Here is a 230,686-nt window from a genome sequence, read left to right as displayed (position 1 = left end):
GCATGAAGAAAGAATTTGAATATATTTTAATGTTCAATACCGACTTGAGTATTAAGAAATCTAAGGTATTGATCTATCGGGAAAACTATGGCAGACAAATAGGAAGTCAACGGTGGTTAAAACAGTTTATTGGTCTTACTCCGAACGATGAATTGACTTATGGTAAAAATATAGATGCCATAGCCGGAGCCACCATATCGGCAAGCAGCATGACTAGGGCTACTGATGAAATTCTACAGTCTATAAAAACACTGAAAGAGCAGAATATTATTCCCTTGAAGTAAATCACAACTTTTAAAAACCAACTAATCGGTCGGTCCTTCGTATTCTGAAGTGCGAGAAGTCAATTATTTCTTCACTTCATTTTTAAGAAAGCACCGTTCATCGATGAAACTCCTAAAAAGTAGCTATTCAAAATGCATCAAAACCGACCTAATAGTCGGTTTTCGCAATTTTAGCTTTCATTCAATTTTTAGGTAAACTTTAATGGTCGCTTGATTCCTTAGTAATATCTTTGCTGCTTATTTCTTTCGCCATTTGCGCTTATGGATCCATACGCCGCTTTACGCTTTCGAGAATTCAACATTTTTTTATTGGTTCGTTTTGCCATGGTATTTGCATGGTCGATGCAGTTTATAGTTATCGAGTGGCAGGTCTATTCGATGACTAAAGACCCTCTTTCTTTGGGCATCATCGGCCTTATGGAAGTAATTCCGGCCGTCTCAACCGCCCTTTTCGCCGGTCACGTGGTCGACCAGAAAGAAAAACGCAACCTTCTAATCAAATGTATTTTTGGGTTCTCTATTATCAGTTTAGGATTGTTCATATTGAGTTGGCCTTCTATTGAGTTGCATCTCTCGCAACAAGTCATTCTCTATGGCATTTACGCCTTGGTATTTTTTGGTGGTATCGTTAGGGCGTTTATAGGCCCTACCATCTTCTCGCTAATCGCATTGATAGTACCGAAAAAGATTTACCCCAATGCGGCGACATGGAGCAGTACTACTTGGCAATTGGCAGCCGTATTGGGCCCAGCTTTGGCAGGTTTTTCCATAAGCTGGATAGGGGTTCATTGGTCAATGTGCCTTATTTTCGGTTTTTCGGTGCTGGCTTTGATCAGCCTTTCGCAAATCAAAAGAAAGCCCATACTCAACCCTAAAATTGGAGAGCCCGTTTTTCAAAGCTTAAAAGAAGGTCTACGGTTCGTATTTAGTACGAAGGCTATACTCGGTGCCTTGACTTTAGATATGATTGCCGTGTTGTTTGGTGGGGCCGTTGCCCTTTTGCCCGTTTATGCACAAGATATTCTGCATGTAGGTTCAGAAGGGTTTGGAGTGTTAAGAGCGGCGCCCGCGATTGGGGCAGCTATTACAATGCTGGGGTCTACCCGTTTTCCATTGCATAAAAATGCAGGAAAGAAACTATTACTCGCTGTATTCGGTTTCGGAATCTGTATGATCGTCTTTGGTCTTTCCACCTATTTTTGGCTCTCTGTGGCCGCATTGTTCGTTAGTGGTGCCGTCGATGGGGTGTCAATGATTATTCGTCAGACTATTCTTCAGTTAAAAACTCCGGACAACATGAGAGGTCGCGTAGCTTCGGTCAATTCAATGTTCGTAGGTTCATCTAACGAGCTAGGGGCTTTTGAAAGCGGACTTACCGCAAAGCTGATGGGTACAGTTACCGCAGTTGTATTCGGTGGATGTATGACCTTGATAACGGTAGGTGCCACGGCATTCATTTCACCTACTTTTAGAAGACTCGACCTTCAAAAAGACATTGAAGACCACGAAAAAGAGGCGTAGTTACGCCTCAAATTTTTCTAAAGACAAGATGTGGCCATCAAAAACTGCGTAGGTGTAGTAATTCACCCAATCACCCAAATTGGTGTACTTCGATTTTCCGTTCAAATCAATTTCTAACGGAAGATGCCTATGCCCAAAAATAAAATGGTCGTAGTGTTGGGTTTCAAGTTTTCTTTTGGCGTATAATACCAACCACTCTTTCTCTTCACCCAAAAATTTGGCATCGTCATCACCAGAAATCAATTTATTACTTACCGATAAATGTTTGGCCAACCGCACACCAATATCGGGGTGCAGCCATCTGAAAAACCATTGGGCAACAGGGTTGGTAAATACCTTTTTCATTCTTTTAAAACCCTTGTCGTCAGGGCCAAGACCATCGCCATGACCGATAAAAAAGGTAGTTCCGTTAATATTGAATTGCTGAGGCTTATGAAAAACGGGAATGCCAAGTTCTTCCTCAAAATAACCGTTCATCCATAAATCATGGTTGCCCACAAAAAAATAAATGGGAATACCGGTATCCGACAATTCAGCCAGCTTTCCTAAAGTACGGGTAAAACCTTTGGGCACCACAGTTTTGTATTCCATCCAAAAATCAAAGAGATCACCTATCAAAAAGATGGCTCCTGCATCGTCTTTGATTTCATCTAACCAGGCAACAAACTTTCTTTCTCGGGGAAGACTGTGCTCCATTGTAGGTGCCCCCAAGTGGTTATCACTTGAAAAGTAAACTTTTTTGCCCGGCAGAAGTTCAATGGTTTTCATTCTTGGGCAAATATAGATATTCGTAGAACAAGGTCAGGGCTTAAGAATTATCGCTTGCGTACCACTCTGCATACGAAGTATCAGTTTCTTGTAACTTTAAGGAGTGTAACTTGATGTTTTCAGGCAGCCTGTCACCTATTTTTTTGGCAAAATCAATCACCATGTTCTCACTAGTTGGTTGGTAATCGGCCAAAATTACATTATGCCCTCTATCGGTAAGTTCTTGTGCCAGTTCTACATGCGGGGTGTTCTTATTGAAAACCGTGGCGTGATCAAATTTATCTACTATTTCTTCCTTCACTATCTTCTTCAAATCGCCAAAATCGATGACCATACCCAATTTAACATGTGACGTATCGGTTATAGGCCTTCCGATAACGGTTACTGAAAGTTTATAGCTATGGCCGTGCACATTTCTGCACTTGCCATCATACCCGAAAAGGGCATGTCCGGTCTCAAAATTGAACTGCTTGGTAATCCTAATATTGGCCATAACAATTATTTGTTTGGCAAAGGTAGATATTTTCAAAAACCAATTGTTTTTTAGATTACATTTGCCCGATTTTTTTAAAAAAAGCGAGTGAAAGAACTTCTCGGTCAAACAGTTACGATGGTCGACCACACCTACGAAACCATCATTGAAGATGTGCTTGATAAAGGTTATAGCATCATCGATAACTTTTTATCGCCATCAACCGTTGAGCTACTGCGTAACGATTTGCTTTGGCAGTACGACGATGACCAATTTAAAAAAGCCGCCATCGGTAACCATACCAACGAGGTCATAAAAACTGGAATTAGGGGCGATTTTATTTTGTGGATGGATGAAACCACCGCGAACGGACCACAGCAGCTATTTTTCGAGAGGATCAATGATATGGTTCAATACCTCAACCGTACGTGCTATTTAGGTATTTTTAGAAAAGAATTTCATTACGCCCTCTACCCAGAGGGAAAGTTCTACAAAAGGCATTTAGATGCTTTCCAGAACGATGACCGAAGAAAACTATCAATCGTTTGTTATTTGAACGAAGATGACTGGCAACCGGAACATGGGGGCGAGCTGGTAATCTATTTAAAAGATAAGGATGCACGGGAAAAGCCTTTGAACATTTACCCCTTTCCAGGAAGGGCGGTCATTTTTGAAAGTCGTGTGCTGGAGCATGAAGTAAAACCTGCCAACCGCGAACGATTAAGTATTACTGGCTGGTTAAAGACGCAGTAACACTACATTGCGGGCCGAACAGGTTGCGTCCAAGCTGTTTCATAAAAAAGCTCTTCGATAGGATTCTCCTGTTTTTTGGCGGATACCACCTTTGAACGTACGAACAACAGATCTTGATTCAGTTCAAAGGAAGCTGTCGTACCGTTTACGGTTTGCAAAACCTCGGTTTCGGAAGCACCCTTTTCACAACCGATAAAGGTAATTTCGTAATCAACATTAGGTTCGGCCTGAACTTCTATCGTCAACACATTAGAATTCACCGAAGCGGTTTTCAGTTCTACTCCGGTGCTCGCATAAAACTTTCCTGATTCCATTGCTTCTATGAGGTGAGAGGCCGATAACGAATCGGATTGTACCATGACCCAACCTCGACCGGCATTGCTCCATTGGTTACCGATCTGATGATAACTATGAGAATCATCGGTGGCCAAACCGAACATTAAAGGTTTGCCGTTTTCTAAATAATCGATATTGATTAAATCCCACATTTGCTCAGTCGAAATATGAACGGAGTCACCCATGTTATGAACCATTGGGTGCCCATTATAAACCTCAAAGAATCGTTCTCCATTCAACGACTGCATATCTTCCAAATCAATACTGTAAAAGAAATTGGGGTGATTAATGTGCGGTATCATAGGCACTCCTGTTCGTTTACGCTGATCCAATACTTGGTCAAGATTATTTTGCATAACCTCTGCCACACTCTCGCCTCCCAAAGGGTCTATTTTGTCTTGAATATTGGTGGCATTCATATGGATATGTTTGTCTTCGTACCTATCGGTAATCTCTTCGGAAGGAATGACCAAGAACTCACCATCAACTTGAGCAAACTCGCTATACTGCCCATACGTTTTTAGTTTTACTTTGGTAACCCCTGAATCGACTTTATATTCTACCCATTCTTCACCATATTCTTCCAAATAACTTAGAAATGCGCTTTGGTAGATTGAATCTTTTCGAATGGTAATCCATTTTTCTTCTTGGGCAATCGTGTTATGGTCCGATAGGGCCAAAAACTGATAATCATGGTCTTTATACCAATCTAATATTACTTCTGGAAACTCATCTCCATCGCTCCAATATGAATGCGTGTGCAAGTTGCCTTTATACCACTTTTGAGGTTGAGAGATAGGCGCCTTTTTCTGCGAACACCCAAAAATCAAAATGAAAGAAATTACGAGTAAAGAAATGGCTCTCATCTTATTATGGTTTGGTTGTAACCAAAAGTAGCGATAATAAAGAGCCGTTGGTTTAAATAATCATTAAACCTAATTAAGAAAAAGACCGTTTAGGCTACCTTTTGAACTTTCGGCGAGTTCTAACGCGGTTAAAAAAATAAATGACCACAACAAAAAGGGCCAGTAAGGGAAAAATAAGGTCTCCGTTCAAGAAATTAAGAATGTTCATCTCATCTATTTTTAAGGAAGAACGATAGTATGAGCAACTTATTACCTTTTGAACTTTCTATTTCCTCGAATGCGAGTGATAATGTAAACGACAATGACCACTACGGCCAAAATCAAGAAAATCATATTGCCACTTAAATATTCTGTCATCTCTTTATTTTTTAAACTTGCTTAAGGCCTCTTTTGTAAATTCTGAAAGTACCAATTTACCGGTAATTGCCGCTCTTTCTACCAGCAATTGATCCCAGTGGTCGGTTTGGTTCCATAATACCTTTTTCCACTCGTAAAGAGCTTCCGGATTGTATGCGGATAATTTTTGCACAAAGAAATCCAACTCCTTGTCCATTTCTTTTATATCATCGAACACTTTTGAGAAAAGCCCCTTTTCTTGGGCCCAGTATGCATTTTTCCATTCGGTTGGCGCCAATGATAATTCGGAAAGGGCCGCTACCCCTATTTTTCTTTCTACCGCAGGTGCAATCACCAAAGGTGCTATGCCTATCGATAATTCTGACAAGCGTATAGCGGCAGCTTCGCTAGCGTAAACATAGTCGCAGGCCGCGGCTAGGCCTAATCCGCCTCCAACGGTTTTACCCTGTACCCTGCCAACAATAACCTTTTTACACTTTCGCATGGCATTGATGACGTGGGCGAAACCACTAAAAAATACTTTGCCTTCCTCTAAATTTGAAACCGCCAACAACTCATCAAAAGATGCGCCCCCACAGAATGCTCGGTCACCTTCAGATTTTAAAACGATCACTGAAACGGCATCCTTTTTCGACAGTTGGTTGATTTCATTGACCAATCTGTCGAGAAGTTCGGCCACAAATGAATTACCGGCCGGATGGCCAAATTCTATCGTTGCTACTTTGCCTTCTATGCTTGTATAAAGACTTCCGTTTTCTCTTTGGGTTACCATATTATTTCTAATTCAGGCATATCATACCATGTAGGTTATTTCACAATAAAGAATACTTTCAATATGAAAGATAATTTAATTAACCACACCAGTAAAATAGTTTTATATGCTTATAGTTTCCTTTATCTGTTTCTCTACATATGTTCAAACCTCTATCGAACATCCTTTTTATATTTTCAAAATTGGCCAAACCAATTTTCGCTCTTCTTTCATTAATGCTAAAGAATTTAGTTGAATCGCCAGTCTGATGCCATTGATTATAATAGCCTACCCTGCAGAACTTACTTTCTCCAAACTTAGCTTGAAAATCGATAATCGAAGCATAGTGTTCGGGTTTCAAATTACCTTTTTGCATCTCACTATAAAGTAGTTCGTTGTATTGGCAACTCTTAGCATAGCCATAATAATGCAATAAAATGAATAAAGTACTATTGTTAATAAATGTGTAATCTAATGGCTCACTTCTGGAAATCAGTTTTTGAACGCCAATTTTTCTTTCACCTGGATAACCATATTCTGATATTAAGGGCATTAGCTTATTCTCAACCAGATTTGAAATTATTGAATCATATTTCTGATGATAAATCTCCTTATTCTCATTGTCAACATATGACAGTGAATCAATGTAATGAACCTTCCATCTATTATCATAATTAGACATTTTTTCAATAGTGTCCATTAGAAAACGGTTAAGGTTCTGAGAATAGACTTTTCTAAATTTTTTGAACTTAAAAGATACTATTTTGTCTAGCTTATTATCACTAATAAAAGAACTTAGCAAAGAGTCTTTTTTAAGGTCCTTTGGCTCTAATCCTGAACTAAAAGCACTTCCTAAATAGGTTGTAAATTCTTCGTTCTTTTTTAATAAGGCCGCGAGTTGAAGAGCAGTAAAGCAATCTGCCGCCAAGGGTTTATCTATGTGCGACAAAGCCCTTTCATATTTTTCAAAGGCTTCCTTGAATTTGTCATCAAGAATATCACTTTCACCTTTTTGAATCAAAGAGGTGTATTCAATAAATTTACTGCTCTTTTTTTTCGAATGATTTTTGAATACAGAATAGCTTAAAAGAATTCCAACCAATAACGGAACAAATGCTTTCAGCATAATAAAATAGATTAGTAACCAATAATCCTCTTCCCATCAAAGCTAACCATTTTGTAATTGGGGCAGAAACTTTCTTCTGAACTCATATACCAAAGCGCCGCCTCTAATGACCATCCAAACTGTAAAGGCTATCCATATTCCATAGAGACTCCAACCCAAATATTTGCCAAGAAATAAAACCGGCACGAAACCCAGAAAGGTCGCGACCAATAAGGTATTTCTTAAATACTTCATTTCACCAAGTCCCTTGAACATACCATCAAAAACAAATGCAACAGTATTCATCGGCAAGCCGAGTATAACAATAAAGAATACAGTATAAAAAGTTTCAAGAACCAAGGTTTCCTTCGAAAACAACAATCCTATAGGTCGGTAAAAAATGAAGCCCAGCAATACCAAAACCAGACTGACCAAAAGGCCGTATTTGATAATTTTTTTTGCCAATGTAAACAAGCCGGAAAAATCTTTTGCCCCCAAGAGGCGGCCACCCATGATATTGCCCGCGGCGGCATACCCATCTATAAAAAAGGCAGAGAAAAGCCATATGTTTATAGCAATTGTATGCGCCCCGATATACTTGGGGCCTAAGTCTGTTGCCTCTCTTACCGCAAGTATCAAAGCGGTATTCAATGCTAGAGCCCTGACAAACAGGTTAAGGCTCATTATCACCAATCGACCCAATTCGTGATTTATAGGAAAACGCAACTTTAAACTGATATCTGTTTTTACCAGCAAAAGCACAAAGGCCATTATTGCCATGATTGCCTGGGCCATGAGACTTGCCCATGCAGCACCCTCTAAATACATTGGTTCGAAAACACCTTCAATGCCGTATACCAATAGAAAATCAAGGCCAATATTCAGAACTGCGCCTACAATGGCAATTAACATGGGGTAATAGGTATTCTGTAAACCTCTAAAAATACCCATAACGGCAAAGACGAATAGAGTTAACGGAAAGCCCCAAACGCGTATGGAATAATAACTTATGCAGTATTCTAAAATCTTTCCTGAAGCATTCAGGAGTTCAAAAATTTCGCGGACTATGAAAATAGTCGAAAGAAGAATGATAATGCTGAGAGCAATGTTCAGAAAAATGGCCTGTGCAGGAAGCGTTTTTACCTCATCAAGTCTCCCCGCTCCTAAATATTGAGAAATAATAGCTGAAATAGCACTTCGGGTCTGACCCAGAATCCAGATCAGCATCGATAGAAAAGACCCAACAATACCCGCTGCGGCCAACGATTCTAAACCATCTACCGGAATGTTACCCACTATGGCCGTATCAGTAATCGATAAAAGGGGCTCTGCAATACCCGCCACTGTTGCCGGTATGGCCAGTTGATTGATAGTTTTATAGTTGATTGCCGCTTTCAAGTGGCGCAAGTTACAGCACTAATTCATAACAATGAAAGGGGTGTTCACTTTGTTTCGGGAAAAAAATATCGCCTAATTTTTGAAACCCTCGCTTTTCATAAAACCTCTGGTTTCGGGTATTCTGACTAAAGGTATCGAGCCTTACGGAAATAAAGCCATTATCGCGCGCATGGTTTTCGGCAAATTGCATCATTTGTTGTGCGTAACCTTTGCCCTGTCGGTTCGGGTGCACCCCTAATCGATGAATATAAATATTTCTACCATTCTCGGTGAGCCATTCAATAGGCAGATACTCCTCATCCATAAGAGTTGAGACTACTATGGTACCGATAATTTCTTCTTCAATCACTAACACATAGAGCTCACCCCTATCTATGTCCGCTTCAAAAACTGCTCGTGACGGATAGTGCTCGTTCCATTGAAAGATACCATTCTTGATCATGTGTTGGGCACATGCATTGGCAAGCGCCAATATTTGCGGAATTTCAGATAGTTTTGCCTTTCGTATCATTAGGTTAAATCCAATTAAATTGTAAATTTAAGGTTAAAACAATTAAAACATGAAACACATTCTTGTACCTATCGGTACTTCACCAGACGCACACCAAACACTTCAATACGCCATTGATTTTGCTACCGAATTCTCTTCAAAGATTTTTTTGATGGAAGTGTTCAGTGTTTCGATCGGGGCCGGAAAAGCCTTGACCAACGTAACCGAAAAAGTGGCTGAAAGTGGTAAGGAGCGTCTAAAGGAGGTTATCGAAAAGGTTGATAACAAGAGTGTGGAAATTCAAATCGCTTCTTATAATGGCGATATTGTTGATGGCCTGAAAGAAATTGATAAAGAACTAGGTATAGACCTTATCATCGTCGCCCCAAGAAGTAACGATGTCAGCGAAGAAGTTTATCTCGGTAACACTTCCGGTCGTATTATTAAAAGAACGAACATACCCACGCTTATTGTACCAAAAGGTAGCCCCTTAAGACCTTTGGGAACTATTTTAACTGCCTTCAAGTCGGGTGTTCTGAAAAGAAAACGTATTCTCAACCCGTTGATAGAAATCAAAAACAAGTTCGATGCCAAGGTTAATTTACTATTGGTAAAAACACCTGGTTACACCGATGAAGACCTACAGGTCAACACGGCATTGATGGATATCAGTTCTCAAATGACCCTAGCTGAAGCGCCGACCACTTACTTGGGCGTATTGGAACATTTACAATCGCAGCACCCCGATATGTTATGTGTTTTTAGGCGAAAAAGAGGTTTTTTCAAGAAACTTTGGGAAAAAGATACCATACTTAAATCTGAGTTTTCAGCGCGTATACCGGTGCTGGTACTCAGTGTAAAAAAGGATTAGAACAGGTAAAATTACATCATAAAGTATTTTGATACTTTATGAAAATGTATTTCCTTTGCGCATCCAAAAACGGGGGATTAGCTCAGCTGGCTAGAGCGCTTGCATGGCATGCAAGAGGTCACCGGTTCGACTCCGGTATTCTCCACCAAAACCATCACTTTTCAGTGGTGGTTTTTTTATTTCTCCACTTTTACCGATTAAAATAACAGACCTGCTTCCCAGTAAATAAGGGCATAAACGGTTATTTGCAGCGATTTTATCATCAAATATTTTTATATTAGTAGTTTGAACATCAAAAATACAGTTGGTTGTTTTTCCGGTGTATCATGCCTCCCCCAAACCAAATTGAATTTATTTCAAGTACAAACCCTATACCTTAAACCTAGAACCCATGGGTAAGAACGAAAAGGTGGTGCCATTGAACAATACGCAAGATGAGGCATCATCAAAAATAGAAATCATCAAAAACCTGATTTTTGGTGAAAACATAAAAACCTACGATTCTGAATTTGAGTCATTAAAAAAAGATATTCTTGATAAGAAAAGAGTACTTGAAGAACTCATTGAAGAAGTACGCCAAGACCTAAAAACAGCCATTGATAACGTTGCCACAGACGTCAACATTAGAATTACCGAACTAGAAGACAAAATCGAGGATAAGATAGAATCACTAGAAACCGAAAAGGTAAACAAAAAGATGTTGGGCAAGTTGTTGATCGACCTTGGCGAAAAAGTAAGCGAAAAATAGTTGTTTGAACAAGTTCTTTTTAAAAGCAAGTATAACTCAATACTGCTACCGTGAATTTAGGCGAAAAACAAAAGCCCAGTTTTACCGTAAAGAAAGTCCCAATGACGGAAAACGATAAAATTCAAATTCTAAAAGATATTCTCTTTGCTGAAGACAGCGATTATATAGAGAAGATTGCCCATAGGCTAGAGAATTTAGAAAGTACCCTGAACGACCGGCAGAAATTTTCAACAAAGGTAGACCCTATCATTCTACACCAACTTGAAGAATTCAAGACAAGTATTCCCTCGACCTTAGGCCCTACCATTACCGCTGCCCTTAAAACTGAAATCAAAAAGAACAAAGACGAAGTGGTCGAGGCCATGTTTCCTATTTTAGGAAAAATGATCAAAAAATATATCGCCCACGAAATCAAATTGCTTTCTGAAAAAATAAACAAGCAACTCAGTTTTAAAGACCGAATGAAGTCTTGGTTCGGCAATTCAACCAAAAAGCAAGAAATCATTGATGAATTAGCGGCTTCTCATATTGAGCAGGTATTACTTATAGAGAAAGACTCCGGTCTGTTGAAAGCTAGTTACTCGGTTACCCAAACAATCGATGAAGAAATGATTTCGGGCATGTTGACCGCTATCAAGAGTTTCGTTGAAGATGCTTTCGGACAAAAAAACCAGAATTTAGAATTAATAGATTACGAACTATACCATATACACCTACAAAGTTTTAATCGCTTTTATATAGCGGTTATACTTTCAGGAAATTACACCACCAAAGCAAAGGATAAGCTTCAAGACCTCATTTTCGACTTTTTTGAAAAGTTCACCAAAAAAGATGATTATCACGTGCTAGATTCAGATAGTATCAACAAACAATTAGCCCAAAATTTCGGACATGCACATCTCTAAAAAAATTGTGGTTTTGGGTCATTTTGGGGTAGGTAAGACCTCGCTCATCAGGCGTTTTGTAGAAAATAGTTTTTCTGACAATTACAAAGTTTCAATAGGTGTACACATCGTAAAAAAAGAAGTAGAATTATCTGAAGAAGATACTGTATCGCTCATTTTATGGGATTTGGAAGGAACTGATGATATCTCCCGCATCAGAGACTCCTACCTATTAGGCACCCATGGTCTTATTTATGTTTTTGACGTTTCAAGGCCATCGACTTTTCAGACTATAAACGATGATTTGAAAAAACTCGAAAAAAGAGTCAAAGGGGTACCGGTAAAAGTAGTCGGTAATAAAACAGATTTGATTCTTTTAGATGAACTAAAGACGGTGCTTGACGGTAAAGAAATCTCTTATGATTATCTAACCAGTGCCAAAACAGGTGAAAAAGTCAATGACCTATTCGAACAATTGGCAAAAATGCTTGCGCTAGATGCTGAAAAGATATAAGGAGGAGTTTCACGGGAGGAAGTTTCAATTTATTTTAACTGATTTGAAGGGAGTCGTTCTTGAAAGCGACCAACATCTTCTTGCCGTTAAAGAAAAAGAACTAATTGGTGATGTGCACCCCTTCTTCTTTAGCTTGCCTGAAATCATGCAAGGCGACGAGCGCACAACCTCATTTCATTGTGTTCAACTAGGTGATAGAACAGGTGAACTGACCACCGACATTACCGTCGAAAAAGTTGATAAAAGGTTGTTGGTCATAATTGAAAACCTCACCGATCATTACCTTTCCTATCAATCAATTGCTCAGTCGAGAAATGAATCAATAATCGATTCTGAGCTTATTCTTTTAAAAAACCATGAGCTGCAAGAAAGAGAAAGGTTTAAAAATGAGTTCATTCAAAACTTCAGCCATGAACTGCGAAACCCATTGACCAACATAATTGCATTGACCAATATTCTTCAACGCAGCAATTTAAATGAAGAGCAGACCGGCATTTTAGAGGTTCTGAAAGGTTCTACTTCGAACCTGAAGTTAATGCTTGAAGACATTCTTAGCCTAGCCATGATTTCGAAGGGTAAGTTGGCCCTCAACCCTACCGTATTTAACTTTCGACAGTTCATCGAATTCATTCGATTGACCTATACCACAAGGGCTCAAGAAAAGGGGTTGGCCTTTGCGCTGACCGCCGATGAAAAAATTCCGGAATATATTGAAGGCGACCGATTGCGCATGCTACAGATAGTAACCAACCTTTGTGATAATGCCATTAAATATACCGAGAAGGGAAAGGTAGCCCTGTATATTGCCTTGAACCAAAAAAGGGCCAATACCATAAATTTACGTTTTGGCGTAAAAGACACTGGGCAAGGCATCCCTGAAGAAAAGCTTGAAACGGTTTTAGAAAGTTTTGAGCAACTGGGTAAATCGGAAGGTGCCGGTTTGGGCCTAGCCATTGTAAAAGGCCTATTGGCCCTGATGAATGCACAAATTAAAATACAATCAATCGAGAACGAAGGATCTCATTTTTATTTTGATGTTACGCTTAAGTACCCCCTTCATCACCAATCGACCTTACTGACCTCAAAGCATGCTGTCACCCATACCTCCCCCAAAATATCGAAAACACCCAAAAAGTTTAAGGTCTTACTGGTAGAAGACAATGAGCACGTTCAAACAAGCCTTTTAAAAACCCTCATAGATACTGGAGATTTCTTTATCGACCTAGTAGGTGATGGGGCATTGGTAATGCAAGAGATTGTGAACAAGCATTATGATATCGTTCTAATGGACGTTAACTTACCTAACATTACTGGCGACCAATTGGCGAAAGTAATTCGCGGCCTTCCCTTTAAGAACATCAAAAAAATTCCGATAATCGGTATTACGGCCAACTCGTATAAAGAACAAATCAAGGCTTACAAAAAAGCAGGAATGAACATAGTTCTTTCAAAACCATTTGATGATGTTGAGCTTATAAAGACAATGTATAAACTACTACGATAATAAATCATATTTGTAGTATTTTTCTTAATAACTATGCATTTCATCGATTAATCAACCCTTTTTGTCGATAAATTCAAATCATAGTTCGTATATTCTTTCTTCAATTGGCTACCGCCTACTTTTACTGTGCTTTTAAGAAAAATAGCACTAAGCTATACTAACACTAACCATGTTTTAAAAGCAATAAAGTCTGAAGTTACGGTAGTTGGGTTTCAGCAAGGCAGTAAATAAAGTTCCCCTTTTTTTACAAACAGGCTAAAAAGATTTTTTGATAGTGGTTGGTTGACTTTAGATTAAAGGATGCCCGAACAATTATAGACTATGGTATAGGGTTAGGAAAGTAGTCTATAGTAATGTTCCCCTAGGGACATTCAAGAGATATCTTGAAATGTCCCTTATTTTTTGTCCTAATTCCCGAAATTCTTATTTGCTCTTCTCATTCCCTACAAAAAGCTTTAGCTTAATTTATTAAATTCACTGTAATTTAATTTCCCCGTAAATATTTCTTAACGCTTTTGAACATTACAAATAGTAAATTTTTATCGATTATTGTATATTTAATTTTACTATTTGTAAATAATCAATGAAGGTAACACAGAAAGACATTAAGTTTATCGCATACGGTGCCTTGGCTTCTTTCGGCACCTATTTCTGTATGTATGCCTTTAGAAAACCTTTTACCGTTGCTACCTACGAAAACTTGGCCTTTGCAGGAATTGATTTTAAGATCATTCTGATCATTGCCCAGGTAATCGGTTATATGTTATCAAAGTTTATTGGTATTAAACTTATATCAGAACTCAAACCTAAACAGCGGCTGCCCTATCTAATGGTTATGATTCTTTTGGCCGAACTAAGCCTGCTTTTGTTTGCTTTCGTAAGCTCCCCCATTAATATTCTATTCATGTTTATGAACGGGTTATCACTTGGCATGGTGTGGGGTGTTGTTTTCTCGTATTTAGAGGGCCGAAAGTTTACTGAAATCTTAGGGGTTATTTTATGTTCCAGTTTTATTCTATCAAGTGGCGTAGTGAAGTCTGCCGGTCTGCTGGTCATGCAACATCTAGGTGTTTCAGAATTCTGGATGCCTGCCATTACCGGTGCGTTTTTCTTGGTTCCTTTTGCCGTCTGCGCCTATTTGCTAGACAAAATGCCACCACCCACGGAAGAGGATAAAATTCTCAGGGAAGAAAGGTTGCCCATGACAGCACAAGACCGAAGAAAGGTTCTGGCACAGTTTTTCTTTCCCTTGGCTATTTTAGTGTTCTTCTATGTTTGCCTAACCGCTATGCGCGATTTTCGGGACAATTTTTCCCGAGAAATATGGGATGCCGTTGGCTATGAGGGCAATGCTTCGGTGTACACCCTTTCCGAGCTACCCGTGGCTTTCATTGTGCTACTTTCTATTGGGCTTTTCGCCTTTTTTAAGGATAATTTGAAGGCCTTTGTTTCCTATCATTATCTCTTGATTTTTGGTTCTGCGCTAGTGGGCGCAAGCACGTTTCTGTTTCAAACCCATACTATCGACCCTGTCTTTTGGATGGTTCTCACCGGCCTCGGGCTTTATATTTGCTACGTGCCTTTTAACTGCATTTTTTTCGATAGAATGATTGCTGCATTTCACATAAAGGGCAATGCGGGCTACCTGATCTATATCGCCGATGCCTTTGGGTATTTAGGAAGCATGGCGGTATTACTTTATAAAAATTTTGGTCAAGGGTCGCTTTCTTCTCTGCAGTTCTTCGTTCATGGCACCTACTTCATAGCGGTCATCGGTATTGCAGTTTCTATTCTCTCGCTGTTCTATTTTAAAAACAAGAATAAAAACCAAAACTCTGCTTCGAGCGACAAAAACATTTCCTATGAACCAATCGTATGACTTAATCGTTGTGGGTGGCGGCGTACTCGGTACGTTTCATGCCTATCATGCTGTCAATGCCGGCTTAAAGGTTGCACTTATCGAAAAAGACATGAGACCGCAAGGGGCGACGGTTCGTAATTTCGGACAAGTCGTGCCCTCGGGTATGAACACCAAATGGCAGAATTTCGGCAGGGAAAGTTTGGCCATTTATAAAGAGATACAAGAAGATTTCGATATCACCGTACGCCAAGAGGGCAGCATTTATTTGGCCTCCAATGAAGAAGAAGTTCAACTTTTAGAAGAACTCAAAAGTATTAACGAAACTAATGGGTACACTTCTAAAATGCTGACCAAAAATCAATGTTTGGCAAAGTATGCATCCCTTCGTGAAGATTATGTAAAAGCGGGCTTATTTTTTCCTGAAGAAGTTAAGGTTGAACCCCGCACTATGATCAATAAGCTGCAGCAATACTTGCAAGAAAAAGGCCTGGATCTTTATATGGGCGAGACCGTTATGGGTTGTGACGCCTTACGAAGCGGTGTTCAATTGTCGACCTCTAAAAATCGCATCTTTTCTACCGTAAAAGCCATTATCTGTAACGGTAGTGAATTTAAATACCTGTATCCGAATCTTTTTGAAGAAAGCGATCTAGAAGTTTCTAAGTTACAAATGATGCAGACAAAGGTACAGCCGAACTATAAGCTGCCCAGCTCTATACTTACGGGTCTGTCTATTAGACGGTACGAAGCTTTTTCAGAATGCCCATCCTACAGATCTATTAAAACAAAGGAAGACCCTCAATCATTCGAAAAGAAATGGGGCATACATATTCTTTTCAAACAAGCGCTCGACGGCAGTATTATTATCGGTGATTCCCACGAGTACGCGCCTGCCGGCAACATAGAAAAACTTGGCTTTGATTTAAATATGGATGTTGACAGTTTTATTCTCAAGGAGGCCAAGAAGATATTAAACCTGCCAACATACGAAATACAAAACCGATGGTTTGGCATGTACTCGCAATGCAAGGCTTCCGATATTTATCAGAGAACCATCGATGAAGACATTCACATAATTACGGGAATCGGCGGTAAGGGCATGACCGGAAGTGCCGGTTTTGCCAAACATAACATTAAAACAATCTTTAATCTAGAACATGCATAAGATACAATTGGTCGTTTTCGATATGGCCGGAACCGTGGTCAATGAAAACAATGTAGTCTATAAAACACTTCAAAAAGCCATTAATCAAAAAGGTTACGAACTCAATCTTGACTTTGTTCTTGAGCATGGCGCGGGAAAAGAGAAGCACCAAGCCATCAAAGATATTCTCAAAGCAATCGGTAAAGGCGAAAGCGAGCCTTCGCATCCAATTTTTGAAAATTTCAAACTAATGTTGGATGAAGCTTATGCCAACCTTGAGGTCTCCTCTTTTGAAGGCGTCGAAAAAACGCTTTCCCGCTTAAAAAAACAACACATTAAAATAGCTTTGAACACAGGGTACAATAAGAAAATTGCCAGTTTACTTCTAAAAAAAATGAATTGGGAAGAAGGGAAGCAATATGATGCCCTGATTACCGCAGATGATGTAGTAGAGGGAAGACCTCATCCTGCCATGATATTTGAAGCTATGAAACGATTGAATGTTAAAGATGCCTCGCAAGTATTAAAAGCCGGTGATTCGATTATAGATATTGAAGAAGGCAAGAATGCACATTGCGGGGTTACTATTGGGGTTACTACCGGGGCACATACCGGACAACAACTTGAATCGGCCAACCCTACCTATGTAGTGAGGTCATTGACCGAACTGGAACAGTTGGTGAGTGCCTAAAAAGATTTAGAGCCGATTCGATTCTTGAATTTCCTTGGCCTGTTTTAAATGAAAAAATACATGACCAACATTTTTGATGTTACCCCACCCCTGTTGACAGGCACATGTGGTATGCGACCATCAAAGAAAATACTGTCACCTTCTTTTAGCAGAACCTTATCATCACCGATTTCGTAATAACATTCACCCGAGAGCATATATTTAAACTCATAGGCATCGGTGGTGACTTTATCACGTTTTGAGCCGGGTGCCACTTCTAACAGGACACTTTCAAAGCCTAGTGAAGACAATTGCTTTCCAAAAATGTAGGTGTAAGAAAAACCGACTGCCTCATCTTCTTTTTCAATGATGCTGTTTTCCTCTTTTCTAGACACAATGTAATTTGCGCCATTCACTTGAGGCATGCCATTAAAGAAATCGGTAACCTCTGTTTCTAATGAAGAGATTATTTTGAGCAGCACGGGCAACGAGGGTATTGTTCGTCCGTTTTCGATTCTTGAAATGAGTCCGCCAGTAACGCCTGCCTTGCCCGCTATATCGTTAATGGTCTTTCCTCCTCCCTTTCGTATCTCTTTAATACGCTTTCCTATTCCTATTAAATAATCTTCCATGGTAGTGCTTTACTACAAACTTAGCACATTATTACATGAATGAATTTTATGCGATTTCACTTCAATAAATACCATTAGCCTTCTGTTTGTCAAACAATTATATAGCTATCACTTCAATTTGAATATTTGTAAATAATATTTTCATAACTTTTAGCTAACAATCACTTATTAAATGTTGCAATTATTTAATACTAATAGACTTTTTAGCTAACCTACGCCTTTGATATTTGCGCCCTGAAAAATAACCAAGAGTTTACAAATACGAAAATGAAAAAAACCTTACTTATTACAATTTTCACCTTGATGGTGGGCATTGTGAGCTTTGCCCAAACCAACTTTAAGGGTAAAGTTTATGATGAAAACAACGAACCGCTACCCGGAGCTTCAATTGTCATCAAAGGCAGCTCGAACGGGGTTGCTACCGATTTTGACGGTAATTTCTCTATTGATTTACCCAATGGAAACGAAATCTTGGTCATTTCGTACATTGGGTATGTTTCTTCGGAATTTAATACTGCAGGCAAATCTACTGCCGAAATAGTCTTACAGCCCGATTCACAACAGCTAGATGAAGTTGTTGTTACCGCCTTGGGTATCACAAGGGCTGAAAAGAAATTGGGTTACGCGACCCAAGAGATGGATGTTGAAACCATCGAAGAAATAAAAGCCCCCAACGTAGGAAGCCTTTTTACCGGGCAAGTAGCAGGTCTATCGGTCACCAACCCGACCGGCCTATTTCAATCGCCCTCTTTTTCCCTAAGAGGTAAAAGTCCTCTTATAGTTATTGATGGTATTCCGGTAGATACCGATTTCTTTGATCTTTCATCAAATGACATAGGTAACGTGAACGTATTGAAAGGTACTACCGCCTCTGCACTCTATGGTTCAAGAGGTAGAAACGGAGCCATATTGATCACTACCAAAAACGCTAAAAACGAAGGACTTGAAGTTTCGGTATCTCACAACATGATGGCTACGGCCGGCTTTACGGTATTTCCTGAAACACAGACCGAATACGGCAACGGGTCAAACGGTAAATATGAGTTTTGGGACGGTAAAGATGGTGGTATTTCAGACGGTGATATGATTTGGGGGCCTAAGTTCGGCACTGGTCAATTGATTCCGCAATGGAACAGCCCTATTCTGGATAATGAAACGGGCGAAACCATATCATGGTATGGCGATGTAGCTGGGACCATTTATGACGATAAAGCGAGGTACTCACGAGTTCCTATCCCTTGGGAATATCATAACAACCTAAAGGACTTCTTACAAACGGGATATATTTCCAACACCAACTTTGCCATTACTCAAAGAGGTGAAAAAGGCTCTTTCAGGCTTTCGGGCACCTACGGGTATCAAAAAGACCGTGTACCAAATGCCAGCCTTAACACCGGGGCCCTTAATTTCAAAGCAACCACATTGCTTTCCGACAAGCTTACCCTAGATAGTAAATTAGCTTACAACAAGGTCTATTCACCCAACTACCCACGTCATGGTTACGGTCCGAAAAACCATATGTATACTATTTTAATATGGATGGGTGACGACGTGAACGGAACCGACCTTCGCCAAAACCTATACGTACCCGGTCAAGAAGGTTATAGACAAGCCAACTGGAACTATGCATGGTACAACAACCCATATTTTGCCGCTTACGAGCTGAACCAAGAATATGATGCCAATGTAATCAACAGTCAATTAAAGTTGAACTACAAGGTGACCGATGAATTCAACCTACAGGCAAGGGGATCTGCGGTAATAAAAGATGTGTTCGAAGATCGTGAGAGTCCGAAGACTTACTTGAACTACGGTGATCCAAGGGAAGGAGATTATAAAACCTGGAATTCTGAGCGTCTTACTGTTGATTATGATATTTTAGCTACCTACCAAAAAGAGCTGAGCGAAAACTTTGCTTTCGATATCAACGCAGGTGCCGCTTCGCACTATCAAAAATACCAACAAGAATACAATGCCACCGATGGGTTGGTTGCTCCGTTCGTTTACAGCTTGAACAATACAAGCGGTAACATAAAGGGCTCTACCTACTATTGGCAAAAAACCATTAACAGTATCTATGCCACTATGGGCATTGATATCTACAATGCGTTGTTCTTGAACTTTTCTGCCAGAAACGACTGGTCATCAACATTACCGGAAGAGAATCGCTCTTATTTCTACCCTTCGGTTTCAGCGAGTTTGGTGCTGTCAAATATCTTGACCATGCCAGAAGGTGTTGATTATTTAAAGGTCTTTGGTTCTTGGGCCGAGGTCTCTAGCGATTTAGACCCGTTTCAATTAAACTCCTTTTATAACAACAATGGTTTCTTTGGTTCTAACCCAAGACTCACGTACCCTAGTGGTCTGGTGAACTCAATGATCGAGCCACAAAAATCGACCTCTTTTGAAATTGGTACGAGTGCATCATTCTTCAAGAACAGGTTGAAATTAGATTTCACCTACTACAATACAATTGATACCAATCAAATAATTGACCTGCCGGTTTCCGAAGCTTCAGGATTCTCCCAGAGAAAAGTGAACGGTAACGAATACACCACCAACGGTTTTGAAGTTGCCTTGAACCTAAGCCCTGTACGTACCGACAATTTTAGCTGGAATTCCAATATCAACTGGACCAAATGGGTGAAGAAAATTACTGACATCTATGGCGACCAAGACAGGTACGGTAATTTACGCCTTGACGACCGCGCCGATAGTTATTACGGTACGGTATGGCAAAAGTCTCCTGACGGGCAGTTAATACTTAACGATAGCGGCCTGCCTATTTTTGACAATTATGACCAGTACTTGGGCCATTTCGAACCAGATTGGCAACTAGGCTTCCTCAACAGCTTTAAGTATAAAGATTGGACATTAGATGTGGGCATCGACGGTGTCTGGGGAGGTATCTTCAATTCTACTACCATCGAAAAGATGTGGTGGGGCGGTAAGCACCCGAACTCTACCGAGTTTAGAGATGCTGAATATGCTGCCGGTGAGCCAGTATACGTGCCAGAAGGTGTAAATGTCGTAAGCGGTGAACTTACACAAGATGCCAATGGTAATGTTCTTTCGGATACCCGCGTTTTCGAGGCTAATACAACCGCCGTGAACTGGCAGACTTGGAGCCAAAACTACCCTTATAGAGCTCGAGTTACAGAAGATGAAAATGAAAAGTTCGCCAACGTCTTTGAAAGAACCTTCTTTAAGCTAAGAAGTGTTTCCCTTAGGTATGACCTAACCGATTTGGTCAATATCAAAAGCATAAAGCATATCGACATGTCTTTAAACGGTTACAACCTTTTCATTTGGAAAAAGGCCCCTATTGTCGATCCTGATTTTGGTACAGGAAGATCGGAGAGCGACCCGAACCCAGGCACACATTTCGGAAACGAAAACAATTTACAAGATCCATCATCCAGGTTTTTAGGCTTGGGCATTAACATGAAATTTTAATCCCGAAGAAGAAAATGAAACTATTTAAGATAACATTCGTTTTGGTATCGCTCATTACGCTGTCTTTAGCTTCGTGCAGTAAAGATTTGAGCGAAATAAATGAAAACCCCAATAACGTAAATGAAACGCATCCGCAGTTATTATTGACCGAGATTTGCTATGGCGCTTTTACCGTTGACGGAACATCGAATATGTACGCCAGTAGAATGCTGGTTCAGACCGATGGTGAGAACAGCAGTCAATATTACAATTGGAACCGTGGTAGCTTTGGCGAATACGGTAACCTTCGAAATATCACCAAAATGTATGAAGAGGCTGAGCGTATCGAAAGTGATGCTTACATTGCCTTGGCCAAATTTTTTAGGGCCTATTACTTCTATAGACTGACACTTACTTTTGGAGACATTCCTTACAGCGAGGCCTTAGGAGGAGAAATGAATAGTATCTACACCCCTAAATACGACTCTCAAAAACAGGTCTTTCAAGGAATTTTAAGTGAATTGAACGAGGCCAATGCCCTTCTGGCCAATAGCACCGAACTAATAGCCGGAGACATTATTTTTAACGGTGATGCCGCTAAATGGCAAAAACTTGTCAATTCATTTCGCCTTAAAGTTTTGATTACCTTGTCAAAAAAAGAAAGCGATAGCGATTTCAATATCGCTTCAAGCTTTGCCTCTATTTATAATAATGAACCGATTATGACTTCTTTAGAGGATAACGCACAAATTGTTTTTATTGATCAAGATGGTAGCCGATATAGCCAATTCAATAGCAGCGGTTATGGATCGGGTATGTATATGGATTCTACTTTTATCAAAAGGCTTCAAGACCATAGAGACCCACGGTTATTTCTCTACTCAGGCACGACGAAAAATGCAAAAGAGGCGGGTCTGGCCGACGATAATTTTGATGCCTATGAAGGTGGTAACCCTATAGCGCCTTACGGTGAGGTCAATGACAAGGCTGCAGCAGGCGACGTTTCGAAAGTGAACGACAGATACACGGTCGATCCCGTTGCAGAACCGCACAACCTCTTAGGCTTTTGGGAACTTGAATTTATAGTAGCCGAAGCAGCGCTTAACGGTTGGGTGGCGCAAGACCCAAAAGAACACTATGAAAATGGAATCAAAGCTTCTTTTGCGTTTTACCAATCATATGCAAACGACGCTACAGGTGCGAATGACTATTCATCTTTCGTAAATGAAGAAAAGGCCGAAGCCTACCTTCTTGAAGATTTGGTAAGCTGGGACAACGCCACTTCTCAAGATGAGCAGTTACAATTGATCATGATGCAGAAGTATTTTACTTCTTTTCACCAAACCGGCTGGAGAATGTACTACGATCATTTACGAACTGGTTATCCTGAATTCTTGATTCCTTCTACAGGAACGCCTCCTACCAGATGGATCTACCCTCAAAGTGAGTACAATCAGAACACCGAAAATGTTTCCATGGCAATTGAAAGTCAGTTTGGAGCTGGAAATGACGGAATTCGCCAAGTGCCTTGGTGGTTGGAATAGAAAAAATGAGTAGATGACCTCAAAACAAGACTTTGGTGACATGTCGATTAATATGAAAACCAACCTCTTTATAAAAATGACCATAGCACTACTATTTGTGCTATGGTCTAATTTCGTTTTTGCCCAAACACAACCTGTAAAAGGTATAGAGCATGTGGTCGTAATCGGTTTTGATGGATTAAGCCCCGATGGGATTGAGAACGCAAACACCCCCGCTTTTGACCGAATAATTGCTGAAGGGGCTTCTACCATGCACGCCAGGGCGGTATTGCCCACTAGCTCAAGCAGCAATTGGGCATCTATGATTATGGGCGCTGGGCCCGAGCAACACGGAATCACTTCAAACGCTTGGGAAAAAGATAATTTCACCTTACCTGCGATTGCCCAAAGTGAAGATTTTTTATTTCCGACTATTTTCAGGTTGATTTCTGATAACCAACCGAAGAGTGAGGTCGGGGCCATTTATCATTGGGGAGGTTTCGGTCGCCTTTTTGAAAAAACTGCGGTTAATTTTGACCGCAACCCTGACAGTGAAGATGAGACGGCCAAGATTGCTTACGATTACATCAAATCAAAAAAGCCGCTGTTTACCTTTATTCATTTTGACCATATAGACCATGCCGGTCATGAATATGGCCACGGAACATCTCATTACTACGAGTCGGTCGAGAAGGCAGATGCGCTTCTTGAAAATGTAATGAGGGCCATCGAAAATTCTGAATTAGCCAAAAACACCTTGGTAATCGTTAGTTCTGACCACGGAGGTTTAGGTACGGGTCATGGTGGAGAGTCGCTTCAAGAAGTCGAAATTCCTTTTATCATGTGGGGCCCTTCGGTCAAGCGCAACCATATTATTAAATATCCTGTCTACCAATACGACAATGCCGCTACCGTAGCATTCGCACTCGGTCTAAAGCGCCCACATGCTTGGATAGGAAAACCAGTGAAATCAGCATTTCAAGGGTATGAAATCGATGACAAATACCCAGTTCTAGTTCAACTTAAAGAGCCTATTATTCTTCCAAAACCGGAAGGATATAAAAAAGCCGGAGGACTTTTTAATGAGAAAGCCGAGGTAATCATTGAAAACCCGAATAAAGAGGGCGTGATTAGATATACAACCGATGGCAGTTTTCCTTCGGCCGCTTCGCCCATTTACGATGGACCATTCGAAATCGAAGAAAGTGCTGTCATCAAAAGTGCCGTTTTCGAAAATACAAGCATCAAAAGTTTGGTGGCAGAAGCCTATTTTCGGATTAAAAAATCGAACTTTAAAAAACCTTTAAAATACGAAGTGTTCTACCTCAAAGATTTGGCCTTTATTCCCGAATTAAAAAATAAAAAACCGGATGTTATTGGAAATTCTTTTGAAATGACCACTGATGAAATAAAAACTTTGCTCAAGGCAAATACGGCCGTTCGCTTTACTTCTGAATTAGAAGTGGTGCAAAACGACCTCTACAAGTTCTCTCTGCGATCCGACGATGGTAGCCAACTTTATATAAATCATGAATTGGTTGTTGACAACGACGGCGATCATGGTGTTGAGGAAAAAACAGGGCAGATTCAATTGAAAAAAGGCGGTCAAAAAGTAGAAGTGCTTTATTTCAATGGTGGGGGCGATGGTTGGCTAGATGTTTTTTTCGAAACAGGTACAAAACCTAAACAGATACTTTCTGTCAATAACCTTAAAAATTCCGATTTATGAAATTGAATCGCACCTTCACACGGGTAACGGCATTTCATAGTTCAGATTTCAACTATCATGAAGAATTTATGCTAGCATCGACCCTATGAATCAAAACGAGGAAAATCATATTGATATCAACAAACGCACCGAGGGGGACATTAATTTCAGTGCGGAAAGGGCCAAATGGTTAAAAAATGACATTAGTGAAAAGGCTAAAACCCTTTTAGAAAAAGATGCTCGATATTTTCTCCATCAGTCACTCTCCACTCCTTGTTTAGATGTTCTCCAAGATTCTAAAGGGCCTTTTATTCAAAGCGTATCGGGTAAAAACTATCTTGACTTTCACGGCAACAATGTACATCAATTGGGTTTTTCACACCCAAAATTAGTTGCCCGATTAACTGAGCAACTTCAATTGCTCACATTTTCAACCCGGCGGTATACCAATGAAATTGCCATCAATTTCGCCGAGAAACTTGCTTCTTTACTGCCTTCTGACCTGAACAGAACCCTTTTGACGCCAAATGGCAGTAGTGCCATCGGTATTGCACTAAAACTGGCGAGAGCCGTAACCGGAAAATTTAAGGTTGTATCCTTTTGGGATTCTTTTCATGGGGCCTCACTCGATGCCATAGGTGTGGGCGGCGAAGCAGTATTTAGGGAATATATGGGGCCATTGATGCCCGGGGTAGAACGTATTCCGCCTCCTGTTACCTACCGAGGTATTTATGAGGACAACGAGCAAAAATGTCTGGAATATTTAGAGTATGTTTTTAAGAAGGAAGGTGATATTGGCGCATTTTTGGCAGAAACCGTTCGAAATACCGATGTTCAAATTCCGTCAAAATCATTCTGGAAAGATGCGCGGGCGCTTTGCGACCGATATGGAGTATTGTTGATATTAGATGAAATTCCTATTGCTTTAGGAAGAACAGGCAAAATGTTCGCCTTCGAGCATTTCGATGTCGAGCCTGATATTCTTTGTCTCGGCAAAGGGTTGGGCGGCGGTATTTTTCCTCAAGCAGCAATGGTTACCAGAGATTCATTTAATCGTTTTGGCGACATATCGTTAGGCCATTACACCCACGAGAAAAGTCCGCTAGGCTCTTTGGCAGGCCGTACTACCATAGAAATCATCGAAGAAGAAGGGTTATTGAGCAAAGCCCAAAATGACGAGGCCTTCATGCGCGAAGAATTACATCGTTTAGAACAAAAGCATCAACTGATAGGTGACATTAGGGGCAAAGGCCTACTTTGGGGCATTGAACTGGTGAAAGACCGAAATACCAAAGAGAAAGCTGTCAACGAAGCTGAAAAAATTATGTACAACTGTCTCAAAAACGGACTAAGCTTCAAAGTATCTGCAGGCAACGTGCTTCAATTGGCTCCGGCATTGACTATATCTAGAAATGAACTGTCAAGGGCAATTGGCATAATCGATAATGCAATACAAGAACTATAAACCAAACTATACCAAAATGAAAAACAAAGGCCTGAGCCTCTTATTATTTTTTATGGCTACCCTGGTCCTCACGGCCCAGAACAAAAACACCGAATTTGTGGTGCATCCGTTTTTACAAGACGCCACACCTAATTCCATCATCATTAAATGGGAAACTTCTAATGGCGAAGAAAGTACCGTAGAATGGGGTACAAGCCCGAAACTGGGTAAAAAATCGAAAGGCACCGCCTATGACATCAACTTCGGCGATTCACGAATTCACGAGGTAAAGGTGGAAGGTTTAAAGCGTTTCACAACCTATTATTATCGAGTTAGAACCGGCAAACTGGTCTCGGACACTTTTCAGTTCAAGACACCTCCTTTTGCGAGTGATAACGAGTCGTTCAATATGCTTGCCATGAGCGATATGCAAATAGACGGTGAACACCCCGATAAATTTTCAGAAATAGTAAATGAAGGCATAATCCCTTTTCTAAAACAAGAATACGGTGAGTCAGTGCCCGAAAACCTGGCTTTAGTAATGATTCCAGGAGACTTAGTCTCAGATGGCACCAATTACACCCATTGGAACGACCATTTCTTTAGACCGTCAAAAAACCTATTTGCCGAAGTGCCCGTTTACCCCGTCTTGGGCAATCATGAAAAGAACACGGCTTTCTATTTCAAATACTTTAGTCTTCCGGAAAACGGAACTCCCGCCTATGCCGAGCATTGGTGGTACAAAGATCATGGCAATGTAAGGATCATAGGTCTCAATTCTAACGATGGCTACAGAGATGTGAAAGAACAGTATGTCTGGCTGAAAGAGGTTTTAGAGGATGCCGAAAAAAATGTGGATATCGATTTTGTGTTCGCCCAATTGCACCATCCTCATAAATCAGAACTATGGATTCCCGGAGAAGAGGAGTCTACAGGTAAAGTAGTTAAGATGTTAGAAGCATTTACCGATAAGACAGGTAAACCCAGTCTACACTTTTTCGGTCATACCCATGGTTACTCAAGAGGGCAATCGAAAGACCACAAACACCTTTGGGTAAACGTTGCCAGTGCGGGTGGAGCCATTGATAACTGGGGCGAATTCGAAGGCCGTGACTATGACGAATTTACCGTGACACAAGATGAATATGGTTTTGTTATGGTAGAAGTAGATGCCAACCCCGACCAACCCAAATTCACCCTGAAAAGAATAAGCAGAGGTAATGAAAATGTGTTCAGAAATAATGAAAAGACCGATGAGATTACGATTTACGCCAAACCACGTAAGCCTAATACCCCACAACCTATTTCTTTAAAGGAAGAAACCCCCATTACCGGTACCGTTTTGAAGGCTGGACCTTTTAGCTCCAATTTTGAGGGTGCCTATCATGACGCTTCTCACTGGCAGATTGCTACCGATAAAGAATTTACGAAACTGGTTCTCGATAGCTGGAAACAGTCGGAAAATTGGTACTACCTTGAAAATCGCCAAGAAGGCGATGACCTGACTGACGAGCCTACCAAAAGACTTTCTGGCAACACTACCTATTTCTGGCGGGTGCGTTACCGTGACCAAAACCTGAACTGGAGTGATTGGTCAGCTGTTGAAACATTTAAAACTGTAACCAAATGAGACGATTTACTTTTATAAGAGCCTGCTTTGTATTGACCTTTTTCAATGTTAATGCGCAAGAAGACACAAAAGTGGTATTAATAAGTCTTGACGGCCTTCGTTGGCAAGAGTTGTTTACCGGCGCCGATTCCAAATTGGTAGCCCATAAAGATTTTGTGCACGATACAACAGACCTTAAATCGGATTTTTGGCGTGAAACCCCAGAAGAAAGACGTAAGGTTTTGATGCCCTTCTTTTGGTCAGAATTAGTTCAGATAGGCCAACTACATGGCAACCGAAACAAGGGTAGCAAAGTCAATCTCACGAACAGCATGTGGTTTTCCTATCCTGGTTACAACGAAATCTTGACCGGAAAGGCCGATGATAAGCGAATTACCAGTAATGATAAGATGAACAACCCAAACAAGACGGTTCTTGAAATTGCGAACAATACTGATAATTATAAAGGCAAGGTAGCCGCCTTCGGGAGTTGGGATGTGTTTCCTTTCATCATCAACGAAGACCGATCAGGTGTTCCTGTCAACGCAGGTTTTGAATTGGCAAAAGGTGAAGATTTGAGTGAAAAGGAAGTTCTTTTAAACGACATGCAGCCCAAAACACCCAGCCCTTGGGGTTCTGTAAGGCTAGACGCCTTCACTCATTATTACGCGTTGGAGCATATGAAGAAAGAGCATCCCAATTTAGTATATGTAGCTTATGGCGAAACGGATGATTTTGCTCATGATGGGGAATACGATGCCTACTTGAAGTCAGCCAATGCGACCGACGCGATGATACAAGAGTTATGGCATTATACCCAGAGTGATTCCTTTTATAAAGATAAAACCCTCTTTATCATCACCACTGACCATGGGCGTGGTACAGACCCTATCGCCAGTTGGAAAGACCATGGAAATAAGGTAAAAAACGCGGGCGATGTTTGGATGGTTTGTTTTGGTAAGGGTGTAAAACCTCTGGGTGAAATTACTACCAGTGAACAAGTCTACACTAATCAAATAGCGCCCACTGTGCTAAAAGCGCTATCACTGCCCGTTGATAAGCAGATGATGCCCGCTGAAGCCTTACCGCTAAGCAAATAACTATTCAAATTTTTGATAATAATACCTTGATATTTAGTTAACTCGTCAGCATTTACAATATTCGAATTTTGCAATGTAATTATTTGAGTTAGTCTAGTTTGAGTTAGTTTGAAACCCGATATGAACCTATCGGGTTTCATTTTTCTATTCCTCGTTAAGCCAACAGCTATAATACTTCACCACAAATATGATATTTAGCTAACAATTAATTAATCAGTCATTTACAACTGGGTTAAGTTAATTTTGCAAAATTTGGTATACCCTATGTTCTGCTTATGAAGCTCATAATAGTTTATATCTCGACCCTGTTGGTCAATTTCTTCATCTCTCGGTTAAGAAGCTATTTCTCGCCTCTTAAGTTCAAGAAAATAAAGAACCCCCGATTTGAATCCGTTACATGAAAAAAAGACCTGTTGACATCGTGGTCATCTCAGATGTACATTTAGGTACGTATGGGTGTCACGCCAAAGAACTGATCAAATATTTAAAGTCGATTAAGCCCAAACAGGTAGTTCTCAATGGTGATATCATAGACATTTGGCAGTTCAGTAAGCGCTATTGGCCAAAGACCCACATGAAGGTCATCAAAATTATTATGGAATGGATTGCCAAAGGAGTGAAGGTTCACTATGTAACCGGTAACCATGACGAAATGTTACGAAAATTTGTAGGCTTTCAACTCGGTTCTTTCAGTATAGTCAACAAACTGGTTCTTAATGTTCATGGTAAAAAAGCATGGATTTTTCATGGCGACGTATTCGATGTTACCATGCAACATTCAAAATGGTTGGCCAAGTTGGGCGCCATCGGTTATGACACTTTAATTCTTCTCAACCGAGCGGTCAATTTCTGTTATAAGAAATTGGGTCGAGGCCCGGTATCAATGTCCAAAAGAATTAAAAATGGAGTGAAATCAGCGGTAAAGTTCATTAACAATTTTGAGCATACCGCAGCCGATATAGCCATTGAAAATGAGTTTGATTATGTTATCTGCGGACATATTCATCAACCCGAAATAAAAACAATCAAAACCGATAACGGTTCGGTCAAATATCTCAATTCTGGCGATTGGGTAGAAAATCTTACCTCTTTAGAGTATGCCAAGGGCAAGTGGAAGCTATATCATTTTGAGCAAGACTCCCAGTTGATAGATTATGATTCCGACAGCAACGACCCTAACGAAATGCTTGAGAAAAAGGCCCTTTTTGAAAGTTTATTGGCCGAATTCAACAGTATGTCAACGCCGAAAACCGCCAAATAACAAAGGCTTAAAATTGCTTAGTAATGAAAGTGCTTTATGCGATACAAGGAACGGGCAATGGTCATCTCAGCAGAGCAAGAGATGTAATACCGGTACTACAGAATAAAAAAATCGATCTTGATATTTTGGTAAGTGGAACCCAAGCCGATATTCAGATACCCTTTCCGGTCAAATATCAGCTTAGCGGATGGAGTTTCATTTTCGGAAAAAAGGGAGGGGTCGATATGTGGCGAACCTATATGCGAACCAATTCAAATCGCCTACAAAAAGAAATTAGAAGCATACCCGTACAAGAGTACGATTTGGTCATTAACGACTTTGAACCCGTGACGGCTTGGGCCTGTAAAATACGTAACAAAGCCTGTATCTCACTTAGCCATCAGGCAGCGGTTATATCACCGAATGCTCCGAAGCCTAAAAAATCGGACCCTCTCGGCAAGTTAATATTGACCAAATACGCCCCGACCACCAATCAATACGGGTTTCATTTTAAAAAATACGACGATAAAATATATACCCCCATAATTCGTCAAGAAATTAGAAACACAACAAGAACGAACGGTAATCATTACACGGTTTACCTTCCATCTTACAGCGATGAAAAAATACTTCACGTCTTATCGAACATCAAAAATTGCTATTGGGAAGTCTTTTCAAAACACAACGACACCAAGTTCTTTTGGAAGAATATGACCATAATGCCAATCGACAATGAGGCATTCATCAAGAGCATGGCAAGCAGCAAAGGTGTTTTATGTGGTGCGGGTTTCGAAACCCCTGCCGAAGCCCTTCATATGCAAAAAAAATTGATGGTGGTACCGATGAAGGGGCAATATGAACAGCAATGCAATGCCGCCGCCCTTAAAGAAATGGGGGTTCCCGTAATAAAAACCCTAAGAATGAAACATGTTGACAAAATCAAGGAATGGGTCGATACCGATCATCGACTTGATATTCATTATCCAGATATTACCGAACAGATTATTGACCGGGTACTTCAAGAAAATACGGTTGGGTACGCCAGCGCGCTTAGATAATGTCTTTAAATTTCGACCCTGATTTTTCCGGACTAAATTCTGATAAGTTTCCCCAAGATTTCGTTTGGGGTGTTTCTACGGCAGCCTACCAAATTGAAGGAGGCTATTGTGAAGAAGGCAAAAAAGCCTCGATTTGGGACACCTTTGTTTCTAAAAAGGGGAACATATTTCAAGACCAAAATGCTAATATAACCTGCGATTTCTTTAGTCGATACGAAGACGACATTCGCTTAATGAAGTCGATGAACATCAACCATTTTAGGTTTTCTATCTCGTGGTCAAGAGTACTGCCTGACGGTATCGGAGAAATCAACGAAGCAGGTGTTCAATATTACAATCGCATCATCGACTTTTGTTTAGAATTGGGTATTACCCCTTGGGTAACACTCTATCATTGGGATCTGCCGCAGGCCCTTGAAGATAAAGGCGGTTGGTGCAACCGAGAAATATTAACTTGGTTTGAAAACTATGTAACAGTTTGTGCCAAACATTTTGGCAATCGGATAAAAAATTGGATGGTTCTTAACGAACCAATGGTCTTTACAGGCGCGGGATACTTTTTGGGGGTGCACGCACCCGGCAGAAAAGGGTTGCAAAATTTTCTTCCGGCAGTACATCACGCCACTATGTGCCAAGCAATTGGTGGGCGAATATTAAGAAGGTTGGTCAAAAACGCACATATAGGTACGACATTCTCTTGTTCGCAAATAACACCCCATTCACATAAAAAAAGAGATGTCAAGGCTGCCGCAAAGGCAGATGCCCTATTGAACAGGTTGTTCATAGAACCTAGTTTGGGTATGGGTTACCCCATAAATGATGTAAGCGTATTAAGGCGAATTGAAAAATACATTCAACCGGGCGATCTTAAAAAATGTGCTTTTGATTTCGACTTTATAGGCATTCAGAACTATACCCGTGAAGTTGTTAGACATAGTTTCACCGTACCCTATTTAAGGGCCAAAATTGTAAAGGCCACTAAAAGAAACGTTCAAACGACTTTGATGGATTGGGAAGTTTACCCCCCGAGCATTTATGAAATGATTGCCAAATTCGATGCTTATGCTGGGGTGAAAAAAGTAATCGTAACCGAAAATGGCGCTGCTTTTCACGACCAAATACAAGATGGCCAAATAAATGATCAAGAACGTACCCGTTACCTTCAAAATTATATTTCGCAGGTGAACCGTGCACATCAGAAAGGCTACAATATTGCCGGTTATTTCGTTTGGACCTTCACTGACAACTTCGAATGGGCCGAGGGCTATTACCCTAGATTTGGTTTGGTGCATGTCGATTTTGATACTCAAAAAAGAACCATAAAAGCTTCGGGCAAGTGGTATTCTTCCTTTTTAAAGTCCTTCAGCAAATTTGAACATCGCGTAAAAAGTGGGTCTTGAAATTAAAGTATTCTAAAATTTAGTCCCATTTCAAGTTGCCCCATTGTTAGTTCAATAAAATAAGGTAAAAGCTTATCATTCACTTTTGATAATATTTCAATCACATTTACTTAATGTTTGAAGAGATATTTGTGCCGATTTTTGCGGCATCATAATTTGAGTTAGCAAAGTTTGAGTTAGTTTATGAAACCGGTGTCGCTCTCGTCGCCGGTTTTTTGCTATTTGCTTTTACCTATTTTTGAAAACATTACCGAACTAAACTTTATTAAAGAACCGAAAATGAAAAAAATTACGATAGTTCTAGGCTTTCTACTATCCTTCAACTTCTTGTTTTCTCAAAATGAAAACGTTTACAAAGTACACTCCCATAACGACTATTTACAGAATGTACCATTCTGGAAGGCCTACGCTGCCGGGGCCTCTTCTATCGAGGCCGATTTGTTTTTAGTAAATAAAGGGCTTTACGTTGCCCATACCAAAGAAGAAATTAAAGAATCATTTGAATTTGAACGCCTTTACCTTAAGCCCATTGAGCAAGTCATTGATTTCGAAGGCGGACTTCAAAAACCGTTGCAGTTGTTGGTCGACCTAAAATCGGAGGCCGAGCCCACACTTGCCACACTGATTAAAGTTTTGGAGAAGCATCCGAAAATAATTTCTGAAGCCAATCTAAAAATTGTTATATCCGGCAACAGACCAGAACCAGCAAACTATATTGACTATCCCTCTTACATCTATTTTGACTATCAAAGTTTAGACCCTGTCCAAAATGCCGACATATTAAAAAAAATAGCTTTGGTAAGTCTTAGTTTTAAAGGATTTTCACCTTGGAACGGAAAAGGACGGTTAACAGCCGAAGACCTGAAAATCGTAAAATCAACTATCGAAAAGGCAAAAGCCCTTAAAAAACCGTTTCGCTTTTGGGCCACTCCCGATTCAAAAACAGCTTGGAAAGCTTTGGCGCATTTAGGGGTAGATTATATCAATACCGACATGCCTTTTGAGTGTAAAAATTATCTACAGACATTACCGAGTAGGGAATATAGAAATACAATATTCTCTGAAGTTTATCGGCCCACCTTCGAAGTCGACCAAACACAGAATAAAGTAGAGAATGTCATTTTAATGATTGGAGATGGAAATGGCCTAACTCAAATATCTGCCGCTGTTTTAGCCAATAAGGGGGAAACAACCCTAACCCAACTAAAAAGTATCGGTTTTCTAAAAACCCAATCGGCCGATGATTTTACCACAGATTCCGCTGGGGCCGGCACTGCATTGGCTACCGGAAAAAAAGCCCCAAACCGTGCCATAGGCATGACTACAGATGGTAAGAGTGCCCAGAACATTACGGAACTGCTAGACACCAAAGGTTATGTTTCAGGCCTCGTAACCACCGACGAAATATCTGGAGCTACTCCTTCCTCCTTTTATGCCCATCAAAAAGACCGCTCACAGACCGATGAAATACGCTCTGATTTAGAGAAAGGCAAACTAGCCATGTTCATCAGCAACGATACCCAAAAAAGTTTTGATAGCAAGAATTCTGCTTTTAGTCTCTTGGAAGAGGTAAGTGATATAGGCAATAGCAAAAGTGACAAGGTGGCCTTTTTAATGGGGGATGAGAGTTCTAACGATAATCAAAAAGAAGCGTTGGCCAGGGCTACAAAAAATGCAATCGCTTACTTTGAAAAAAAGAGCAAACCCTTCTTTTTAATGGTCGAGGGAGCAAAAATTGATTCTTACGGGCATGCCAATAAAATTGATGGTGTGGTGAAAGAAGGTATTGGTTTTGACAAGGCCATTACTGAAGCCATCAAGTTTGCAGACACTTCAAAGAATACTTTGGTGATTATCACCGCAGACCACGAAACAGGTGGCCTGACCATTCCTCAAGGAAATATGGAATTGAATGAAATTGAGGGCGACTTTACTACCGACGACCACACAGCTACCATGGTTCCTATTTTTGCATATGGTCCTCAATCACAATTGTTTCAAGGTGTTTATGAAAACAACGAAGTTTTTCATAAAATTATAGAGGTTCTACAACCCTAAAGATTACCTCTAAAAGCAGCTAGTTCTTTAACCAAATTCTTCCATGTGAAATTTGGTTAAAGAACTTTTTACCGTCAAAATGTGATTCGCCTGACTAACAGTATTTTGACTTTTACCTCCTAACATCTGCCTTACATTGGGGCAAAATAGTATACCTTTTCTTAAAACAAGCATGATTTTTCGCTAACGCTTGCTCTTCACCTGCAGATTACTTTTGACCCCTTCAAACACTCAAAAAAGTAATTGTAATCAATCTCATTTAATTCCCCCTGAAAATTTTTAATCCAACCTATATGAAAAATTTGAAAATTCCCTTATTTCTAATCACTATGCTCTTGACTTCAGTGTCTTGGGCTCAAACAATCGTTACGGGAACTGTCACCGACGAACAAGACGTACCTCTACCGGGTTCATCGGTAGTAGAAAAAGGAACATCTAACGGTGTAACTACAGACTTTGATGGAAATTTCTCCATTGAGGTAGAGAACAATGCAACTTTGATAATCTCTTATCTAGGCTATGCAACTCAAGAGGTAGCAATAGACGGAAGAACTGCCGTTACAGTTCAATTGCTACCCGACGCGACCCAATTAGAAGATGTGGTAGTCGTAGGATATGGCACCCAGAAAAGATCGGACATTACTGGGGCCATTTCCTCTGTAAAAAGTGAAGATTTCAATCAAGGTGTAGTAACCAACCCTGGAGAGTTATTACAAGGTAAAATGGCAGGTGTCAACATTACTTCTAATAGCGGTGAGCCTGGCGCATCTCAGAATGTAATAATTAGGGGTATTGGTAGTTTACGCTCGGGAACCCAACCTCTTTATGTCGTAGATGGCTTTTTGCTCGATAATTCATCAACAGGTGTAGCCACAAATCCATTAAACTTTCTGAATCCTAACGATATTGCAAGCATAGATGTTCTTAAAGATGCCAGCGCCACCGCTGTATATGGTTCAAGAGCTTCGAATGGTGTTGTTGTAATTACAACAAAAAGAGGGCGGTCGGGAAAAACGGAAATGAATCTCTCTTTATCTACTGCGGCCTCATCAATGTCAAACACAATAGATGTGTTTAATGCGGATGAATTTCGCACGCAAGTTGCTGCCACTGGCGGCTCGTTAGAAGATTATGGCGGAAACACCGATTGGCAAGATGAGCTTTCCCAAACAGGTATCTCTAAAAATCTTAACTTTTCAATGAGCGGTGCCAATAGTGAAAAATTCTCTTATTTCGCTTCAGTAGGTTACCAAGACCAAGAGGGTATTCTCAAGAATAGCAATTTGGAACGTTATTCAGGTAAGTTGAACATGACTCAAAAGGCCTTCAACGGTCGTGTAAATATTGACTATAACCTTACAGCGACCCATTCAGAAAACTTGCGTCCGAATATTAATTCTACGATAAGTGACATGCTAGGTTTGAACCCAACTGTACCGACCTACACAAACGGTGAACCTACACTTCTGAATACAAATGCTCTTAACCCTATCACCAGATACAATATCTATAGTGACAATGCTGAGAACAACCGAATTTTAGCAAGTATTTCACCTTCTGTCGAAATCGTAAAGGGGCTTACCTACAAGCTTAATTTTGGTATTGACTATTCTGCTACCAATAGAGACCAACAGTACAAGCCTTACACCTCTGTCGTAAACGAATCTGATATTTCTGATGGGGATGTCGTTACGACCATTAGTTCAAATTCAAACCAGCTTACAGAAAATACACTCACTTATAACTGGAGTCAAGATGTACACAGTTTAGTGGTTCTGGCTGGCCATTCTTACCAAAAGTTTATGGATGAAACCCGACAGTTTTCTTATCGAGGTTTCGCCGATAACAATATTGAGCCTATATATCAAGACCAATCAAGCTCAGACCAATATCCAACATCGGTTAGTTCTTCTGCGGTTAAGAATGAGCTTCAATCATATTTCGGCAGGGTAAACTATTCTTTTGACGATAAATACCTACTAACTGCTACATTTCGTGCCGACGGTTCCTCAAAATTCGGTGATAATAGAAAATATGGATACTTCCCTTCTTTTGCCCTTGGGTGGAATGCCAGCAATGAAGGTTTTATGGAGAATTCATTCTTTGATAACCTGAAATTGCGCGCAAGCTGGGGGCAAACAGGCAACCAAGAAATTCCTTCTAAAATAACCCAAGCCAGCTATTCTGAGGATAGATTGATTACGGGAGGTGAAAGTTTGAATACATACCCTATCGGCACAAATGCCACATCTATAGACGGGTACCCTTACGGTATTGTCTACACGAGACTGGCCAACCCCGATTTACAATGGGAGGTTTCTACCCAGATAGGGTTAGGTATCGATTTCGCATTACTTGATTACAGATTATCAGGTACGCTTGACTACTTCAATAAACAATCTTCTAACATATTGTTAGAGGTAGTGCCTGCTGATCCGGTTGAGCCGACGGCTACCTATTGGGATAATATCGACGATATGAAAATTCAAAACAATGGTCTTGAGCTTGCATTGGATTACAGAAGTGATGCTTCTAGAGATTTTTCATACAACATTGGCGGTAATGTAACTTACATTCAAAACAAAGTAAAGGATTCTCCTTATTCAGTCTTAACAACTGGCGCGGCCCAAGGTTCTGGTCAAAGTGGCGCTACGATCAATGGATATATAAATAATGAATCTATTGGGTCGTTTTATATGCTTCAATTCGAAGGTATTGGTGATGACGGGCTTAACCTCTTTAAGGATGTTAATGGTGATGGCTCTATTTTGGATAATGACAGAACAGTTGTTGGAAGTGCTATACCTAAATTTATATATGCTTATTATTTAAACTTTAAATATAAAGCATTTGACTTAGGCCTAAACTTTAATGGTGTATCTGGTAATAAAGTTTACAACCATACTAAAATGTCTCTTTTTACCAAAGCCCAATTATCTAGATCGGTCAATACAACTGATTTTGCAATCCAGTACCCTAACGAGTCTACCAGTAATTCGAATACCGTTTCGACACGCTATTTAGAAGACGGTTCATTTTTAAGACTTAACAATGCTACTCTGGCCTATAATTTAAGTTCAGATAAATTAGGTCTTGATGATGTAATTCAAAACATTCGTTTTTCAATTACTGGTCAGAATCTTTTTACGATTACCGATTACTCTGGGTTTGACCCCGAGGTAAATACAGGTTCTACCGCTGGAGGAATCCAAACTTTTGGAGTGGATTATTATACCTATCCAAAAGCTAGAACATTTTTGGTCGGTCTCAACCTAACTTTTTAAAAACTAGATAATCTCAGCTTATAGATAAGCATCAAAATATTATAAAATGAAAAATATATTATTCAGCAAAAAGCTTTCACTAGCAGTCTTCTTACTGGCATTTTTTGGGTGTACGGATTTAGAAGAAGAAGTTCTTGACGAGTCTCTCACCGGTACTGGTGAGGCAGAAGTAGTTAGTGGCTCGCTAGCACCCGTATATGGTAACTTGCGCTATGTATGGCAGCATACCAAAAACTTTGGTTTGCAAGAGGTAGCCTCAGATGAAGGTATACTACCTTATCGAGGAGGCACAGATTGGTATGACGGAGGTAAATTCATTGCCGTACACCAACATCTAATGACAGCGAGCAATGGCCTTGTTAAAGATACTTGGGATTATATAACATTAAGCTTATCTCGTGCTGTTATAGCAATTGAAAGATTGACTCCTGAAGCCGAAGCGGGCACCGCAAATGCTCAAAGCGCCATCAACGAAATGATAGCAATGAAAGCATATTTAAATATGCTTGCGCTTGACAATTGGGGCTTGGCTTTTAGAAAAAATAGTTCTGAAGAAATTTCTGAAATACTTAGAGGTGCCGAGGCTGTAGACTATATAGAAAGTGAGCTGCTTTCAGTCTTAGATGCTGTTTCGACCGACACCGATCCCGGAAGACTGAACAATAACTCCGTAAAAGCTTTATTGGCTCGCTTATATCTTAATGCAGCTGTTTATCGCGATCCTTACGGAACTCCAGACTTTCAACAGGAAGATATGGATAAGGTCATTCAATATACAGATGACCTAATCTCTGGCCCTTATGCTCTTTCAGAAGAATATTTTGAGCTTTTTAATGATGACAACCATGACAACCCTGAGCTTATTTTTGCTCTGGATCAAAGAGGCGTTCTTCAAACAGAACATAGTAGATGGGCATATTGGTCTATGTCAGGAGATCAAGTTCCAAGACCTGAAGTGCCAAGTTCTAGAGGTACCGATGCCGTTGCAGCAACACCGGATTTTTATCAAACTTGGGTTGATGCGTATGGCGAGGTTGATCCTGCTGACGCCGATGCGAGATTTTTTCAAGAAAATACTCTTATACCCGAAGAATTAAAAGACCTAACAGGTGTTAACCCTTCAAATGATGAAGATCATTATTATTGCATTCAGGCCGAAGATTTTCAAGTTGACCGAGGAATTCTACGTGGTATTATTTGGGGGCCTCGAAAAGACGAGAGTGGTAATATAATGACTTGCGATGACGGTACCGTGAGAATATACCCTGTCATCAATAGACGAACAAGTGGTTCCGATATAAGATACGTTGACCACAATCTACAAGTAGACTTTACTGCCGAAGGAAGTCTACACAACACCGGACATCGCTTTTCAAAATATCAGTTTAGCAGTACTGGAACCAATTGCTGTAATTATAGCAGTGTAGACTTAGTTTTGATACGTTTAGGTGAGATTTATTTAATGCGTGCCGAGGCCAAATTGAGAAATGGAGATATTGCAGGTGCATTAGCAGACATCAATACATTAAGAACTTCAAGAAGTGCAAGGCCTGATCAAACACCAGAAGCTTTAAGTGAGATAGATTTGGATATATTGTTCAGAGAGGCCGGTTTCGAGCTTTACTGGGAAGGTTTCAGACGCAACTATCAGATTCGCTTTGGCAAATATGAAGATAGCTGGACTGAAAAAACCGATAGCGATGTAAACAAAAGATTGTTTCCAATACCACAGCAAGCAATTGATGGGGCCTCTAGTGAAGATGGCTTCTTAGTTCAGAATCCTGGGTATTAAATCATCCTGAATCAAAACAGACAAATAAGGCAAGAAATAAACTTTCTTGCCTTATTTTTTACTTCAAAGTAACTATTATATTAAAAATTCGCATTCTATGAAATTCATTCCCATCATTTGCAGCGTATTCCTACTAGGTATAATATTCATAAGCAAACCACCATTAAAAATCCAAAATGATACTATTAAACTGAATGATATTCAAATAATAGGCAGTCATAACAGTTATAAAATAGCCATAGAAGAACCCCTTTTCAATTTGCTTTTACAGAAAGACTCTTCATTGAAAAGCTTAGAATATGAGCATATTCCATTGAACGATCAACTTAATTTGGGTTTGAGAAGTTTAGAACTTGATGTTTTTGATGATCCGGATGGCAGCTACTACTCTAATCCAAAAGGCCTAGACTTTATAAAAGAAAAAGGTCTTGCCCCACTACCCTTCGACGAAGAAAAAAAGCTTCAAGAGCCAGGCTTGAAAGTATTTCACGTTCAAGAATTTGACTTTCGCAGCCATCATCTTCTTTTTAAGGAAGCATTAGAAGAATTGAAAATTTGGTCTTCGTCAAACATAGGTCATACCCCTATAATTATTACGCTTAACGCTAAAGATGGTCAAATTCCACAAACTAGAAAGCCATTTCCATTTACAGCAAAAGCCCTTAAAAACATAGATAAGGAAATTCGTGAGGTCTTCAGTGAAGAGCAATTGATAGTACCTGATTTGGTCAGAGGGAATTTTAACACTTTACAAGAGGCCATATTAGCAAATGGTTGGCCTAACTTAAATGATGTTAAAAACAGGTTTATGTTTGTTTTAGATGAAGGAGATACCAAGGCGGATGCCTATATCTCAAATTTTCCAAATTTAGAAGGTGCGGCATTATTTGTAAACAAGGAAGAGGGTAACCCAACATCTGCATTTAGAATTATAAATGACCCAATTAAAAATTTTGATAAAATAAAAAATTTGGTTTCTAAAGGCTATTTAGTTCGTACTCGTGCAGACGCTAATACCAAAGAGGCCAGAACCAACGATTATAAGAGATTTGAAAAGGCTAAAAATTCCGGTGCACAAATTATCACTACTGACTACTATATGCCAAGTAAACTTTTTAAATCAGACTTTAAAGTCAGTTTTGAAGATGGTACTTTTGAAAAAATTCAGAAGTAAATATGCTTAAAAAGTACTTATATACCCTTTTTATCTTAATCAGCTTCTCCTGTAAACAAAAAACTTCCATTCAAGAAAAACCTGTACAAATAGCTTTCCTTTCCGATGTGCATCTGCTTGACGTGAAAGGAACCTTGGAGGATGTTGGTTACAATGGCATAGAAAACCCAAAAACAGGCTCTAAGGCGTTTATTCGAACTATGGAGGCCCAATTGCATTCTACCCGATTGTTCAATGAAAATTACTTTGCTTTCTTAGCCGCTCTTGACGATGTTGTAAAAAAGGGCATCAAGATTGTTGCCCTACCCGGAGATTTTAGTGATGATGGCCAACCTATAAATGTTCGTGGTCTCAACCGCATACTGAACGAGTATTCTGAAAAGCATGGAATCTCTTTCTTCATTACCACGGGAAACCATGATCCCACGAGCCCGTTCGGAGAAGCAAGCGGGAAAAGTGATTTTATGGGCGAACAGGGTCGTTCTCAATCAATCATCAGTAGTGAAGACTTAGTTAAATCGAAAGGCAAAAATGATCTACCAGCTATAGTGAGCGATGACATTAGGGCTATGGGTTACTCTGAAATTGTGGGCGAGCTATCAAACCACGGCTTTTTTCCGCAAAAAGATTATCATTACTGGACAACTCCTTTTACTGGATACAACAACGATAACTACACCTTTGAGAAAGCCCAAAACAGCGCTTCATTGTCCCGCCGTGAATATAGGCAAAACCCTGAAGCCAAGGCGCAACCCGATGTTAGTTATTTGGTCGAGCCAGTAGAAGGCGTTTGGCTGGTCGCAATCGATGCGAATGTATACCTTCCAAAAGAAGAAGGAGAGGGTTTTCAAGGTGCCAGTATTGGATACAATCTGGTTTTAAAGCATAAAAAATACCTTATAGATTGGATGTCACATATCTGCTCGGAGGCCAAAAGATTGGACAAGAAAGTAATTGCCTTTAGCCATTTTCCGATGATTGATTTCAATGATGGTGCCTCGTTGCAAATGAAAGAGCTGTTTGATGAAAAAGCATTTCAAGCCCATAGAATACCCGATGACCTTGTTGGCCAAATGTTCGCCGATGCCGGCCTAAAAATTCATTTCGGTGGCCATATGCATTTGAATGACACGGGAATCATAAAAGGTAAAAACGGAAATACGTTGGTGAACATTCAAGTACCTTCTTTAGCCGCTTATACGCCTGCCTACAAAATACTTGAAATAGCGAACGACAGTATTCTAAATATTGATACGGTTGTCTTGGATTCGGTTTCTGATTTCAAAGAATTTTTTCCTTTGTACGAAATGGAACACTCTTATTTAAACGAGAATGCTCCTTCACGATTATGGAACTTTGATGTTCTAGCATCCGAGAATTACGTTGAATACACGAATGCGCATTTAGAAGAACTGGTACGCCTTCGCTTTCTTCCATCGGAATGGCCCGAAAACCTTCTATCCATTTTAGAAAATAGAAGTGGTAAGGAGCTTTTCATTCTTGCAAACTCCGAGATAGACCCGAAAGAGATAGATGCCACACTAATTAAAGACTCCTTATGGAAGCAGGCCATGGAAGCCTCCCAAAAAACGGCAAATGAACACGGACTTCAACTTGAAGACTTTGCTTCATGGCAAGGAAATACCCTTATCGAAGATTTTTACAGGCTTAGAAGTGGTGATGAACTTGCACTAGAGCAAATTCCCGCCAAAAGAATCGAACAATACAAGTTATTCTCCAAAACACTAAATCTGGAAGCCAACGACTATTTGAATAACCTACAGCTCTTTATGACCATCGTAGAGAAACAGATGAATGGTGAACCCGCCAATCATTTTTCCATCAACCTTAATAAAGGGGTTCTGATCAAGAGATAACATTCTCCTATAAGTCAAAAAGGCTTGGCAACCATAAACTCAACTGCGGAAAATAGGTGACCAAAAAAAGCGCCAACAGCATGGCCAAAAAGAGCGGAAGCAAGGGTTTGACGACCTTTTCAATGCTGGTTTTGGCTATACCTACCCCAACAAAGAGAACCGAGCCCACCGGAGGGGTACACAGGCCTATACAAAGATTGAGTACCATAATGATTCCGAAATGAACCGGGTCTAACCCCAATTTTGTTACTACCGGTAGAAATATTGGCGTAAAGATGAGCACGGCAGGCGTCATATCCATAAAAATACCTACGAATAACAGCAGAAGGTTAATAATCAATAGAATTACAATCTCATTTTCACTGATACCTAGAAGGCCTGCGCTGATTTCTTGGGGAATGTTCTCGTACGACAAGGCCCATGACATACTCATTGAAGCCCCGATCAGCAACATTACGATAGCGGTAGTAGCCGAAGAGTCAAGAAGTATTTGCGGTAATTTCGGAAATGATATCTCTTTATAGAAAAAGCCCAATAGCAAGCTGTACAATACCGCAATCGCCGAAGCCTCGGTGGCGGTAAAAACACCAGTAACGATTCCGCCGATTACTACCACTAACATGAACAGACTTGGCAGGGCATCAACAAAAGTTCTAAGAACCTCTTTCAAGCTACTTCGCTTGCCGACCTTGAAACCCTTTTTCTTGGCCCAAACAAAGGCAACAATCATCAAGAAAAGACCGGTCAGTAATCCTGGAATATATCCTGCCAAAAAGAGTGCCGCAATCGAAGCACCCCCACTTGCCAGTGAATAAACAATCAAAACATTACTTGGCGGAATGACCAGTCCTGTAGTTGCGGCGGTGATATTCACGGCGGCACCAAATTCCTTCGAATAACCCTCCTTTTCCATTTCAGGGCCTAAAATGCTTCCCATCGCAGAGGCTGCGGCCATAGCAGACCCGGCAATTGCACCCATCAACATTGCAGATATAATATTGATCAATGCCAAACCTCCGGGCAGGGCCCCGACAAGGGTTTTCGCGAAGGCGATGAGCCTGTTAGCTATCCCACCTTTGTTCATGAGCTCCCCCGACAGAATGAACAGCGGTATCGCGAGTAACGCAAAGCTGTCCAAGCCCGTACCAATTCTCTGGGCAACCGTAGTAAAAGCGGGCATTACAGGTATGCTGACCAACATGGTCAACACAGAAGAGATGGCAATACTCCACGCTACGGGCGTACCAATTGCCAAAAGCATTATAAAACTTATTACAAGAACCAAAATTGGTGCATACTCCATAGTACTAGCTTTTCAGGATATCGGAAATTTTATAATAGACGATCAAAATACCGCTCAGAGGGAGAACGAGATAAACCACGGAAAGTGGAACTTGCAATGCCGGTGAGTTCTGGTCAAGAACATGCACGATGTAAACCAAACGGGAACCTCCTATCACCAAGCCCCCTAAAGCAAACAGTATAATTAAAACCTTAACTAAGAGGTGCAGCTTTTTTTGGGTCTCTTGACTAAACTTTCGAGGCAAAACATCAATTGCAACATGTAAATTTTGACCTGCCACATAGGCCGCACCCAAAATACCGATCCAAATCATGAGATAACGTGCCAATTCATCGGTAAAAGAACTGGGGGATCCCAAAAGAAACCTACTAAATACTTGCCATAATACATTCAATACCATAACGGCCATGAGAACGATGAGCACGTATGATAAAACTTGGTCTATTTTTTTACGCATTCTAATCTATTATTTGGTGGCTTGAATATCTTGAATTAGTTGATAAAGCTCTTTATCGTCTTTATACTTATCAAAAGAGTCTTTAATTTCTTCAGCAAAAAGTTCTTTATTGGGTCGAATAACCTCTACACCTGCTTTCTGTACTTCTGCAAGTGCCTCTGCTTCCGATTCGGCCCATAACTTTCTTTGGTAGACTACCGAATTGTCAACCGCTTTTTTCAACCAACTTTTTTCATCCTCTGAAAGTCGCTCCCAAAGATTGGTGCCCACAAGAACCACATCGGGCAGTACCGTGTGCTCGTCTAGACTATAGTATTTACAAACCTCATAGTGACGTGATAAGTAAAAACTAGGCGGATTGTTCTCTGCCCCATCAACCACACCCTGTTGTAGAGCCGTATAAAGTTCGCCCCAGGAGATAGGAGTTGGCGATCCACCAAGGCCTTTGACCATATCCATAGCTGTTACACTTTCCATGACCCTAATTTTTAGTCCGACCAAATCTTCAGGTGTACGAACCGGCCTATCTTTGGTGTAAAAGCTTCGGCTTCCGGCATCATAATAACCAAGACCCTTTAACCAATATTTCTCACCTTCGTTCAATAGATTCTGGCCTATGGGGCCATCAAGTACATTAAAGGAGTGCTCTCTATCACGAAATAAAAAGGGTAGACCCAAAACCTTCATTTTCGGAGCAAAATTCTCTAAAGTTCCTACGGATACTTTGGTCATGTCAAGACTTCCTATCTGTAATAGCTCTAGACACTGTCTCTCGGTACCAAGTTGCTGACTTGGGTAAATTTCCAATTTCATCTTTCCGCCAGAGATCTTTTCGAGATCCTCTCCCATTTTAACCATAGCCTTATGAACCGAGTGACTTACATCAAGGCCATGGCCCAGGCGCACTACTCTAGTTTCGCTTAGTTCACCACAGGAATTTAAGGTCATCAAGACCAAAAAGCACATGGCAAATCTTATATATAATTTCATAAGGGTCGGTTTACAGGTCAAAGTATTCTTTGGCATTATTATAGCAGATATCTTGAACAATCTTTCCAATCCAATCCATATCATTAGGAAGCTCGCCACGCTTAATATCCTCACCAAAAAGATTACATAAAATTCTTCTAAAATATTCGTGTCGTGGAAAAGAGAGAAAACTTCTAGAGTCGGTCAACATCCCAATAAAACAACTGATAAGGCCCATGTTGGATAACGTATTCATCTGCTCGATCATACCATCTTTCTGATCCAGAAACCACCAGCCGGAGCCCCATTGAACCTTTCCTTTTACGCTACCGTCATTAAAATTGCCGATCATGGTTGCCATCATCGCATTGTCGCTAGGGTTTAAGTTATAAAGTATGGTCTTGGTCAGTTTATCTTTACTGTCCAACGTGTTCAAAAATTTAGACAGGGCCTGCGCCTGAGGGTAATCACCCATGGAATCCCAACCTGTATCGGGGCCCAGAATACTGAGCATTCTTTTGTTGTTATTACGAAGTGCCCCTAAATGAAACTGCTGAACCCAGCCAAATTCATGGTAACTTTCCGATAGAAATAGCAGAAGGGCGCTTTGAAATTTGGCATTCTCTTCTTTGGTTACTGTCGCACCTTCACGCCTTTTCTTGAATATGGCGTTAATTTCTGAAGCGGTAAATTCTTCGGCAAACAAATGGTTCAAACCATGGTCGCAAAGGCGACATCCGTTATCGTGAAAATAACTTATTCTCTGTTTTAGGGCTGTACAAAGGTCTTCGTAAGTTGAAATCGTAAGATTGGTGGCCTTCTCAAGATTATCTAGGTAATCGTTATAGGTTTCACTGTCTATCAAAATAGCCTTATCAGGCCTGAACGCCGTACTCACTTTAGTGCCAAAAGAACTTTTGGCCAACTGCTGGTGATATTCCAAGGTGTCCGTAGGGTCTTCCGTCGTACACAATACCTCGACATTCATTTTTGAAATCAATTCTCTACAACTATAATTTGAACCGTTCAGCTTTTCAGAAGCGTTATCGAAAATGGTATCGGCATTCTTTTCGTTCAACAAGTCGTTTATCCCAAAGTAGCGGGAAAGCTCCATATGGGTCCAGTGATAAAGAGGATTCCTCATAGTATAAGGTACCGTGTAGGCCCATTTGGCAAATTTTTCTTTGGCCGATGCACCACCCGTTATAAATTTTTCTTCGATCCCCAATGTTCTCATGGCTCGCCATTTGTAATGATCACCATCGATCCAAGCTGCAGTTATGGAGTCGAAAATGGTGTTTTCCGCCAAAGCTTTTGGCGATAAATGGTTATGGTAATCGATTACAGGCATGTCTACAGCGAAATCATGATAGAGCTGTTGAGCATACTTGCTTTCCAATAAAAAATTATCATTTATAAGGGAATGTCCTGTTGCCATATTTGAACTAATCTAGTGTTCTGATTTAGGATAACTTTATTTTTTTTCGATTCTATTCTCAAATCTGCAAGGTTTTAAAAATAGGCTTCTATTACCTTTTAAACAAGAAAAAAGATAAAGAATACAAAGAGCCCTCAAATAGTTTTAATGTTTAAAATTTGATGCGCATTTGTTTTAAGAAAACTATAACGTCATCATTTTTTCTGTTTGTGAAGTGCTGATTACATTCCATAAAAATTTCAAACATGAAAGATCTGAAAAATAAAGTTGCATATATAACCGGTGGCTCTAAGGGAATTGGCTTTGGAGTGGCCAAAAAACTGGTGGAATCCGGTATGAAGGTGGCTATCAGCGGAAGAACGCTACAAACCGTACAAAAAGCCGCTGCCGAGTTAGGAGATGAAAATCAAGTAATCGGTGTTGCAACTGATGTATCAAAATTACGTGACGAAGAAGAGGCCGTTAAAAAAATTCTCAATAAATGGGGCCAAATAGATTTGGTTCTTGCCAATGCCGGAGTTGGAAACTTCGCACCCATCGATGAAATGTCAGAGACAGAATGGCATCAAATGATCAACATCAACTTAAACGGTGTTTTTCATACGTTAAAAGCGTCAGTGGCGGCCCTAAAAGAATCAAAAGGGTATTATATGACCTTGGCCAGTTTGGCCGGCACTAATTTCTTTGCCAATGGAGCGGGATACAATGCCACTAAGTTTGGTGTGGTAGGCTTTACGCAGGCGGCCATGTTAGACTTGAGAAAATATGATATAAAAGTAACCACTATCATGCCTGGTTCGGTAGCTACCCATTTTGCGGGAAACACACCGGACGACAAAGATGCTTGGAAGATTCAACCGGAAGACATTGGCCAATTAGTGGTCGATTTATTGAACATACACCCAAGAACGCTGCCTAGCAAAGTAGAGGTGAGACCAAGTAGGCCGGACAAAAAATAAGTTTTCTACTTTTAAAAAATCCCATTGGTATTTACCAATGGGATTTTTTATTCAATTTCTTTTTCAACAAAGGGTTGTTGCGGACTACAAATCTCAATAATTAGCTTTCTTAAGTAAAAAGTAAATGTGTCAAGAACCTCGTTATTGATTATATAATCTTTTGTTCTGCTTCTACTCGCTTCTTTAGTAGCAAAAGATAGAATACCTGAATTCAAATTTTTAAAGGAAAAAATACCCGCCTGTAACTGGTTGATAGGTTGTAACCCAGTATACATTATCGCGTAACATAGTAATTGAAAAGCTTTGCTATACTTATAGTCGGTAATAAGTTCTTCCCAATTGACTATCTCAACCTGAGGCTGCGTGACTTTGCCCGTTTTGTAGTCAATGATTCTCAAAACCCCATCATGTTCATCAATTCGGTCCAGTTTTCCCTTTAACCTCACCGGAAAATCCAGTTCTGGAATGGGTAAATCGACTTTGAGATTTTCTTCGAGTGCTAAAATTTTGATTCTATGCGATTCTATTTCCTTGATTTCCATATCAATGAAATTCTCGATATACCTTACAATTACATTGTACGCAATAAAGTTCTTCCCTCTTGAAATATCTCCGCCAAAGAACGTCTTTGAAAATTCTCTATTGACCAATGTTGTAACCTTCTTTTTGGCCTCATGCATTTTATCTTTCTCTAAAAAATGCCCGATAAATGGGGTATATAGTTCTTCAAGTACATCGTGCACAATGGTGCCAAAGGTGTTTGCGGCGATATTTTCTTCTACCTCTAGTACATCGTCTATGCCCAGCAAATTCCTCTTATAGAAATCTATTGGGTTACGCACATAGTTACTCAAAGAGGTTGGTGAAAAGCCCCGATTCGAGTGTTCTTTTATGAGGGAAATCAAATGCGAATCTTTTTCGATCATCTCAGGTGTTTTCATCTGAGGAACGATAATGGGCGCCGCTATTTTTTCAACTATTGAACCTTTAAAATGGTCATCTGCAAGAAGCTGACGAATAAGACGACTTGGCTCACCCCCTTCCAGAACATCAGGCTCGGTATTGTAGAGAATGTATATATTCTTAGCCCTTTGTAGCAACCTATAAAAGTGATAGGTATAAACCGCATCTTTTTCTTTGTAGGTAGGAAGCCCTAAGCGTACTTTTAAATCGAACGGTATGAAAGAGTTATTTGACTTACCAGAAGGTAATATGCCTTCGTTTACAGAAGTCAAGATAACAGTTTCAAAATCAAGATTTCTACTCTCTAGCATACCCATAATCTGAAGACCTTCTAAGGGTTCGCCTTGAAAATCTAAGGACTCGGTATTAACCAATTCACGATATAGGGCCTGCAATGACCTTAAATCTTTTACAAAAGTATTTTCCTCGACTAGGCCCGAAAGTTGGTTAAAAAGAGTAAAAAAACGGTATAAATACTCCAATCCGAGATGGTCATGTCGTTTTATCAGAACTTCTTTGAGGGCCAAAACTACCCTCTTGCACAATTCTATGAATGTGGTTGGTTCGTAAAGCTTATGAGAAAAAAGCAACGGAGCCATTTCAGACTCAAGTAGGGCCAAAAGTCTTTCAGAATTAAGATAAGCCCAATTGTTCTTTTTGATGGATTCCAGAGCGGTTGCTACCTTATCGGATTCTTCATCATCAAACAGAATTCGTACGTACGGGTGCGCTAGAAATGATTCTATGGCCAAATGAAACCAACCTTGTTCAGTTCGGGTAATATATAAATCAAGTAAATCATCAAAAACAGAAGCCATGGGCGTTTTTGATAATGGATAACCCATGGTAATGTTTATTCCCTCAACCTCATCAGGAATAGAGTTGATAATGGGGTTCATCAAGGTTTCATCACCTAAAACTACGGCCATGTTTTGTAGATTCTGTAATTGAGATTTGCTCAAATCTCGTAGAAGTTGGCCCAAATATTTGGCTTGTGAAATATTCTTCGGTATTCCGATAACTTCAATATGCTTCTTAGAGAGGAAATTCGAACTAATTCCTTTTGGGGAATTCTGCTCGAAAAAAGACCAAGAATTAAAATGCTGACGAATGAAAAGACCTGCGTCATGAATATCATCGTCCAGAAAATACTCATCAACATCCCAATAAATATCAGCTTTGGTAGAATTGAGAATATACTGAATTATGCGACTTTCCGAAGTGTTCAGGGCGTTGAAACCAACAAATACGAAATGCTTGTTCGCATGTGTGCTAACAAAACCTTCTATGGCCTCGCAAGCTTTTCTATAGACAAGGCCTTGATGACCCATGCCTTTATGTAAAAGCTTTGTGCAAAAATCAGAATAGAGATTATCCAAACTATACCAAAATTTCAGATAATCGACCATTAAGTCGGTCTTTTCTTCTTGTAAAGACCAGTGGTTAATTTCCTGTATGGCCGCCAGATTTGAAAATAGTTCATTGGCATCTACCAAATAGCGATCAATCTCATTAAAGTCTTGCAAAAGGGTCTGTGCCCATTTACTAAATGCAAAGAAATCATCCTTACGCTCATAAGGTTGCTCTAAATAACATTCGTAGAGGGTAAACAATTGTTGGGTATTGTTAGCGAATAGCAATCCAGAGATTTTCTCAACAAAAGATTCAATACTGAAAATCTCAGGTGAAAAAAATGTCTTTCCTGTATTTTTCGCCAGAGCAGTGCGAAGAAAAGTACCGGCCCTTTTACTGGGTAAAACAACTATTAAACTCTCAAACCCATAGTGCTTCTGGGCTATGTCATGAACTACCTCGTCTATAAAGCTACGCATACCCAAAAATAAAAAAGCCCCGACAATAGTCGAGGCTTTTCCAATTATTTAGTAAGGTCTAAGAAATTACTTTACCAAGTTAATTTCAACCCTTCTGTTTTCTTTTCTACCACTTCTTGTGTTGTTAGAAGCGATTGGCTTGTCTTCACCGTAACCTACAGCTGACAATCTGAATTCTTCGATACCTTTATCTACCAAGAACTCTTTTACAGAAAGTGCTCTTGACTCAGAAAGGCTCTGGTTCAATTTCTGGCTACCAACGCTGTCAGTGTGACCCTCTACAGTAAACTTAGCAGTTGGGTACTCTTTCAAGATAGTGATGATGTCAACCATTACTGATGTAGACTCAGCTTTGATAGTAGACTTACCAGTATCGAACAAGATTGTTCTAGCGTATTCGTTCAATTGCTTCTGAACTTCTTCAGTTACTTCTGGGCAACCTTGGTTAGCTACAGTACCGGCAACATCTGGACATTTATCATCTTTATCCAATACACCGTCACCATCGCTATCTGGCCATGGGCAACCTTTGTTCTCAGCAGGACCAGCTTCGTTTGGACACTCATCATCACCGTCAGCAACACCGTCACCATCAGCATCAGGACAACCAGCCAAGTTAGCTAAACCTGCAACATCTGGACATTTGTCATCTTTATCGGCAACACCGTCACCGTCAGAATCAGGGCAACCGTTCATTTCAGCAGAACCAGCTTCGTTAGGACAAGCATCTTTGCTGTCTTCGATACCATCACCATCAGCATCAGGACAACCGTTGAAAGCCTCAAGACCAGCAACTTCAGGACAAGCATCATCTTTATCATAGATACCATCACCATCAGTATCGGTACCGCCGAATTTAACAGCAATACCTGCTAGGTGTTGCCAATGCTTAGCCAAGTAATCTTCGAAAGCATGCTTATAAGTAGTTTGAACTGTAAGACCGATGTTATCAGTAAACCAGAAGTTGATACCTACACCACCATTGGCAGTACCAGCCCCGATTTCATCAATCCAAGTGTAACCACCACCGATTTCAATAAAAGGATCGATTACAGTTCCTTCGATAAAGTTGTATTTAATTGTACCATCTATAGCGTAGTGAGAAAGGTCATCGACACTCATATCTCCCAATTTTCCAATTTTGTTCAAAGAACCTCTAGCACCTACGGAGAAACCGCTACCAACGTACTTTGATACACCAACGTAAGAGATGGAAGGAAGAATATTCCAATGGTCGGTTGCATTGAAAAGCTGACTACCGAAACCGCCGTCGTCACCAGTTGGATAAGTGTCTATGGCATTCACCCCAAAGCTAACCTGCCAAGGGTTATTCTCGTCTTGCGCTTGTATGTTGTTAACCCCAACAACCAGTAGGATAACAACCAAAAATTTGCTAAGATGTTTCATGTTCAAATTTTTAAGTTTAAGTGTTTATTAGCTGCAAATGTAAGTTGTTAAATATTATTAACAAAATCAATTATCTATTTTTTTTAACGCGTTTCGTGGATTAAATAATGCATTTAAACGATGTCTAGATCGTGTCCGACGTCAATAAATGCGGAGATTGCGCGGTCAAGATGCTCAGTTTCATGAGCTGCCGATAATTGTACGCGTATTCTCGCTTTGCCTTTAGGAACTACCGGATAAAAGAACCCAATAACATAAATACCTTTCTCCAATAAGAGCTTCGACATCTCTTGCGCCAGTTTCGCATCATATAGCATTATAGGTACAATGGCAGATTCACCATCTATAATATCAAAGCCGGCTTTTTTGATACCTTCTTTAAAATAAGATGTATTTCGTTGAAGCTTATCTCTAAGGGAGGTATCATTTTGTAATAGCTCAAATACCTTTATGGAAGCCCCAACAATTGCCGGTGCCAATGAATTCGAGAAGAGGTAAGGTCTCGAGCGTTGCCTCAAAATTTCAATAATTTCCTTTTTACCCGTGGTATAACCTCCCATGGCACCTCCTAAAGCTTTGCCCAAAGTACCGGTAATAATATCGATCCTGCCCATTACTCCTTTCTCTTCAAGAGTACCTCGACCAGTTTCACCTATAAAACCAGTAGCATGACATTCATCGATCATGACTAAGGCATCATATTTATCGGCCAAGTCACAAATCTTATCCAATGGTGCCACTAGACCATCCATTGAGAAAACCCCATCGGTTACGATAATTTTAAATCGAGCACCATCTTCTACCGATTGTTGAAGCTGTTTTTCTAAGTCTGACATATCGCTATTTGCATAGCGGTATCGTTTGGCCTTACACAGACGAACACCATCTATAATAGAGGCATGGTTCAACGAATCGGAAATAATAGCATCTTCAGCTGTCAAAAGCGGTTCAAAAACTCCCCCATTGGCATCGAATGCAGCAGCATATAAAATAGTATCCTCGGTACCATAAAACTCGGCAATCTTGCTTTCAAGTTCTTTATGTATGTCTTGGGTACCGCAAATGAACCTCACGGAAGACATTCCGAAGCCGTGTGTATCTAGCGTATCTTTGGCGGCCTGTATTACTTTGGGGTGTGATGATAACCCCAAGTAATTGTTCGCACAGAAGTTGATTACTTCAGAACCATCTGAGATTTTTATAACGGCGCCTTGCGGAGAGGTAATAATTCTTTCTGTTTTGAATAGACCATCATCTTTGATCTGGCTTATTTCATTTTCTAAATGCTCTTTTATCTTTCCGTACATATATAAGGTATATCTAAATTTTTAGTTTAAAAGTTTTTAAGCCACAATTCAACTCAATCAGGCCCGCCCCAAAAGTATAAAATAAGTATCATGCAGCTAAAACTAGAAATTATGACATCAAAAGTATTAGGTCTCGCTTCGGCCTTGACCAGAAATAGAAAGTACACGTTGGCGCTTGTTGGGGCACAGTTCGCCTATCTAAGCTATAAATACATTAAGAATAGAAAGAAAAGTAAAAAACGTTCTTAAGATTTAAACCGACTCTAACGTGATACTATCATTAATATAGATCAATAGTCTTTTGGAGATTTCGTAACCCATTGACTCTATGGCATCGGAATACTTATACAATTGTTCAACATACCTAGGGTTACGTTTGCCCGTTTTATAATCTATTATTGTTGCGGTGTTGTTCTTGATTACAATTCTATCGGGGCGCAGAATAGCACCGGACGGCGTGACAACGTCTTGTTCGTTTTTAATTACGCAGTCGTGGGTAAAATAGGGTGCGATTTCTGAATGGTTTAATATTCTGTTCAAATCGTCTATGAAGAGGTTCTTTTCGTCAATAGCAATAATACCGCGAACTACCGATTGTTCTATTGCTGAATGAATATCTTCTTTTGTATCTATAAACCCAAGAATATGGTGAAGGCGGTTTCCTCTTTCGATAGCTTCTTCCCTTTCCGTGTCCCAGAGTGCACCTGATTGGGTTAATATCTTAAATGCTTCCCTTTCTTTTGAAGTGTAAGTAAAAAGCACCTCATCTTGTTTTGATAATTGTGGAACCTCCTTCGGATCAACACGTTCCAATTGCCCAAATGTATATTCATTCAATTCATTGGCCCAAATTTCTCTTTCCTTCAGAAAATGAATAAAAAGTCCTGAATAGAATTCGGCTTTGTGATCACCAGAACTGGTGAGGTCTTTTTCCGTAATAACAAATAAGCCTTTAATTGCCCTGGTCAAAGCGACGTAAAGAACGTTGAATGAATCTAACTCCATCATATGCTCTTCTTCCAAAAAGAGTTTTTCGGCTTCAGAACTATAATTGATGAGCTCTTTTTTCTCGTTGACCAAAACCTCTTTAAAACCGTTAAAGGATTCAGAGGGCAAGGGCAGCCACATCTTTTTACCTCCTACACGCTTATAAATATTCTCGTTCGCAAAAGGAAATATGACAAAAGGAAACTCTAATCCTTTCGATTTATGCACCGTCATTATCTGAACCGCATTTATGTTTTGAGACATCGTTACACTCAACCGGTCTTTTCGCTTCTCCCAATTTTCAAGAAAAGTATAAACGCCTGGTCCATCGCTGTTTTCTATATCGAATATTTCTTCTAGAAAGAAACTGAGGTATGCATCGGAGCCTTCTATCAAAGAAAATTGTCTAACAGCCCACTCTATGCCATCATAGACCGAGATTCGGGTCAATTTATCCAAATCAAAATCATATCTTTCTTTCAACAAATCATTGACACTCTCTAGGTTCTCATATATAAAGCGATGTTTGTTCTTGTCGGATGGAGCTAAAAAATCTAATATTTCAAAAGCAGTTCCTTTATTTTCGGAATGTATCGCAAACTGCAACAAATTCACCAAAAACCTTACCTTATCGCTACTTGATAACAATAGGCTTTCTGAAGATATGGTCGGAATTTGTTTCTCGGTAAGAAACTCTGCCAACAAAACGCCATCTTTATTGCTGCGAACCAAGATGCAGATATCGTGATAGGCATGGCCACTTGAGACAATCGCAATAATCTTGTTTAAAGTTTCATCGCAATAAAGAGAAGATATGTCGTTCTCATCATCCTTCTCCAAAAAAGTGAGCTGAACAACTCCGCCAGTTTTAGTATTGGTCAATTGTTTGTTTCCTTCTACAAAAAGGGTCTTAAAAACAGTGTTGTTCAGTAACGGACTTGTTGATGTGAAAAATGAATTATTAAAGTTGATGACCTCTTCGTGACTTCTATAATTTACTGGAAGGTTAAAGGTTTCTGGAGGCACGACAAAGGGATTTTGCCTTAGACCGACCAAGTTTAAAAATTGCTCTGCCCTACCGCCCCTCCATCTATAAATTGCTTGTTTGGCATCGCCCACTAAAAACAAAGACCCCGTTTGACCTTTGTAATCTTGACTTTCAAGGGCGTTGCCTATCAGAGGAATTAGATTGTTCCACTGAGCCTGAGAGGTATCTTGAAATTCGTCTATAAAATAATGGCGGTATTTTTCGCCTAGCCTTTCGTAAATGAAAGGAGCCGGTTGATTTTTTATTTCTTTCGATATGAGCATATTAAACTCCGATATCAAGAGCAAGTCCCTTTCCTTTTGTATTTGCTTGACTTCATTTCGAAGAGCATTCAATACCGTTAACGGCACCAAATTACCATAGGCGTTCTTTAAAAATTGCTGTCTGTAGAAATTCTGCTTGATAGCAGAAAAAAGAACAGTCAAATGAGGGTGCAAGGCATCTAAGGTCTGCTTTACATTATCAGAAGCTGACTTGTTGTATAAAACGGTGGTCTCGAAATTCTGTTTCCAACCAGCATCAAAATTGATATTCAGATTACCTTGGGCTATATCTGATATGAATTTTGGGAAATACCCACGAGTAAAATCTGAAAACTCCAGTTGATTCTCTTCGATGCGAGTTAGTATTTCATTGGCAATGGACACTAGCAAATCCCCAATTCTTTGCTGCTCTGCCCATAAAATAGACTTCAGTTTTAGAAAATCATCTATATTCTTGTTTCTCAGCCCTTCAAGATGACTTGCATGGTTTTCATTGAACATGAGCATACCCATCTTGTACAGGTCTTGCCCAATGTCCCAACTTTTATCATCATCGATTTTCTCTAAGGCGAAGTCTAATAGAACCTGTGTAAGTTTTTTATCGACACCGGCCTTTTGCAACAATCTGCTGACCGCCTCATCTAAAAGCAAATCGATTTCTAAGACGACTTCAAAGTTTTGTGGTATACCCAAGTCTTTCGCAAAAGTTCGTATAATTCTATGGGTAAACTTGTCTATGGTAGAGATGTCAAAAAAAGCATAATTGTGCAGAATAGATTTTAGCGTTGTTTTGGCTCTTTCCCTTAATTCTTGCTCATTAATGTTCAGTGATGCCCTGACTTCTTTAAATAGGGCCGAAGAATCATCTGAAGTGCTATTCTCACTGAAACTCTGAAGACTGTCAAGAATTCTCGTCTTCATCTCATTTACTGCTTTGTTGGTAAATGTGATAGCCAAGATTCGCCTAAAACCTCCCTTGGCTCCAAGAACAATTTTCAAGTACTCTTTGGCAAGGGTGAAAGTCTTGCCTGATCCGGCAGAAGCATTGTAGATTTTATAGGAATTATCGTGCAAGTGCTTTTTTACGCAAATTACGGATTCTAAAAGAGTTCTTAACAAATAATTAAGGTAATTTATACCTTAAAAAACGTACTTTTCAACTTGCTAATTATTAATCTAAAAACATATAAAAATGGCTTTTGAATTACCAAAATTACCCTATGCATATGACGCGCTAGAACCTTCTATCGACGCTCGTACCATGGAAATTCACCATACAAAGCACCATAACGGCTATACCACTAAATTAAACGCTGCCATTGAAGGCACCGATTTAGCCGGAAAATCTATAGAAGCTATTCTAGAAAATCTAGATATGTCACACAGCGCCGTTAGAAACAACGGTGGTGGCTTCTTCAATCACTCTCTTTTCTGGGAAGTAATGTCACCCGACGGCGGAGGTAAACCTTCAGGAGAACTTGCCTCAGCTATTGATAACGCCTTTGGTTCTTTCGAATCTTTTAAAGATAAGTTTAGCAGTGCCGCTGGAGGACAGTTTGGTTCTGGTTGGGCTTGGCTTTGTGTTCACAAAGGTGGAAAGGTTGAAGTTTGTAGCACACCTAACCAAGACAACCCTCTAATGCCAAGTACTGGTTGTGGAGGCACTCCTATTTTAGGGTTGGATGTATGGGAACATGCTTATTATCTTAACTATCAAAACAAGCGCCCAGAGTACGTTGAGGCTTTCTTCAATGTTATCAATTGGGACAAAGTTGCTGAACTTTACGCCGAAGGCAAATAATAAAGTTTTTCAATCAAATAAAAGGCCCCAACCGGTATCCGGTTGGGGCCTTTTATTTTTTAACAAGTCGCAAAAAAGGGGAATAAAACCCTGAGCTTTAGTAAATAGAAAAGGGCGGAGAAGTCTCCACCCTTTTCGTCCCAAATCTTACCATAAACTTAACCTACTTATGCTATGGCAGGACTAAAATACTGGTATTGTGGGAAATAAAAAAAGAATTTTTAGAAATTTTAAGGCTTTTTTTTAACATAAAAAGCTTGAAAAAGTGTTAACGCAGTGAATTACTGGCATTTCTATAAAATAAAAAGGCGGAGCAATGCTCCGCCTTTTCCCCAAATCTTACCATGAACTTAACCTACTTATGCTATGGTTCTCCAAATGTATTGCGAATTAAGCCATCGGAAAAAGTAATTAGACTAACGTACGTTTACCTAGTTGAACTACCTTTTAGTAATCTATCGAAGCTCCGATGATAGAATTGGATCGTAATGTAACAGTATCTGACTGAATTGAATGGGGAAGAAGTAAAAATAAAAGGCGGAGCATTGCTCCGCCTTTTCCCCAAATCTTACCATGAACTTAACCTACTTATGCTATGGTCCTCCAAATATAGAGCAGCTTATTTCGGGGTTAAAAGTTCTTTGTCAAACGGTCGAAAAAAAAGATAAAAGGTGAAAAGGAAGCTCTGTAGAGGCTTTACGGGTAACACGGATTTATAATGGAATTGATAAAATAAAAAAGGTGGAGAATCTCCACCTTTTTTGCCCCAAATCTTACCATGAACTTAACCTACTTATGCTATGGCAATACTAAAAGTATATACCGCTCAAGCGGGTCAATACAAAAAGCCGTTGAAATACTCAGATTATCGATAAAATACTCTAAATGAGGGATTTCATCGATGAAAGTAATCAATACGCCCTTTGGTTCTTTCCTTCATAAAAATTGATGAACGCTCTGTTCACCACTCGGTTACCGCCTGGGGTGGGGTAATCGCCCGTAAAATACCAGTCGCCCAAATTCTTGGGGCAGGCCATATGAAGGTTGTCTATGTTTTGATATATAATTTGAACCTCTGCATTGATTCCTTCAGGGCTCAAAAGCTCTCCTATTTTTTGTGATATTTCCTCATCGGTAAAGGGAGCATAGAACTCCTTTACGTAGTTGATTACTTCTGCATCACGTGTAGCGGTCTGTTGTAAACATTTGTCATAAATATCATCGACAATGTTCATAGTCAAGCGCTCTTGGTGCAAAGCCAACGCCGCTTTAAAAGCAACAAAATCCTCTAGTTTTGCCATATCGATTCCGTAACAATCCGGATATCTGATTTGAGGCGCAGAAGAGACTACCACAATTTTTTTAGGGGAAAGTCGGTCTAAAATTCTTAGTATACTTCTTTTAAGGGTTGTTCCGCGAACGATACTATCATCAATAATAACAAGATTGTCACCTTTCTTTACAGATCCGTACGAGATATCGTAAACATGCGTAACCAAATCATCACGGCTACTATCTTGGGTTATAAAGGTTCTCAATTTTGCATCTTTAATGGCCACTTTCTCGATGCGTGGCCTAATCGCTAAAATGGAATGAAGTTCTTCACTGTTGATATTAGAGCCTAACGCAAGAATCTGTTCCTCCTTCTTTTTGTTCAGATAGTTTTGAGCCTCTTTGACCATGCCAAAAAATGAAGTTTCAGCGGTATTTGGTATATAAGAGAATACGGTATTTTTCATATCGTACTCAATAGACTCCAATATTTGAGGGAACAACAATCGACCTAATTCTTTCCGCTCTTGATAAATTTCTTTATCACTGCCCCTAGAAAAATAAATTCTCTCAAAAGAACAAGCCTTGCGCTCTACCGGCGGTAATATTTCTTTCAGGGATACACTACCATTCTTCTTGATGATAATAGCATGACCAGGGTCTAGCTCTTTAATCTCATCATATTTCACATTGAAAACCGTTTGAATGGCAGGCCTTTCCGATGCGACGACGACGACTTCATCATCTTGATAATAATAGGTGGGGCGTATTCCGGCAGGGTCTCTAAGAACAAATGCATCACCATGCCCTAAAAGACCGGCCATGGCATAACCACCATCCCAGTTCTTGGCAGCCCTCTTTAAAATTTTATTCAGCTTAAGACGCTCAGCTATCAACGGGGAAGCCTCTTGCTTGCTATAGCCCTCTTTCTTTATCTGCTTATACAATTTGGCGACCGCATCGTCTAAAAAATGACCTATTTTTTCCATTACCGTTACGGTATCGGCCATCTCTTTTGGGTGCTGCCCTAATTGTACCAAATTTTTGAAGAGCTCATTAACGTTTGTCATATTGAAGTTACCCGCAACAATTAAGTTACGGTGCATCCAATTGTTCTGACGTAAAAACGGGTGAACGCTCTCTATGCTATTCTTACCAAAAGTACCATAGCGTACATGCCCTAAAAGCACCTCACCTATATAGGGTATATGCTTCTTTTGAAGCGCCACATCATTTTGGTATTCTGGGTTCTCGGCCAATGTAGTATTGATCCGATCATTAATTTGCGCAAAAATATCTTGAATGGGCTGTTGGGCAATCGAACGCACCCGGCTCATATACCTTTCACCAGGGTTCACATCTAACTTGATACTTGCGAAACCGGCACCATCTTGACCTCTGTTGTGCTGCTTCTCCATCATGAGGTACATTTTATTGACCCCATAGAAAGCAGTACCGTACTTCTTCTTGTAGTACTCTAACGGTTTCAAAAGACGTATAACCGAAATACCACACTCGTGTTTAATAGCATCACTCATTGTATATCCTTTCTCTATTAAAAAAGCCCCTTTTATGTAGGGGCGTGTTTTATCTTAACTCTATATCGAACTGGGTGAGGGCCTTGAACTCAAACAACCTTTTGTTCACCTCTTCTCTTTTCAGCGTTTTCATGCGCTCGGTTCCAAACCGTTCAACGCAGAAAGAAGCCAAATTAGACCCATGAATAACCGCATTCTTAAGATTCTTGAACGACATGTTATCGGTAGCCGCCAAATAACCAGAAAAACCGCCGGCAAACGTATCGCCTGCGCCGGTTGGGTCAAAAACCTCTTCTAAAGGCAACGCAGGGGCAAAGAATACCTTTTCATCGTGAAACAATAACGCACCGTGCTCACCTTTCTTAATGACCACATATTTCGGCCCCATTTCTTGAATCGCCGCGGCAGCCTTCACCAATGAATATTCTTCTGTCAGCTGTCGTGCCTCTTCATCGTTAATGGTAATAACATCTATGTGTTTGATGACCTCTTTTAATTCATCAAGGGTATTATCCATCCAGAAATTCATAGTATCCAAAACGATTAGTTTTGGTCGTACTTCCATCTGATTAATTACACTTAATTGTATGGAAGGGTGCAGATTACCCAGCATCACCACATCGGCATCCTTAAAATGATCCGGCACTTTGGGGTCGAAATCTGCCAAAGTGTTCAAATCGGTTATTAGGGTATCTCTTGAATTAAGGTCGTTATGATATTTACCTTTCCAATAGAAGGTCTTTCCTCCCTTTACGATTTCGGTTCCGGTCAGATCAATGTCTTTACCTCTAAGAATTTCAAGATAGGACTCCGGAAGGTCGTCTCCCACAATGGAGACAATGGCCGTTTCAACATCAAATTGGGAGGCCGCCAGCCCAATAAAGGTCGCAGCACCACCTAAAATCTTTCCTGTCTTACCAAAAGGAGTCTCGATTTCATCAATAGCAATGGTGCCTACGATTAGAAGTTTACCCATAAGGTCTTGCAATTTTGCTGCAAATATACGCTTTTGGGTGGCGAATTGAGCGGGTGTTCGATATCAAATTTTAATATTCGGTAAACGGCCTATTTCCTACCAAAATCTGCAGGAATTTCACCCCAGGCCTTGGTTTCCCATTTAACCACCGGAGTGGTATATGAATTGGTCTTAAGCCATTCAACGGCCCTACGGATCAGCTCAAAAAGTTCTTTGTTTTTGGCGTTTTCCTCTAATTTGGTATTGCAGTTTTTTTTGCGCACCCAGCTCATAGCTGTACGGCTATCGGTGTAAATAACACGGTCACTCTTATTTTTCTTCAGAAAGGCCAAGCCATGCACAATGGCCAAAAATTCACCGATGTTATTTGTGCCTTGCTGAAACGGACCTTGCTTAAAGAGTTTTTTGCCCGTTTTGGTGTCTACCCCTTGGTATTCCATAACGCCAGGGTTTCCGCTAGAGGCGGCATCTACAGAAATAGAATTGTAATTAGGGGTACCATATTTAAGAGCCTCTGCAGCGGATAGTTGGGCGGCCTGCTTTTTCTTCCCCTTATAATCGGCGTAATCGCCATTATATGCTTTTTTTGCTTCGGTAAAACTGGAAAATGATTTGTACTGGGCTCCCTTAAAACCGTCAATAGCAGCCTTACAGTCTTTCCAGGTATCATAAATACCGGGGCGTTTTCCTTTCCAAACCGTATAGAATTTTTCCTTTTTTGCCATTAGCTATCGGTCAAAAGTTTATCGATCACCTTCGGAAAATGCTCATATTCCAACTCATGAACCTTGGCCGCAATAGTATCCGGTGTATCGTCTGAAACGACTATAGTTCTAGCTTGGTGAATAATAGCTCCCTCATCATAATTTTCGTTCACGTAATGAATGGTAATGCCTGTTTCAGTTTCTCTGTTCTCTTTAACGGCTTTGTGAACATGGTTTCCGTACATACCCTTTCCTCCATATTTAGGCAATAGGGCAGGGTGAATATTGATTATTTTATTAGGAAAAGTTTCGATAAGGTTTTGTGGAATCTTCCATAAAAAACCGGCCAAAACGATTAAATCGGGATTCAAAACGCCAACTGTTTTACATACTAGATCTGAATTATAGAACGACCGCCTATTAAAGTAAAGGGCGTCGATAGATAATCTATCGCATCGGTCAAGTACTGCGGCATTTTTCTTATTCGTTAAAACACAGGCTATCTCAATATCAGAACGAGAAGAAAAATAGTTCACGATATTTTCTACGTTCGAGCCAGAGCCTGACGCAAAAAGAACGATTCGTTTGGTTTTCAAAAGATTAGCGATTTAAGTTTACAAGTTCTTTAAAGGTCGCAAGGTAAAGGATTTTTCTATGGAAATTCAACTACGAAAGCCCTACATATAGTGCTATAGAATATCTCGTTAGAGCTAAAAAAATTTTAATTCGAAAGAGTTCTCTTGTTCTTAAATTTAGTAAATTACCATACATTTTATCGGCAAATAGTGTTATTCAACCAAAGTTTTTTATTTTTGCCAACAATTTAAATTTTAAAACCAATTTTATTATGTCAGACATTGCATCAAGAGTAAAGGCTATCATCGTTGATAAATTAGGTGTAGATGAAAACGAAGTTGTAACGGAAGCTAGCTTTACAAACGACCTAGGGGCAGATTCTTTGGATACAGTGGAATTGATTATGGAGTTCGAAAAAGAATTTGATATCCAAATCCCAGACGATCAAGCTGAGAATATCGCAACAGTTGGCCAAGCCATTAGTTATATAGAAGAAGCGAAGTAATCTTTAATGATTCTTTAAAATAAAGATTTATAAATTATCCATGTGGTAACCCTATCGCATGGATAATTTTTTTTAATTTACGGTTGGCTTAAAACAAAACGAAAAATTAAGTTCAATGCAATTAAAGCGAGTAGTAGTTACCGGATTGGGTGCTTTAACACCTATTGGTAACAATATCGAGGAATATTGGGAAGGCCTGAAAAATGGAAAAAGTGGTTCGGCCCCCGTTACCTATTATGACACCGAAAAATTCAAGGTCAAATTTGCTTGTGAACTTAAAAACTTCAACGCCGAAGATTATTTTGACCGAAAAGAGGCTCGAAAACTTGACCGTTTTGCGCAATACGCCCTTATTTCTTCCGACGAAGCCATTACAGATTCAGGTTTAGACCTCGAAAAGCTTGACAAATTTCGTGTTGGCGTTATTTGGGGAGCAGGTATCGGAGGTTTAGAGACCTTTCAAAATGAAGTGATCAACTTTGCCGAAGGCAACGGAACACCACGTTTCAATCCGTTCTTCATTCCTAAAATGATTGCCGACATTGCTCCGGGGCATATCTCTATCAAGCACGGTTTTATGGGGCCAAACTATACTACGGTATCAGCTTGTGCTTCATCGGCCAATGCCATTATCGATGCTTTAAACTATATAAGGCTTGGGCATTGTGATGTAGTGGTTACCGGTGGTAGTGAGGCAGCAGTTACTATTGCAGGTATGGGTGGTTTTGGTGCTATGCATGCTCTTTCTACCCGTAATGAAAGTCCGGAAACCGCATCAAGACCTTTTGATGCCACTAGAGATGGTTTCGTTCTAGGTGAAGGTGCCGGTGCTTTGATTCTTGAAGAATATGAGCACGCCAAGGCAAGAGGTGCCAAAATATATGCTGAGGTTGCCGGTGGCGGTCTATCGAGCGACGCTTACCACATGACAGCTCCACACCCCGATGGTATCGGGGTGGTCAGGGTAATGGAAAATTGTTTGCGCGATGCCGGACTAAAACCGGAGGAAGTAGATGCCATAAATACCCACGGTACCTCAACACCTTTAGGTGATGTTGCCGAGCTAAAGGCAATCAGTGAGGTTTTTGGTGACCATGCACCTAATATAAATATTAATTCGACCAAATCGATGACCGGCCATTTGCTTGGCGCGGCAGGTGCCATTGAGGCAATTGCATCGATTTTGGCCATGAAACATAGTTTGGTGCCGCCCACCATCAATCACTCGGTTGTTGATGAGAACATAGACCCTAAATTGAATCTCACCTTGAACGAAGCTCAAGAACGAGAAGTAAATGTTGCACTGAGCAATACATTTGGGTTCGGAGGGCACAACGCCTGTGTTATATTTAAGAAAATCAGCGAGTAATACCCATGGGTTTTCCTTCAAATATATTCAATTCCCATTCCAAAAAGGATGGGGATTTTTTTTTGGGGATGACCAAAATACTGGGCTTTAAGCCAAAAAAGCTTGATTATTACAAACGTGCTTTTTTACATAGGTCGGCCAATATAAAAGATAAAGATGGCACGCCTATGAACTACGAGCGTCTCGAATTTTTGGGCGATTCTATGTTAGGTACTATTATATCAAAACATCTGTACGATCAAGTACCGGAAGGTGATGAGGGATATTTGACCAAAATGCGTTCAAAAATCGTTAGTAGAAAACATCTGAACGAACTTGGCAAAGATTTAGAGCTGATAAAATTTGTTCAAAGTCGAATTCCGAAAACACACTTTGGAGAAAATATACACGGCAATGTATTTGAGGCCTTGGTAGGTGCTATCTATCTCGACAGAGGTTATAAGTACTGCGAAAAGTTCATCAGTCAACAGGTGATAGACCCCTATGTAGACATTGAACAGTTAGAAGGCAAGGTCATCAGCTACAAAAGCCTGATCATCGAATGGTGCCAAAAGCAAAAAAAGACTTTCGATTACAATGTTTACGAAGATACCGGTAACGATACGTTAAAACATTTTGCCGTAAAATTGACTATTGGGGGCAAAGTAATGGCCAAGGCCAGGGCAACATCGAAGAAAAAGGCAGAGGAAAGAGCTTCAAAAAGAGCCTATTACGCACTTCAGGATAGGATGGAAAAGTCGTAAAATATTTCTATTGTAACTAAAACGTTATAGATTGCCGAATTTAAGCTTTACCCCTTGCTAACCTAGGCGTTGTACCGTATTAATATTATATTTGCTGCTTTCTGTGCCTATGGTAGCGATACATAAGATTTCGACGGATTTTTACGAAGATTCATTCGATTTGATTGCATTGCACAGCAGTCTTGAAGATTATGCCATCGCCTATGCCTTGAACCAGTGCTTAAAATCAAGTTTTAAGCGTAGACGTGCAGATTTAGATATTTCTGTACATACCACGGTTCCCATATTTGAATGGAAAGATGATTTGAACGACAGGTATTGGACATTTTTCCCTAACCATAGTTTAGAGGAAGATAAAACATCAAGGTCCGATCTTTTTATGAACGAGCCGGCGTTTGCAAAGTTCACCATGGTACCGGAATATAAAGATGTAGATTATTTTATCAAGATTGAGCAAGAAGATAATGCCGATACGGAGAAGCTCATCAAATCGTTATTGGCCGTGCCGAAAATTATTACGGCCTATAGCATAGAAACAGACAAACTAAAATCAAAGAACAACTTAATTTATTGAATCAATGCCTAGCAAAAAAAAGACAAAAATAGTAGCCACCCTCGGTCCGGCGACTAGCAAGAAAGAGGTTCTCAGAGATATGATCGAGGCCGGTGTAGATGTCTTCCGCATAAATTTCTCCCATGCAAATTATGATGACGTTACCGAACGCATCAATATGATTCGAGAACTTAACGAAGAAATGGAAACCTATACTTCCATTCTTGCCGATTTACAGGGCCCCAAATTACGGGTAGGGGTCATGGCCGGTGAAGTTGTGGTGGCACCAGGTGACGAAATTACATTTGTGACCGGTGAACCTTTTGAAGGTACAAGTGAGAGGGTTTATATGAACTATGCCACTTTTCCTAAAGATGTCAATCCTGGAGAACGTATTTTACTAGATGATGGCAAACTAATTTTTGAAGTGGTCTCTACCAATGGTGAAGACGAGGCAAAAGCTAAGGTGATTCAAGGTGGTCCGCTTAAATCTAAGAAAGGGGTTAATCTTCCTAATACCAATATATCGTTGCCGGCGTTGACCGAAAAGGATATTAACGATGCCATTTTCGCCATATCTCAAGATGTAGATTGGATCGCTCTTTCTTTTGTTCGCTTTAGTCAAGATCTTATTGATCTTCAGAACTTGATCAAAGAACACTCTGAACATAAAATTCCGATTATAGCCAAAATCGAAAAGCCTGAGGCAGTAGAAAATATAGACAAAATCGTTGCCTATTGCGACGGTCTTATGGTTGCTCGTGGTGATTTGGGTGTTGAAGTGCCTGCGCAAGAAGTACCATTGATTCAAAAGCAATTGGTTCTAAGAGCCAAAAAGGCAAGAATACCCGTTATCATTGCGACCCAAATGATGGAAACTATGATTACGAGCCTTACCCCAACAAGGGCAGAGGTTAATGACGTAGCTAACTCAGTAATGGATGGTGCCGATGCCGTTATGCTTTCAGGCGAGACTTCGGTAGGTAACTATCCTGTTCAAGTTATCAGTAAAATGGCAAGTATATTGGAAAGTGTCGAAGGTTCTGAATTGATCCAGGTTCCTCATGATCCACCTCACATCAAGACCAAGCGCTACATTACCAAATCGATTTGTTACCATGCGGCTACTATGGCGAACGAAATAAAGGCGAAAGCGATTTCTACCCTTACCAATAGTGGTTATACCGCCTTTCAAATCTCTGCATGGAGACCAAGTGCCCATATCTTAGTCTTTACCGACAACAAGCGTATTTTAACACAATTGAACCTTCTTTGGGGAGTTAGGGCCTTTTATTACGATAGGTATGTTACCACCGATGAAACCATCGAAGATGTAAATAGCATCGCCTGCAAAAAAGGTTTTCTCGAAGTGGGCGATATGCTGATTAGCCTTGCCGCTATGCCTATTAGGGAAAAGGGCATGGTCAATACCCTAAGAGTTACGGAAATCGAAAACTGTAGTTTCTAAAAAATAGATTTAGGCAACTGCTTTTTCAAAAGCGATAAAGTTGACCAAATCTCCTTTCATATTAAAAATCGGCTTGCCTTTTATCTGACAAGAATAAGGCGAGCCATTTTTTTTATAATTGATAATAGTTTCCTCGAAAGGTTGCTGGTTTTCAATTGCTTCGGCTATTCTTTCTCTGGTAAGTTTACAGGTGTCTTTTCCTTGAAATAGTTTGGGTGATTTCCCAACAACTTCAATGGGGTCATAGCCTGTCATTTGCTTAATATTATTGCTGGCAAATTCAATTTTCAAATGGGGATCGGTTATAACGACAACCAATTCCTTAATCAAGGGCCAATCATCGCCCGTTAAGACCGACTGCCAACGATTTTTGTTACCTATCTGACCAATGGAAGCCAAATCTTTTAAATGTTCTTTGTAGGTCTGAAAATACATCCCTGAGATATCCCATGATGAAAGTGGGGCAGATATAGCATTTATATGCGAATTATATCGTTGTACAGCACTATCATAAAACCGAAGATCCTTCATACAACAAGAGATTTAATGCCTTACAAAATTATTGGTTCTTCTTTAATTGACCATTGTTAGGCAAAAAAATAGTCAACCAAAAAAAAGACGCCTTCAAGACGTCCTTTTTTCTGCATTTAATGAATGATTTTCAAATTTTATTTTGACCGTGGGCAGCTCTGATTCCAACGAATTATTCTGCCTCTCTATTTCATCGGCTATATCTTGAAGCTCTGAATCTACACTACAAGAAAAAATGGTCATGGTAACAAAAGCTAACAACAGCAGCTTTATAACAAATGGTTTCATATTCAATTGATTTGGGGGTATAAAACATGTAATAACAACTAGCTGAACCGCTTTTTATTGTGCATTTATGTAGAAGAACGTTAAAAAGCATATCGCTTCATCGATATTTAGCAAACTTTAAACATTTTTTATGAATTGAAATTGGCTCAAGACCCTGATAGTACTAGCTTTGCGCTTTTAAAATTTAATCATTATCATAGACTTTATCATCGCTATTCTATGGAGTTTATCCCCCTTTGGAGAGGCAAAGGCAGGAATACCCTATGGAATGCTTAACGGCCTAAACATCTATCTGGTCTTTATATTTTGCTTTTTGGCCAATGTGTTGGTTTTTCCCATTATGATTTTTTTCTTGGATAAAATCAACAAATACTTTCTGCGATGGTTTTTCTATAAAAAATCGGCCATATATGTTGCCAGAAGGGCCAAGACCGGATCAGGTGAAAAAATTCAGAAATTCGGTTTTTGGGGTTTGATTCTGTTTGTAATGATTCCGCTTCCCGGTACGGGAGTCTATGCAGGAAGCATCGCTACCTATCTTTTTAAGATTGAAAGACAAAAGGCCTTTTGGGCAAATACCATTGGTATTTTTCTTTCTTCGGTCATTGTATGGTCGGCAACATTGTTATCAATGAAAGGAATGGGCCAAGCTTAATTCTAAGAACCGTTTCTTTATTGAATTTCTAGAATTTTCTGTGTGGCACCATTGAAAACAAAGGTTTCGCCAGTGTGCTTTCCCATTAATAGCCTACCGATAGGCGTCATAGCCGAAATGCAAAAAACGGGTGATTCCGACAACTCACATTTTCCGGCCGAAATTGCCACATAATATGAATTGAGGTCAGTACGCACCAAGCTTCCCAGACCCACCACTTTAGAATTTATGCTAGGGTTAGCTCTCTTTAATACGGCCTTCATCTGTTCGGCTTCCGCTAATTGTTGTCCTAACTTTTCACGTTCAATTTGTAACATGGCACGACCGGTTTCATGCTTGTCACCGGCCGTACTTTTTGTTTCGCTTTGTAATGAGTCTTGAATTTCACCGATATTCGTTTGTATGCGAGAAATTCGGCCATCGACGAAGTCTAGACAAAAATTATATAACTCTTGTTTTTGGTTCAACCTGTAAAATTAATGTGAATCTCTTTCCACTTTAGAACCTGAGCCTCCCACCAAAAAATCAAAATCAGCCCCCTTATGGGCTTGTTCCACATGGTCAACATACAGCTTTACGTAACCTCTTTTAGCTAAAGATTCCGGTACTTTCCACTCACTTCTTCTCTTGGCCAGCTCCTGTTCAGAAATCATTAGGTTTAGACTGCGTGCCTCGACATCTAGCTCAATTAAATCTCCGTTCTCAACGAAGGCCAAATTACCACCTATGGTAGACTCAGGCGAGACGTGAAGTATAACGGTACCACCTGCCGTACCGCTCATTCGACCGTCAGATATGCGTACCATGTCTTTAACGCCCTGCATTATCAATTTTTCAGGAAGATCAACGTTGCCCACTTCAGGCATGCCAGGATAGCCCTTTGGGCCGACCCCTTTAAGAACGATTACACTATCTTTATCAATATCTAAGTCTGGGTCATCAATACGGTCATGGTAATCTTCCATGGTTTCAAAGACAACTGCTTTTCCGGTATGCTTCATTAAATGCTCTGACGCGGCAGACGGCTTTATAACTGAACCGTCCATACACAAATTACCCTTTAATACGGCGATTCCTGCCTCCTTTTTAAGAGGATTTTCCAGACTACTGATAACATCATCATCATAGCAGGCTACGTCTTTATAATTTTCACCTAAACTTTTTCCGTTTGCCGTGATGACTTCGTTATGTAACAACGGTTTTAAACGGTTGAGAACTACTGGCAGGCCACCTGCATAATAGAAATCTTCCATCAAATGTTTCCCAGACGGCTTGAGATTTACCAATAAGGGCACTTTGCTGCCATGGGTATCGAAATCTTCCAGCTTCAAATCGACACCAATACGCCCCGCTATTGCAGTAAGGTGTACTATTAAGTTGGTAGAGCCCCCAACAGCTGAATTGGTAACGATAGCATTTTCAAATGCCTCTCTGGTCAATATTTTTGACAGTTTTAAATCTTCCTTTACCATTTCAACGATACGCCTACCCGAGAGTTGTGCGAACATTTTCTTTCTTGAATCTGCTGCCGGAATGGAGGAAAACCCCGGAAGGGTCAAGCCCAAAGCTTCTACCATCGTGGCCATGGTTGAAGCCGTGCCCATGGTATTACAATGACCTATACTTCTCGCCAGGCACACTTCTGCCTCTCTAAAATCGGCATCGGTGAAAGCCTCATTCTTCTGTTTTTCCTTCACCATCCAGTTCATGGATCCCGAACCAATCTTCTCGCCTCTAAAGCGCCCACTAAGCATTGGCCCTCCTGGTACTACTATGGTCGGCAAATCGACACTACAGGCGCCCATTAAGGTCGACGGAGTGGTTTTATCGCATCCTGTTAAGAGGACAATGCCATCAAGTGGATTGGCACGTATAGATTCCTCAGTATCCATACTGGCCAAATTGCGAAAAAGCATAGTGGTGGGGCGCATGATGGTCTCCCCCAAACTCATCACCGGAAACTCCATAGGAAAACCTCCAGCTTCCAGAATACCTCGTTTGACTATTTCTGCAAATTGACGCAAGTGACCGTTACAAGGTGTCAGCTCTGACCAGGTATTACATATGCCTATTACTGGTTTTCCTTCAAAATAATCATCGGGATAGCCCTGATTTCGTAACCATGAACGGTGTACGAAGTTCATTTTTTTATTGTCACTATTGAACCATTCTGAGCTTCTTAGCTTTTTACTTTTTGACATGAAATCTAGGTTGAGGTTTTGATCGGTTTAAAGTAGGGATTATAGCCCAAAGAAACAATGAAAGCCAAAAGTTGACTATGGCAAGGTGTAAGTAATGTTGGTAAACGGTGTTAAGCCAGTTCGGCCAGCTCTTTACCGACCAAACTTCCTATAGCGATGCCCATTCCGCCCAATCGAACACCGCAAAAAACATCGGAAGAAAGCGGTCTTACAATTGGCGACTTTCTATTTCCTACGCCCATAATTCCACTCCAGCGCCGATCGATTTCCAACTTTTCATTGGGAAGTATGATTTCTTTTAAGAGTTTTTCCAGTTGCTTCTGAATCAACTCTGTCTCTCCGAACTCAGTTGTTTGCTCAGCTAGAAAGTCTAAATTTCTCCCTCCCCCAAAAAGAATTCTATTGTCGATATTCCTAAAGTAATAATAACCTTGGTCGAAATGAAAGGTTCCTTTAATGTCAAGATATTTTAATGGCTTTGTCAAAATTACCTGCGCCCTTGCGGGTTGTACTTCATCGGGTAAAAATTGTCCTGTAAAACCATTCGTCGCTATGAACAATTTTCCGGTAGAAAACTCAAAGTGTTCGGTCTTAAGCAACACCAAACTTGATTTTTGTGTAAAATCATTCAAAGCGACCCCTTGCAGAATGGTAATTTCTTGGTCCACGGCCTTCTTGGCTAAGGCCATCATCATTTTTCCAGGATCTAGCTGACCCTCAAAGCGATGTGCAATATACTTTTCATGAATTTTCTCAAAACCATATTTATTAGACTGCACGAAAAAGGGAATCTCACCAAAAATAGGTTTCAACAGCGAATTTACATGCCCCATCATTTCTATGCTTGATTCGTAAAGTTCAGGCGCGTTCTTCAAAAAGAGTTCATAACCTCCCAAGGGTTGAAAATCAATGGCGCTATCACCCAAAGTTGATCTGAGCAACTGAATACCGTCCCACCTTTTCTTGACAAGGTTAAAAACTTCTTCTTCAGAATGAGTGCGGAGGTCAGAAACAATTTCGGAAATACTACCAAAACAGGCAAAACCGGCATTCTTGGTACTGGCGCCTTGTGGCAACACACCCTTCTCAAGCACTACTATCTTGGCATTGGGAAACCTCTGCCTTAATTGTAAAGCACAGTTCAGGCCCGTGATTCCAGCGCCAACAATCGTGAAATCAACCTGCGATAGCCAAGTCTTATATTCCCAATAACTTAGTTTCATAAAAATGGAAGGTAAGTGAAATTAGGGAATAAAAAACCCCGGACTGGCCGGGGCAATTATTAATCTTCTTTTTCAGGATTCATTTTAAACGATTCCATGAATTTTGTGGTATAGTTTCCAGCCAAATAATCTGGATGATCCATCAACTGCCTGTGAAAGGGAATCGTGGTTTTGATACCCTCTATGACAAACTCATCAAGAGCCCGTTTCATCTTGTTGATTGCCTCTTCACGTGTCTGTGCAGTGGTAATCAATTTGGCAATCATCGAATCATAGTTCGGTGGAATTTGATATCCGCTATAAACGTGGGTATCCATTCGCACTCCATGTCCGCCCGGTGTATGCAAAGTGGTAATTCTACCAGGTGACGGCCTAAAATTATTATAGGGATCTTCAGCGTTGATACGGCATTCGATAGAATGTAGTTTTGGCGTATAGTTCTTCCCTGAAATCGGAACGCCCCCAGCAACCAAAATTTGCTCTCTGATCAAATCGTAATCAATGACCTGTTCGGTTATGGGGTGTTCTACCTGAATTCTCGTATTCATTTCCATGAAATAGAAATTACGATGTTTATCTACCAAGAATTCAATGGTTCCCGCACCCTCGTAATTGATAAACTCTGCAGCCTTTACAGCTGCTTTACCCATTTCATCCCTTAGTTTATCGGTCATGAAAGGTGATGGAGTCTCTTCGGTAAGCTTCTGGTGCCTTCTTTGAATAGAGCAATCTCTTTCTGAAAGATGGCACGCCTTACCGTATTGGTCTCCGACTACCTGTATCTCAATATGTCTAGGTTCTTCGATCAATTTTTCCATGTACATTCCTCCGTTTCCGAAGGCTGCTTTCGCCTCTTGTACCGCACTTTCAAAATTGCTCTGCATTTCGTCTTCTGACCATATGGCACGCATACCTTTACCACCACCACCGGCGGTAGCTTTGATCATAACAGGATAACCCATTTTCTTGGCCTCCTTTTTGGCGTGGGCCACATCTTTCAACAAACCTTCAGAACCTGGAACTACAGGAACACCAGCCTGTTTCATGGTTTCTTTGGCCGTTGCCTTGTCTCCCATTTTATCGATCTGATCGCCAGACGCACCGATAAATTTTATGTCGTGCTCGGCACATATCTTCGAGAATTTAGAATTCTCAGAAAGAAAACCGTAACCAGGGTGAATAGCATCGGCATTGGTAATCTCTGCCGCTGCAATGATATTAGGTATTTTCAAGTACGATTCACTGCTGGGGGCCGGACCAATACATACGGCCTCATCTGCAAAGCGAACGTGAAGACTTTCTTCATCTGCCTTTGAATAAACAGCTACCGTCTTAATGCCCATTTCTTTACAGGTACGAATGACGCGTAACGCAATTTCACCCCTATTGGCAATAAGTATTTTTTTGAACATAACTTTTAAAATTAAAAGCCAAACTGCAAACACCGGACCCCACATCTAACTTACAGGGTTCGGAATCGTTATTTGGAATTTCTAAACTAGGAAGGGTCGACCAAAAATAATGGCTGATCAAATTCAACTGGTGATGAATCGTCAACCAAAATCTTCACAATCTTTCCAGATACTTCAGATTCTATATCATTGAAGAGTTTCATGGCTTCGATGACGCAAAGAACGTCTCCTTTGCCAATACTACTACCTACTTCAACAAAAGGATCTTTATCAGGAGAAGGCTTTCTGTAAAAAGTACCTATAATCGGCGACTTGATGGTAATGTACTTTGAGTCTTCATCTTTTTTGCTCTCTTGCCCTGATCCCGAAGCTGCTTCTGCAGGGGCTGCAGGTGTTTGAACCGGCGCTTGGGCCATAGGAGCCTGTGCCATCGGAATTTGTTGAACAAAAGTAGTCTCGGGTCCCGATTCAGAAGAACCTGTTTTGATGGTAATCTTGATATCTTCCATCTCCAATTTAACCTCACTAGCACCAGATTTAGCAACAAATCTAATAAGGCTTTGAATCTCTTTTATATCCATGAATTTAAGTTTGTTTAGTAATTTGAATTAGTTATAGGCCCATTTCAAATAAATAGAACCCCAAGTGAATCCTCCACCAAAAGCGGCAAAAACTAAGTTGTCACCCTTTTTCAATTGACCTTCGAAATCTGCCAACAAAAGCGGTAAGGTCGCCGATGTGGTATTGCCATACCTATGAATGTTCATTAAAACCTTGGAATGGTCCAATCCCATTCTATTCGCCGTGGCATCAATAATTCTTTTATTGGCCTGATGCGGTACTAACCACGAAACATCGGTATGCTCTAGGTTGTTTCGCTGCATTATTTTCTCTGCCACTTCGGCCATATTTGAAACAGCGAACTTAAAAACTGTTCTTCCGTCTTGATAAATGTAATGTTTTCTGTTCTTAACCGTTTCTTCGGTTGCGGGCATCAGAGATCCACCAGCATCCATACCAAGAAACTGCCTTCCGTTGCCATCAGACCTTAAATATTCATCTTGAAGACCAAGGCCTTCTTCGTTCGGCTCGAAAAGAGCCGCTCCGGCCCCATCCCCGAAAATAATACATGTTGTACGATCCGTATAGTCAATGATAGATGACATTTTATCGGCCCCTATCAACAATACTTTCTTGTAACGGCCCGATTGAATATAACTGGCCGCGGTAGACATACCGAAAAGAAAACTTGAACAGGCCGCCAAAAGATCATAAGCAAACGCATTGGTAGCACCTATTTTTGCAGCAACAAAGGCAGCTGTTGAGGCCACCATATTGTCGGGTGTCGCCGTGGCAACAATCACCAAATCTATCTCGCTAGGGTCTAAATTTCTTTTTTCTATCAGGTTGTTAGCAGCCTGTATGGCCAAATAGGAAGTGCCCTCACCTTCTTCAGGTTTTAAGATCCGTCTTTCTTTGATACCGGTTCTAGTAACAATCCACTCATCATTGGTATCGACCATACCTTCCAGCATTTTGTTGGTCAGTACAAATTTGGGAACGTAAGCCCCTACAGCTGTAATTGCTGCCGTTGTTTTACTCATTCTAAACTTGATTTGATCTCAAAAACCATCAAAAATGCTTGAAAATTGGTGAAAATTAAACATTTTTCAGCAATTTCTCTGTGAAATGCAACCGTTTTTGAAATTTTAGTTTTTATGTACATCCGTTGAATTACCCCTTACCGTAAAATTTGAAATACGATATTCGGATGACGTTTTCTCTCAAAAGTTCGGGGGAACAAAATTACCTAAAACATCGGTATACCCCATAAAAAAACTCCCGTTGATATTCATACGGGAGTTGGGTACTTTTAACAGAATAACACGTTTATGCTTCTGCTTCTTCAGTTTTGTCTATAAGAACTTGGCCTTTGTAGTACAATTTACCTTCGTGCCAGTGAGCTCTGTGAAACAAGTGCATTTCACCAGTTGTTGGATCAGTAGCCAATGTTGGTGCAACAGCTTTATAATGGGTACGTCTTTTATCCCTTCTGGTTTTCGAAATTTTTCTCTTAGGATGTGCCATTTCAACTTATTTATCCGTTAACAGTTTCTTTAATTCGTCCCAACGGGGATCGTTTTCTTTAATATTTTCTTCTTTTTCCTTAGGCTTTAGTTCCTCAAGTTTTTTCAAGGCTTCCGATTGCAATGAACCATCAAGCACTCCAGGATGCACTCTCTTTTGTGGCACCGCCAATACTAGCATTTCATACACGTATTGAGCAATGTTCACTTGGTGCTCGCCATGGGGTATGACCAAGATATCATCATCTTCATCATTATACTCTTCCCCAAACTTGACCACCAACTTAAGCTCTGCCTCTATCGGCTGATCATAAGGTTCATTGGTCAAATCACAATTGACATTTACGGTTCCATCCGCATTCATCAAAAACTCGAGCATATTGCTCAGTTTCTTTAGCTCAACGTTCAATTGAATTTCTGCTCCATTGAACTCATCATAACCAAAAGACTCAAAGAACTCATTACCGATGGTATACTCAAAATCGTGTTTTCCTTGTTTTAAACCAGAGAAAGGAATACTAAACTCCTTTTGCTTCTTCATGACAACACTATTTTAAAGACACCGCCCATTCAAAGGCGGGTGCAAAGATACTACTATTTGTCAAAATAACAACCCTTTTTGCTTGTATTTCAACACACTGATGAATTTTGTACTGAAAATTATCCGGCTACCTTCTCACCTTTTGTTTTTGTAACGGATTTTCGGTCAACTCTTCGTACTCGGTGCGGTTCTTAAAAATCTGCAAAGCGGCAAAAACAGCTTCTTTAAAAGAACTATGGTCGGCCTTGCCTTGGCCTGCAATTTCAAAAGCAGTGCCGTGGTCGGGAGAAGTACGCACCTTCGAAAGGCCTGCCGTATAATTTACCCCCCTACCGAAAGACAAGGTCTTAAAAGGAATTAAACCCTGATCGTGATAAGCGGCCAAAACGGCATCAAAATTCTTGTAGGCATCAGATCCGAAAAAGCTATCTGCCGAATACGGGCCGAATACAAGATGTCCGGCGTTCGACATTTCTTTAATCACTGGCTTGAGAACTTCATCGTCTTCTTTACCTATTACCCCGTTATCGCCGCTGTGCGGGTTAATGCCCAATAGGGCTATTTTTGGCGCCCTAACACGAAAATCCATCCGTAGCGATTTCTCTATAGTCCTCACTTTATTTCGAATAAGAATTGCGTTAATGGCCGATGGGGCGTCCTTTACCGCAACATGGTCGGTCAAAAGGCCTATTTTTAGGTCTTCCGTTACCATAAACATTAGACTCTCACCCTGTAATTCTTGAGCCAAAAAATCGGTGTGCCCCGGAAATTTAAAATCGTCAGCCTGAATATTGGTTTTATTGATAGGAGCCGTCACCAACGCGTCAATTTCATTATTCTTTAATGATTCAACAGCTGCCCTAAGCGATTTAATGGCATATTTTCCTCCCTCTTCATTCGACTCGCCAAACTTGACCATAGGCACTTCTTTCCAAACGTTGACCACATTGATCTTACCGTCAAGAGCCTTTGAAGCGTTCTGAATACCGTGATAAGTAACATCAATACCCAATTCTTTTTTTTGAAAAGCTATGGTCTTGTTCGATGCATAAATAATGGGGGTGCAAAACTCTAACATGCGCGGATCCTCGAAAGTCTTTAGTATTACTTCACAGCCAATACCGTTAATATCCCCAATCGAAATGCCCAGCTTGATTTTGTCCTCGTCCTGCATGATAATCGTTACCTTTGTGTCAAATTTGTAATCAACAAAACTACTTAATTTCTACGGAACATGTTTACCGGTATCATTGAAACTTTAGGTATTGTAAAGGACCTACAAAAAGACGGTGGAAACCTTCATATTACAGTGGGTTCGCAACTTTCTTCAGAGCTGAAAATCGACCAGAGCGTATCGCACAACGGAGTGTGTTTGACAGTGGTCTCATTAGATGAAAATTCGTATACCGTTACGGCTATTGAGGAAACCTTGAACAAAACCAACCTTGATGACCTAACGATAGGTGACAGTGTTAATCTGGAAAGGGCCATGATAATGGGTTCTAGACTTGACGGGCACATAGTTCAAGGCCATGTAGACCAAACAGCCACCTGCATCAATATTGAAGAAAAAGATGGAAGTTGGTTCTTTACTTTCGAATATGATGCCAACGTTGGCAATACCACTATCGAAAAAGGGTCGATTACCATTGACGGAACCAGTCTTACTGTGGTAGATTCAGGTGCCGATACTTTCAGCGTAGCCATTATACCCTATACTTTCGAACACACCAGGTTTAAAGATTACGAGGTCGGTACAGTAGTGAACCTAGAATTTGATGTGATAGGCAAATACGTGGCCAAGCTTCTTTCTATAAGACAGTAAGGTGTATTTCTGCTAAACTTTGATAAAAATCTTTCTTTGATAAAGTACGTAAGCCAAAAGGCAGTAGAAAGCTACGACCGTGAGGCCATATAGCAAAGAGGACATTTGAAGCGACATGAAATCATGAACGTATATTGTATCAAATAACCAGCCATGCAATGAGGTGGTCTCGTTCACTTTGATCATACCCAGCACTTTACTAATAAAACTTGAAAGAAAATACAAAACGATAGCATTGGCCCCAGCATATCTAAAAATGCTTCCGAAGCTTATTTTTTTAACATCGGTCAAGTAATAAATTAGAGCAAGAATCAAATTGGCCCAGCCAGCGGTAACAAGAACAAAACTGCTTGTCCACAGTGCTTTGTTGATAGGGAAAAACAAATCCCACACATAGCCCAAAATCAAAAAAGAACCGCCAAGCCCCATTAAGATGGTTGCCTTTTTTTCCTGTTTAGAAGTCAGGATTAGCCCTGTAAAAATACCCAGAAGGGAACTTACTATAGATGGGAGTGTACTTAACAAGCCTTCAGGATCATAATCGGCCTTATAATTGTGCGAACCGAACACCTGAACATCTATATAGTTGGCCAAATTGTTGGGTGCCCTTTCAAAAGTAGACTCCATTCCGTTTACGGGAATAAAGTCCATTAAAATCCAATATCCGACCAGCAAAAGAACAGCCGTAGCTATTAAGGCTTTCCAATTAAGGTTCAAGAACAAAATTGAGGCAAAAAAGAAAACGACCCCTATTCGTTGCAGAACGCCAGGAAAGCGTATGTTCTCAAAATCTTTAATAAAGGGGAATGTCAACGTGAAAGCACCCAAGAACAAGCCTAAGCCAATAAGTTTTAAGGTTCTAATCGAAATCTTTTTGTAGGTAGCCCCTGTTACCTCTTTGTTTTTATAACTGAAGACAATGGAGGTTCCTACAATAAAAAGAAAGAACGGAAAAACAAGGTCTGTCGGGGTGTAACCATGCCATTCGGCATGTCTTAGAGGTGCATATACGGCTTGCCATGTTCCAGGAGTGTTGACCAATATCATTAATACGATGGTCATTCCCCTAAAAATATCAACGGAGAGTATTCGGTCTTTCATAATAAACTTATCGGTTGGTTTGGTAGAAATTTGTTCTAAAGATAAGTCATTACGCGCTATGAACAACCATATTAACCCTTGCCAGGCAAACTAACTTTCGATGTTGACGCGGCCTTTTTAAACCCTATCAATTGCTTTTTGGCGTCCAGTACCGATTTCACATACATCTTAAAATCTTTATAGTCTTGTGGGTCAATACGTTTCTTTGAAGTTTGAACAGAAATTTGAACGAATAGCTCGTTTGGCTCCTTTAACTCAAAGTTCATATTAAAATGATGCGCTTTAAAACTATATTCTGAATTTTCGGGTACTTCAACAAATTCTTCATCTTCAGATAAGACGATCAGGTAAGAAGAAATATACTCGTCTGCATTTTCGTAAAGCAGATAGTCGATAGGATAATTTCTAACATTGTCTTCAATAATACTCGAATTATAGGCATTATTGATTGCTGGAAGACTAAGAACTTTCATGCTACCAATCTGATTCAATTTTTCATTGACCGATAATTTGGAAACGTATTTCAAAGTTTCAGCTCTTCGCTTATAATTCACATTATAAACGCTATCAAGACTAAAGTCTTCACTCATTCTACCTTGAAAATCTTCTTTTATACTGTTTTTCAGCATTTCTGCATTGTTTTCTTTAAAAATGCCGGCGTAGTGCGAAACAATGCTTCCTTTTAAGATAGATTCTACTTGAAGTTCATGGTCATCTTTACCGATTTTATACAGCATATGACTCTCAATTACCGTCGGAGTATGGGCAATATTATCAAGACGGTAAATGCCCGACGATACTTTCTTGAAATTCTTGTTGGGAATATCTAATGCCGTGGCATGCTCTAAGCTGGTTGGTATAGACCTGAAAGGCAAGTTGTTGTCGGTCAATTCAAGATATTGGGCCTTACCATCAATAAATACCTTGGCAATACAGTGATTGAAATCTTGGTTAGGTAATACCATCGAGTTTTCACCATAATCAGATGTCAAAACCAATACCAAATGTGCACGTAAACCGGCCATTTGCGCAAGAGTCACATATAGAGTAGAAAAATCTTTACAGTCTCCTAATCTAGACTTGATGGTTTTTGACGGCTTTTGGGGCACATAACCGCTTTGCCTGAACCCGACGTAGCTATAACTGAAATTTTCCATGATATAATGGTAAATTCTAGAAGCACGCATGTCATCCGATAAGGCACTATACCCTTTCGGGAAAATGGATTCAAATGCCCTTTTTACATCTGAATTGATAAGCATCTGCGGGCGAACCAAGTCGGCATACCACTGGGCCACATCATCCCAAGAGCCGATAGTGCTCATGTGAATATACTTCGCAAGGTCGCTCAAGCTGGGCATGTAGTTTTCCGGTTGGGGCATCGGCTTTTGATTGGCGGCACTCCATTCGTGAAGAACGTAATCATCTAATTCCCTCTTAGAATAATCGATTTCACCGTTCACTATTTCAGTGTCAAATTCATGGTTCTTCGGCACCAAAATTTTAAGGCTGTTTTTGATGATAGGATGATACGATCCGAATTGGAAATAATCTACATGGTCTTTATAAAACCTACCCGTTTTGCTATAGCTACTTTCGTATTCGATATATATGACATCGTCAATTTCGAGATTGCTGAACACTAAGTCAGAGCCATTGACCGATGCGGGAACTATTTTTCCGGTCGGCTTAACAATTTCAGATTTGGTTATATGGTAGCTTCCGCTTAAGCCGAGGCCAACTTCTTTCAGTGACTCTATTCCCGCGTCAGATGTAATTTTAACTGCATATCTCACCTGAGACTTACCCCCTCCTTCCGGAAATAGCTGCAAAAGTGTCTCATCCAACAAATAATGGTACCCATAGCTACCCATCAAAGGCTGCTCTCTGTTACTTGTAATAAAACCGTACATATCTTTAGTGCCCAACTCCTTAAAATAATCAGGAGTTTTAGATAAATCGTCAATCTTCTTTCTTACAGTTGTGTTTGCGCCATTATGTTTTATGGCCTTTTGATACCAATGTAGCGCTTCCTCTTTCTTTCCGATTTGCTCTAAGGCAAAAGCCTTTTTTTCCATGGCCACAAAAGAATACGGATAATTGGCAAGCATTTGCTCAATATACGGGAGCGATTCTTTAAAACGCTTGTATTTATGAAGGTAATCAATGAGTTCAGAAATAAAAAGATTGTCATTTTTGACCAGGTCGTAACGTGTTTCGAAAAGTCCTAGCGCATCGCTGATACGGTTCTGCTTTTCATAGTGTTCTGCCAATGATTTTATGGCCGAATAATCAAAGTAATCTTTGTTGATCTCTTCCAATATGTTGACTGCGCTTTCATCATCGTTCAAGTAACCTGAATATAGATTTAAATAGACTTTAATCAGGTTTAGCTGCTCTTTGTTTTCTTTGGTAATCGCGTTGAGCGTTGATCTAACCATTTCCTGGTCTTCTCGCCTAAGTGCTTTCATTAACTCAGCCGATTTTTTTAAGACTTGCAAATCCGTTGCATCTGAAAAATGGTTCATAAAACGCTCGAATTCGTCAATGGGAAGTTTAAAAAGCTCACCAGCATCTTGAAACTTGTAAACATAGCTCAAGTAATAAGTTTCGTCATCGTTGATGATATTCTCTTTTACCTCGTTAACGGCCGAAAAATCATTCTCTTTGGTATAGCATTCAATCAAATATTTTCGAAGGAAAGAACTGCGGTCATATTTTTCTAAATATGGCTGCAGCACGGCTTTTGCCTCTTGATATTTAGAGTTTCTTAAATAAGTATTCAACAAACATAGCCTATACAAGAAGTTTTTAGGGTCGCTCTCGATTTTCTCCAAAAAGTATTTTTCAACAGGATGTTCCAATAATACCGGTGTTAGACCTTCCTTTTTGCTTTTTATATAGGGCTTAGGTTGCGAACTGTATTTTACACCTAAAATTTCAGAACCTTGAAGATTGGTAATGCGAGCAATGAAATAGGGTATGCCACTTATATCGGCAGTTTTAACTAGTAAACGACTTGTACCCTTAGGTAGTGTCACCTCAACATTATAAGCGTCTAAATCGGTAATGCCATCGTTATTGTTTTCAATTAGTAAGACATCATTTAGCCATATCTTGGCCAATGACGAGCTACCAAACCTTATAACAACCTTTTGCTCTTCAGGATTATCAATAAATGTTTGGGCGTAGTTGACCGAACTACCATATTCGGTATGATTCGAATAATATTGGTAAGCCTCTTTGTCACGTTCAATCGGTGTGTACCAATTGATGAAACCATTACTATTGGCATTAAAATCATTATCTGACACCATTTGCCACTCGGGTTCAAAAGGAGTGTCAAGACCGCTGCCATTTAAATTTTCAAAGCCTCCACAAAATTGCCATGCCTTAATGGATGGTAACTCTTGGTTCAGTTCGTAATAGGTTTTCCAATCATTGCGGTGCTGCGCTACAGCAGATTTTAAGTATCGCAATGATTCTTTAACCGTTGGGTTTTCAACAGCCTTCAAATCAATGGCGTCTACATTAGAGGTATTTTTCTTATTAAAGCCCGTATTCGTATAGTTCTCAAAAAAGAAACTATGGTTCCATAAGGCATAGAGGTAGTATTCAAAATCTTTGTGCCCAACGAGTTTTTCTAAGAAATTTTTAGGGTCTTCAAATAGGCCCAACTCATTTTTGATTAACCGGTCAGATAAAAGGGCTTGCAGGTCACCACTATTCAACTTTTCGAAGCTGTCAAGTGCTTTCTCCCTTTTGTTATCGAAGAGTAACTGCCAGTGTTCTTGAACCTCTTCTATTTGTTGAGATTGTAATGACTTTATAGGAAGTAAAAAGGCTAGAAGCAGAAAGTAGATGAATCTCATACAGCTCGGCAGGTTGGTTCATTTGGGTCTAGAGATAACGTTCTTTTACCACAAATGGTATACAAATCGTTGAAATGCCATCTTCGATAACAGATAGTGCATTTAATCGAATAAGGAGGCTGCTACCGAGCATATAGCACAATACCAAAAACCAATGGTCGTTCTTGGTAAAGGTCATTTAAAAGGCCTGTACCCAAATCTGGAGTTTGAAAAGCTCCGTAAAATAACCAAAATGAAAAAAAACCTACGTTACCTACTATTTGCAGTAGGCCTAACCCTTATGGTCGGCTGCGCCAAAGATGAAGACACCCTTACCGTGGTAAGCAGTGAAGCACAAATATCTTATGAAACTGGACTTTCTTTCGTAAGCTCATCTGGTTTTACCGCCGATTATGTAACCTATAAACTTAGACTTGGTACTGGGGTCGAAAAAGAGTACGGACAAAGTCTGGTAGGGTATAATTATACAGAAATGCAAGAGGGTAGTAAGACTATCTATCAAATTGAAGTCTATAAAGATGGAGAGCCCCTATCATTTAAGGCATACGTAAATAACGAAGAAGGTGGACAAACCGAAGTTAAATCCACCTCCATCATTGATATTAACAATGAAGAAATTCTTAAGATACTATTAGATTACCAATAGTTCTAAAGGATATTATCTTTCATTCGGCCCCACGCCTTAATAAGCAAGAAAGCCGATATAATAGCGATTACCGTTAAAATAATAGCCGGTGTAGTTCTGCCGTAAATCCAATAGCCGGTTGAGAACATTATGGTGTAAATAAGAATACACCCTAAAATCATAGCGGTAATCCCTTGCGGTACGCTCCATTTTTCATTGTCTTTGGCTATTTTTTCTCCATCGGCTTTAGCTTCATTAACGACCTTGTTCCACCCAGGCCCGCCTGGTTGTATTCGCTTGTAAAATGCTCTTAGCGTTTCCTTCGATTCAGGTTGCGTCAAGAATGTTGCGGCCAACCATATTGCAGAAGTTACAATGACCACAAAAGGATATTCGAACCAACTAGGAAACACCCCATCTTCCGAATTGAACAAAAGAGGACCTAACGCTGTAGTTTTGAGTAAAATGGAAATTATTCCCGAAGCGAACATAGCAGCAATTTCACTCCAGGCATTAATTCGCCACCAAAACCACCGTAGTATAAAAATCAGTCCGGTACCTGCACCGAAAGTCAATAGAATATCAAATATCTGAAGTGCATTTTCTAGCAGCAATGCCAAACCGGCACTTAATACCATAAGAATTACGGTCGAAATTCTTCCGATGGATACCATTTGCTTTTCAGTAGCATTAGGATTGATCTGTTGCTTGTAAAAATCAAAAACGATATAAGAAGATCCCCAGTTCAATTGGGTCGAAATGGTACTCATGTACGCTGCAATCAATGATGCCAACACAACTCCCAATAAACCACTTGGTAATTTGGTCAGCATGGCAGAATAAGCCAAATCATGGCCCAATTTACTTTCCGCGATATTCGGAAAAGCAGCTTGAATACTTGCAATATCAGGATAAACTACGATAGATGCCAACGCAACCAAAATCCATGGCCACGGTCTAAGAGCATAGTGCATTATATTGAAGAAAAAGGTAGCCCCGATTGCATGGTTTTCGTCTTTGGCCGCTAACATACGTTGGGCAATATAGCCTCCACCGCCGGGTTCCGCCCCTGGATACCATGAACTCCACCATTGAACCGCAAGCGGAATAATAAACAACATAATCAATGCGTTCTGGTCGCTGAAATCGGGAAGAATGTCAAGCTTCGTCTTAACAGCATCATTTGCCATCAAAGCCTCTATGCCCCCTACTTCAGGTATATTGACCAAATAGTATGCTGCACCAATTGCTCCTGACATTGCCACAAAAAATAAAAGAAAATCAGTGTAGACCACCCCTTTAAAACCTCCCAAAGCCGAAAAAGTAACCGTAATCAAACCAGCACCAACAACGGTTTCCCAAGGCTCTAGACCCAACATGATGCCTCCTATTTTAATGGCGGCCAACGTAACTGAGGCCATTGTAATAATATTGAATAAGGCCCCTAAGTAAACAGCCCTGAACTTTCTTAGAAAACTAGCCGCTTTACCTCCATAGCGCATTTCATAAAATTCTAAGTCAGTGTTTACATTTGACCTACGCCACAATTTGGCATATACAAAAACAGTTAATAAACCCGTAATTAAAAATGCCCACCAAACCCAGTTTCCAGAAACACCGTTAGTTCTCACGATATCGGTTACCAAATTAGGTGTATCGGTAGAGAAGGTCGTGGCCACCATAGATAGGCCCAAAAGCCACCATGGCATGGTTCTTCCTGAAAGAAAAAATTCAGATGAATCCTTACCGGATTTCTTTGAAACATAAATTCCGATACCTAAAACGATGGAGAAGAAAACGACAATAAAACTGTAATCGAGGGTAGATAACTGCATAGGGTGGAGGTTGGTTTTTTGGTTAGCCGATAAAGATATTATTTTTTTAAGATACTTTTGCCATTTGCCATCGAAAGACCAACCATGTTTTTAGCCGCTAATTTTGACATTTCAATAACTTCTTGGGCCCTTGCATTTGCTGCTGCCGTGGTCATCGGACTCTCTAAAGCGGGTATTAAAGGAATAGCGATTGTAAACGTAACTCTAATGGCCCTGGCTTTTGATGCCAAAGCATCTACCGGAATTGTCGTTCCGCTTCTTGTAGTCGGCGATATTTTTGCGGTCATTTATTACAATAGACACGCCAATTGGTGGTATATAGTACGTTTTTTACCTTGGATACTGGTCGGTATAATTATAGGTGCCTTCATTGGAAATGACCTCAACGAGACCCTTTTTAAAATAGCAATGGCCATTATTATTCTGGTAAGCGTTGTTATGATGTACTGGTGGGATCGAAGAAAATCAAAAAGAGTGCCCATCCATTGGGCTTTTGCAGGCTTTGTGGGCACGGTAGCGGGCATTACTACCATGATTGGTAACCTTGGTGGCGCCTTTAGCAATATTTACTTTTTGGCTATGCGTGTACACAAAAATGAATTTATTGGTACAGCGGCATGGCTGTTCTTAATCATTAACGTTCTTAAATTGCCACTTCACATTTTTGTTTGGGAAACCGTTACCCTTGACACTTTACTATTTGACCTCAAATTGGTGCCGGGTATTTTTATTGGTGTTTTTCTGGGGGTTCGTCTGGTAAAAATGATCAAAGAAGATTTTTATCGAAAAATGATATTGGTTTTGACTGCGCTAGGTGCGCTTATGATATTGATCAAATAGCCCACTTTTTATAAGTTTTTATGAGTAGCTTTAGTGCAATCACCTGAACTACTAAACCATGAAGGCCCTTTTCTACTTATTCCTGTTAACTTTTTCTCTGTCGTTATTCACTTCTTGTTCAAGCTCAAAAAAAGAAGAAACGAATGAAGAAAAGCTGACTGTCGAAATCGAAAATTCACTTAATGCATTGGTCAAGGTATGGTACCCTAGAAGCGTTGACACGATAAATGGTGGCTTTTGGTCTGATTTCGATTATGAGTGGGAAAAGAAGGGCAAGCAGAACAAAATGTTGGTTAGTCAGGCCCGTCATGTATGGACTACCGCAATTTTAGCCGATTACTACCAAGATGAAACTTATCAAACTATTGCCGAACACGGTTTTCGGTTTTTAAAAAATCATATGTGGGATGAAAGACACGGTGGTTTCTTTACCCTTCTCGGTCTTGAAAACGACAGTCTTAAAGTACTTTCAAAAGGAAAAAGTGCCTACGGCAATTCTTTTGCCATTTACGGCTTGGCCGCTTACTACAAGGTATCAAAAAACAACGAGGCCCTAGATTTGGCTAAGAAAACTTTCTACTGGTTAGAAGAGCATGCCCATGATTCTGTTTATGGTGGATATTTTGATGTTATGGATGACAAAGGCTCATGGCTTCTTGAACAGGAGAAAAATACAGGTGAGTTTGATAATTTCATTCGCAAAAACTGGAAGGATCAAAACTCTTCCATTCATCTATTAGAAAGTTTTACGGCTCTCTATGAGGTTTGGCCTGACCCGCTTTTGCGAAGACGTCTCGAGGAGCTGTTGGTTTTGATAAGAGATACCATTACCACTGATAAAGGATATTTATCCCTTCATTTAGAGAGAGATTGGAAACCTGTCAGTTTTAGAGATTCCAGCGAAATATACCGAAAAGAACATTTTTATCTGGACCATGTCTCATTTGGTCATGACGTAGAGACGGCCTTTCTTCTTTTAGAAGCTTCCCATCGTCTAGGAATTAAAAACGACACCTTAACCGAACGCAAGGCAAAGTTAATGGTTGACCATGCTCTTGAATGGGGTTGGGATGAAGAAAAAGGCGGTTTTTTTGACGGTGGATACTATTGGAAAGATGGTTCCCGAACCATCATCAACAAAGCAAAGATATGGTGGGCCGAGGCAGAAGCGCTTAATTCACTCATATTGATGGCCAAATTTCACCCAAATGAAGAGCGGTATTTGCATCTTTTTAAAAAACAATGGAAATATATTGATACTTATTTAATCGACCATACCAATGGTGGCTGGTATGGCGAGGGCCTCGACACTGACCCCGAAGCATCAAAAAAAGCAAAAGCGCAAATCTGGAAGGTCAACTATCATAATATCAGATCATTGATCAATGTAATTCAAATGTTGAAAAGTGAATTCGTTTTGACCCAAGAGCACCACTAACTGCTCTCAGCTTGTTTTGTTAAGATGAAATTATCAATTGATAATTGACATCCTCCTTGCTGTGTTGTATATTGGATGCCAATCTTTCTTGCCGTATATTTCGTATATATTCAAGATTGAAGTCTTGAACACAGAGTTCATATCACATATTCTGTTAAAAGAAACCCCGACCCAACCAATACCATACTAAAGTTTTGTTTGAAACGTTGGCTACTTAGAGAAGACCTCTAACTAAAGGTTTTTTCGAGTACCTCGCGCCAAACCAACAGATAATAAAACCGATACGGTAAAATTGATAACAATGAAAAATTGCTTTGCATATATTCTTGTATTTCTTTTGGTTACCTCTTGCGGTAGTGTTGGGTTTGTAGGTAAGTCCAATAGAAAAGGGAAATCGGAAAGCCTGGCGGCCAATAGCGCCAAGGCCTATGATCGAATTATAACTGAAGAAGCCGTTACGAAAAGCGGTTTATTTGATGTACATAAGGTCGGCGACAAATACTATTTTGAGATTGTGGATAGTTTGTTGAACCGTGAAATTTTGGTGGTTACCCGCTTTATCAAGACTCCATCTGGGGCAAGTAACTATGGAGGAGAGAAAATATCGGAAAACACCATTGTTTTTGAGAAAGGCCCTACCAACAATCTTTTCCTTCGTATTTCAACCCTTGTGAGTGCGGCCCATGAAGACGACGCTATATCAAAGGCTGTCAACAATTCGAATATCACCCCTATTTTAGAAGCGTTTGAAATCAAGGCCCAGAATGATGACAATCAATCGTATGTCATTGAGGTCACTAATTTTATAAATAGCGAGAATCCGCTATTGGCTCTCAGTTCTGATGCCAAAGACGATTACAAGTTACTTTCGCTAGAAAAAGACAAATCATATATTCAAGAGATCAACTCTTTTCCCGTCAATACCGAAATCAAGACGGTTAAGACATATAGGGCCAAATCAGGATCCGACAAACGAAAAGAGCTTCCTGCGGCGATTCTTGCAGGTGTTGTAACTCTTGAGATCAATAACTCATTCATTTTGTTGCCAAAGATTCCAATGCGAAAAAGGCTATACGACGAAAGAGTGGGCTATTTTGCAAGTTCTTATCTCGAGTATGGTGATGACCAACAAAAGGTAGACCGCAATACTTACATTCACAGATGGCGGTTGGAGCCTAAACCGGAAGATTCTCTAAAGTGGAAGCGAGGAGAACTTGTAGAGCCCAAAAAACCTATTGTATATTATATCGATCCGGCAACCCCTAAAAAATGGCGCCCTTATTTGATACAGGGTATCAACGATTGGCAAGTTGCTTTTGAACAGGCTGGTTTTAAAAATGCCATCATCGGCAAGCCCTGGCCAGAAAATGACGAGAGTATGAGCCTTGAAGACTCACGTTTTTCTGTACTACGCTATTTTGCCTCCCCTTTTAAGAATGCCTACGGACCTAATGTGGTAGATCCTAGAAGTGGCGAAATCTTGGAAAGCCATATTGGCTGGTACCATAACCTTATGAGTCTTTTACATAGTTGGTATATGGTTCAAGCGGGGGCCGTGGATGAGCGTGCCCGAAAAATGGAGTATGACTCGAAATTGATGGGTGAGCTTATTCGGTTTGTAGCTTCTCACGAAGTAGGGCATACCCTAGGTTTAAGGCATAATATGGGCGCAAGCCATGCTACTCCGGTAGAAAACTTGCGTGATGCCGAATGGTTAGAGAAAAACGGACATACCAGTTCGATTATGGATTACGCCCGTTTCAACTACGTAGCCCAGCCTGAAGATAGTATCCCGAACAAAGATTTGATGCCACGAGTTGGCGATTATGATAAATGGGCCATTCAGTGGGGGTATTCCAGATATGCCGATGACCTATCGATCAGTGACGAAAGAGAAATGTTGAGCCAAATGGTAACCGATAGTGTTACCGGTAACCCTAGATTGTGGTTCGGTGGTGAAGGTCGTGACTTTGACCCTCGGTCGCAAACAGAAGATTTGGGAGACGATGCCATGCAGGCTAGCACATACGGCATATTAAACTTGCAACGAATCGCGCCCTTCTTAAAAAAATGGACACAGGAAAGAAATAGTGATGATTATGCCAACTTAGATCAGGTATATAAAGATTTAGTTGGGCAATACAGCGATTACATTTTTCATGTGGCCAAAAACATTGGTGGTATCTATGTAACCCCTAAAACGATGGGCGAAGAAGGTGAAGTGTATCGCCCTGTTGATAAACAGACACAAAAGCAGGCCCTCCTCTTCTTGAACAATTACATTTTTAAAGAGCCTAAGTGGCTTTTACGAAATGACATTTTAAACGCCATTCAATCACCACAATCGAAAGAGTCGGTTACCAAAACGATGGAAGGTGTGATGATGAATCTATTGGGTGGGAGTCGATTAAGCCGAATGACATTCATTTCTGAGCGTTATGAGAACGAAGACCCTTATTTGCCTCAAGAATATATGGATGACCTCAGCCAACTGGTTTGGGGAGATATGAACGTTTTCTATCAAACGAATGCCTATAAAAGAAAGCTTCAAAAAGCTTATGTTTCGAACCTCATAGCACTTTATAAACCAGATGAGGCCGAAGGCTTGGTAGAAGGAATTTTGGCAAAACTTTCGGAAGGATATACCGTTAATACAGATGTTCGTTCATTGGCACTTGACAACCTTCTGACTTTACAAGGAAATATTAAAAGAACCATACCTGTAATGACGGATAGGTTGACCATCGCTCACTTGAATTACTTAAAAAGGGAAATTGAATCAGTGGTTGGTCAAACTAGAGACGTTGATCCACTTTTTATTCCATTTAGAAGGGACGTTTCTATCCAGGAACAAAGTGGCGATGAATAATAGCTCTTCGCCAATTGAACCTAAACGTTTTCCACTTTTTGTTGCAGAAGAACTATTTCTAGATTTCGGTTCTGTACTGGTAATTCAGGCGAATCAGAGGTTTTAGTGGTTCGTACCTGCCCAAATCCGAAAGATTTATAATATGATATGAGCTGATGATTGTCGGCCCAAGTATCCATTCTTATATAATTCAGCTGATTTTTTAGGGCAAATTCTCTAGCCCATGACAATACTTTAGAAAAGAGTCGCCGACCTTTAAATTTTGGGTGTACAACAATTCGGTGGAGATAAATAGCGCTTTCCGCTTCGTCTTCACCCCAAATAAAAGGGTCGCTCAATTGAATACTGAACAGGCATAAAATCTGGTCTCCTTCACAAATCTTGTATTGCTTTGAATCAGCTATCTCTTTCTCAATGGCCCCTTCATCGATTTCCTGCCAAACCTTATATCCGTTTTGCCCTTGAAAAGACATAACCTCTTTAAAAAGATTTATAACAATGGGAAGTTCGTCTCTCTTGGTCGCGCCTATGAAAAAGTCTTGTGATTCGCTCACCTTTAAAATCTATTTCAAATAAGTTCTTAGGATTAAAAAACTTCGAATTCCCCCAGCCCTGGAGCCTCCGTGGGGTATAAAACACCATTACGTAGATGAAAGAGCCCCTGAAAAGGATCGTCAAGAAGGTCGAGGTGACCATCGAGATCGGCATATCTTATATTGGGCCTTGATAGGGCAAAATGAAGCCCCGCAGCAATACCCAAAGAAGACTCGTCGTTACAACCGATCATGCTTTCAATGCCCGCTGCCTTAGCTACAGAATTGATATGCATGCCTTCGAGAATTCCGCCCACTTTCATCAATTTGATATTGACCATATCGACCCTTTCGTTCTGGGCAAGCCTAAATGCATCGGTCAACGTCTTTAGACTTTCGTCGGCCATTACGGGAATATCAACCTGGTTCATGACTTCACTTAACCTTTCCTCTTTTTCGTGCATGGTGGGCTGTTCAAAAATCTCTATTCCTATTTGACTGGTGGCCTTTACAAAAGCCACCGAGTCTAGCACTGAATACCCTTGGTTGCCATCAAATCGAAAAGTAATCTGAGGAAACTCTTCATGAAGAATTTTCATTTTGGCAACATCCTCTTCCAAACTATGTCCGCCTTTTATTTTGAGGATGGTAAAACCCATTTTAACGAATTCGCGGGCTCGAAGTAATGTTTCTTCAAGCGGTAAAATGCCTATCGTAACACTCGTGGCTATACAGGTTTGAAAACCGCCTAAATATTGATATAGTGGCACTCCTGCCTTTTTAGACACCACATCGTGCAAGGCCATGTCGACCATGTTCAGCGAAGATGATTTTTTACCCAGCAAAGTTCTGAGTTCTAGCAGCAGCAAAGCATAGGTAAAAGGGTTCTTGCCCTTTAAAAAAGGAATGATGATTTCATTGATGGCGTCAAAAACGTCTAACGGACTCTCGTTCGTGACTATCAAGTCTGGAGCCGAACAGCCATATCCTGTTATATGGCAATCAGTTTCAATCTTAAGAATAAAATTTACCGTACTGTCTATGGTTTCATAGGCAATCGTATATGGCTCGGAAAGTTTTAAATCGAGCCGTTCAAAGCTGACCTCGGTTATTTTCATTCAATTTTTTCTTTCAATAAATCGATTAAGCCTTCCGCCCCATATTTGAGCACATCAAATGCAGGCAATTTGGTTTCAAGGGTGATTTGCTTGCAGGTTTCAAGGATCTCATCCTCTTCCATATTTTCATGGTTTACGGTTATCGCAATGACCTTTTTTCCTGAAATGGTCTCGATGGCATTGATCTGCTCAGCCAACGAATGCAAACGATAACCAGGAAAGCCATCATATTCCAAGCGCTTGGGCGCATGCTGTAATACTACGTAGTCGGGCCTTCCCGCAGCCAAAATTTCGAAACCACCTGGGTAGGCCGGGTTCATTAAACTGCCCTGCCCTTCAATGACAATTACATCAGGGTTCTCGTTTCTATAGGCGCTGACCACGGCATGCTCTATTTCTCCGGAAACGAAATCATTGATACAACTATCCATCACCATGCTGTATTTCGCCCCTTGCATCCAAGCAGTTTGCCCAGTGCCTATCATTTCAGCCTTGAGCCCCGCATTTCTAAACCCATGGACCAACAACCAGGCTGTTGTACGTTTACCCAAGGCCGAATCAGTACCCAGAACCGCTAATTTTAGGCAATCGACCTTTTCGATATCTCCTGTAAAAAAGTGTAACTGGTCTCTATCAGGAGTTTTTCTAACATCTCTAATGCGACAATTATTTTCCGCCGCCAACTGGGTCAAAACGGGGTCATTGGTCAAAAAGTCGTGTAGGCCGCTATCAACGTTCCAACCCATTTTTAAAGCTTTCTTAATCGTGTCTTTGGCAACCATCGGTAGTCTTCCGCCATCAGGGGCCAAACCGATTACCAAATATTTGGGCAACTCTTTTTTCTGGGAAAGCGCTTCTACTGCAGTGTCGAAATCCTTAAAAATTGGAATACCGTTCGGTTTACCATCCAATACCTCGCCTGCATCCTTACCTTCGTATTTCGCATCAAGAACACCGACTACTTCGTACCTCTCGGTAAATCTTGTTAGTCCGTGAGCAGTTTTTCCATTAGGGGTATTGAATGCTCCTTCGCAGTATACAAGTGCTTTTCCGTCTATTGATTCTTTCATTCTTTTTCTTTTAGTTTTTTGCGGTCAGTACCGCTACGAACCTGTCCGGTTCAAAATTTAATTTCTCATCAAGTTCAAGCAGGGCAATCAATCCGGCAGTTGATGCCGGAAGAATGCGAAAACCCTCCTTTTTCGCTAGCAATGCGGTCATGTCCCTAAGCTTTCGGTCACTGATATTAAAGGCTTCACCATCCGATTCCCGTAAGGCATACAATGCCTCCTCTCCATCGAAACTATGCCAATTGATCAGGGGTTCGTTATACTTGGTTTCCTTAATACTATTGGGGTCTAAATCTTGGCAATGATCAAGGCCTTGTAAAAAGGATTGTATAATCGGATTCTTTTTAGTGGATGAGGCTGCCACCATCTTTGGTATGCGCGAAGTCTTTCCTCTTTTATAAAGATTCACAAACCCCCTGTATATGCCTGCAAAGAGAGTTCCGTTTGAAACCGGCACTGCGCAATACTTGGGAGCATCACCCAAATCTTCAAAAATTTCAGTAGCAATCTGTGAATAGGCGCTGATTTGAAGAGGGGTATTCGACCCCCCGGGGTTGGCATCATACCAGCCCTTATCAACCGCCATATCACTACTCGCCTTTACCACATCTTCGTAATTACCTGGCATACGCACAATGGTTGCTCCCAAATTTTTCATCTCTTCTACCCGCTCGGTATGGTATGATTCAGGTATAAAAATTTGGCATTGCATACCCGCCAAATTAGCTGCCAGGGCCACAGCAACGCCATAATTACCACAGGTGGCGAGTGAAACCGTATCAAAATCACGCCGTAGGGCATCATAAACCTGCGCAAAGGCGATACGGTCTTTTTGCGTGCCTGTCGGGTTATCGCCTTCATATTTGATATAGAGCTGCCGTATATCGAATTCACGTTCTAGCCCTTTGGCCCTGTTCAGACCCGTGTCGCCCACTTCTAGGTTGATCATATCTTCGTACGACTCCAGTCTGTCGACCAATGATTTGGTCTTATCTTTCACGAAAGAACTCAACTTTTTCGTCTCTGAAGAAACTTTGTTCTGTGCGGTCTTTACCCCGTCTCTTAGGTCCATTTCATAGCATTTGGTAATTACAAAAACCCTATCAAATGTAATCTGTTTTTAGATATACAATTACATTAAATCAGGAAAATAGAAAGGTAAAATTTGGGATTATGGAGTATATTTTTCCATAGTAGCCAATTCGGGCGAACCTCCTCTGTTGCCGCATCCTGAAGCGACATATACCGAGCCTTCGTTCAAAATTAGGCCTGTGCCATGACGGCCCTCTAAAAGACTTGGAAGGGCTTCCCATTCGTTAGAGACCAAGTTTAGGGCCTCTACATGTTCATGAGCCTTTTCTTGGCTGGCCGATTCACCGCCAGCAACCCATATTTCATTTTCAACTAAAAGAGCGGCATTACCGGCCCTCTCTGTCGGTATAGGGTTTGGAAGTGTTTCCCAAGAATCGGTCTCAATATCGTATACATCGACCTCTCCAATGGTACCACCAAAAGGATTCTCTGGCTCGATACCGGTATTACGCCCCGCTAGTGCGTAAATTTTACCATCTGACACTACGGCTTGAAAATGGTCTCTGGCACGTGGTGCATCTGACAAGGTTTCCCATTTGCCGGTTTTAGGGTCGTATCGATCCATCCACTTTTTATGGTCTCCTATATGCCCATTTTTAATTCCGCAGGTCACATATATTTGGTCTTCAAACAACACATTGCCAGTAGAGCCCCTTCTCCTGTCCTCAGGTATTTCGTCTCCTTGGGTCCATTCATCTTTTGATGGGTCATAGATATATACGTGTTCTGTAGGTGTCTCCGCTGGCCACTTTCCGGTCAAAGCCGATATGATATATATTTTATCCTCAAAAACAACCGGCTGAAAATGGTGCAATTCAATAGGTGGTTTTAAGCCTTGTGACCAACTTTTTGTTTGCGTATGGTAAATACTTACCGGTCTAATGTCTCTTCCTCCTAATAGATAGAACTTATCGCCTACTTGTACAAAGGCCGCTTCATGCCTTGCAATAGGCTCGGTGCCATCTTCAGATGTTACCGACTGCCAACCTTTGTTTTCTTGGGGCTTTTCTGCTTCGACCTTATCGGTCTCTTTGCTTTTTTGAGGGGCATCTTTACAGCTTGCAAGTAGAAAGAACAGGGCAATTATGGGTAGAAAATTTTTCATAGTTGTTTTATAGTTTATGCATCTAAATGTACTATATAATTGCTACGCGACCATACCATATAGGTGAATACCCTATTGATTAGGCCCGCAATTTTGACTCGTCGCCAGTTTATTCTAATTGTTATCTTTAACCTGTTAAGCAGCATTTATGAAACTTCCTTCGCATTTTATCAGTTGTGATTGGGGAACAAGCAACTTTAGGCTACTTTTGGTCGACACCAAATCTCTAGAGGTTCTTTCTCAATACACCAGCGAACAGGGTATTAAAAAACATTATAAAGACTTCAAGTCACAACTGGAAAAATCTAGGCAAGAGTTTTTTCAGTCTTACCTCTTAGAAAAGATAGATACAATTTCGGTTCCGTATTCTTCCCGAACACCGATAATCGCTTCGGGAATGTTGTCATCTTCAATCGGAATGAAAGAATTACCGTATTCTAAATTTCCTGTTGATTTTGATGGGGATGGTTTGATCAGTGTTCGTATGGAAGAAAACGGAAAGCCAGACCTTATATTGGTTTCCGGAGCAAGAACTGAAAACGATGTTATGCGCGGCGAGGAAATTCAGGCTATCGGTCTTTCAGAGCTGCTTTCAAGAAATGAAAAAGGAATTTTAATCTTACCGGGAACCCATTCCAAGCACATCGCCTTTAACAACGGCCGATTCGAAAACTTCAAAACCTATATGACCGGCGAGCTTTTCGAGGTTATAAGTAGGCACAGCATTCTATCAGCTTCTTTGGAGCAAAGCCCTTGGGATTCTTCATTTGAGACCTATTTTCTCGAAGGGGTCAAAAAGGCGCTTAGTAACGATGCCATGTCGGCTCTCTTTTCGGTCAGGGCCAACAGCCTTTTGAACGATTCTACGGGTGTAGAGAATTTTTATTTCTTATCGGGCCTACTTATAGGCAGCGAACTTTCACATATTGCCGATATGTACGAAAAAGTATATTTAGGGGCTACCGGAATCAATGCCAAATTGTACAAGTTGGCGTTGACATACATTCTTCCTGCCGATTACCTCACTTGCTTTAGCTCAAGCGATATGGAAAAATCGCTATTGGCAGGACAACTCAAAATCTTAAAAAGTTATGTTTGACCAACCTTTTTCTTGGGTAAAGTTCTATAAAAATCCTCTGGTAGGCATTCTAAGGGGTTACTCACTCGAAACGATAGATAAGATTGCAGGGGCCTACTTAAAAAGTGGTTTTTACACTTTAGAAATTACAATGAACACCGACGGAGTTGGTGAAATTATTAAAACCCTTCGAGCGGATTATCCTGACCTAAATATTGGGGCGGGTACCGTTTGTAACTTAGCCGATCTTGAAAAAGCTTTGGAGGCCGGTGCGCAATTTATTGTTACCCCTATTCTCGACCCAGAAGTTATCAAAGAATGTGTGAATAGAAACATTCCTATATTTCCGGGAGCCTTTACACCTACCGAGATTTACAAAGCTTGGTCACTGGGGGCCTCGGCAGTAAAGGTTTTTCCAGCCACGCAGTTAGGCCCAAAGTATATTAAAGACGTACTGGCCCCTCTTAATAAAATCAAACTTTTACCTACGGGAGGCGTTAGTAAGGATAATGTTCAAGAATTTTTCAAAGCTGGGGCCGTAGGTGCCGGTGTCGGTAGCACGTTATTTCATAAAGAATATATTCAGGCCGGCAATTACGATGCCCTAAGTGAACACTTTTTAGAGTTTAAAGATAAGATTGAGCCTTTTTTGTAGGGGAAGTCGTCACTGTCCTGATCTGCCTGTACAATCATAATCTTGACCTAACCTTGGCCGTAATTAGTTAACCTATATTTAAATTAAGTTTCCTGTCAAGAAAATAATTTGCAGCTCTTAAACCATCCGTCATGTATTCATATTTGAAAGGCCTTTTTCTTATAGGGCTACTCGTTATTCAAGTACCCACTAATGCACAAGAAAATCTATCGGTATTTGTGCATGATTCAATTGAAAATCAAAAGCCTTGGTCAGATAAACCTTTTTATAATAACCCTGAGAACTTTCAATTTGCCATTGTAAGTGACCGCACCGGTGGCCATCGAAAGGGTGTTTTCGGAAATGGTTTAAATAAAATAAATATACTATATCCTGAATTCGTCATGAGCGTTGGCGACCTGATTGAGGGGTATACTAAGGATCCGGATCTCTTAGATGAACAATGGCTAGAGTTTGATGGTATAATCGATTCCTTAAAAACCAAGTTCTTCTACGTTGCAGGCAATCATGACTATTCCAACGATGTAATGGCGCAACGATGGAAAGAAAGATATGGTAAGGATTACTATCATTTTATATACAAAGATGTTTTGTTTCTTGTAGTGAACAGTAATGATGGTGACGGTGTTTTAATGGGAAGAGACCAAATAGAATACCTGAAGGAAGCTATCTCTCAAAATACAGACGTTCGCTGGACAATGGTTTTTATGCATCACCCGATGTGGATTTACGGTGAGGCCAATGGGTTTAATGAGGTTGAGGAGGTTTTAAAAAATCGGGATTATACGGTATTTGCGGGTCACACGCACAGGTACCTTCATGAGATAAGAAATGATCGCCATCATTATTTACTTGGAACTACCGGAGGAGGCAGCAAATTGCGTGGCCCAAAATTTGGCGAATTCGATCATGTCAGTTGGGTGACCATGACCGCTGAAGGGCCGAAAATGGCCAATCTGGCCCTTTCTGGAATTATTGACCACGATGTAAGTAATGGCCAAACAAGAGAAATGGCCGTAAACCTAATGCAAGCAGCAGAACTTAGCCCATTACTTTTATCCAAAGAGAATGAGCGAAAGGTAATTATGGTTCTCAAGAATGAAGCAGAAGAAACACTGTACTTCAAAGGTCAATTATTTCATCATCATCAAGTTCAACCTGATGAATCAGTGTTTGAGGTGGAGCTACCTAGCGGCGCTTCAAAACAGATTACTTTTAAAGTTAAAAGTGCTGCAGAGATCGACCAAAACGGTTGGGATCCTCTACAAATGCAATGGCAAATGGGTTATGACTCTGCTTTTATGGAACCCGCCTTTACTTTAAGTGGTACTGAAATTATAGACCTAGACGACCCTCAAGTCAATATTTCGCTTACTGAAGAAGATATATTTCTTAAGGAGTTAAGCGTGACAGCAGATCATCCTTATGAGAATTTACAGCTAAAATATACCGTTAACGGGCAGATTCCTGATTTGAATTCTTCGAATTTCACCAAATCCTTTGTATTAAAAGAAACTTCCGAAACTCAATTTTTGTTTGCCGATAATGAAGGCTTTACAAGTTCGGCGGTAAAAAAAGAATACCGAAAAGTGAAACCCTCGAAGGCAAGTAGGGTCGGTAGACCGAAAAAGGGATTGAGCTATTCGTATTTCGAAGGTGATTTTACCTCCATTCCCGACTTTGGTTCATTAGAGGTCATCAAAACAGGGGCCACTGAAGATTTGAGTCCCGACACTATAGGCGAACGCTTAGACCATTATGCGATTCAGTACGAAGGGTATGTTAAGGTGCCTTCAGATGGTGTCTATACCTTTTATTTAAGATCGGATGACGGTAGCAAACTTTATATCAATAAAGAGCTTGTAGTTGACAATAGCGGATCGCATAGTGCTGAAACCAAAAAAGGGCTTGTGGCCTTAAAAAAAGGATTTCATCCAATTCAGATAGATTATTTTGAAGACTTTTTGGGCGAAGAACTACAACTTGAATATTCTGGGCCTACTATAGAAAGGTCTCCGGCAAGTCTATGGTATAGACCCTAACTCTCTCTGCGTTTGGCGTAGTATAAATCTTGCATAATGGTAAATTTTTACTTCATTTACCAATTTGTCAATTTTGTACAATTATTGTTGCCAATTGATGACATTTTACCGCATAATTGTGGCTATATGCCAAATGTCATTTTCAAGGGCTAATATTTCGTAAGATATTGATAACATTCAATTAACTTACCAAAGTTTACCATTTGTAAATTTGTTAGAAACGCATTTGTCTTGTGTAGCCCTCTCTTTTTCAAATAATTGTAAAAGAAGGCTTCCAATAGGCATTTCGTGAAGCAACAGAACTAACCCCAACCAATATCTCCCATGAAATCAAAAAAGAGTGTTTCATATCAGGGTCACGATTCTTCCCTATATGCATGGAATTTATGCGCTGGTTTTCCAACAAAGAGGAAAATACTACCAGCGCTTTTATTTTGTTCCCTAATCAGCGGTACTACCATAGTGGCGGCCATACCTGTAGATGGGCTATCGTATGATAGTAATATTATTAACTTTCAACAGACCATTACCGGCACGGTTTCCGATGAACTGGGGCCATTACCAGGAGCTACCGTTCAGGTAAAGGGTACTTCAGTAGGCGTCACCACTGATTTTGACGGTAATTACTCCATAGAGGCCGATAGTGATGCTATCTTGGTAGTTTCCTATTTGGGTTATGCTACTCAAGAAGTAGCGATTAATGGGCAACAAACCTTGAACGTTCAATTACAACCAGATGCTACCCAACTTGAAGATGTAGTGGTGGTTGGTTATGGTACAACTGCCAAAAAAGACGTTACCGGCGCTATATCATCCGTTAAGGCCGAGGAGATTGAAAACCTTCCGGTTGCCAATGTTGAAAAGGCTCTTCAAGGTAGAATGTCTGGGGTTCAGGTAGTCAATAATGGTGGTGCCCCAGGAGGAGAAACCAAAATAAGAATTCGGGGTACAGGAACCGTAAATAACTCAGATCCGTTGTACGTTGTCGATGGCGTTCCTACCAGTAACATAAACGGTCTTAATCAAAATAACATCGCCTCACTGGAAGTTTTAAAAGATGCTTCAGCCTCGGCTATCTATGGTACCCGTGCGGCTAACGGGGTGGTCATTATCACCACAAAAAAAGGTACTAAAGGTCAAAAACCGAGCATTAACCTAAACGCTTATACCGGTTTCTCAAATGTGAGAAAGACAATCGATGTGCTGACCGCTCCTCAATTGGCCGAAATTAAAATTGAAAGATCTGCGAATGACGGTGCCGACGCCGATGCGGTTTGGAGCGACCCTCAATATCTTAACCAAACCACTGATTGGCAAGATGAAATATTTGAGACCGGCTACACCAACAATGCAGATTTCAGTGTTACAGGTGCTGGAGAGAACAGTTCTTATCTAGTAGGTTTTGGCTACTACGATGAGCAAGGTATTTTAAGCAACTCGTTTGCCAACCGTCTTACTTTTCAGTTGAATACCGATACCCAAGTGACCGATTGGCTTAAAATCAATCAAAACCTATCGATTTCAAGAAGAAAGACGAACTCGCCCAATACCTCATCATCTCAGTCAGGGGTTATCGCCAGTGCCCTAAGGTTTCACCCAGGCCTACCCGTGTACCTTGCCGACGGTAATTATTCTACCACTCAGGTAAGTAGCGAGTTTGGTGATATTAACAACCCACTGCACACTATCAACGAAGATAACGACCTTCGACAGGCCAACACACGGCTTTTAGGAAATATACAAGCGGAAATTAAGCTATATGACGGCCTTAGCTTCAAGGCCAATTTCGGCCTAGATGGCGAAATTTCAGACCGCAAAAGATACTATCCCCAAATTCTTGACCAAACAAGAAACAGGGGCCTGAGCAGTTTGGAAAGAGAATACAGTGAATTTTATTCTATTCTACAAGAGTATTTCTTGAGCTATAATAAGCTTTTCGGAGACCATTCAGTTGGTGCTGTAGCGGGTTACACAGAACAATCGTTCGAAAATCAGGGCTTCTACGCCCAAGCCAACAATATTAATGACTCAGAGTCCGAAAAGATTTTAAGCAACGGTGATAACGATAACGCTACCGAGTTTCGCTCCCATGACGGTCTTCGATCAATGTTTGCTAGAGTCAACTATGGCTATAAAAATCGTTATCTGTTGACTGCCACTTTTCGCTCAGATGAATCTTCTAGGTTCGCAGAGGGCAATCAGAGGGGTAATTTTCCAGCATTTTCGGCAGGATGGAGAATATCGGAAGAGTCTTTCTTTAACGTACCGCTTATTGATAACTTGAAAATCTCTGGAGGTTGGGGTCAATTAGGAAACCAGAATATCGACAGGTTGCAGTATTTGGCAACCTTGACCGCCGGAAACCGATATTCATTCGGGCAAGACGGGCAGGTACAGGTTGAAGGCATTTCACAATCTACGTATGCTAACCCTGATGTGACATGGGAAACCGTAGAAATGACCAACTTTGGCCTAGAGACCAGTCTTTTTGATTACCGCTTGACTTTTAATGCCAACTACTTTATAAAGAATACCGAAGACATGCTGTTACGTCTTCCGGCTATTGGTTCGCAGGGTACCGCAACGGCTCCTTTCAAAAATGCCGGAGAAGTTCAGAATAAAGGTTTAGAGCTAGAGCTTGGCTGGAATGACCAAAAAGGTGATTTCTCATACGGTGTTTCTGCAAATGCATCCTTTATAAGCAATAAGGTGGTAAGCCTTTTGGAAAATCAAGATTACCTTACTTCCGACCCGTTCAGCAGAACGGGACAAGAACTGTCTCGCACTTATATTGGTGAGCCCATAGCGACGTTCTACGGCTATAAATCAGATGGTTTGTTTCAAAGCGAAGCCGAAGTTAATGCACACGCCTTACAAGAAGGCGCCCAACCGGGAGATGTTCGTTTTCAAGATTTGAACAACGACGGTGTTATCGACGATAATGACCGTATGATAATCGGAAGTCCACATCCTGATGTTACCTACGGTCTCAACCTGGACTTTGGATACAAAAATTTTGATCTTACCGCCTTTTTTGTAGGTGTGGGTGGAGTAGACATTTTTAATGCCGAAAAAACCGTGGGCATGAACAGCTCTTTTAATTTCAACTACCATGCTGAGATATTGGATAGATGGACAGGGCCTGGAACTAGCAATAGCACACCAAGGGTAACATTCAATGATGAGAACAATAACTTTAGAACCTCTGATCTTTTCATCGAATCAGGAGACTATTTTAGGCTCAAGAACCTGACACTTGGTTATACATTGCCCCTAGATATTACCGAAAAGTACGGTATCGGTAAACTCCGTTTATACCTATCAGGTCAAAATGTATTTACCATCACCGGTTATTCTGGCTTCGACCCCGAATTGGGGCTTACCAACGGTAACCTGCAACAAAATGTTGATACGGCACAGTTTCCACAATCAAGAACCTATTTATTAGGCGTTAACTTAACCTTTTAAGCAAGAAAAAATGAAAAATCAATATAAATACTTGGTTCCTTTTGTTGTAGCTATATGCCTTGTTCAAAGCTGTGACGATGAGATTTTGGAAACAACGCCTTATGGGCAATATACCTCTGCGGAATTCTGGCGTAATGCCGAAGACGCCGAGGCGGCAGCTAATGCCATGTATCAACCACTAAGGTGGGAAGACCTTTATGGGCATAGTGAAAATGTGTTTGATAACAGTTCTGACGACTTGTTCAGGGCGGGTGACCACGGTTACGAAACGGCAATGGAAAACTTTACGTTTGACGCCAGTAACAACGGCTTTCGTTATGGTTGGACGGCCAAATACGAAATGATTGCAAGGGCCAATGCCGTATTGATCAATGTACCCAATATTGAAATGGACGCCACCCTGAAAAACAGGATTTTGGGCGAAGCACACTTTATTCGAGCCTTTGCCTATTGGAGGTTTTCGGTCATTTACGGTAGTGTTCCGATTGTATTGGAGCAAAATGTTATCGACAACAATTTCAATATTGCCAAATCATCAATTGAAGAAGTTCGCTCTCAAGTAGAATCTGATTTACTGAAGGCCATCGATTATCTTCCGGAAAGTTATAGCGGTGACGACATTGGTAGGGCCAGTCAAGGTACTGCCTACGGTCTTTTGGCCAAACTATACCTGTACGAAGAAGACTTTGCTGCGGCCATAAGTGCAGGCGAAGCCATAATAAACGGACCCTATGCCCTTGCCGGTAACTATAGGGATAATTTTGAGGTGGCCAGTGAAAATAATCCTGAAATGCTATTTGCCGCCCAAGGATTGGATGGATGGGCAGATGTTCCTAAAACTTATGACGCACCGAGACCTTGGGGAGGATGGGATTTTCACAACCCGGTGGAAGACATTGTAAACGAATATGAAACCGATGACCCTCGTTTAGGCTATTCTATCTTAAGACCTGGTGACATGATTGAAAGAGGCGGTGAGTTCGGTACCGTTGAATTTACTGCCGATTTAAGCCAAACCGGTTACTCATTGACCAAATATTGGAGTTTTAATACTGACGATGGTACTATCAACCGTGACCATAACGTGCCAATTTTGAGGGCCGCCGATGTTTACTTAATTGTTGCAGAGGCCAAAATTCGCCAAGATGGTCCGGGAGCCGGAGACAGTGAAATCAATATTGTTAGAAACCGTGTAGGGTTAGACCCCGTAAGCAATGCCGGTATGCCAGAACTAATTCATGAACGCAGGGTAGAACTATTTGGCGAGAACCAAAGACACCAAGATCTTATGCGATGGGACAAGGCAGGTATTGTAGATATCGTATCAATCTACGGTGAAGATCGCGGGCAGTTCGATCCGCCGAGAACTTTTGAAAAGCCTAAACATTACTATTTTCCGCTTCCCCAAAGTGAAATAGATAAAAGTGAAGGCATCCTCATTCAAAATGAGGACTATTAGAAAATCCGCATAGAATTTACCTACTTTATGGCTTCCTAGGTGTTTATCAGTAAATCCTAGGAAGCCATATCTTTAACATCTAAAGATTAACCTTCCGTAATGGCAATGAAAAGAGTAGTGGGTTTCAGATATTTTATGATTCCTTTTTTGTTGATTGCTTTGATTTCTTGTTCCCCTAAAAAAATACATAAAGAAAATTTGATAGGGGCATGGCAAGTTGACTCGGCAATGAGCTATTACAACGGGTTTTCGCATATGCAGCTTGAAGAAGGTCATGATTGGGGCCTTTGTACCTATACGAGGGATAGTATGATGAGGGAATCAAAGTTTGAAACCTACCGCAGTTTTTATTTTGGTTTTAAAGGAAAAGACAGTCTTTTTCTGTCTCCCACCAATACCAACGATACCGTAAAATTTCAAGTTCTGGTCTTGAACGAACAAATTCTGGCATTAAAAATGCCCCAGAAACCAATTTTCAAATCAACCGGAAACCAAGAACGTTATGAAATACGCTACTATTCGCGTACATCACCACCGAAAGTAAAACCCAAACTATTGCCAGGTTTTAAAGAATAAGATAATGAACCGTTTCATCTTTAGTGCTAAATTATTCATTACAATAGGCCTAATGTCTATTATCGGCTGCACCACAGAAAAAGAAAAGTCAGTTACACTCGAAAATCAATCCGCCTCATTTCAGCTTTTTGAGGTGCTATCTCCTGAAACTACAGGGTTAACATTTAACAATCTTATTAATGAAAGTCCGACCATAAACGGAGTCTTGTATGAGTACCTTTATAACGGTGGGGGTGTCGCTGCCGGCGATTTTAATAATGACGGCTGGCAAGACCTATTTTTCACCTCTAATCTTAACCCAGATGAGATCTATCTTAACAAGGGTGGTTTTCAGTTTCAAAGGGTTACTGCCCAAGCCAAACTTACAGGCAACAAAGGGTTTTCAACAGGGGTCACTACCGTTGATATCAATAATGACGGGCTCTTAGATATTTATGTGTGCAAATCGGGCAATTATGACGATACTGAGTTCTTAAAAAACGAACTCTTTATCAACTTGGGCATCAATAGCGATGGAGTGCCTACGTTCGAGGAAAGAGCGAGCGATTATGGATTAGATATTTCCGATCATTCAACCCAAGCAGCATTCTTTGATTATGATAGAGATGGCGATTTAGATATGTTTTTACTTAATCATGGTATTGACCCAGCAGAAACAGAGCCAAACATCGACCGCTTGCTTCTTCAAAAATCGAAACACAGTAACAACAAACTTTTTAAAAACAATGCAGGGCATTTTACCGATGTTTCAGCCGCCTCCGGTATAATCAATAACAGTATAGGTTATGGTCTGGGTATTGCTGTCGGAGACCTTAATAATGACCATTGGCCGGATATGGTTGTGGGTATGGACTATTCTGAAAAAGACCATCTTTATATCAATCAAAAGAACGGCACGTTCAAAGAGGTCATACGACAGGCCACCAATCATATCAGCAATTTTTCGATGGGCAATGATATTGGTGATATTAATAATGATGGTCGATTCGACTTCATATCTGTCGATATGGTATCCAACAACAATTATGACCTAAAAACCAATATGAGCGGTATGAACCCCCAGCGCTTTTTTGATTTGGTCGATAGAGGTCTACATCATCAATATATGTTCAATACCCTGCAATTGAATAACGGTAATATGCTTGATGATGGTACCGTTCCAGCATTTTCTGACGTTGCTCAAATCACTGGTTTGGCAAAGACCAATTGGAGCTGGGCTCCGCTTTTTTTTGATATGAACAACGATGGCCTTCAAGATCTATTCGTATCAAACGGGGTTTTAAGATCCTTTCGAAATAACGACTTTGTTATCTACAAAAGAAAGAGAGTACAGCAATTATATGCAGATATGAATCGATTGGCCAACCGAGATTCCCTTATTGAAAAATATTACAAAGACCTTCTAGCCGTAATGCCAGAAAAAAAAGAGGTTAACCTCTTTTACACGAACAACGGGAGTCTCAGTTTTTCAGAAATTAAGAACGATTCATTAGCCCCAACGGCTACCAACGGGGCTATTTATGTAGACCTTGACAATGACGGCGACCTCGATTTGGTGGGTAACAACATCAACGATCCCGCATTGATCTACCGAAACAATAGCAATGAAAATTCTACCAATCATTTTTTAAAGGTTAAGCTACGCGGTCCGAAAGACAATGCCAATGGCATAGGTGCTAAAGTGTGGATCACCACAAAAGGCCTACGCCAGGTAAAAGAGCTCTATACTTCGAGAGGCTTTCAATCTGCTGTACCCCATGAACTTCATTTTGGTTTGGGTGACCATCAACTAATTGACCAACTCAAAATAACATGGCCCGATGGGCGCTCTCAAATTTTAAACGGGATAGAGGCCGATCAGAAGATAATTGTAAACTATGAAGATTCTTCTGAAACAAGAGACGAATCAGAGGAAATCGAACCGCTTTTTGCCACCTCAAATTTACGCGGTGTGGGTTTTGAACACCAAGAAAACTCTTATGACGACTTCAAGAAGGAAATTTTGCTTCCGCATAAATACTCGCAAAACGGCCCTGCATTGGCCGTTGCCGATGTAAACGGTGATCAATTCGATGATTTCTTTGTGGGAGGGGCTAATAATCAGGCCGCAGCGCTATATCTGCAAAAAGAAGATGGTTCGTTTATCCAAGTATCTAAGAAAGTTTGGGCGGCCGACGCTTTTCATGAAGATGTAGCGGCCACTTTTTTTGATGCCGATCAAGACGGAGATTTAGATTTGTATGTGGCCTCGGGAGGTAATGAGTCGCCTGAAGGCGATACATATTATAAGCATCGAATGTACATCAACAATGGTAAAGGTCAGTTCGAGAAGGCTGTCAAGGCATTACCAAATATCCAAGTCTCCGCATCTTGCGTGGTACCCGCTGACATAGACGGCGATGGAGACTTAGACCTTTTTGTGGGTGGGAAAACAGTACCTGGTCGGTATCCATTTGCCCCTGACAGTTATCTTCTGATTAACCAAAGCACAAAAGAAAATGTCATATTTAAAAATGCTACCGCAACCAACGCCCCAATTTTAAAGGGATTGGGAATGGTGTCTAACGCCCAATGGGGCGATATCGACCAAGACGGAGACCTTGATTTAGTGGTTGTGGGTGAATGGATGCCGCTCACCATTTTAGAAAATGTTGACGGCCAACTAATAAATAGCACCAACAAGGCCTCATTAGACAGGCAAACCGGTTGGTGGTACGGATTGAAGATGCATGATTTCGATGGCGATGGCGACCTTGATTTTATAGCTGGTAACCTCGGGAAAAATTACAAGTATCAAGCTTCTTCAGAAGAACCCTTCGAGGTTTATGCTAAAGATTTTGATGAAAACGGAAGTCTTGATATTGTACTCAGTTATTACGAAAGGGGAAAGCTTTACCCCTTACGCGGGCGGCAGTGCAGCTCTGATCAGATGCCTTTCATCAAGAAAAAATTCCCTAGTTATAATGAGTTTGGGGCGGCCGACCTTTCAATGGTGTACGGTAAAGAAGCTCTTGAAAATGCGTTGCATAGGCAGGCAGAAACATTCGCCAGTGTATATGTCGAAAACTTGGGAGATTTCAAATTCAGAATTCACGAGTTAGACCCTTTAGCACAATTGTCTTCGGTTAACAGTATTCTGGTTGACGATTTTAATAAAGACGGAAATGCCGATGCATTGCTTGTTGGAAATCTTTATCAGGCAGAGGTAGAAACAACACGAAATGATGCCAGCTATGGTACGGTTCTTTTAGGTAATGGTAGGGGCAAATTCACCGCTATGATGCCAGCGGAAAGCGGACTTTTCGTAAAAGGAGATGTCAAGCAGGCATCTATCCTCCGTTCTTCTAGCGGAGAGAAACGCTTTCTATTTGCCAAAAACGACGCGCCCATTCAGGCGGTAGACCTTAACTAAAATAGAAATTTTGACTATTTAAGGAATGGAATTTTACAAATAGTAAACTGTAGTTTTTTAATTTATTTGGGGAGAAACTTCCCTCCTAAAAATGTCATGTTATGATATATTAACATGGGGTTGATATATTTTGACCTAGGCGCATCGAAACTGTTAATTTAGTAATGCTTAGATAACTTTCGCTTAACCTTTTAGCTTTTACTATTAGTAAATTTGCCTCAATGCTTATGACCCCAAATGTAAGTGTACTTTCACCTCTTTTGAAAGCTTCTACTTTATTTTCAGGGTTGTACGCCAACATATAAAAGATGACCTCACAGGTAATCTTTAGCAAAAAGGCAGTCAACTCAAGGCCCCTCTACCGCCCATTTTTGACTATTTTATTGCCAATGATTACGGCCTCTAGAGCCTGAAAACTTTGTTAAGTCTTTCTTTTTAGTCACCCAAAGATTTTCCGGGAAGGCTTCCTTCCTGGGAAATTCTTTGGTATTACGTCCTTTAATCCTTTTCTCTTATAAGTTTTTCTACAATTTAAAGAAATCTTATTCCTACATCGTTAATATTTGCTTTTGGTCGAAAAGAAGTCCTTAAAGCTCTTCATTGAAGATTTTCGTAAAAAAGCTAATGCCGCAATTACGATATTTATAAAGCTAACGAAAACGTTTTAGAGAAGTTCTCACAGTAGCAATCGTGAATTATGGATAAAAAAGAAGAAGCTGTAATAAAGCAATTACAAACTTGGACAAATAATATTCCTCTAATTGTACTTGGTAGCGGAGCTTCTGTTCCCTTTAGACTTCCTTCAATGTGGACTTTGGGAGAGTACTTAAAAAGTTCAATAAGTTTTGTGAATTCTGATGACCAAGCTCAATTTGAAAAATTTAAAGACGAATTTGACAAAACTGGTGATTTAGAAACAACACTTACAAAACTTCAATTAAGAGCCAACGTACTTGCTGAAATCGTCGATAAAACTTGGGAACTTGTCAATGAATCAGATTTAAAAGCATACGAGAAATTCATCAACAAAGTAATTGAATTTCCCTTAGCCGAATTATTAAAATATCTCTTAGACACAGCAGGTAAAAAAGTTTCAATTATAACAACGAACTATGACAGGCTAGCTGAATATGCTACTAGTCTTTCTAAAGCTATTATCTGTAGTGGTTATGCTCAAAGTCATATTGGACACTTCTCAAACAATATTCAATCCAACAATTTAGCTTCTTTAAATGGCTATAAAGGACAAGTAAACATTTGGAAAGTTCACGGTTCGTTAGACTGGTTTAAATCTAATGAAGATGAAAATATACAACTTCCATTAAGACAAAGCATTCCAAAAGACTATCGCCCTTTAATTGTAACACCTGGCTTAAGCAAATATTCAGAGACACATAATGAACCATATAGAACAATTTTTACACAAGCAGACTCTGAAATTGAAAATGCGAATGGTTTTTTATGTATTGGCTATGGGTTTAATGACACTCACGTTCAACCAAAACTAATTGAACAAATAAAAAACAGTAAGCCAATTATTGTAATAACTAAAGAACTTACTGAAAAAACTAAACAATCAATCATCGATAATAAATGCCAAAAGTACTTGCTTATCGAAGAGGCTAATTCTAAAAATACCAAAATCTACTCTTCCAAATTTGGAGAATTTGTAATTGAAGATACTAGTTACTGGGAATTAGGAGAATATTTAAAACTAATCATTTCATAAACAGAACTATGGCTATATTCCAATTTGAAGAATCTACAAAAATCGGTACCGTTTTTAGTGTTGACACTTCTACTCTAATAGTAAAAGTTGAAGAACTCGAAAAGCTAAGGAAACTGCAGGTAAATCATTTAATTGCTATAAAAAGCTCAAAAGCTGGACAACATTTAATTGGTATCATCAACCGAATTACGAGAAAAGTATCCAATGACGAGAATCCAGTCTCCGATGATTTAGGTCTAACCAATTTTTTGCTAACAGAAAACATCTTAAAAGTTAACCTAATTGGTACTTTAATAGACAAACACGGACAAAAAGAAAATGTATTCAAAAGAACTTTAGATACAGTTCCTGAAATTGAAGCAAACTGTTTTCCTATTGACGGAGAAAATATCACAAAGTTTATGCGTACGATATCAGCAAAGGAAAATTATGATATTCCTCTCTCTCTTGGTAAATACTCAATTGATGAAAATGCAGATGCGTATTTAGATGGAGACAAACTTTTTCAAAGACACGCTGTAGTTGTAGGTAGTACTGGTTCTGGGAAATCTTGGTGCGTAGCAAAATTGGTTGAACAAATTGCAAAACTTCCAATGGCAAATTCAATACTTTTTGACATTCACGGAGAATATAGTGGAGAAGATTTTAAAACCGATGGAATACAACATTTACGGGTTGCTAATCCCTCTGACTTAGGAAAAACTGGAAATCTGCAAAATAGTGTTTTAATGCTTCCTTATTGGCTTTTGACTTATGAAGAAATGTTAGCAATGTTACTTGATAGAAGTGACAGTAATGCACCGAATCAAGCAATGCTTTTTTCTAAAATTGTCTTTGAAGAAAAATTAGCTTTTTTAGATTCAATTGGAGACACAACATTTAAAGATTCTATAACTATTGACAGCCCAATACCATATAAAATTGATAATGTAATAAGCAAATTAAAAAATCTTGACGAAGAACGTGTTCCCGGAGCAAGAGCAGGTCAAGACAAGGCAGGACCTTTCAATGGAAAATTAACAAGATTTGTACAAAGGTTAGAAGCTAAAAGTCAAGATAAAAGATTAGGTTTCTTGTTTCAAATATCAAATGACGAATTAGATATTGACTGGATGAATAGCTTATGTAACTTGTTAATGCAAGGTTCTAAACAAAATGACCAAAAATCAGGTGTAAAGGTTATTGATTTTTCAGAAGTTCCTTCAGACGTTTTACCACTTGTTATTGGACTGGTGGCAAGAATTGTATTTACTGTTCAACAATGGACAGCAAATGACAAAAGACATCCTATTTGTCTATTGTGTGATGAAGCTCATTTATACATTCCCGAAAGAACAAGTCAAGATTCTGCTTCCGAACTTGGTTTAAAGAATTTTGAAAGAATTGCAAAAGAAGGTAGAAAATATGGTGTTAGTCTAACTGTTATAAGTCAAAGACCAGCAGAAGTTAACAGAACAGTTCTTAGTCAATGTAATAATTTCATTTCACTAAGGTTGTCAAATGCAGAAGACCAATCAGTTGTAAAAAGACTATTACCAGATAATCTTTCTGGGCTAACAGATGTATTACCGATTTTGGATATTGGAGAAGCTTTAGTTGTTGGAGATTCATCTCTATTACCTACGAGAATATTAATAGATGAGCCAACAATTAAACCACAAAGTGCAACAATTGATTTTTGGAAAGAATGGAGTAATGACAAGGCTGAGCAAGATATTCTAAGTGCAGTAATTGGCTTAAGAAGGCAAAGTAGAATTTGATACGGACAACTTTGATCCTTCTATTCAATAATTAATTTGGTTGCTTTATCTTCCCCCTATGAAAGAAGAGGTCGTTCGAACCCAAGACGTTTTTAAAAGCTGCTTTTTCGTAGGGTGCTTTGGTATAATCATCTTCGTTGTTCTGGCGGTTGGCTATTTCTTCTGGTGGCCGTATTAACAAATACCGTTCGGTATGGTTATTTAAATTTTTAAGTCTTCCTTTTCTAATTGATTTTTCTTCCGCTACACACTCCTTTTTATTAGCCATCATTATCTATTGTCAAGATTCTAGCGATTGTTTTTCACATAGCGCTTATCTGCTACAGGACAGTACAGTATGGATAAGATTGGCAAAAGAATTATTCTTGTTATAGGCTGTTACTTCCCCACAGCATAATACCTGAAATCTCTAACTAACACTAAAGACTATGAATACCAAGGCATCGTTGTTTATTGGCTTGTTAATTTGTATGCTGCTCATCGGTTGTGCGCAAGAACCACCAAAGCCATCTTTTAATAAAGAAGAATTGGCCAAAAACTTTCAAAATCCCCCCAATGAAGCAAAGCCCCGAGTCTGGTGGCATTGGATGAATGGCAACATTACCAAAGAAGGCATCAAGAACGACTTGAACTGGATGACCGAAACGGGTATCGGAGGCTTCCAAAATTTTGATGCCAACCTATTTACACCATTGGTGACCGATAAAAAGCTGGTGTTCATGACACCTGAATGGCAAGACGCCTTTAAATACACCACTGATTTAGCAATAGAAAAAGGATTGGAAATGGCCATCGCAGGATCCCCGGGCTGGAGTGAAACCGGAGGGCCTTGGGTAGAAGCTAAAGATGGCATGAAAAAATACGTCTGGTCAGAAATAACGGTACAAGGCGGTCAAAATTTTAAGGGTACCTTACCTAAGCCCCCGACCGAGACAGGCGGGTTTCAAAATGTACCCTCTGAAGGGGGCATTGAAATGAGTGAAGAGCATCAAGAACTGCCCGAATTTTATGGCGATGCAGCTGCTTTTGCCTTTCGCATACCTGATGATGAGCAAACAATGGCAGAACTCATGCCCAAGGTTACATCAAGTGGCGGAAAATTCTCTTTAAAAACCCTCACCGATGGCGACTTGCATACAGCTACTGAATTGCCGCCAGGTGAAGTAGGCGAAGAGATATGGATTCAATATTCGTTCGATCGGCCCGTAACCTTTCGTAGTTATTCGGTTGTTGGGGCCAACCACAATGCCTTGGAGCAGTTTAGGGGAAGCCCTCAAAACCGAAGTTTATATGTCAGCGATGACGGTAAAGACTTTCGAAAGGTAACCGATATTCCAGGCTCGCTCGTTCCGCAGACTTCAGGTAGCTTTAAGGAAGAAACTGCCAAATACTGGCGCTTTGCTTATGAGACTCTACCTCCGTCACCTCCAGGGTTAAGTGCCTTGTTCGGTGCTCCGATGCCTACCAAACCCGATGGTGTTCCGGTAGCCGAATTTGTTCTTTACCAAGCTGACCGTATAGATCAGTTCGAAAATAAGGCCGGTTTTAGCGCATGGGTAGAAACAGACGTGCCGACTCACACTACCGGCAATGCCATAAAGAAAGAAGAGGTTATCGATTTGACTTCACAACTTGGTGAAGATGGTTCGTTGAGTTGGGAGGTGCCTGAAGGAAAGTGGAAAATCGTTCGGTTTGGATATTCCCTTACCGGGAGACAAAATCACCCTGCCTCACCGGAAGCAACAGGCCTTGAAGTAGACAAACTTGATGAGGATGCGGTTCGTAGGTACATCAATCATTATTTGGATCTGTATAAAGAAGCAACGGGTGGTCAAATGGGCGAAAAAGGTCTTAGCCATGTTATACTCGATAGCTATGAAGCCGGGCATATGAACTGGACGCATAATTTTCCCGATGAATTCAAAAAAAGAAGAGGTTACGACATACTGCCATGGATGCCGGTACTTTTGGGTAGGGTGGTGCAAAGTGCCGAGGATAGCGAGAAATTTCTTTGGGACTTTAGAAAGACTATCGGCGAAATGATTTCCGACAATCATTATGATGTTATCGGAGAAGAACTGCACAAAAGAAACATGGGCCGATATACCGAAAGCCATGAGAACGGACGTATTTTTTTAGCGGACGGAATGGATGTTAAACGCAATGCTGATATACCCATGTCTGCCATGTGGACGCCCGGAAGCCTTGCCGGTGGTTCCGATGAGGAAGTACGCAGCGAAGGCGATATTCGCGAGTCGGCGTCAGTAGCCAATATTTTCGGAAAGCCTTTTGTAGCCGCCGAGTCGATGACCTCTATTCAAAATGCATTTTCTTGGCATCCAGAAAAACTGAAGCGTACTGCCGATCTTGAAATGGCTTCCGGTCTCAACCGATTTGTAATCCATACCTCTGTTCACCAGCCTTTAGACGATAAAATGCCCGGTTTCTCATTGGGCCCTTTTGGTCAATACTTTACCAGACAAGAAACATGGTCGGGTGCGGGTGCCAAGGCTTGGATCGATTATCTTGGTAGAAGCTCCTATCTTTTACAACAGGGCCAAAATGTTGCCGATGTTCTCTACCTATATGGCGAAAATGATAATATAACACGAATTACGCAGCAAAGTCTTCCTGATGTGCCCAAGGGCCATGAGTTCGATTTTGTAAGCGCTACCATTCTAAAAGAAGCCATAACGGGTTCCGATGGTCACCTTAAAGCGGAAAGTGGGGTTACTTATGCCATGCTAATGTTAGATGAGGGTACGCAAAGAATGACCCTATCCACTTTGCAGAAATTAAAAGAATTAGCCGATGCAGGTATCAAGATCAAAGGTAAAAAACCACTTGAAAGCCCTAGTTTATCAGACGATGATAGGGCTTTTCAGAAAATGGCCGAAAAAATATGGTCAAAACCCAACGTAGGTGCCAACGTGGCTCTTGATCAAGTTCCCGATGTTGATTTTTCAGAAACGGATCATGATATTCGTTTTCGTCATCGTGCTACCGGAGACAGTCATATTTACTGGCTTAATAACCGCAGTGCCCAAGCTATTAAATCAAAGTTGGGCTTTAGGGTAACTGGTAAAAAACCTCAAAAATGGAATCCGCAAACAGGGGAAGTTTTGGATATTGGCTATTCGACATCGGAGAATCAGACTTGGATCGATTTGGATTATACCCCTTGGGATGCTTTTTTCATCTTGTTTATAGATGAGACCGATCAAAACTCTTTTTCAGTTCCCGAAACGGATTCTGAAACCATTGCTGAAATCAATGGGCCCTGGCAAGTAGCCTTTCAGGGGAATAGAGGGGCTCCTTCCTCTAAAGTTTTTGAAGACCTCGTTTCGTGGACGGATCAGGAGGAAGAGGGCATCAAGCACTTCTCAGGTACGGCGACTTACAGCAATACCTTCTCGATATCAAATATCGAGGACGGTGCTAAATACACCTTAGATTTAGGAGAAGTTAAGAATATAGCAGAGGTCAGCGTTAATGGCAATGCTATTGGTACTCTTTGGAAAACTCCTTTTACTATTGATATAAGTGATGCCTTAAAATCAGGAGATAATACTTTAGAAGTTAAAGTCACAAATACATGGGTCAACCGCTTGATCGGTGATGCTGTAAAAGAGCCTGCCCAAAGAATTACGTTTACGACTATGCCATTTTATAGAGGTGGTGAAGAATTATTGCCTTCCGGACTTTTGGGCGATGTAAAAATCTTACAGATGAAATGAATACTTTGATGAACGTTTGAAAATTTATTGGAGCTGGTAAAAGCAGATCCAAACGAACTAGTAAATTTTCTATACTTTAGAAGAATCAACCAACAAACCACCGATCATGTCGCAATTGGCAGAGAATGTATCGAAACGTCTATTTTCATTGGATGTTTTTAGAGGATTGACCATGTTTTTGCTTATTGCCGAAGCCGCTGGGTTTCATCAATATTTTTCGGAATGGGCCGAGGGTTCGGTGTTCGAGGGCTTGGCCCACCAACTACACCATCACCCTTGGAACGGCTTGCGCTTTTGGGATTTGATTCAACCTTTTTTTATGTTCATCGTAGGGGTAGCAATGCCTTTTTCACTCAGAAAACGTCTTTCTCAAGGAGACCGCAAAAGGGTTAACCAGCACATTTTCCGGCGCTGCTTTTTATTGTTTGCCTTTGGGGTGCTACTTCATTGTGTTTATAGCCACGAACTTGTCTGGGAACTCTGGAATGTTTTGGTACAACTGGCCTTTACCATTTTAATAGCCTACGCCATTATGCACCTGCCCAACAAGGTTCAAATTGGTGTATCTATCGGTTTGTTACTTTTGACCGAGATACTCTATAGGGCCTATGACCCAAGTGCCCCATACGCTCAGGGCCATGAAAGCTTTGGGTCTTTTATGGATAGATTGGTAATGGGCCAGGTGAATGGGGGTTATTGGGTGTTCGTGAACTTCATTCCGACCGCTGCACACACTATTTGGGGCGTTATTTGTGGAAAATTGTTGTTGGAACACATTCCTGAAAAAGAAAAAATAAAGCATTTTCTAATATGGGGTACGGCCATTCTTGTTATTGGCTTCGCTCTTGACCTCACCGGTGTAACCCCTATTGTAAAACGAATCGCCACCACATCTTTTACTTTGGCATCGGGCGGCTTCGCCATTTTGACCCTCACACTTTTCTATTGGGCAATCGATGTGAGAAATAAACATTATGATTGGCTAAAAATTTTCGCTGTTGTGGGCACGAACTCTATATTTATCTATCTTTTTGCCGAGACCGTGGGAGTTCAGTGGTTTCGAGGTTTTGGAAAAATCTGGACAGCAGGTCTTTTGAGTCCTCTAGGTGTTTCAGAATCCCTAATTATGGTGATAAATTCGCTTGTGGTACTTTTTATCTTTTGGTACATTACTTACTTTTTAGACAAACACCGAATTTATTTCAAGGTATAGCCCCTAAACCCATCCTTTAAAATAAAATTTATGAAAATTAGACTGTTACTTACCCTCTTTACCTTTGTTGGCTTTATTCTACTCGCTTGCGGGGTTCAAAAAAACACGTCGGATGACGGATGGATCGATCTTTTCAATGGTAAAAATTTAGAAGGGTGGACCACAAAGATTCACCATTACGAAACAGGTGATAACCATGGGGATACCTTTAGGGCCGAAGATGGTATCATCAAGGTGAGATACGACCAATACGAAGGTGATTTCAATGATCGTTTTGGGCACTTGTACTTTGACACCCCTTATTCTCATTTTCATCTTTCAATGGAGTATCGTTTTGTGGGGGAGTTACATCCTGGGGCCCCATCATATACGCAATTGAACAGCGGTGTAATGTACCACTCCCAAGACCCTCGCACCATGTTAAAGGAACAGGATTGGCCTATTTCCGTAGAAATGCAGTTTTTGGCAGGAATTGAGGAAGGGGTGGAACGCCCGACCGGAAATATGTGCAGCCCAGGAACGGAAATAGATTTTCAAGGAGAGCAATACCCCGGCCACTGCTTGAATTCTACTTCCGAAACCCTATACGGAGACCAATGGGTAAAAGCAGAATTGATTGTTTATGGCGACTCTCTGGTACAACACATTATCAACAGCGAGAAAGTCTTGGAATACACCAAGCCCCGTGTGGGCGGTGATGTGGCCAATCGTTACGACCCAAAATATAAAGTAAACGGCACCCCTCTAACACAGGGTATGATTGCTTTGCAAAGTGAGGGCCAGCCCATTGATTTTAGAAATATCAAGCTTAAAAACTTGAAGAACTAGCTTCGTAAAAGCAATTTTAACGTAATTTTGTCGTTATTTTTGCGACAAATGTTTTATTTTTAATAAAAAGCTTTTCATGGCAACTGCGTTAAAATTGTTTGAAACCAAAAACGGGGAGTTCTCTTATGACTGGAACGACGATAAGCGGTCTTATTTACTTATCAAATTGGTCAGAGAGGGTATACCGTACAGTGATTTTGCAAAGGTTTTAAACGCGTCTTCCTTTAGTTCACAAGAGTGGGCCAATTTTCTGAATATTTCAGTTAGAACCCTAGAAAGGCACCGAGAAGAAAACAAGATATTTCGTCAAGAACAAAGCGAAAGAATACTTTCCATCTTTCAATTGCTTAATTATGGCAAATCGGTTTTTGGTACTAACGAAGACTTTTTTGAGTGGTTGGGCTCAGAAAGTATAGCCCTTGGGGGTATTAAACCCAAAGAACTCTTAGATACCAGCATTGGCATACACATGGTGAAAGATGAGCTTGGCCGCCTAGAACATGGGGTATTGGCATGATTGTTTATCGGTTGGGAAAGGAGAAGTATAAAAACGACCTTTCGGGAATCGGGGCCGAAAAATTTGGTGGCCGTTGGAACAGTAAAGGGGTGCGAATGGTATACACTTCGCAATCTCGGGCTCTGGCCAATTTGGAAGTAGCCGTACACTTAACTTTAAAACTCGTACCCAAAGACTATTATTTGACCGCCATCGAAATACCCGATGAGCTAGTACTACCCTATCCTGAAAAAAAATTACAGGGCAAAAATTGGAAAACCCATCCACCAACATCATTTACTCAAGAAGAGGGAGATAAATTTATAAAGTCGAGCAAAAACCTCGTTTTAAAAGTACCTTCGGCCATTGTACAAGGAGATTATAATTTCTTGATCAACCCTGTTCATTCAGATATCGGCAAAATTAAGGTCTTGTACTCCGAACTTTTTTCTTTTGATAAGCGCTTGTTTAGGCCATAGATTCAGAACCCTCATACAACTCTATGGGAAGGTCATCTGGGTCAGCAAAAAAAGTAAAGCGTTTTCCTGTAAATTCATCGACGCGAATAGCCTCGACTTCAACACCAAGTTGCTGCAAACGTTCTTTTTCTTGCGCGACGTTGGCAACCTCGAAAGCCAAATGCCTTAGCCCTAACGCCTCTGGCCTAGACGGTCTTTTTGGAGGTTCAGGAAAGGAAAACAGTTCGATGATATATTGCCCATTTAGAGCTAAATCCAATTTAAATGAATCTCTTTCTTTTCGATAGACTTCTCTAATAACTTCCAACCCTAAAATAGTCGTGTAAAAATCTTTCGATTTTTGGTAATCGGAACAAATAATGGCAATGTGATGAACATTCTTTAGTCCCATAAAAACTAATTAAGATCCTCAGGATATTTCCCGGCGGTAGTCCATCCACCATCAACAGAGATGGTCTGGCCATTGATATGGTCGGCCTCCCCAGAAAGTAAAAAAAGACATGTATGGGCGATATCTTCAGGTTTGCCCACTCTACCATTGGGGTTCAACCTACCCCAAATACCTTCATAATCAGGCTGCTCTAATTTTGTGCGTTCGGTAAGTGTGGCCCCTGGAGCAATTACATTGATATTGATATGATGTTGATCCAGTTCATAGGCAAGGTTCACGGCCATCATACGCAATGCCGCCTTGGTCATGGCATAGGTGGTCAGGTTGCGGTACGCCCTAATACCCACTTGCGAAGACAAGAGAACCACCTTACCGCTATGCCCCTTTTCAATCATTTTGAGAACGGCTTTTTGAACAAGAAAAAAGGCTCCTTGAAGGTTCAGCTCTACTACTTTATTAAATGATTCAGGAGTAAACTTTAAAAAGTCGCCAAACAGCGTTATACCCGCGTTTGGCACAACGAAATGAATATCACCAAAAGAGTTCACGGCAAAATCAATTATTTCATCAATTGTTTTAATAGAACCGGCATCGCCCGCAAAAGATTTACAATTTCCCGGATGAATTTGATCAATTTCTTTTGCAGCCTTTTTTGATAACTCTGGGTCAAGGTCGTTTAGAACTACATTGGCCCCATTTTTAACAAGTGCCTCCGCAATGGCATAACCTATACCTTCGCCTCCACCGGTAACGATGGCCGTTTTTCCTTTAATTCCTGAATAAGCCATTATAATTCTTTAAAATAGGTAATCAGCGTACCCGTAACACCTGGTTTGAAAGTAAACAGACCGCCACTTTGAGGGTGTTTTTCAAGTTGTTCTTCGCTCAACCCGCTTCTCGCCGTAGTTATGTAAAGTGTGTCTAGGTTTTTACCGCCGAAACAACAAGAGGTTACATGGGGCGCAGCAACTTCAATCTTTTGAATGATTTCTCCGGTTCTGGGGTTCCATTGTCGAATACAAGCTCCGCCCCAATGGGCAATCCATAACATATCTTCAGAATCGATACACATGCCGTCTGCCCCGCCCAACTCCTTTGGTATATTAAAAGCGGTCTTTCGATTTTTTAAATTTCCCGAATCTATATCAAAGTCGTATCTGTCAATGCGATAATTTTCGGTATCACTAAAGTAAAAAGTCTTTTTATCGGCCGTCCACGCCATTCCGTTTGAAATAGTGGTATTAGGAATAGCAACAGAAACTTGCCCTTTAGAAGTTACTTTGTACAGATTGCCGCTCTCAGGGTCAAATTCTTTGTGCATGCTTCCGATATAGAAATCACCGTTCGGACCTACTTTACCGTCGTTGTAACGCATTTTAGAATCTTCATTCTTTAAAATGCCGTGCTTTCTAAAGTCTTTGTTTGCTACCTGAAAACTAGCCAACCCGTCTTCAAGGGCCAGCAAGATATTTCCGGTAATTTCTGGAATAGCGGCACCTGTCATTGAAGGCAGTTGCCAGAAGTGGTGTTCATTAGTTTCGAGCACCAATTGATGAAGGTATTTTCCCTCGATATCTACCCAATAAAGTGTTTGCCGTTGCCAATCCCAAACCGGGCCCTCACCCAGAACACTTCGGGTGTCTAAAAGTAATTTTGCCTCAAAAGTTGATTCGTGCATTCCGAATATTTCAACGAGAAAGTTACGGAATTTTTAGGGCAATCAATTTTCTTTCACGAAATCCTTTCTTAGTCGAATATCGCTATCTGGCACCTTGTTGATCAATGTTTTTTTACCGTTCTTTTTGATTAGGTCGAAGGCATCGTACAAAGAGCCCATCGGTGTATAGGCACCATAGGTTATTGTGTCTTGAGATACCGTAATGATCTGAAACAGCTGTGTGTATTCGCCGCGGCGCACCATCCAGCCTTGGTCTTGAGATTCATACATTTTCGGTCCGCTGACCGACACGGCATATACCGTTCCGGCATCTTTTACTACCGTTAGCCCTTGACCTTCATTTTTTTCATATCCACGAGCATAGGTATGGTCATGGCCTTGCAAAACCAAATCAACCCCGTACTTGTCAATTAACGGTTTTAATGCATCTCGTAGTTCTTTATTGTCCCTTCCTTTTGCTGTTGAAAAAATAGGATAGTGCATGGTGATTGCCGTCCATTTTTTGGTATTGTTTTTTAACACCGAATCGAGCCATTTCACTTGAGCGGTTCGGGCTTCTTCATGCTCATCGAAGCCTTCGGCATCTATCGAAATAAGTTTCATATTCTCATATTCAACGGCATAGCACGTTTCTTTTAAAGCCTCTGTTGGTCCATTTTCTGGCAGTGTAAACTGAGGCCGCCATAGTGAGGATAGTACCCCGTCTCTGTATTCATGGTTGCCCGGGGTCATAATACTGGGTACGGTGGCATGAATAAAGCTACCTGCGTAGAACCACTCACCCCATTCCATATTGGCATCTCTGTCATTGATCAGGTCGCCTGCGTGCAACATAAAATCAACGTTGGGGTATTGCCTATATGAATTGCGTATAACTCGGGACCATAAAGACTTGACATTGTTCTGGGCATCGCCAAAATAGATGAAGCTAAACGGTTTATCACCTTTGGCACTGGCGGTTGTAAATTGAAACCATTCGCTCCAGTATCCATTGTCATCCGCTCCATTTCCAACTCTGTAGGCGTAAGTGGTCTCCGCTTCGAGTCTGTCAATTACGATGGAATGATAAGTGGCCTTGACAAGGGGTTCCCTCCGGTTTTGATTTTCGAATAGTTCTGAAGTTGCCTTGATTTTCTTTACTCCCTCTAAAAGAAATTCTGGTCCATCAGTGGCCTTGGCTATTTCTACAAAGCCCTCAGCCACTTCTTGGTTGGTGCGCCAATTGACCGCAAAGCTACGGGCCGGGTCAACGGTAAGGTTGGTAATAATACGGTCAGGAGTTCTCGATGGAAAAATTAGCTTGTGGTCTAAAATAGTATCTAACGAACCGTAATGGCTATGAGCGCCTTGACCATGATTATGTTCTTGTGAAAACGCAACTGTAGATAAACTTGAAAATATCAATAAGGCGATTAACTTTTTCATTTGATAGGATTGCTAAACTGGTTTGGAATGAAGTTCTGTTTCGGTAAGTATTTCTGTGATAAAACTACAAAGTTTGAAAGCGACCTTCGTAAAGAATCTTGCCCGTATTGTATGGAAATTTATCAAGCTTTTAGTGAAAAATTAAGCTTAATTAGCCCTAAATGATGAAAACTGCCATGTAAAATGCTGAATTATCGTTTTTGTTTCTTCAAAAGTTTTTATTATTTATCGATGCAACTGCAATATTTATAAATAATGCACAATTGTTTTCCCGATATGATAATTCATTGAGCCAAAGGGGGCAACACCTTTAAATCAATCGGATTATAAAGTACTTTTACTATTACTTATCGCCATGGGGCATCAATATGCCGAAACCATCAAATCAATAAAACCAAGAATACATGTTGCAGAAGGGCATAGAGGCACAAAGGTTGGCCATCTCGGACAACTATAGAAATTGGAAAAAGTGGGGGCCCTACCTAGCCGAAAGACAGTGGGGCACTGTTCGCGAAGACTATAGTGAATATGGCCACGCTTGGGATTTTGTTGACCACGAAAAGGCAAGAAGTAATGCTTACCGCTGGGGTGAAGAAGGTATTGCAGGGTTTTGTGACGCGCGTGAAATTCTTTGTTTGGCACCTGCCTTTTGGAACGGCAAGGATCCTATCATTAAAGAAAGACTTTTTGGCCTGACCAATAACCAGGGCAACCACGGTGAAGACGTTAAAGAATTATATTTTCATCAAGAATCGTCGCCAACACATTCGTATTGTAAATATCTCTATAAGTACCCCCATAAAGAATTCCCTTATGGAGACTTGGTCGCCAAAAACCAGCGCAGCCGTCATGAGCCTGAATTCGAGTTGCTCGATACCAACTGCTTTAACTTCAGCTCTTATTTTGATTGTATCATTGAGTACGCCAAGGCAGACGTTGATGATATTTTAATGAAAGTGACCGTAGTAAACCGTGGTCATAAAGCTGCCAATATACATGTACTGCCCCAACTCTGGTTTCGCAATTTCTGGAAACACAACCAGCGCTTTTCAAGGCCGGCCATCACCTCAACGGGGCTCACCACAGCCGAATCGCGAAGCACAAGAAATGGAAGGTACTTTTTGTACCACCAGCGCGGCAAACAGTTGTTCTGCGAAAATGAGACGAACAACAAAAAAATATATGGTGTCGAAAATGAAACACCCTTTGTTAAAGATGGTATCAACGACCGAGTGGTCGAAAGAAAGAGAAAAGCGGTCAACCCTGAAAAAACAGGTTCAAAATTTGCCGTATGGCACAAGCTAAGGCTTCGCCCTGGTCAAGAAAAAACAATCAAATTCCGCTTGTCTAAAAAACGGGTAGAAAAACCTTGGGCCGAGTTCGATAAAATCTTTGAGCAAAGAGTAAGTGAGTGCCGGGCATTTTACGATGAAACCGTTAAAACATCGTTGCCTGAAGCCCATAAGCATATAGTTAAAAGGGCTTTCTCCGGACTGTTATGGACAAAGCAATTCTATTACTACGATGTATTTAAATGGCTGTTCGGTGGGCCCGGCGAAGCAAGACCTTATCGCTCGAACGCCAGAAACTTTAGTTGGCAGCATCTCACCAACCGTCATATTATTTCGATGCCCGATAAATGGGAGTATCCTTGGTACGCTGCTTGGGATCTTGCCTTTCATATGGCTTCCTTTGTTGAAATAGACCCTTATTTTGCCAAAGAACAATTGTTATTAGTGCTCCGGGAGAGTTACATGCATCCCAATGGGCAAATTCCGGCATATGAGTGGAATTTTAGTGATGTAAACCCTCCTGTACATTCGTGGGCGGTATGGACAGTTTATGAAAAGGATAAAGAACGAACCGGAAAGGGCGATAGGGATTTTCTTGAAAAATCTTTCCAAAAACTCTTGGTCAACTTTACTTGGTGGGTCAACCAAAAAGACAAACACGGTACCGACCTTTTTGAGGGCGGGTTTTTAGGTCTTGATAACATTGGGGTTTTTGATCGCAACCATATGCCCCCAGGCATAACACGTATGCAGCAGGCCGATGCGACTAGTTGGATGGCCATGTTTACCCTGAATATGCTTCGCATGTCATTAGAACTGGCGGAAGGTAATGATGCCTATGAAGAATCGGCAGCCAAGTTCTTTCGTCACTTTCTCAACATTGCTTGGGCCATGCACCACATCGGTCAAAAAGATATTTCGCTCTGGGACGATAAGGATAATTTCTATTATGATGTAGTCGAAATGTCAAGCGGTACATCACATAGACTGAAGGTTCGGTCGCTCGTAGGTATTATACCGATGTTTGCCGTAGAGGTCATGGATAAGAATCTTTTTGAGAACCTGAAAGAATTTAAGACCAGAGCGGCCAAAATAGTTACGACCCGACCCGATTTGGCTTCTTTGATTTCGAGAATTGAGGAAATAAATGAAAACGGAAGCTATTTATTTTCAATTATGAGAGGCTTTCGGCTTGAGCATTTATTGAAGCGAATGTTAGACGAAGACGAGTTTCTTTCCGACTATGGTATTCGCTCTTTATCAAAATACCACAAGGATAACCCGTATGTTTTTGACCATCATGGGCATCACTCCATACAATATGAACCGGGCGAAAGCCGCTCTAATATGTTCGGCGGTAATTCAAACTGGCGCGGGCCTATCTGGATGCCTCTGAATTACATGATTGTACAGTCTTTGAGAAAATATTACTCTTACTACGGGCCCACTTATGTTTATGAGTTTCCTACCGGGTCGGGAAATAAGCTAAACCTCAACCAGATTGCCAACGAAATAACGAAAAGGTTGATGCGTCTTTTTGAAAGAAATGCCGATGGGCGCTTTCAGTACCATTCAGACGACAAGAACAAACTCTATTCGAAAAACGAACATTTTAAGAATCAACATCTGTTCTATGAGTTTTTTGATGGGGATAACGGTACAGGTTTAGGTGCATCTCACCAAACAGGGTGGACCGCCCTTATTGCCAACCTCATCATGGAAATGGAAGAGTCGGAAAAGCAGGAAGAAGTCAAGGTTGAAAAAGCGAAAGTGCTTTAATCCTTTATTTCAACAGACCAAAATACTTGTTTTCGTCGCCTAAGAGAGCCGTAGCGGCGATTATGGCATCGTCATGGGTCAGGTAATAATCGTAAAGCCCTTCTCTGTAGAAATAGCGTTTAACGATTTCGTCTTCCAGCTTGCTTTTGATTTCCTTTTGATATTCTTCCAATGCGGCAAACTTACTCTTGTCGATATCGGCCAATAACGCTTTGAAATCATTTTCAATGGCGTCATTAAAAATCACTTCTTCACGGTCGGTCATGGCCGCCTTTAACGTTTTCTCGGTCTTGGTCTCAAAAGAAAAATTACTATTGGATACGAAGTCTTTAAAATCTTGGTAGTCACTATCGGTGAACTTAAAATCGCCCATGCCGTCTAGTGTGTGATTATAATAGTAGTTAGTAGCATAATCAAATATCACATTATCGTTCAAAAGAGCCGTGGTGAGTTCGTTCGCTTTTGTTGATGCTATCTCGAGGTCTGGCAGAACCCCACCCCCATCTTGAACCTTGCGGCCATTGCGAGTGGTAAAGTCATTAAAAACGGTCTTCTGAATAGCGTTGCCATCTTCATCACGGTTCCAATAGTCTAAAGACTGAATACATCTGCCAGATGGCGTGTAATACCGGCTTATGGTCACCTTAAGCTGTGTGCCGTAGGTAAGTTTCAAGGGGCGTTGTACCAACCCTTTGCCGAAGCTTCGTGCGCCCATGATTACCGCACGGTCGAGGTCTTGCAGACCTCCGGAAACAATCTCACTGGCCGAAGCGCTACTTCCGTTTACCAGAACGACAAGCGGAATTTCCATATCGATCGGCTGATCTTTGGTGCGGTATTCACGGTTGAATTTTTTTACTTTCGACTTTGTCGTTACAATCAACTCACCCTTATCTACAAATAGGTTGGTCACATTAATGGCTTCCGATAGCAACCCTCCCGGGTTGCCCCTCAGGTCTAGTATAATCTTCTTGGCACCTTGACCTTTTAATTCCTGTAAAGCCGATTTAGTCTGATCCGATGCTTTGGCATTGAATTTAGAAAGTACTATGTAACCAGTTTGATTATCGACCATTTTAAAGAACGGTACAGCATCTACCTCAACTGCACCACGGGTTATCGTAGCTGTCTTGGTCTCGCCTTGTCTTTTGAAGGTAACTTCGACCGAAGTATCGCTAGCTCCTTTTAAAAGTTCGCTCGCATTATCATGAAATTTTGATACATCGATATCTCCTATCTTCAATATCTCATCTCCAGCCTTCAAACCTGCCAAATCAGCGGGATAGCCTTTATAGGGCTCCATAATCAATAAGCGGTCATCATACGAACGTACGAGGGCACCGATGCCCGAATATTCACCGGCATTATTAATCCGGTAGGTTTCAACATCTTGTTCGTTCAAGAACTTCGTATACGGATCAAGGTCGTCAAGCATATTCTTGATGGCCGTATCCATTAATTCCGCCGGGTTCGTTTCATCTACGTAGTTCATGTTCAATTCTTTGAACAGGGTCGTAAAAATTTCAATTTGCTTAGCGATTTCGAAAAAATCACTTTTAACAAATCCTGTTCCCACAATAAAGACCGAGAGGGCCAAAATGGGAATGAATATTCTCTTTTTCGTAAATGACTTCATCAGAACGATAGTTTTCGAAGTATAAATTAGTTTGGGTATTGGATGGAGCATTCAAACTTTAATACCATGCCCCACAAATTCTTGGTCTACCATTACGTTAGACTAGTTCGAGGCTATTCTAAAGAACGGTCAGATGGGTTTTCCGCTTCAAGAAAATAGCGCATGGCTTTAATCATGGCACGCTCCATTTCCTTGAAATTTGTCATCTTTTTCCCAAGGTATAAAAATAGAAACGCAAAAGAGCCTTCACTATTGTTAAAAACATGATGTTTGTTCAGCCGATAGCTTTCGCGCATCAATCGTTTAATATTATTGCGGTCAACCGCCCCTTTGATATTTCTTTTTGGAACGGCTACCCCTGCCTGTATTTTAACCTCTTCTTTCAGTTCGGTTTTTAGGTAAAACAGCTTTATAGGATAAGCTTTGACCGACTTGCCCTGTTCAAAAAGCTGTTCAATCAACTTTTGACTTTTAAGCTTTTCTTTTTTTGGATAACTAAAATCCATATACGGTGACTAGGCTTTCTGCGGCTTGAATGCCGTGGCTAAAGAAAAGAGGCTAGTTTCCTCCCTCCCTTTGCCAAACATTATCGGTCTGATCGACATCGGCCATTAGTTGAGATGGGTCGATTACAATAGCCTTTACATTTTCAAGGGGTCGGTCAATCGTAAAACTGTAATTGGGGTATGCCCAAGCCCAATCATCGAGAACCGTTCTTTTTAATTGCGGATAGGGATTTTCCTTTTCGCCACGCAACATACGCAGGGGCGCATAAAAGGTTTCTTGCGTGCCATCTTCGTATACCACCAAAAGGTCTATAGGCATCGGCATAAGGCCTTTACGCGCTAAGCTTACGGTCGTTTTTCCGTCATTTGAGGCTACATCGGTAATACCATAGTCAATGGTATTGGTCGTTTGGGTCCAATCGGTCAGGTACCAATCAAGTTCCATACCCGATACCTTTTCGGCCACCCTTTTTATATCGTTGGGAACGGGATGTTTGAACTTGAAATCTTCATAATACTTTCTAACGGTTTCCATTAGCTTGTCTTGCCCAATGACATAGCCCAGTTGTGACAGAAAAATAGAACCTTTACTATATGCCGCTATGCCGTAGGCAAAATTCAAATCATACCTGTCGGCATGCGTCGATTGGGGCTGTTCCCTTCCAGAATTGACCAAATTGTAGTAGCCTTTATAAGTGCCTAAAAACGGGTTCTCTTTGTTTTCTTGCATCACCTCGTTCATAGCTAAATTTGAAATAAAGGTGGTAAAGCCTTCATCCATCCATTCGTGTTTTGACTCGTTTGTAGCCAATATATGTTGAAACCATGAATGGGCCATTTCGTGCGCCGTAACACCGACCAAACTTTCGAACTTGCGTTCACCCGTTATCAAGGTAGACATGGCATACTCCATACCGCCATCGCCCCCCTGAATTACAGAGTATTGGTCATACGGGTATTTGCCTATGTTCTTGCTGAAGAACTGCATCAGTTCTGCCGTTTTAGGCTGCAATTTTTTCCAGTTTTCAGTAATCTCTTTATTGTCTTTGTACAAAAAGTGCAATACCGGTCCGTTTTCAACTTTGAGGGTATCGTGCAGATAATCAGGATCTGCCGCCCACATGAAGTCATGAACATTGGGAGCCTTAAAGTGCCAGGTCAATGTTTTGCCCTTTTGCTTTTTAATTTTGGTTTCGGGTGCCTCATAACCGTGACCTACCTCTTGTGGGTTCTGCAAATATCCACTTCCGCCCACAACGTAATCTTTGTCAATGGTTAGCTTTACATCAAAATCGCCCCAAACACCATGAAATTCACGTGCGATGTAAGGATCTGCATGCCATCCTTCAAAATCGTATTCCGCCAATTTAGGATACCATTGACTCATTGAAAGGGCAACCCCTTCCGAGCTATTTCTACCTGATCGACGTATTTGTAAAGGGACTTGGCCACTAAAAACCATGTCAAATGTAGTCTTAGCACCAGGTGCAATCGGTTTGGCCAATTCCACTACCAAAATGGTTCCCTCTTCAGAAAAATTCACTTTTTGTCCATCTTGAAGTAGCGAGTTCGTATGCAAATAACCAACCTCTTTATCAGATAGGGCAGATATTCTACTTTTTTTGTCTTCCGTCATCATTCGGCCATCGGGATCGGCAATATTTTGCAAGCGAACATCCATCTCACTCCCAGGCTGAAAAGCATTGAAATAAAGGTGATAATAGACCCTCGAAATCTCATCGGGTGAGTTATTGGTATAGACCAACTTCTGCGTGCCTGTGTATTGATAATTGTCTACATTCATGGCCACTTCCATCGAGTAGTCAACATGTTGCTGCCAATAAGTACAATTTTGGGCATGAGCATCAGCCGCGAAAAACATAGCAATAACAGCAAAACCTTTAAAAATGCGGTTCATAATAAAAATGATATATGTGGCCCCACAAACTTTGTGGGGCACGTATTGATACTAGTTATAGTTTTATCTTTCCCGAAGAAACATTGTGCGCCATAATGAGGGCGTTGTAAGCGTTTACCATGGTACCGGCCTTCGAAATTTCTTCCAGTTTTCCGGTTTTGGCCGAATCTCCCGCAAGAATAACATTAGCCCTGGGGGTTAGGCCAGACTCCATAATAATTTGCTTAACCTGGGGAGCGGTCAACTTTGGATATTGCGAGCGGATTAAAGCCGCAACCCCTGCCACAGCTGGAGCGGCCATTGAAGTACCGCCTTGAAACTCGTACTCGTTGCCAGGCATTGTAGAATAGATCTCGTCACCAGGTGCAAAAACATCAACATTCACTTTGCCGTAGTTTGAAAATGAAGCGACCATTTCAGAGCCATATTTTGGAGCTAATGCCCCTACGGTAATGACATTGTCCGAAATCTCGGGACCGTTGTTTACTTGGTCGTTCGGGAAATTCGGGTTGGCTGGGTCGTCTAAATCTTCACCTGAATTACCGGCTGCATGAACGAACAGAACATCATGGTCTGCGGCATATTTTATGGCATCGTAAACCCATTGGGCATTTGGTGAATATCCTTTTCCGAAACTTCCGTTGATAATTTTCGCGCCATTATCTACCGCATAGCGGATGCCTAATGCAATATCTTTATCATATTCGTCACCGTTTGGTACGGCACGGATGCTCATGATCTGTACGTTATTGGCCACCCCGTTGGCCCCAAGGCCATTGTTTCTCTCTGCGGCAATGATACCGGCTACGTGGGTTCCATGGCTTTCATCTTCCGACCTACTTTGAGGGTTTCCATTTCCATAATCAGTGTCGGTAATGTCATATGGGTTATCACCTACCTCTTTACGGCCGTCAAAATCAACGTTGTAATTATAATTAGCCTGATCGGTAAAATATTTGACACCGCCTTCTATTTGCTCAAGCACTTCTGGAATGCTGTCTTCATAAGTTAGCATTTGCGTAAGTATGCCAATGTTTTGCTGCATGCTTGGGTCTGTAGACTTTATACCGGCCAAATCTTCTTTGGTATACTCATCTTTGCCCAGTTCTTTTTTCACAGCGGCATCTGCATTTTTAACCGCTTGAAATATTTGTTCGTACTGTTGTTTTTGCTGTAAAGTCTTTCCGTATTCTTCTTCAACTTCTGCCTTTGCCTTTGCCTGAAGTGCGACATCACCCAATTTTAATCGAACAATACGTGCAACCTCTAATTGCTCGTTATAAGACTCCCCAAGAAAGTTATAGCCGTGGATATCATCTATGTAGCCGTTCTTATCATTATCAATTCCGTCGCCCGGTTTTTCTCCAGTATTGGTCCAAAGAACACCATCTAAATCTTCATGTTTTAAATCCATTCCCGAATCAAGTACCGCAACAATGACCGTTTCACCCTTCTTATTTTTAATAATTTCGGTGTATGCTTTATCTACACTCATACCGGGTATGGTATCACTGACCAAATCTAAATGCCCCCAGTTCTTCTTTTCAGCATCCGACAAATCGGAAATTTTTAGTGGGGTTGTATCAATGTTTTCGATAGGTGTAGAAACCAAGGTGGTCGCACCGCAGCCCATAAGCACGGATGCCATTGCTAATCCGAGTACGGATTTCGGAAATAATCTTGTCATATAGTCAAATTGAGATTAGTGTATACTTTTGTAATAGGCACCGGGGTTGACAGCTGGAAAAGCTTCCAAATTTCCCCTATCTGCCATGGTAACATAGCAAGTTTTGCCATTTTTGCCCCCAAAGGTAATGTTTGAAGGCTTTTTTCCCTTCAATTGCACTTCTTTTATGATTTTTTTATCGGGAGTTACTATCAATACCGTACCCTTATCATATCTGGTGATATAAAGATTGCCTTTTGCGTCACACCGCATACCGTCCATTCCGAAATCTTCAAAAGACATAAAAAGGTTTTTATTCGATATTTTACCTTCGGAATCAATGTCATAACTCCAAATTTTTCTTTGAACAGATTCGTTGACGTACAATTTCTTTCCGTCAGGGCTCACCTCGATACCGTTTGTGGTTCCCATTTCATCTTCGAGAAGTACTATTTCTTGTGATTTGTTCACCATCCAAATACGGCCTTTACTTTCGGCCCAATTCGGATCGCTAAGGTATATGGTTCCATTCGGTGCCATGGCCAAATCGTTAGGCTGGCTCATTTCAGGATTATGGGCGAAAATTATCGGCTCTCGCGTGCCCTTCTTAATTTGAATTACATTATGGCCCACATAATCGGCAATGTACATATCGCCAGATTTATCAAAACGGATGCCATTGCCCACACTCTCACCGGGCAGCTTCGCAAATACTTCTCCCTCGCCACTTTCGTATACGATTCCGATGGTGCCTTGATCTTTAAAGTTTACCGCATAGACGTTACCTTCACTATCAACTGCAGGACCTTCCACCCCTTTGGTAAAACTCCATTCAGAAGTAAAATCAGTACTTTGTATTCGTTGGGCTTTGCAGGAAACCAAGAAAAAAATTGCATAAAAACCGAAAGGTATTTTTTTAAGCCGTGGTATTGAATAGTTCATTGAAAGTAAGGGTATTATCAAGCCGAGCACCTTTCTCGGTCTCACGCAAGGTACAAATTTCATTGTGGGCATCATGTTCGAAAAAAAGAAAGTATTCATTTTTTAGGGCCTCTTTCAAAAAAACATCTTTTTCTTTGAGAGTCAGCAAGGGTCTCGTATCATAACCGATGACGTACGGTAGAGGAATGTGCCCCACGGTAGGTATTAAATCGGCCACAAAGACCAATGTTTTACCTTTATACCTAATATGAGGTAGCATTTGCTTATCGGTATGTCCGTCAACGAAAAGAATATCAAAGCCCAATTCAGAATTTTTCAAAAAAGCATCTTTACCTCTATCTATAAAATTCAATTGACCACTTTCTTGCATTGGTAGCAGATTTTCTTTTAAAAAAGAAGCTTTTTCTCGAGCATTTGGTTCAGTGGCCCATTTCCAATGGTCTTTGTTCGTCCAAAATTTTGCATTCTTAAATGCGGGTTCAAAACCCGTTCTGTCCTTATTCCATTGAATGCTACCCCCGCAGTGGTCAAAGTGCAAGTGAGTCATAAAGACATCTGTAATGTCATCTCTATGAAAGCCGTGTTTGGCCAGCGAACTATCGATTGAATCATTGCCCCAACGGTAATAATAACCGAAAAACTTATCCGATTGTTTATTACCGAGGCCCGTATCTATTAAAATAAGCTTGTCTCCATCTTCTATCAATAAGCTTCTAGCGGCAATATCGATAAGATTTTTTTCGTCGGCGGGATTCGTCTTTTGCCAAATAGTCTTTGGCACCACACCGAACATGGCCCCTCCGTCTAATTTAAAGTTTCCTGTTTCTATGGTATATAATGTCATAACACAGCTAATTAGACCCGCAAATTATAAAAAGCACCTAGCACGGCAAAAAATTGAATAGATGTGCATCCGATTATAAAAAAGCCGCTAAAATACCATTTGGTATGATAGTTTCTAAAAAATAAGTCTATCTTGTGTTTAAGTTCTTGTTGAGAACTTGATATTTGCAGGTAAATTAGGGTTTTTGTCGTTTTTAAATGCCTTCGAGACCAAAATGGTCCGGTTTAAAAATGACTATTTTTGAAGAAATTCATTTTAATGGTTGAATTAGCAGGTATTATCATTTTGGGTATCATAGCACAATGGGTCGCTTGGCGTTTTAAGCTACCCGCCATTTTACCACTAATTTTAATTGGCCTGTTGGTGGGGCCATTGGCTACGTTATACACAGAAGACGGCAGTAAACTCATAGAACCTATTTGGAATGGCGAGAAAGGTCTCTTTCCAGGGGAAGGGCTCTACTATTTTGTTTCTCTTGCCATAAGTATCATTCTTTTCGAAGGTGGGCTGACCCTAAAGCGTGCCGAAATACGAAATGTAGGACCTGTTATTACGAAGTTGATTACATTAGGAAGTTTGGTTACCTTCTTTGGTGCCGCCATGGCTTCCCATTTTATTTTTGGCCTCAGTTGGCAAATTTCGTTTCTGTTTTCGTCATTGATAATCGTCACTGGCCCTACTGTTATCACCCCTATTTTGCGGAATATCCCCCTAAAAAAAGACCTATCGGCAGTACTTAAGTGGGAGGGAATTTTAATCGACCCTATCGGCGCACTAGCTGCAGTATTGGTCTTTGAATTTATTAGTGTAGGCGAAGGTCAGGCCTATACTTTTACCGCCATGATCGAGTTCGGTAAAATACTGCTCTTCGGGTTTACCTTTGGGTTTACTTTTGCACACGCGCTGACATTTGTTATTAAACGAAACTTCATACCACATTATCTATTGAACGTAGTTTCCTTGTCGGTCGTGTTGCTGGTATTTGTCATGTCAGATGTTTTTGCACATGAATCTGGGCTCCTAGCCGTGGTAATAATGGGAATGGTCATGGGGAATACGGATCTGCCAAACATTAAAGAGCTTCTATATTTCAAGGAGTCTTTGAGCGTGTTACTAATTTCCATTCTATTCATCTTATTGGCGGCTAACATCAATATGTCTGACCTTCAATTGATTTATAGTTGGAAAACGGCCGTGCTTTTCTTGGTAATCGTTTTCCTAATTCGGCCGTTAGGGGTCTTTTTAAGTTCCACAGGCTCCAATCTCAAATTCAATGAAAAACTTTTTATAGGGTGGGTAGGGCCAAGAGGTATTGTAGCCGCCGGTATCGCCTCGCTGTTCGGTTCTAAGTTATTGGCCAAAGGCGAAGAAGGAGCCGAGTATATAACCCCTCTCGTTTTCATGATTGTATTGGGCACGGTTCTTTTAAATGCCACCACTGCCAGGGTATTTGCCAAGGCTATCGGGGTTTTTCTAAAGAAATCGGAAGGCATTGTAATTATTGGGGCATCAAAAGTGTCCCGAATTATAGGGGACTATCTTCGAAAGAACAAGCGTCATGTGGTTCTCATCGATAACAACCAGACCAATATTGACAAAGCCAAAAAGTTGGGTATTGAAGCGATTACGGCGAATATATATTCCGATAATTTGACCGATAATATTGAGCTGAACGATGTCGGGTACCTGATGGCACTCACCGGCAACTCAGATATCAACCGATATGCCGTTAATAAATTTGGCCAGCAGTTCGGAGAAAACGGTTCGTTCAGGCTCATTGATGCCGATGAAATGAACGATCCTGAAAACAACCCAAAAGAAGGGTTATTTTCGCATACCGACGATTTCATTAAACTAACTGAAACGGCTCGTAAATTTCCGGTCATTCATGAAATAGAGCTTAAGGACAAGGAGCATTACGAGGGACTTATAGAAATCACCAAGGCTGACGAAAATATCGTGCCCATTTTTCTTAAGACACCTGATGGCGACTTGAAAATAATACCTTCCTTTAGCACTGATTTCAACGATATCAACGAAGGATGCCGATTGGTATATTTGGGAAAAGTGTTAGAAGCAGACGACACGGAAGACGACATAGAGGAGGAAGATTAACCTCCAAATGGCATCGTCTTTAGAACATCTACCGAAATCTCATCAAGTAAGATATCATTACCTTCTTTCGACTCTAACCGATAAAAGTGAAGAGCCGCTTCTCGCTTGATTTTATTCTCTAAAAGTTCTTTATCTATTTCACCGCTTTCTTGCTGCCAAATAAAGATAGACTGCTGTTTGGTAGAAATGAAAGAGTGTTTGGCAACGAATTGTGCTATATAAGTTGTCATAGGTTTGGAGGAACTAAATTCAACAAACCTAAAACTGTGACAGGAGTGAAAAATTGTTCTGAAACGATTTAGTTATGAACAATTGTAATAAAACACCTTCATAACAACCGTATTTGACTGAAAATCAAATAGATTTATCCGAAAAATTATCTCAAATAAATATCTGTGGGCCGCTAAATATACCTAGTCGTTTAGCTTTAAAACAGCCATAAAGGCTTGCTGCGGAATCTCAACATTACCTACTTGGCGCATGCGCTTTTTACCCTTCTTCTGCTTCTCTAAAAGCTTTCTTTTTCGTGAAATATCACCACCGTAACACTTGGCGGTCACATCTTTTCTCAAGGCTTTAATCGTTTCCCTAGAGATAATTTTAGCTCCGATTGCGGCTTGAATAGGTATATCAAATTGCTGTCTTGGTATCAGCTCTTTTAACTTCTCACACATTTTCTTACCGATATGGTAAGCATTATCGAAGTGAACCAGCGCAGAAAGTGCGTCTACCGTCTGTGCGTTCAATAAAATATCGACCCTTACCAGTTTAGACGTACGCATTCCGATAGGGGCATAATCAAAGGAGGCATAACCTTTCGATACGGTTTTTAGCCTATCATAAAAATCGAAAACAATCTCTGCTAAAGGCATATCGAATGTCAACTCGACCCGTTCTGTAGTTAGGTAGGTCTGATTGGTAATCTCGCCCCGCTTATCGATACAAAGGGACATTACATTGCCTACAAAATCAGATTTTGTAATGATAGTGGCCTTGATATAGGGTTCCTCTACGCGGTTTAAGGTAGAAGGCTCCGGTAAATCTGACGGATTGTTTACAATAACTATTTCGTCAGGGTTCTTATTGGTATACGCATGATAGCTAACGTTCGGTACCGTAGTAATAACGGTCATATCGAATTCTCGCTCGAGTCGTTCTTGAATAATTTCCATATGTAGCATTCCCAAGAAACCACATCTGAAACCAAAACCAAGAGCGGCACTACTTTCGGCAGTGAACACCAATGAGGCGTCGTTCAACTGAAGTTTTTCCATTGATGACCGAAGTTCTTCAAAGTCTTCCGTATCTACAGGATAAATTCCAGCGAATACCATGGGCTTTACATCTTCAAAACCTGCAATAGCATTTTTTGAAGGGTTTTCGGTCAACGTAATCGTGTCGCCTACCTTTACCTCTCTGGCGTCTTTAATTCCCGTTATGAGATAGCCTACATCACCGGTAGAAATTTTCTGCTTCGGATGTTGAATCAGCTTAAGGGTTCCAATCTCGTCGGCGTCGTAATTCTTGCCAGTGGCCATGAACTTAATCTTTTGGCCTTTTTTAAGCTCCCCGTTGATAATTCTAAAGTAGGTCTCTACCCCACGAAAAGGGTTATAAACCGAATCGAATACCAAAGCCTGAAGCGGGCCGTCTGGGTCGCCGGTCGGGGAAGGTATTCTCTCAATTATTGCTTCTAAGATTTCCCCGATGCCTAGACCGGTCTTCGCACTTGCCGGAATCACTTCTTCCGGCTTACAGCCCAAAAGGTCAACGATATCATCGGTTACCTCTTCCGGGTTGGCACTCGGCAAATCTACCTTGTTCAATACAGGAATGATTTCCAAATCATTTTCTAGGGCCAAGTAAAGGTTTGAAATGGTTTGGGCCTGTATGCTTTGAGCTGCATCAACCACTAGAAGGGCTCCTTCACAGGCCGCAATGGACCGTGACACCTCATAAGAAAAATCGACGTGACCAGGGGTGTCAATAAGATTGAGAACATAGGTCTCTCCCTTAAAAACATACTCCATTTGAATGGCATGACTTTTAATGGTTATGCCTCGCTCACGTTCCAAATCCATACTGTCCAACAACTGATCTTGCTTTTCCCGCTCTGTTACAGATCCGGTAAAATCTAATAGTCGATCGGCCAAGGTACTTTTACCGTGGTCAATGTGGGCAATAATGCAAAAATTTCGAATGTGCTTCATATGGCTTCAACAGCGATTAAGGGCGCAAAGATACGTTATTTTAAAACGTCTTTACTAAATATCAATTACTTGGCATCAATATTTAGATAGGCCTACATAAAGTATTAATTGACACTTTTTTGTGAAGCCGGATGCTCTGTGTAGCCTATTTTTTAAAAAACATATTTGGTTTACTGCCATTGAACCGATTTAATTGTAATCTTATGAAGAACTTGTTGTAGGTATTTACCTATTTGTTTAGATTTGAGGACGAACCTAAGCCTTTGAGAAAAAAATTTTGCCCCTTTCTTATATGCTTGTTCTTCACGGTTTGCGGTTATTCCCAAAGCTTTTCGGTTTTGGGTACTGTTGAAGATGAAGAGCAGCAACCTGTTGCTTATGCCAATATTCTTCTCATGAGCGCCATAGATTCAACGGTAATCGATGGTGCCTCGTCAAAAGAAAATGGTGATTTTGCTATTGGCGGCATTGCTAAAGGCGATTATTTGTTAAAGGCGACTTATATGGATAGGTCCTCAGCCACTCTCACTATTCAGGTAACTAATGACTTAAAGATTCCGGCCTTGGTTCTTCAGGCAGCCTCTGAACTTGAAGAAGTAGTTGTTACGGGCAATAAGCCAAGATTGGAAAGAAAAGTTGATAGGTTGGTCTACAACATAGAAAACACGGCCCTATCAGATAGCGAAGTCTGGGAAGTGCTCAAAAGAACTCCTGCCGTAACCATTGTGGGCGACAATTTATCCGTTAAGGGGAGCAGCAATGTGGGTATTCTTATTAATGGAAAAAAAGTTCACCTTCCCAAAAGCGATATTATCAATCTCTTGTCGGGCACTTCGGCCAGCTCGGTAGAGTCGATAGAAGTCATAACCGCCCCCCCTGCCAAATATAGCGCTGAAGATAGTGCCTTGATTAACATTATCATGAAAAAGAACTTGGTTCCAGGCTATAATGGTACTGTTTATAACAGGTACGTACAGGGGGTTTTACCGAAGCACACGTTGGGCACCGAACATTATTTTAAGAGCAAACGAACCAACCTCTCGCTTACCTATAATTTTGGTCACGATAGAACCGTGGTCAAATACAACGATATCACCAATTTTTTAGATGGTGGTGAAACGACTTCAATTTATGATGCCGAACAAATAAATTTACGAAAGGGTAAACGCCATAATTTATCCGCTTTTTTAGATTATGACCTAGGGGAAAACAAAACCTTAAGTCTCAGTGCCATTACCATTTGGCAGCCGAAGGTCATGCGCTATTACGACACCGATACGAATATCGAGCTAGACAGCTTGTATTCAAGGTTTGATAGTTATAACATATCACAAACCGAACAGATCAACACTTCATATTACGTGGATTATGAACAAAATTTAGGTGATAATGGTGCTTCGCTGATGCTGAACGGCCACTACACTTTTTATGACACAAGCAAAGGGCAATCATTGAACAATTCATTTTATGACCTTGACAACGAGTATGCTGGTTCCAATGATTTTTTCCTGAACACTGAACAATATATCAATCTATATAGTTTTCAGGCGGACGTGTCGGCCCCTATTGGTGAAACGATAAAGGTAGATGTGGGTGCGCGTTATGCCGACATAAGCTCTAAAAATATAGTACTCCAGCAAGGCTTTGATATGGAAACCCCTGGCATTGATCCGACCCTTGCCGGAACCTTTGGTTATGACGAGTTTACTTGGGCCGGATACACCTCTGTGGATGCCGAATGGGGTGATTGGCATTTGAAAAGTGGCATCAGGGGCGAGTACACCGAAACTCGGGGCACATGGAACCAAGGCAATGAAAACAGCAGTAATGACTATCTAAAGTTTTTTCCGTCATTTTCAGCGCGCTATACGCCTAATAACGACCATGATTTCAATGCTTACTACGTACGAAGAATTTCTCGCCCTCGCTATTCGAACATCAATCCGTTTCAAATATTTCAAAGTAATTTTTCTACTATTGAGGGCAACCCTAATCTCTTACCTGCGACCGATTGTTATACTGCCATAGGTTATACTTTCAAAGACACCTATACCGTAGAGCTCTTTTATAAAAACGAGTTTAATGGGCTAGGCCAGTTTGCCTTTCAAGACAATCAATATAGGTGGTTGCGCTTTATCAGTTTTAACATGGATAGAGAGTATGCCTATGGCATCGATTTGATCTATAACAAAGAAATTACCAAGTTTTGGGACAGCTATTTTTTGGCAAGCTTTTACAACCAGAACCTGCAATTCACCAACCTCAACTCAAATCTTCTGGTAGAAAATGAGTTGTTCACATGGTTCGCTAGAACCAGCAATAACTTTACCTTTCTCTCCGACAGGTCTCTTACAGCCAATCTTAGTGTAATGTACAGGGCCCCACTTCTATTGGAGAATGCCCGATTTGATGGTTTTGGGTATGTTAACCTTAACTTTAGAAAAACTTTCTGGAACAATGCGGCTAGTATTTCAATCGGTTTAGATGATATTTTCAATCAAGGAAACCTCTACAGCGTTAGAAACTACCTTAACCAAAACGGAACTTCTCGCCAGATAACCGAAAACCGCCTTTTTACCCTGGGTTTCCGTTACCGCTTCGGCAATGTCAAAATCAGGTCGAACAAAAAGGACAAAGATGTTGACGAAAGAGATAGACTTTAGTTCTACAGTCATACTTTTCTTGAAGCGGCCATCCCAATAAACTAAAGCCTGATAGACAATTCAATGATTTTGTGTAATTTTGCACACCAAAATAGCTATCGGTCATGCCTAAAATTGGTGACATTCAACTACCTGACTTTCCGCTACTTCTAGCCCCCATGGAAGATGTAAGCGACCCTCCTTTTAGGGCTCTGTGCAAAGAAAATGGCGCCGATGTCGTGTATACAGAATTTATTTCATCGGAAGGTCTTATTCGAGATGCCGCCAAAAGTGTCATGAAGCTTGATATCTATGAAAAGGAAAGGCCCGTGGGAATTCAAATTTTCGGTGCCAATCTCGACTCTATGCTTCAATCGGTCGATATAGTAGAGAAATCAGGACCGGACATCATTGATATCAATTTCGGTTGCCCGGTAAAAAAGGTGGTCAGTAAAGGGGCCGGAGCCGGTATTTTAAAGGATGTGGACTTGATGGTCTCCCTTACCAAGGCTATGGTCGAGCGAACAAAATTGCCCATTACCGTCAAGACCCGTTTAGGGTGGGACGATAGTTCGATTAAAATCGTAGAGGTGGCCGAACGACTTCAAGATGTAGGCTGCAAAGCAATCGCCATTCATGGTCGAACCAGGGCCCAAATGTATAAGGGTTCTGCCAATTGGAAACCTATAGCCCAAGTAAAGAACAACCCTCGAATGCATATTCCTGTTTTTGGCAATGGCGATGTAGATACGCCCGAAGCTGCTATGAGAATGCGTGACGACTATGGCCTAGACGGGGCAATGATAGGGCGGGCAAGTATCGGTTACCCTTGGTTCTTTAATGAGGTAAAGCATTTTTTCAAAACGGGCGAACACCTGCCGCCCCCCAATATGGTAGAGCGAGTTGAGGCCGCTCGCCGTCATTTACAAATGTCAATTGATTGGAAGGGCGAAAAGTTGGGTGTTTTTGAAACGAGACGCCACTACACCAATTACTTCAAGGGCATTCCTAATTTTAAACAGTACCGTATGAAAATGGTAACCAGTGACGATGCCGCTGATGTCTTTGCCGCTTTTGATGAGGTGTTGCAGAAATTCGGGGATTATGAGTTCTCTGCCTAATTTTATGACTCGATTAGCTTTTTATTGATTCTGCTGCTGGCAATTTTTGAAGCAATGATTCCCAGAATCATTATTGTTGCCAAAACAATCAGCACATTTAGCCATTGGTATTCTACCGGATAAGGTAGCGTCGGGGTGATTTTCAACCATTCAAAAGCTAATTGTGACCAAATCAACAATGACCCGATAAGTACGCCAATAAAACCGCCCAAACCTGTTACCAAAAATCCTTGGGCAAAAAATATAGACCGTAGCTTGGCCACGGTTGTTCCTAAATTATAAAGTGTTTTTAAATTTTGCTGCTTATCCAAAACCATCATAATAATAGCCCCCACCACATTAAATAGGGCAATTATCAAAACCAGGGTGAAGATTAAATACGTTGCCAAGTTCTCTGTGTTTAACATACGATAAAGGGTGCTGTTCAATTCTCTTCGATCTCTAACCACCACATTTTCCCCTAATATATCCGCTATTTTATTTTTTAGCTCTTCTACATTGGAATCAGAAGCCGCTTTAATGCCTATTCCAGAAACTTGGTTGCCTTTCTTATCCAGAAGATTTTGTACCGATGGTAAGTCGGCAAAAACATATTTTTTGTCTAAGTTCTCCTCAATGCCAAAAACCCCACTTATAAAGTAGGGTTTGGTCTTTAAATCTTGAGGTGATAGAGAGCCTTTGCCAGGTTTTAACGCCAAAACGACCAAGGCGCTTTGATTTACCGATAAGCCCAAGGTATTTACCACCCCTATACCTGCCACCGCCTGTCGCTCGTTTACGCGCCATGTGCCATAGAGAATGGTACTATCCATTCCGGTAACTTGATTGTAGTTGGTATCGACCCCCTTTATGAAAGCGATATGACTTTTACCTTGATATTTCAAGTAAACCTTCTCCTCCAGTTCTTTCGTGTACGAGACAAGGCCGGCAACGGCGTCAAGTTTTTCTTCTTGCTCATCTGTAATCGAAAAAAACTTACCTGTTCGTGGCAAAGCCTTTAAATCAGGGTCAAACGTGTTGCTAAACTGAAGACTGAATCCTTTAAGGCCAGCAAAACCTGACAGCACGATGAAAAGAGCCGCAGAGCCTATAACAATAACCAAAAAGGTAATTAGGTTGATTATGTTAATAGCATTTTGGCTGCTCTTTGATCGAACATAGCGTTTGGCTATATAAAAGGGAAAGTTCAATCTTACAGTTTTTTTCTTTTATCCAACAAGTCTCGATTCTGAATCGGGTCTTCTTCGCGCTTTAGCGACTTTTCTATATTCTCGATATATTCAATCGAGTCATCCAGATAAAAAAGAAGTTCAGGAACCCTTCGTAATTGGTTACGGGTTCTTTGTGATAGCTCATGCCGTATCAAAGGTTGGTTCGACTTGATACCATCCATAAGTTCTTTAGCGCCCGACTTAGGAAAAATACTGATATATATTTTAGCAATGGAAAGGTCGGTAGTTACCTTAACCTTGGTAACAGAGATTAAAGTGCCTTTCAAACCCCCTTCTTTTGCCGCACGTTGAAGAATGTCAACGATATCTTCTTGAATGACCCCCGCTATTTTTTTCTGTCTCTGTGTTTCCATACGGCAAAAATACGTAGAATTAAATGTAAATTAGGAAGATAAACCCAATAGACGAATCAAAAGATTTTACCTTGAAAAAAATAGATCATATCGGTATTGCCGTTACAGATTTAAAAACCTCCAATATTCTATTTGAAAAATTACTGGGAACACAGCACTATAAAATCGAAGAAGTGGTCTCAGAAGACGTTTTGGTTTCTTTTTTTAAAACTGAAAATAGCAAAATCGAATTATTACAGTCTACCGACGAAAACAGCGCTATTGCTCAATTTATCAATAAAAGAGGGGAGGGAATGCATCATATTGCTTTTCAGGTAGCAGATATAACTTTTGAAATTGAAAGATTAAAAAAAGAGGGTTTTAAATTTGTTGATGACCAACCGAAAAAAGGCGCCGATAACAAGTTGGTCGCCTTTCTACACCCAAAAAGTAGCAATGGTGTACTTGTAGAATTATGTCAAGATATTGAAAAAGAGGACTAAGCATATATTTTGCATAAATGAAGAACATTATTTTGCGTAGTTGGTCATTATATTTAAATTTGCGCTCATTTTCGACCCTTAAAAGGTTGTCAATGGTAAAATTACCAACGGTCCTATAGCTCAGTTGGTTAGAGCACCTGACTCATAATCAGGTGGTCCCTGGTTCGAGCCCAGGTGGGACCACGGAAAACCCTTCTAAGTCATTGATTTAGAAGGGTTTGTTTTTTTGGAGGTGGCAGTAAGGGTGGCATTTTTTATATGTTTTTGCTCCAATTTTGGAAATCAAACATTAAAATTGCAGAACTGTGCGAAATTTATTCATATAATGCCAATATATGTCACAACAATGGGAACTTATTAAATTTAGATTTGGACAGCTATACAACTTTGCATATTCTAGTTCTTCTCTGGCTTTAGGCTTTATTATTGAAAATTTAAAGCTGTGCCGTCTTCTTATTTTTTTGATTTTCTTGCTTGCCAGTTTTGATTTGTTTTGGAATAACACAAACGATTTTAGTTTTATTAAAAAGGACATCTTGGGAATTCTGATATCAGTCATTTCAATAATCGTTGCTATAATTGTAACTTACCTATTTTCTAAATTATTTGCGGAAAAAGCAATTAAGGTTGAAAGAAAAAAAGAGATCGATAAAATGTCTCTCAAGATTACCCAACTGCGAAAAATTGCATTTCACATTAGAAATATGCATGATTTTTGGAAGTTTAGAAATAATGTAAAGTCCGCTGTTGATAATAAACATGCTAGTTTGACGTATGAGGAGTATAGAAGCTCTACAATTAACGGCAGAAAAATTAAGTATGAAGATTGGGTAAAAATAGATAAAGAAATTTATGGGACAAGTGGACAGGCTTATTTGGCGATAAAAGGACTTGTAGATGGGGCAAGCGATTACTCAATGTTTGGAGAATTTACGCCTAGAAATTACTCTTTAATTGATATAGAAAGATATAAAGAGTATGCGGGTTCTTTTTGGTACCTATTGGATAGGTCTGATTATAATATAGTAAATTTTGATAGGGTATCGGATTATTGGTTTGAAAAGGTTGAACATCTTTTTTTTCAAATCCAAGGGACTCAGCTAAATCCTGAAGATAGGAAAATGGAAATAAAAAGATTATTCGAGGATTTTGAATCTAAATATTTTCCTAAACACTATTATTTAAACACACTTAATCAGAAATATTTCTCCGCATTTATTAATAGCCTTTTCAACTTATTAATCTTTGTTCTCATTCTTCTTTTTAGTCTATTCTTATATGTTATTGAGCAAACGTCAAACCAAGATTATATTTTTTCACTATTACTAGTTAGTGCGTTTATCGCGAATACGATTGATTTAATAATACTGCTTGTTACTTCAATATATTCAGAACAAAAGATTGAAGAAATATTCTCTATCTAAAGATTGTCTTCCATCATAAGTTATTATTACCTTAAAAAAGCTCGCGAGGGTTTCTTAAGATTTCCTTGTCTTTATCCTATTAACCAATTGATCCAATTCAATTTTCTTCATCATCTTCATCGGAGGGTAGTTCTAAAGCCTTTACGGATTGCGATGATACTTTTTTCATCAACTTTATTAGTATTTTGGTGTAACGACAAATTAATTACGTTAACCAGATGATTGAACTCGTAGATTCATCGGATATCAAATTCTTTCATACTGAGGGTTATCTCATCGTTGAAAACCTAATACCCGCTTACGATATAGATTATTACAGCGCCCTATACGACGCCTTTTTAGAAAACCGAATAGATGCTAGGCGCTATCGCTCAGATTTGTCGGGTAGCGAATCCGAAAAGGAAAAAATCACCCAAATCATGGTCCCTAGCCGTTTAGTACCTGAATTGCTGAACAACTCTTTTCATCAAAAATCTTTACAGATTGCCCGTACCCTGTTAGGTGAAGACCTTGAGCTTGATTTTGACATGTTGATTAACAAAGCTCCCTACACAGACACCATCACGCCATGGCATCAAGATATGGCCTACTGGATGGAGATGCCAGACAAGCGAGCCGTGAGTTGTTGGTTAGCAATTGATCATGCCTACAAAGAAAATGGTTGTATGTGGTACACACCAAAATCGCACTTGCAACCTCCCTTAAACCATATTCAAACAGGCAATAAAGGTGCCTTGAGATGTGAGGGTAGTGAAGAAAACTCCATATTTGTTGAGTTACAACCTGGTTCTTGTGTGTTTCATCATGGAGGAACGCTTCATTATAGCCGTGGTAATTCGACCTCTGATAATAGAAGGGCCTTGATCACAAATTTTAGACCTGGTAAAATGGTCGAGCTCGAAAGAGAAAAAGGAATCGATCATACTGGTGAAAGAAAGGTCAAAGTGAATGGATAAGTCTATTCGCCAACATATTGAATATTTGCTCTGTATCAAGATTGAAAGCATAAGGCCTCTTTCCGGTGGAGATATTTCAAAGGCTTATCTAATTCAAAGCGAGAACGAAAACCTTTTTTGTAAAATTCATCTCGGTGACCAGGCGTTTGAAATGTTCAGGGCAGAACGCCTAGGTTTACAGGCCCTAGGTAAAACAAAATCAATTGGCATACCCAAAGTTTTGCTATGTGAACAGCTGGAAAAAGGCGCTTTGCTGGTTATGGAATATATCGAGCCAAGACCTCCTTCAGCTATTGGTTTTGAAAAATTGGGCCATCAGTTGGCTGCCCTACATCAGCCTATTAAAAGTGAAATGTTTGGCTTTGAATCTGAAAATTTTATAGGCAGTTTACCACAATCTAATCAAAGACATTCAAATTGGAGCTCTTTTTATGTAAAGAAGAGATTGTTGCCACAATTGAAAATCGCCCAAGATCTGAAAAGATTGGAAAGGCATGAGGTTCCTTCTGAAAATACACTTCAAAAAATATGTGATCATCTCTTTCCTGACATAGAGCCCTCTCTGCTACACGGTGACCTTTGGAGTGGCAATTTTTTAATTTCAAAAAGTGGGGAACCTTTCTTGATTGACCCCGCCGTTTACTATGGCCATAACGAAGTAGATCTGGCCATGACGCGTTTGTTCGGCGGTTTTTCAAACGAATTTTACGAAGCGTACCGAGAGGTTATTCCCGCTGAAAGCGGGGAAAAAGAAAGATGCGACCTTTATCAACTCTATTATCTTCTTGTGCACCTCAACCTATTCGGTTCATCGTATAAAGGTTCGGTCACCCAAATCTTAAGGCGATATTTCTAAGTTTTTAAGTACATTTAAACACACTTCCAAACTGCTATGCCTCAACAATTACCAATTGCCCGTTTATTCTATCTATTGCTTTTTACAGGTCTGTCGTTGTCATGCAAAGACGATTCCGTGCCAGAAAGTAAATCGAATGAATTTGAAAGTTGGTCTTCTTACCTAGGCGATTCTGGCCGTAGCCACTACTCTACCCTTTCACAGATTACTAAAGAAAACCTTTCCGATTTAAAAGTAGCTTGGACCTACGAAGCCCAAGATTGGGGGCAAATGCAGATGAACCCTATTGTTATAGATAGCATGGTTTACGGTGTTACAGCAGCACTTCGAATAGTAGCGTTACATGCAGGTACGGGCAAAAAAATATGGCAATTTGGCGATTCGGTCAAAGTTTGGCACTCTACTAGTCGTGGCGTTTCTTACTGGGAAAAACTCAATGACAAAAGAATTTTATGTACCAGGGGATCTGACCTATACGCTTTGGATGCACTTACCGGTGAGCCCATTCCCTCCTTTGGAAATAACGGAAAAATTGATATGCGTAAGGGCTTGCCTCAAAGTGAGCAAGGTAAATTTTTGATTTCCAACACACCTGGAACCATCTTTAAAGATATCATCGTTATGCCCCTTCGGGTTTCTGAAGGCGCCGGGGCCGCCCTAGGTGATATTATGGCCTTTAATGTCGTTACCGGTGAATTGGAGTGGAGTTTTAAGACCATTCCTGAAGAAGGTCAAGAAGGTTCCGATACTTGGGAAGCTACTTCCGTTCGAGAAAGCGAAATTGTTGGGGCGGCCAATAATTGGGCCGGTATGGCAGTTGACGAAGAACTTGAAATTATTTATGTGCCAACGGGTTCGGCGGCACCTGACTTTTACGGGGGCGTTCGAAAAGGAAGTAACCTTTTTGCTAATTCGCTTGTAGCGCTTAATGCCAATACGGGAGAAAAAATATGGCATTTTCAGTTCACCCATCACGATATATGGGATCGTGACCCCCCTGCTCCTCCCAATCTTTTGACGGTCGAACGTAACGGAAAAAAAATTGATGCCGTGGCCCAAGTAACCAAACAAGGGCTTGTTTTTGTTTTTGATCGTAAAACGGGCGAGCCCCTCTTTGATATTCAAGAACGTGAGGTACCGCCCTCCAAATTAACTGGGGAGGCCGCATGGCCCACGCAACCGTTTCCAGCTAAACCAAAACCATTCGCAAGGCAATCTACAGAGCTTACCGAGAACGATATCAGCCCTTTTGCCGAGAATCGGGAAGAAATACTCAATACCTTTAAAAAAGCAGATAAAAGATTGTACTCACCACCAAGCCTAGAGCCTGTGTTGCTTTTGCCCGGTTACGACGGTGCTGCCGAATGGGGTGGTGCCGGTAGCGATCCGATAAACGGAATTCTCTATGTAAACTCTAACGAAATGCCATGGCTTTTGCAGATGGGAGAAGCAGAAAATGAAGCTTCAGGGTTGCCTAAAGGTCAGGCTATTTACCAACAAAATTGTGCTACCTGCCATCAACCGGATAGAAGTGGTTCTGCAGCTAGTGGCTTTCCGTCTTTAATCGATTTGCAATTAAGAAAGGAAAAAAACGAGGTTTCTAGTATTATTACCCAAGGAAAGGGAATGATGACCGGTTTTCCACAAATAAAGGGAGATGAAATGGATGCCCTTTTGCGATTCTTGTTCGATCAAGAAATTCAACATACGGTGGAAGAAAAAGTGACGACAAAAGATAGTCTTGCAGTGCCCTATAAACATTTAGGGTATACGAAATTCTTGGATAGTAAGGGGCTTCCGGCCATTTCACCGCCTTGGGGCACTTTACACGCCATAGACTTGAATAACGGTGATTATCTTTGGAGCGTGCCTTTTGGTAACACTTTGGAGTTAGGTGATAAAGGAATTGGAACCGGAACAGAAAGTTACGGAGGACCGATAATTACCGAAAACGGATTATTGTTTATTGCGGGTACCCGAGATGGTTTTTTTAGGGTGTTCGATAGACATAATGGTGAACTGCTTTGGGAATACGAGCTTCCCGCACCGTCATTTGCAACCCCTGCCATGTACAAATACAATGGAAAACAATACATCGTTTTGGCCTGCGGCGGTGAAAAATTAGGAACCAAAAAAGGAAATAAAATAATTGCCTTTGCATTAGAAAACAAAGATTGAATGAGTAAATTGAAAGTATTAGTAGTTGGTTGTGGCAACATGGGAACATCACACGCCAGGGCCTATCATCAACTTGAAGATTTTGAGATTGTAGGCCTGGTTAGCCGTAAACCTGAAAGCAGGGAAAAATTGTCCCTTGAATTAGGCGGCTATCCCACCTTTGGCGATTATAAAACCGCTTTGGAGACCGTTCGGCCCGATGCTGTTTCCATTAACACGTACCCAGACACCCATTCCGAATACATTCAAATGGCTTTGAATGCCGATTGCCATGTTTTTGTTGAAAAACCATTGGCACTCACGGTAGAGGATGCCCAGCAACTGGTTGATTTGGCCTTGGAGAAAGGCAAAAAAATGGTGGTTGGCTATATTTTACGGGTGCACCCCGCTTGGGAGAAATTCGTAGAAGTTGCACGCAATCTCGGAAAGCCCTTGGTTATGCGAATGAATCTTAACCAACAAAGTTCAGGAGCTCATTGGCATACCCACAAACAACTCATGAAATCGATGTCGCCCATTGTAGACTGTGGTGTGCATTATGTAGATATTATGTGTTTGATGACACAGTCGGTACCTGTCAGCGTTAGTGCCATTGGGGCGCGATTAACGGACGAAATTGATAAGGAGATGTACAATTATGGCCAATTGCAGGTCCGTTTTAAAGACGGTTCTGTGGGTTGGTACGAAGCCGGCTGGGGGCCAATGATGAGCGAAACTGCTTTTTTCGTAAAAGATGTGATCGGACCTAAGGGCTGTGTATCAATAGTAGATGAAGCGAAGGGAGAGTCTGATGATGTAGATAGCCATTCAAAAACGGGTGCCTTGAAATTGCATTATAGCGTTACCGATAGAGAGGGAAATTTCACGGAGCCGGATAAGCTTATAGACACCTCAGATGAGCCCGACCATGATGGGCTTTGCCTGTTGGAACAGGAGTACTTTCTAAAAGCTATTCTGGAAGATATCGACTTAGCTACTCATCTTAGGGATGCCGTTAATAGCCTTCGAATTGTGCTGGCGGCTGACGAATCTTTTAAAACCGGAAAGACCGTTACTCTTTAAATAGGGGGGTTTGGGCCAGGTGTATCAAGTCAGGGTCTTGCTCTTTCAGTATTCTTTTGGTGCGTAGGTACCTATTGCGATTCCATTCGTCAAAATTTTCGGCATTGGGATCCATACTGCTGATTCGAACCATGTTCGAAGCATGTATGAACTCATTGTTTCCTATCCACATGCCTACATGCACCACTCTCTCGGCTGTAGAATCGGTAGCTTTTCTTCCGAAAAACAGCAAGTCTCCTTTTTCAAGGTTATCAAATTCTTGAACGGAATCAATTGATTTACCGGTATGTACCTGTTGTGAAGCATCCCGCGGAATAACCATACCGTTCAGAAAGTATATGGTCTTGGTAAAACCGCTACAGTCCATCCCCTTTGTTGAAGTACCGCCCCATAAATAGGGCACTCCCATTAATTGCTTTGAAGTAGTCACCAAATCATCTATTGTTGGATTCATTCTGTCAATCCACTCGTTATAGTTTTCAGCATCATTTTTTGAAACAAAGGCTTTTCGACCATCAGGATATTTTACTTCGTAAAATGCATCGGAAGAAGAAACTGTTTCTATTACATCGCCTGCCACCAAATCTGAAACAATGGCATCAGTGTTCTCTTGCGTATACGAGTGCCCATAAGTTTTCGAATAAATGATTTTTTCTGCCGATTGCCACCTTTTGAACTCATCGTCGTTCATCAATTGAATTCCCCCGTCATCTACCCATGACAGATATTTATCGGGTGTCTGAATATAGTACCATCCCCCCTCTTTCTTTAAAACTTTGACCGGAGTACCCAAAGTGGCTTGTGTAGCCAATTCAGCGGAATGTTTTGCATTGCTGCGCAAATTAGCTACAGAAATATTAACGATGGCATGTGTTTTGCCCTCCAATTCATCTGAAGGTAAAAGCTTGATTTTATCAATATATTCCACATCAGAACTTTCCAGGCTTTTTCTAAGCTCGGCCAGTGCTATTTCGTTGTCGGTCTCCCCAGTTAAAATGTACTTTTTAGCATCGGAAAATACGCGAATATCGAACAAAACGGTTCTTTTGTCAGGGGCATATTGCTCTCGTATTTCATGAACTTTTGAGAGAAGTGCTTTTTCTTCAGAGTTTACTCCTTCACAAGAGACGAGTGTTATTAAAACCACCGTCAATATTGCTCTAAATAATTTTTTACTGCTCGTTTCAATTCGTATCATTGCGCTTCTTTCCGGTATCAAATAGTTAACTTTAACCTTAATGGACAAAGTCAAAGTTATAGAACTTTTTGCAGGCGTGGGCGGTTTCCGCTTGGGACTTGAGAAAAATGGCAAGTATGAGGTCGTTTGGAGCAACCAGTGGGAACCAAGTACCAAAACCCAGCACGCATCAATGGTATATGAAACCCGATTTGGTAGCGAAAACCATTCGAATCAAGATATTGCCGAAGTTCCTACCGATGAAATACCCGATGCCGACTTATTGGTGGGGGGCTTTCCATGTCAAGATTATTCGGTAGCTACTACGCTACAGAACTCCAAAGGACTTATCGGAAAAAAAGGAGTGCTTTGGTGGAGCATACATCGAATTTTAAAGGAAAAAAAGAAGCCTGTACCTTACCTTTTTCTTGAGAACGTAGATCGCTTGTTAAAGTCGCCCTCTTCTCAAAGGGGTAGAGATTTTGCCATTATGCTCAAGAGTTTGAACGATTTGGGCTATGCGGTGGAATGGCGGGTTATCAATGCCGCAGAATATGGTATGCCCCAAAGAAGGCGACGTGTTTTTTTTATCGCTTATCATCAATCAACCAAAGCATATCGAGCGTTATCCAAGGCTGATAAAGAAAGTTGGATGACCGAAGAGGGCATCATGGCCAAGGTCTTTCCTGTTAAAAATTCAAACAATAAAGTGTTTTCATTCCCGATCGAGAATGATTTAGTCTCGCTTTCCGATACCTTTAATAAAGGTGAAAAGTTATCTCCCTTTTTAAACACCGGAATTTTTATTGACGGAAAAGTTTCTACCCAAAAAACGGAACCTAATTATTCGGGCGAAGAAATAACCCTCGGAGATGTTCTTCAAAACGGTGAAGTTTCAGAAGAATTTTTTATACTAGAGAACGAGTATTCGAAATGGGAATATTTGAAGGGCGCCAAAAAAGAAATACGAACTTCTAAAAACGGTTTCACCTATAACTATAGCGAAGGAAAAATGATATTTCCCGATGCTTTGGATAATGCCTCTAGAACTATTATTACTGGTGAAGGTGGTAAGTCTCCCTCACGTTTTAAACATGTCGTAGCAACCCGCAAAGGCCTTCGAAGATTGACCCCTATTGAACTTGAACGGTTGAACATGTTTCCTGATAACCATACTTTGGTAGAAGGAATCTCAGACACAAAAAGGGCTTTTTTTATGGGTAATGCCCTAGTTGTTGGTATTGTAGAAAAAATAGCCGAAGAGCTATACGATAGAATAAATATGTAAATAAGTGGTTCTTAAAAGTACTTTTGAAGAAGATCTGAACAAAGAACAAAAGCTACAGTCTTTGCTTGACCACTATTATTCAAAATATTTAAGAAATTACAACTTTCTTCGCGTTAACGATTTGCAACAGCAACGGGAAGGTGTTGATTTGATTCTTGTAAACAAAACTACAAACGAGGAATTTATAGTTGATGAAAAAGCACAATTAGACTATGTAAACGACGACCTACCTACTTTTGCTTTCGAACTTAGTTATTATAAAAAAGGAAAATTAAAATCAGGCTGGTTATCTGATACGAACAAAAGAACCCATTTCTACTCACTTGTGACTGCTATCTACCAAGACGAACCCGATAAATTCACGTCTTGTAAAATAACTTTTGTCAACAGAAAAAAGCTACTTCAGTTATTGGAAGAAAGAAATTTGAGTCTCCAAGAATTTTTGAATAAGCAATTACCTCACGGCAAGTCAGTAATTGAACAATTTCATCACAGAAAAGAAGGATATCTATATTCCTCAATTTCCAACAAGGCGGAGAAACCTTTAAATCTCATTTTAAAACTCGATTTTTTAATAGAGCAAGGGGTGGCCAAACGTTTGGTTTGAGCTATTTAGACCGACCAATCGGTCGGTCTCAACGTTTTCCTATTAAATGTTTAGAGTATTCTAAACCTTACATCCTTAAAATCGCGTCTTTAGACCCCTTGAATTTGTATGTAATATGCAAAGGAAAAGATGATTACATACTAATTAGTTTGTTTGCCACTTTTACCCCTTCAATTTAGAAAAGCTAGCCGCAATACTTTGAAAGACTATTAAACTCCTGTTAATCAAACCCTATAATTTGTGATTCTGCCTATAAATGTTATTTTATAAGGTATGGTAAAAGTAGAAAAGTCAGAAAATCAAGAATTTTTAGAGAAGTCTATCAGTCATTTAGAGGCTACCGGTTTTGAAAATATCAAAGCTGATATGGAGGGTTATGAAACACCTAAATCTTACGTACGTAAGGCAAAAGGTGCTGAGACCAAGATTACACCTGACATAGTCGCAGTTAAAAACGGACGTAAATACTATTTCGAAATTAGCCTCAAATCGGAAAAACCGAGATTACTAAAAACAAAATGGTTGTTTTTAGATACCCTAAGTAGAATGAACCAAAACCGTTTTAGGATTATTACTACCAGAGGGCATTATAAGTTTACCGATAGCATGTTGCAAGACATCAACCTTAGTAATAAGGAACCTATCAAAATCTAAAGGATAATTCTCTAAAATTCAATTCTATACAAAAGGCTGCAAATGCGGCCTTTACTTGTTGAGCACCATTGAAATATGGGGTATTCCATCTTCTAAATAGCCTTCCCCGACTTGGTTAAACCCAAAAGAGTGATAAAATCTTTCAAGATATAGTTGGGCAGAAACCTTGATTTTCGTTTCATAGAAATGGTCTCGAATAGCATCTATAGAGGCGCCAACTATTTGTCTTCCGTAGCCATATTTTCGTTCCGACTTTTTGACAGCTACCCGTCCGAAAGACGCTTCGTCAAAATAATCACCCGCTCTAAATAAACGTGTGTAGGCTACAATTTCACCATTTTTTCTTCCGATCACATGTAGTGCCCTTTCATCTTTGCCATCTATATCTTGGTAGACACAATCCTGTTCGACCACAAAAATTTCACTTCGCAATCTTAATATTTCATGCAGTTCTTCTAAGCCTAGGTCTAAAAAAGGCTTGACCTCAATCAAAATCATCTAATCTTGAACTATTATATGTTTACTGTCACGCTTGCCATATTCTGGTTGAATATTCACATGGTTGATTCCGTATGTATGGTGCAGCTCTTCTTCTATTTGATCTAAAATCTTATCAAATTCTGAAAGCCGAATATCTTCATTGAAGTCAATATGGGCTTCAAAGTGTATTTCGTTCTCGTTTAACTGCCATATATGTACGTGATGAACATTCTTCACGGATGCTATCTTAGAAATTGTCGATACAATCTCTTGTACTTTCAAAGTGTTTGGGGTAAATAACATGAGAACCTTGGTAGATTCCTTTAGTAAATCATATCCCATATAAATAAGATAAATAGCTATGGCAAAGGTAAGAACCGCGTCTACCCAATAGATTTGGTAAAATTTCATCAATATACCCCCGACCAGTACCGCAACGGAAGCCATCATATCAGTTAATAGATGTAAATAAGCCGACTTCATATTCATATTGTTATCGGCATCTTTCTTCAATAGAAAAACGCTGAATCCGTTAGCTATAATTCCTAAAAGTGCCAGCCAGATAACAAGGTTGGATTCTATTTCTTGTGGTTGTAAAAAGCGCTCTGCGGCTTCTTTAATTAAAATAAGGGAAACTATCACAAGAGTTGCCGCATTTACAAAAGCAGCTATTATCTCAGCTCTTTTATAACCAAAAGTTTTACTGGTAGATGCCTTTTTCTTTGAAAGACGATTAGCAATAAAACTTACAACCAAAGAGAGAACATCACTAAAATTGTGAAGGGCATCTGAAAGAAGCGATAAACTACCGGAAATTATACCTCCGATGACTTGTGAAATGGTAATAACAATATTGAGTAGTATTGAAATCACTAGATTTCTGCCACTCAACTCAGAATGTGAATGAGAATGGTTATGATGTGAATGGCCCATAATAGTTATACGAATTGGTAATATAGTTCAAAGGGAGGGCACTCGATTAATAATAATCGATTGTATAAATATAACTGATAACTATCTTAAAAGATAAAGGCCTTTATGAACAAGGTATCTTTTCTATTCTGCGTTCGTGCCTACCACCTGCAAATTCGGTATTTAGAAAAGTTTTGACCATTTCAAGCGCCTGGGGCAATGAAATAAACCTAGCAGGAAGACTTAAAATATTAGCATCATTGTGTTCCCTTCCTAATTCCACGATTTCTTTGGTCCAACAAAGGGCACATCGCACCTTTTGATGTTTATTGGCCGTCATTGAAGCACCGTTGCCACTACCGCATACAATAATTCCAAAATCGGCGTTTCCTAATTCAACATCTTCTGCTACCGGATGAACAAAATCAGGATAGTCGACACTATCAGAACCATCGGTACCGTAATTTTGAACTTCTATATCCATTGATTTTAACAACCCTACAATGGCCAATTTATATTCCGTTCCTGCGTGATCGTTACCTATAGAAATTTTCATGTGTTGCGTAAATTATGAAGCTATACTTAAAACTGTTTGCCAAGTAGATAACACCGAGCTTCACAAAGGTATGAAATAGAAAGGCTACACCACAAAATAGTAACTGTTTACAACAATTGTTTTAAGAGGTCTATAGAAGGTTGTTTATTTGTATCATGCACAAGGTGGATTAATTGTTAATAACCTATCAAAAACAATTAGATCTTAAATTTTGTTTTTACCAGCTAAAAGTGCCTTACAAAACTTACCGATTACTCCGCAAATTATTTTGTTCGAATTTTACAGCGTTATTTCAAGACTAATCCTTTTGAAATTAACAGTAAGTTTACAATGAGTTTTCAAAAAATTCATGTTCATACTTGTTATAAACCATCTTTTATAAAGATTTTAAATGCCTGATTTTCTGAGATATTAAAAGTTAAAAAAATGTGAACAACTTTTATCATCGTTTCAAAGCAAGTTTTTTCAATAAATCTTTTCATCACTATTAACACCCTATCATAAGTACCATTTCTATTTAAAATTTAAAAAAGAAAAAAGTTAATATGAATATATGTGTTGATAACGTTTACTTAAAGATGATAAGCGCTTTGATCTAGGCCAATGAATTATAATTTGTAATTTTCACTTATATAAGAAAAGTACTTAATGTCGAAAAAGAAGAAGAAAGCAAGAAACCATAGAAAGAACGAGATTACAAAAGGAATCTTCACGGTACTTGAAAAAAATCCGAAAAAAACTTTTAACTATAAACAGATTGCGTCTCAGTTGGGGTTAGACAATACCCAAGATAGAAACCAATTGATCAAAAGACTGGGGCAATTAAAACAAAGTAAACGTATTATTGAAGAAGAAAGAGGGCGTTATAAAGTAGCGACCGTTACCAAAACGTACCATACCGGAGTTGTTGATTTAACGGGTCGGGGCAATGCTTACATCATCGTAGAAGGTTTTGATGACGATGTGTTCGTACCTTTCAATAAATTGAAAAGGGCCTTTCACGGCGATACCGTTGAGATTTATATTTACCCTAAAAGAAAAGGAAAAAAACTCGAAGGTGAGATAACCAAGGTAGTTGAGAGAAAAAAGACAGAGTTTGTCGGTATTATGGAAAGACAGAAGACTTTCAGTTTTGTCAGACCTACCGACTTTAGAATGTATACCGACTTTTTTATTCCCAAGGGTAAAGAGAATACCGCAGAAGATGGAGATAAAGTTGTTGTGAAGCTTGAAGACTGGCCCGATGATGCAGATTCGCCCATAGCCTCGGTAACCGAGGTTTTAGGAAAACCAGGTGAACATAATACAGAGATACACGCAATTTTGGCCGAATATGGCCTTCCTTATGAATTTCCTACGGAAGTACAGCGCTTTGCCGATACTCTTGATACCTCTATAAAAGAAGAGGAAATCGCTAAAAGAAGGGATATGCGTGATGTGCTGACTTTCACGATAGACCCTAAAGATGCCAAAGATTTTGATGATGCCCTTTCTTTTGAACTGTTAGAGAACGGTAATTACGAAATAGGCATTCATATTGCCGATGTTTCTCATTACTTGTTACAAGATACGGTTCTAGATGATGAAGCCTATGAAAGAGCTACCTCGGTGTATTTAGTAGATAGAGTGGTACCTATGTTGCCCGAAGTATTATCGAACAATGCTTGCTCTTTACGACCTAATGAAGAAAAATATACTTTCTCAGCAATTTTTGAGATAGACGCGAATGCTGGAATCAAAAATCAGTGGTTCGGTAGAACTGTTATTAATTCAAACGAACGTTTTGCTTATGAGGAAGCCCAGCATATTATCGAAACTGGAAAAGGAGATATTCCAAAAGACATTTCTATAAGGGATGATAAGGCTTATTCCGTTTCAGAGAACATCGTAAAGGCAACGTTAGAGATGGATCGTTTGGCCAAAATAATGAGAGATAGGCGTATGCAAAGAGGGGCTATATCTTTTGATAAGGTTGAGGTTCGATTTAATCTGAACGAAGCAAGCGAACCTGTGGGCGTTTATTTTAAAGAGTCGAAAGATGCGAATAAGCTTATTGAGGAGTTCATGTTATTGGCCAATAGAAAAGTGGCTGAGTATATTGGAAAACAAAAACCGATAAAAACATTTGTATACAGGGTTCATGATAATCCCGATGAAGATAAATTAATGGCCCTTAATGGTATTATCTCAAGGTTTGGCCATAAGATAAACTTTCAAAGTAAAAAATCGATTAGCGCTTCTCTAAACCAGCTTCTCGAAGATGTAAAGGGTCGTAAAGAGCAGAACTTAGTAGATACCCTTGCCATTAGAAGTATGAGCAAGGCTATTTACACTACCGATAATATCGGCCATTACGGTTTGGCCTTTGATTACTATACCCACTTTACATCACCGATACGTAGGTACCCTGATGTGATGGTACATCGTCTATTACAACATTATTTAGATGGAGGTGATTCTGCCAAAGCGGAGGTATATGAACAAAAATGCAAGCATTCTTCCGATATGGAGTATCTGGCTTCTAGTGCCGAACGAGATTCCATCAAATACATGCAGATTAAGTTCATGCAAGACCATCAAGATCAAGAATTTGTTGGGGTTATCAGCGGAGTTACCGAATGGGGTATTTATGTCGAGATTATAGAGAACAAATGCGAAGGTATGGTGAGAATAAGTGATATAAAGGGCGATTATTATATCTTTGATGAACGAGAATACGCAATTGTTGGTGAACGTACCAAAAAAACCTATCAATTAGGTGACGAAGTTGTTGTCATGGTCAAAGACACTGATTTGATTAAACGTCATCTTGATTTCTCATTGCTGGGAAAGTACGGTGAATAGGTTTCTTTTTGGAATAGATTTTGTTTATTTAATAACAAATCAACCTTAAAAACATCATGAAACAGTTCGTTTTACTTACCGTTGGTTTATTGTTAATTACTTGGGTCAATGCCCAAGATAGTAAGATAACCCAAGAGCTGACCAGATTTACGGAGGTCAAGGCTTTTGATGGCATCTCTGTAAAATTGATAAAATCAAATGAGAATAAGGCCGTTATAACCGGTGAGAATATTCAAAAGGTAGCAATCGTAAACAATGATGGCGTTCTTAAAATTAGAATGCAGATTAATAAGATTTTCAGTGGCTATCGTACTTTTGTAGATCTTTATTATACCGAAAAACTGGTAATCATTGATGTGAATGAAGACGCCAGAATAGCTGCGGACCACACCATACAGCAAGATGTTCTTGAACTGAAGGCTCAAGAAGGTGGCGAATTACAAATAAATGCACAGGTAGAACAGCTGTTGATTAAAACCGTCACCGGTGGTGTAATTGCGACAACCGGTTCTTCAGATTTGCAAGATGTGGCCATTAATACCGGTGGGGTTTACGAGGGCAAAGAGTTAAAAACGAAATTTTCGACCGTTAATGTGAACGCTGGATCAAGAGCAGAGATTTATGCATCTGATTATGTGAAGGCAACGGTGAAGGCCGGCGGTGAGGTCTTGGTTTATGGAGACCCCGCGAAAATGGATGAAAAAACAGTATTTGGAGGTACGGTAACCCGTATGTAATTTCTAGTTTCCTTTTTATCAACCAAAACCAGTTTATTAATTTGCATTCTATCATCAGGTCTTTAATAGTACCTGAAGAACGATGTAGTATATAATTAAATAAAGAACTAATGATCGAAGACGTACAGGCAGCCGTACCATTGGGCTTTTTGCTAAGCTTTATGATTGGCCCTGTTTTCTTTGTTCTTTTAGAGACAAGTGCTATAAGGGGCTTTAGAGCAGCACTCTGCTTCGATTTTGGGGTTATACTTGCAGATATCGTTTTTTTGGGCATAGCCTATTTCAGTAGTTTTCAATTATTGGAAAACTTAAGTAATCAACCAGGCCTTTACGTTTTTGGTGGCGCTATTCTTCTGGTTTATGGGATTACTACTTTTTTTAAAAGACCTAAAGAGAAGATTAAAGAGAAGATAAAGGCAAGTAAACGAAGCTATCTTGGTTTGTTCGTAAAGGGGTTCTTATTGAATTTCATAAATATCGGGGTACTTATTTTCTGGTTGGGTGTTTTAATAGTCGTTGGCCCTAGTCTTGATAATGAGCCCAATCGTTTGTTCGTATTTTTTGCCAGTATGCTGGGTGCTTACTTCTTAATGGATCTCTTTAAAATATTACTGGCCAAACAACTGAAAAGAAAGCTTACCATCGAGCGAATACATTGGGTAAAAAGAGGTCTCGGAGTTGTGTTGATGATATGCGGTATTGTTCTTATAGTAAAAGGATTTTTACCTAAGGATCAATTTAATATCGAAGAGGGTATTGAGCGAATTGAACTGGGCCACTTCAATTAAAGAGGGAAAGCTCGTAAAAAATAAAACCCTCAAAACATAAAAGCTTTAAGGGTTTTTTTGAGGCATCGAGCGGATTCGAACCGCTGTACAAGCTTTTGCAGAGCTGTGCCTAGCCACTCGGCCACGATGCCATTTGCAAGCGCAAAGGTAATTCGTTTCTTTTATAATGGAAAACTAATCCTTTCTTTTTTCCTTCAACACTACCGTAACTTTTTCTACATCACCACCTATCGGTGGATTTATTTTTGAAACCCATACTTGTGCTTTATCAACAATGGCAATTTCATTAAAAATTCGTGTAATGATGCGATGGCCTACGTGTTCAAGAAGTTTTGAAGGTATCTTCATTTCCTCTTTAACAATGTGGTTGATATGTACATAATCGACCGTGTCAGATAGGCGATCTGAAATGGCTGCTTTAGCAATATCGGCATCCACAGAAATATCTACCCGGTATTCACTGCCAATTGCAGTTTCTTCTTTTAAACACCCATGGTGCGCATACACACGAATGTTTTCAACTTTAACCTTTCCCAAGACCTTCAAATTTTATGCAAAATTACATCAAACTAATCAAAGGCTCGTAGTAGGATTTTTGTTTCAACGTTTTTAGAATTTAATAAGTACAACGGCAGTTACTTAAACCTTGGAAGAGATCTACACCGATGGTCACCACATGGGTACCCGTACTATAGGTAATAATTTCATTTAGAATTATTTGGTACGAATAGCCAAAGTAAAAATTGTTTTTCTTAAGCCCTGCGAAAGGAGCGATATACAAAGGATTTCCGATTTGATCATTCAAAAAACGGTAGTTGACACCTGCGTAATAATAATCTTCGAAATCGTACCATCTGAATTTCAGGTTTAAATCTGTTTCTGAACGACCATCACTTTCGAATACTTTGAACAAAACGGAAGGTTCAATTTCTAGATTGGTGTTTTTGTTCTTTCTGTATCGATAACCGGTATAAACGTAGTAGTTTCTTAATTCATTAGGCTCATCAACATCAAAAGTAAAATTATTCGGATCCTTGCCTAATAAGTTAGAAGCGTTGGCGCTTAGGTAAAACTTACCGTAGCGATACATGGCGCCTACATCAAAGTTATGGTTGCTTGTTTGTCGGTTATTGATAACTCCGGGATCAAAATCGGCATCGATGAATTTATCGACATCTATTCTGAATTGATTGAAGTTGTACGATAGACCAAATGATAGAAATTCGTCATCATAGCGGTCAATTGTCAAGTGATGGGCAAACGATACCCTGGCACCTTGTTGTTTAGTGTAACCATTTTTATCATTGTAAAGAAAGACTCCGATACCTGATTTCTCGCCAAGGCGCATATCTGCCGCCAACGATTGCGTTTGGGGCGCATCTTTGATACCGACCCACTGGGTAAGGCCGTTGAGCCTGATTTTAACATGATCACCGATACCAGCATATACCGGCGAGAGAACAAAAGGGTTATCTGCCAAATATTGGGAGAGCTGTGGTGAGTTAAGCTCTTGGGCTCTAACGGCTATGACGCTCGTGAAGAGCAACATGGTCCATATTATTTTGCGCATGGTCTAGTTAGGTTAAGATTTTTATCGATATAGGGTAAAGTGTCCAACAAACTCTCGGTCATCGTTTTCACCTTTGAGTTTAATAACGTACCAGTAATCTCCGGTTGGTAATTCCTTCTGGCGGTACAATCCGTCCCAGCCACGATCACCGGCACCCATTCGGTACACCTCTCTACCATAACGATCAAATATTATGGTTAGTATCTGTGGGAAACCTTCATCATTTCTAGGTTTCCAAAATTGATTTTCCGAATCTCCATTTGGGGTGAAGAAATTAGGAATTTCAATGTCAATAAACTCCATAAATATACTGGCTGAGACCTCACAACCATTGGCATCAACCACACGAACTTCATAGGTGTCGGTTCGATTGATGTAATAGGTGTTATCGCTACCATTATCTACATCTCCGAAATAAATGGTGTAATCTTCTCTACCACCGGTAACGACCGCTGTAATTTCATTGATGTTATTTTGTACCAAGCTTATGGTCAGCGGTTCGAATTCATCGATGACAAAATTATGAGTGGTAATACAACCGTTTTCATGTGATATTGCAATGAAATGGTTTCCTGGAGTCATATCCCTGAAATAAGGGTTCAACTGCATTTGAGCTGGATCAGTAGTATCTAAGCCGTATAACACCTCCTCGGAAATACTTTCATCATCTAGGGTAATATTGACATAGTTATTGGGCAGTTGACCGTTACAACCATATATTGGTTCTACCGTAGCACCAAGGTTAACACCAGGTTCTACCGTAACGGCAATATTCGATTCGCAACCGTTGGCATCTTCTATGAAGATAATGTAATCACCTGCTGCTAAACCAGAGAAGGTAGTTCTATCTTGAACAAAAGTACTTTCAACGGCCATTCTTGTACTATAAGGTGCTGTACCACCCGTTATGGTCAATTCAATTGATCCGTTCTCTTCACCTTCGCATACTTCAGGCAGAACCTCTGCACTAACCTCAATAATGGTGGGTTCGGTAATGGTATATTGAAGTTCGATGAAGCATCCATTAGCATCTTGAGCTATTATTGTATAGTCGCCCGGGGACAAACCATCAAAGGTGTTTTCATCATCAAATTGGTCGAGATTAGGTGTAATTGCATATTGGTAGTTGCCTGAGCCACCAGAAAGGGTTACGGTAATACTCCCATCTTCTTCGCCATTACAGCTTACATTAATGACCTCATCAGTATAGTCAAGAGCTGTTGGTTCAACAATATCTACCCTTTGTGCCGGTGTGGTACAATCTTCACTGACTACATTTACATAATAGGTACCTGCATAGAGATTTCTGAATATTCCTAAAGATTGAGGACCAGCAATTCGGGAGGCAGGGTTTAAGGAAACATCTGTAAATAATTCATATTGATAATTTCCTAATCCGCCCTCGGCATCGGCGTAAATAGTGGCCGTATTGTCACCATTACAATTAATAACCGCTGCAGATGTATCTACCATTAGGTTCAATGGATCTATGGCATTTTCTTCAATCGAGTTTGAAAGTACCGCCGTACACATATTTGCAGCATCTCTAACATAATATCTATAGACGCCTGCAGACAGCATACCGCTAAGAGGAAGATTTACACTGTTGCCCGGCATCAATGTCCAATTAACATTATCCTCACTATATTCATAAGTACCGCTTCCTCCGGTAGCACTTAGTTCAAATTCAACGCCCGTAGTACAGGTCAAGGGGCTAGTCCTTATCAATTGAGCCTCTACTTCTGTCGGGTTCACAATTTCTACAATTGCCGTTTCGTCAGAACAGCTTACATCGTCAGTCACCGTAATACTGTAGAATCCTGCGGCCAACCCATTAAATGTGGCACTCGCTTGAGGTGCTGAGGTCTGTAAGAGGTTAGAGCCAAGGGCATCATCATAAATATTCAACCTATATTGATATACAGGAGTAATATTTCGTGCATTTACAGTTGCCGACACGCTTGCCGTATTCTCATTAAAGCATGACAATGCTGTTGCCGATATATTGGAAACGATATCATCAGGTCGAATCAAATCGATGGTATCAGATAGTACACAACCAAAGGCATCGGTAACCGTTACATGGAAACTACCTGCTGACAGACCAGTGAAAATATATGCTTCTACATTGGTTTCTGTGTATACTTGTGAAGTAGTTGTATTATCCAATACAATGGTATAAGGGCCTTCACCACCCGTTGGGTCTACCAAAATGCTACCTTGATCATTGGAACAAGTAACATTTGACTCCTCCCGAATAGTAGCCGTTATTGGAGCGCTAGGTGAAAGGATGGTAACGGTATTGGAATCATCATCGCACTGAGGTGCGTCTGTAGCTGTTACCCTTACGTAGTAAATGCCACCAGGCAGATTGGTAAAAGGAGGCAACACGGTTGAGGTATTACCGGTTCCGCTTTGACCAGCTACAGGATTATCATTTATATCATAAACTTGATAACTATAATTACCTGAGTAATTATTGATGGCAATACTAAAGCTACCATCGTCAACACCATTGTTCAGACACTCTTCATCGGTAAGCTTAGTAGCAATTACCTCTATTACATCTGGATTTTCAATAGTATGAACAGTTTCCAAGACGCAACCTGTATCTAAATTGGTAATGGTAACTCGATAGTTGCCAGTTTCAAGACCACTGAAGGTTTCTGTTGCATTACTAGAGTTAACAGTCTGATTATAGACCACATTTATTCCACTTACAGTGAACTCTAAATTAGGTGAAGCAGTTGTTGGATTAATAGTAACCCCTACCTCAATTTGGGCATTATTTAATGGTGAACAGGCCGCTTCCTGCGTGGTAACCACAACAGGATCTGTTATCTCTACGAAAGGAGTTACTACATCGGAGGCAGAAAGAGCCGAGCATCCTGCATCATCATAAACCCTTAGTTCATAGCTGCCACCGAGACCATCGGTTTCGTTATACGTAGTATTTGCACCATCTTGTACAACGATTCCATCTCTAATGAATACATACCGAACATAAGTGCCTGTTCCGCCCGTTGCGCCATTAAATGAAACAGCTGCATTATTGGTGTTATTTCCATTAGTACAGCCATACTGTACAATCGAAAGGGCATTAACAGTAATCGGATCTTCTTCGGTAATGGTTACATCCGTCGTAATTGAACAATTGTTTGTTCCCCTCACCTCAACAGTATAGGTTATACCCGCAGTACTTCCTGTAAGACCGGTGAAAGTTGCTGCAGTATTACTTGTTGTAGTCGGAAGGATTGGTGAACCTGGAGTACTACCGTTTCCTGCAATGATTCTAAAAGTGTAAGGGCCAACACCACTATCAGTAGTGCTTACAGTAATGGTACCATCATTGGCAGCATTACAAGTAACGTTGGTAAAATTATCAACATTGATTACTGGAATAATTTCCGGATCCAAACTTTGTCTAATAGTGGTACTACAAGCATGATCAACCGCTTGGTCTGTAATTGTGAATACATATTCTCCAATCGTACTATCTTGGGTCAATGCGGTAAATACACCGGTTGTATTGGCATCTGTGGTTATTCCATCAGGATACACCACTGAATAATTAAATGCACCCGAACCACCTGTTTGGGTAATAGTAATTTGACCCCCTGGATCTGTGGTAGAGCAATCAATAGTCTTAACAACTGTTGCTAATGGTACTATAGGTTCGTATAGTTCTATACTTGCCGATGTTGCGGCAGAACAATTCCATTGATCACTTACGATAACTTGATATTGACCAGCACCTAGACCACTGAAAATCGGGCTTGTCTGTACTGTACGAAGATTATCATAGGTAGAAGTTCCTGTGTTGAACACCTGCAGTTGATAACTGTAATTACTTCCTTGACCGCCAGTTACGTTGATAACCTCTATTTCACCTTCTAAGTTCGTACAATTAGGCTGATTTATTCTTAAATCTGCCGTAATAGCCGTCGGGTCTACCAAGTTGACATTCGATAAACGGAATTCACAACCATTTTGATCGGCAATCCAGACTTGATAATCAATTCCAGCACCTGGCGCACCAGCTAAACCCGTAAATCTAGGGTTGGCCAAATAACTACCTGGATAGGTAGGAGCTGGATCAGTCGCTGGAGCGACAAAATAGGTGTAGCCTCCCCATCCGCCTTGAGCGTCTATAATTTCTATAATTCCGTCATTACCCAGACAAGTAACTTCTGTTACATCTGTGTTGGCCGAAATTGGGTCTGTTGGACCCGCAATATTGAAAAGCTCTGAAGACACACAGAACGGATTCGAATCTTGGGTGATTTCTACCCTGTATTCACCTGCGGCAATAGCAAATGGCGTTGTAGGGCCAACATTGGCCGAAACGCCATTGGCGCCAGCAATAATGGTATCATCTGCCGTAGTTGCCGTACCTTGTGAATTATAAATTTGCCATGTGAATCCATTAGAATAAGGATTAACTGCATCTGAAATTGAGAAACTAACCGTACCATCTGTTCCATGGCAAACCACATCGGTCGTGATAACCGAAATTTCAAAATTATTAGGATTACCAACGGTATGGGAAACAGAAATGACACAATTCGTATTAATATTTCTTATCTCAAATGTATGCGTACCTGTGGGTAAATTGACAAAGACGTTTGATACTTGAAAAGTACCACTTGGCAATTGTCTAAACTCATAATTGGCAAGACCTGCCGGAGTACTCGTATCTGTTTGTGAACCAAAGGCGTTTATGGTAATTTCCTCGCCTGAAACGCATGTAATGGGTTGATCGACGGTGATAGTAGCCGACTGCAACTCGTCAAACGGAGCAATACTTGCAGTTGTTGAGCCTACACAACCATTATCGTCATAAACGTTAATGGTATAGTTTCCACCCGCGAAATCAGTTTCTATATACGTGGTATCCGGTCCATCTTGTACAGGGGTTCCTGGATTGAGGTCATTAATGAATTCGTATCTCACGAAATTATTAGAACCACCCGAGGTACTTTGTACCGTAATGCTTGCGTGGTTTTCGTTGTTGCCTACAACACAAGCAAATTCAACTGTTGGCGCCATGGTAACCGCAATAGGCGCTGGCTCTGAAATGAGTATCGATGCACTATCTGTACTACAATTGTTAGAAGCTGGGTTTCCAGTTATCGTGACTATGTATCCAGCGGCAGTAGTTGTTGGAGCCAGACCAGTAAAGGTCGCCGTATTTGCTGTGGTGCTCGTTGGCAAAATACTTGTTGCCGCACCATCAAAAGAAGTGATTTCAAAAGAAAACGGCCCAATCGGACTATTAGTGGCCCTTATGGTTATAGTACCATCTGAATCTCCGTTACAAGTGACATCAGTGGTAGTGATATTCTCAACTGAAGGTTCTATTCTATCAGGAACAGTAATTGTAAACTCTCTATTACAAGCTGCGTTATTCGGCGTATTGGTATCATAAATGGTGATGGTATAATCACCAGCCAACGGGGCATTGTAGTCAAAAGGATTGCTTGGAAAAGCAGTTTGAGCTACGGCAGGTGCACCTGCCGTATTGGTAATAGAATATTCATAACTTCCCGAACCAACTAAAGCTTCTATGCTAATTACAGCATCTGGAGAGGCGGTGCAATCTAGTAGTTTAGTCAATCTCGCACTTATCGAAAGAACCGGATGTACGGTGTAAGATGATTGTGAGGCTACGCAGCCATTACCATCCATTACATATACATCATAATCCCCGGCAGTAATATCGTTGAAGACCCCGCCATTATCTAAAAAGGTAGTCGGTGCTGGGCTTCCGGCTGTGACAATAGCATATCTTAAATTTCCTGCAGCTGAAGAACCAACGACTATTAAATCAATTGGCGCCGCACAATTATCTTGAGTAACTGAATCGATGGTCGGATTCGGCGATAGATCAAGATTAATAGGAGCCATGGTTACCGAGCAACCATACTGATCGTACATGGTAACTGTATAATTGCCAGCTGGGGAGTTTACAGGAATTTCTATTGGGTTGGTGGTAACGCCTGTAAGTGGTGTAAAACCAGCAGGGCCGGTTACATCAAATGTGTAAGGGGCTCCACCACCACCGGTAATATTGTCTACGGTTATAAGACCTGGTAGGTTACAAGATATATCCCGTGTAGCATTAGGTGTGCCGTTTATGGCATTTAATTCTTGAAGATAACTGTTTTCACTACCTCCTGTACACGAATCTGTGGTACCATCCGACTGAACCACTTCTATGTAATACTCGCCTTCGCTTAATCCGCTAACATTGATGGTATTGTTAAATGGAATGTTTCCTCCACTTGATTGAATGGCAACAGGATTGCCTACTTCAAAGAATTCCCATCTCATATGGGTACTAGGAGTTCCCGGATTCAGTGTATATTCTATTTCACCAGTAGAACCTCCAAAACAAGTTGGAGTCACAACTTCGGTAATTTCTATAGGTCGGGTGATAAGGTCATTAACATTGATAAGGCTTTGACGCACACAACCAGTTGCATCCCTTACATAAAACACATAAGTTCTTCCGGGTGTAAGCCCTGTCCAAGTATAAGAACCGTTACCTGCTGGAACTGCATTTCCGCCAGAATCTACAGAACCGCCCGGTTGCCATGTTGCAATAGTAGGATTGAAATTCGCCGGGTCTTCGGAATACGCATATTCGTATGGCGCCACACCAGCAGTACCTTGTACCCGTACCTGAAGGTCGTTACAATTGACTACGATGGCGCTAATGCTTATATCTAAGTTATCAAGAGGATATGGGATAATATACCTGTCAAAATCTCTTTGGCAGATAGTGCCGCTAGGTAGGGTAACCCTTATGGAAGGAAATACTTCTGTACCTGAGAGATGACCTCTAAGCTCATTTGATAATTGCCAAGATGCACCACCATCATGACTATATTCAATTGTTCCTCCCGCAGGCGTAACTACGTTGTTGAATTCAAATCCATACTCGTTGGGGTCAGGATCATTACACGCGGCCGGTAAAATTGGATCAATATCCGCATCAATTTCTACAGCGTTATTGATTGTAACGGTTGATGAGGTTACGGTACAACCATCTTCATCGGTAATGGTAATTTCATAATCACCCACCCCAATACCATTAAAAGTCAGGGTGTTGCTAGATATATTGGTGTTTGTAGTACCGTAGTCAATACCATCTGCAGGACTTAAATCAACTAATTGATAGGTAAACGGACCATTTCCTCCGCCTACTATCGCATCGATTGAACCAAATCCGTTATAACATTCCGGATCCGTAGCAGTTCCGGCTACCGTTAAAGGAGTCGAAGGGGTAAAAATTATATCCTCCTGCAAGAAAGAACAAGCCGGTACAGACCCATTGTTATCCTGCACATAAACATCATATCCGGCCGGGTTGGCAGTCGCCATGGCATTGGTAACCGTAAAGGTATTCGACGCCCCGTAAAAACCTGATGGGCTTGTATTGACAGGAACAAAGGCATACACAAAGTTACCGTCACCACCGGTCGCATTAACTGTTATAGTACCATCGGCACAAGAACTTATTTCATCAATATCAATAGAGACTACCAATTGGGGCTCAATTGTTATTGTTTGTTGTACGGCTGAACACCCATAACCGTCACGTACGTCTATAGTGTAAGTTCCGTCAGATAAATTGGTAAAGGTATAGGTGGTAGATGAAGCTGGCGAAGGTGTAATGAACGGACCTCCATCTAAACTGAAGGTGTAATTGCCGTTACCAGCGGTTACATCTACTTGAATCGATGCGTTATTGGCACCAGAATAACAAGCCGTTTCGGATACAGTAAATGTCGGAATCAGAGGAGCGGTTACAGTAATAGCAACATCAATGGCGTCTGAACATAAATTCAAATCCCTGGCTCTAACTATATAATCCCCAGCTGAAAGACCGGCGAAGAAATCATTACTTTGGTAACCAGTTATGATGCCACCAACGGTATCTTCCAACTGATATTCATAAGTTGGGGTGCCGCCTGAAACCGAAGCTGTTATGGTCGCTCCGGTGTTATCACAGGTGAATTGTTCGGTAATACTGGCCGTAGTGACTACAGGAGTAGGTTCCGTCAATGTTTGGTTGAGGGTAACGGTACACCCTGCAATCGGGTTGTCAACATCTCGTACTTCAATCGTATACGCTTGTGCAGAAAGACCTGTTATTTGCTCAGATGCACTGAACGGTCCTACAAATGAGTTGCCGTTCAAACTGTATTCATATCCACCGGCACCATAATTATCTGCATTGATGGTAATGGTACCCGAACCATCTCCATTACAATCTAGATTTTCGAAAGCAAAGATAGAAGCTTCAAAGGCATTTCCGTTTTCGATGTTGGCAGCAGTATCTACTGTACAGTTACTTCCGTAATCAACGGTTATAGTGTGAAGGCCAACCGCAACATTTGTAAATGTATTCGAGGGTTGGGCCGCTCCACCATTTAAACTATAGGTGTATGACGGGTCGTTAGGAAGCACTGTAATAGTACCGGTGCCATCACAATTATAAGCCACGGAAGTGGTAAGTGTTGGTTCGGTTGGTAGTGGAGCAACAACTATATCGGCCAAGGTAATACCACAGGTAGTTGCATTGGAATCTCTAACGCGAATGCTATAAGTTCCTTCCGTTAAAGAGGTAAAGGTGTGTCCTCCAGTGGTAGAGGCGGTCCATGCCCCACCATTGATACTGTACTGATAATCTCCAGAACCGCCAGATGTCGGGGTTACACTTCCGACGGTAATTTCACCATCAGTTGTACAAGTGTAGTTTTGTGTTAAACTGGCCTCCGCAACGATTTGAGCCGGCTCGTTCACAGTAATATTTTGAACGACAGATTCACAATTGTTGGAGTCTCTAACGCGCACTGGATATGTGCCTGCGACTAAATTAGGGAATGAATTTCCGATAACATAAGTTACGCCGTTGTCAATGCTATACATAAACGGAGCGTTGCCACCTGAGTTGACCACTATGGAGATAGATCCATCAGAACCGCCGAAACAACTTACATCGGTCGGTGTTGGTGTGAAAGCAATTGGCGCATCTTGTACAACAGTAATCGTTTGTACCGCGGAGCAATAGCCTGTGGCACCATTGTTATCCCTTACATAGATGTCATAATCTCCTGCCGAGGTTACGGTTACAGGGTTGACGGTGTTAAAATCGCCATCCGTAACGGTCGTACCGTTAAGAACCACGGCATATACGTAATTGTTATCACCACCACTAGCGGTAATGGCTATATCGGTAGAAGTAGCGCAAGCAGTAATGTTTGGCGCTGAGGCCGACACTGTTAATTGTGGATCAATAGTAATTGTTTGAAGCGTACCGGTACACCCTAGTCCATCACGTACATTTACGGTATATGTGCCGTTTGAAAGTCCGGTAAAAGTATGGGTGGTCGAATTGCTTGGAGTGGGCGCCACCCAAGGGTTTCCGTTCAGGCTAAACGTATAGTCTCCGTTACCATCGGTGACATCAATTTGAATGGTAGCTGTATTACCACCAGGATAACAAGCTGTTGGTGTAACAGTAAAGGAAATAGGATTGATCGGACTTACCGTAATCGAGCTATCGATAATATCTTCGCACAAACGGGCATCTCTTGCCCTAACAAGATAATCACCCGCAGCAAGGCCTGTAAATACAGTGTTGCTTCCGTTGGCGGCAAAGTCAAACCCTGGAACAATGCTTCCCAAATTATCCTCTAATTGATATTCATAACCAGGGGTTCCGCCAGAGGCGCTAGCAGTTATGGTAGCTCCGCCATTGGTACAGGTAAGTTCTGTGGTAACGGAGGCATTTGCGACAACGGCAGTAGGCTCTGTAATGGTATGTGTAAGCGTTCTTGAACAGGTAATTTCATCCGCTTTTCTGACCACAATAGTATGGGTGCCTGCACCTAAAGGGGCAGAGGTAGTTACTGGGGATAGCGTAGAGTTTACAAAGGCACTACCATTGATAGAGTATTCAAACCCTGCAACCGAGTCAAAATTTTCAGCTTCTATGGTAATAGTAGCGTCTGTATCTCCATTACAGGTAACATTTGTAGCACTCGTAATGGATGCGGTAAATACGTTTCCGGCAACTACGGTAACAGGTGTTTCTACTGACTGCTCACACACTTCGGGTACTTGATGTATAACTATATCATCAAGAGCAAAATCATTACCGCCATTTCCAGGAATTTCAGATCTGATTACAAAATCTAAAGTGGTATTTGCCCCAGGGTTCAGCGTAGCAGTGAATTCTACCCAATCGCTTGCTCCTGTATTCTTGGCTATACTACCTGTTCTTATAGACTGTACTACGTTAGAAGTGCCAGCTTCCCTGATTTCTATTGTAAGGTCTGGGTCGAGGCCACCGGTGCCTTGACGCAAAAGGTTCATTACGTAAAGCGTAACACTAAGGTCTTGGTTAGGTATTACGTCATTGATTTGCTTAGAGTAAATGATTTGTGCAGGGGTCGGTGTTCCTACGTTCATTACTAAATAACGGCCTTGACCAGCCCTGGTTCCAGAGGTGTGGTCAATAGGATTGATCCAAGTGCCGAAGGGCGCTACAATGCTACTTGTTACCGTATATTCAAAATCGTTTACGTTTTGGTTGGCATCTCCAGGAGGGTTATTAGTTTGATCTTCATAGCCATAACCGTTGGTATTGGGGCTAGGAATGGTTTCTCCACTACCAAAATCCTCACTCAACAAAACACTTGGGGTTGGAGGGGTTTGTGAGGTATAATAGGTTGTTACGGTATATGTTCCTGGAACAACATTGTCAAAAACATTACTGGTAGGGTCTGGAGAATTCAACACACCATCAAGCGCGTAAGTATAATTATAAGTAGCGATGTTTGGGGTTGCCGTAATTGTGCCCGTTCCATCACAATTATAGCTTACCTCTGGAGTAAGCGTCACTTCGGGTTCTTCGGGAATATCTTCTACAGTTACGTTCATTGGGTACTCACAAGCACCATCGCTTACAATTACTGTATAATCTCCCGGAGGAAGCACGGCAGTACTTGATGCCCCGTAAGTGGAACCGCCATCAAAACTATATTGGTAGGTTCCCGAACCGCCGGTTACATTGGTAACCCTCACCTCTGCCCCATTAGGGTCACAAGTGGCATCTCTAGAAACCCCGGTTGATGCGCTCAATGGAAAAGGTTCGTTTAGAACAAAAGTTTGAGTTTGTTCGCAGCCAGAACTATCTAAAACACGAATGGCATAGCTGCCCGCATTTAAATTGACAAATGTTGGGGAGCCTTGATAGGTGGCTCCATTGTCAATGCTATATTGAAAAGGCGCTACCCCACCAATAATATTAATGGTGATTTCTCCATCCGCATCTCCACTACAAGAGGGCTCTGTTTCTGTAATGGAGTCAATTGTCATTGTTCCGTTATCGTTGATGGTCACTTCATTGGAAAAAGCGAAACAGTTATTGGCATCAACAATAACGAAAGAATAGGTGCCGTCTTCACCTGCAAAATATTCGTCAACATCATCTGCGTCGGTATCTCTCCATCCGAAGGTGAAAGTTGGGTTCGTATCGTAAGCATCCCCAGGAATTGAAGCCACATCTGGATATAGATTGGTGCCGTTTCTTGACCAAATTGCATAGGAATAGTCGGGGTTTGGAAAACCACCGGAACCTGTTAATTGAATGACCCCGGAAGTACAACCTATGTCATTAATCGTCAAAGCACTAATCGTAGGGTCTGGTGTGCGGGTAACGGTAACATTTTCAGTATAGGTACAACCATCTTCACTAGAAGCTTCGATAATGTAATCGCCTTGGTTTACTTGAAAGGTATGGGTGTTGCTGGTCGCCGCAGTTTCGTCATCTATCAAAGTGCCATCGGACCTTCTTAAAACATAAGTATAATTGGGCTCAACGTTTAAGATGTCAATTTTTATGGTTCCTTGATCATTACAATTGGCAGGGGTGGCTTCAACGTTTACTTGAAAATCCCTATCCAGAATTCCAATATCCGGAGTGCTAAAAATACAGGCGTTGGGTATGGGGTTGCCAGAGCCGTCAAGCTGAACGATATCTACTCTATAGGCTCCGTTTGTAGTAATGTCAAAAGAAGGGCCGTTATTGGCGCTAAATGGCACAACGATAGTGCTGTTGGAAACATCTACCAATTGGTACCCGTAGTTGCTTCCAAGATTGGTAATTGTAATATTACCATCCGTAGTACAGATGATATCACGAGCATTGTAAAGAATGTCAAGATTATTCTGATACACGTCAAAATAGAACCTGCTGAAACAGCCGTTCTGATAGTTCACAACAAGCCTATATTTACCTGCGGAATTGACGTTAAAGTTATTTCCGGATTCTACCGCATTCCATGTACATGTTAGATTTTTGTTCGCACAATCATCCGGGGCTGCCGTACAACTTCCTTCATCTAATCTTTCCCAAGTAAGGCTTTGGGCGTCGGTTATATTAACTTGTAAAAGTTGTGAGTCATTCGAACCGCAAAGAAATATGTTGGGCAGCAAGTCTCCGTCAACACTACACTGCACAATTTCCCCTTGAATATCATTGGTTGGGTCTGCATCGGAGTTTAAAGTATTGAAGTAATCTACAATCGGGTTAGTTTGCGTGGTACCGAAACGTTCGACAATGATTATTTCTTTAAAGCCTTTACAAGGATCAGCAACAATTTTATCGACGATATAAGTTCCAATATCATTGACATTTAGAGTACTGAGATCGCCATCAGGGTTGCCATCGTTGAGCACAGGGTCTGAGGCATCGATTTGACCGTTGCCATTTTCGTCACGAACCCAAATATAATCATCGAAGTTGTCCCCGGCATCTAGGGTTACAGAATCACCGCACAGCTGAATAGTTCTTGTAAAATTACAATCAGAAAGGTCGTCAAGTAAAAAGTTGGTTGCACCTGGTGTTGGAAAACCACAGGTATCAAAATCGGAAACACTCGGGTCATCTGTAATCTGGTTGTCGTTAATAACCCCTTCATAGGTAGAATACGCTAAGTTTTGTATTAAGTCGGTACAGGCATCTATAAAATCAAAGCAATTTTCTGCCACTTGAACACGCATTCTTATAGATGAGGTAGGCTGACCAATACGAACCAAGTTGTCTGGAATGGTAAAAACCACTTCTCTGGTAGAAGGGTTAAAAGTATAGGTCGTTCCCGCCGGCATTTTGATGTTACCCTCATCAAGTGTTACATTTATCGGAAGAATATCGCGAATGGTATAATTGGTTGCATCGTCGTTACCAAGGTTCTCGAAAGACAGCACGTAATCCAGTATCTGGCCTAAATTTACCCCCTGCCCTGTTATATCATTTCCGGCGATATCTTCTACCCTTTTTTCCAGAACAATTTCGGGCTCTATAATCTCTACATTGAATGAGTTAAAGAAAGGGTAGTATTGATCACCATTGGTTTCAAAACGGAAAGTTGCCGATGTTTCGTTATTGGGTATGACAGAGTTAGTCGGGTTATTGATTAGAAAAATATCGGTATCATAACCAAGGGTGTTGGTACTGTTCGGGTTTCTATTGGTAGTAACCGTTCCGTTTAAGGTAATGTTACTATTAAAAAAGTTGTTTGAGGGGTTGGCACCATTACTCAAAGTCGTAAAGCCCCCACTACTGGCGGCCCTAATTCGTAATCTGTCTCCGGTTATTCTAAAATCGCCCTCTAAAGTTGCAGCACCTACATTGGCCCTTACAGGGCCTGCTGGTATGGTATTAAAGCCGGAGTAATTGATATCTACTCTATCGGTATCGCGTACTCTTGCGAAACCATCAAAGGTCGTAATGAGCTTACCGGTAAGATTCGGGTTTTCGTATACAATTACCAATGTCCACCCGCCAGTGGTACCACCACCAGGGGTCAAACTACCCACGGTTGCACGAATATTTGCTACGGTATAATCTCCGGTCGGGTCTGCTAATGGGGTTATTAAACTGGTAACATCGGCATAACAGGCATACGGACTATTTTCGCGTACCGAGTTATCGCCACTCGTAAAGCCATCATATAAAATTTCATCTGCAGTGATATTGACATAAGTGCCTCCAGGAACCCGAAACCTAACCTGATTAAAATCGTTTTGTCTTCCTTGTCCTACAGGGATGCTGTTGGAACGGTAGGTGTTACCGTCGTAAAAGCCATCGGCGGTATCGCTTGGGTATGTCGCCGACCAATATAATCCTGCATATCTTATAAGGTTACAATCGGCATTCGGAAAAGAAAACGTGGCGGTACTTGAATTGAATGTAGATGCGTCACCATCTACATCAATGTATTGCATGTTCTTATAATCGTTATAGTTGAGGTTACCCCCTGTTTCGGTATTCCAACTATTACTAGTGCTTAAATTGTTGTAAGGGTCGTTGGGCTCTGTACTGGATGTGCCCCCATCCCTATTCAAAATACTATTTGAAATAAAAGTGAGGTCGCCTTTAATATTGGTTTGGTACCTAAAATTGTCTCCCGAAGGATAGGTCCTGGTGAAAGGCGTATATTCTTGAGAAAAAACGGAACAGGCGACAAAGAAAAATGCGCCTGCAAGCAAGTTTTTAATAAGCTTTGGTGTCATTTATGCCAGTAGGTTTGGTTTGACTCGCATAATCCACATTTTATCGTTATACGAATCATTTAGGTTGGTATAGTAAGATATGAGGGCATTGTTCCAAGATTCATGTCTTTTCAAGTAGACATATCTCCAGTTATTTTCGGGGTTGATAAAGTAGCTTGCGCTTAGGCCATACGAGTTGAGTAGTTTAACAAAACGATTGGCATTTTTTGGGTTGGCGAATACGTTGGCGATGATGTAATAGCCTGATCCCACACCGTCTATCTTGTAAACTTTCGACGTCATCTCTTTAGAGGCCACTTGGTCTTTAACCACTACGTTTTGTTGAAGTACATCATCGGCATATTTGGCCGACTTTTCTTTTATTTTGTCAACGTTGCTGGCATAGGCCTCGTTCGTGTACTTGTTGTCGACATTCATAATCCACAGGTCTCCATCATATTCTCCGTTCATTCCTGATTGATGGGCATCAACCGCCTCTTGCCAAGTATCGTAACGTTCTAGATAGACATATTTTAAACCGTTCTTTGGGTTGTCTATGTAGTTAGTAGACATAAAACCTTTGTCGTTCATGTCGTTCAGAAACTTATCCATGTACTTGCCGCCTTTATAAACATTAGCAACTACATAGTAACCATCTGTCACACCATCGAGATTTTTAAATTTGCGGCTTTTGATAGCTGGTCTTTCAGTAGAGCTTGCCAAATCTGAGGTTTCGACGGGTTGCTTCGATTCTACCACAGGTTGAGCCACTTCTTGTTTTTTGCTGATTTGTGCAACTGCGTCTTTATGTTGAACCGGCGTCTTTGTACTATTCGGTATAATACCGTCGTTGCTTGTGTTATGGTTGTTTACGACTGGTCTATCTTGATTACCGAGGAACATAGATTCCGCCCTTTCCTCTAAATCTGGACGGTTACCGTTGGTCTCGTTTCTAACCATGCTCATGACCATATTAAACCTTCTTTCAAGATCTTTTTGACGGCTGGCCTCAAGCGAATCTTGACGGAACATCAACTCTTCGATGATGGCATCATTTTCCGCAAGTTTTCTTTTCAATTCTGCTACTTCTTCATTGGATGCCAAATCGTTTTTATCGAAGGACTGCTCTTCAGCAAGGCTATCCTCATAATCTTCTTCAAGCATTACTCTGTCTTCTGTCAAGTTCGGGGTAAATGAGTAGGCAAAAGAAATTTCGTGGGTGATGCCAAGGTTGTCAAAATCTGTAGTAAAACCTTTCTCCATTGTATAACCTAAGGAGAGCCTTTTATTGATATTAAAACCGGCACCGGCAGAGGCACCATAAAAACTGTCATACCCGCCTTGTAACCAACCTATTTTTGGTAAATCTAAAATTAGACCTCCACCATAAGAAAGATCTTGGGCTTCCTCGTCTGAAGCAAATCTGTTCTGACCGTTCATTCTCACCCTCGCAATCGGCATTAAGCGACTACCTTCCATAATACCATTACCATTTTCAAAAGCATGGGTATACTGTAAATGGGCCGAATAGGTTTTATCGGCAAAATCGGTTAAAGACTCACTGGTCTTTAGGTTGTAATCGAATAAGTTTTCAGCAAATACACCAAAATCGATTTTTCCGTATGAAAGGTTGAAACCGGGTTGAAAAGATAGTACGTTGCTGTCTTCTGTACCGTTCAGTCTAAAATCTTCAGCGTCGATAACATCAACATTATTCCTATCTAGTCCAGTGCTGTAATACGCTAGGTTACCACCGAAGGTAAAGTTGCTTTTTTCGCTAAGTTTAATTCCATATGCATAGTTAGCTAGCACACCTATGTTCGAGACAGGGCCTATTGATTGCGTGTATAAGCTTAGTCCAAGACCACTTCTGTCCCCGATTCTACCACTATAACTCAAGAAGTAAGTCTGATCATTATCCTTAAACTGAACCGATTGGTTTCTGTGTAAAAGGTTGATATAAGACTTGTCTTCCTGTACGGTAGAGAACGTTGGGTTGATCAAAAACCTGTTGAATTTCAACAGGTTTTGAGAAGCTGGGCTATACAGCAATATAGGGTCGTCTTCTTGCGCCTGAAGATTGGTAAGGCTTAAGGCAGCAATGAGTGTTAACAATAGGTATTTGGCTAGTTTCATGATGGGTTTAGCGAATAACGGTTATGGTACCTTGTTTTAAGGTTTCAGTAGCGTTCTTGATTACATAGTAGTAAACCATGTTCTGTTGCGAAAAGCTGGTAGAGCTTTCTGGCCATGTGTTTTGATAATTGAATACATTAAGCACTTCGGCACCTTTGGCATTATAGATTATTACGTTAACGTCAGACTTGTTAGAGTACGAGTTAGGTATGATCCATTGATCATTGGCACCGTCTCCATTAGGTGTAATAACGTTTGGTATATTGAATAGGTCTAGGTAATCTGCGGTTATCTGTTTTACAACATTGCAATTGTCAATACTTGCTACGAGCGTATAATCACCTTCAGTGGTAAAAGTATACGAGTCTGAAGTGCTCACCTCGTTATTGGCGGCATCGTACCAAATGTATGATGTACCTCCCGTAGCGGTAACGGTTTTAGAACTTCCTTCGGGGAAGATTACGTCGCCATCTATACTTAATGTAATTAGATCTGGGTCTAAAGGAGCGATGGTAATCTCGTTTGAGATGGTTGGGCACTCACCTTTTCTAAGAACTAATCGGTAGGTACCTGGGGAGTTCGTCACTAAAGCCTGATCGCTAGAGTTTATCGCTTCGCCGTCACGCTCCCAGTCAAAGGTTTCACCGGTTAAGTCGGTCTCAGAGCTGATGATGATCAAATCATCAGAGCTGCAGTATACGGTGCTAGTACTCGTGATAATCAAAGAGCCACTACTTGCCAGTTGCAATGGAAGTGTATTGGAGGTAGAGGTCATGCTGGCATAGGTGCCCGTGACGGTATAACTTCCATTTTCATCACTATTGGTAAGACTTATGGCTCTTGCAGTTTCAGCACTTACATCGGCACCATCTTTCTGCCATTGGTAGCTAAATGAAGAGGCCACGTCATTGGTAACGTTTATTTCACTAGAATCTGCCAGTACAGCGTAAATAGCAGAAGTTTCTAGCACCATACTTGTTTCGTTGCACTCAGTATAATTGGTTGCGTAATCAATTTCCAGTCTAAATTCTGTTGGACTTATAACAGTAGTGGCTTCCGAATTAATAGTAGTTGATGAACATGCACCGCCCGTTTGGGTTACGGCCACATGGTAACTACCTTCAAGAGCCGCATTATAAGATGCCTGGGTAGCTCCATTTATTATAATGTTATTACGGTACCATTGGTAGGTAGGGCTATTGGCGTCTGTGCTAATACTTAAAGACTGCGTCTGGCTTGGCATAACCACCATATTTCCTTCATTTACCCTGTTTACTGTAAATGCCCCAGCATTGGTTATAGAAACTGGAGCAGAGGTCTCGGTACAAATACCGGAACCTTTTACTTGAACAGTATAGTCACCGGTAAAAGAAGGGTCATTGGTATTTATGGTATAGGTAAAGGCACCTACTTGTTCGGCTTGAACAATGGCACCATCTTTAAACCAAGTATATCTATAAGATGCATTTTGAACATTGGCCTCTAATGCTGGCGCTGCTTGACCAGCACATAATGATGTTGAGGGAGGGTTATTGATGGCTATACCAGTACTTGTACCAGTATTTATAATAATATGGTTCGATTCAGTGTTAGCGGATCCCGTACAATCTCCATAATCAATATAGACATAGTATTCTCCGTTTCCGCTGGTTTCTATTGATGGGCCGTTTCCGATAGGGGTACCGCTACGGTACCAAGCATACTGATAGGTATTTACTTCGCCGGCCGGTACGTTGTCAACTGATAGGGTAACGTTTCCGCCACCACATACCTGTAACGTTCCGGGTGTTGTTCCGTCGCCATCAGGGCTCATATGCAAATTGGTGGTAAAACCAAGGTAGTACATAGAGTAAGCTGCACTGGCAGGGCTAGTTGCGGCTGGGCTTGTGCTGCGTACCCTCATTTGATATCCTGCACCTTGAATGTTAGTGGGCAGGTTAAAACTGGTTTCAAACTCAGAGTTACCGTTCTGATCGGTAATTGTCGATAGTACGGTTGGCGAGGTAAAAGAACCAGAGGCATTGCTCAGTTCTAAAATGAACTGGTTGTCAGAGTTGGCAGTTCCGACCCAGTTGATGGTCACAAAATACTCATTATAGCTGGCAGAGGCGCAGGCCTTATCCCACGGGGAGTTTCCTCCGATGTTGGGGTTGTCTGCAGGCTCTGGGGCTTGTAGAGCGATAGTTTGTGCATTGAGTGTGTTGCTGCCCATTAGCATAAATGCCATGGCGAGCGCTGTTCCGGTAATTGTGAGTGCTTTTTTCATAAGTAGTCGTAGTTTTGGGTTACTACATGTTCGATGTCAGATTTGGGACGTGATCAACGAATCATAAACAAATATGCTACTTAATATACGCGTGAGGAATTTTATGTTGTATCACACCCCAAATGTGTTGTGAAAAAGCATCTAAGTGTAGGATTACTTTCTATTTTATCGGGTATTTTGGCATTTTAACTACCTTTGTACTCTTAAAAATCAATCTATGGGCGAGGCTTCAGAATCGTTGAATTTCATTGAGCATATTATTGAGGAAGACCTGAAAAATGGGTATTCCAAAGAAGATTTGAGGTTTCGTTTTCCGCCGGAACCAAATGGTTATTTGCATATTGGTCATGCAAGCTCGATTTGCTTGAATTTTGGTTTGGGTTTGCGCTACAATGCACCCGTCAATTTGCGATTTGATGACACCAACCCTGCTAAGGAAGAGCAGGAATATGTTGATGCGATAAAGAAGGATGTCGAATGGTTAGGATTTCAATGGGATACCGAAAGGTATGCTTCCGATTATTTTCAGCAGTTGTACGACTGGGCGGTCGATTTAATTAAGAATGGAAAAGCGTATGTGGATAGCCAATCTTCAGAAGATATGGCCTCACAGAAAGGAACACCTACACAACCTGGTATAGATAGTCCATATAGAAATAGATCCGTTGAAGAAAATCTAGCTTTGTTTCAAGAAATGAAGGATGGCAAGCACGAAGCTGGAGCGCATGTTCTAAGGGCCAAGATTAACATGTCATCATCTAATATGTTGATGCGAGACCCAATAATGTACCGAGTGTTACATAAAGCGCACCATCGTACTAATACCGATTGGTGTATTTATCCAATGTACGATTGGACACATGGTGAAAGCGACTACATCGAGCAGGTTTCGCATTCCCTTTGCACATTAGAGTTTGCCATGCATCGTGAACTTTATGATTGGTTTTTAGACCAGGTAATTGATAAAAGTAAATTACGCCCCAAACAACGTGAGTTCGCCCGTAGAAACCTCAGTCATACTGTAGTCAGTAAGCGAAAGTTGCTACAGCTAGTAGAGAGTGGTGTGGTCAACGGGTGGGATGATCCTCGAATGCCTACTATTTCAGGTTTGAGAAGAAGGGGGTATACCCCTAATTCCATTAAGAATTTTGCTGACACCATCGGTATAGCGAAACGAGAAAACTTGATTGATGTGTCGTTATTAGAGTTTCATGCCCGTGAAGATCTTAACAAAACCGCTCCTAGGGTTATGGGTGTTTTAAACCCATTGAAATTGGTCATCACTAATTATCCGGAGGATAAGGAAGAGTGGCTCGACATCGAAAACAACCCCGAAGATGAATCGGCTGGTTCTAGACAAATTCCCTTATCGCGGGAAATTTACATTGAGCAGGAAGATTTTAAAGAGGAGGCCAACAGAAAGTTTTTTAGACTGAAGTTAGGCGGTGAAGTTCGCCTGAAGAGCGGATATATCATAAAAGCAGAAAGCTGCACTAAAGATACCGATGGGAATATTATTGAGGTTCAATGCACTTATGACCCAAAGAGTAAGAGTGGTAGCGGGACAGAAGAGAGTTTAAGAAAAGTCAAAGGCACATTGCATTGGGTCTCGTGTAAACACGCTATCGAGGCAGAGGTTCGCTTATATGATAGACTTTTCACGAATGAAAGTCCGGACTCTCAAAAGGACAAAGACTTTATGGAATTTATAAACCCTAATTCTTTGGAGGTTATCACTGCTTTCGTTGAACCAAGCTTGCAAGAGTCTAGCCCTGGGGACAGATTTCAATTTCAACGAATGGGCTATTTTTGTGTAGATTCGGATTCAAGTGGTGAGAAGCTCGTATTTAATAAGACGGTTGGCTTACGAGATACTTGGGCAAAAATTCAGCAAAAATAATCTCGCCAAGTTCGCTCATTAAATCTATCGTTTGATACTTTCCAAACGGTTATAAGTTATTTCTTTTTCGAGCGTGTCCAACAATAGATATTTCTTATTTAAATTGAGGGCTTAAAGGGCTGTAAGAAGGCATTTCGTAAATCGAACGATATAAGAGTTGACTTTACTGGTTTTGGTGCAGTAGAGGCCTTTAAATTGGTTAAAACACTCTTAATTTACTTCAAAAGCTAATTTTTGCATTGATTGGGGTAAAGCAACCAGCCCTTCCACATTAATTTGGCTGTTCAATGGTTTCGATAGAAGAATATCCATTGAAAAAGTTAAGTATTCATTTAAAACCTAACAATTATGTCAAACGATAGTGGTAATATTTTATTAGCAGTTCTTACTGGAGCAATTATCGGTGCTGGTGCCGGAATTTTATATGCACCGGACAAAGGAGAGAAAACTCGTAAAAAAATAAAAAAGAACGCTCTTAAGACTAAGGAAGACATTACAAGTAGAATTAGTCAAGCTGCAGAGGAATTGACAAAAACTGCTGAAGAGAAGAAAATCGACTTTGAACAAAAGCTTGAAGATACCATTTCAAATATGAGCTATAAGGCTGATGATATCATCATGACTTTAGAAAAGAAGCTTGAAGATCTAAGAAAAAAGAATGCCCAACTTCAAAAGTAACCTATGGCTTTTGATGAATTAAAGGAAAACTTTACCGAGGCAGAGGCTAGCGCAAAGTCGTACCTTGAAAGCAGCCATCAGTTTTATAAACTGAAAGGTTTCAAGGTGATGATGAAGGCTATTGTGGTATTTGCTAAGATTGCTTCTGTTTCGGTAATGCTTGTTTTGGCCCTTTTGTTTTTATCAGCCAGTGCTGCATTTTGGGCCGGTGAGGCCTTGGGAAGCAATGCCTTGGGCTTTCTCATTGTCGGAGGATTTTATATTCTAATAGGAATTATAATCTACCTTCTAAGACATCACCTTAACAAACCATTACTTAAAAAGTTCTCTGAATTTTATTTTGATGAGATATGATACCTAAGAAATACACCTCTTTTAAAGAAATTGACCAAGACCTTAAAATATTAAAGCTACAGCAAGAAATTGAAAGGGAGAATATGAAACTTAGTTTCAATACTGCCAAAAGCAGTCTTTACCCAACTAACTTGCTCGGTGGCGTAGGGGGGGTGCTTCAAAAACTTATTATGTCATTAGTGGCGCGAAAGGTGATGAAGAAATTTCATTAACGACCTATATAAAATTAAAAGCCCGGTAAATCCGGGCTTTTTTTATTACATCATCCTATAAATTAAGATTTGTCTTTCTTCTCATTGGCCTCCTTCATCTTTTCGCCAATCATATTGCTTGCCGTAAACGATGCGACCATGTTATTAAGCATATCACTACCTGCTTGGGGCGAATTGGGCAAAAGTATTAAATTGGTGTTTGTTTCCTCTCCAATGGCCTGTAGCGTATCATAATGCTGGGTTACGACAATCAATGCTGATGCCTCTTGACTGTTAATGCCGACTTTGTTCAATACTTCTACCGATTCTTCCAACCCTCGAGCAATTTCCCTACGTTGGTCGGCAATACCTTGCCCTTGCAATCGCTTGCTCTCGGCCTCCGCCTTGGCCTTTTCTACAATTAGAATACGGGCAGCATCACCTTCGAATTGGGCAGCAATTTTTTCTCTTTCCGATGCATTTATACGGTTCATGGCGTTCTTTACCTGGGGGTCTGGATCAATGTCCGTAACCAACGTCTTAATGATATCGAAACCGTATTCGAACATGGCCTCTTGTAGCTCGGTCTTAACAGCTATGGCTATGTCGTCCTTTTTCACGAAAACATCATCAAGTTTCATTTTTGGCACCTCGGCACGTACCACATCAAAAACGTATGAAGTAATTTGTTCATGAGGGTATTCTAATTTGTAGAAGGCCTCATATACCTTGTCTTTAAGCACGACGTATTGTACCGATATTTTTAACTTAACAAATACATCATCCAAGGTTTTGGTTTCCACAATAACATCCAATTGCTGAATTTTAAGGCTTAGGCGCCCCGCAATTCGGTCAACTACCGGTATTTTCATTTGTAGGCCCGATGAGCGGATGCTATGAAATTTACCGAAGCGTTCGATAGCTACAGCCGTCTGCTGTTTGACGATGAAAAAGGAGGATAGCAAAATAACTATCCCAAAAAAGAGTATTGGAATAAAAATAAAAGAACCCATGATAGTGTGTTTAAAGTTGTTGAATGAAGATAACAAGTCTTCATCTAATCTGTAGCAACAATGATGAATTTGTTACAACGGACTAACGAAACACTACTTAAGAAATTGAATGTAATCACTTTACATTACAGGGTATCCAAAGCTTTTTTAATTCTTTTAATACTTTCCTCTTTGCCAATCATAGAGATAATATCAAATAGATGAGGGCCCTTCATATCACCTACGATGACCAAACGTAAAGGTGGCATAACCTTACCGAACGACAGCTCTTGCGAAGCAATCCAATCTTTTGTGGTAGATTCAATGGCTTCCGAATTAAAATCATCAGTGTTTTGATATAGGGATAAGAGCTCCCTCAATATCTTGGGCGTATCGTCTTTCCATTGTTTTTTTACGGCTTTCTCATTATACCCCTCGGGAGTTTGAAAGAAATAATCGGAAAGATTCCAAAAGTCAGAGACAAAAGTGGCCCGCTCTTTAATTAGGGAGACTACTTTTTCTACATATTCTTTTGACTTTCCGTTAAGTTTCTCATCTTCAATACCTTCTATAAATAGACGGGCTAAATCTCCATTGTCTGTTTCTTGAAGATAATGTTGATTATACCATTTGGTTTTGTCAGGATCAAAGCGAGCACCTGATTTATTCACGCGCTCTAAACTAAAAGATTGAACAAGTTCTTCTAAAGAAAATAGCTCTTGTTCCGTACCAGGGTTCCATCCTAAAAGGGCCAAGAAGTTAACGACCGCTTCCGGAAAGTAACCGGCCTCTTTATAACCTTCAGATTCATGCCAAGTTAGGGGAAAGACAGGAAAACCCATTTTCTCTCCATCACGTTTACTTAGCTTCCCTTTGCCCACGGGCTTCATAATTAGGGGCAAATGGGCAAATTGGGGTGCTTGCCATTCAAAAGCATCATACAGTTGTTGATGTAGGGCTAGAGAAGGCAGCCATTCTTCACCCCTTATCACATGGGTAATTTCCATTAAATGGTCATCAACTATGTTGGCGAGGTGATAGGTGGGCATGCCATCACTTTTAAAAAGCACTTTATCATCAAGCGTATTGGTGTCAATTTCGATCTCTCCACGAATACTATCGTTCAGAGACAGTTTCACGTCAGGAGGGGTTAAAAAACGAATCACATATTCCTCCCCTGAATTGATGCGCTTTTGAACCTCCTCAGGCATCAGGGAAAGAGAATTATCAAGTTTTAACCGATTGTGCCAATTATAAATAAAGGTTTTGCCTTTGCTTTCATGGTCTTTTCTATGATAGTCTAACTTTTCAGGGGTATCGAAGGCATAATAAGCTTTGCCTTTTTCGATTAAACGCTCGGCATACTGTCTATACAACGATTTTCGCTCACTTTGCCTATAAGGGCCGAACTTGCCTTCTTTGCCAGGGCCTTCGTCAAAAGGAATTCCACACCAGTTCAATGAATCGATGATATACTGTTCGGCTCCATCAACATATCTATTTTGATCGGTATCTTCTATACGCAAAATGAAGTCTCCACCGTTCTTTTTAGTAAATAGATAATTAAAAAGGGCTGTTCTTACACCGCCTATGTGTAAAGGTCCGGTTGGACTTGGTGCAAAGCGCACACGGGTTTTTGGGGCCATAATTTTATTTTGAGGAAGCAAAGATAGGCAATGGCCCAAATACATTAAAGTCTATAGGTGTCAAATGGTGTTATCGTAGCTCTTTGAGCCATAGTTGTTAAACCATTGATGGTCTAGTTTTTGCATATCTTTGTTAAGGCGATGAGAAGTTATTCGAACATAATAGAGAAGTTAAAGGCATTCAGTAATAAGTATTATAAAAAAATGCTCCTGAAAGGTGTCATTCTATTTTTGACATTCGGCCTTTTATTTTTGTTCGTAGTTCTTTCCTTAGAATATTTTCTGTGGCTTCAACCCACATGGCGCCTTATTTTATTTGTGCTATTCATAGCTGTTGAGTTATTTCTGTTGTATCGCTACATTTTTGTTCCACTATTGTTCTTGTTTAGAATTAAAAGGGGTATTACGAATAAGGAAGCATCCTTACTGATAGGAAAGCATTTTCCTGAGGTAGGTGATAAGTTGGCCAATCTCCTTGATTTAGCCAATGATGATAAGAAATCTGAGTTGGTGGTGGCCAGTATAGAACAGCGTTCCAAAAACCTGAACCCTGTACCTTTTGGCAATGCCATTAATTTTACTGATAACCTGAAATACACTAAATATCTAGCTATTCCGGTTGTAATCTTTTTACTTATCTGGGTTAGCGGTAATCTGAGCCCTTTTTTTGGATCGGCAAATAGAGTTGTCAATTACAAAATGGCCTATGAACCTCCGGCACCATTCTCCTTTCAGATAATCAATGAATCACTAGATGTACTGGATAATCAAAGTTTGACCATTGAGGCAGTAACCATAGGTGATGTACAACCTGAGCAAGTAATTATTTCGCTTGACGGAACCGATTACTTTATGAAAAAGGAAAACGGTCGGTATGTTTATTCGATGGACCCGCCCTTTTCTTCCTTAGATTTTCGCTTAAGCGCTAATGGTGTTTATTCTAAGGCTTATTCTATCAATGTTAGGGAAACACCGGTATTAGAGGATTTCACGATGGTTCTCGATTTTCCTAGGTACTTAGGAAAGGCTAAAGAGTCGGTAAATGGCACTGGTAATGCTACCATTCCTGAGGGGACTAAGGTTTCTTGGTCGGTAAGCACCAAGAATACCGAAAAGGTGGAATTTTCAACTAGAGATACTATTCTTGCGTTCGATAAGATTCGGGAGAAGTTCGACCTTTCCAAGCGTATATATTCTAACCTCTCCTACGAAATAACCTCTTCTAACAGACACGTAGCTAATTTTGAGAAATTAGCCTATCGCTTTACTGTGATTAAAGATTTATCTCCGACTATTTCGGTCAAGGAAGTAAAAGATAGTCTTGACCATAATGTGGCCTACTACACCGGTGAAGCCAGCGACGATTATAAACTGAACAGTATAAAACTGGTCGTTTACCCTCTCACTAACCCTGATAAAGAGCAAGTAATAGAGGTTTTTTCAGGGTCTTCTGGTTTCGAGCAGTTCTATTATACTTTTCCTTCAGGCCTCCAATTAGAGCCAGGAGAAGATTATGAGTATTATTTTGCAGCAACTGACAATGATGCCCTAAAGGGTGGTAAAACAGTTAAGAGCCGTCTCTTTTCGATGCGTCTTTTAAGTGACGATCAACTGAGAAATGAAGACTTAAAAGCTCAGCAATCTTTGATTAGCAATTTAGACCGGTCTTTAGAAAAGGCAAAAGACCAAAAAGAACAGCTTCAAGATATCAATGAAGGTCAAAAAGAGAAGACCGAATTGAATTTTAATGACCAAAACCAGGTTAAAGATTTTATTAGAAGGCAAGAACAGCAGGAGCAACAAATGGAGAAATTCAGCAAAAAGCTGAATGATAACCTTAATAAATCGGATAATGATGACCCAATGAAGCGGCTACTTCAAGAGCGCTTGGAAAGACAGGAATTGGAGGCCAAAAAGAATCAGAAGCTGTTAGAGGAGCTCGACAAAATTGCCAGTAAAATCAAAAAGGATGAATTGAATAAGCGTTTAGAAGACCTGGCAAAGAAGCAGCAGAACAATGAACGTAACCTAGAGCAGTTGGTCGAGCTTATGAAGAGATACTATGTGGGGGAGAAGGCCAAGCAGTTGGCTGAGCAGTTGATAGTAGAGGCGAGAAAGCAAGAGCTGTTATCTAAGCTAAATATCGGGGATACCCTATCTCCGCAAGAGCAGAAGAAGCTTAATGAAAATTTCGCAAAACTGGCAGAGGAACTATTAGAATGGGATAAGGATAATGCCAAATTGAAGAAGCCTTATGCATCAGAAAAGAAGGATAGTGAGATTGAATCAATAAAGAAGGACCAGAATGACGCTTTAGATGAAATTAATAAGCATCAAGGTGCTGAACAATCTTCTTCAAAAGACAAAGAGGAAGAATCTAATAGCAAGACTAAACAAAAACAAAAGTCTGCGGCCGGCAAGATGAATAAAATGGCACAGTCTTTAAGCCAATCGTCAATGGCTGGCGGTAGTGAGTCTTCAGATACTGAAGATGCCGAGATGCTGCGACAAATTTTAGATAATCTAGTTACTTTTTCCTTCAAGCAAGAATCACTTTATGACAAATTAGAGGGTACAGATGCTGATAACGCTCAATTTTCCAATAGCATTAAAGAGCAACAAGGCTTACGCGACTTGTTTGAACATGTAGACGACAGCATATTTGCCCTTTCGTTACGCAGGGCCGAGTTGTCAGAATTTGTAAATGAACAAATAACCGAGGTTTATTATAATATTGATAAATCACTTGAAAGTATAGCCGAGAATCAGATTTATCAAGGGGCATCGTATCAGAAATACGTTCTTAATGCCTCCAATAGCTTGGCTGATTTCTTGGCGCGTATTCTTGACAATATGCAGCAAAGCATGATGGGAGGTCAAGGGGAAGGACAAGGACAGGATAAAGGCTTTCAGTTGCCCGATATCATACAGAGCCAACAGGAATTGAAGGAGAAGATGGAAGGACAAGGGAGTGGAGAACAAAAGAGGCAGGAGAATGGTCAAGGCCAACAACAGGGGCAGGGGACCAAGGGCGAACAGGGAAATGCGGCTGGTGAGAAGTCTGGAGGTCAGCAATCAGGTGAGGCAGAGGGAGAAGATGGTCAACAGGGAAGTCAAGGTGGTCAAGGCAACAAAGGCAAGGGCGATGGAGAGAATGGTGTGGGATCAGGAAGTAGTGAGGCTGAATTACAAGAAATCTACGAGATTTATAAAGAACAACAGCAAATTAGGCAAAGGCTTGAATCTCAATTGAACGATTTAATGAACGAAGGAGATAGAAAGTTGGGTGATAAGTTGGCAAAGCAAATGGAGGATTTTGAAAATGATTTATTGGAGAATGGTATAACCAATAGAGGGTTGTCTAAAATGAACAATATACAGCATCAGCTTCTAAAACTGGAGAATGCTGTAATGAAGCAGGGCAAGAAGCCTCAGCGCGAGAGTAGTAGCAATACAAAATCTTATGTAAACCCCATAATTACTAAACCCTCATTTTTAGATAATTATAACAATGAAATAGAAATTTTAAATCGACAAGCCTTACCTTTGCGCCAAAATTTTCAAAATCGCGTAAAGAGCTATTTTAAGGGTAATGATTGAATTTCATTTCGAGATAGATTTTGAGTTAGATGAATCGAAGTATTCCGATTGGTTAACTAGGATTTGTCAGTCTGAGAAATCCACCGTTGGAGACTTAAATTATATTTTTTGTACCGACGAGTATCTGCTCGATATTAATCAAAAATATCTGAGCCATGATACGTTCACAGATATTATCACATTTGATTACTGCGAAGGGGATAGTGTGAGTGGAGACGTTTTTATATCTGTAGATAGGGTAAAGGATAACGCAGTCGACTTTAAGGTTTCATTTGACCAAGAGCTTAATAGAGTGATGGCTCATGGAGTTTTACATTTGTTAGGCTTCAAAGACAAAAGTGCTGAAGATGCTGTGTTGATGAGAAGAAAGGAAAATGAGAAAATGGAAATGTTCCACGTGGAACATTAAATTATAACGACCTTTTTATGTTTAGTGATTTATATGATGTTGTAGTAGTGGGTGGAGGTCACGCCGGTGCAGAGGCCGCCGCCGCCGCCGCCAATATGGGTTCAAAGACGTTGCTTGTAACGATGAATCTTCAAACCATTGGGCAGATGTCTTGCAATCCTGCCATGGGTGGAATTGCCAAGGGCCAGATTGTTCGTGAGATTGATGCGCTTGGTGGTTATAGTGGAATTGTAAGTGATAAGTCGGCCATTCAGTTTAAGATGCTGAATAAATCAAAAGGTCCCGCTATGTGGAGCCCAAGATCTCAGAATGATAGAATGCGTTTTGCTGAGGAATGGAGGTTGGCACTGGAAGGCATACCCAATTTGGATTTTTATCAGGAGATGGTGAGCGGTTTGATAATTAGTGAAGGCCGCATTTCTGGAGTTCGCACTTCTTTGGGAATAGAAATTAAAGCCAAATCCGTGGTGCTAACTAACGGCACGTTTTTAAATGGTTTAATTCACATTGGCGAAAAGCAATTCGGTGGCGGTAGGGCAGGAGAAAGAGCTGCTACAGGCATTACCGAAGAGTTGGTTTCTTTGGGTTTTGAGTCTGGTAGAATGAAAACCGGTACGCCGCCTAGAGTTGATGGTCGTTCTCTTGATTATAGCGTGATGATTCCACAGCCAGGAGATGAAAATCCCGAAAAATTTTCCTATTTGAATACTCCGGTTTTATCCCGTCAGCGGGATTGTTTTATGACCCATACGAGTTCTCACGTACACGAACTGTTACGTGAGGGTTTTGATAGATCACCCATGTTCAATGGCAGAATTAAGAGTATAGGGCCTCGTTATTGTCCTTCCATAGAAGATAAAATTAACCGGTTCGCAGATAAAGATAGCCACCAGATATTTGTAGAACCAGAAGGATGGGATACGGTGGAAGTTTATGTAAATGGGTTCTCGACTTCACTTCCAGAAGATGTTCAGTTCAAGGCATTGCGGTCCGTCAAAGGCTTTGAAAACGTAAAGTTTTTTAGACCAGGGTATGCCATTGAATACGATTATTTCCCACCTACACAGCTTAAACATACGCTAGAAACTAAATTAGTTGAAAATCTTTATTTCGCTGGTCAAATAAATGGCACAACGGGATACGAGGAAGCAGCTTCCCAGGGTTTGATGGCAGGTATCAATGCGCATTTAAAAATCAATGAAAAGGAGGCTTTTATTCTCAATAGGGATGAAGCCTATATTGGCGTTTTAATTGACGATTTAATAACCAAGGGCACAGAGGAGCCTTATCGCATGTTCACTTCTAGAGCTGAATATCGTACACTTTTAAGGCAGGATAATGCAGATTTACGGTTGACTCCTAAGAGTTATGAATTGGGATTGGCAGGTGAAGAGCGGTTAAAACGAATGGAGGATAAGCTTTCTAAATCGGAATCTTTTCTGAATTTTTTCAGGGAAACTAGCTTTGACCCGAGTGAAATGAATCCGATTTTAGAGAGAGTAGATTCGTCATTGGTAAAGCAGTCCGATAAGATGTTCAAGGTTTTCAGTAGGCCTCAGGTTTCAATGGATCACATGCTAGAACTTGAAGAGGTTGCGACCTTCGTTGAAGAAAATGGGTTGGATCGTGAGGTTCTTGAACAGACCGAAATTCAGGTCAAATACTCGGGTTATATTGAAAAGGAAAAGTCGAACGCCGATAAACTTCAAAGACTCGAAAATGTACGAATACCTGATGGTTTTGACTATTCGAAATTGAAATCTCTCTCTTTTGAGGCTCGTGAAAAGTTAAGCTCTATTAGGCCGGTTACCATAGCGCAAGCTTCCCGGGTTAGTGGTGTTAATCCCTCGGACATTAGTGTTCTTTTAGTTCATTTGGGGCGTTAATGAAGAGTGTTGTTCTTAAGCAGAAAAAGCCGTTTTTGGCTAAGTTGTTAGGGGTGTTTTTTCTGGGCCTAACCGTGTACTATTTGATCAATCAAAACGCTCCTATTGCTCAACTTCTATTTATGCCTATCTTGGGTTTTGTGCTACTAGGATATTCCGTGACTTTTGAAATTTCGTCGACATCAACCTCAAAAAGGCAGTTGCGTTTGTATGGATTTGTAGTGTGGAGCAGTGAGCTGAAGTATGTAAGACCTGAGTATGTTTCTGTCTTTTCTTTAAGGTCGGGCGTGCAGTCTGATTGGGGCCCAGTTGCTGCGATTGGTAGACGTACTTCTGCAAATGAATTTGTCGTCAGATTCTTTAGTGGCAATAGTCATTTTACTGTTATGCGCACCTCAAATCAGGGCTTGGCCAGAGCAGAGGGGAGGGAATTAGCGGACATGTTTTCGGTAGAATTGTTGGATAAATCTTAGGAGTGTTCCACGTGGAACGTCATTAAAAAACACGTTTGTTTTCGGGAGGGGATTTTCAGAAGACACTAAACAAATGTTGATTTTAGAAATCAGTTGGCGCAATTTTTGTGTTGCTTTTGAGAGCTATTCTAAAACATATGACCCGAACTATAATTGCAATTACCGCCTTTTTTCTATTTAGTTCTTGTGTGCCAGTTCGTATTGCACCCAGTATTCAAGATTATAAAGTGATGAAAGGAAGGCGATTTAAAAAGGGGCTGTCTAAGCGTTATTTTTTCATTTTTGAAGACCCTAAAGAAGCCAATCAATTCTACAATTATGTCAACACAAAATTTGAACTGCAACATCAAAATGTTTACGATGATATTCCCTTCAAGGTGGATGGTGAACAATTCTTTTTTGCGTTTTATGAAGTAAACATTCCTAATAAAACATTGAATTTTGGGCCGGCAATTTTCAATTCTGTGGTCAGTAGTGCTTTGAATTATGATGACGAGCATGAATTTATTTCTGGGAACCATGTTACCCGTAATGAGAATTGGTATGTAGCTTTAGAGGTTTATAGTGATTTAGAGAAGGACTGTCTAAATCCGAATTCGCTTTCAAAGGAATATGTTTTGACCTATCTTCGATACCTCAAAAAAGAATACCTGACCACTCACAACTATAATGAAACCTTATTTAAAAACTAAGGATTTTTCCGTTACCGGAGAAAGCTTTGAATTACTTCACGATTCTGAACTGGATATGTTGGTGACGCATCCGAAGCCCAAGAATTTAGATGTGTATTATGCCAGTAAAGAATATATCTCGCACACAGATTCAAACGAAAGTTTTGTTGATCAAGTTTATCAGCTCGTTAAGAAATTCAGTCTTCGTTCAAAACTAAGCTTAGTCTCAAAATACGCCAACAACAATAAATCACTTTTAGATATTGGAGCTGGTACGGGTGATTTTGCACTTACGGCTAAAAGAAGCGGATGGTCGGCTTTTGGTGTAGAGCCTAATGTCGATGCCAGATTACGATCGCGCGAAAAAAGAATGGAACTCGTATCTGATATAAGTGAACTGCCCAAAAGAAGATATCAGGTAATTACTCTTTGGCATGTACTTGAACATTTACCGAATCTCGAATCTGATATTGCCCGGATTAAAAACTTGTTGGAGGATGATGGAACTTTAGTCATAGCAGTTCCTAATTTCAAATCTAGAGATGCAGAGCATTACCAAGAGCATTGGGCAGCATATGATGTGCCAAGACACTTATGGCATTTTTCCGCTACTGCCATTGAAAGACTTTTTCAGAAACATGAAATGCAATTGATCAAAAAGCGACCTATGTGGTTCGACGCCTTTTATGTTTCCCTACTCTCTGAAAAATATCAATCGGGCAAGCAAAATTTGGTGAAGGCATTCTTTCAAGGTCTAAAATCAAATTGGCAGGGAATTCGAACCGGAGAATTCTCTTCTATGATATATATTCTTCAAAAATCATAGAACAACCTAAGAGCAGGCCAAAATTCATTATTAGGACCAAGAGCGCTTCCTTTTGGCGCAACTGACTTACGGTCTTATTTTTAAATTAGGCTTTCTTAGAAGGGTTTAAAACGCTTTAATTCTAATAGTTTTTGTCGATTTTAAAATTGTTGTTCAATAATCATTTTCTATTCAAAGTAATTTCCTGATTTTAAATAGTCAAATCAACCTGTATCATTTAAATGCTTTAGTCTTTGATTAAAAAAGCTTTTCTATTTTTGCGCATCTTATGAAACAACTAATAAACTATTTAAATAGAATCACTAGTAGCATGAAAAAATTATTTTTAGGAATATTGGTATTAGGAGCGGTGGCCTGTAAAGAACAAAAAATCGGTTACGTTGATAACGTCAAGTTGATGGAAGAATATCAAGAGAAAATCGATATCGAAGCGTCTTTCAATACCAAAGTAGAGGCACTGGGAAAAAAGAGAGATAGTATTTCGCAAGCTTTTCAGATGGAGGCCCAGGCTTTTCAACAAAAGGCCCAAAAACTTTCTCAACAGAAGGCTCAAGAAGAATACGGCTTAATGCAACAAAAAGGGCAACAGATCGGTCAGCAACTTCAAATGGAAGATCAAAAGCTACAGGCAGAAGGCCAAACGCAAATGGATAGTGTCGTGAACAAGGTTAAGAAAGAAATAAAAGCGTACGGCAAAGCCAATGGTTACACCTACATTTTAGGTGGGGGCGATGGCGGAAGCGTTCTGTATGGCACAGAAGCAAACGATCTAACCGATGAAATCGTAAAGATCTTAAACGATAATTACAAGAAGTAACAGATATCGTTATTCGAACGGAGCTCCTCAAGCGATTTAAAATTGTTTGAGGAGTTTTTTTATGCTTGTAACAGATACAGCAGAAAGATGGCCGGTATGAAGTATACGGCTATGTTTTTGGCCCCTTCATAATCTTTGGCCATTCGCTGCCCAAAAAGCAACATCAAAAGACTAATGCAAGAAAGAAGACTACCGTAGAAAGCAATTGTAGTTTTTTGGTAAACCACAATTTCTAAAAGCCCAACAGCGCAAAGTATTCCGGCAATCGTTTCAATTACCAATAAGGTAAAAAGCAAAAATGGAACTAAGTTGTGTAATGGAGTTTGTGCAAAGTGTTCTTTCAGCCAACTAACGTTTCCCTTCCAATCGAAAATCTTATCTATACCACTCTGTAAAAAAACGATGATCAAAAATAGCAATAAGAGGATCTGAGCGGAATATTGTTGGATTTCTTCCATGGTCGGGAATTTAAGTTTATATCAAAAATAGCACTAAAACCTTACCGAAGGCTTAAGCGGCCTTTTTGTGCAAAAGGCGGGTCAATTTGATTGAAAGGTCGGTCAAAACAATTTTAGAGTTTCCATTGCGCTCGATGTGATAGATGGCATCTTCCAATTCTTGAACAATGAACAGTATATTGTTCTCGTGAACGAAGGGGGCAAACTTTTCTAAATGAAAGCCATCTACATGAATTTTCATAAAAGCAAGATCCGCGGTATTGAAATTGATGAGCAGGGCCTGCCTCATAACCGCCAGGCAATATTGTAAAAATTTCTTTTGGGTTTCTCGGCCCGTTTTAGATACCTCATCGCTCCATAAAATCAACTCATGAATCGCTGTCTTGTTGCCTTTTGCCTTAAAGGCACTTCTCACCCATTGCACAAACCATTTTTCAAAAACCAAATCTTCTGAATCATTGTTCATGAGGTCGAGGGCCTTATTAAAATTGCCGTCGGATTCATGGGCTATGCGCAGAGCCTCTTCGCGGTTCAGTCCTTTTTCGATTAGGGCATCCGCAATGGCATCTTCAGCCAATCTGGGGAAATGTAGAATTTGGCAACGCGAACGTATGGTCTGAATGATCTGCTCTTCGTCCTCCGCAATGAGAATAAAAACCGTTTTATTGGGCGGCTCTTCTATTAATTTTAAGAGTTTGTTGGCGGCTGCCGTATTCATTTTTTCCGCCATCCAAATCAACATCACCTTATACCCGCCTTCGTAAGATTTAAGGCTTAATTTGCGAACTACGTCTTGGGCTTCATCGACACCAATCTGCCCTTGTTTTTTTTCAATGCCTATGAGCCGGTACCAATCGAAGAGATTTCCATAGGGCTGTTCCAAAACAAATTGGCGCCACTCTGCCATGTAGTGGTCGCTGACGGCATGTGTCTTTACCTTGTCTGAGTTCGAGACGGGAAATGCAAAATGCATATCAGGGTGTGAAACCGATTTAAATTTTAGGTTACAGGCCTGATTGCCCTCGGCATTTTCACCATTGCAATTGCCACAAATGACATATTGCGCATAGGCAATGGCCATTGTCAAGGTGCCCGAACCTTCAGGGCCCACAAAAAGTTGTGCATGGGGTATTCGCCCGGCATCTGAACTGGTCGCTAAATGGCTCTTGATATGAGAGAGGCCTAATATGTCTTTGAACAGCATGGTTCAAATATAGCGTATTTGAGGTAAGTAAAGGCGAACCTACATTTTTCAAGACCGGAAAAACCACTTTGGTTCATGAGGCCATTTTCATTGAAGGCAATCATCGGCCGCGATTGAAACTCTTGTGTTTATGGGCTACCGTTCTTACGTCTTTTTATTTACATTTGCGATTCTCAAAAAACCTTATTCATGAAAACGATAGACGATTTTAATTTTAAAGATAAAAAAGCCCTCATACGCGTAGACTTCAATGTTCCCTTGAACGAAAAATTCGAGGTAACCGATACCAACAGAATCGAAGCCGCTAAACCCACTATAATCAAAGTTCTGGAAGATGGCGGAAGCGCTGTTTTAATGAGTCACTTGGGTAGGCCCAAAGGGCAAAACAACCCGGATCTTTCATTAAAGCATATCGTTAGTAAGGTTTCTGAGATCATAGGTGTTTCAGTAAAATTCGTTCTCGATTGTGTTGGAAAAACTGCTGAAGATGCGGTAGCAGCTTTAAAACCAGGTGAGGTTTTGTTGCTGGAGAATTTAAGGTTCTATGCCGAAGAAGAAAAAGGCGATGAGTCTTTTGCCAAGCAATTGAGTGCATTGGGCGATATCTTTGTTAACGACGCATTTGGTACAGCTCACAGGGCTCATGCCTCAACAACCATAGTTGCGCAGTTTTTTACTGAGAACAAATGTTTCGGTTACCTATTGGCCAAAGAAATTGACGCCATTGAAAAAGTAATGCAAACCGGCGAAAAACCAGTTTTGGCTATTTTGGGCGGGGCTAAGGTTTCATCAAAGATCACCATTATCGAAAACATCTTGGATAAGGTCGACCACCTGATTGTTGGTGGAGGTATGACCTACACTTTTATAAAGGCGCAAGGTGGCAAGGTGGGTGATTCTATTTGTGAAGATGACAAAATGGAACTTGCCCTTGATATTTTAAAACAAGCCGAAGAAAAAGGTGTGAAAGTACATATTCCGGTTGATGTAATTGCTGCCAATGATTTTGCCAATGATGCAGACACTCAAATATCACCGGTAAATGAAATTCCTGACGGATGGCAAGGCCTGGATGCCGGCCCTAAGACTTTGGAGAATTTCAAGGAAGTTATTTTGCAGGCAAAGACCATACTTTGGAACGGACCCGTTGGTGTTTTTGAAATGGAGAACTTTTCAAAGGGTACCATCGCTGTTGGAAACTTTATTGATGAAGCCACAAAAAATGGTGCATTTTCTCTTGTTGGTGGTGGAGATTCAGTTGCCGCGGTCAAGCAATTTGGCTTTGAGAACAAGGTAAGTTATGTTTCTACTGGAGGCGGTGCTATGCTAGAAAGTTTAGAAGGCAAAACCCTACCTGGTATCGCTGCAATAATCGAGTAATAAGTGCGTTATCGGTAAGTGGAGGCGACCGTAATTCTTTGATATTTGTACGGGTAAATTTTATTTATCCGAAAAAAAATGCAATTTTAAAGAGGCTACCAAGTCTAGGTGAAATGGCCTTGCGTATGAGCGCACCTTTTATTTAAGAGCGTTTTTGAAATATGATAGGATCAAGAAAAAGTATGCTGGCATTTTTGGCCGGTTCGCTGTTCTACTTACCGTTGACGGCGCAGCAAAAAGATTCTCTATTAGTCACAGAGAAAGATTCGGTATTGTCAATGGCCCAAGAAGTGGGTAGTGATACATTGGCGATGGATATGAACGGGGTAGAACAGATGGAACAGATGGCTGTTGACTCCAATAGTTTGAAAGATAAAAGCCTGTCTCTTATCATAGATGAGGTCATGAAAAAGTATGACCTACAGGATCAAAGTGATGCTGCCCGCTATGATAGTCTTTGGATGAAGGAGCTTTATGAAAATGCTTCCTTATCAGATGAGATGTATAGAGAAGTGGCCGAACTTGATTATGAAAAGGCCTATCCTACTTCTCTACATACCGATACCTTAAAGGCCCGCTTGGCGAAACTCAACCAAAAAACACCGTTCAATGTTGAGTATAATCCTTCTTTAGAAAATGTGATAAGATCGTTTCTTTTTAGAAAGCGAGACTTGATGGAACGTATGCTTACTGCCAGTCAGTTTTATTTTCCTCTTTTTGAACAAGAACTTGACAATCACGATATTCCCTTAGAGATGAAATACCTCTCTATTGTCGAATCGGCTTTGAACCCAAGGGCGCGTTCGCGTGTGGGGGCAACAGGTCTTTGGCAATTCATGTACGGTACGGGAAGGCAGTACAAACTTAACGTTACCAGTTATGTAGATGAACGTAGCGACCCCATTAAATCTACACAAGCCGCTTGTCAGTTTCTTTCAAAGCTTTATGAGATTTATGGTGATTGGGATTTGGCCTTGGCTGCTTATAACTCCGGCCCCGGTAATGTTAACAAAGCTATTCGCCGCTCAGGAGGGATGAAAAACTATTGGAATATTCGTAGTTTTTTGCCTCGTGAGACGGCAGGGTATGTTCCTGCTTTCTTGGCGACCATGTATCTATTCGAATATGCCGAAGAACATGGCCTTAAAGGTCAAAAAGTAGAAAGGCCTTATTTCGAAACCGATACAATTCATGTAAAGAGCTTGATTACGTTCGAACAGATTTCCGAGTTAGTCGGTGTAAGTAAAGAAGAGTTGCGCTTGTTGAACCCATCCTATAAACTAAACGTGGTGCCTTTTGCAGATAACAAAAAATACGCCCTTCGTTTGCCTAAAGATGCAATAGGAAAGTTTGTTGCAAATGAAGTAGCCATTTACAATCATGTGAAGCAAGAGCTGGAGAGTAAAGAAAGTCCGCTGCCTCAATTGGTCAAGCAAGCTGAAGAGAATAGGGTTCGATACAAGGTGCGAAGTGGCGATTATCTTGGTAAGATTGCCGAAATGTATGGGGTAGGCGTTAGCCAGATAAAACGGTGGAACGGACTTAACAGCAACAGCTTAAGGGTAGGTCAGCGGTTGACTATTTTCCCTAGAAGAATGCCCGGTGCTGCGGCCGCTTCGAGCAGTACTTCAAAGGCCTCTTCGCAATCATTTCCCCCAGGAGCGAAGACCCATACGGTACAAAGTGGAGACTCACTTTGGACCATCTCAAAAAAATATCCTGGAATTACTGTTGAAAATTTACGAAAATGGAACGGTATTAGTGGTAAAAACCTAAAACCAGGCACCAAGCTCAAATTATGTGCTTGCCCATCGTAAATCAAACACAAAATGAAAAAAACCGGAACACTACTTCTACTAACCGCATTTATTTTTTTATGCTGTAAAGATTCTAAAAACACCAATTACCTACCTACTTCAACAGGAGCCATCAATTCGATGGTTGCGGTAGTTGATAATCAATTGTGGCGAGGGCATGTGGGCGATAGTATTCGCAAACATTTTGCAGCACCTATTGTGGGTATGCCCATGGATGAACCGCTTTTCAGCATTGATCAAATCGACCCTAAATTTTTTACGGGATCGATTCGCAACACACGTTCGATTCTTTACGTAACCAAAGATTCACTGAATTTAGCACACATAAAAAAAGATATGTATGCTACACCTCAGCGCGTCGGGGTAATTAAGGGAACCACCGACTCTGAGATTCTAGAGAATCTAGGAGAAAAGGCCGATGATATCATAGACTCTTTTAGAGCTTCGGAAATTTCCGCAGCGCAACAACGGTTTGAGCGTTCATTGAATAAGTCAAGTGTTTTGCAAGATGAATTTGGCATCAGCCTTAAAATACCCTCTATCTACAAAACAGGTAAGCACGAAGATAATTTTGTTTGGATCGACCGAGAAATTCATAAGGGCACAGCAAACATTATTGCTTATACCATGCCTTCAGACAGCTTTAATGACCAAGAAACGCTTATAAAGGATATAGTGGCCATGCGTGACTCAATTGGGGAAAAGTATATACCCGGAACCGATGTGCCCGGAAAAGTCACCTATATGCGCACAGAACCGGCCTATGCACCATTTATTTATCCTGTAGAGATAGCAGGGCTCAAAGGAGTTGAGGTTCGCGGCCTTTGGGATATTAAAAATTACCCAATGGCAGGCCCGTTTTTGACCTATATCTTGAATGATAAAGAAAATGATAGAAAACTTGTCTTGGAAGGATTCGTTTTCGCCCCAGCTACCGAAAAGAGAAATGACATGTTCGAACTCGAGGCCATTTTAAAAACGTTGCGATTGGGCGAAGTAATGAACTAATGATAAAATGTATTGTAAAAAGGAAACGCCCATCTCATCGAGATGGGCGTTTTTAATTATTGAAAGTCTACTTTATACGAATGCGAATCCAGTAGAAAGCCTATAAACAAATGCATAAATAACAACCAGTAATAAAGCGAAACAAAACCATGTATACGCTTTAAAATACTTCTTTAGCAATCTGTAGGTCCAATCTCTGAAAGCTTCTAAGTAGATTTCCTTAACAAGTAACATTTTCCTCATACCTTCAAAATTTAAGTTCTAGTACAAAGTTGAGAACAAAATCAGCTTGAACCTGATAAACTGGATGAACGGTCAATCATTTAGATGCCTGTATGTCAATAGTATTTTAGATCGATTATGTGTGTAAATTACTAGACGTTTGGTTACCTAAGTTTTTCACCTGTTTTGTCGAAAGACCCTCATACTTGCGTTGAAGGCATAAAAAAACCGCTGCTTTTAGGGCAGCGGTTCTTAGTTGTTGGGTTAGCTTTACATTTTGACAATAATGAATTCAGATCTTCTGTTCAGTAAGTGCTCTTCTTCGGTACATCTTACGGTACCGTCACATTGATTGATAAGTCTACTTTCACCGTAACCTGTGGCGCTTTCAATACGTTCAGGATCTATACCTTGCGATATGATATAATCACGGGTCGATTTAGCTCTGTTATCCGACAGGTACTCATTATAGGCCCGACTACCTCTTGAATCGGTATGCGATTCGATCTTAATGACCATACCTGGGTATTCTTTCATTACGCTTACCAGCTTGTTAAGCTCTTTGGCCGCATCTGGTCGAATGTATGATTTGTCGAAATCAAAGTAAATCATCTCTGTTTTGATTTTCTTGATTCCATCTTCCAATGCAATCATCTCTTCAAGTCGTTTCAACGCGACATCCACTTCTACTTTTTCATTATCTAAAGTCGCAATTTCCAATTCGTTATCTACATACTGGTCTTTAACCGTTTTTAGGGTGTATTTCGTTGATCCGTCAAGATCTTCGAATACGAAACTACCGTCATCCTCGGTAATCATCTCTTTAAGCTTGATTCCGTTTTCGTCCAATAGCTGAACTAGTGCCTGTGGCATTAAGTCGCCAGAACTAAGTTCGGTAACCACACCTGCAATCGCATTTTCATTGGCAGGAATTTCTTCAAGTGTAAGTCTTTTGAAAGAATAGATGTCATCGTCACCTTTACCACCTTCTCTGTTCGAGGCGAAATACCCCTGTTGATTTTCATCGTTCACGATATATGAAAAGTCGTCTTTGTTGCTATTGATAGGTTTACCCAAATTTTTAACCTCTTGAAAGCCTAACTCTTCGTCATAAACTGATTCGTACACATCAAGACCGCCTAGGCCTGTGTGACCGTCAGACGAGAAGAACAGTTTATCTCCGTTAAAGTAGGGGAACATTTCTCGGTGTTCGGTATTGATTTCTTTACCTAGATTTCTAGGTTCTGAGAAACTTCCATCCTCTAAAACATCTACTACGAACAAATCTGTTTTACCAAGACTGCCCGGCATGTCGGAAACAAAGTAAAGTTGTTTTCCGTCTGGGCTAAGGGCAGGGTGCCCAGTAGAGTAATTATCGCTGTTAAAAGGAACCTCTTCGGCTACCGACCATTCTTCACCAACTTTAGTGGAGCGATAAATCTTCAAATGGCTAACTCCTTTTTTATCACGCTTAAGTTTTTTACCGTAATTATTACGGGTAAAGTACATTGTTTTGTTATCAGGGCTAAACGTTACGGCAGCCTCATGATATTTAGTGTTGATTTTCTTCGAGAACTTTACCGCGTCGCGAAGATCTTCCGATTCGGCATTCATTTTGGCAACATATAGATCAAGGTAGGGCTGATCGTTCCATTTATAACGCCTGTTGCTAAAGATGGAAGAATCTTTCGCCGAGGCATACACTACTTGTGTAGAATCCATAAACATCGGCGAGAAATCTGAGTATTTGGTGTTAATTGCCAAATTCTTGATTTCATAATCGGCGCCTGATCCTAAAATATTGTCAAGAACAACCTCATTTCCATTGGCAAGTAAATCTCTAGAAGCGGTATTTTCGTCACCCTCTTTTATCTTGCGATTGTACAGACGCATTAGCCTTTTTGAGCGTGCATACTTTCCGGTGCCTTTTAATGAGTGCGAATATTTAAAGATATTGTCGGTAGACATTTCTTTACCATAGTTTTCGTAAAGTACATTGTACCACTCATAAGCCTTTTCCATATTTGTATTGAAATAATAGGCGTCGGCAGCTTTTTGAATGATTTCTTTTGAATAATACTTATCACCTTTTGAAAGCGCTTGTTCGTATAGTTCGGCAGCTTCGGCATACCACATTTTATCGAAGTAGTGGTCGGCCCTTTGAATGAGCTTGGTTTTATTTACATTTTCATGAATGGTTCTTTTCTCGCCTGAAAGAACCTCAGAATCTTCAAATTCATCAATATTCGTAGTGGCTGATTTTTCAAGAGAAGTATTACTATTACCTTCTCCTATAGCAACACTGTTCTCAACCTCTAATATCCACATATCCTTATCATATTTACCTTCCATTTTAGATACGCAGGCATCTACGGCCTCGAGACCGTATGGAAAATATTCTAAATAGATATAGTTAAGTCCGTTGGCCTCATTACTTATAGAACCGGCATTCTCAAAACCTTTTTTCTTAAGTTTTTTAACCGCCTTGGCCAGGTTTTTTGAGTTGCTGAAGACACCCGATATGATATAATATCCGTTTTCAACACCGTTCAAATTGCTAAAACTTCTATAGGCGATATTATTTTTTTCGGCAGCTTCTTCGAAGGTCTCATCGATAGAAATAGGCGTATCGTAAGAAGTGAACATTGACGAACTCGTATCTGCCAATGGCCGGCTTTCAAAGCTCAGGTCTTGTATGTCTTGCGCAACAAGACTTAAGCTACATAACAAAATAAATGAGGTAATAAGCTTTTTCATGATTTGGGATATTAGAAAAATCTAGGGGATTTCAATCTGTTGATTCTCGATATCCATTGATATCGAAGAAAAATTTCGTGGGTTCCTGAGTTATAGTTGTTTAAATCACTAATAGAATAATCATAGGCGTAGCCAAAGTTCAATTGGGGCGAAATCTGTAGTCCGAAAATACCGGCCACTGAATCGTCCCACCTATAGTTAACGCCAAGGTTCAATTTTTCGTATATCAGGAAATTACCGGAAACATCAATAGATACAGGGGCTCCGATAACTTGTTTGGCAAAAATGGATGGTTTGAACTTGAGAGATTCGTTCACATCGAAAACGTAACCCGCAATCAGGTTAATATGCATTTCTTCATCCGATTTTCGCTCAATCTCTCTATCATAATGTTCGGATGGAAATAAATTCGGAACACTTAGACCGAAATAAGCCTTATCGGAATAATAGAAGGCCCCAGCTCCAATAGATGGTAAAACCTTTCCGTTCACATTTTCATTAAATACGTTATCATCTTGGTCCCTTCGAATACCTTTTGAAAAATCAAGGCTGAACAATCGTATACCTGCTTTTAGGCCTAGCCCTAGTCGATGGCCTTTTCGGTTGATAACCAGTTGATGAGCGTAGTTGCCATCGATATAAGTTTCGGTCGATGGACCAAGTTCATCTTGAATTACTGAAAGGCCCAGTCCATCAAACTTACCAACCGGAGTATCTATACCGAACGTTATAGTTTGAGGAGAGCCCTCAATACCCTGCCATTGGCTTCGATAGAGCGAAAGCATGGTCAAATGGCCCCGAGATCCCGCATAACCTGCATTAACGGTCAGTGGGTTATATTGGTATTGCGTATATTGAGGATCTTGTTGCCCGTAAAAGGCAGCTGATGCCAGCATCGCAAACGCTAATATTTTATATTTTCCTTTAACTTTTGTCATATACAATTCTTATCTGCTGATGTACAACCAACCTGATTTAGGGGGTGTACTTCCGTCTCCCAATTCCAAAGTGTAATAATAGGTGCCAACCGGAAGATTATCGTCCGATCCAATAGTTGCATTATTTATAGTCTTACCGTTCCACGTGTTATTATAATTCTGGGCACTGAAAACAGTGGCTCCCCATCTATTGAAAACGGTTAGGCTATTATTCGGATATTGCTCGATACATTCTATGTAGAATATATCATTGGCACCATCTCCATTCGGTGAAATTTCGTTATAGACCGTTAGGCATTCCGATTGTGTGATTTCTGGGGTGGCTTCGGTCCTGTCATTATCGGTGTTTGGGTCTATTTGGTCAACATAAATGAGCTCTGCAATATTGGTATATTGCCCATCTTCGTTAACGGTAACTGTCATTTGAAGAGTAGCTGTTTCCCCAACGGTGATAGAAGGAATTTCCCAAACAGAAATACCCTCGTCATAAGCACCCAAGTCTGCGTTGTGAGACACCATAGTATAACCACCGGGCAGAATATCTTCAATACCCACATTGGTGGCGTCATAAGTGCTATTGTTGGTTACGGTTACTGTAAAGGTGACCGTATCGCCATAAAAGGTCTGCGCTTTATCTACAGCTTTGGTTACTTCTAAATCTACTGTTGGGGCATCTATGGTATAGCTGGCCTCATCGTCTTCACTTTGATCGCCATCATCATTATTAGGGGTAGAGTCTGGGTCAAATTGGTCAGAACCTGTGACCTGTGCAATGTTGGTATATTCATCAAGAGTATTGGTTGGCGCGTTTAGCACTACCTCATATGATACTACTTGTGAACCGACCGGTAAGGATGGTAAATTCCAAGTTATTATATTGCCATTGGCAACTCCGCCGTCATTCACCGATTGAAGCGTAAAGCCTACAGGAAGACTATCTTCTATGGTCACATTGGTGGCCAACCCTGGTCCCACATTCACAATTTCCAATTCAAAAGTGACTGTATCACCAGTGTTAGGTGTTTGTAAAGAAGTGGCACTTAGTCTTTTTTCAAGACTTAAATCAGCTGGAATCAAAACAATTTCAGCATTGTCTTCATCGTCTTCGCTCTGGTCACCATCATCATTATTTGGTGCCGAATCAGGGTCTAGTTGGTCAACGGCAATTACCTGTACCGTATTAAAATATTCACCAGATACATTCGTCGGCACATTAATGGTTACCTCAAAACTTAAGGTTATAGAGCTTCCGTTAGGCACGGTAATACCATTCCATACAATGGTTTGCCCGCTTTGTGTGCCTCCGTTGTTCACTGCGGTAATCGTAAAGCCGTCAGGAACCAAATTTTCTATGGAAACACCAGTTGCGGCATCAACCCCAGTGTTTAGAACCTCGATGTTAAAGGTCAAGGTGTCGCCAGGGTTACCTTCTTCGGGAGTTACCGTATTAATAACTTCTAAATCTGCAGATTGTAATATGAATTCAATAGTATCCTCATCATCTTCACTTTGATCGCCATCATCATTGTTTGGCTCAGAATCAGGGTCATACTGATCCACATTCGTTACTTGAACAATGTTCATATATTCATTGGCCACATTGGTCGGATTGTTAACCGTGACTTCAAACGAAACGGAAGATGTAGTACCGGATGGTATAGTGAAACCTGACCAATCAATGGTATTGCCGCTGATAACTCCGCTGTCATTAGCATTCAAAATAGTGAAACCGACAGGAACCAAATTTTGCAAGGAAACATTGGTAGCTTCATCTGGGCCATTGTTTGTTAGATCAATAGTCAAGGTGACAGTATCACCAGGGTTTCCGCTTGGCTGAGAAAGATTGATGCTTATCTCTAAGTCGGCCACTTGGGGAGTTATAGAAGCAGAAGCCTCATCATCTTCACTTTGATCACCATCATCGTTATTGGGCGTAGAATCGCTATCGTAATTGGCCGCGCTCGATACTTGGGCAACATTTATATATTCGTTGGCCGCGCCCGTTGGGGCATTGACCGTGGCGGTAATGTCAATGGACACTGAACTTCCGTTGCTTAAGGCAGGTAACGTCCAATTACCGGTAGGTATATCATAAGTTCCGTTGGTTGCACTTCCAGAATCAGCTACACAAGTAAAACCTACTGGTAACAAATCATTCACTATCGTACCGCCCATGTCATCACTTGGCCCATCGTTATAAGCGGTCAAGGTAAACGTAACCGTATCGCCAACATTTGGGGTAGAATTATCTACAGTTTTCTCAAGTCTAATATCAGAAGTAGCCTGAACAATAATGGTTACGCTATCGGAATTTTGACAAGAATTTCCATCGGTACCTACCACAGTATAGGTGGTAGTGGTTAAAGGGTATACGGTATCGCCATCGGTTACGCCGTTATCCCAAGTATAGCTAGTTGCGCCAGACCCAGTTAGCGTAACTGGCTCGCCTGCATTTATTGTGGTGGTAGTGGCATTGGCAACTACATTGGGTAGCGGCTGAATAGTTAGGGTAACTGCAGTTCTATTAAAACTGGTACAAGATGTTGTGTTATCCCTACTTTCGGCATAATAAGTAATACTGCCTACCGTATTTAAACTTGGGTCGGCAACTACATTTCCTGCGGAGGCGGCATCATACCATACAATACTTGAACCAGCTGGGGCAGTTGCGGTTGCGGTAAGTGTTTGGGTTGGGTTTGCATCACACTGTGTTTGGTCTCCTCCACTTACTGGATCGGCGGGAGTTGCCTCAATGGTAAGAACAACAGGTGTCCTTGTGCTACTCACACAATTAGTTACATTTTCCCTGCTCTCGGCAAAGTAAGTAACGGTTCCTACTGTACTTAAAGATGGATCGGCGACCACATTTCCGCCAGTTGCGGCATCATACCATATGACAACGGCATTTGCTGGAGGTGTAGCGGTAGCTGTTATAGTTTGAATAGGGTTTTGCTCACATTCCGTAATATCCCCTCCACTAATTGGAGCGTCTACAATCGGACAGCTACAGTCGGGAGCCGCCACATTCAAAGTTTGAGTACATGTATTAGGTGCGGTAACGGTCAATGTTATATCATTACCGGCAGTAATACCGGAGATTGTCCAATTATTGCCTCCATTATCCGTTACTGTTCCTTCCGTTGAGGTTACGGTACCCTCGCTAACGCTTACAGAAACTTCATAAGTTAGAAGGTCAGGAGCACAGGTAGCTGCTGAAGCAATTGAAATATCAGGTGTATCCTCTATGGTTAGTGAAACCGGAGTTCTATTAAGACTTGTACAACCCGTGGTGTTATCATTACTTTCGGCATAATAGGTAATGGAGCCAACAGAGTTTAATGTTGGGCTAGCAACTATATTTCCGCCGGATGCGGCATCATACCAAACCACACTTGAATTAGCTGGAGCCGTTGCGGCCGCCGTTAAGGTTTGAATAGGGTTTTGTTCACATTGTGTTTGGTCGCCACTGCTGATTGGAGCCGCGGGAGCCGGATTAATTGTAAGTGAAACGGCAGTTCTTGATAGACTAGTGCACGAGGTCGTATTGTCACTGCTTTCAGCATAGTAGGTAATGGTTCCCACTGAGCTTAGTGTCGGGGTTCCGACAATATTTCCACCGGTGGCAGCATCGTACCAAACCACACTTGATCCAGCGGGCGCTGTTGCCGTAGCCGTCAAAGTCTGTATCGGGCTCTGTTCACATTGAATTTGATCGCCACCGCTGATAGGGGCGTTCGGCGCAGCCTCAATGGTCAAGGTTACAGGCGTTCTGGTGCTGCTTACACAATTAGTCACATTTTCTCTGCTCTCGGCATAGTAAGTAACGGTTCCAACTGCATTTAACGTTGGGCTTGATACTACATTTCCACCAGATGCAGCATCATACCATATTACGGTAGAATTTGCAGGAGGAGTAGCGGTAGCGGTGAGTGTTTGAACCGGATTTTGCTCACATTGTGTTTGGTCTCCCCCACTTGTAGGAGCATTAACTACTGGACAGCTACAATCGGGAGCTGTTACATTTAAAGTCTGAGTACATGTGTTCGGTGCGGTAACGGTCAATGTTATATCATTACCGGCAGTGATACCGGAGATTGTCCAGTTATTGCCTCCATTATCCGTTACTGTTCCTTCCGTTGAGGTTACGGTACCCTCACTGACGTTTACACTAACATCATAAGTCAAAAGATCGGCCGAGCAAGAAGGTCCTGATGCAATCGAAATATCTGGTGTGTCTTGTATTGTCAAGGTTACAGGAGTACGGTTTTCGCTAACACAACCCGTAGTGGCGTTTTCACTTTCGGCATAATAGGTAATAGTTCCAACGGAGCTTAATGTTGGGCTTGCAACAGTATTTCCACCAGTTGAGGCATCGTACCATATAACATTTGAACCTGCAGGGGCTGTTGCCGTGGCGGTCAATGTTTGAATCGGATTTTGCTCACATTGTGTCTGGTCTCCCCCACTTGCAGGTGCGGCAGGATTTGGCTCAATCGTCAGTGTAACCGCGGCACGAGAAAGGCTGACGCACGAAGTCGTATTGTCCCTGCTTTCTGCATAATAAGTAATCGTTCCTATTGAACTTAAGGTGGGGCTTCCGACGGCATTGCCTCCGGTAGCAGCATCATACCATACAATGCTAGAACCTGCAGGGGCAGTAGCCGTGGCCGTTAGAGTCTGAATCGGGTTTTGTTCGCATTGAGTTTGGTCTCCTCCACTTGTTGGGGCGACTGGAGCGGCCTCAATGGTTAAAGTAACTGGTGTTCTTGTAGAACTGGTACAACCATTCACGTTATCTACACTTTCAGCATAATAAGTAATGGTTCCCACTGAATTTAGTTCAGGATTGGCCACCGTATTTCCGTTGGTTGCAGCATCGTACCATACAATACTTGATCCTGCAGGGGGTGTTGCGGTAGCGGTCAAAGTCTGTACTGGGCTCTGCTCACATTGTATTTGATCTCCTCCACTTGTAGGGGCATCGACCGTCGGACAGGCACAGTTGGGTGCGTTTATGGCCAGAGTTTCGAAACAAGAGTTCGAATCTGTTACTGTAACAGTAATATCGGTACCGGATGGTATTGACGAAATAGTCCAGTTATTTCCTCCGTTGTCGGTTACTGTTCCTGCCGATGAGGTTACTGTACCCCTATCAACATCGACTGAAACAGCATAAGTTGTTAGGTCTGCCGAACAAGTTTGAGAGCTCGGAGTTACGGCAATAGTAGGCCTAGAATACATGGTAAGTGTTACTGGTGTTCGAGTTTCACTTACACATCCGCTAGAAGATGTTCTACTTTCAGCGTAGTAGGTCACAGTGCCTACAGAATTCAGAATGGGGCTGGCCACTGTATTTCCGCCGTTAGCAGCGTCGTACCAAATAACTGTTGCTCCGGCAGGCGCTGTAGCGGAAGCGGTCATTGTTTGAGTCGGACTATCCTCGCATTCTGTTTGGTCACCCCCACTTGTGGGTGCTGCTGGTATTGCCTCAATAGTCAAAGTTACCGGAGTTCTCGTAAAACTCGCACAACTTGTAGAATTGTCTTGACTTTCTGCATAGTAGGTTACTGTTCCAACGGAACTTAATGTTGGGCTTGCCACCGTATTTCCGCCGGAAGCTGCATCGTACCAAACAATGCTTGAACCCGCAGGGGCGGTAGCTGTGGCTGTTAATGTTTGAATCGGATTTTGTTCACATTGGGTTTGGTCGCCCCCACTTGTTGGAGCTGAGGGAGCAGGCTCAATAGTTAAGGTAACTGCGGTTCTCGAATCGCTGGTACATCCAGAACTGATATTTGAACTTTCGGCATAATAGGTTACTGTTCCAACGGAACTTAATGTTGGGCTTGCTACCGTATTTCCGCCAGAGGCGGCATCGTACCAAACAATACTCGACCCGGCAGGTGCGGTAGCGGAAGCTGTTAATGTCTGAATCGGATTTTGTTCACATTGTGTTTGGTCGCCACCACTTGTTGGAGCGGCAGGAATAGCTTCAATGGTAAGGCTGACCGCAGTTCTGGTAAGACTGGTACAGCCGGTACCGCTATCAACACTTTCGGCATAATAGGTAATGGTTCCAACAGAGCTTAAGGTTGGGCTGGCAACCATATTTCCGCCAGAGTCGGCATCATACCAAACAATACTTGATCCCGCAGGTGCGGTAGCCGTAGCTGTTAATGTTTGAATGGGATTTTGCTCGCATTGTACTTGATCTCCACCGCTCGTAGGTGCAACCGGAGCTGGATTCACTGTAAGGGTAACCGCATTTGAGGTTGCATCTCCGCAAGTGGCCGATATACTTGAAGCTACCAATCTGTATTGTGATCCGTTCAAAGTATTCGAAACACTTGAAACGGTCAAAGTGTTTGTTGTTGTATTGCTATAGGGAACTGCCTCTGTCAAATCATTCCACGTGCTACCGTCGAATGACTGCCATTGATAACTGGAAGCATCTGTCGCAGTAGCAGTAAAAGTTGCGGTGTCGCCCTCGCAGGCAGTTTGGTCAGATGGCTGAGAAGTTATAGAAGGGGGGTTATGCACGATAATGTTCAGCTGTGCCCTTGGACCTTCACAATTCGCCGATGAAACGGTCTGTGATACCCAATAGGAGGTCGTTCCAGCACTTGCTGTACTTGGCACTGTTGTGCCTGGTATCACGTTACCTCCGGTAGGAGCATCGTACCAAGTAGGATTGCTGCCTGATTGAATATAGCTATCCAGTTGTTGAGCAGTATCACCGATACAGTAGTCAACATTGTTTTGTGTTAAAGTAGGAGCAACAGGTATGCTGTAAACCACGACATCAATCTGAGTTCTTTCACTCTCACAAAAGGTGTCATCATCTACTTGGCTCACATAGTATGAAGTGGTTCCTGCAGTTGCCGTGCTTGGTGTCGGCGCTGTACTGCTGGGCGTTCCTCCGGTTGCCACAGTGTACCATTGTAATGTGTGATCAGATAAAGCTGTTGCCGTTAAAGGGCTCGCCGTATCACCGACACAGTATTCTACTGGCGAATCGGCGACCGGTGCAGATGGCCTTGGAATTTGATAAAGGTTAATTGATAAAAAGTCTTCACTAGAACAACCGTTAGAGTTCTGTGAGTAAACCAAGAAATTTCTAAAAAAATCGGCACTTGCAGGAGGCGTATATGTTGTGGTGTTCGAAGCCACCAAATTTCCAGAGTCATCATACCAATTGGCGGTTTCACCAGCAGCCGTATCTACTGTTACGGTCATGGTCGGAACCTCTTCACCTTCACAATATATATACTCATCTGTGCCTGAGGGGGGGTCAACATCGTTGACTACTGTGATGTTGAAAGATCTTTCTGAGAAATTACCGGCAGCATCACGTACCGTATATTCTATGGTAGTGGTACCGACATCAAATTGGTCGCCACTATTTAGACCTGTTCCATCACTTCTAAAAATGATATAGTCAGCCAGCTCACAATCAGTATTGTTGATGTTGGTTACGATTGTACCGGGAATTAAAAGGTCATCAAGATAGGCGTCAATACCAGCGCCCACAGGTCTATCAGAAGAGTACCTGATTCTAAGCTGATAGTTTCCCGTTAGGTTGAAGGGTATAATTTCCTGCTGTAAGTTAGTGTCAGAATAGCTTTCTGTATAATAATCGGAAATAATCTCATTTCCGTTTTCATCCAAAATATCTAGATGAATAACGGGATCGTTGTTTATTGTAGAAACAAAATGTGAGAATGTAATTTCCCCATATCCATTAAAATAAAATACGGGGGTCGTCATAAAACCGGTAAAGTTAAATCGACTAGATAGGTTATTCGTTGTAAAATTTCTTGTGCCGTTAACCTCCCCATTGTTACTGATGTTACTTCGTGTAAAGGTGTAACATTGGTTGATGGCCGATTCGAAATCTTGGAGTACTGGAGCTTCGCCCTCTCCCGCAGGACAGTTGTCAGACGCGGTTGGGTATGCCCATGTATGTGGTACGGTACAAGTGTTTGGGTCGGCATTTAACGTTACGTCACTTGGAAATGTGTCGAATACCGGGTCTTCTTCATCTTCTACCGTTACATTAAAAGTACAGACAGAAACATTTCCTGAGGCATCTTCAGCCCTATAGATGACAGCTGTCGTACCGGGTAAAAACCAATCGCCCGGGCTATAATTGCTGGTCACACTAACCGCGTCGGCAGAGGCCGTAGGGGGTGTCCAAGTTACCATTGCCCCACAAACTCCGGGAGTGTATGACATAGAGACATCGTTTGGCGGACAGTTGGTAAAGGTAGGTGGTAGGGTTGTGTTATATGAATTCGATGCCCGATCAACTTTAGCAGATGGGGGTGAAACTTTAGGATTCTCTTCGGGGGAGAAACTTGTAAAGCTTGCCATTATTGAGAAAGCAATGAACAATCTTAGTAAGCTTTGCATAAGTGATATAGAACTTGGTTGATGGGCTCTGGCATCGCAAAAAATGCCGGTCGGGCACACCATATTATTATTTACTATACAACGCAAAGGTGACCAAAACCATATCTGTGGTCGATTTAATGTTGTGAAACCGGGGCGTTTTGTAGTGTAATAAGGGATATGTTGATGGCAAGTGCACATACCATCAGGCATAATTAGAATGCCGTTTTAGAGGAAAATGTAGGAATCACCGACAAGAGAATACCGAATGGTTTCTTGCGATGTAGGAGTTTTTCTAAATAAAAAAACCCTTGGAGTTATAAACTCAAGGGCTGTACTATCGAAGGTATATAAATACTACTCTTTCTTATCCTCTAATTGCTCGTCTTCTTTAGAAGCATCTTTGAATTCTTTGATCCCGCTTCCTAGACCACGCATTAGTTCGGGTATTTTTTTACCTCCGAACAATAATAGAACCACCAACACTACGATGGCGATTTGCCACGGCCCAATGGCCAAGAAAATCTGTAAAGCTGTCATAATCTCGAATTAATTGAATAACAAATGTAATCAAAAATTAGCAATGCCCGTGTTAATGTTATCTTCAGATTTCAAATTTGTAAAATGAAAACCTTGTGCACAAAATTTAAGCAGGCCATAAATTTTATCTTCAAGAGGCTGAGTGTATGCTTCCATGCGTATATTTGTGTACCATGGCCAAAAAGACAAAGAAAAGAAAGGAAATTAAACGAAAACTGCTTCACAAGTATCGTTTGGTTATTCTTAACGAAAGTACTTTTGAAGAGAAAATCTCTTTTAAGCTTAGCAGATTAAATGTTTTTGTTACTGGGTCACTTTGTATCATCGGTCTTATCGCGTTGACGACACTTTTGATTGCATTTACACCCTTGAGAGAGTATATACCAGGCTATTCTTCTACCCGCTTGAAAAAGCAAGCTACTGATTTGACATACAAAACGGACTCTTTGGTGGCCAACTTAAATAATACCAATAGGTATTTAGAGAATATTCGCAAAGTTCTTATTGGCGATTTAGAAAGTGGAGAAGTCAATTTAGACTCTTTGAGGGAACAGTTCAAACTGGATCCTTCGAGTATAGATTTGACCCCTATCAGGGAAGATTCAGTTTTGAGGGCAGAAGTCGCCTTAGAGGATAAGTACAACCTTTTTGAGCGTAATACTACAGGGACTGATATGATACTATTTCCGCCGTTAAATGGAGAAATATCGCAAGGGTTCAATCTAGACCAAAAACATTTTGCGGTCGATGTAACTGCTCCTACGGATACACCTGTAAAAGCGGTTGCCAATGGCACTGTTATTTTTGCCGAGTGGACAGCAGATACAGGTTATGTGATTATTTTGGAACATAAAGACGGACTGTTAAGTGTTTATAAGCACAACGGGTCGCTGAGCAAGTCTCAAGGGGAAGTAGTACGTGCCGGCGAGGTCATTGCATCGGTAGGTAATACCGGCGAGTTATCAACCGGTCCTCACCTTCATTTCGAACTCTGGAACAACGGAAATACTGTAAACCCAATGGATTATATCGATTTTTAAAACAATCGGTATATTTTAATCTATTAAACTTCACGCCTAGTTCATGTCTATAAAATCTTTTGCAGCAAAGTTATTTGCAAAATATATCGCCAAACAAACGGCACAATGGAGAGATAACCCAATTGAGACCCAGAAGCGAGTCTTTCGGCAGTTGATTGAAAAGGCAAAACTTACCCAATTTGGGCAAGAGCACGATTTCGGTTCGATTACTAATCATTCAGATTTTGTTAAGAAGGTACCCATTCGAGATTATGAGGAGTTAAAACCTTATGTTGAGAAGGTGGTCGCGGGCGAAGAAAACATTCTTTGGCCAGACAAGCCGATTTATTTTGCCAAAACTTCTGGAACCACATCTGGGGCGAAGTATATACCGATTTCAAAGACTTCTATCAAGCATCAGGTCAAAGCATCTAGAAATGCGATTCTTAATTATATTCACGAAACAGGTAATTCCGACTTTGTTGACGGTAAAATGATTTTTCTACAAGGAAGTCCTGAGTTACATGAAAAAAATGGAATCAAGCTCGGTCGATTATCGGGTATCTCAGCACACTATGTGCCGAACTACCTACAAAAAAATCGACTTCCCAGTTGGAAAACAAATTGCATAGAAGATTGGGAAACAAAGGTCGATACAATCGTTGAGGAAACCATGCTCGAGGATATGACGGTAATTGCCGGTATACCCTCTTGGGTACAAATGTATTTCGAGCGACTTCAAATTAAATCGGGCAAGAAAGTAGGCTCACTTTTTCCCAACTTTCAACTTTTTATATATGGTGGGGTGAACTATGAGCCATATCGGGCGAAATTCGAGTCTCTGATCGGAAGAAAAGTGGATAGTATAGAACTCTTTCCTGCAAGTGAAGGCTTCTTTGCCTATCAAGATTCACAAAAAGATAAGGGAATGCTTCTACTTCTTGATTCAGGCATTTTTTACGAGTTCGTTCGGGCAGATGAATTTTTTAATGAGAACGCTGAGCGGTGTACGCTAGAGAAAGTTGAAATAGGCGTTAATTATGTAATGATTATATCTTCAGATGCCGGTCTGTGGGCCTATAATCTGGGAGATACCGTTCAGTTTATTTCTCTTGAACCTTTTAAGATTATTGTCTCAGGAAGGATAAAACATTTTATATCCGCTTTCGGGGAGCACGTCATTGCCAAGGAGGTTGAAGAAGCGATGAACCAGGCCATAGCCGGTACCGATGCTCGAATCAACGAATTTACTGTTGCGCCCCAAATTGTACCTGAGGAAAATGAGCTTCCTTACCACGAATGGCTGGTAGAGTTTGAAAAGAAACCTTCAGATATGACCCAATTCATTTCCATACTGGACCAAAGCTTACAAAAGCAAAACAGTTATTATTTTGATTTGATGGATGGTAACATACTTCAAACATTAAAGGTAACAAGTATAAAACCTGGGGGCTTTAATGATTTTATGAAAAGCCGAGGTAAGCTAGGTGGGCAAAACAAGGTACAGCGCTTGGCAAATGACAGGTCTATTGCTGATCTACTTCAAACTTTTAAAGAAATATAATACCAAGTAGAATAAAAATTTAAGAACCTCGTTCTTATCATATTAATCAGCAAAAGAATAACGTGGGGCAAGCGATATTTTATTACAGGCCGGTAGGTGTGCACTCTTTATGCAATAAATTGTAATTTTGTGCGAAATTCTTCTATGGCCAACTCAAATACTACTACTAGAGCCCAAGAATCTACTAACGCCATAGAGCGTTTGTATATAACCATGCGCCATCTTTTTAATAGAGGCTTTTATAAACCGACGGGGGTATCTGGCGAGTCATTGAAAAATGCCCTTTTACAGCTGCGACCTGAAATCTATGGCTCTATTGCCGAAGATAAGGCCGAACTGAGCGGTTTGACCTATGTTTTGGAAAGACTTCCTAAAGGTATAGAACAGTGCAGATTTATCAACCTAACCTCTGACGAGGGTTACGGACATTCGCATTTCGAACCTATCATTCCGCCAAAAAGAAGAAGAAACTGCTATCGCATCGATGATGAGCAAATGAATATTGAAATTACGCGTGGGCGATCTGATATTTACGATATTCTTACCCATTTGACCTTCCTATTTATCGAATCTGAAAAAATAAGCAAGAAGGTACTCATTGAAGAATCGAACAAAACAATTAGAGATTGGGCCAAGCTAGAAGAAGCTGTTAAGAAAGACGAGCTTACCCAGGCAGAAAGAGAGGTTGCCATCATACATGCCGCAAATATCTTGGGAAGATCATTCGTTGAAATAATGGCCGTTCACGAATACTTTGCCACCGAAGAAGAGCCAGAAAGATTTCTTGAAATCATATATTGGTTAGGAAAGCTGGCCATAGAGGAAGAAGTAACCGGAGAGAAGAGAGCCATAACCTTTAGCCTTTTGTTGCGAGAACGGTTGGGCCATCACATTCATGGCGAACGTTGGGCCAACACTATAAAGGAGAGCCTTTACAAAAACGGAATTATCAACCGACCCTTGCATATTATAAGTGCTAATATGCACAGTGTTATGAACTCATTGTTTGCCAAAAGGGCATTGTCAAAAGAGTTTCCCGAAGGAGAGTCACTGAAAATCTATGAGGCACTTAGTTCTTCGGCCAATGGAAAGTTGAGAAAAAAAGTGACCAATTTGGCCCAGAAAAACGGCATGATAGCCATAGACGATTTCTCGGGCACCAATATAGACATTCAAATATTCGATACGGCAAAGTTTACAGATGATGCTTGTTGTTATCAGTTGCCAAGTCATATCAAGCTAGAGGAAAAACCCGTTATATTTGTAATGGACTATGCCTTTGGAGAACAGGCTTACGAAACGATTGACGAGTTGTTAAAGCCCTTTTCGGAAGATGGTAAAGATTCTATTTATTTGAATGTATCTTCCATTTCAATAATGGGAAAAGCGGGAATTCTAGACGGAGGAAAAGGTGATCTAATGATTCCTTCTGCCCATATTTTTGAGGGAACTGCAGATAACTATCCCTTTCAAAATGAGCTATGTGCAGATGATTTCAAAGGTCACGGGTTAAAAGTATTTGAAGGCACTATGGTCACCGTTTTGGGAACATCGCTGCAAAATAAAGACATACTATCGTTCTTTCATGATTCAACTTGGAATGTGATTGGCCTGGAAATGGAAGGAGTTCATTACCAAAAGGCAATACAGTCGGCATCGAAAATACGAAAGAGCATTAGCGACGATATAAAAGTACGTTACGCCTATTACGCTAGTGATAACCCTTTGGTTACAGGAAGCACCCTAGCCTCTGGAGGCTTGGGCACTACGGGTGTAAAACCAACCTATTTGATAACAGATAAAATATTAGGGCAAATTTTTAATTCATAACCATATGGCGGATAATCAACCCACCAAAACGACCAATTCCGATGAGATAGATTTAGGCCAGTTGCTTAAAATGATAGGTAATGGGTTTAATCGAATAGGCGATGCTTTTCTGAGAACTTTTCTCTATTTGAAAAAGAATGTTATTAAGCTAGCTGCCCTTGTAGTTATCGGTCTTCTTATTAGCTATTTGCTCAGCTCTTTGGTGGATAAAAAACTAAAGACAGAGGTTATGATTATGCCTAATTTTGATAGCAAAGATTATGTCTACGATGTAATAGAAGAAATACAATCAAACATAAGGTCAAGAGATTCGAGTTTTTTTGAGAATTTTAGCATTGACGTTGCTGACTTAGAGGGTTTTGATTTAGAGATAGAACCTATCACTGATCCCGAAGACGCCAAAGAGGATGTAGAGCAAGACTTAATGTATCTCGAACTTTTACAAGGTTTCAAAGAAGAGAGTTTTGCCGTTGATATAATGAGAAGGGTTTTGACCAGAAAAAACATCGTGGCTCATAGAATAACTTTCACCTATGTAAATGCCCAGACAGGCACTGAATTGTCAAAGAAAATATTGAATTATATCAACACTAATGAATACTTTCAAGAGGTAAAGAATGCCTTTAGAGAAAATGCGAAAATGAGAATTGACCAAAACACGGTGCTTATAGGTCAGATAGACAACCTCATATCTGGATATTCGCAGACCATGTTACAAAATAAAAAAGAAAGCTCAGGGTCTATTTATTTAGAGAATGAAAGTGCATTGAATATAAGTTCATTGTTGACCTTAAAAAACAGGTTTGTAAAGGAGATAGAAGAGAAAAAGCTTGAGTTGTCAGAGCAGAAAGAAGTGTTGAGTATACTTAATATGGGTAAAACGCAACAGGTGCGTAAACCGTTATTTAACAACAACTTTGTATTAATACCACTAAGTCTGGTGGTTTTATTTTTCATTGTCTCGTTTTTGATATATCTAAACAAAAGGGCTAGCAGACTTGACGTGAAGAATAATTAAATGAAAACTCAAAAAATTCTTATTACAGGTGGCGCTGGTTTTATTGGGAGTAATTTTATACCGTATTTTCTTCAAAAAAACAAAAGTGTTGATATAATTAATCTAGATAAGCTCACCTACGCTGGAAACCTTCAAAATCTTCAAGAAGTTGAAAAATCTGACCGGTATGAATTTTATGAGGGAGATATTTGCGATGATATTTTATTAAACGAGATATTTATAGCCAATGATATTACCGGCATTATTCATTTCGCAGCGGAGTCGCATGTAGATAATTCGATTTCCGGCCCTAGCGCTTTTATCAAAACTAATATTAGAGGAACTTTTTCTTTACTGGAAGCTGCTCGAAAAAATTGGTTAAGTAAAGAGCAAACCCCCAATCCTTTTGTCTCTAGTCGTAGATTCTTGCATGTTTCTACCGATGAGGTTTTCGGTAGCCTTGGTCAAGATGGTTTTTTTACAGAAGAAAGCCCCTATAGACCTAATAGCCCTTATAGTGCTTCAAAAGCTTCATCTGATTTTTTGGTTAGAAGTTACCATCATACCTATGGTCTTAATACACTCATAAGTAATTGTTCGAATAATTATGGCCCCAAGCAGCATGGTGAAAAGTTGATTCCTACAATCATTCGTAAGGCCCTGAACAAAGAACCTATTCCGATTTATGGTGATGGAAAAAATGTAAGGGACTGGCTTTATGTTATGGATCATTGTGCCGCGCTGAGCTTGATTTATCAAAAAGGGCAGCCCGGTGAATCCTATGTTATTGGAGGAAACAATGAGTGCAGTAATATACATATTGCTAAAGAGGTATGTCAGATTTTAGATGAAGAGATGCCATTATCTATTGGTAGCTATTCGAACCTAATTACTTTTGTCAAAGACAGACCAGGTCACGATTTTAGGTATGCTATAGATGCCTCAAAAGTTGAAAATATTCTGGATTGGAAATCAGAGACAAATTTTTCTGAAGGTTTAAGAAAAACGATAAAATGGTATATTAATCGATTGGAGTTGTAGAAAACTATCTTCTCACCCAGTCAATTTAAAGATTAATAAAGGCATGAAAGGAATTATACTTGCAGGAGGAACAGGGTCAAGGTTGTTTCCGTTAACATTGGCCTTGAGCAAGCAGTTGATGCCTATTTATGATAAACCTATGATTTATTATCCCCTTGCAACACTTTTATCTGCGGGAATTAGGGAAATACTGATTATCACAACCCCAAAAGATTTAGAGCTTTTTAGACATTTGCTTAAAGACGGAAACCAATTAGGGTGTAGATTTTCGTATGCTGTGCAAGAATCTCCTAAAGGTCTTGCAGAAGCTTTTATTATTGGAAAAGACTTCATTGAGAACGATAAGGTTGCCCTTATATTAGGGGATAATATATTTTATGGCTCTGGATTATCCGATTTGTTGAAGCAGAATAATGATCCGCAAGGAGGTATAATCTATGCATATCACGTTCAAAACCCTGAAAGATATGGTGTAGTTGAGTTCGATGAGAAGGGAAAGGCGATTTCTATTGAGGAGAAACCTGAAAATCCGAAATCGAATTATGCCGTTCCGGGTATTTATTTTTATGATAATGAGGTTGTACACATTGCACAAGAAGTTAAGCCTAGCAAAAGGGGTGAACTGGAAATTACTGATATCAATAGAGAATATTTGAATATGGGCAAACTTCAGGTTTCAGTAATGGATAGAGGAACTGCGTGGTTAGATACGGGTACTTTTCAGTCACTAATGCAGGCATCACAGTTTGTGCAGGTGATTGAAGAACGTCAAGGTCAAAAAATTGGGGCTATAGAAGAAGTGGCTTTTGAAATGGGCTACATTGACAGGCGTCAGCTAGAAAAACTAGCCAAACCCCTTATGAACAGTGGTTATGGAGATTATTTGATGAGGTTAATTGAAGGATAGTGCAATGAAAATGATAGAAACAGGCCTGGCCGGATGTTTTCTCGTAGAACTTATCGATTTTGAAGATGAACGAGGTTGCTTTTTTGAGAGCTTTCACAAAAAGAAGTTTGTAGAAGCTACCGGTCTTGATATTGATTTTGTTCAAGACAACGTGTCCATTTCGAAAAAGGGTGTTCTTAGGGGCTTACATTATCAGAAGGGAGATGATTCTCAGGCGAAATTAGTTCAGGTTATTAAAGGAAAAGTACTTGACGTAATTCTGGATTTACGCAAAGAAAGCGAAACCTATGGAGAATACAGAAAATACCTTTTGTCAAGTACTAATAAAAGACAAATTTTTATACCGAAAGGTTTTGCTCACGGTTTTGTAACACTGAGCGAAGAGGCAATTTTTTGCTACAAATGCGATTCTTTTTATAATTCCCAATCGGAATCAGGTGTAAGATTTGATGATTCTCAATTAAACATAGATTGGGAATATTCACATGATGATTTGATAATTTCAGAAAAAGATAGGCAACTACCTTATTTAAAAGACTTATTTAAATGATTTCGGTTTTAGTTACTGGTGCTTCAGGCCAGCTAGGTGAATCAATTAGGGCGATTAAAGATTTGTATCCTACTCTAAAATTAGTTTTTAAAACCTCAAAAGAGCTCAACATCACTAAACCCCAAGAAATAAACCAAGTCTTTTGCAGTCAGACATTTGATTATTGTATCAATTGTGCAGCATACACCAATGTTGAGGAAGCAGAGAAAAACCAAGAGCTTGCGTATTTGGTTAACTCTACAGGGGTCAAATTTCTTTCTGAAACCTCTTTACGTTATAATACAGTTTTGATTCATGTTTCTACGGATTATGTGTTCGATGGGAAAAAGGAAACACCTTACACTATTTCTGATACAACCAACCCTATAAATGTGTATGGAGCTTCAAAATTAGAGGGAGAATTAGCCGTTCAAAACTTGTTAAAGCGATATTTCATAGTCAGAACCTCGTGGCTCTACTCTTTACATGGGAATAATTTTTACACAACTATTATAAAAAAAGCGCGAAGGGGAGAAACGCTTTCTATAACCAATTCCCAAAAAGGATCACCAACAAACGCGCACCATCTAGCTTCCTATATTTTGGATATGATTAAAGAGAAAAACAATGATTTTGGAATCAAACATTATACCGATGGTGAAATACATACTTGGTACACCTTTGCAATACAAATTTTAAAAGATAACTCTTTGCTCGATGAAGTAGAAATTCAAAAAGTGCAGAATTATCGTACTTTTGCTCGTAGACCGAAGTATAGTGTTCTAGAAACCCACCTCTAATTATACCCTAAATGCCAGATAAAGAATATTTTGCTCACGAAAGCGCAGTTGTTGATGTAGGCTGTATCATTGGAAAAGGAACAAAAATTTGGCATTTTTCCCATATTATGTCAGATTGTGAGCTAGGTGAAATATGCAATATTGGGCAGAACGTTGTGATATCTCCTAAAGTCAAACTTGGAAATAATGTTAAGGTTCAGAACAACGTGTCAATATACACAGGAGTGACTTGTGAAGACGATGTTTTTCTAGGTCCTTCAATGGTATTTACCAATGTTATAAATCCTCGCAGCGCAATTAATAGAAGAGGGGAGTATGCATCTACTATCGTAAAGAAAGGGGCTTCAATAGGTGCTAATGCTACCATTGTATGTGGTAACGATATAGGTGAATATGCCTTTATTGGGGCAGGCGCCGTTGTGACCAAAGATGTGCCAGCCTTTGCATTATTGGTTGGTAATCCCGCCAAACAAATTGGTTGGGTAGGTGAATACGGGCATCGTTTGGAATTTAATGAGAAAGGCATGGCACAATGCACTGAAAGTAAACAAGAATACCGATTGGTAGATAATCAGGTAACTCGAATAAAATAATGAATATAGATTTTGCAAACTTGACCAAAGCATATCAAGTGAGAGAAGAGGAATATCTCGCTGCCACCAAAGATGTGATGTCTTCTGCCCGCTATATTTTGGGAAAAGAAACAGAAGAACTAGAGAGTAGCTTGGCCCGATTTACAGGGTCAAAGTATGCACTTGGAGTATCTTCTGGCACAGATGCTCTATTGCTGGCGATGATGGCCTTAGGAATTCGAGGTGGAGATGAAATAATAACCACTCCTTTTACCTTCATAGCAACAGCTGAAACCATAGCTTGTTTGGGTGCAAAACCGGTTTTTGTCGATATAGATGAAGCGACCTTTAACATAGATGCCTCGCTGATTGAAAATGCGATAACGGAAAAAACCAAGGCGATTATGCCAGTTTCCCTATATGGTCAAATGGCCGATATGGATCAAATTAATACCATTGCTGCAAAACATAATCTTGCTGTGATTGAGGATGCTGCCCAAAGTTTCGGTGCGCTATATAAGGGTAAGAGAAGCTGTTCTTTATCGACTATTGGCTGTACTAGCTTTTTCCCTGCAAAGCCTTTAGGTTGTTTTGGTGATGGTGGAGCGGTTTTCACTAACGACAGCGAACTCCATGAAAAAATGAAGGCAATGCGTGTACATGGTCAAGTAAAGAGATACACCCATAAATATATCGGCATGGGGGGCAGACTTGACAACCTACAATCGGCTATTTTGAACGTAAAGTTGCGTTACTATGAAGAAGATATCTCAAGAAGAAAGCAAGTAGCAAATCATTATTCAGATCTATTGGCAGACGTGGTTCAAACCCCTCAGGTTATTGAGGATAGAAGTTCGGTTTGGGCGCAGTATACAGTTCGGGTACAAAAGCGGGATAGAGTTCAGGCTAAACTGAAAGAAAGCGGTATTCCAACCGCAGTACACTACCCAATACCTATGCATTTGCAAGAATGCTTTAATTATTTAGGATACAAAAAGGGAGATTTCCCAGTCAGTGAGAATTGTGCAGACGAGGTCATGAGCTTACCTATGAATCCGTATTTGACAATAGAAGAAATAGAGTATATAACTACCAACCTAAAAGAATTAGTTTAATGAAGAATTTCGCATTGATTGGGGCTGCGGGATATATTGCACCCAGGCACATGAAAGCTATTAAAGACACTGGAAATAATCTATTGACCGCTTTTGACAGAGGGGATAGTGTAGGAATAATCGACTCTTATTTCCCAAATGCAGATTTTTTCGTTGAGTTTGAGCGCTTTGACCGTCATATAGAGAAACTAAAGTATGAAAAAGAGACTTATTTGGATTATGTGAGTATCTGTTCGCCAAACTACCTTCATGACGCACATATTCGTTTTGCCCTTAGAAGTGGTGCTGACGCCATCTGTGAAAAGCCCTTGGTTCTGAACCCTTGGAATGTAGATAAACTAAAACACGTCGAAGAAAAAACAGGAAAGAATATTTTCTGCATTCTACAGCTGAGGGTGCACCCCAGTATTATTGCCCTAAGGGAAAAGGTTAAAAATGCATCCAAGGACACCAAATTCGAAGTGGATTTAACATATTTGACTTCTAGAGGTCATTGGTACCATACCTCTTGGAAAGGTGATAAATCTAAATCTGGAGGAATTGCTACCAATATTGGTGTGCATTTTTATGACATGCTTTCGTGGATTTTTGGAGATATTCAAGAAAATATTGTACACGTTCATGAAGATGATCGCGCCGCTGGATATTTAGAGTTTGAAAATGCTAGGGTAAAATGGTTCCTTTCTATAAATTCTAAATATTTGCCTAAAGAAATAAAAGAAAAAGGGCAAACCACCTTCCGCTCCATTACCATTAACGGAGAGGAATTGGAGTTCAGCGGGGGCTTCACCGATTTGCATACCATGGTGTACAAAGATATTTTGGCCGGAAAAGGGTACGGTGTTGATGCCGCCAGAACAGCCATTGAAATTGTACATGATATCAGGGCTGCAAAGCCTGTGGGCCTAAAAGGGGAGTATCATAGGTTTGCAGCCGATACTCAATTATAGTTTTTTATAAAGGAAGTTTATGAAAATAGTTACGGTTATTGGAGCAAGACCTCAGTTTATCAAAGCCTCATCTTTAAGTAGGGAAATAGGCAAAAGACAAGGTATAGATGAGGTTATTGTACACACAGGTCAGCATTTTGATAAGAATATGAGCCACATATTTTTTGAGGAAATGAAAATACCTGAACCTAGATACAACCTTAACATCAATAGTTTAAACCATGGAGCCATGACCGGCAGAATGTTGGAGGAGATAGAAAGTATAATGCTAAAGGAAACCCCAGATTGGTTAGTGGTGTATGGGGATACTAATTCTACAATATCAGGAGCTTTGGCAGCTAAGAAGCTACATATTAAAGTGGCTCATGTAGAGGCGGGTCTAAGGTCTTTTGATATGCGTATGCCGGAGGAAGTGAATAGGATTTTAACTGATCAAATCAGTGATATCCTTTTCTGCCCTACAGAGGTTGCGGTAAAAAACTTGGAGGCAGAAGGTTTTGGTGGCAAAAAAGTGAAAATCTCCCTTTCAGGGGATATCATGTTCGATAGTGCCTTGTATTACAGGCAGAAAATGAAACGGCCCGAGGGAATCGACCCTAACCAAACACCCATTTTGGTTACCATACATAGGCAGGAAAATACAGATGACCTACAGAGGCTCAAGAATATATTGGATGCTTTGAACGGCTTGGCAAAAGAAGGTGAAAAACTTATTTGGCCAATTCACCCTAGAACCAGGAAAATTATAGAAAAGCAGGGCTGGACTATAGACTTTGATTGTATAGCTCCCGTGGGTTACCTAGAAATGTTGTATTTATTGGAAAAATGTTCCATGGTAATTACGGATAGTGGAGGCCTGCAAAAGGAAGCCTATTTTTTTAATAAATACTGCCTTACACTAAGAGATAGCACCGAATGGGTTGAATTGGTGGAAAATGATGTGAACAGCCTTATAAATGTAACAGAGCCTCAGCTAAAAGAACGTTTAAGAGCATATTTGAATCAAAAAATTGATAATTCCAATTATTTATATGGAAAAGGACAATCTGCTGCTCATATTTTGGACGATTTGGTCAATTATTCTAAAGAATGAAGCAGAAATTTCTATATGAATGCCCCTGTTATGAGGTAACGTCTAAAAAAGATGTAGAGGATTTTTTATTGTCTAAACTGGAAAAGGAAGAAGGAGGCTATACGGCGGCAATAAATGCTTTAAAACTTGTTTCCTATCACGAAAATCCTGTTACTAAAAAAGTAATTGATAGGGCTGTACTTCAAACTCCAGATGGCTTTGGGGCTCAATTAGCATTTAAATTAAAACATGGCTCGAAGGTTATGAAATTGGACCTTCCTGGTTTAGCCATGGAACTTTGTCAAAAGCATAATTTGAGGCTATATTTTTTGGGAACGACCGAGGAGAACAACTCGGCAGCAGTAGAAAAAGCTCGTAAAATTTATCCAGGCTTGAATATTGTGGGGAATATGAGCGGGTTTTTTGATAGTCAGGATAAAGTTGAAAGCGAACTTCAAAGAACAATGCCACATATTGTAATGATTTCCATGGGCTCACCTCGCCAAGAAATTTTAAGTGAAAAATTACACTCTAAATTCCCGCAAATTATTTTTGTAGGTAGTGGAGGCAGAATGGATATTTTGGCAGGAAAACTTAAAAGAGCGCCTAAATGGATGCAGAACAATGGCTTGGAATGGTTATATAGATTCCTTCAAGAACCCAAAAGAATGTTTAAAGGCCAAGTGATTGGGGGGTTTAAGTTTTTTAAGCTATTACTAAGGGGATAAAGAATGATAGTTTATTTGAATATCTCTATTCTTTCTTTAAGTTTTGAGCTTCTTGCCTTCGGACATCTAATTCGAATAGACTAAAATAATCATTGTGATCATAAAAGATTATAAGAAGGCGCTAACCTCTCTTTCATGGCTTTGGATAGGCTCTTTACTTGGCAGTGGAAGTACCTTTTTGACTTTTATTCTTGTTGCAAGGGAAATTGGGCCCGAGGCCTTTGGAATATTCTCTTCAGCAATAGCCACAATAAACTTTTTCACGTTATTGGCGGGGTTTGGTGTTTCCCAAGCTTGGCTAAAAATTTATGGTAAAGAAGGATGGGGAGGGGTTGATTGGATGAGCTCGTCCTTCAAATTTGTGTTGTATTCCCTAGTTTTAATTACAATTTTTCTTTTGTTTTTGGCTAATTTACCCATTCAAGACGAGAACTCCTCTAAAATTATACAAATTCTTGTTATATATATATATGGGTTCATTTCAGTAGAGCTTGTTACATCAAAATTGCAGTTAGAAGAGTCTTTTAAAAGTCTTTCTGTTTGGAAACTATTTCCAAATTTACTAAGGTTAATTATCACTATTACATGTATTTATATCTTGCAATCTAAGTTTAATGTAGTATTGTTGGCTTGGATTTATGCATTCATAGGTTTAATATCTTTCTTTCTAGCCCTTCCCCATTTTAGGACTCTGATTTATGGAAAGCTACAACTAAAAGGACATGCTTCATTCAAGAGTTCAGAAACAAGAAAAATTTCTGTCCTTCAAGTATTTAATGAGTCTTGGCCGTTTGGGTTTGCAAATTTATTCGCTTTTGTTTATGTACAGAGCGACTTAATTATGGTCAAATATATGTCAGGAAACGTTGAGGCTGGTTACTACAATGTCGGATATGTAATTTTGACAGCAACCTTGGTTATTCCAACTATGTTGTTCGGCAAGTTTTTGCTCCCAAAATACCACCGTTGGTCAAATCACGATACCGAGAAGTTCAAAAATGTTTATAGAAAGAGCAATCAAATTATGATTGGAACAGGAATTCTTATCATGATTTTAATAGTTCTTTCTTCAAGGTGGGTGGTGCCTGGATTATTTGGGACTGAATATGTGGGTTCGGTTAAATTGGTGAAAATTTTATCACTAACTATACCTATTTCTTTTTTAATGTATAGTGTTGGTGCTACATTGGTTACGAACGAACATATGAAAATGAAGGTTTTTATGATGGGGGTAGTAGCTTTAATAAATGTAGTTCTTAACTTAATGCTCATACCTTATTATGGGGCTGTTGGGGCGGCTGCTTCAACAATTCTGAGTAATATTTTACTGTTATTGCTTTATCTTTGGGGTGCCAAGAATAGAGTGTTTAATAATCGTTTTTCAAGTGAATGAGGAGTATTTGGAATAATTTTTTAAGACAGAAGGTAAGAAGCGTTTATAGATTGATAGAAGGTCTAAAGGGTTTTTTATATGATTATAAGAGGTTTTTCTTGTATGGAGGGTGGAAAGAGGATTTGTATGAGTACGAGACGAGAAATTATAATTTGGCAATGGCCTACCATGGATTGGAGAAAAGCTTAAGTTATAAGCGACGAGACCCTAAGTCTGGTTGGAGTAATGCTGAAAGAGTGATTTTTAGATTGAAGATTGCAAAAAAGACTAAGGAATTTGGTTATCACGACGTGGCTGCAAGTCAAGTTTTATATAAGTTTTTAACTTTGCCAGCTAATAAAGATAATCCGAGAGGAAAGGAGATGCTTTCTTTTCTTGAGACTCTGGATTTATTTTCATCCGAAACGCATGGTTCCATAGAAAAAACAAACTTGGATTTTGCGCAAGGACAAATTCCAAATCCAGAATCCTTTTTTCTTAGTAGATATTCTCTTAGAGAATATAGGCCGAACCAAATTGTAGATATAGAAACTGTCGAAAGAGTAATTCGATTGGCGATGAAAACTCCATCTGTATGTAACAGGCAAGAATGGCACGTTTATCACTCTGATACTAGAGAAACTATTGATTTGGCATTAAAATTTCAGAATGGAAATAAGCCCTTCGGGAATAAAATCCCTAATTTGTTTATAGTTACAACAGATCTCAAAGCGTTTTTCGCCGGATCTGAGCACTACCAACATTGGATTGATGGCGGCCTATTTTCCATGTCAATAATGTATGCGCTTCATTCTATTGGTTTAGCCTCTTGTCCTTTAAATTGGAGTCAAACACCAAAAGCAGATAAAGCAATCCGGAAGGCACTGGATATTAAAGACAGTCACACCATAATGATGATGATTGGTTTTGGTTACCCAGATAAAGACAATAAAGTTTGTAGCTCTACTAGAAGGCCTATAAATGAAGTTTTAAGTAATCTACAAAAGAAATGAAAATAGCGTTAGTCACAATACATAATGTTACAAATTACGGAGCTATACTACAGGCGTATGCCACTAAAATTGCACTATCAAAATATGGGGAGGTCACTGTTGTAGACTATCAGAACCAATACTTGAATAAGAATATGCACAAAGTTAGGTTTGAGGCCTCTGTTCATGGTATAAAGATGCTTGTACATGATTTACTCAATCTGCTTTGGAGAACCAGACTATTGTCTAGGTTTAAACATTTTACTGACACGAACCTAAATTTAACAGCCACCTTAGGGGACAAGGATCTTTTGGAAGGTAAGTTAGGTAAATTCGACATTTATGTATGTGGCAGTGATCAAATTTGGAATCCAGTAGTTGTTAGCCCAATCGATAAAATAGACCCTATTTTCTTTTTATCCTTTGCACCCGACGAAGCCAAAAAGTTTTCATATGCATCTAGTATTGGTCATCACTATTTTACCCAAGAAGAAAAACAGCAGGTACAATCATTATTAGATAATTTTGATATGATTTCCGTAAGAGAAAGTGATGGTAAGAAGAAATTAGAAGAGTTATTGCCTGACAAAAAGATTTTTCATGTTGTTGACCCAACGCTTATTCTACCTAAAAAGGAATGGTTTTCTCTATTCAATGTCCAACAGAACAATGAAAAGTATATTTTGGTCTATTCTGTGCCAAGGACAGAACTTATCAAGAAAGCAATTGGCTATTTCTCTCAAAAAATGGGCTTAAAAATCGTTGCAATCGATAGAATGTTTTTCCCTATCGGAAAAATCGATAAACATGTAAGGGATGCCGGCCCCAATGAATTTATCCAACTTTTTGCAAATGCAAGCTTCATAATTACTGATTCATTCCATGGCTCATGTTTTTCTGTAAATTTTGAAAAACCTTTTGCCTGTATTTCTGCTAATAAAGGCGCTAATCGTCAAGAAAGCCTATTAAGGCTATTGAATATAGATAACAGAATAATGTACAAGGAGGAGGATTTTGAATCTCTTGATTTGGAGGTTGATTATGATGAAGTAACTCCAAAACTTGAAAAGATTAGAAATGAATCACTTTCATTTATTGAAGCTGCCATCAAGGTATAATAAAGTAGTGTTTTTTATATAGCTTTTAACGTACATTAGAGAGAACAGGATTCCTATAAATATAGCCGACATTCCGGAGCCGAATACGTGACCGGCGAAAGTTGATATAATTATTAATATAATTACCATCATTAAAATGAGATTGGCATATGGGCGCCTGTTGGTTCTATGAAACACTTTTGCCTGTACCAGTACAAAAGCGAGCATAGTAATGAAAACAAACAGGCCCAACACGCCATAGGCAAAAAAAATATCCATTATATCCATTTCGACCACCTTAGAATTGTTCAAGAGCTCAAATTTGGTCTGGCCGACCCCAATTATTTTCTCTATAAAATTGTATTCGTTTAAATAGACCTCGAAAGAGTTGTCCAAAAAGACATTTCTACTTGAAAGTATAAAGGTCCAAAAGTCGAGTTTTTCATAAAAAAATTCAATTCTTACCATAATTGCTGAATTTGTTATGAATTGCCATGAAAACAAGAGAGCCAATGGTAATAGGCACATAGCGCCTACAATCAAAGGAAAGAACCTCTTTAAGTTCAACGATTTCCCTTGAAAGGGAATAATAAAAAACACCAGTAATATTCCCAGAATTCCAGTTTTAGAACTGATTGTTAATCCAGCCATAAGATTTAAAGCTAGAAAAACAAAGTACTTGGTTTTTAATCCTTTGTTCCATAAACGAAAGGCGATTATTGAGCAAAGGATTATCAATAAGGCGGATATTTCATTTCCGGCATAAAAATAACCCTTGCTCCCCATGCCCCCACTTTTGTATGCGGGGTACCCTAAACCTATGTACTTGACAAAAATGTTTAAAACTAAGACTACGTAGGAGAATTTTACCAATGATAGCATGAGGGGATAAATTTTATCCTTTGAATGTTTGAGCGCATCGACGAAAAACAAAAAGCAGATAAAGGGGGTAAGGTACTTAGAGATTTTTATAAAATCCAAAAAAACAGAACTGTCTTCGGGGTCATGAAATACTTGGTATATACTCGGGATTAGCAGAATAAAAATTACAATCGAGGCCGAAATAAACAGTTTTATGGTGAACAATAACCTAGTCAATAAAAGAGCTAAAATCACTAGTTTAAAGAGTTGACTAAAAGATATGGGCAAATTTATTCCGTTCATCAAAAGTATCCCATTTACCATATCAACGGGTAAAAATGCGAACATCAGAATAATTATTAAGGTATCTACCGTAGTAATCTTAAGCATCAAGAAGACTAAATTGTATGGGCCATAAAAGTAATATTATTTATTTATGTAACTTCCGACGGACTCTAAACTAATTTGGAACATTGTACCTTTATGTAATTTTAGCGGATACAAATCCAATATCCACTAAGGCAATCTT

173 protein-coding genes and 3 tRNA genes (1 of these 176 cut by a window edge) are annotated in these 230,686 nt (G+C 40.5%); 102 read left to right on the top strand and 74 right to left on the bottom strand.

The features are described 5' to 3' along the window. Both IL356_RS04570 and IL356_RS04565 read left to right on the top strand, forming a co-directional pair. Nucleotides 1-284, top strand: the 3' portion of a protein-coding gene (locus IL356_RS04570; protein WP_162987765.1) for an FMN-binding protein. Its footprint begins 274 nt before the window's first position; the window shows 284 of its 558 coding nt (coding positions 275-558); its start codon lies off the left edge, out of view; it ends in the stop codon at nt 282-284. A gap of 261 nt (nt 285-545) precedes the next feature. Continuing rightward, nucleotides 546-1,805: an MFS transporter gene (locus IL356_RS04565; protein WP_121846995.1), complete on the top strand. Its 1,260-nt coding sequence runs from the start codon at nt 546-548 to the stop codon at nt 1,803-1,805. On the opposite strand, the gene IL356_RS04560 is transcribed toward IL356_RS04565, so the two are convergent. Both IL356_RS04560 and IL356_RS04555 read right to left on the bottom strand, forming a co-directional pair. Beyond that, complete coding sequence (locus tag IL356_RS04560; protein ID WP_121846996.1) at nt 1,806-2,573, bottom strand: UDP-2,3-diacylglucosamine diphosphatase; 768 nt, start codon at nt 2,571-2,573, stop codon at nt 1,806-1,808. A gap of 40 nt (nt 2,574-2,613) precedes the next feature. Then, the gene (locus tag IL356_RS04555; protein WP_121850535.1) at nt 2,614-3,066 is read right to left on the bottom strand and encodes a 6-pyruvoyl trahydropterin synthase family protein; all 453 of its coding nucleotides are present in this window, start codon (nt 3,064-3,066) and stop codon (nt 2,614-2,616) included. An 87-nt stretch (nt 3,067-3,153) separates the two neighbouring features. Here IL356_RS04555 and IL356_RS04550 point away from each other — a divergent pair, with 87 nt between their 5' ends. Beyond that, complete coding sequence (locus IL356_RS04550) at nt 3,154-3,798, top strand: 2OG-Fe(II) oxygenase (protein WP_380084763.1); 645 nt, start codon at nt 3,154-3,156, stop codon at nt 3,796-3,798. Between the two features lie 2 nt (nt 3,799-3,800). Here the strand turns inward: IL356_RS04550 and IL356_RS04545 are convergent, their stop codons facing one another. From IL356_RS04545 to IL356_RS04525, 5 genes are all read right to left on the bottom strand, one after another. Then, entirely contained in the window at nt 3,801-5,000 is a 1,200-nt protein-coding gene (locus IL356_RS04545) for a CehA/McbA family metallohydrolase domain-containing protein (protein WP_121846997.1), read from the bottom strand. 361 nt (nt 5,001-5,361) lie between these two features. Next, entirely contained in the window at nt 5,362-6,129 is a 768-nt protein-coding gene (locus IL356_RS04540) for an enoyl-CoA hydratase/isomerase family protein (RefSeq protein ID WP_121846998.1), read from the bottom strand. 79 nt (nt 6,130-6,208) lie between these two features. Continuing rightward, nucleotides 6,209-7,234, bottom strand: coding sequence for a hypothetical protein (locus IL356_RS04535; protein ID WP_121846999.1), 1,026 nt, complete (start codon nt 7,232-7,234; stop codon nt 6,209-6,211). 42 nt (nt 7,235-7,276) lie between these two features. Beyond that, on the bottom strand, nt 7,277-8,611 hold the full coding sequence (locus IL356_RS04530) for an MATE family efflux transporter (protein ID WP_121850537.1): 1,335 nt from the start codon (nt 8,609-8,611) through the stop codon (nt 7,277-7,279). Between the two features lie 10 nt (nt 8,612-8,621). Beyond that, nucleotides 8,622-9,122, bottom strand: coding sequence for a GNAT family N-acetyltransferase (locus tag IL356_RS04525; protein ID WP_121847000.1), 501 nt, complete (start codon nt 9,120-9,122; stop codon nt 8,622-8,624). A 49-nt stretch (nt 9,123-9,171) separates the two neighbouring features. Between IL356_RS04525 and IL356_RS04520 the strand changes: the two genes are divergently transcribed. From IL356_RS04520 to IL356_RS04480, 9 genes are all read left to right on the top strand, one after another. Then, a complete protein-coding gene (locus tag IL356_RS04520) occupies nt 9,172-9,972 on the top strand; it encodes a universal stress protein (RefSeq protein ID WP_121847001.1) in 801 nt (266 codons plus the stop codon). A 71-nt stretch (nt 9,973-10,043) separates the two neighbouring features. After that, a tRNA-Ala gene (locus IL356_RS04515) sits at nt 10,044-10,120 on the top strand. A 243-nt stretch (nt 10,121-10,363) separates the two neighbouring features. Next, on the top strand, nt 10,364-10,720 hold the full coding sequence (locus IL356_RS04510; protein WP_121847002.1) for a fructose 1,6-bisphosphatase: 357 nt from the start codon (nt 10,364-10,366) through the stop codon (nt 10,718-10,720). Between the two features lie 101 nt (nt 10,721-10,821). Then, nucleotides 10,822-11,625 carry a cell envelope biogenesis protein OmpA gene (locus IL356_RS04505; protein WP_121850538.1) on the top strand — a complete coding sequence of 268 codons (804 nt, stop codon included), beginning with the start codon at nt 10,822-10,824 and terminating at the stop codon, nt 11,623-11,625. After that, nucleotides 11,612-12,118, top strand: a complete 507-nt coding sequence (locus IL356_RS04500; RefSeq protein WP_121847003.1) for a Rab family GTPase — start codon at nt 11,612-11,614, stop codon at nt 12,116-12,118. The genes IL356_RS04505 and IL356_RS04500 overlap by 14 nt, the downstream gene beginning before the upstream one ends. Beyond that, nucleotides 12,102-13,622, top strand: a complete 1,521-nt coding sequence (locus tag IL356_RS04495; protein WP_121847004.1) for an ATP-binding response regulator — start codon at nt 12,102-12,104, stop codon at nt 13,620-13,622. Before IL356_RS04500 ends, IL356_RS04495 begins: the two co-directional genes overlap by 17 nt. Nucleotides 13,623-14,205: 583 nt before the next feature. Then, the gene (locus tag IL356_RS04490) at nt 14,206-15,501 is read left to right on the top strand and encodes a DUF5690 family protein (RefSeq protein ID WP_121847005.1); all 1,296 of its coding nucleotides are present in this window, start codon (nt 14,206-14,208) and stop codon (nt 15,499-15,501) included. Then, the gene (locus tag IL356_RS04485) at nt 15,485-16,648 is read left to right on the top strand and encodes a TIGR03364 family FAD-dependent oxidoreductase (protein ID WP_121847006.1); all 1,164 of its coding nucleotides are present in this window, start codon (nt 15,485-15,487) and stop codon (nt 16,646-16,648) included. Before IL356_RS04490 ends, IL356_RS04485 begins: the two co-directional genes overlap by 17 nt. Further along, a complete protein-coding gene (locus IL356_RS04480; protein WP_121847007.1) occupies nt 16,641-17,318 on the top strand; it encodes a phosphonatase-like hydrolase in 678 nt (225 codons plus the stop codon). Before IL356_RS04485 ends, IL356_RS04480 begins: the two co-directional genes overlap by 8 nt. 44 nt (nt 17,319-17,362) lie before the next feature. Here IL356_RS04480 and IL356_RS04475 read toward each other — a convergent pair whose 3' ends face one another. Further along, a complete protein-coding gene (locus tag IL356_RS04475; protein WP_121847008.1) occupies nt 17,363-17,929 on the bottom strand; it encodes a helix-turn-helix domain-containing protein in 567 nt (188 codons plus the stop codon). 267 nt (nt 17,930-18,196) lie between these two features. Between IL356_RS04475 and IL356_RS04470 the strand changes: the two genes are divergently transcribed. From IL356_RS04470 to IL356_RS04405, 14 genes are all read left to right on the top strand, one after another. After that, nucleotides 18,197-21,385 carry a SusC/RagA family TonB-linked outer membrane protein gene (locus IL356_RS04470; RefSeq protein ID WP_121847009.1) on the top strand — a complete coding sequence of 1,063 codons (3,189 nt, stop codon included), beginning with the start codon at nt 18,197-18,199 and terminating at the stop codon, nt 21,383-21,385. A 14-nt stretch (nt 21,386-21,399) separates the two neighbouring features. Next, a complete protein-coding gene (locus tag IL356_RS04465; RefSeq protein ID WP_121847010.1) occupies nt 21,400-22,908 on the top strand; it encodes a SusD/RagB family nutrient-binding outer membrane lipoprotein in 1,509 nt (502 codons plus the stop codon). Between the two features lie 13 nt (nt 22,909-22,921). Beyond that, a complete protein-coding gene (locus IL356_RS04460; RefSeq protein ID WP_121847011.1) occupies nt 22,922-24,616 on the top strand; it encodes an alkaline phosphatase family protein in 1,695 nt (564 codons plus the stop codon). An 85-nt stretch (nt 24,617-24,701) separates the two neighbouring features. After that, nucleotides 24,702-26,060 (top strand): (R)-1-hydroxy-2-aminoethylphosphonate ammonia-lyase, encoded by a 1,359-nt coding sequence (pbfA, locus tag IL356_RS04455; protein WP_121847012.1) that lies wholly within the window; start codon nt 24,702-24,704, stop codon nt 26,058-26,060. Nucleotides 26,061-26,076: 16 nt separating this feature from the next. Further along, nucleotides 26,077-27,669, top strand: a complete 1,593-nt coding sequence (locus IL356_RS04450; protein WP_225621385.1) for a fibronectin type III domain-containing protein — start codon at nt 26,077-26,079, stop codon at nt 27,667-27,669. After that, the gene (locus IL356_RS04445; protein ID WP_121847014.1) at nt 27,666-28,748 is read left to right on the top strand and encodes a phosphoglyceromutase; all 1,083 of its coding nucleotides are present in this window, start codon (nt 27,666-27,668) and stop codon (nt 28,746-28,748) included. The genes IL356_RS04450 and IL356_RS04445 overlap by 4 nt, the downstream gene beginning before the upstream one ends. Nucleotides 28,749-29,145: 397 nt before the next feature. Further along, nucleotides 29,146-30,009: a UDP-2,3-diacylglucosamine diphosphatase gene (locus tag IL356_RS04440; protein ID WP_121847015.1), complete on the top strand. Its 864-nt coding sequence runs from the start codon at nt 29,146-29,148 to the stop codon at nt 30,007-30,009. A gap of 23 nt (nt 30,010-30,032) precedes the next feature. Next, the gene (locus IL356_RS04435; RefSeq protein WP_121847016.1) at nt 30,033-31,046 is read left to right on the top strand and encodes a glycosyltransferase family protein; all 1,014 of its coding nucleotides are present in this window, start codon (nt 30,033-30,035) and stop codon (nt 31,044-31,046) included. Then, nucleotides 31,046-32,446 (top strand): GH1 family beta-glucosidase, encoded by a 1,401-nt coding sequence (locus IL356_RS04430; RefSeq protein WP_121847017.1) that lies wholly within the window; start codon nt 31,046-31,048, stop codon nt 32,444-32,446. Before IL356_RS04435 ends, IL356_RS04430 begins: the two co-directional genes overlap by 1 nt. 279 nt (nt 32,447-32,725) lie before the next feature. After that, a complete protein-coding gene (locus tag IL356_RS04425) occupies nt 32,726-34,504 on the top strand; it encodes an alkaline phosphatase (protein ID WP_121850539.1) in 1,779 nt (592 codons plus the stop codon). Between the two features lie 293 nt (nt 34,505-34,797). Then, entirely contained in the window at nt 34,798-37,788 is a 2,991-nt protein-coding gene (locus tag IL356_RS04420; protein ID WP_121847018.1) for a SusC/RagA family TonB-linked outer membrane protein, read from the top strand. A 46-nt stretch (nt 37,789-37,834) separates the two neighbouring features. Beyond that, nucleotides 37,835-39,580, top strand: coding sequence for a RagB/SusD family nutrient uptake outer membrane protein (locus tag IL356_RS04415; protein ID WP_121847019.1), 1,746 nt, complete (start codon nt 37,835-37,837; stop codon nt 39,578-39,580). A gap of 97 nt (nt 39,581-39,677) precedes the next feature. Continuing rightward, nucleotides 39,678-40,754 carry a phosphatidylinositol-specific phospholipase C1-like protein gene (locus IL356_RS04410; RefSeq protein ID WP_121850540.1) on the top strand — a complete coding sequence of 359 codons (1,077 nt, stop codon included), beginning with the start codon at nt 39,678-39,680 and terminating at the stop codon, nt 40,752-40,754. A 2-nt stretch (nt 40,755-40,756) separates the two neighbouring features. Next, nucleotides 40,757-42,631 carry a metallophosphoesterase family protein gene (locus IL356_RS04405; RefSeq protein ID WP_121847020.1) on the top strand — a complete coding sequence of 625 codons (1,875 nt, stop codon included), beginning with the start codon at nt 40,757-40,759 and terminating at the stop codon, nt 42,629-42,631. Between the two features lie 7 nt (nt 42,632-42,638). On the opposite strand, the gene IL356_RS04400 is transcribed toward IL356_RS04405, so the two are convergent. From IL356_RS04400 to uxaC, 4 genes are read right to left on the bottom strand one after another with little or no spacing between them, the layout of a single operon-like run. Then, nucleotides 42,639-43,934 (bottom strand): TRAP transporter large permease, encoded by a 1,296-nt coding sequence (locus IL356_RS04400; protein WP_121847021.1) that lies wholly within the window; start codon nt 43,932-43,934, stop codon nt 42,639-42,641. Nucleotides 43,935-43,938: 4 nt separating this feature from the next. Then, the gene (locus tag IL356_RS04395) at nt 43,939-44,391 is read right to left on the bottom strand and encodes a TRAP transporter small permease (protein WP_225621384.1); all 453 of its coding nucleotides are present in this window, start codon (nt 44,389-44,391) and stop codon (nt 43,939-43,941) included. A 9-nt stretch (nt 44,392-44,400) separates the two neighbouring features. Next, nucleotides 44,401-45,381 (bottom strand): TRAP transporter substrate-binding protein, encoded by a 981-nt coding sequence (locus tag IL356_RS04390; RefSeq protein ID WP_121847023.1) that lies wholly within the window; start codon nt 45,379-45,381, stop codon nt 44,401-44,403. Nucleotides 45,382-45,391: 10 nt separating this feature from the next. Beyond that, nucleotides 45,392-46,798: a glucuronate isomerase gene (gene uxaC / locus IL356_RS04385; RefSeq protein ID WP_121847024.1), complete on the bottom strand. Its 1,407-nt coding sequence runs from the start codon at nt 46,796-46,798 to the stop codon at nt 45,392-45,394. A 245-nt stretch (nt 46,799-47,043) separates the two neighbouring features. Here uxaC and IL356_RS04380 point away from each other — a divergent pair, with 245 nt between their 5' ends. Next, the gene (locus tag IL356_RS04380; RefSeq protein ID WP_121847025.1) at nt 47,044-47,757 is read left to right on the top strand and encodes an SDR family oxidoreductase; all 714 of its coding nucleotides are present in this window, start codon (nt 47,044-47,046) and stop codon (nt 47,755-47,757) included. 47 nt (nt 47,758-47,804) lie between these two features. Here the strand turns inward: IL356_RS04380 and IL356_RS04375 are convergent, their stop codons facing one another. The 3 genes from IL356_RS04375 to kbl form a co-directional block, all read right to left on the bottom strand. Beyond that, a complete protein-coding gene (locus tag IL356_RS04375) occupies nt 47,805-50,552 on the bottom strand; it encodes a PD-(D/E)XK nuclease family protein (protein WP_121847026.1) in 2,748 nt (915 codons plus the stop codon). Nucleotides 50,553-50,618: 66 nt separating this feature from the next. Next, the gene (locus IL356_RS04370; RefSeq protein ID WP_121847027.1) at nt 50,619-51,959 is read right to left on the bottom strand and encodes an OmpA family protein; all 1,341 of its coding nucleotides are present in this window, start codon (nt 51,957-51,959) and stop codon (nt 50,619-50,621) included. Between the two features lie 113 nt (nt 51,960-52,072). After that, nucleotides 52,073-53,266, bottom strand: coding sequence for a glycine C-acetyltransferase (kbl, locus tag IL356_RS04365; protein ID WP_121847028.1), 1,194 nt, complete (start codon nt 53,264-53,266; stop codon nt 52,073-52,075). A gap of 111 nt (nt 53,267-53,377) precedes the next feature. On the opposite strand from kbl, the gene IL356_RS04360 reads away from it, so the two are divergent. Beyond that, the gene (locus IL356_RS04360; protein ID WP_192466530.1) at nt 53,378-53,515 is read left to right on the top strand and encodes a hypothetical protein; all 138 of its coding nucleotides are present in this window, start codon (nt 53,378-53,380) and stop codon (nt 53,513-53,515) included. 3 nt (nt 53,516-53,518) lie between these two features. Here the strand turns inward: IL356_RS04360 and IL356_RS04355 are convergent, their stop codons facing one another. Beyond that, nucleotides 53,519-56,638 (bottom strand): UvrD-helicase domain-containing protein, encoded by a 3,120-nt coding sequence (locus IL356_RS04355; protein WP_121847029.1) that lies wholly within the window; start codon nt 56,636-56,638, stop codon nt 53,519-53,521. Nucleotides 56,639-56,756: 118 nt separating this feature from the next. Between IL356_RS04355 and IL356_RS04350 the strand changes: the two genes are divergently transcribed. Beyond that, nucleotides 56,757-57,365 carry a superoxide dismutase gene (locus IL356_RS04350; protein ID WP_121847030.1) on the top strand — a complete coding sequence of 203 codons (609 nt, stop codon included), beginning with the start codon at nt 56,757-56,759 and terminating at the stop codon, nt 57,363-57,365. Between the two features lie 911 nt (nt 57,366-58,276). On the opposite strand, the gene IL356_RS04345 is transcribed toward IL356_RS04350, so the two are convergent. The 4 genes from IL356_RS04345 to purN form a co-directional block, all read right to left on the bottom strand. Next, nucleotides 58,277-60,175 carry an amidophosphoribosyltransferase gene (locus IL356_RS04345; RefSeq protein ID WP_121847031.1) on the bottom strand — a complete coding sequence of 633 codons (1,899 nt, stop codon included), beginning with the start codon at nt 60,173-60,175 and terminating at the stop codon, nt 58,277-58,279. Between the two features lie 49 nt (nt 60,176-60,224). Next, nucleotides 60,225-61,151 carry a PfkB family carbohydrate kinase gene (locus tag IL356_RS04340; RefSeq protein ID WP_121847032.1) on the bottom strand — a complete coding sequence of 309 codons (927 nt, stop codon included), beginning with the start codon at nt 61,149-61,151 and terminating at the stop codon, nt 60,225-60,227. Between the two features lie 89 nt (nt 61,152-61,240). Then, nucleotides 61,241-61,876, bottom strand: a complete 636-nt coding sequence (locus IL356_RS04335) for a ribonuclease H1 domain-containing protein (RefSeq protein ID WP_121847033.1) — start codon at nt 61,874-61,876, stop codon at nt 61,241-61,243. Next, a complete protein-coding gene (gene purN / locus IL356_RS04330; protein WP_121847034.1) occupies nt 61,876-62,451 on the bottom strand; it encodes a phosphoribosylglycinamide formyltransferase in 576 nt (191 codons plus the stop codon). The genes IL356_RS04335 and purN overlap by 1 nt, the downstream gene beginning before the upstream one ends. A 251-nt stretch (nt 62,452-62,702) precedes the next feature. Here purN and IL356_RS04325 point away from each other — a divergent pair, with 251 nt between their 5' ends. From IL356_RS04325 to pyk, 5 genes are all read left to right on the top strand, one after another. Further along, on the top strand, nt 62,703-62,936 hold the full coding sequence (locus tag IL356_RS04325; RefSeq protein ID WP_008269813.1) for an acyl carrier protein: 234 nt from the start codon (nt 62,703-62,705) through the stop codon (nt 62,934-62,936). Between the two features lie 115 nt (nt 62,937-63,051). Further along, nucleotides 63,052-64,305: a beta-ketoacyl-ACP synthase II gene (fabF, locus tag IL356_RS04320; RefSeq protein ID WP_121847035.1), complete on the top strand. Its 1,254-nt coding sequence runs from the start codon at nt 63,052-63,054 to the stop codon at nt 64,303-64,305. Nucleotides 64,306-64,310: 5 nt separating this feature from the next. Next, nucleotides 64,311-65,048 (top strand): ribonuclease III, encoded by a 738-nt coding sequence (gene rnc / locus IL356_RS04315; protein WP_121847036.1) that lies wholly within the window; start codon nt 64,311-64,313, stop codon nt 65,046-65,048. Between the two features lie 109 nt (nt 65,049-65,157). After that, nucleotides 65,158-65,622: an IPExxxVDY family protein gene (locus IL356_RS04310; protein WP_121847037.1), complete on the top strand. Its 465-nt coding sequence runs from the start codon at nt 65,158-65,160 to the stop codon at nt 65,620-65,622. 4 nt (nt 65,623-65,626) lie between these two features. After that, nucleotides 65,627-67,069 carry a pyruvate kinase gene (gene pyk, locus IL356_RS04305; protein WP_121847038.1) on the top strand — a complete coding sequence of 481 codons (1,443 nt, stop codon included), beginning with the start codon at nt 65,627-65,629 and terminating at the stop codon, nt 67,067-67,069. Nucleotides 67,070-67,078: 9 nt separating this feature from the next. Here pyk and IL356_RS04300 read toward each other — a convergent pair whose 3' ends face one another. Together IL356_RS04300 and IL356_RS04295 are read right to left on the bottom strand one after the other, a co-directional pair. Then, on the bottom strand, nt 67,079-67,600 hold the full coding sequence (locus IL356_RS04300) for a PAS domain-containing protein (RefSeq protein ID WP_121847039.1): 522 nt from the start codon (nt 67,598-67,600) through the stop codon (nt 67,079-67,081). A gap of 93 nt (nt 67,601-67,693) precedes the next feature. Then, nucleotides 67,694-67,888, bottom strand: coding sequence for a hypothetical protein (locus IL356_RS04295; RefSeq protein WP_121847040.1), 195 nt, complete (start codon nt 67,886-67,888; stop codon nt 67,694-67,696). Nucleotides 67,889-68,078: 190 nt separating this feature from the next. Between IL356_RS04295 and IL356_RS04290 the strand changes: the two genes are divergently transcribed. Next, complete coding sequence (locus IL356_RS04290; protein ID WP_121847041.1) at nt 68,079-68,543, top strand: COG2426 family protein; 465 nt, start codon at nt 68,079-68,081, stop codon at nt 68,541-68,543. A gap of 17 nt (nt 68,544-68,560) precedes the next feature. Here the strand turns inward: IL356_RS04290 and IL356_RS04285 are convergent, their stop codons facing one another. The 9 genes from IL356_RS04285 to pdxA form a co-directional block, all read right to left on the bottom strand. After that, on the bottom strand, nt 68,561-69,010 hold the full coding sequence (locus IL356_RS04285; RefSeq protein WP_121847042.1) for a 3-oxoacyl-ACP synthase: 450 nt from the start codon (nt 69,008-69,010) through the stop codon (nt 68,561-68,563). Between the two features lie 9 nt (nt 69,011-69,019). Then, a complete protein-coding gene (locus IL356_RS04280) occupies nt 69,020-70,744 on the bottom strand; it encodes an IlvD/Edd family dehydratase (protein ID WP_121847043.1) in 1,725 nt (574 codons plus the stop codon). Between the two features lie 110 nt (nt 70,745-70,854). Beyond that, complete coding sequence (locus IL356_RS04275; RefSeq protein WP_121847044.1) at nt 70,855-71,967, bottom strand: NAD(P)/FAD-dependent oxidoreductase; 1,113 nt, start codon at nt 71,965-71,967, stop codon at nt 70,855-70,857. Between the two features lie 59 nt (nt 71,968-72,026). Continuing rightward, nucleotides 72,027-73,379: an acetyl-CoA carboxylase biotin carboxylase subunit gene (gene accC / locus IL356_RS04270; protein WP_121850541.1), complete on the bottom strand. Its 1,353-nt coding sequence runs from the start codon at nt 73,377-73,379 to the stop codon at nt 72,027-72,029. An 86-nt stretch (nt 73,380-73,465) separates the two neighbouring features. Continuing rightward, nucleotides 73,466-73,960 (bottom strand): acetyl-CoA carboxylase biotin carboxyl carrier protein, encoded by a 495-nt coding sequence (accB, locus tag IL356_RS04265; RefSeq protein ID WP_121847045.1) that lies wholly within the window; start codon nt 73,958-73,960, stop codon nt 73,466-73,468. Nucleotides 73,961-73,987: 27 nt separating this feature from the next. Next, a complete protein-coding gene (locus IL356_RS04260; protein ID WP_121847046.1) occupies nt 73,988-74,983 on the bottom strand; it encodes a beta-ketoacyl-ACP synthase III in 996 nt (331 codons plus the stop codon). 286 nt (nt 74,984-75,269) lie between these two features. Beyond that, complete coding sequence (gene rpmF, locus IL356_RS04255; protein WP_100870255.1) at nt 75,270-75,467, bottom strand: 50S ribosomal protein L32; 198 nt, start codon at nt 75,465-75,467, stop codon at nt 75,270-75,272. Between the two features lie 6 nt (nt 75,468-75,473). After that, a complete protein-coding gene (locus tag IL356_RS04250; RefSeq protein ID WP_121847047.1) occupies nt 75,474-76,007 on the bottom strand; it encodes a YceD family protein in 534 nt (177 codons plus the stop codon). 127 nt (nt 76,008-76,134) lie between these two features. Further along, on the bottom strand, nt 76,135-77,181 hold the full coding sequence (pdxA, locus tag IL356_RS04245; RefSeq protein ID WP_121847048.1) for a 4-hydroxythreonine-4-phosphate dehydrogenase PdxA: 1,047 nt from the start codon (nt 77,179-77,181) through the stop codon (nt 76,135-76,137). A 60-nt stretch (nt 77,182-77,241) separates the two neighbouring features. Between pdxA and IL356_RS04240 the strand changes: the two genes are divergently transcribed. Beyond that, entirely contained in the window at nt 77,242-77,832 is a 591-nt protein-coding gene (locus IL356_RS04240) for a riboflavin synthase (protein ID WP_121847049.1), read from the top strand. A 12-nt stretch (nt 77,833-77,844) separates the two neighbouring features. Here the strand turns inward: IL356_RS04240 and IL356_RS04235 are convergent, their stop codons facing one another. Then, nucleotides 77,845-78,933 carry an acyltransferase family protein gene (locus IL356_RS04235; RefSeq protein ID WP_121850542.1) on the bottom strand — a complete coding sequence of 363 codons (1,089 nt, stop codon included), beginning with the start codon at nt 78,931-78,933 and terminating at the stop codon, nt 77,845-77,847. 71 nt (nt 78,934-79,004) lie between these two features. After that, entirely contained in the window at nt 79,005-82,805 is a 3,801-nt protein-coding gene (locus IL356_RS04230; protein ID WP_121847050.1) for a transglutaminase domain-containing protein, read from the bottom strand. 232 nt (nt 82,806-83,037) lie between these two features. On the opposite strand from IL356_RS04230, the gene IL356_RS04225 reads away from it, so the two are divergent. Then, entirely contained in the window at nt 83,038-83,451 is a 414-nt protein-coding gene (locus IL356_RS04225; RefSeq protein WP_162987767.1) for a hypothetical protein, read from the top strand. Between the two features lie 2 nt (nt 83,452-83,453). On the opposite strand, the gene IL356_RS04220 is transcribed toward IL356_RS04225, so the two are convergent. Then, on the bottom strand, nt 83,454-85,265 hold the full coding sequence (locus IL356_RS04220) for a sodium:solute symporter family protein (protein WP_121847052.1): 1,812 nt from the start codon (nt 85,263-85,265) through the stop codon (nt 83,454-83,456). Between the two features lie 84 nt (nt 85,266-85,349). Between IL356_RS04220 and IL356_RS04215 the strand changes: the two genes are divergently transcribed. The 3 genes from IL356_RS04215 to IL356_RS04205 all read left to right on the top strand — a co-directional run bounded on the left by IL356_RS04215 (nt 85,350) and on the right by IL356_RS04205 (nt 90,412). Next, nucleotides 85,350-86,105, top strand: a complete 756-nt coding sequence (locus IL356_RS04215) for a sulfite exporter TauE/SafE family protein (protein WP_121847053.1) — start codon at nt 85,350-85,352, stop codon at nt 86,103-86,105. A gap of 58 nt (nt 86,106-86,163) precedes the next feature. Further along, a complete protein-coding gene (locus IL356_RS04210) occupies nt 86,164-87,543 on the top strand; it encodes an AGE family epimerase/isomerase (protein ID WP_121847054.1) in 1,380 nt (459 codons plus the stop codon). A gap of 301 nt (nt 87,544-87,844) precedes the next feature. Then, a complete protein-coding gene (locus IL356_RS04205; RefSeq protein ID WP_121847055.1) occupies nt 87,845-90,412 on the top strand; it encodes a zinc-dependent metalloprotease in 2,568 nt (855 codons plus the stop codon). Nucleotides 90,413-90,432: 20 nt separating this feature from the next. On the opposite strand, the gene IL356_RS04200 is transcribed toward IL356_RS04205, so the two are convergent. The 5 genes from IL356_RS04200 to IL356_RS04180 form a co-directional block, all read right to left on the bottom strand. Beyond that, complete coding sequence (locus IL356_RS04200; RefSeq protein ID WP_121847056.1) at nt 90,433-90,966, bottom strand: GNAT family N-acetyltransferase; 534 nt, start codon at nt 90,964-90,966, stop codon at nt 90,433-90,435. Nucleotides 90,967-90,998: 32 nt separating this feature from the next. After that, nucleotides 90,999-92,063 carry a mandelate racemase/muconate lactonizing enzyme family protein gene (locus IL356_RS04195; RefSeq protein ID WP_121847057.1) on the bottom strand — a complete coding sequence of 355 codons (1,065 nt, stop codon included), beginning with the start codon at nt 92,061-92,063 and terminating at the stop codon, nt 90,999-91,001. Next, nucleotides 92,060-93,133, bottom strand: coding sequence for a DUF1611 domain-containing protein (locus tag IL356_RS04190; RefSeq protein ID WP_121847058.1), 1,074 nt, complete (start codon nt 93,131-93,133; stop codon nt 92,060-92,062). The genes IL356_RS04195 and IL356_RS04190 overlap by 4 nt, the downstream gene beginning before the upstream one ends. Before the next feature lie 10 nt (nt 93,134-93,143). Next, entirely contained in the window at nt 93,144-94,205 is a 1,062-nt protein-coding gene (locus IL356_RS04185; protein WP_121847059.1) for a pyridoxal-phosphate dependent enzyme, read from the bottom strand. 99 nt (nt 94,206-94,304) lie between these two features. Continuing rightward, nucleotides 94,305-95,330 carry a Kelch repeat-containing protein gene (locus IL356_RS04180; RefSeq protein WP_121847060.1) on the bottom strand — a complete coding sequence of 342 codons (1,026 nt, stop codon included), beginning with the start codon at nt 95,328-95,330 and terminating at the stop codon, nt 94,305-94,307. Nucleotides 95,331-95,478: 148 nt separating this feature from the next. Here IL356_RS04180 and IL356_RS04175 point away from each other — a divergent pair, with 148 nt between their 5' ends. The 9 genes from IL356_RS04175 to IL356_RS04135 all read left to right on the top strand — a co-directional run bounded on the left by IL356_RS04175 (nt 95,479) and on the right by IL356_RS04135 (nt 111,509). Beyond that, nucleotides 95,479-96,429: a 2-dehydro-3-deoxygalactonokinase gene (locus tag IL356_RS04175; protein ID WP_121847061.1), complete on the top strand. Its 951-nt coding sequence runs from the start codon at nt 95,479-95,481 to the stop codon at nt 96,427-96,429. Beyond that, nucleotides 96,422-97,063 (top strand): bifunctional 4-hydroxy-2-oxoglutarate aldolase/2-dehydro-3-deoxy-phosphogluconate aldolase, encoded by a 642-nt coding sequence (locus tag IL356_RS04170; protein WP_121847062.1) that lies wholly within the window; start codon nt 96,422-96,424, stop codon nt 97,061-97,063. The genes IL356_RS04175 and IL356_RS04170 overlap by 8 nt, the downstream gene beginning before the upstream one ends. Before the next feature lie 131 nt (nt 97,064-97,194). Then, nucleotides 97,195-99,105: a PA14 domain-containing protein gene (locus IL356_RS04165; RefSeq protein ID WP_121847063.1), complete on the top strand. Its 1,911-nt coding sequence runs from the start codon at nt 97,195-97,197 to the stop codon at nt 99,103-99,105. Nucleotides 99,106-99,429: 324 nt separating this feature from the next. Beyond that, nucleotides 99,430-102,573, top strand: coding sequence for a SusC/RagA family TonB-linked outer membrane protein (locus IL356_RS04160; RefSeq protein WP_121847064.1), 3,144 nt, complete (start codon nt 99,430-99,432; stop codon nt 102,571-102,573). 10 nt (nt 102,574-102,583) lie between these two features. Continuing rightward, complete coding sequence (locus IL356_RS04155) at nt 102,584-104,032, top strand: RagB/SusD family nutrient uptake outer membrane protein (RefSeq protein WP_121847065.1); 1,449 nt, start codon at nt 102,584-102,586, stop codon at nt 104,030-104,032. 99 nt (nt 104,033-104,131) lie between these two features. Beyond that, nucleotides 104,132-104,608, top strand: a complete 477-nt coding sequence (locus IL356_RS04150) for a hypothetical protein (protein ID WP_121847066.1) — start codon at nt 104,132-104,134, stop codon at nt 104,606-104,608. 4 nt (nt 104,609-104,612) lie between these two features. Then, entirely contained in the window at nt 104,613-108,020 is a 3,408-nt protein-coding gene (locus tag IL356_RS04145; protein ID WP_121847067.1) for a VCBS repeat-containing protein, read from the top strand. Between the two features lie 697 nt (nt 108,021-108,717). Then, nucleotides 108,718-109,749 carry an SIR2 family protein gene (locus tag IL356_RS04140; protein WP_121847069.1) on the top strand — a complete coding sequence of 344 codons (1,032 nt, stop codon included), beginning with the start codon at nt 108,718-108,720 and terminating at the stop codon, nt 109,747-109,749. 8 nt (nt 109,750-109,757) lie between these two features. Then, complete coding sequence (locus IL356_RS04135) at nt 109,758-111,509, top strand: ATP-binding protein (protein ID WP_121847070.1); 1,752 nt, start codon at nt 109,758-109,760, stop codon at nt 111,507-111,509. Nucleotides 111,510-111,540: 31 nt separating this feature from the next. On the opposite strand, the gene IL356_RS04130 is transcribed toward IL356_RS04135, so the two are convergent. Next, nucleotides 111,541-111,780 carry a hypothetical protein gene (locus tag IL356_RS04130; RefSeq protein WP_121847071.1) on the bottom strand — a complete coding sequence of 80 codons (240 nt, stop codon included), beginning with the start codon at nt 111,778-111,780 and terminating at the stop codon, nt 111,541-111,543. A gap of 157 nt (nt 111,781-111,937) precedes the next feature. Between IL356_RS04130 and IL356_RS04125 the strand changes: the two genes are divergently transcribed. The 5 genes from IL356_RS04125 (at nt 111,938) to IL356_RS04105 (ending at nt 118,262) form a co-directional block, all read left to right on the top strand. Beyond that, nucleotides 111,938-115,246: a glycosyl hydrolase gene (locus tag IL356_RS04125; RefSeq protein ID WP_121847072.1), complete on the top strand. Its 3,309-nt coding sequence runs from the start codon at nt 111,938-111,940 to the stop codon at nt 115,244-115,246. 106 nt (nt 115,247-115,352) lie between these two features. Then, nucleotides 115,353-116,459, top strand: coding sequence for an acyltransferase family protein (locus tag IL356_RS04120; RefSeq protein WP_121847073.1), 1,107 nt, complete (start codon nt 115,353-115,355; stop codon nt 116,457-116,459). 30 nt (nt 116,460-116,489) lie between these two features. Next, nucleotides 116,490-117,287 (top strand): 3-keto-disaccharide hydrolase, encoded by a 798-nt coding sequence (locus IL356_RS04115; RefSeq protein WP_121847074.1) that lies wholly within the window; start codon nt 116,490-116,492, stop codon nt 117,285-117,287. A 76-nt stretch (nt 117,288-117,363) separates the two neighbouring features. Next, the gene (gene parS, locus IL356_RS04110) at nt 117,364-117,804 is read left to right on the top strand and encodes a type II RES/Xre toxin-antitoxin system antitoxin (protein ID WP_121847075.1); all 441 of its coding nucleotides are present in this window, start codon (nt 117,364-117,366) and stop codon (nt 117,802-117,804) included. Further along, complete coding sequence (locus IL356_RS04105; RefSeq protein WP_121847076.1) at nt 117,801-118,262, top strand: RES family NAD+ phosphorylase; 462 nt, start codon at nt 117,801-117,803, stop codon at nt 118,260-118,262. The genes parS and IL356_RS04105 overlap by 4 nt, the downstream gene beginning before the upstream one ends. Here IL356_RS04105 and gloA2 read toward each other — a convergent pair. The 4 genes from gloA2 to IL356_RS04085 are packed head-to-tail and all read right to left on the bottom strand — an operon-like array spanning nt 118,252 to nt 121,756. Next, nucleotides 118,252-118,653 (bottom strand): SMU1112c/YaeR family gloxylase I-like metalloprotein, encoded by a 402-nt coding sequence (gene gloA2, locus IL356_RS04100; RefSeq protein ID WP_121847077.1) that lies wholly within the window; start codon nt 118,651-118,653, stop codon nt 118,252-118,254. The two genes, IL356_RS04105 and gloA2, sit on opposite strands and share 11 nt — an antisense overlap. A 5-nt stretch (nt 118,654-118,658) precedes the next feature. After that, a complete protein-coding gene (locus IL356_RS04095) occupies nt 118,659-119,441 on the bottom strand; it encodes an SDR family NAD(P)-dependent oxidoreductase (protein ID WP_121847078.1) in 783 nt (260 codons plus the stop codon). Beyond that, on the bottom strand, nt 119,441-120,331 hold the full coding sequence (locus tag IL356_RS04090; protein WP_121847079.1) for an SMP-30/gluconolactonase/LRE family protein: 891 nt from the start codon (nt 120,329-120,331) through the stop codon (nt 119,441-119,443). The genes IL356_RS04095 and IL356_RS04090 overlap by 1 nt, the downstream gene beginning before the upstream one ends. A gap of 42 nt (nt 120,332-120,373) precedes the next feature. Then, nucleotides 120,374-121,756: a purple acid phosphatase family protein gene (locus tag IL356_RS04085; protein ID WP_121847080.1), complete on the bottom strand. Its 1,383-nt coding sequence runs from the start codon at nt 121,754-121,756 to the stop codon at nt 120,374-120,376. Between the two features lie 404 nt (nt 121,757-122,160). Between IL356_RS04085 and IL356_RS04080 the strand changes: the two genes are divergently transcribed. Then, nucleotides 122,161-124,827, top strand: coding sequence for an MGH1-like glycoside hydrolase domain-containing protein (locus IL356_RS04080; protein ID WP_121847081.1), 2,667 nt, complete (start codon nt 122,161-122,163; stop codon nt 124,825-124,827). A gap of 4 nt (nt 124,828-124,831) precedes the next feature. Here IL356_RS04080 and IL356_RS04075 read toward each other — a convergent pair whose 3' ends face one another. The 6 genes from IL356_RS04075 to IL356_RS04050 form a co-directional block, all read right to left on the bottom strand. Beyond that, on the bottom strand, nt 124,832-126,463 hold the full coding sequence (locus IL356_RS04075) for a S41 family peptidase (protein ID WP_121847082.1): 1,632 nt from the start codon (nt 126,461-126,463) through the stop codon (nt 124,832-124,834). Nucleotides 126,464-126,576: 113 nt separating this feature from the next. After that, complete coding sequence (gene rnpA / locus IL356_RS04070; RefSeq protein ID WP_121847083.1) at nt 126,577-126,969, bottom strand: ribonuclease P protein component; 393 nt, start codon at nt 126,967-126,969, stop codon at nt 126,577-126,579. Between the two features lie 52 nt (nt 126,970-127,021). Beyond that, the gene (locus tag IL356_RS04065) at nt 127,022-128,887 is read right to left on the bottom strand and encodes a M1 family metallopeptidase (protein WP_121847084.1); all 1,866 of its coding nucleotides are present in this window, start codon (nt 128,885-128,887) and stop codon (nt 127,022-127,024) included. A gap of 55 nt (nt 128,888-128,942) precedes the next feature. Continuing rightward, nucleotides 128,943-130,574, bottom strand: coding sequence for a S8 family peptidase (locus IL356_RS04060; protein ID WP_121847085.1), 1,632 nt, complete (start codon nt 130,572-130,574; stop codon nt 128,943-128,945). Between the two features lie 15 nt (nt 130,575-130,589). Next, nucleotides 130,590-131,495, bottom strand: a complete 906-nt coding sequence (locus IL356_RS04055) for an SMP-30/gluconolactonase/LRE family protein (RefSeq protein ID WP_121847086.1) — start codon at nt 131,493-131,495, stop codon at nt 130,590-130,592. Continuing rightward, nucleotides 131,470-132,339 carry an MBL fold metallo-hydrolase gene (locus tag IL356_RS04050; protein WP_121847087.1) on the bottom strand — a complete coding sequence of 290 codons (870 nt, stop codon included), beginning with the start codon at nt 132,337-132,339 and terminating at the stop codon, nt 131,470-131,472. The genes IL356_RS04055 and IL356_RS04050 overlap by 26 nt, the downstream gene beginning before the upstream one ends. A gap of 258 nt (nt 132,340-132,597) precedes the next feature. Here IL356_RS04050 and IL356_RS04045 point away from each other — a divergent pair, with 258 nt between their 5' ends. Beyond that, nucleotides 132,598-134,454, top strand: coding sequence for a cation:proton antiporter (locus IL356_RS04045; RefSeq protein ID WP_121847088.1), 1,857 nt, complete (start codon nt 132,598-132,600; stop codon nt 134,452-134,454). Here IL356_RS04045 and IL356_RS04040 read toward each other — a convergent pair. Both IL356_RS04040 and lepA read right to left on the bottom strand, forming a co-directional pair. Further along, nucleotides 134,451-134,684 carry a GTP-binding protein LepA gene (locus tag IL356_RS04040; RefSeq protein WP_121847089.1) on the bottom strand — a complete coding sequence of 78 codons (234 nt, stop codon included), beginning with the start codon at nt 134,682-134,684 and terminating at the stop codon, nt 134,451-134,453. The genes IL356_RS04045 and IL356_RS04040 overlap by 4 nt on opposite strands. A 183-nt stretch (nt 134,685-134,867) precedes the next feature. Continuing rightward, entirely contained in the window at nt 134,868-136,664 is a 1,797-nt protein-coding gene (lepA, locus tag IL356_RS04035) for a translation elongation factor 4 (RefSeq protein WP_121847090.1), read from the bottom strand. Between the two features lie 263 nt (nt 136,665-136,927). Between lepA and IL356_RS04030 the strand changes: the two genes are divergently transcribed. Further along, nucleotides 136,928-139,327, top strand: coding sequence for an outer membrane beta-barrel family protein (locus tag IL356_RS04030; RefSeq protein WP_162987768.1), 2,400 nt, complete (start codon nt 136,928-136,930; stop codon nt 139,325-139,327). A gap of 104 nt (nt 139,328-139,431) precedes the next feature. Continuing rightward, entirely contained in the window at nt 139,432-140,427 is a 996-nt protein-coding gene (gene dusB, locus IL356_RS04025; RefSeq protein WP_121847092.1) for a tRNA dihydrouridine synthase DusB, read from the top strand. Between the two features lie 2 nt (nt 140,428-140,429). On the opposite strand, the gene IL356_RS04020 is transcribed toward dusB, so the two are convergent. Continuing rightward, nucleotides 140,430-141,617 carry an ABC transporter permease gene (locus IL356_RS04020; RefSeq protein WP_121847093.1) on the bottom strand — a complete coding sequence of 396 codons (1,188 nt, stop codon included), beginning with the start codon at nt 141,615-141,617 and terminating at the stop codon, nt 140,430-140,432. Between the two features lie 2 nt (nt 141,618-141,619). Beyond that, on the bottom strand, nt 141,620-142,012 hold the full coding sequence (gene rbfA, locus IL356_RS04015) for a 30S ribosome-binding factor RbfA (RefSeq protein WP_121847094.1): 393 nt from the start codon (nt 142,010-142,012) through the stop codon (nt 141,620-141,622). 71 nt (nt 142,013-142,083) lie between these two features. Here rbfA and mce point away from each other — a divergent pair, with 71 nt between their 5' ends. From mce to IL356_RS03980, 7 genes are all read left to right on the top strand, one after another. Then, nucleotides 142,084-142,494 carry a methylmalonyl-CoA epimerase gene (gene mce, locus IL356_RS04010; protein ID WP_121847095.1) on the top strand — a complete coding sequence of 137 codons (411 nt, stop codon included), beginning with the start codon at nt 142,084-142,086 and terminating at the stop codon, nt 142,492-142,494. A gap of 109 nt (nt 142,495-142,603) precedes the next feature. Continuing rightward, nucleotides 142,604-142,677: transfer RNA gene (locus IL356_RS04005), tRNA-Ile, on the top strand. A gap of 152 nt (nt 142,678-142,829) precedes the next feature. Further along, nucleotides 142,830-143,918 (top strand): hypothetical protein, encoded by a 1,089-nt coding sequence (locus IL356_RS04000; RefSeq protein WP_121847096.1) that lies wholly within the window; start codon nt 142,830-142,832, stop codon nt 143,916-143,918. Nucleotides 143,919-144,136: 218 nt separating this feature from the next. Next, nucleotides 144,137-144,874 carry a phytanoyl-CoA dioxygenase family protein gene (locus IL356_RS03995; RefSeq protein ID WP_121847097.1) on the top strand — a complete coding sequence of 246 codons (738 nt, stop codon included), beginning with the start codon at nt 144,137-144,139 and terminating at the stop codon, nt 144,872-144,874. Further along, nucleotides 144,867-145,730: a fructosamine kinase family protein gene (locus IL356_RS03990; RefSeq protein ID WP_121847098.1), complete on the top strand. Its 864-nt coding sequence runs from the start codon at nt 144,867-144,869 to the stop codon at nt 145,728-145,730. The genes IL356_RS03995 and IL356_RS03990 overlap by 8 nt, the downstream gene beginning before the upstream one ends. A gap of 36 nt (nt 145,731-145,766) precedes the next feature. Continuing rightward, complete coding sequence (locus IL356_RS03985; protein WP_121847099.1) at nt 145,767-147,908, top strand: outer membrane protein assembly factor BamB family protein; 2,142 nt, start codon at nt 145,767-145,769, stop codon at nt 147,906-147,908. Then, entirely contained in the window at nt 147,909-148,970 is a 1,062-nt protein-coding gene (locus tag IL356_RS03980) for a Gfo/Idh/MocA family protein (protein ID WP_121847100.1), read from the top strand. Here IL356_RS03980 and IL356_RS03975 read toward each other — a convergent pair. Continuing rightward, nucleotides 148,960-150,168: a C40 family peptidase gene (locus IL356_RS03975; RefSeq protein ID WP_121847101.1), complete on the bottom strand. Its 1,209-nt coding sequence runs from the start codon at nt 150,166-150,168 to the stop codon at nt 148,960-148,962. The genes IL356_RS03980 and IL356_RS03975 overlap by 11 nt on opposite strands. Nucleotides 150,169-150,208: 40 nt before the next feature. Here IL356_RS03975 and dcm point away from each other — a divergent pair, with 40 nt between their 5' ends. The 3 genes from dcm to IL356_RS03960 all read left to right on the top strand — a co-directional run bounded on the left by dcm (nt 150,209) and on the right by IL356_RS03960 (nt 152,696). Beyond that, nucleotides 150,209-151,435 carry a DNA (cytosine-5-)-methyltransferase gene (dcm, locus tag IL356_RS03970; protein ID WP_121847102.1) on the top strand — a complete coding sequence of 409 codons (1,227 nt, stop codon included), beginning with the start codon at nt 150,209-150,211 and terminating at the stop codon, nt 151,433-151,435. Between the two features lie 4 nt (nt 151,436-151,439). After that, on the top strand, nt 151,440-152,042 hold the full coding sequence (locus IL356_RS03965) for a hypothetical protein (RefSeq protein ID WP_121847103.1): 603 nt from the start codon (nt 151,440-151,442) through the stop codon (nt 152,040-152,042). Between the two features lie 273 nt (nt 152,043-152,315). Beyond that, the gene (locus tag IL356_RS03960) at nt 152,316-152,696 is read left to right on the top strand and encodes a hypothetical protein (RefSeq protein ID WP_121847104.1); all 381 of its coding nucleotides are present in this window, start codon (nt 152,316-152,318) and stop codon (nt 152,694-152,696) included. 51 nt (nt 152,697-152,747) lie between these two features. Here IL356_RS03960 and IL356_RS03955 read toward each other — a convergent pair whose 3' ends face one another. The 3 genes from IL356_RS03955 to IL356_RS03945 form a co-directional block, all read right to left on the bottom strand. Continuing rightward, nucleotides 152,748-153,194 (bottom strand): GNAT family N-acetyltransferase, encoded by a 447-nt coding sequence (locus IL356_RS03955; RefSeq protein ID WP_121847105.1) that lies wholly within the window; start codon nt 153,192-153,194, stop codon nt 152,748-152,750. Beyond that, entirely contained in the window at nt 153,195-154,109 is a 915-nt protein-coding gene (locus tag IL356_RS03950; RefSeq protein ID WP_121847106.1) for a cation diffusion facilitator family transporter, read from the bottom strand. A gap of 103 nt (nt 154,110-154,212) precedes the next feature. Next, entirely contained in the window at nt 154,213-154,644 is a 432-nt protein-coding gene (locus tag IL356_RS03945; protein ID WP_121847107.1) for an RpiB/LacA/LacB family sugar-phosphate isomerase, read from the bottom strand. A 648-nt stretch (nt 154,645-155,292) separates the two neighbouring features. Here IL356_RS03945 and rnr point away from each other — a divergent pair. The 3 genes from rnr to IL356_RS03930 all read left to right on the top strand — a co-directional run bounded on the left by rnr (nt 155,293) and on the right by IL356_RS03930 (nt 159,013). Then, the gene (gene rnr / locus IL356_RS03940) at nt 155,293-157,488 is read left to right on the top strand and encodes a ribonuclease R (RefSeq protein WP_121847108.1); all 2,196 of its coding nucleotides are present in this window, start codon (nt 155,293-155,295) and stop codon (nt 157,486-157,488) included. Nucleotides 157,489-157,544: 56 nt separating this feature from the next. After that, nucleotides 157,545-158,225 carry a head GIN domain-containing protein gene (locus tag IL356_RS03935; protein ID WP_121847109.1) on the top strand — a complete coding sequence of 227 codons (681 nt, stop codon included), beginning with the start codon at nt 157,545-157,547 and terminating at the stop codon, nt 158,223-158,225. Nucleotides 158,226-158,335: 110 nt separating this feature from the next. Then, nucleotides 158,336-159,013 (top strand): LysE family translocator, encoded by a 678-nt coding sequence (locus IL356_RS03930; RefSeq protein WP_121847110.1) that lies wholly within the window; start codon nt 158,336-158,338, stop codon nt 159,011-159,013. A 60-nt stretch (nt 159,014-159,073) separates the two neighbouring features. Here IL356_RS03930 and IL356_RS03925 read toward each other — a convergent pair. From IL356_RS03925 to IL356_RS03900, 6 genes are all read right to left on the bottom strand, one after another. Then, nucleotides 159,074-159,144 (bottom strand) — tRNA-Cys (locus IL356_RS03925). A gap of 43 nt (nt 159,145-159,187) precedes the next feature. Beyond that, on the bottom strand, nt 159,188-159,550 hold the full coding sequence (gene folB / locus IL356_RS03920; RefSeq protein ID WP_121850543.1) for a dihydroneopterin aldolase: 363 nt from the start codon (nt 159,548-159,550) through the stop codon (nt 159,188-159,190). A 79-nt stretch (nt 159,551-159,629) separates the two neighbouring features. Then, nucleotides 159,630-160,583, bottom strand: a complete 954-nt coding sequence (locus IL356_RS03915) for a PorP/SprF family type IX secretion system membrane protein (RefSeq protein WP_121847111.1) — start codon at nt 160,581-160,583, stop codon at nt 159,630-159,632. Between the two features lie 21 nt (nt 160,584-160,604). Continuing rightward, nucleotides 160,605-175,172 carry a T9SS type B sorting domain-containing protein gene (locus IL356_RS03910; RefSeq protein ID WP_121847112.1) on the bottom strand — a complete coding sequence of 4,856 codons (14,568 nt, stop codon included), beginning with the start codon at nt 175,170-175,172 and terminating at the stop codon, nt 160,605-160,607. Continuing rightward, nucleotides 175,173-177,287 carry a PorP/SprF family type IX secretion system membrane protein gene (locus IL356_RS03905; RefSeq protein ID WP_121847113.1) on the bottom strand — a complete coding sequence of 705 codons (2,115 nt, stop codon included), beginning with the start codon at nt 177,285-177,287 and terminating at the stop codon, nt 175,173-175,175. It lies immediately after the preceding gene. A 7-nt stretch (nt 177,288-177,294) separates the two neighbouring features. Continuing rightward, nucleotides 177,295-179,553: a T9SS type B sorting domain-containing protein gene (locus tag IL356_RS03900; protein ID WP_225621382.1), complete on the bottom strand. Its 2,259-nt coding sequence runs from the start codon at nt 179,551-179,553 to the stop codon at nt 177,295-177,297. Between the two features lie 217 nt (nt 179,554-179,770). On the opposite strand from IL356_RS03900, the gene IL356_RS03895 reads away from it, so the two are divergent. The 4 genes from IL356_RS03895 (at nt 179,771) to IL356_RS03880 (ending at nt 182,697) form a co-directional block, all read left to right on the top strand. After that, a complete protein-coding gene (locus tag IL356_RS03895; protein ID WP_121847114.1) occupies nt 179,771-181,453 on the top strand; it encodes a glutamine--tRNA ligase/YqeY domain fusion protein in 1,683 nt (560 codons plus the stop codon). Nucleotides 181,454-181,801: 348 nt separating this feature from the next. Continuing rightward, nucleotides 181,802-182,131, top strand: a complete 330-nt coding sequence (locus IL356_RS03890; RefSeq protein WP_121847115.1) for a YtxH domain-containing protein — start codon at nt 181,802-181,804, stop codon at nt 182,129-182,131. A 3-nt stretch (nt 182,132-182,134) separates the two neighbouring features. Further along, nucleotides 182,135-182,485: a hypothetical protein gene (locus IL356_RS03885; RefSeq protein ID WP_121847116.1), complete on the top strand. Its 351-nt coding sequence runs from the start codon at nt 182,135-182,137 to the stop codon at nt 182,483-182,485. Then, nucleotides 182,482-182,697, top strand: a complete 216-nt coding sequence (locus IL356_RS03880) for a DUF6327 family protein (RefSeq protein WP_162987769.1) — start codon at nt 182,482-182,484, stop codon at nt 182,695-182,697. Before IL356_RS03885 ends, IL356_RS03880 begins: the two co-directional genes overlap by 4 nt. A 62-nt stretch (nt 182,698-182,759) precedes the next feature. Here the strand turns inward: IL356_RS03880 and IL356_RS03875 are convergent, their stop codons facing one another. Together IL356_RS03875 and gltX are read right to left on the bottom strand one after the other, a co-directional pair. Further along, nucleotides 182,760-183,689 (bottom strand): SPFH domain-containing protein, encoded by a 930-nt coding sequence (locus tag IL356_RS03875; protein WP_121847117.1) that lies wholly within the window; start codon nt 183,687-183,689, stop codon nt 182,760-182,762. A 125-nt stretch (nt 183,690-183,814) separates the two neighbouring features. Further along, nucleotides 183,815-185,314 carry a glutamate--tRNA ligase gene (gene gltX, locus IL356_RS03870; RefSeq protein WP_121850546.1) on the bottom strand — a complete coding sequence of 500 codons (1,500 nt, stop codon included), beginning with the start codon at nt 185,312-185,314 and terminating at the stop codon, nt 183,815-183,817. Between the two features lie 204 nt (nt 185,315-185,518). On the opposite strand from gltX, the gene IL356_RS03865 reads away from it, so the two are divergent. The 7 genes from IL356_RS03865 to IL356_RS03835 all read left to right on the top strand — a co-directional run bounded on the left by IL356_RS03865 (nt 185,519) and on the right by IL356_RS03835 (nt 193,996). Then, a complete protein-coding gene (locus IL356_RS03865; protein ID WP_225621381.1) occupies nt 185,519-188,914 on the top strand; it encodes a hypothetical protein in 3,396 nt (1,131 codons plus the stop codon). Continuing rightward, entirely contained in the window at nt 188,907-189,323 is a 417-nt protein-coding gene (gene ybeY / locus IL356_RS03860) for an rRNA maturation RNase YbeY (RefSeq protein ID WP_121847119.1), read from the top strand. The genes IL356_RS03865 and ybeY overlap by 8 nt, the downstream gene beginning before the upstream one ends. 17 nt (nt 189,324-189,340) lie before the next feature. Beyond that, the gene (gene mnmG / locus IL356_RS03855) at nt 189,341-191,209 is read left to right on the top strand and encodes a tRNA uridine-5-carboxymethylaminomethyl(34) synthesis enzyme MnmG (protein WP_121847120.1); all 1,869 of its coding nucleotides are present in this window, start codon (nt 189,341-189,343) and stop codon (nt 191,207-191,209) included. After that, nucleotides 191,209-191,682, top strand: coding sequence for a hypothetical protein (locus IL356_RS03850; RefSeq protein WP_121847121.1), 474 nt, complete (start codon nt 191,209-191,211; stop codon nt 191,680-191,682). The genes mnmG and IL356_RS03850 overlap by 1 nt, the downstream gene beginning before the upstream one ends. A 137-nt stretch (nt 191,683-191,819) precedes the next feature. Next, entirely contained in the window at nt 191,820-192,374 is a 555-nt protein-coding gene (locus IL356_RS03845) for a hypothetical protein (protein ID WP_121847122.1), read from the top strand. Beyond that, nucleotides 192,352-193,179: a class I SAM-dependent methyltransferase gene (locus tag IL356_RS03840; RefSeq protein ID WP_121847123.1), complete on the top strand. Its 828-nt coding sequence runs from the start codon at nt 192,352-192,354 to the stop codon at nt 193,177-193,179. Before IL356_RS03845 ends, IL356_RS03840 begins: the two co-directional genes overlap by 23 nt. Nucleotides 193,180-193,489: 310 nt before the next feature. Beyond that, nucleotides 193,490-193,996 (top strand): OmpH family outer membrane protein, encoded by a 507-nt coding sequence (locus tag IL356_RS03835; protein ID WP_121847124.1) that lies wholly within the window; start codon nt 193,490-193,492, stop codon nt 193,994-193,996. Nucleotides 193,997-194,055: 59 nt separating this feature from the next. Here IL356_RS03835 and IL356_RS03830 read toward each other — a convergent pair whose 3' ends face one another. Continuing rightward, nucleotides 194,056-194,454: a DoxX family membrane protein gene (locus tag IL356_RS03830; protein WP_121847125.1), complete on the bottom strand. Its 399-nt coding sequence runs from the start codon at nt 194,452-194,454 to the stop codon at nt 194,056-194,058. A 52-nt stretch (nt 194,455-194,506) separates the two neighbouring features. Next, nucleotides 194,507-195,658: a DNA polymerase III subunit gene (locus IL356_RS03825; RefSeq protein WP_121847126.1), complete on the bottom strand. Its 1,152-nt coding sequence runs from the start codon at nt 195,656-195,658 to the stop codon at nt 194,507-194,509. Between the two features lie 189 nt (nt 195,659-195,847). On the opposite strand from IL356_RS03825, the gene IL356_RS03820 reads away from it, so the two are divergent. The 3 genes from IL356_RS03820 (at nt 195,848) to IL356_RS03810 (ending at nt 199,863) form a co-directional block, all read left to right on the top strand. Further along, the gene (locus IL356_RS03820; protein ID WP_121847127.1) at nt 195,848-197,038 is read left to right on the top strand and encodes a phosphoglycerate kinase; all 1,191 of its coding nucleotides are present in this window, start codon (nt 195,848-195,850) and stop codon (nt 197,036-197,038) included. A 161-nt stretch (nt 197,039-197,199) separates the two neighbouring features. Next, nucleotides 197,200-198,855 (top strand): lytic transglycosylase domain-containing protein, encoded by a 1,656-nt coding sequence (locus IL356_RS03815; protein WP_225621380.1) that lies wholly within the window; start codon nt 197,200-197,202, stop codon nt 198,853-198,855. Between the two features lie 12 nt (nt 198,856-198,867). After that, nucleotides 198,868-199,863 carry a DUF4837 family protein gene (locus IL356_RS03810; protein WP_121847128.1) on the top strand — a complete coding sequence of 332 codons (996 nt, stop codon included), beginning with the start codon at nt 198,868-198,870 and terminating at the stop codon, nt 199,861-199,863. A gap of 72 nt (nt 199,864-199,935) precedes the next feature. On the opposite strand, the gene IL356_RS20285 is transcribed toward IL356_RS03810, so the two are convergent. The 4 genes from IL356_RS20285 to IL356_RS03795 form a co-directional block, all read right to left on the bottom strand. Continuing rightward, the gene (locus IL356_RS20285) at nt 199,936-200,097 is read right to left on the bottom strand and encodes a DUF6747 family protein (RefSeq protein ID WP_317173275.1); all 162 of its coding nucleotides are present in this window, start codon (nt 200,095-200,097) and stop codon (nt 199,936-199,938) included. A gap of 258 nt (nt 200,098-200,355) precedes the next feature. Continuing rightward, a complete protein-coding gene (locus IL356_RS03805) occupies nt 200,356-202,842 on the bottom strand; it encodes an OmpA family protein (RefSeq protein ID WP_225621379.1) in 2,487 nt (828 codons plus the stop codon). Nucleotides 202,843-202,853: 11 nt separating this feature from the next. After that, the gene (locus IL356_RS03800) at nt 202,854-203,780 is read right to left on the bottom strand and encodes a PorP/SprF family type IX secretion system membrane protein (protein WP_225621378.1); all 927 of its coding nucleotides are present in this window, start codon (nt 203,778-203,780) and stop codon (nt 202,854-202,856) included. Nucleotides 203,781-203,789: 9 nt separating this feature from the next. Next, nucleotides 203,790-212,015: an Ig-like domain-containing protein gene (locus tag IL356_RS03795; RefSeq protein WP_240467924.1), complete on the bottom strand. Its 8,226-nt coding sequence runs from the start codon at nt 212,013-212,015 to the stop codon at nt 203,790-203,792. Between IL356_RS03795 and IL356_RS20240 the strand changes: the two genes are divergently transcribed. Further along, nucleotides 212,005-212,214 (top strand): hypothetical protein, encoded by a 210-nt coding sequence (locus IL356_RS20240; protein ID WP_240467925.1) that lies wholly within the window; start codon nt 212,005-212,007, stop codon nt 212,212-212,214. The two genes, IL356_RS03795 and IL356_RS20240, sit on opposite strands and share 11 nt — an antisense overlap. Nucleotides 212,215-212,528: 314 nt before the next feature. Here IL356_RS20240 and tatA read toward each other — a convergent pair whose 3' ends face one another. Further along, nucleotides 212,529-212,711, bottom strand: coding sequence for a twin-arginine translocase TatA/TatE family subunit (gene tatA / locus IL356_RS03790; RefSeq protein ID WP_121847130.1), 183 nt, complete (start codon nt 212,709-212,711; stop codon nt 212,529-212,531). A 173-nt stretch (nt 212,712-212,884) separates the two neighbouring features. Between tatA and IL356_RS03785 the strand changes: the two genes are divergently transcribed. From IL356_RS03785 to IL356_RS03710, 16 genes are all read left to right on the top strand, one after another. Further along, nucleotides 212,885-213,751 (top strand): M23 family metallopeptidase, encoded by an 867-nt coding sequence (locus tag IL356_RS03785; protein WP_121847131.1) that lies wholly within the window; start codon nt 212,885-212,887, stop codon nt 213,749-213,751. Nucleotides 213,752-213,794: 43 nt separating this feature from the next. Beyond that, complete coding sequence (locus IL356_RS03780) at nt 213,795-215,294, top strand: GH3 auxin-responsive promoter family protein (RefSeq protein WP_121847132.1); 1,500 nt, start codon at nt 213,795-213,797, stop codon at nt 215,292-215,294. Nucleotides 215,295-215,438: 144 nt separating this feature from the next. Next, nucleotides 215,439-217,124, top strand: a complete 1,686-nt coding sequence (locus tag IL356_RS03775) for a DUF6909 family protein (RefSeq protein WP_121847133.1) — start codon at nt 215,439-215,441, stop codon at nt 217,122-217,124. A 4-nt stretch (nt 217,125-217,128) separates the two neighbouring features. Next, nucleotides 217,129-218,142 carry a hypothetical protein gene (locus IL356_RS03770; RefSeq protein WP_121847134.1) on the top strand — a complete coding sequence of 338 codons (1,014 nt, stop codon included), beginning with the start codon at nt 217,129-217,131 and terminating at the stop codon, nt 218,140-218,142. Further along, nucleotides 218,143-219,162, top strand: coding sequence for a dTDP-glucose 4,6-dehydratase (rfbB, locus tag IL356_RS03765; RefSeq protein WP_121847135.1), 1,020 nt, complete (start codon nt 218,143-218,145; stop codon nt 219,160-219,162). 43 nt (nt 219,163-219,205) lie between these two features. Beyond that, the gene (gene rfbA / locus IL356_RS03760) at nt 219,206-220,069 is read left to right on the top strand and encodes a glucose-1-phosphate thymidylyltransferase RfbA (protein WP_121847136.1); all 864 of its coding nucleotides are present in this window, start codon (nt 219,206-219,208) and stop codon (nt 220,067-220,069) included. 4 nt (nt 220,070-220,073) lie between these two features. After that, nucleotides 220,074-220,619, top strand: coding sequence for a dTDP-4-dehydrorhamnose 3,5-epimerase (gene rfbC, locus IL356_RS03755; protein ID WP_121847137.1), 546 nt, complete (start codon nt 220,074-220,076; stop codon nt 220,617-220,619). Next, nucleotides 220,616-221,398: a dTDP-4-dehydrorhamnose reductase gene (rfbD, locus tag IL356_RS03750; protein WP_121847138.1), complete on the top strand. Its 783-nt coding sequence runs from the start codon at nt 220,616-220,618 to the stop codon at nt 221,396-221,398. Before rfbC ends, rfbD begins: the two co-directional genes overlap by 4 nt. 11 nt (nt 221,399-221,409) lie before the next feature. Next, entirely contained in the window at nt 221,410-221,991 is a 582-nt protein-coding gene (locus tag IL356_RS03745; protein WP_121847139.1) for an acyltransferase, read from the top strand. Beyond that, nucleotides 221,991-223,085 (top strand): DegT/DnrJ/EryC1/StrS family aminotransferase, encoded by a 1,095-nt coding sequence (locus IL356_RS03740; RefSeq protein ID WP_121847140.1) that lies wholly within the window; start codon nt 221,991-221,993, stop codon nt 223,083-223,085. Before IL356_RS03745 ends, IL356_RS03740 begins: the two co-directional genes overlap by 1 nt. Next, nucleotides 223,085-224,035, top strand: a complete 951-nt coding sequence (locus IL356_RS03735) for a Gfo/Idh/MocA family protein (protein WP_121847141.1) — start codon at nt 223,085-223,087, stop codon at nt 224,033-224,035. Before IL356_RS03740 ends, IL356_RS03735 begins: the two co-directional genes overlap by 1 nt. A gap of 19 nt (nt 224,036-224,054) precedes the next feature. Next, nucleotides 224,055-225,128, top strand: a complete 1,074-nt coding sequence (gene wecB / locus IL356_RS03730) for a non-hydrolyzing UDP-N-acetylglucosamine 2-epimerase (RefSeq protein ID WP_121847142.1) — start codon at nt 224,055-224,057, stop codon at nt 225,126-225,128. After that, a complete protein-coding gene (locus IL356_RS03725; RefSeq protein ID WP_121847143.1) occupies nt 225,125-225,835 on the top strand; it encodes a WecB/TagA/CpsF family glycosyltransferase in 711 nt (236 codons plus the stop codon). The genes wecB and IL356_RS03725 overlap by 4 nt, the downstream gene beginning before the upstream one ends. 94 nt (nt 225,836-225,929) lie before the next feature. Continuing rightward, the gene (locus IL356_RS03720) at nt 225,930-227,228 is read left to right on the top strand and encodes a flippase (RefSeq protein ID WP_121847144.1); all 1,299 of its coding nucleotides are present in this window, start codon (nt 225,930-225,932) and stop codon (nt 227,226-227,228) included. A gap of 158 nt (nt 227,229-227,386) precedes the next feature. Beyond that, nucleotides 227,387-228,220: a nitroreductase family protein gene (locus IL356_RS03715; protein ID WP_225621377.1), complete on the top strand. Its 834-nt coding sequence runs from the start codon at nt 227,387-227,389 to the stop codon at nt 228,218-228,220. Then, nucleotides 228,217-229,317 (top strand): polysaccharide pyruvyl transferase family protein, encoded by a 1,101-nt coding sequence (locus IL356_RS03710; protein WP_121847146.1) that lies wholly within the window; start codon nt 228,217-228,219, stop codon nt 229,315-229,317. The genes IL356_RS03715 and IL356_RS03710 overlap by 4 nt, the downstream gene beginning before the upstream one ends. Here the strand turns inward: IL356_RS03710 and IL356_RS03705 are convergent. Continuing rightward, complete coding sequence (locus tag IL356_RS03705) at nt 229,288-230,460, bottom strand: O-antigen ligase family protein (protein ID WP_225621439.1); 1,173 nt, start codon at nt 230,458-230,460, stop codon at nt 229,288-229,290. The two genes, IL356_RS03710 and IL356_RS03705, sit on opposite strands and share 30 nt — an antisense overlap. Nucleotides 230,461-230,686 lie beyond the last annotated feature (226 nt).

This window comes from Euzebyella marina, from assembly GCF_014855515.1.
GTDB lineage: Bacteria > Bacteroidota > Bacteroidia > Flavobacteriales > Flavobacteriaceae > Euzebyella > Euzebyella marina.
The sequence above is the reverse complement of the archived record's forward strand: the minus strand, read 5'-3'. Positions and strand labels throughout refer to the sequence as shown.

Excerpts from the sequence above, each read along its gene's own strand:
- IL356_RS04565 (WP_121846995.1), top strand. The coding sequence starts at position 546 with ATGGATCCATACGCCGCTTTACGCTTTCGAGAATTCAACATTTTTTTA.
- IL356_RS04560 (WP_121846996.1), bottom strand. The coding sequence starts at position 2,573 with ATGAAAACCATTGAACTTCTGCCGGGCAAAAAAGTTTACTTTTCAAGT.
- IL356_RS04555 (WP_121850535.1), bottom strand. The coding sequence starts at position 3,066 with ATGGCCAATATTAGGATTACCAAGCAGTTCAATTTTGAGACCGGACAT.
- IL356_RS04545 (WP_121846997.1), bottom strand. The coding sequence starts at position 5,000 with ATGAGAGCCATTTCTTTACTCGTAATTTCTTTCATTTTGATTTTTGGG.
- IL356_RS04540 (WP_121846998.1), bottom strand. The coding sequence starts at position 6,129 with ATGGTAACCCAAAGAGAAAACGGAAGTCTTTATACAAGCATAGAAGGC.
- IL356_RS04535 (WP_121846999.1), bottom strand. The coding sequence starts at position 7,234 with ATGCTGAAAGCATTTGTTCCGTTATTGGTTGGAATTCTTTTAAGCTAT.
- IL356_RS04525 (WP_121847000.1), bottom strand. The coding sequence starts at position 9,122 with ATGATACGAAAGGCAAAACTATCTGAAATTCCGCAAATATTGGCGCTT.
- IL356_RS04520 (WP_121847001.1), top strand. The coding sequence starts at position 9,172 with ATGAAACACATTCTTGTACCTATCGGTACTTCACCAGACGCACACCAA.
- IL356_RS04510 (WP_121847002.1), top strand. The coding sequence starts at position 10,364 with ATGGGTAAGAACGAAAAGGTGGTGCCATTGAACAATACGCAAGATGAG.
- IL356_RS04505 (WP_121850538.1), top strand. The coding sequence starts at position 10,822 with ATGACGGAAAACGATAAAATTCAAATTCTAAAAGATATTCTCTTTGCT.
- IL356_RS04500 (WP_121847003.1), top strand. The coding sequence starts at position 11,612 with ATGCACATCTCTAAAAAAATTGTGGTTTTGGGTCATTTTGGGGTAGGT.
- IL356_RS04495 (WP_121847004.1), top strand. The coding sequence starts at position 12,102 with ATGCTGAAAAGATATAAGGAGGAGTTTCACGGGAGGAAGTTTCAATTT.
- IL356_RS04490 (WP_121847005.1), top strand. The coding sequence starts at position 14,206 with ATGAAGGTAACACAGAAAGACATTAAGTTTATCGCATACGGTGCCTTG.
- IL356_RS04485 (WP_121847006.1), top strand. The coding sequence starts at position 15,485 with ATGAACCAATCGTATGACTTAATCGTTGTGGGTGGCGGCGTACTCGGT.
- IL356_RS04480 (WP_121847007.1), top strand. The coding sequence starts at position 16,641 with ATGCATAAGATACAATTGGTCGTTTTCGATATGGCCGGAACCGTGGTC.
- IL356_RS04475 (WP_121847008.1), bottom strand. The coding sequence starts at position 17,929 with ATGGAAGATTATTTAATAGGAATAGGAAAGCGTATTAAAGAGATACGA.
- IL356_RS04470 (WP_121847009.1), top strand. The coding sequence starts at position 18,197 with ATGAAAAAAACCTTACTTATTACAATTTTCACCTTGATGGTGGGCATT.
- IL356_RS04465 (WP_121847010.1), top strand. The coding sequence starts at position 21,400 with ATGAAACTATTTAAGATAACATTCGTTTTGGTATCGCTCATTACGCTG.
- IL356_RS04460 (WP_121847011.1), top strand. The coding sequence starts at position 22,922 with ATGACCTCAAAACAAGACTTTGGTGACATGTCGATTAATATGAAAACC.
- pbfA (WP_121847012.1), top strand. The coding sequence starts at position 24,702 with ATGAATCAAAACGAGGAAAATCATATTGATATCAACAAACGCACCGAG.
- IL356_RS04450 (WP_225621385.1), top strand. The coding sequence starts at position 26,077 with ATGAAAAACAAAGGCCTGAGCCTCTTATTATTTTTTATGGCTACCCTG.
- IL356_RS04445 (WP_121847014.1), top strand. The coding sequence starts at position 27,666 with ATGAGACGATTTACTTTTATAAGAGCCTGCTTTGTATTGACCTTTTTC.
- IL356_RS04440 (WP_121847015.1), top strand. The coding sequence starts at position 29,146 with ATGAAAAAAAGACCTGTTGACATCGTGGTCATCTCAGATGTACATTTA.
- IL356_RS04435 (WP_121847016.1), top strand. The coding sequence starts at position 30,033 with ATGAAAGTGCTTTATGCGATACAAGGAACGGGCAATGGTCATCTCAGC.
- IL356_RS04430 (WP_121847017.1), top strand. The coding sequence starts at position 31,046 with ATGTCTTTAAATTTCGACCCTGATTTTTCCGGACTAAATTCTGATAAG.
- IL356_RS04425 (WP_121850539.1), top strand. The coding sequence starts at position 32,726 with ATGAAAAAAATTACGATAGTTCTAGGCTTTCTACTATCCTTCAACTTC.
- IL356_RS04420 (WP_121847018.1), top strand. The coding sequence starts at position 34,798 with ATGAAAAATTTGAAAATTCCCTTATTTCTAATCACTATGCTCTTGACT.
- IL356_RS04415 (WP_121847019.1), top strand. The coding sequence starts at position 37,835 with ATGAAAAATATATTATTCAGCAAAAAGCTTTCACTAGCAGTCTTCTTA.
- IL356_RS04410 (WP_121850540.1), top strand. The coding sequence starts at position 39,678 with ATGAAATTCATTCCCATCATTTGCAGCGTATTCCTACTAGGTATAATA.
- IL356_RS04405 (WP_121847020.1), top strand. The coding sequence starts at position 40,757 with ATGCTTAAAAAGTACTTATATACCCTTTTTATCTTAATCAGCTTCTCC.
- IL356_RS04400 (WP_121847021.1), bottom strand. The coding sequence starts at position 43,934 with ATGGAGTATGCACCAATTTTGGTTCTTGTAATAAGTTTTATAATGCTT.
- IL356_RS04395 (WP_225621384.1), bottom strand. The coding sequence starts at position 44,391 with ATGCGTAAAAAAATAGACCAAGTTTTATCATACGTGCTCATCGTTCTC.
- IL356_RS04390 (WP_121847023.1), bottom strand. The coding sequence starts at position 45,381 with ATGAAATTATATATAAGATTTGCCATGTGCTTTTTGGTCTTGATGACC.
- uxaC (WP_121847024.1), bottom strand. The coding sequence starts at position 46,798 with ATGGCAACAGGACATTCCCTTATAAATGATAATTTTTTATTGGAAAGC.
- IL356_RS04380 (WP_121847025.1), top strand. The coding sequence starts at position 47,044 with ATGAAAGATCTGAAAAATAAAGTTGCATATATAACCGGTGGCTCTAAG.
- IL356_RS04375 (WP_121847026.1), bottom strand. The coding sequence starts at position 50,552 with ATGCGTAGCTTTATAGACGAGGTAGTTCATGACATAGCCCAGAAGCAC.
- IL356_RS04370 (WP_121847027.1), bottom strand. The coding sequence starts at position 51,959 with ATGAAACATCTTAGCAAATTTTTGGTTGTTATCCTACTGGTTGTTGGG.
- kbl (WP_121847028.1), bottom strand. The coding sequence starts at position 53,266 with ATGTACGGAAAGATAAAAGAGCATTTAGAAAATGAAATAAGCCAGATC.
- IL356_RS04360 (WP_192466530.1), top strand. The coding sequence starts at position 53,378 with ATGACATCAAAAGTATTAGGTCTCGCTTCGGCCTTGACCAGAAATAGA.
- IL356_RS04350 (WP_121847030.1), top strand. The coding sequence starts at position 56,757 with ATGGCTTTTGAATTACCAAAATTACCCTATGCATATGACGCGCTAGAA.
- IL356_RS04345 (WP_121847031.1), bottom strand. The coding sequence starts at position 60,175 with ATGAGTGATGCTATTAAACACGAGTGTGGTATTTCGGTTATACGTCTT.
- IL356_RS04340 (WP_121847032.1), bottom strand. The coding sequence starts at position 61,151 with ATGGGTAAACTTCTAATCGTAGGCACCATTGCTATTGATGAAATCGAG.
- IL356_RS04335 (WP_121847033.1), bottom strand. The coding sequence starts at position 61,876 with ATGGCAAAAAAGGAAAAATTCTATACGGTTTGGAAAGGAAAACGCCCC.
- IL356_RS04325 (WP_008269813.1), top strand. The coding sequence starts at position 62,703 with ATGTCAGACATTGCATCAAGAGTAAAGGCTATCATCGTTGATAAATTA.
- fabF (WP_121847035.1), top strand. The coding sequence starts at position 63,052 with ATGCAATTAAAGCGAGTAGTAGTTACCGGATTGGGTGCTTTAACACCT.
- rnc (WP_121847036.1), top strand. The coding sequence starts at position 64,311 with ATGGGTTTTCCTTCAAATATATTCAATTCCCATTCCAAAAAGGATGGG.
- IL356_RS04310 (WP_121847037.1), top strand. The coding sequence starts at position 65,158 with ATGGTAGCGATACATAAGATTTCGACGGATTTTTACGAAGATTCATTC.
- pyk (WP_121847038.1), top strand. The coding sequence starts at position 65,627 with ATGCCTAGCAAAAAAAAGACAAAAATAGTAGCCACCCTCGGTCCGGCG.
- IL356_RS04300 (WP_121847039.1), bottom strand. The coding sequence starts at position 67,600 with ATGAAGGATCTTCGGTTTTATGATAGTGCTGTACAACGATATAATTCG.
- IL356_RS04295 (WP_121847040.1), bottom strand. The coding sequence starts at position 67,888 with ATGAAACCATTTGTTATAAAGCTGCTGTTGTTAGCTTTTGTTACCATG.
- IL356_RS04280 (WP_121847043.1), bottom strand. The coding sequence starts at position 70,744 with ATGTCAAAAAGTAAAAAGCTAAGAAGCTCAGAATGGTTCAATAGTGAC.
- IL356_RS04275 (WP_121847044.1), bottom strand. The coding sequence starts at position 71,967 with ATGAAACTAAGTTATTGGGAATATAAGACTTGGCTATCGCAGGTTGAT.
- accC (WP_121850541.1), bottom strand. The coding sequence starts at position 73,379 with ATGTTCAAAAAAATACTTATTGCCAATAGGGGTGAAATTGCGTTACGC.
- accB (WP_121847045.1), bottom strand. The coding sequence starts at position 73,960 with ATGGATATAAAAGAGATTCAAAGCCTTATTAGATTTGTTGCTAAATCT.
- IL356_RS04260 (WP_121847046.1), bottom strand. The coding sequence starts at position 74,983 with ATGAGTAAAACAACGGCAGCAATTACAGCTGTAGGGGCTTACGTTCCC.
- rpmF (WP_100870255.1), bottom strand. The coding sequence starts at position 75,467 with ATGGCACATCCTAAGAGAAAAATTTCGAAAACCAGAAGGGATAAAAGA.
- IL356_RS04250 (WP_121847047.1), bottom strand. The coding sequence starts at position 76,007 with ATGAAGAAGCAAAAGGAGTTTAGTATTCCTTTCTCTGGTTTAAAACAA.
- pdxA (WP_121847048.1), bottom strand. The coding sequence starts at position 77,181 with ATGCAGGACGAGGACAAAATCAAGCTGGGCATTTCGATTGGGGATATT.
- IL356_RS04240 (WP_121847049.1), top strand. The coding sequence starts at position 77,242 with ATGTTTACCGGTATCATTGAAACTTTAGGTATTGTAAAGGACCTACAA.
- IL356_RS04235 (WP_121850542.1), bottom strand. The coding sequence starts at position 78,933 with ATGAAAGACCGAATACTCTCCGTTGATATTTTTAGGGGAATGACCATC.
- IL356_RS04230 (WP_121847050.1), bottom strand. The coding sequence starts at position 82,805 with ATGAGATTCATCTACTTTCTGCTTCTAGCCTTTTTACTTCCTATAAAG.
- IL356_RS04225 (WP_162987767.1), top strand. The coding sequence starts at position 83,038 with ATGAAAAAAAACCTACGTTACCTACTATTTGCAGTAGGCCTAACCCTT.
- IL356_RS04220 (WP_121847052.1), bottom strand. The coding sequence starts at position 85,265 with ATGCAGTTATCTACCCTCGATTACAGTTTTATTGTCGTTTTCTTCTCC.
- IL356_RS04215 (WP_121847053.1), top strand. The coding sequence starts at position 85,350 with ATGTTTTTAGCCGCTAATTTTGACATTTCAATAACTTCTTGGGCCCTT.
- IL356_RS04210 (WP_121847054.1), top strand. The coding sequence starts at position 86,164 with ATGAAGGCCCTTTTCTACTTATTCCTGTTAACTTTTTCTCTGTCGTTA.
- IL356_RS04205 (WP_121847055.1), top strand. The coding sequence starts at position 87,845 with ATGAAAAATTGCTTTGCATATATTCTTGTATTTCTTTTGGTTACCTCT.
- IL356_RS04195 (WP_121847057.1), bottom strand. The coding sequence starts at position 92,063 with ATGAAAATAACCGAGGTCAGCTTTGAACGGCTCGATTTAAAACTTTCC.
- IL356_RS04190 (WP_121847058.1), bottom strand. The coding sequence starts at position 93,133 with ATGAAAGAATCAATAGACGGAAAAGCACTTGTATACTGCGAAGGAGCA.
- IL356_RS04185 (WP_121847059.1), bottom strand. The coding sequence starts at position 94,205 with ATGGACCTAAGAGACGGGGTAAAGACCGCACAGAACAAAGTTTCTTCA.
- IL356_RS04180 (WP_121847060.1), bottom strand. The coding sequence starts at position 95,330 with ATGAAAAATTTTCTACCCATAATTGCCCTGTTCTTTCTACTTGCAAGC.
- IL356_RS04175 (WP_121847061.1), top strand. The coding sequence starts at position 95,479 with ATGAAACTTCCTTCGCATTTTATCAGTTGTGATTGGGGAACAAGCAAC.
- IL356_RS04170 (WP_121847062.1), top strand. The coding sequence starts at position 96,422 with ATGTTTGACCAACCTTTTTCTTGGGTAAAGTTCTATAAAAATCCTCTG.
- IL356_RS04165 (WP_121847063.1), top strand. The coding sequence starts at position 97,195 with ATGTATTCATATTTGAAAGGCCTTTTTCTTATAGGGCTACTCGTTATT.
- IL356_RS04160 (WP_121847064.1), top strand. The coding sequence starts at position 99,430 with ATGAAATCAAAAAAGAGTGTTTCATATCAGGGTCACGATTCTTCCCTA.
- IL356_RS04155 (WP_121847065.1), top strand. The coding sequence starts at position 102,584 with ATGAAAAATCAATATAAATACTTGGTTCCTTTTGTTGTAGCTATATGC.
- IL356_RS04150 (WP_121847066.1), top strand. The coding sequence starts at position 104,132 with ATGGCAATGAAAAGAGTAGTGGGTTTCAGATATTTTATGATTCCTTTT.
- IL356_RS04145 (WP_121847067.1), top strand. The coding sequence starts at position 104,613 with ATGAACCGTTTCATCTTTAGTGCTAAATTATTCATTACAATAGGCCTA.
- IL356_RS04140 (WP_121847069.1), top strand. The coding sequence starts at position 108,718 with ATGGATAAAAAAGAAGAAGCTGTAATAAAGCAATTACAAACTTGGACA.
- IL356_RS04135 (WP_121847070.1), top strand. The coding sequence starts at position 109,758 with ATGGCTATATTCCAATTTGAAGAATCTACAAAAATCGGTACCGTTTTT.
- IL356_RS04130 (WP_121847071.1), bottom strand. The coding sequence starts at position 111,780 with ATGATGGCTAATAAAAAGGAGTGTGTAGCGGAAGAAAAATCAATTAGA.
- IL356_RS04125 (WP_121847072.1), top strand. The coding sequence starts at position 111,938 with ATGAATACCAAGGCATCGTTGTTTATTGGCTTGTTAATTTGTATGCTG.
- IL356_RS04120 (WP_121847073.1), top strand. The coding sequence starts at position 115,353 with ATGTCGCAATTGGCAGAGAATGTATCGAAACGTCTATTTTCATTGGAT.
- IL356_RS04115 (WP_121847074.1), top strand. The coding sequence starts at position 116,490 with ATGAAAATTAGACTGTTACTTACCCTCTTTACCTTTGTTGGCTTTATT.
- parS (WP_121847075.1), top strand. The coding sequence starts at position 117,364 with ATGGCAACTGCGTTAAAATTGTTTGAAACCAAAAACGGGGAGTTCTCT.
- IL356_RS04105 (WP_121847076.1), top strand. The coding sequence starts at position 117,801 with ATGATTGTTTATCGGTTGGGAAAGGAGAAGTATAAAAACGACCTTTCG.
- gloA2 (WP_121847077.1), bottom strand. The coding sequence starts at position 118,653 with ATGGGACTAAAGAATGTTCATCACATTGCCATTATTTGTTCCGATTAC.
- IL356_RS04095 (WP_121847078.1), bottom strand. The coding sequence starts at position 119,441 with ATGGCTTATTCAGGAATTAAAGGAAAAACGGCCATCGTTACCGGTGGA.
- IL356_RS04090 (WP_121847079.1), bottom strand. The coding sequence starts at position 120,331 with ATGCACGAATCAACTTTTGAGGCAAAATTACTTTTAGACACCCGAAGT.
- IL356_RS04085 (WP_121847080.1), bottom strand. The coding sequence starts at position 121,756 with ATGAAAAAGTTAATCGCCTTATTGATATTTTCAAGTTTATCTACAGTT.
- IL356_RS04080 (WP_121847081.1), top strand. The coding sequence starts at position 122,161 with ATGTTGCAGAAGGGCATAGAGGCACAAAGGTTGGCCATCTCGGACAAC.
- IL356_RS04075 (WP_121847082.1), bottom strand. The coding sequence starts at position 126,463 with ATGAAGTCATTTACGAAAAAGAGAATATTCATTCCCATTTTGGCCCTC.
- rnpA (WP_121847083.1), bottom strand. The coding sequence starts at position 126,969 with ATGGATTTTAGTTATCCAAAAAAAGAAAAGCTTAAAAGTCAAAAGTTG.
- IL356_RS04065 (WP_121847084.1), bottom strand. The coding sequence starts at position 128,887 with ATGAACCGCATTTTTAAAGGTTTTGCTGTTATTGCTATGTTTTTCGCG.
- IL356_RS04060 (WP_121847085.1), bottom strand. The coding sequence starts at position 130,574 with ATGACAAGATTATTTCCGAAATCCGTACTCGGATTAGCAATGGCATCC.
- IL356_RS04055 (WP_121847086.1), bottom strand. The coding sequence starts at position 131,495 with ATGAACTATTCAATACCACGGCTTAAAAAAATACCTTTCGGTTTTTAT.
- IL356_RS04050 (WP_121847087.1), bottom strand. The coding sequence starts at position 132,339 with ATGACATTATATACCATAGAAACAGGAAACTTTAAATTAGACGGAGGG.
- IL356_RS04045 (WP_121847088.1), top strand. The coding sequence starts at position 132,598 with ATGGTTGAATTAGCAGGTATTATCATTTTGGGTATCATAGCACAATGG.
- IL356_RS04040 (WP_121847089.1), bottom strand. The coding sequence starts at position 134,684 with ATGACAACTTATATAGCACAATTCGTTGCCAAACACTCTTTCATTTCT.
- lepA (WP_121847090.1), bottom strand. The coding sequence starts at position 136,664 with ATGAAGCACATTCGAAATTTTTGCATTATTGCCCACATTGACCACGGT.
- dusB (WP_121847092.1), top strand. The coding sequence starts at position 139,432 with ATGCCTAAAATTGGTGACATTCAACTACCTGACTTTCCGCTACTTCTA.
- rbfA (WP_121847094.1), bottom strand. The coding sequence starts at position 142,012 with ATGGAAACACAGAGACAGAAAAAAATAGCGGGGGTCATTCAAGAAGAT.
- IL356_RS04000 (WP_121847096.1), top strand. The coding sequence starts at position 142,830 with ATGTCACAACAATGGGAACTTATTAAATTTAGATTTGGACAGCTATAC.
- IL356_RS03995 (WP_121847097.1), top strand. The coding sequence starts at position 144,137 with ATGATTGAACTCGTAGATTCATCGGATATCAAATTCTTTCATACTGAG.
- IL356_RS03990 (WP_121847098.1), top strand. The coding sequence starts at position 144,867 with ATGGATAAGTCTATTCGCCAACATATTGAATATTTGCTCTGTATCAAG.
- IL356_RS03985 (WP_121847099.1), top strand. The coding sequence starts at position 145,767 with ATGCCTCAACAATTACCAATTGCCCGTTTATTCTATCTATTGCTTTTT.
- IL356_RS03980 (WP_121847100.1), top strand. The coding sequence starts at position 147,909 with ATGAGTAAATTGAAAGTATTAGTAGTTGGTTGTGGCAACATGGGAACA.
- IL356_RS03975 (WP_121847101.1), bottom strand. The coding sequence starts at position 150,168 with ATGATACGAATTGAAACGAGCAGTAAAAAATTATTTAGAGCAATATTG.
- dcm (WP_121847102.1), top strand. The coding sequence starts at position 150,209 with ATGGACAAAGTCAAAGTTATAGAACTTTTTGCAGGCGTGGGCGGTTTC.
- IL356_RS03960 (WP_121847104.1), top strand. The coding sequence starts at position 152,316 with ATGGTAAAAGTAGAAAAGTCAGAAAATCAAGAATTTTTAGAGAAGTCT.
- IL356_RS03955 (WP_121847105.1), bottom strand. The coding sequence starts at position 153,194 with ATGATTTTGATTGAGGTCAAGCCTTTTTTAGACCTAGGCTTAGAAGAA.
- IL356_RS03950 (WP_121847106.1), bottom strand. The coding sequence starts at position 154,109 with ATGGGCCATTCACATCATAACCATTCTCATTCACATTCTGAGTTGAGT.
- IL356_RS03945 (WP_121847107.1), bottom strand. The coding sequence starts at position 154,644 with ATGAAAATTTCTATAGGTAACGATCACGCAGGAACGGAATATAAATTG.
- rnr (WP_121847108.1), top strand. The coding sequence starts at position 155,293 with ATGTCGAAAAAGAAGAAGAAAGCAAGAAACCATAGAAAGAACGAGATT.
- IL356_RS03935 (WP_121847109.1), top strand. The coding sequence starts at position 157,545 with ATGAAACAGTTCGTTTTACTTACCGTTGGTTTATTGTTAATTACTTGG.
- IL356_RS03930 (WP_121847110.1), top strand. The coding sequence starts at position 158,336 with ATGATCGAAGACGTACAGGCAGCCGTACCATTGGGCTTTTTGCTAAGC.
- IL356_RS03915 (WP_121847111.1), bottom strand. The coding sequence starts at position 160,583 with ATGCGCAAAATAATATGGACCATGTTGCTCTTCACGAGCGTCATAGCC.
- IL356_RS03910 (WP_121847112.1), bottom strand. The coding sequence starts at position 175,172 with ATGACACCAAAGCTTATTAAAAACTTGCTTGCAGGCGCATTTTTCTTT.
- IL356_RS03905 (WP_121847113.1), bottom strand. The coding sequence starts at position 177,287 with ATGAAACTAGCCAAATACCTATTGTTAACACTCATTGCTGCCTTAAGC.
- IL356_RS03900 (WP_225621382.1), bottom strand. The coding sequence starts at position 179,553 with ATGAAAAAAGCACTCACAATTACCGGAACAGCGCTCGCCATGGCATTT.
- IL356_RS03895 (WP_121847114.1), top strand. The coding sequence starts at position 179,771 with ATGGGCGAGGCTTCAGAATCGTTGAATTTCATTGAGCATATTATTGAG.
- IL356_RS03890 (WP_121847115.1), top strand. The coding sequence starts at position 181,802 with ATGTCAAACGATAGTGGTAATATTTTATTAGCAGTTCTTACTGGAGCA.
- IL356_RS03885 (WP_121847116.1), top strand. The coding sequence starts at position 182,135 with ATGGCTTTTGATGAATTAAAGGAAAACTTTACCGAGGCAGAGGCTAGC.
- IL356_RS03880 (WP_162987769.1), top strand. The coding sequence starts at position 182,482 with ATGATACCTAAGAAATACACCTCTTTTAAAGAAATTGACCAAGACCTT.
- IL356_RS03875 (WP_121847117.1), bottom strand. The coding sequence starts at position 183,689 with ATGGGTTCTTTTATTTTTATTCCAATACTCTTTTTTGGGATAGTTATT.
- gltX (WP_121850546.1), bottom strand. The coding sequence starts at position 185,314 with ATGGCCCCAAAAACCCGTGTGCGCTTTGCACCAAGTCCAACCGGACCT.
- IL356_RS03865 (WP_225621381.1), top strand. The coding sequence starts at position 185,519 with ATGCTCCTGAAAGGTGTCATTCTATTTTTGACATTCGGCCTTTTATTT.
- ybeY (WP_121847119.1), top strand. The coding sequence starts at position 188,907 with ATGATTGAATTTCATTTCGAGATAGATTTTGAGTTAGATGAATCGAAG.
- mnmG (WP_121847120.1), top strand. The coding sequence starts at position 189,341 with ATGTTTAGTGATTTATATGATGTTGTAGTAGTGGGTGGAGGTCACGCC.
- IL356_RS03850 (WP_121847121.1), top strand. The coding sequence starts at position 191,209 with ATGAAGAGTGTTGTTCTTAAGCAGAAAAAGCCGTTTTTGGCTAAGTTG.
- IL356_RS03845 (WP_121847122.1), top strand. The coding sequence starts at position 191,820 with ATGACCCGAACTATAATTGCAATTACCGCCTTTTTTCTATTTAGTTCT.
- IL356_RS03840 (WP_121847123.1), top strand. The coding sequence starts at position 192,352 with ATGAAACCTTATTTAAAAACTAAGGATTTTTCCGTTACCGGAGAAAGC.
- IL356_RS03835 (WP_121847124.1), top strand. The coding sequence starts at position 193,490 with ATGAAAAAATTATTTTTAGGAATATTGGTATTAGGAGCGGTGGCCTGT.
- IL356_RS03830 (WP_121847125.1), bottom strand. The coding sequence starts at position 194,454 with ATGGAAGAAATCCAACAATATTCCGCTCAGATCCTCTTATTGCTATTT.
- IL356_RS03825 (WP_121847126.1), bottom strand. The coding sequence starts at position 195,658 with ATGCTGTTCAAAGACATATTAGGCCTCTCTCATATCAAGAGCCATTTA.
- IL356_RS03820 (WP_121847127.1), top strand. The coding sequence starts at position 195,848 with ATGAAAACGATAGACGATTTTAATTTTAAAGATAAAAAAGCCCTCATA.
- IL356_RS03815 (WP_225621380.1), top strand. The coding sequence starts at position 197,200 with ATGATAGGATCAAGAAAAAGTATGCTGGCATTTTTGGCCGGTTCGCTG.
- IL356_RS03810 (WP_121847128.1), top strand. The coding sequence starts at position 198,868 with ATGAAAAAAACCGGAACACTACTTCTACTAACCGCATTTATTTTTTTA.
- IL356_RS20285 (WP_317173275.1), bottom strand. The coding sequence starts at position 200,097 with ATGTTACTTGTTAAGGAAATCTACTTAGAAGCTTTCAGAGATTGGACC.
- IL356_RS03805 (WP_225621379.1), bottom strand. The coding sequence starts at position 202,842 with ATGAAAAAGCTTATTACCTCATTTATTTTGTTATGTAGCTTAAGTCTT.
- IL356_RS03800 (WP_225621378.1), bottom strand. The coding sequence starts at position 203,780 with ATGACAAAAGTTAAAGGAAAATATAAAATATTAGCGTTTGCGATGCTG.
- IL356_RS03795 (WP_240467924.1), bottom strand. The coding sequence starts at position 212,015 with ATGTCATACACTCCCGGAGTTTGTGGGGCAATGGTAACTTGGACACCC.
- tatA (WP_121847130.1), bottom strand. The coding sequence starts at position 212,711 with ATGACAGCTTTACAGATTTTCTTGGCCATTGGGCCGTGGCAAATCGCC.
- IL356_RS03785 (WP_121847131.1), top strand. The coding sequence starts at position 212,885 with ATGGCCAAAAAGACAAAGAAAAGAAAGGAAATTAAACGAAAACTGCTT.
- IL356_RS03780 (WP_121847132.1), top strand. The coding sequence starts at position 213,795 with ATGTCTATAAAATCTTTTGCAGCAAAGTTATTTGCAAAATATATCGCC.
- IL356_RS03775 (WP_121847133.1), top strand. The coding sequence starts at position 215,439 with ATGGCCAACTCAAATACTACTACTAGAGCCCAAGAATCTACTAACGCC.
- IL356_RS03770 (WP_121847134.1), top strand. The coding sequence starts at position 217,129 with ATGGCGGATAATCAACCCACCAAAACGACCAATTCCGATGAGATAGAT.
- rfbB (WP_121847135.1), top strand. The coding sequence starts at position 218,143 with ATGAAAACTCAAAAAATTCTTATTACAGGTGGCGCTGGTTTTATTGGG.
- rfbA (WP_121847136.1), top strand. The coding sequence starts at position 219,206 with ATGAAAGGAATTATACTTGCAGGAGGAACAGGGTCAAGGTTGTTTCCG.
- rfbC (WP_121847137.1), top strand. The coding sequence starts at position 220,074 with ATGAAAATGATAGAAACAGGCCTGGCCGGATGTTTTCTCGTAGAACTT.
- rfbD (WP_121847138.1), top strand. The coding sequence starts at position 220,616 with ATGATTTCGGTTTTAGTTACTGGTGCTTCAGGCCAGCTAGGTGAATCA.
- IL356_RS03745 (WP_121847139.1), top strand. The coding sequence starts at position 221,410 with ATGCCAGATAAAGAATATTTTGCTCACGAAAGCGCAGTTGTTGATGTA.
- IL356_RS03740 (WP_121847140.1), top strand. The coding sequence starts at position 221,991 with ATGAATATAGATTTTGCAAACTTGACCAAAGCATATCAAGTGAGAGAA.
- IL356_RS03735 (WP_121847141.1), top strand. The coding sequence starts at position 223,085 with ATGAAGAATTTCGCATTGATTGGGGCTGCGGGATATATTGCACCCAGG.
- wecB (WP_121847142.1), top strand. The coding sequence starts at position 224,055 with ATGAAAATAGTTACGGTTATTGGAGCAAGACCTCAGTTTATCAAAGCC.
- IL356_RS03725 (WP_121847143.1), top strand. The coding sequence starts at position 225,125 with ATGAAGCAGAAATTTCTATATGAATGCCCCTGTTATGAGGTAACGTCT.
- IL356_RS03715 (WP_225621377.1), top strand. The coding sequence starts at position 227,387 with ATGGCCTACCATGGATTGGAGAAAAGCTTAAGTTATAAGCGACGAGAC.
- IL356_RS03710 (WP_121847146.1), top strand. The coding sequence starts at position 228,217 with ATGAAAATAGCGTTAGTCACAATACATAATGTTACAAATTACGGAGCT.
- IL356_RS03705 (WP_225621439.1), bottom strand. The coding sequence starts at position 230,460 with ATGAACGGAATAAATTTGCCCATATCTTTTAGTCAACTCTTTAAACTA.